Consider the following 230,686-nt stretch of genomic DNA (forward strand, 5'->3'; position numbering starts at 1 on the left):
AATTTTAAGATACAAAGTTCTTTGTCTGCAGCACTGATAAATATTTCATCTCCAGGAATAATCTCATCATTATATCTTCCATCAGCACAGCCTTTGATGTTTTTACCATCACTATCTATTCTAATTCTGATTTCTTCAAGATCAGAAATTACCATAGGTCTTAAATGTAGATTGTGGGGGCAAATTGGGGTGATTAAAATCGCTCTTACCTGTCTGGGATTAATAATAGGACCACCGGCAGAAAGAGAATAGGCGGTAGAACCGGTTGGAGTTGCTATGATTAGGCCATCACCTCTGTATTTATTGACTAACTCATTGTTAATATATAGTTTGATCTGCAGCATATGTGAATCGGGAGATCTATTGATTACATAATCATTGAGAGCATAGCTGCTGGATAGTATTTTACCTGATCTGATTAGTTTAGATTTGATCATCATTCTTTTTTCAATTTGAAAATTGCCATTTGAAATCATCTCAAGGGCTTTTTCAACCTCATCTGTTTCAACATCAGTTAAAAAACCTAAATGACCTACATTAATTCCCAAAAGAGGTAAGTCACTACCAATAAAATGGTGAGAACTGTGTAAAAAAGTTCCATCCCCTCCGATTATAATGACATAATCAGCCTCATTTATTATTTTTTCGTAATCAGCCTTTTTAGCTTCTCTATCTAACTGTAGGGATACACTTTCTTCTACTAGATAATCTTTATCCCTTTTTTCAAACCATTTGATAGCTCTTTTTGCAATAGCAAATGCCTCTTTTTTATCCTGATTTAAGATCAAGGCCGCCTTTTCCATACCTACTTACCTCCCAATTTATTATGAGCAGTGCTGACAGTTCTTTTGATTTTTTTCTGCCATTTTTCTAAATCAAATTCTTCTGTTTTTTTGCAATCAAGGTATTTTAAATGAATTAAATACTCAATATTTTTACTGCTGGCACCTGTGATAGGAGAATAGTCTAAATTTAATGGTAAAAAAGAATTAGCGAGAAAAAATTCACTTAAAGAATTTATTACATCCAGATGAACAGCTGGATCTTTAACCACTCCATTTTTACCAACCCTTTGCCTACCTGCTTCAAACTGAGGTTTGATTAAAGCGATAAAGTCACCTTCTGCCTGCAAAAATTTCTTTACTCCCGGTAATATTAAACGCAATGAAATAAAAGAAACATCTGTCACGATTAAGGGAACTTCGGTTTTTAACTGATCTTTTTCCAGGTGGCGAAAGTTGCATCTTTCCATAACAACCACCCGCTCATCCTGCCTTAACTTCCAGGCCAGCTGACCATAGCCAACATCTATGGCATAAACTTTTTTAGCACCATGCTGTAAAAGACAGTCGGTAAAACCTCCGGTAGAAGCACCTATATCAAGAGCAGCCTTAGCTTCAACTGAAAAATCAAAGTTTTTAATAGCCTTTTCTAATTTAAGTCCACCTCTACTGACATAGGGATTTTTATCTCCTCTAATTTCTATTTCAGCATCTTTGGCAATCTGGGTACCTGCTTTGTCTTCTCTCTGACCATCAACAAAGATCAGCCCAGCCATTATCGCTCGTTTAGCCCGAGAACGGCTTCTAAACAGCCCCCGTTCAGTCAAGACAATATCTAGTCGTTCTTTTTGGGCCATAAAGACTTAGCCTCCCTGTTTTGATCAAGCATCTGCAGCGCATTTTTAAGTATTCCTCTACCATCTAAATCATATTTGCTTCTCATCTCTGCCATTTCTCCCTGGGTTACGAATTCATCACTTATCCCAAGCCGTTTAATATAGGGCAGCTTAAGCTTACTATCATTGAGAAGTTCTAAGATAGCGGAAGAAAATCCACCAGCTAAAACCTGTTCTTCAACGATCAAAATATTTTCCGATTTTTCTGCAGCCTTTAAAATCATTTTTTCATCCAGTGGTTTAACAAATCTTGCATCAATTAAAGCGGTTTTATAGCCATTATTATTTAAAATTTCTGCTGCCTTTTGGGAAGGATAAACAGTTGAACCTATAGCAATTATCGTCAGCTGAGTATCAGCTTTAATTTCGATTAATTCTTCAGCTTTTGCAATTTCTAACTGACTAAATTCTTTTGGCTGATAATCTCCAGCTACACTACCCCTTGGATACCTTAAAATTGCTGGACCCTGATAATTTACAGCAGTATAAAGCATATCCTGCAGCTGAGCTGCATCTTTAGGTGCCATGAGCAAAAGATTTGGAATGGCTCTCAGAAATGAAAAGTCAAAAACACCCTGATGGGTTTCACCATCATTTCCAACTATCCCAGCTCTGTCAAGAGCAAGGGTAAGATCAACATTCTGAATTGCCACATCATGGATCACCTGATCATAGGCTCTCTGTAAAAATGTAGAATAGATCGCACAAACGGGTTTTAGACCACCCTTTGCCAGTCCCGTACTCATCGTTACTGCATGCTGTTCAGCTATTCCCACATCATAGAGTCGATCTGCATAGTTTTCAGCAAAAATGTTCATCCCTGTTCCTGCAGGCATTGCTGCCGTAACCCCTACAATTTTATTGTCTTCAGCAGCTAATCTACTTAAGCTTTCTCCAAAGACCTGACTGTAACTTGCTCTGGTTTTTTTACTTTTGCTGCTGCCATCTGCAATATTAAAGGGACCTACTCCATGAAATTGATCCGGGTTTTCTTCTGCAGGTGGATAACCCCTGCCTTTTTTGGTTAATACATGCAGCATTACCGGTCCGGAAAAGGCTTCTGCTTCTTTAAAGTATTTGATCAATTCTTCGATATTATGACCATCGATTGGACCTAAATATTTAAAACCAAATTCTTCAAATAGGACTCCCTGAATAAAACTGTATTTAAGAGCATTTTTTACCCTCTCAACTGTACCGGAGATTGTACTGCCTATCCGGGGGATCTTATTGATTAAAAATTCTATATCTTCTTTTACCCTTTTTATTTTAGGGTCACTACGCAGCTTAGATAAATAATTAGATAGGGCACCAACATTTCCGGCGATAGACATCTCATTATCATTTAAAATTACATTAATATCTGCCTGAATATCACCAGCATGATTTAAGGCTTCAAAAGCCATCCCACCTGTTAAAGAGCCATCTCCGATTACCGCATAAATATCTCCCTTATCTTTAAGCTGTTTTTTAGCTAAGGCCAGTCCACAGGCAGCAGATATAGAGGTACTGCTGTGTCCTACTCCCAGAATATCATGCGGACTTTCTCCACATTTAGGATAGCCACTAATACCATCTTTCTGTCTTAAACTGTTAAAACAATCTCTGCGTCCTGTTAAAATTTTGTGGGTATAGGCCTGATGACCTACATCCCAGATTATTTTATCCCGGGGGCTGTTCAAATAATAATGAAGGGCCATTGCTAATTCTACTGTACCTAAATTTGAAGCCAAATGTCCACCGGTCCGGGCGATATTTTCAATTAAAAACTCTCTGATCTCAGCTGCTAATTCATCTAATTTATTAAATTTAACTTTTTTAAAATCATCTACTCCATTAATATCTGATAAGTAATTACTCATTATTTCCCCCTCTTTTAAATAAAGCAAATAGATAAGAAAATGACCTGATAAATACGGCCAGTATTTTACCACTCAAAAAGATGATTTCATTTGATTTTTTTATTCCATAATGTTTAAAAAATGCCTTGCCACCAACCGTAAGTGCTGAAGCTAAACCAATAATCACCAGACTGCTGATAAAAAATGAATGGTCATAAAGCTCAGCTATCTGGAGAGCAATTACAGCTCCAGTAGCACCACTGATGGTCCCACAGATATCACCAACAATATCACACATTATGCTGGCAACTTTATCGCCATTTTTAGAAAGATAAAGAGCTGTTTTAGCCCCAAAAACTTTTTTAGCTGCTCTGGCGTTAAAAGGCTCATCTCTTGAAACTGTCGCTGCAACACCTACCATATCCGCTAAAACACCAACTACTATAATAATTAACAGTATTATTACTGCCATCGGTAAAGATACAAACTGCACCTGTGTCTGAGAGACAGAGGTAACACTTACCGCGATAAAAAATGTAAATATAGCAATAATAATACTGCTTCTAAGATTATCCAAAAAAAATACACCTCTATTTATTTAAATAACAGATGGTAGTATGACAGGTAAATGCTGTACCATAGGTCCAGTAGGTTTTCCCCCGGAATACCTGAATGTCACCATTCAGATGATTTCTCTTTAAATCCCGGCTGCAGGGTCTCCCTCTACAGAACTGGATTGCCACTAAGAGCACACTTTAATCCCCGTCATACCCTGAACAAACAGACAGTCTAGAAGTTTTCCTTAACAGCACTTAACTATTCCCTAGCTTCTTTTGCAGTAAAAGTTTCCAGCAGGTTCCACAAAGAGCTGGATCCAGGCTCATTTGTTTTGCTACTGTCTCCAGTACCACTTCAAAGCAGGCTACACTACCAAACCTTGCGGTTTAGGCAGGTGAACCCGATTTCGCTCTATAATATATAACAAAACCAGACCTCCACGGGAAAGGGGTCAACGCCCACATGCCATTGTGGATCGCCCCAAGCCCTTAACTTCCCCTAACAGCCCCCAACTGGGCGTCAGCAGCTGTCAAAAGAAACTTCATCGATATGCCTTTTGACGGATTTTTAGGCCCGCCTTCAAAAATAGTGTGCTGACTAGAATACTGCACCATCTGCATTTTCATTAATTATAACATATTATCATATACCCTTCAATTAATGCTGTCTGCTCAAAACATAATCGACTAGCTTAATTAAAGGTTCTGCCTCTTCCTCAAATATGGCAAGTGAGTTTTTAGCCTTTTTGGCATATTCTACCGCTGCCTCCCTGGCTCCATCAACCCCGAGTAGTTTGGGATAAGTAGACTTGTCAAGCTTTTGATCACTACCGACCTTTTTACCCAGTTTTTCGGTATCACCGGTGACATCGAGCAGATCATCAACCACCTGAAATAAAACACCCAAATTTTCTGCATACTTTTGCAGGGCTTCTTTTTCTGTTCGAGAATAAACCGAGCAGTAGACTCCGCTCAGTACAGATGCCTTGATCAAGGCACCGGTTTTAGCTGCATGTATTTTCTGCATCTCAGCTAAACTTAACTCTTTTTTTTCTGCATCTATATCAAGGGTCTGTCCACCTACCATTCCCAGCATCCCAGAATTAGAAGCGATTAATTTAATAATTTTAATTTTTTTAGCTGGCTCAAGCTCAAGTTCAGACAGTATTTCAAAGGCATAAGTTAAAAGAGCATCACCGGCTAAAATTGCTTTGGCTTCACCGAAAACAAGGTGATTTGTTTTCTTACCCCTTCTCAACTGATCATCATCCATTGCCGGAAGATCATCATGGATCAAAGAATAACTGTGGATCATTTCTAAGGCAGAACCGCTTTTTAAAGCTGCCTGATAGTCACCTTTTAAAAGTTCTGTCGTTAATAATGTTAAAATCGGTCTAATTCTTTTACCACCTGAGAGCAGTGTATAGCGCATGGCCTCACTTAATTCAGGAGCCAGTTCGTCTTCTTTAAGCTCCATTAATTCTTCCAAGCTATTTTCTAATTCAGCAGCCTTGCTCTTTAAGATTGCTTTAAAACCATCCATTTTCTAATCCACCTCAATCTCATCACTAAAAGCCTTTTCCTCAGTAAACTCATCGCCTTCTTTTAACATGATCTCGACTTTTTTCTCTGCCTTATCAAGTTTATCATGACAGAATTTAAGCAGTTTCATCCCTCTGCTGAATTCTTCTAAGGTCTGATCTAAAGAAAGACCTCCCTTTTCCAGTTTATCTACTATTTTTTCTAAATCTTCTAAGGCAGTTTCAAAATTTAAATCTTCAGCTACTTTCTCATTTTCTTTCTCTTTACTCATTCAATTCACCTGCTTTTTCTGTGGAATTAACCTTCAACTTAGCTTTGCCATCGATCAATCTTGCGGTTAAAAGATCTCCACTTTTTATATTATCAACCGAATTAACAGTTTTTTCTGTTTGGTCCTGTAAGATACTGTAACCCCTCTCAAGAGTTTTAAGGGGACTTAAACTACTTAATTTCTGCTGCAGTAAATTATATTTGTTTTCCCAGCTCTTTAACTGTTTTTCTATTTGATAGTTTAAAGTTGTTTCCAGGTTATCAAGTTTTAATTCATAATCTCTAAATATTTCTTCTGGGCGCATAAATATTCTGCGCTCGGCAATGCTCTTTATTTTCTGCTGCTTTTGTTTGAGCTCATTGCTAGTTGTATTGATCAACCTCTGGCTTAAACTTTTAAGTTTATCGAGCATCTCTTCTCTATTGGCTGTGGCAAGTTCTGCTGCTGCAGAGGGTGTGGGAGCCCGTAAATCTGCCACAAAATCAGAAATACAGAAATCACTTTCATGGCCAACCCCACTGATTACCGGCAGCCTGGAATTATAGATGGCCCTGACAACCTCTTCTTCATTAAAAGCCCAGAGATCTTCGATTGAGCCACCACCCCGGCTGACAATTATGAGATCTATGTCATCTCTGCTGTTTAAATATTCGATCGCCTGTTTTATTTCACCGGCAGCCTGTTTACCCTGTACATGGGTGGGAACTATTAAAACCGAAAAGTCTCCACTTCTTCTTTTCATAACAGATAATATATCCCTGATTGCTGCCCCGGTCGGAGAGGTTACTATCCCGATTTTACTGGCCAGTTTTGGGATTTCTTTCTTTTTATCAGCTTCAAAAAGTCCTTCTTCTTTTAAAGCCTTTTTTAATTTTTCATAAGCAGCATAGAGATCTCCCTTACCTGCTTCTTCCATTTCCCGGGCATAAAACTGATATTCTCCCCGCTGAGGGTAGATATCAAGATTACCCCTTGCTGTGACCTGCATTCCATCTTCAGGTTCAAAATCAAGGCTGGAATTATAGCCTTTAAACATCACGGTTTTTAGCTGGGTATTTTCATCTTTGAGGGTAAAATACATATGGCCTGAGCCGTGATGATAAAAATTAGATATTTCCCCGGTTATATAAAAGTCAGAAAGAAGAGTATCTTCTTTAATTAAGCTCTGAAGATACTCGGTAATTTCCTGAACTGTATAAATCTTTTTTTCATCTTTGCTAAAAAGATTTTCTCCATATAAATTAGACATATATATCAGCCATTTCTATTTATCAGATTTATTTAACAAATATTCTTTGATGCTTTTTGCTGCAGTTTTTCCTGCACCCATAGCCTGAATAACCGTTGCAGCACCGGTTACTACATCTCCACCAGCATAGACCCCTTCTCTACTGGTCTGCTGATTATCATTAACCTTAATTCCACCCCAGCTTTTTGTTTCTAGATCTTTGGTGTTTTTAGTTAAGAGAGGGTTAGGGTTGGTTCCAATTGCAATTATCACGGTATCTACATCCAGTTTCCAGTTTGAACCCTCAATGGGAACAGGTCTTCTTCTACCTGAATCATCTTTTTCTCCCAGTTCCATCTGAATACATTCCATCTGGTCTACCCTTCCCTGGTCACCATGGATTTCAACCGGGTTATTTAAGAGCTTGAATATTATCCCTTCTTCTCTGGCATGTTCTATTTCTTCACTCCGGGCTGGCATCTGCTCAGCTGCCCTTCTGTAAACTATATAAACATTTTCAGAGCCCAGTCTTTTGGCAGTTCTAGCAGCATCCATAGCTACATTACCTCCACCAACAACAGCAACTTTATTACCAACTTTGACCGGGGTCTTATATTCAGGATATTTAAATGCTTTCATCAAATTAACCCTTGTTAAAAATTCATTCGCAGAATAAACACCATTTAAGTTTTCACCTGGAATACCTAAAAATCTTGGCAGCCCGGCTCCAACCCCGATAAAAACGGCTTCATAGCCTTCTGCAAAAAGTTCATCTATTGTAATGGTTTTACCGACCAGTACATTTAATCTTATTTCTACTCCCAGGTCTTTAATTGCTTCTACTTCTTTATCGACTATTTCTTTGGGCATTCTAAATTCGGGAATCCCATAACTTAATACACCACCAGTATCATGGAGAGCCTCAAAAATTGTCACTTCAAGGCCAAATCTAACCAAATCAGCTGCTGCGGTTAAACCGGCTGGACCGGCTCCAATTACCGCAACTTTTCTACCTTCAAGCTCTGGTATTTTATTTTTTTCTATTTCTTCTTTTGAGGCCTTATCTGTTCCTCTTTCCATATTATAGTCGGCCACATATCTTTCCAGTCTACCAATAGCAACCGGCTCAAATTTATTCCCCATTACACAAACAAGTTCACACTGTTCTTCCTGGGGACAGACCCTACCACAAACGGCAGGTAAATTATTTTTAGATTTAATTATCTGATTTGCTTTTTCTACATCCCCATCTTTGATAGCCTGAATAAAATCCGGGATCGGAACTTCAACAGGACAGCCATCTACACAGGGTTCATGTTTACACTGCAGACACCTTTCTGCCTCCTGAAGTGCTTCCTCATCTGTATATCCATAGGGGACTTCATCGAAGTTCTTTATTCTTTCTTCTGCTTTCTGTTCTTGCATTGGAGTCTTTTTTTTCTGCATAGCCATTAAATTTCCTCCTTAACAGCGTTGTCTTTTATCTTTTCTTCTTCATTGGTATAGAAATTTAATCTGTTCATTAGCTCAGCAAAATCCACCTTGTGGGCATCAAAAGCTGGCCCATCAACACAGGTAAATTTTGTTTCTCCACCAACTGTAATCCTGCAGGCTCCACACATTCCTGTTCCATCGACCATTATCGCATTTAAACTAACTATGGTTTCAATCCCATATTCTTTAGTCATATCTGCAACTGCTTTCATCATTGGCACAGGTCCGATTGCAACTACCAGATCAATATCCTCTTCTTCCTCTAAAACATCTTTAAGTATTTCAGTTACAAAACCATGATGACCATAACTGCCGTCATCTGTAGCAATATATAATTTATCACTGAATTTTCTTAAATCATCTTCCAGTATAATTAATTTCTTAGTTCTGGCACCGGTAATACTGATCACCTCAGCACCCATTTCGTAAAAGCCTTTTACCTTGGGATAAAGTAGGGCTGTTCCGGTACCTCCCCCGAGTAAAACAACCTTATCATAACCTTCCATATCAATATGATGGCCCAGAGGTCCAACAATATCCCTTATCTGATCACCTTTTTCCATTTTACCGAGTAGTTTGGTAGAATAACCTACTTCCTGAAAAATAATCGTGATACTGCCCTTTTCACGATCATAATCAGCCACAGTAAGTGGAATCCTCTCCCCTTTTTCATCAACCCTTAAAATAATGAAATTACCTGGTTGAGTTTTTTCGGCAATCAAAGGAGCTTTAACCGTCAACTTTTTTATTGTTGGTGCTAATTTTTCTTTTGCCAATACTTCGTACATAATTACCCTCCTGTGCTTTAATTTTTTATATACTATCCTATTGTATAGTTCTTTGTATTCCGGTTTAAATCCTTTAATAAATACCCGAATATTTATATATATTCGAAAAATAAAATATATTGCTTAAAATTTAAGCAATATAAAAGCTCAAAAAGCCATTTAAGCTTGACAAATAAGCATATTTAAGTTAGAATATTCTTTGTCAGAGCGAAAGTGGCGGAACTGGCAGACGCGCTAGGTTCAGGGTCTAGTGGTCTTACGACCGTGAGGGTTCGAATCCCTCCTTTCGCACCATTTTTACTTAAATGTATTTAAAGAGCAGTTAATACTGCTCTTTTTTTCTTTTTAAACTAATCTTTTTATTTTAAAGCATTTACAAATTTTTTGATCCTCAAAAGACCTTCTTCTATTTTTTCTTCACTTAAGGCAAAAGATAATCTGATAAAATTGTCCATACCAAAAGCAATACCCGGTACTACTGCAACATTTCCATTTTTGAGCAGCAGATCAGAAAAGCTTAAGGAATCATTTATCTTTTCTCCCTTTATTTCTTTATTAAGCAGCTCTGAAATATCGATAAAAAAGTAGAAGGCACCAGCCGGTTTGATAGCTTTTATAAAGGGGATCTCATCTAATAATTCAGCCAGCATATCTCTTCTTTTTTCATAAATCTTTCTCCGCTCATTTACTATCTTATCTAAGTCCTTATTGGTTAGAGCTTCAGCACTTGCATACTGAGCAATGGTATTAACATTAGATGTTGTATGACTTTGAATCTTTGCCATATTATTTATCCATTTTTTATTTGCATAACCAAATCCAACCCTCCAGCCGGTCATAGAATAAGTTTTTGACATCCCATTGACTATTAAAATCCGTTCTTTTAGCTCGGGACAGAGCTCGATAATTGAGGTAAATTTTTCTCTGTCATAAAGCAATTTATCATAAATTTCATCACTGATAATAAAAATATCTTCATCTCTTAAGATATCTATTAAAACTTCAAGTTCTTTTTGTGAATAAAAATGCCCATCAGGATTTGAAGGAGAATTTAAAATAATAGCTTTGGTATTTTCAGTTATACTGTTTTTTAATTCTTCAGCAGTAAGCTTATATTTGTTTTCAAATTTGGTCTCAACAAATACTGCCCTACCCCCGGCTAATTTAATCATCTCTGGATATGAAACCCAGTAAGGTTTAGGGATTAAAACCTCGTCACCTTCGTTTAAAATAGCTTTTAAACCGTTAAATAAAACCTGTTTACCACCATTGCAGATAATAACTTCTTCAGTAGAATACTGAAAATCATAGTCACTGGCAAATTTATCTACAACTGCCTTTTTTAATTTTGGCAAACCAGAAGCTGAAGTATAACCTGTATAGCCTTCATCCATTGCCTTAACTGCAGCAGATTTTATAAAGTCTGGAGTTGGAAAATCCGGTTCACCTGCCCCAAAACTTATGATATCTTCACCCTTTTCGATCAGTTTGTTTGCTTTACTGCTCACTGCAATAGTTTTTGACTCTTCTACTTCTGCTATACTAGCTGAATAATCCATTGACTGCACCCCATTTATTAAAATATTAATATGAAAATGGCTAAAAATTTTTTCCTAAATAAAATATAACATAAAACGGGCAATAAATAAAGAAAAATGAGGGCCTAGGCCCTCATTAATTAAGCAAATTTTGCAAGTATCCCATTAATAAATGATGGTGAGCGATCATCTGCAAACTTTTTAGCTATTTTAACCGCTTCATTGATAGCAACTCCAGCCGGCATCTCATGCTGAATTTCATAAATTGCTATTCTGAGGATATTTCTATCAACAGGAGGCATTCTCTCTATGGTCCAATCTATTGCCTGCTCATTTATCTGGGCATCTAAGATCTCTCTTTCAGTGATCACCCCTAATAAAAGCTCTTTAGCATAAATATCTTCTTTTTTAATCTCTTTTTCTTTTAAAAACTCTTTAAAGCTTTTTAGGGCACTTTCTAAATCAAGCTTATTTCTGATATCAAGCCCGTAAAGAATTTGCAAAACCCAGATCCTCTGTTTATGTCTTGAAACCTTTTCCATTCACAATTACCTCATTTCCAACTATTTAAATCTATCTGGTATTACCTTCATAATTATTTTTTTGATATCTTCTTCAAAATTAATTCTTGAACCCAAATAATAACCGAGCAAAGTAGTTATACAGAGCAGCAGTGTTTTAAAAAATCCAATTGTTAAAATTAAAATACCAACAATTAAACCGATTATCGCTCCTGTGATTTTTTTAGGGTTATTAGCTATATAGTTAGATAACCATTCTTTAAATTTCTGAATATCCATTTATATACCACCTCATCCGGATTTATTGGCCAGGTTTTTATCTTTTTTTACATCATTGATACTTATCTGTACCTTTGCTACCTTAATACCTGTTGTCTGCTCAATATATTCTTTTAAATCCCTCTGGATGTTTTCGCTAATTGAAGGTAGATCACCAGGTACTGTAAGTCTACCGCTGAGGATTATTGTTAAACCAGCATCACTTTCATCAAGCTTTATAGAAATATCTTCCAGCTTTTTGCGCTCATTTACTCTATCTTTAATCAAGTTAGAAAGGGCAGCAATCGTAATCGATATATCTCCAGACTCGGAACTTAAAAGTTTGGTCTGCTTGATTTTTTTGTCTGTAAAAAACGGATAGATAATAAAGAGAGCCATCACAAATATCACCAAAAATGATATTGCTGCCTGCAGATTATTATGACTGGCCCGGATAAGATCTGGTAATAAATCAACTGAAATCAGGCCAAAACTATATACTGAAAGAGTCAGTGTTAAAATTATAACCAGTAGAGCTATTATAAATGAAAAAATATTTTTAATTATTTTCATGGCATTACCCCCACTTCTTCTTTATTTAAGCTATAATCTTCTTTAGTCTTCTTCAACTTCTTCTATAGTTTCTGCCTCTACTTCCTCATCTTCAGGTAGATTAACACCCTGTACATGAACATTGATAGTTTTAACATTGAGACCGGTCATACCTTCTACAGCTTCTTTTACATTATCCTGAATCTGCCAGGCTACATCCGGGATAGATTTACCATAATCGATAACAACATAAACATCGATCAAGGCATCTTTTCCATCAACTTCTACTTTAACACCTTTGCTGAGATTTTTTCTCCCCAGCATATCTGCAATACCACCGACCAGGCCACCACTCATTCCGGCCACCCCTTCGATCTCAGTTGCAGCAAGTCCTGTAATGATGCTAACTACTTCATCAGCAATTTTAATAGTGCCTTCATCAACTTCTTCTACTTCTTTATTTTCACCAGTATCTTTTTTTTCTTCACTCATAAATATTCCCTCCCTGAAATACTATTTTAAATCTCCAAAAAACTATCTTTTTATCTCTGCTAACAGTTCATTTTCCGCTTCATAGTGACCAACAATAATGGCACCAATCTTACTGTCACCATCTTTAATAACTTTTACATAGCTGTCATCATCAAGCAGAACTTCTGACTGATAATCACCTTCTTTGTTGAGCTCACCGATAGAAACAACATTTATTCCAGCCACCTTTAATTTATGAGTAGGTATATAACCTTCAAAACTGGTTTCCTGTCCACTCATAACTGCACCAGCAACCTGTCCCTGTTGGATTGAAGGAGGCCAGATTCCATAAATTTTATCATTATGTTCAGCAATATCACCAGCTGCAAAAATATCCTTCTCACAGCTTTGCATCTGCTTATCTACTTTGATCCCCCTATTTATCTCAAGATCACTATCTTCAGCCAGTGAGATATTAGATCTAATCCCTGTAGAAATTAATGCAATATCACAGCTTAACTGATCATTTTCTAAGATAAGCTTATTAACTTTATTGAGGCCTGCAAAACCAACTGTTTTAGCACTGCAGATAACATCTAAGTTTTCATTTTCTATTTTTTGCTTTAAGAGTTTGCCTGCTTTTTTATCTAGCTGCATCGGTAAAAGATAAGGTGCTACTTCAAGCACGGTTGTTTTCAAACCTGCTTTAGCAAGATTATAGGCTATTTCCAGGCCTAAAAGACCTCCTCCAACCACAACTGCAGTTTTAGCTTTTTTTGCAGCTTGATTGATATTTTTTAAGTCCTCTGCATTTTTTAAGGTAAATATGTTATCAAGCTCTACTCCAGAGAATGGAGGAACAAAAGGATGAGAACCATTGGCCAGCAGTAGTTTATCATATTTATAACTTGCTTTTTCACTTTTTATCACTTTATTACTGCTGTCAATCTCAACAATTTTCTCTTCTAGATGAAGAGATATTCCCCTGTCTCGAAACCATTTCTGATCATGAATAATAATATCTTCTACCTCAACTTCCCCGGAAAGACACTCGATTAACCGGGGGCGATAATAAAAGGGGTATGCTTCATCAGTAAAAATAGAGATCTGATCATCATCATTTTTATTTTTAAGAATCTCTTTAGCTGCAGAAACACCAGCGGCTCCAGCACCAACAATTAAATAATCCATTTAAATCCCCCTTAGACAATTCTTTATTTGCTAACCCTCTCTACATAATCACCACTTCTGCTATCGATCTTTATAATATCTCCTTCATTGATAAATAAAGGAACCTGGATTTCAAGTCCGGTTTCCAGGGTTGCTCTTTTTGTACCACCAGAAACAGTATTTCCTTTAACTCCCGGGGGAGTGTTTTCAACTTCTAATTCTACAAAAGTTGGTAGATCAATATCAATAGGACGCTTTTTATAGAGAGAGATTTCTAGCTCCATGTTTTCTTTTAAATAATTAATCTTATCTCGCAGCTGCTCTTCATTTAAAGAGAATTGTTCATAATTTTCATTATCCATGAAAATATAGTCACTGCCATCCCAGTATAAAAACTGCATTTTCTTTTTCTCAACATGGGCAGTTTCTACCTTTTCACCTGCTTTAAATGTCTTATTAATTACATAACCTTCTTCAACATTCCTTAATTTGCTGCGGACAAAAGCACTACCGCGGCCTGATTTAGAGTGCTGAAATTCCAGCACCTGATATACTTCTCCATCCAGTTCTATGGTTAAACCCGTATTGAAATCATTAGTTGATATCAAAACAACCACCTCCACTACTTTATTCTGAATTTAATTATAGCAGAAATAGGCTTTTTAAACAAATTAATTAGAGTACTATTAATTCTTTGGGAGCAGAATTTAAAACCTCACAGCCAGCTTCTGTTATCAGGAGGTCATCTTCAATTCTAACTCCTCCAAATTCTGAGATATAGATACCGGGCTCATCAGTAACAACCATACCTGCTTTTAAAACTCCATCAGAGGTAGGAGATAATCTTGGGTCTTCATGAATTTCAAGTCCTATCCCATGGCCGAGACCATGACCAAAATTATCTTTATAACCGGCCTGTTCTATATAGTCTCTGGCAATTTTATCTGCTTCAACACAGCTTAAACCGGCTTTAATTTCTGAGATTACTTTCTGCTGTGCTGCTAAAACTATCTTATAGATTTCTTTATGTTTGTCTGAAACCTCACCTAAAGCGATCGTTCTGGTAATATCAGAATGATAACCCTGATATACACAACCAAAATCGATTGTTATAAAAGCTCCCTTTTCTACCACCTTATTTGAGGCAACTCCATGGGGAAGAGCTCCCCTTTTATCTGATGCAACAATAAAATCAAAAGCTTTAGCTTCTCCCCCCTGACTTTTCATAAAAAATTCCAATTCAAGCGCTATTTCTCTTTCAGTTTTTCCAGCCTCGATAAAATTGAGCAGGAATTCAAAACCCTGATCAGCTATTGCAACTGCCTTTTTTATTTTTTTTATTTCACTTTTTTCTTTTATCATCCTCAGCTCTTCTATTAAAGATTCCTGGGGCAGCAGTTCCTCTAACTTTAATTTATCTTTAAAATCCTGATACATTTTATAATTGATATCCTTGCTTTCAAAAGCCATTTTTTTAATATTTAAAGACCGAAGAAATTCAGCAAATTTATCGATAAAATTACTGCTTATCTCCTTGATAGTAAAGTTTTCGCACTGTTCGGAAACCTGCTCAAGATAGCGAAAATCAGTAATAAAAAAATTATCTTTTTCGGTAATCAGGATTCTGCCGGCTGTACCGGTAAAATTACTTAAATAGCGGACATTCTCTTTTTTAGTTATTAAAAAGCAGCTTATATTATTTTCTTTCATTTTTTTTCTAAGTTTCTTTATTCTCTTCTCCACTAATATTTCTCCCTTCCCAGAATACTTTTTAAACCCTCTAAAGCCAGAGTATATCCTTTTACACCTAAACCGGTTATCTGGCCCACTGCTACAGCTGCGGTGAGGGATTTATGCCTGAACTCTTCTCTTTTATGAATATTACTGATATGAACTTCTATAACTGGCAGCCTGACTGCAGCCAGAGCATCTCTTAAAATTACGCTCGTATGGGTTAGACCACCTGGATTAATTATTACTCCATCCAGCTGCTCAAAGTTTTGATGCAGATAATCTACAATCTCACCTTCGTGATTGCTCTGCATTATTTCGATTTCAAAATCAAGCTCTTTGGCCTTTCTTTTTAAATTTTTATTAACCATTTCCAGGTTGTTTTTTCCGTAAATTTCCGGTTCTCTTAAACCAAGCATATTTAAATTAGGTCCATGAATTACAGCCACTTTTTGCATAAGTATTCCTCCAGATATTTTTTAATATTTTTATGATCAAATTTATCACTTAAATAAGTATCACCAATATCATTAATTAAAACCCACCACATTTTATTATCACTAATTTTTTTATCGTGAGCAATATATTGCGCTAAATCATCAGGCCCAATATTTTTTGAAGGAAATAGTTGATAATTAAAATTCTGCAGTAGATTTATTATATCTCTAAAACTCTGATCATTTAAAACCCCAATTTTATTTGATAAAAAGGCTGTAAAAGAAATTCCCATTACTACTGCCTCTCCATGTTTGTATTTAAACTTTTCTGCCCCTTCGACCGCATGACCAAAACTGTGGCCTAAATTTAACTTTTTACGCAGACCCTTATCCTTTACATCTTCTGCAACATAATAGTTTTTCATCTCCAGGGAAATCTTAGAAATTCTCTGCATTATTTTTTCCTCAAGCTTTAAGATCTCCCCCTGATTACTTTTTAATAAGGAAAAGAGGGGATCACCATCTAAAATCGCATATTTAATTACCTCACCTAAACCAGATTTTATTTCTGCTTTAGGCAGGGTTTTTAACCAGTCTAAATGATAATATACCATTTCTGCCTGATAAAAACTACCGATCAGGTTTTTAGTATCTTTAAAATTAACAGCTGTTTTGCCACCAACACTGCTGTCAAGCTGTGAAATTAAAGTTGTGGGCATCTGAATCAATTTAAGACCCCTCAAGTAGGTAGAAGCGATAAAACCAGCTAAATCGCCGATTGTACCTCCACCGAAGGCTATTACATAATCTGAACGGGTAAAATTATTATCATATAAGATATCATAAGCCTGATTAAGATATTTAAGATCTTTTATCTTTTCTCCTGCTTCTAGTTTAAACTCAACGATCTCTGCCTGCTCTTCTAAGAGCTCAATAAAGCCTTTTCCATGTAATGTAATAACTTCTTTATCAGCAACTAAAAGCACCTTGCGTCCTGCAATTTTGTTCAGGATTTTCTTGAAGGAGTTCTTTTTATAAGTATTATTAATTATTACAGGATATTCTATATCATTATTTTCAATTTTGATTTCTATTTTCTGGTCTGGAATTCTCTTTAAAATCTCTTCAGCAATTTCTTCAGGACCATGCTGGTTGCTGTCTATGTGTTCGGGAATATCCTGATAAACCTCTCTTCTTTCTTCGAGAAGCTTTCTCACTTTTTTCAAGGGATCATCAACCTCTAAAAGTGGTCTTACTATCTCAGAGTCAGCACATCTTTTGATAACTTCTTCTGCACTAACATCTATACAGAATATTTCACTTTCTTCGATTAGTTTTTCCCTTAATTCATCATCAAGCACTGCTCCTCCACCTAAAGCAATCACTGCATCTTCTTTGCTTTCTAAAAGGTGGTTAACGGTTTCTTTTTCTACCTTGCGGAAATATGCCTCACCATGCTGAGCAAATATCTCCGGAATAGATTTCCCTTCTCGCTTAACAATCTCTTCATCATTATCATAAAATTTTAGATCTTGTTTTTCTGCTAAAATCTTTGCTACTGTACTTTTTCCAGCAGCCATAAAACCTGCTAAAAATATTTTCATCCTGCTTCCTCCTCAGAATTCTCATTTTCAAATCTTATTATATATGCTCCTGCAAATCCTAAAACGGTCCAGTAAATTGGAGCAACTGTAATTACACTGATATTTAATACAGCCTGAAGCACATAGCCAATTATGGCAAAAAAGAGACAGCTTTTAACAAATCTATTTTGATCCTCTTCCCTGCTCAAATCAATATTTTTAAAACTTTCTGGTTTAAGTTTAAATAAAATATAGCTAATTAAAAATAAGTAGATAAACAAAGCCGGTAAACCTGTGGTTACACCAAGCTGTATGTACTCTGAATGGGCTTTATCTACTATCTGCCTTTGATTTCCCTTAAATTCCTGAAAATCTTCCTGGGGGAAAACCTCAGCAAAATTGTCAGGACCTACCCCTAAAAGTGGTCTCTCAAACATTAAAGGCAGTGAATTCCTATATATAAACATCCTTGAACTTCCCACATGATCTATAATTTCTTCCTCCCCAGAAGAAAGATCATGAAAATCCCCAAAAATACTTAAAAATCTACTGCTAACCACCCCTCCATGAAAAAAGTTGATAAATATAGTGATCAGTAAAAATAATACTAAGATTTTAATTAACTCTCTTTTTTTCTTTTTAAGATAATCAAAGAGAACAGCTAAAGCAATCAATGCTGTGATAAAAAAGGCCAGCCAGCTTCCGCGGGTTGCTGTAGCAAGCATAAAAGCATAAATTAAGCCACTGCTTAAGAAAGCAAAAAGTTTATATTTTTCTTTTTTTAAAACGAAATATGAAAATATAACAGCAGGTAAAACAAGAACCGCAAAACTGGCAGCAAAATTGGGATTACCAAAAGTTGCAAAAGCCCTGTACCAGTTCTCCCTTATCGGATCTCTTGTTATAAAATCAAAGCCAAAAAATTGCATTAATCCATAAAGTGCTAAGATCACTGCTGAACCCCAGATAAGAAAAGCATAATTTTTAAAATCTTTTAATTCTTCCACAAAATTAGCAGTCAAAAATGCTAAAAACAAATAGCTGCCTAAACTGATAAATCCCTCCCAGCGGTAAACCCTGCCATTTAATGCTGTATATCTATCGATAGCAAAAAAAGTTGAAAGGGAAAAAAGCAGAAAAAGACTTAAAATCAAATAATTAAACAAATTACCTTTGATGATTTTATCGCTTTTGATAATTAAATAGAGAAAGATTAAAAGTAAGACAAAAATACTAATAGATAATATATTTAAACGGGGTAGATATATATTATCAAAACGAGATAATTGATAATTACCACCATCTATTTTATATAAATCAAATTCCCTGTAAAAAGGTAAGTAGGCAAAAAGGATAAAGAAATTACAGAGAAAAATTATATAAATAATAGCTTTTTTTAGTTTTTTTCTTAACTCAATTTCATCCATAAAATCAACTGCTTTCTATTAATACTTTTTATTAAGAAAAAATTCAGGGTTTCCCCTGAATTAAATTTCGATAAAAGAAGAAAATCTCCTTTTTTAGTTATCTAAAATCTCTTTTATTTCTTCACTTGTTAATGGGATAAAACTACTACTTTTATAATTCTCTTTCTCTGTACTTAATTCCTGCATATTTTTGCCTAATTCTTTACTTTCCTCCTTATTAACCGTATTTTCACTATAAATAATTTCTGGACTGATGAAGATCATTAGTTCTGAATTCATTACCGTGCTTTTTTCTGATTTAAATAAATTACCGAAAAGAGGTAGCTCAGAAAAGAAGGGTATTTTACTTAAAGATTTAATTTCATCTTCTTTAATTAAACCTCCGATCGCTAAAACCTGCTCGTTTTCTAAAATAACGGTTGTTTCAGCACTGCGAGAGTTAACCGCTGGCAGTCCATCAGAAACTACCTGGCCGATACTGTTGACAGAGGGTTTAATTTCTAAGAGGATCTGATTATCATTGATTATTTTAGGTAGAAACTCTAAAACTATCCCTGCCTCAATATAGCTTAAGCTGGAAACGATATTATCGCCTTCTACCCTTTCTAATTTAACTGGTATCTGATCACCGATTACAAGTTTTGCTTTTTGTCTGTCTAAGGTCATCAAACTGGGATTCGCCAGAATATTAGAAGCTCCCTCTTCTTCTAATATTTTTAAAGTATCAGGCCAGTTAACCCGTATTTTTTCTATACTGCCTGAATCATCTTTAATAAAACTAAGTTCAGAGAGTTGATCTGGATTGATACCCAGTTCTTTAACCTTATTGCGGCTAATTTCTTCAATTCTGGCCTTTATTAAAACCTGTTTTTGAGGACGATCAAGCCCAGCAATTAATTTTTCAATCTGTTGATGTTCTTTTTCTGAGGCTTCAAGTAATATCCCATCACTTTCTAAATTGATAAAATTAAGGTCACTGAATATTTTTTGTAAATGCTCAATTGCTCTTTCTGAATTTATATTTTCTAAAAGATAGTTTTTCTTGATCAGCTTTTTGTCTTGAGCCTCTATATTTTCTCTACTGCTTACATAGATCGTGTTTTCTGTTTTTCGATAGCTCAGATCAAAACTTTGCGTAATCAGATTTAGAGCATCAACAAATTTAATCTCATCAAAAATCGCGGTAACATTTCCGCTAACATAGCTATCACAGATTAAGTTTACTCCACCTAAATCTGCTAGAATAATTAAGGCTCTCTCTAATTCTACATTATTTAAGTTAACACTAACCCTTTTCTGGCTTAACTCAGCTGCAAAAACCAGCGAAAGATCTAAGAGTAGAATTAATAACACTAAAAAAAGGATTAAAATTATTCTTTTTTTATTCAACTTTATTATCCCCCCAGACTGATAATTTTACTTTAAAATTCTCTAAAGTTATCATTACTTCTTTAGCCTCAATATTTTTAATTAGAAAACCTGCTAATTTTTCTCCTTCTCTTTTTTCAATAAACTGATTTTGAAATTGAAAAATAGCCAGACTGTGATTTTTATCTTTAATAATTCCCTGCAGTTTGAAGGGAATATCTATTTTTTCTGCCCTATTATATATTAAATCTTCTACCTCTTTTTCTTCAGAAAAAATTTGCTGATCTGCATTTTCTGGATACCAGAAATCTTCTCCACCGGCAAAAACTAATAGTTCCTCTTCTTTGACTGCAGTTTTTTGATCATTATCTGACTCGATTTGCTGATTAAAAAATGGGTCCTGCAGCTCATCTATGGAAGCTATCATCTTCGTGCTGTCTTCTTCAGCTGAGCTTTGTTCATCAGTCTCAATATCAGTCTCAATAACTTCAGTCTCATTTTCAACTACAGTCAATTCTTCGGCCGACTCTCCTTTGAAATTATTAAATAAAACTGCTGCAATTAATATGATTAAGATCGTGATTAAGACAAGGAGCAATTCTTTTTTCTTGATCTTTGCTGCCATATTTATCAACTCATTTTCCCCTTATTATTCTTAAATCAAAGAGGAGATCATTACCTTCTCTGGCCAGCTTAATCCGGGCCGGCATTATACCCTGCTGCTCAGTTTCCAGATATTTTAAAAAGTTAAAAGCAGAGTTAAAATCTCCTCTAAAATTTAAGTTTATTTGCTCACTGCTGCTGTTAAAACGCAGCAGCTTCAAACCAAAGCTGCCACCTGTTTGAATTAACTGAGCAGCTCTTTTTTCTAAATTAATATTTAAATTTTGAAGGTTTTTATTGTTTTGAAATTTTTTTTCTTGATAGAGTTTTTCTGCTTTTAATAAATTGTTTTCTGTACTGACAGCTTCTAGCTTTAAATTATTGAAAGCTTTAAAATTCCTATCTACATTAAAAGCTGTATAACAAAGCATTAATATAATCAAAATTAAGAGTATTATTTTAAACTGTGTATCGGTGATTAGCTTCATTCTAACCCCTCCAAAACTATGACCTTATTCTCTAAGCCTGGTTTCTATTTGAAAATTATAGTTTTCAGCAGCATTGATTGTTTTAAGTTCTGGTTCCATAAAATAATTATCGCTTTCTAAAATTTCAAGCAGCTTAATAATATTTTCTTTTTCTTTTGTACTGCCATTAATTATTACTTTTTCCTGGTTGATTATTAAACTCTCATAACTTAAGTTCTGAGAATAACTGCTTAATAAGCTGAGCAAGTCAGAAAAAGCAGGTTTGATTTCATCTGTTTTAATTTCTAAGCTCTGACTGAGACTGTTATATTTATCTATCATATTTATGTTTTCCATTACCTCTGCCTTAATGTTTCTCTGCCTTATGACCAGATAATAATTTAGAACAGAGAGCAAGAAAAGAGTAAATAGCAGGATAATTATGCTGTATTTAATTACTTTATCTTTTAATTCAAAGTTTTTTTCTTTAAAGATGATCAGCATTTGCTTACACACCAGAGCAGAGAACTGAGAAAGACAAAATCATCTTCTTTAAGATTTACAAAATTATCTAAATCCAGTAAATCACTGCTGCCTTCAAAAACTGGCAGCTTCGATTTTTTAACATTAAGATAATATTTTTTTATTTTTTCTAACTCTGCTTTTATTTCTGATTCTCTTATTGAGGCTCTTACCAGTTCCAGTCTGTTTTTTTCGATTAACAAAACTGTATAATTATCGCCAAACTTATAGTATAGAAGATAATTATCCTCCCTTTTCAGCTCATTAATCACCGAGTATACTGCCACTGGTAGAGCAGAAACCAAATAATTGTTACGGTATTTATCAAGCACTTCTGTTAAAGGATCAAGCTGTTCTTTTTCTGCAGCAAATAACTTGATTTCTTTGAGCTTTTGATCAGCCTGAGGATTGTTTTCCAGATAGTCATAATAATATTCATTTTCGAATTCTATTCCATTTTGGTTTAGTTGAGAAAAAATCTGGTTTTCACTGATTTTAAATTCATCTTTAGGCTGAATGGCTAAGGACCTATAGAGAAGATCTTCAGCAGGTATTAAAACCACATAGCGGCAGTTAAAATTGAACTTTTTAATTTTCCCTATGTAATCAACCTCATTGATCCCTTCTAATAAATCAATCTCACTTTGATTATATTTAGCAACAATATTCTTAAAAGATTCATTACAGGGAATAGAAAGCGAAACATATTTGTCAAACATCTAATCACCCCTACTAATTTTTTTGTTGATAATGCTTAAATTATCTTTATCCACCGTTATCTCAACGAGGTATTTATTATTTTTATTAGCAGCTTCTGAATAAAAATAATAATATTCTTCACCTTCTTCCCCTCTTATATTTATTTTTAAATCTTCATCTAAATATAATTCTTCTGCTAATGGAAGTTCCACACCAGCAGCTAGTTGATATGATATATATTCCACACCGGCTTCTACTGCAGCCCTGTTTTGACTGCTGTAAACCCGCTGACTGCTAATCTGGTGATTAAGATACTGCTGCTGCATAAGCAGGGGTATAAAGAGGGCGATTAGAGAAATTAGAACTAAGTTTAAATAGATTATATACCCCTTATTATCAAGTCTAAAGCTAGTCAGTTTAGCCATAATATATTTTTTCATCTGCCAGTCCTTTCGGAATTTAAATATAGACCAGTCTGGAAATCAATAATTCCTCATTATTGTCTTTAATAATCAATTTAAGCTCCAATAAATTTTCTTCGAGATAATTAAATTTTAAGCTTTCTACATTTTCGAGTACTGAGAGATTTCTCCCAAAATCTTTGTTAAGATAATCTTCTCCACCCAGCCTTCTTGCCAAAACCTGACTGTTTTCTCGTTGATAAAGATTATAGCTCAGCCACTGCTGACCCTCATTATAATAAGAGAAAAAATGTATTTCTGTTTGAGAGATCAGATCTATCTGCTGAGAATATTTAAGCTGTTCTGCAATAATATCTACAAGCAGATAGGCATCTAAATAAAGATTAGAATAGGCTGTAAAATAATTTTGATCTGCATAAAGGCCGAGCAAAAGCTCTAAAAATAATCCAGCTAAAACTGTGGAGATGGTAATAACCAGGATAACTTCCAGCAGAGTGAAGCCTCTATTATCTTTAAATCTATTCTTTAAGCAGAGTAATAAGTTCATGTTTTCTCTCCTGATCTCTACAGTTATAATTAACTATAATCTTTAATTTATATAAGCCATCATAAATAACTCCCTTGTTTTTATAAGGGCTTAACTCAATTCTATGCAGATGATAATTTTTCTCTAAACCTTCCTTTTCTAAGATCTGCAGCTGTTTTAAAAATTCGGCTTCAATATTTTCTTCATTATCACTTAGATCAAAATTTTTTGCACGAAAAGCTTCTAAAATAGATTCAGTCCAGTTAACAGCGGCATTTCTATCGGCTAAAAAACTATTTACCTCCAGACCTGTTTTAATGGTTCTACTCATCACAGCAAGTACGATTCCAGCCAGAAAAATAGTTATTATTATTTCAAGTAATGAAAAACCAGCTTCATTTTTCAATTCTAACCCTCCCCAGTTGATTTACGGTTAAAGAATAGATTTCAGCATCTGCTCTTGAAAAAGCGATTGTTCCACCTCTGGCAGCAGCACTGCTGCTGAACCTAATCCAGTCATAATATTGCTCACTGATTAACTCAAAATCCAGTGATTTATAGAGCAAAAAGTGGGCCGGATAACTTCCCTTTTTCTTAATGACTTCTCTGCTATCTTCAATTGTATAAAAATAATAGGGGATTTTATGCTGCCCTGGACCAGGGCTGCTGTAAATCCTAAAGATATAGGTCTGACCATCTATAACAGCCCTATTTCTGGCCCATCTAAAATCTGCTGCCAGGCTTTCAAGCAGCTGCTCAAGCTGATAATCCTGAGTCATTTGACTTCTGTAAATAAAAGAAGTGCTGAATAAAACCCCTATCATCACTATAACAAGCATTAATTCGAGCAGAGTGTAACCTTTATTAGCTATCAAGAGAAGGTTCTGAATTTTCTGGACCATCAACCTTACCTTCTTCTGAATGGAAGTAATAATAATTATTTGAATCAAGCTCATAATAGATAATATATTCTTCTGCGTCATCTGCAGCATCCGCTAAATAACTGTAATCACCAGCATCGTTATTTAAATTTAAACTTGATGAATCAAGAACATCACTTATATCTGAACCATCATTAGTCCCTGGATAACTGTGGTGATCCATATAATACATTTCTAAACCATGCATTATATTGTGCAGGTCACTCTTTATTACCGTTATGTTGGCTCGATCTTTAACCCCACTAAAAGTTGGAACTGCTATACTCATCAAAATACCGATTATCGAAATCACAATTAAAAGTTCTATTAAAGTAAATCCATCTTTTTCTTTAAAAATATTATTTAATAATTTACTCATTGTAGTCCTCCTTTGATTTTTAAAAGCTTAGATAATTAAATAAAGCTGAAACATCGGTGTGAGTACTGCTGCAGCAAGTAAAGCTACAAAAACTGCAGTTAATGTGATTAAAAAAGGCTCTAAATACTGCAGCAGCCTTTCTGATCCTAATTTTAGTTTTTGATAATAATAATCACCTGATCTTTCTAACATGGTTTCCATTTGGACGGTTTCTTCACCACTTAAAAGCAGATAATAAAATGTATCGGGTATTAAGTTATTATCTGCAAAACTTTCGGTTAAAGAACCCCCCTTTGAAACATTTAAAACTGTATTATTAATAAATAATTTATATTGATGGCTTGCTATTATCTTTTCTAACAGCTTTAAAGCAGGAAGTAGTTTCATACCACTTTTTAAAAATATCGCTAAATAAGAGGCAATTTTGGTTAAAATTAAATACTGATATAATCTGCCCAGCCAGGGAACTTTAAATATTATTTTTTCTAAGATACCGTTCTCTTCCTGACTCAAAATTAAATAAATTAAGCTCAGTAATGCTGTTAAAGTTATTAAAACGATTAATAATAAATGGTCTTCAATTATTAAACTCAATCTTAAAAATAATCTCGTTAAAAGGGGTAATTGCCCCTGAAATTCTGCAAATAATTCTAAAAAGATGGGCATAATTAATTTTATTAAAAATACTGCTGAAATTATTAGGGTTGTGATTATTGTGATGGGATAAAAGCAGACCTTGTGCAGTTTATTTTTTAGATCGCTCTGGTTTTGATAATATTTTTCTAGATTATCCATAACCTGAACTAAACTGCCGGTTTTTTCTCCTGCACTGATTACTGAAGTAAATAATGGTGGGAATGCTTCTTTTTTGGCTAGTGATTCTGCTAGAGTATTACCTTTTTCTAAATCTTTTATGATAGCTTGGATTAGTTTTTTGTCTTCTTCTGAACTCATCTGTTTAGAAAGCACTAATAGTGATTTTGGTAATGAAAGGCCGGTTTTAAGTAATATATAAAGCTGAGAGCAAAAAAATTTTAAATTAAAATCCTTTTTAAAAATAATTATATTCAGCTCCTTTCTAGATTAACAACCCTCAGCAGCTCTGCAATTGAACTTTCTCCCTGAGAGATTTTAGAAACAGCATCTGCAAATAGTGTTCTCATTCCCGATTCTTTAGCTGCTTTTTTAAGTTTTTTTCTAGAATAATTACTGCTGATTAGTTCTCTGATATCTTCATTGACAAATAGTATTTCTGCAACTGCAGTTCTATTTTTATATCCAATTTGAGCACATTTTCTACATCCTACTGCCTGATAGATTATTTTTTTCTCAAATTCTCTTTGCAATTTTTTAGGATAGAGTTTAGAGCTTTGCTCCTCTTTTTTACAGGCCGGACAGAGTTTTCTTAAAAGCCTCTGAGCGACTACAGCGTTTAAGGTGCTGCCGATCAAATAAGGGGGGATCCCCATTTCTATCAACCTTAATACTGCAGATACTGCATCAATGGTATGGATGGTAGTTAAGACAAGATGTCCTGTTACCGATGCCCTTACGGCAATTTCGGCAGTTTCTTTATCCCTTATTTCTCCGATCATTATTATATCTGGATCCTGCCGCAGGATTGACCTTAGAGCTCTGGCATAACTAAGCCCCTGAGCCGGATTGATCTCGATTTGATTTAAAGCAGGCAGTTTGTATTCAACCGGATTTTCGATTGTGATAATGTTTAAGTTCTCTGAACTCAGTTCATTTAAAATTGCAAATAGACTGGTTGTTTTACCACTGCCGGTTGGACCTGCTAAAAGAATAATCCCGGAATTAAACTTTAATATCTCTTTAAATCTTTTTTGATTATGGCTGCTGAAATTTAAATTATTTACTGTTAATAGCTGACTGTTTCTTAAAAGCAGTCTGAGTACTGCTTTTTCTCCATAAATTGTTGGAATAACTGAAGTTCTAATATCATAGTTTTCTGCCTTGAATTTAAATTCCATCTTCCCATCCTGAGGGAGATGTTTGTTTGTAATATCCATGCCTGAGATTATTTTTATTCTTGAGATTACAGCTGCTGCACAGGCTAAGGGGAATTCATAATATTTTTCTATAATACCATCAACCCGATAAAATATCTCAAAGCTATTATATTTGCACTCTAGGTGGATATCACTGGCTGTTAGAGAAACAGCCTCATTAATTAAATTATTCAATAACTTTACCACCGGTGCATCATCTACTAAGCTTTTTAGACCTTTAATATCACTGCTGTCAACATTTTTAACCTGGCTGAATTCTTTTAATATTTCTGCTGGATCAACCCTGTAATAGCTGCTGTATAATTCTTCTTTGATGATCTGAAAATCTTCTTCACCGATCAACAATTCTTTTATCTGATGCTTATATTTAAATCTAAGATTTTCTTTAAAAATTGGAGCTAAGGGATAAAGACAGCCCAAATATAGCTGGTCAGCTTCTATTTTTAAGGGTAAAATATTATACTTTTCTACCTCAGGCAGAGTTAAATAGCGACTTATTCCAGCCTGAAGCTTAAAATTATCTTTCTTAAAAAGATTAATGTTAAAATATTCTGATATTTTAGCTAGTAGGAGTTTTCTACTACAGCAATTATTTCGTCTTAGATAAGATATTACTGCTTCTACACTGTTTTCCTGATTTATTTCTAATAGAGAGCGATAAACTTCTTTAGAGATCAACTGCTGATCATAAATAAATTGAGAAAAATCATCCACAGTTTTTCACTTCCTCTTTATATCTAATATTTTCCATATTTATAAATTATGCTTTATAATTGCTAAATTTTACTATTGTAATTCCTTATTCTAGATATATAAGAAAATTCCTGCATTAAATTGGAAATTTTTATATATTTAGCATATATTTTTATAAAATGAAAATTATTTTAGCGGTTAATATCAGCTAAACATCGCTATTTTAAGGGCTTTAGAACTTTTTTAAAATAATTTCTAAAAAAATATATATTTGCATAAAAAAACAGCTGGGATTTAATCCAGCTGTCTTAATTGAAAAATTTAATTTTTAGTTATAGCCTAAGCCATCTTCTATCAATAGCCAGTATTCTATACTGTCTAATAAAGCATCCCAGGAAGCCTGAATAATATTGGTTGAAACACCAATTGTAGTCCATGACTTTTCTAAGTCTGCTGTTTCGATTAAGACCCTTACCTTGGCTGCAGTTCCATCATTTCCATTTAAAACCCGAACTTTATAATCGATCAATTTGGTTTCTGTTATCTCAGGATAAAAAGAAATAAGTGCTTTACGGAAACAATTATCAAGGGCATTAACAGGTCCATCACCTTCAGCGGCAATATGAACTTTTTCTCCCTTAACCGTCATTTTTACCACAGCTTCGGAGTGAGTTTGATCACCCCTGTTATTACTGTAGGTTCTAAAATCATCGATTTCATAAAATGATTTATAGCCTTTAAATTCTCTAAAAGCTAAAAGGATTAGAGAAGCCTCTGCTCCTTCAAACTGATAACCCTGATTTTCAAGTTTCTTAACCCGTTTGATCAGTTTTTTAATCATCTCATTTGAGAAATCATCTAAGTTAAAACCCAGTTCTTTGAGCTTATATTTTAAATTGCTTTTTCCAGCCAGCTCTGATACAAGTACCCGTCTCTCATTACCAACCAGTTCTGGTTCGATATGCTCATAGGTATTAGGATTTTTACGAACCGCACTTACATGGATTCCACCTTTATGGGTAAAAGCACTTTTACCTACATAAGGCTTATTATTCCTGGGAATCAAATTAGCGGTTTCAGTTACAAAAAAGTAGAGTGGTTTTAACTGCTTAAGCTGTTCATCAGAAACCAATCTTTCTCCATACTTAAGCTGAAGACTGGGTATGATACTGCAGAGATCTGCATTACCACAGCGTTCACCTAAACCACCAACTGTACCCTGAAAATGAACCGCTCCTTCTTCGTAAGCTGCCAGTGAATTGGCTGTAGCCAGGTTGCCATCATTATGAGCATGAATTCCTAAGTCAATATTAACATGCTCTTTAACCTCTTTCATGATTTTTGTTACCTGACTGGGCAGCATTCCTCCATTTGTATCACATAAGACCAGAACCTCAGCTCCTGCATCTTCAGCAGCCTTTAAGGTTCTTAAGGCATATTCTGGATTGTTTACATAACCATCAAAGAAATGTTCAGCATCATAGATAACCTTAAGTCCCTCTGATCTTAAAAAGTTAATCGTATCTGTAATCATATTAACATTTTCTTCTAGAGGAACCTCCAGGGCTTCAGTAACATGAAAATCCCATGATTTAGCAAAGATGGTAACATACTTAACCCCCGAATTAACCAATTTTAAAATATTGGGGTCTTCACTTGCCTTCATATTGGCTCTTCTTGTTGAACTGAAAGCTGTAATTTCGGCATGTTCAAATTCCATATTTTGAGCTTCTCTGAAAAAGGCCTCATCTTTTGGATTTGAGCCAGGCCAGCCACCTTCGATAAAATCAATCCCGAAACGATCCAGCTGTCTTGCAATTCTTAACTTGTCATCTAGGGATAAGGAAACCCCTTCTCCCTGTGACCCATCTCTTAAAGTTGTATCATAAGTTTTTAATCCCACTCTGCATCATTCTCACCTTCCTCATTTGTTTTGATTGACTGAACTAAATAGTCGCCAACTTCATCAGTGCTGAGATCCCCTCCTATATCACCTGTAATCATGTTCTTAGATAGGGCATCTACCACTGCAGCTTCTGTTTTTTGAGCCAGGTCTGGATAATCTAACTGCTGCAGCATCATTGCAGCAGCTAAAACAGCTGCCAGGGGATTGGCAATATTTTGTCCGGCAATATCCGGTGCACTTCCATGTACAGGTTCAAACATCGAAATGCTATCTGGATTGATATTACCTGAAACAGCCATTCCCATACCTCCCTGGATTTCAGCTCCCAGGTCGGTAATGATATCGCCAAAAATATTACAGGTTACGATTACATCAAAGATCTCAGGATTGCGGACCATTTTCATGGTAATCGCATCTACCAGATAATGTTCTTTAGCTACATCTGGATAATTTTCTCCCATCTCTTTAAAGGCACGCTGCCAGAGATTATGGGCATAGGTTAAAACATTACTCTTATCACAGACTGTTAATTTAGGTTTTCTACCATATTTTTGAGCGTAGTCAAAGGCATATTTAATAATTCTATCTACACCTTTGCGGGTAGAGATCATCTCCTGAGTAGCTACCTCATCAGGGGTATCTTTTTTGAGAAAACCTCCGATACCTGCATAAATACCTTCGGTATTTTCTCTTACAACTGTGAAGTTGATATCTTTGACACCTTTCCCTTTAAGTGGGGAAAATTCTTCTTTATATAATTTAATAGGACGCAGATTGATATATTGATCAAAATAAAAGCGGAGTTTAAGCAGAATACCCTTTTCTAAAAGACCTGGTTCAACTCTGGGATCACCCACAGCACCAAGATAAATTGCATCAAAGGTTTCCAGCTTATTTAACACCCCATCAGGCATAATTTCTCCTGTTCTGAGATATCTTTCTGCACCTAAATCGAACTTTTCAAATTTCAGACCTAAATCATGTTTATCATTAAAATAGTTCAGTACTTTAAGACCCTGTCTTGTTACTTCTTCTCCGATTCCATCACCGGGAATATAGGCAATATTACTCATTATACACCCACCTTCTTGATGTGCTCAATTAAGCCGCCATCTTTAATAATTTCCTGCATAAAAGGTGGAAATGCTTCTGCCTGATAACTTTCACCGGTTCTTAAGTTTTTAACTATTCCCTGATCAATGTCGACCTCAAGTGTATCTCCATTTTCGGTTGCCTCAACTGCTTCCTGGCATTCTAAAATTGGCAGCCCGATATTGATGGAATTACGATAAAAGATCCTGGCAAAACTTTCTGCTACCACACAGGATACCCCGGCATATTTAATAGCCAGTGGGGCATGTTCTCTGGAACTACCTGAGCCAAAGTTCTTACCACCAACTATTATATCACCTTCTTCTACCTGTTCAGCAAAATCTGCATCAATATCTTCCATACAGTGAGCTGCAAGTACTTCAGGTGAGGAAGAAGTTAAATAACGGGCTGGAATAATTACATCTGTATCTACATTATCACCATATTTAAATACTTTTCCTTTTAATTTCATTATTTGATTACCTCCTCTGGAGCAGCAATAGATCCCTTAACTGCTGATGCAGCTGCAACTGCTGGACTTGCTAGATATACTTCACTTTGGGGTGAGCCCATTCTACCAACAAAATTACGGTTGGTTGTAGAGATGGCTCTTTCTCCTTCAGCCAAAATACCCATGTGTCCACCAAGACATGGTCCACAGGTTGGAGTACTGAAGGCAGCACCCGCATCAATAAAGATTTCTACTAAACCTTCATTAACAGCCTGTTTGTAGATATCCTGGGTTCCAGGGAAGATCAAACAGCGTACATCTGGATGTATTTTATTACCTTCCAGAATCTTAGCTGCTGCTCTCAGGTCTTCAATCCTACCATTTGTACAGGAACCGATTACTGACTGATGGATCTTAACCTCGCCAGCTTCACTAACTCCCCTTGTATTATCCGGCAGACTTGGGAAAGCAACCTGAGGTTCTATTTTACTTACATCAATCTCTATTACCTCTTCATATTCTGCATCTTCATCACTCTTATAGATAGTATAATCTCTAACCGCTCTATCTTTTAGATACTCGATAGTTTTATCATCAGCTTCGATTAGACCAGCTTTTCCACCGGCTTCAATGGCCATATTGGACATGGTCATTCTACCATCCATGGAGAGATTAGAAATAGCTTCTCCAGTAAATTCCATAGCTTTATATAAAGCACCATCTACACCGATCTTACCGATAGTATAGAGGATTAAGTCTTTACCACTTACCCAGGGCTGTAGTTCCCCTGTGTAAACAAATTTAATTGTCGGTGGAACCTTAAACCAGGTTTTACCTGTTGCCATTGCGGCAGCCATATCAGTACTACCTACTCCTGTTCCTAGAGCACCTAAAGCACCATAGGTACAGGTGTGGGAGTCAGCACCAACAATTATTTCTCCAGGTAAGGCAAGGCCTTTTTCCGGCAGTAGTACATGCTCTATTCCCATCTGACCGATTTCGAAGAAATTTGTCAGCTCATGTTTGCGGGCAAACTCACGCAGCATTTTTACCTGCTCAGCAGCCTGAATATCTTTACTTGGAGCAAAATGGTCAGGTACAATAACTACTCTATCTTTATCAAAAACAGTCTCAACACCAATTTTATTAAATTCCTCAATTGCAACCGGGGTGGTGATATCATTACCTAAAACAATATCTACCTCAGCATTAACTATTTGGCCCGGTTTAAGCTCATCATGTTCTGTATGAGCTGCAATGATTTTTTCTATCATCGTCATTCCCATCTAAATATCCACTCCTCTTATTGATTTATATAATTTTAATATTACTTATTATTCTTATTATAGACAAGATATTTATTTATTGCATCAAGATAAGCAATTGCACTTGCCTCAGTAATATCAGTTTGAGATGAGCGGCCTGTATAGATCTTGCCGTCTATCTCAACAGCTACAAATGATTCACCTAAGGCATCTTTACCTTCTGTTACAGCATCAATTTTATAGGACATTAATTTAATATCTTCCATTCCTGTTAATTCATTGATCGTCTGGAATATCGCATCTACAGGTCCATCACCATTACAGGCTGCTGTCTGAATTACCTCATCATCTTTGAGAAGCCTTATAGTAGCGGTTGGCAATAGTCCTTTACCTGTCATTACAGAAATATATTCTAATTCATAGACTTTTTCATAATCATAAAGTTCATTATCAAGTAAGGCAAAAATATCTGCATTACTGACATTTTTCTTTTTGTCTGCTAGATCTTTAAACCTTTTAAAGAAATTATTAAAGGTTTTATCATCAAGTTCATAATCATACTTTTCTAAGAAGTCCTTAAGAGCATGACGACCTGAGTGTTTACCTAAGACAAGCTTGTTCTGTTCTAAACCGATTGTTTTAGCATCCATGATTTCATAGGTCGTTCTTTCTTTAATTACTCCATCCTGGTGGATACCTGATTCATGGGCAAAAGCATTTGCCCCAACAATAGCCTTATTAGGCTGGATGGACATCCCGGTAGAATTGGAAACAAGTTTGCTTAATCTGGCAATTTGAGTTGTATCCTGGGTGATCTCCATATCATAATAATCCTGTCTGGTATAGAGAGCCATTACGATCTCTTCAAGAGCTGCATTACCCGCTCTTTCGCCGATCCCGTTAACTGAAACCTCTACCTGAGTGGCTCCATTTTCTATTGCTGCCAGAGAGTTAGCAACTGCCAGTCCTAGATCATTATGGCAGTGAACACTGATCTCTGCCTGATCAATTAAAGGAGTATTTTCTTTAATTGTTTTAATTAAATTACCGAATTCACTTGGGACTATATAACCTACTGTATCAGGTATATTTACCACCTTTGCTCCAGCTTCAATAACCGCATTTAATAATCTGCATAAAAAGTCAACATCACTGCGGGCTGCATCTTCAGCTGAAAACTCGATGTTATCGGTATACTGTTTGGCATATTTGATAGCTTCAACAGCACTGTTTAAGACCTCATCTTCGGTCATTTTAAGCTTGTATTTTAAATGAATGGGAGAAGAAGCGATAAAGATATGAAGTCTTGGGTTGACGGCACCTTTAAGTGCATCCCAGGCTCTATCAATATCTTTTTTGCGGCATCTACAGAGGGCAGCAACCTCTATTTCTTTAATATTATCTGCCACCATTTTAACCGCGTTAAAATCTCCATCAGAGGCGATTGGAAAACCCGCTTCTATCACATTAACCCTCATTTTTTCTAATTGTTTGGCAATGGCAAGTTTTTCTTCAGGAATCAAAGTCACACCTGGAGATTGTTCACCATCCCTTAATGTTGTATCAAAAAACTTAACTGTTTTCATATTTCTTCACCACCTTATTTAGTCAATCCATGACATCATCTTTCTTAATCTATCTCCTACTTCTTCGATTAATGATTCTTCATCTTTTTTGGTTAGAGAGTTAAATACAGGTCTGTTGGCCTGATTTTCTAAGATCCAGCTGCGGGCAAATTCTCCATTCTGAATATCTGCCAGCACCTCTTTCATGTTTTCTCTAACATGATCATCTATTATTTTTGGTCCAACTGTTAAATCACCATATTGAGCTGTATCACTGATAGAATCACGCATGGTTGAAATTCCACCTTCAAACATTAAATCAACGATTAACTTGAGTTCATTTAAACATTCAAAATAGGCGATTTCTGGCTGATAGCCTGCTTCAACGAGAGTTTCAAAGCCAGCTTTTACCAGAGCAGTTGCTCCACCACATAAAACAGCCTGTTCTCCAAAAAGATCGGTTTCTGTTTCTTCTTTAAAGCTGGTTTCGATTACACCTGCATGAGTACAGCCAATAGCTTTAGCATAGGCTAAACCAATATTATAGGCATTGGAGGTATAATCCTGATAAACTGCCAGTAAACCGGGAACACCTTTACCATCTACATAAAGTCTTCTCACCAGGTGACCCGGACTTTTAGGCGCTACCATAAGTACATCTACATTTTTTGGTGGAACTATCTGATCATAATGGATATTAAAACCATGAGAGAAAACCAGAGTATTTCCATCTTCTAGATTTCCTTCAATATCATTTTTAAATACAGAAGCCTGTTTGATATCAGGAATTAAGATCTGAATAACATCTGCTTTTGCACTTGCTTCTGCAGTTGTATAAACATCAAAGCCATCTTCTTCTGCAACTTCCCAGCTGCTGCTTTCTTTTCTTAAGCCAATAATTGTGTTTACTCCACTATCTTTAAGGTTTTGTGCCTGGGCATGGCCCTGACTTCCATAACCGATAACTGCTACTACCTTATCTTCTAAATACTTTAGATCTGCATCTTTATCATAATAAATTTCCATTGTATCTATCCCCTTTTATTTATAATTATCTTTCTATTGCCTGTCCCCTGCTTAAAGCAACGATTCCTGTTCTAACAAATTCAGCGATACCAAAATCACGCAGTAGTTCTGTTAAAGCCTCTAATTTATCCTGAGTACCTGTAGCCTCGATCATTAAACTGTCAGCAGCTACATCAACGATTTGAGCTCTAAAAGTATCAGCAATCTGGATAATTTCAGAGCGCTGTTTACGGGTACATTTAACCCTGATTAAGATCAAATCTCTTTCTACAATCTGACTTTGATCAAGTTCTTTGATCTTTAAGACATTGATCAGCTTATGGAGCTGTTTTGTAACCTGTTCTAAGGTTTTTTCATCACCATGAACTACGATCGTCATCCTTGATATTTCAGGATTTTCTGTTTTACCAACATTAAGACTTTCTATATTAAAATTGCGACGACTAAAAAGACCAGCAACCCTTGTTAAAACACCTGGTTTATTAAGAACAGAAACTGATAAAATATGTGTCATTTTTTATCCCCCTATCATATCTTTTAAGCCAGCACCAGCCGGTACCATCGGATAAACATTTTCTTCTTCTGGAATTCTAATATCCACTAAGGCAGGACCATCATGTTCCATAGCCCCTTTGATAACAGCATCTAAATTGCTTTTTTTCTCTACTCTTTTTGCCCAGATTCCGTAAGCATCTGCCATTTTAATGAAATCTGGAGCAGGTATTTTGGTAGAAGCATATCTTTTATCAAAGAAGAACTCCTGCCACTGCCTGACCATTCCTAAAAAGTTATTGTTAAAGATAAAAATCTTAATAGGAATATTATATGTCTGAGCAGTCCCCAATTCCTGTAGATTCATCTGAATACTGCCATCACCTGCAATTAAAATTACTTTTTCATCGGGCTGTCCTATCTGTGCCCCGATTGCTGCTGGAAGACCATAACCCATGGTTCCTAAACCACCAGATGTAATAAACTGGCGCGGTTTTTGATATTTATGGAACTGAGCAGCCCACATCTGATGCTGACCAACCTCTGTAACTATGGTCGCATCACCTTTAGTAAATTTATCTATTTCTTCCATCACATACTGTGGTTTAATTACCTCACTACCATCATCTTCATATTTAAGTGGGTATTTTTCTTTGAGTTCTTTGATCCTCTGCTGCCATTCTCCCATTTCTTTTTCTTCTATATGTGGTAATAGCTCATTTAAAACAGCTTTAATATCTCCTACAATCGGAACTTCTACATCTAAATTTTTACCTATTTCTGCAGGATCTATATCGATCTGTACTATATCTGCATCTGCTGCAAATTCATCCAGTTTACCTGTTACCCGGTCATCAAAACGGGCTCCAACCGCAATCAATAAATCTGCTTCGGTTGTGGCCAGATTTGCATATTGAGTACCGTGCATCCCCAACATCTCCAGAGCAAGCTCTTTATCTTCTGGATAAATACCCAGCCCCATCAGGGTTGTAGTTATCGGTATTTTTGCCTTGTCTACCAGGGCTCTAATCTCCTGATCAGCTCCAGAAATAACGGCTCCTCCACCAACATAAAGCAGTGGTCTTTTAGCATTATTAATCGCCTTAGCAGCTTTATTAATCTGCAGTTTATGACCTTCAAAATTAGGTCTGTAACCAGGTAAGTTAATAGTATCTGGATATTCAAACTCCATTTCAGCCTGGGTTACATCTTTGGCCAGGTCGATTAAAACAGGTCCCGGTCTGCCAGTTCTGGCAATATGAAATGCTTCTTTAATGGTTCTTGCCAGATCTTTGATATCGGTTATTAAAAAATTATGCTTGGTAATCGGTAAAGAAATACCCGTAATATCAGCTTCCTGAAATCCATCTGTACCGATTAAAGCACTTGGTACCTGGCCTGTAAAAGCAACGATTGGTACCGAATCCATCTGAGCTGTTGCCAGTCCAGTCACAAGGTTGGTCCCTCCAGGTCCGGAGGTTGCGATACAGACCCCAACCTTACCTGTACTTCTTGCATAGCCATCAGCTGCATGAATTACTCCCTGTTCATGACGTCCTAAATAGTGTTTAAGGGATGAAGAAAATAGAGCATCATAAAGATTAATAACTGCTCCTCCCGGATAGCCAAAGACTACATCAACATTTTCTTTCTTTAAAGATTCAATAATAATTTGTCCACCATTCATTTTTGGCATAAATTCACCTCCAGGTGATTTTAAAAAAATATATAAAAATAGCCCTGAATACAATTATCCAAGGCAGAAAATAGGTCTAAGATATTATTAATAATTTTATCTAAAGCAAAAACTAAAAAATGTTAAGCTAAGGAATAATTATAAAAATTCCATAATATAATAATTTTAAACTAAAGGATAGAGCTAGGTATTTATTACTTAAATATTATTCTCTAATATGTAAGGAGTTAATATTTAAATTTTAAATAATAGTTTTTCTTTTAGTTTAAAGCCTTAGATTTAGTAATTATTAAATATCTTAGATGAAGCAAAACTCTACTCTACTACTTGATATTGTTGAAACTCCATCTTGATTTATTCTTTTCTATAATACTAGAAATTATCAGTATTTAATCATACTATACTAAATAATTTAGAAATAATCAATACCTATCAGTAATTAGTCCCGATAAGTATTGATTATTTTCATTTTTATTCAAAAACTGCTCCTTTTGAAGCAGGTCCTACCAGTTTTGCATAGCGTTTTAAATAACCACTTACCTCAGGCAGATATGGGTTAACATTTTCCATCCTTGCCGCAAGTTCTTCTTCAGAAAGCTCAACTTCTAGAACAAAGTTATCCATATCGATATGGATAATATCTCCTTCTTCAATGGCAGCAATCGGTCCTCCTGCTGCAGCTTCTGGAGATACATGTCCTATCGCTGCTCCTTTGGTCGCCCCGGAAAATCTTCCATCGGTGATAAGAGCCACACTATCATCAAGCCCCATTCCAGCTAAAGCTGAAGTAGGTGCCAGCATTTCTCTCATACCTGGCCCACCTTTAGGACCTTCATCTTTGATCACAACCACATCACCGGGAACGATTTCTCCGGCATTGATCGCTTTAATGGCAGCTTCTTCTCCCGAATAAACTCGAGCAGGTCCACGGTGTTCTTTCATCTTATCGGCAACTGCTGCTCTTTTAACAACAGAACCCTGAGGAGCAATATTACCCTTCAGGATAGCAAGTCCTCCCCTTTCATGATAGGGATTATCCAGGGGACGAATAATTTCATGATCTATAAAGTTAATTGCTTTAAGATTTTCTTTTAAAGTTTTTCCACTTACAGTTAAAACATCACCATTAATTAAATCAGCTTCATAAAGTTCATTAATTACTGCATGGATTCCACCAGCCTGATTTAAATCTTCCATATGGTTTAAACCTGCCGGGGTTAAACTGCAGATATGTGGTACTTTATCAGAGACCTCATTAAAGTGTTCTAGTTCTATCTCAACCCCTGCTTCATGGGCAATAGCCGGTAGATGCAGAGCTGTATTTGTAGAACAACCTAAAGCCATATCTACTGCAATTGCATTTTCAAAAGCATCTCTGGTTAAAATATCTGAAGGTTTAATATCTTCTTTAACTAAATGCATTACCGCTTTTCCAGCAGCTTTAGCCACCCTGATCCTATCTGCATTAACAGCAGGAATTGTTCCATTACCCGGTAGGGCAATCCCTAATGCTTCAGCCATCGAGTTCATAGAATTTGCTGTAAACATCCCTGCACATGATCCTGCACCTGGACAGGCTCTTTTTGAGATCAACTCAAGTTCTTCTTCATCCATTTTACCTGATACCACTGAACCTACTGCTTCAAAAACATTGTGTAAATCAATTGCTTCTCCACAGTGATTACCTGCTTTCATCGGTCCACCACTGATCACTATAGCCGGAATATCCAGTCTGGCTGCAGCCATCATCATCCCGGGAACGATCTTATCACAGTTGGGAACCAGCACAAGTCCATCAAGCTGATGTCCACTTACTACAGCTTCTACAGAATCAGCAATGATCTCCCGACTGGCCAGTGAAAACTTCATACCTTCATGACCCATCGCTATACCATCACAGACTCCAATAGTTGAAAATGATAGAGCAGTTCCTCCAGCTGCTGTTATACCGTGTTTGGCAGCTTTAGCAATGTCATCTAAGTGTTTATGCCCCGGTATTATATCATTGGCTGAATTGGCAATCCCGATCAGCGGTTTATCTATATCATCATCTGAGAGCCCCAATGCATAAAGTAAAGATCTATGGGGAGCTCTTTCTATACCTTTTTTTATCTTATCACTTCTCATTTTTTCCTCCTTCATCCTAACAAAAAATATAAAGAATTATTTAGTCCTGATAAATTTCTTTACCGGTTGTATTGGCAATTTCTCTAAATCTGGCAATCAGTTTGGTAGTTTTACTACCTACTTTACCATCTCCAATCGCCCTTCCATCAACTTCTACTACAGGAATAACCTCTGCTGCAGTACCACTTAAAAAGCACTCATCAGCAATAAAGATATCATGTCTGGTAAAAAGCTCTTCTTTTACTTCTAAACCCATCTCTTCTGCTATTTCCAGCACAACCTCTCTTTTGGTTCCTTTTAAAATACCTGCATATTTAGGTGGGGTATAGAGGGTATTACCTTCGATAATGAAGATATTATCACCTGTACACTCTGCCACATAACCATCACTATTTAAAATAATGGCTTCTGGAGCTTCAGCTAAATTGGCCTCAATTCTGGCCATAATATTATTTAAATAATTTAAAGATTTTATTCTGGGATTAACCATCTCCGGCCCATTTCTCCGGGTTGGTACAGTTACCAGCTTAAGTCCTGTTTCATAAAGTTCTTCATCATAAAGCTGAATAGCACTGGCAATAATGACTACCGTAGCTTTAGGACATTTACGGGGATCTAAACCTAGATCTCCAACACCCCTTGAGACAACAACTCTTATGTAAGCATCTCTTAACTCATTGGCCCTGATAGTTTCTAAAATTGCTTCTTCCATCTCCTCAGGACTTAAAGGTATATCTAACATAATAGTTTTAGCTGACTCATATAAGCGCTTTATATGGTCATCCAGCATAAATACTCTACCACTGTAGGCTCTAATCCCTTCAAAAATACCATCACCATATAAAAAACCGTGATCAAAAACTGAAATCATTGCCTCATCTTCCGGAACTATTTCGCCGTCTAGATAAATATTTCTACTCACTGATCGTCCTCCTTAATATATAATAAATTGTTAGTCGTTTGTATAATGTCTAAGGCCCGAAATAACAGGGCTCATGACATAAATTTTTGGTGACTTCCTCCTTAAAATATGGTATAATATAGTTAGAAATACTAAAAATACCACAAATCAAAAGGAGGAAATCATAATGTCTTTTAATTCTAAAAAGCAATTGTCTTTCGGTGATCTTTATGAACAGGCCAAAGATTGGGCTCAAAATGATAAACCTCAATTCCTTGAAATGCTCGACCAATATCTTGATTTATCTGAATTTATTCCTGACGGTTTCTACAATGCTTACTACAAATATTTTGGTAGAAATAGAATTTACAGACTGGAATCAATGCTTTCTGCATTTATACTGCAAAAAATACTGGGTATTCCAACTCTTGTCCTTCTAATTAATATCTTAACTTTAAGCAGTGATTTAAAAGAATTCTGTGGTTTTAACTCTGTACCTGATATCTCTCAGTTTTCTCGTTTTAAGACAAAATTTGAAGATCATTTAGAAGACTTTTTCTATCACCTTGTTGATGTTACTGAACCTCTCTGCAGAAAAATTGATCCTTTAATGGCTGATCTTTTTATCTATGATACAACTGGTTTTGAACCCTATGTGATTGAAAACAATCCTAAATACATAAATAATATTATTCGCAGACTTAAAAATATCTACAAAAATGATAAAAATGTTAATATTTATGGTTTTGCGTATCAGTCTATGCCTTCTTCTGCTCAAGTTAATAATGAGATAAAACAACTCTATATTAACGGCCATTTTTGTTATGTCTACAAAGCTGGTATTGTCACTAATGGTCTTGGAATTATCCGTCACATTTCTTTTTTTGATGATCAATTTAAAGATAATCACCCTGAAATACCTATTGAGAAAAAGACTGATTCACCTGATGAAGATAAATCTATTGGTGATTCAACTTCTTTAAAACCAGTTTTAGAAGATTATTTTAAACTTCACAGTAATCATCAATATTCAACTTTTATCGCTGATTCAGCCTTTGACAGTTATCAAACTTATCCTTTTTTACTGAAAGATTTTGGTTTTGATAAAGCAGTCATACCACTTAATTTTAGAAACACTAAATCAAGTTTACCACAGCCAGAATACAATGAAAACGGCTGGCCTTTATGTCCTAAAGACTCTTCCTTACCAATGAAACCTAATGGTTGGTGTCGCGGTAAAAACCGCAGTCCCAGATTTAAGTTTGTCTGTCCTAAAATTAATCATAAGGGTGGTAAAAGAAACTGCTACTGTGAGAACCCCTGTACTGACTCCAGTTACAGTAGAGTTATTTATACCTATCCTGACCAGGATTTAAGAACTTACCCTGGTATCATCAGAGATACAGATGATTGGATAAACCTCTACAGAAAACGAGGAGTAGTTGAACAGACAATTAACTATTTCAAAGATGCCATGGTTACTGGTAATTTAAAGACTCAGAACCTAAAAAGTGTTAAATCAGATGTTTTTCTAGCCGGAATCACTCAACTTTTAACATTAATTCTAGCTGATAAAATGGATAAACCAGAAAATATTAGATCTTTAAGATCACTAATTGCTTAGAATTCAAATCTTTTAATATCTTTTTTAAAACCTGTATTCATAGGTTTATTTTGTCATGTCTAATTTTATTAGAACATTTTCTTATTCAATTTTTAAATTCTTAAAATTGAATTCAACCTACTATTACAGTTTTTCACTATTTTCTTTGCCTATTTTGCAAATACCTAATATAATAAATTGTAGATAAAAAGCTGCTCAATTTATGGATAAATAAGAATAGCTACAGCATCTGCTATTATATATGTATTGCTTATAAATTATATAGTTAATTCGTTTAAATGTCAAGAATTAGCGGCAGAAAAAAGCTCCCAAAAAACGGGAGCTTAAATTTTATAGTTATAGTATTTATTTTAAAATAATCTTAAGTAATTTTTTCTGTATTTAAGTAGTTAATTATTCGCTTCCACCTGTAAAAGAACCCCTCATCTCATAACCAACAAAATAGTAGTTGACTCTTAATTGATCTTCACTTAAAAGAACTCCATCATCAAATTCATCAATGTTCATATTAAAGCGATTATAGCCAAAATATAAACTATTATCACTTTCTGTTTTGTAATCAAAGAAAATATTATATACTTTATGATCTACATCCCAATCATCACGCGAATCCCAATTAGGTACATAATCCATACTTAAGCGCATATAGAGATTATCCCTGATCCCTGTGTCTAAAGCAACATAGAAATTATTAATACTTTCATCTACTAGATCAATTCCATAAATACCATCCTGCCTCATTTTAGGCTCTAGTCTCCCCACATTAGCTGTGAATCTGTAATCACCTTTATTTAGTTCTCCAGGATCAAGTGGAACCAAATAATCCATCTGCCAGTCCGCATATATCAAACTTTTAGCTCCCAGCATCTGAGAAAATACCCTGTCTATACTATAAGCTGATATAACCCCTGATACAAAAACTAATAGAATTAAAACTGTCCCCACTACAAGCAATCTTTTTCTCATTGAATTTCCCTCCCATGCAGGATTATTTTGTACTTCCTATAACTATATAATAATAATATCATTATCTTAGTTTAAAAAATATTACACTTTAGTATAATATTTGGGAGGATTTTAGTATGCAGAGTCTGGAAAAAATAGAATGGGAGAAAATATTTTCCTTTATAGTTAAAACAGGTCAAATTATGGATATAAATAAGTACTCCTATTATTTTATTAAAGAATTAAATAAACTGATACCATTTTATGCAGCCAACTTCTTTCTTTATGAAAATGGTAATAAGGAATTAAAAGAACCCATCTGTTTTAATATCAGCAGCTCTGCTTTAAAAAATTACTATGATTATTATTATAAACTTGATGATATCCGCAAAAGAGCTTTTGACAAACCAGAACCGATCAGAAGTACAGACCTGATGAATTACAAGAAGTGGATCAATACAGAATACTTCAATGATTTCCTCCAGGAGAATAATTTATTTTATTCCTGTGGTATAGATATTCACTTTAAAGATAGACTCCTGGGAACCATCAGCATCTTCAGACAAAAAAAAGAAGGAAATTTTGAATTAAAAGATTTAATGTATTTAAAATTAATTAGTCAGCACAGTGCAAATCATCTCTATAAATTATTTGTTATCCACAAATTAAAAAGAGAAAATGAAATAAATAAAGAAAAGCTAATTAAAAAGAGCGGTAATCAATATAATTTAACAGATAGAGAAAAACAAGTATTAAAATTAATAATCCAGGGTATGAGTAATCAAGAAATTGCCGCAGAACTCTTTATATCTATTAATACTGTCAAAAAACATATCAGCCATTTATTTAATAAATGTAAAGTAAGCAGCAGGATTGAGTTAATCCCGATGGTCTATAATATTTAACGTAAAAAGGCCGGGAATCCCGGCCTTTTTAAAATATTTATATATTCTATTTGTTTTTATTTAATATTTCCTGTAATTCTTCTGGACTTAATTGTTGAAATTCTTTTTCTTCCTGTTTAGCTCTAAACTCTGCTAGAATTTCTTCTCTAGTTCTAGCTCTTTCAGAGAATACTTCAGCAACAGAATCATCATGAGCATCATTTTCATAATCTATTTCTTCTTCAGTAACAACTTCTGAGTCATCTACTACAGTAGTTTCTTCCTCAACTGGAACAGCTTCCTCTTCTAAACCAGTTCTTATCAAATGTTCTTCAGGCTCAATTTCTTCCCCATATTCTATAATTCTTGGAGTTACAAATATTATGAGTTCATTATGAGAACCCTCATTTCTTCTGCTTTTAAAGAGTTCGCCGATTATTGGAATATCACCAAGTAAAGGTATCTTGGTAATTACTCCATCTTGATCGGTCTGAATAAGTCCACCAATAGCCAGGGTTTCACCATCATTTAAGCGCAACATTGTTTCTACTTCTCTACTTCTTAATGCTGGTGGTGCTCCTGCAGCTGTAGTTACTTGGGTAAAACTACTAACTCTTGGTTTAATTGATAGCTCTATTTCTTTATTTTCTGTTATCCAGGGAGTAAACTCAATATCAACTCCAGCTTCAGCATATTCAAACGTTTCTGTACGACTCCCATCATCATTAATTTCTACAACACGATAGGGAACTTCATCTAAAATAGCCATATTTGCTGTTTCTCCGTTTAAGGTCATTAATCTTGGATTTGCAAGAGTTTTAGAATCGCTGGTTTCATCTAAAGCTCTAAAGAATTCCGGCCAGGTTAAAGACAACTTATCAGGTTGAGGTTCCCTGCTATCAGCTCTTCTATCAGTTATATGATCATCTTTAATAATTCTTAATTGACTTAAATCCCCCTCAATACCTAATTCTCTTAATCTACCTTCCGAAACTTCTTCTACTCTTGTTTCAATTACTACTTGCTGACGTGGAACATTTAACTGTTTAACAAGCTGTTCAACACTATCCAACCTATTTTCAGGTCCATTAATTACAATTCTTTTTGTCTTGTTATTAACATGCAATCTAATATCTGGATAAAAGTTCTCTATAACCTCTTTTATTTGCTCTGTATCAACATAATCAACTCTAACATGACGAGTTCCTGGCTCTAAACTTTTATCATAGGTTTCTGCCATAGATATCGCTTCTGTAACGTCCTGCTCACTTCCAGTTAAAGTTAAAGTATCTGTAAGAGGGTTAGATCTAATCTCTAAATTAAAGTTAATTTGTCTTAATTTACCTTCTAAATCACCTAATTCAGCATTAAGAACCCTATAACTATCTGTATAACGCTCTATTATTTCTACTTCTTCTCCCGGTCTAACTTCTCTATCAGGATCAGCTGAAGAATCTAACCTGTTGATCATTTCTTTAACTTCTTCAACCCTTGATTCCTCACCTTTTAAAATAAACTGCCTTCTTACAGCATCTAATGTAATCTGAGTTTCCGGGAATATCTCTCTTACTATAACTGCAATATCATCAATATCCTGAGATCTAACAGATACAAACTCTGTTACAATATTGGCATATATTCTCTCAATTCTATCTGGTTCAGCTACAACTATAGTATTATTATCCCATATATATGTTAAATCATTGGTTTGTGTTATTAAATCTAAAGCTTTTTGAAAAGATATATCCCTTAAATGAACAGATGTAGTTCCAGTTACCGTGCTATCAGTAATAAGATTTACATCAGCTATATCAGCTATTGCTCTTAATACATCTGCTATCTGGGCATTTTGGAAGTTCATATTTTCTATCATACCTTCGGGTCCTGCTAAAACCCCAGTGGAAAAAACTAATATAAAAATTAGACTTAAAATTACAATTACTTTTTTATCTCTCATCTACTTCCCCTCCAATCTTTAACCGGAACCTAAACCCACGGTTTCTAACAATAACACTATCTCTCTCGATTGAAATTAATTCGTAACCATCTTTGCTGTAATAGCCTCGAACTAGCTCTACTCGATCTCCAACATCAATCAAGGCTATTCTATCTGTACCACTGCTGATAATTCCATCTAAGTTAAATGGCAGCTCTCTCCTTATATCAGCAAAGGTTATAACAGGTTCTGCAGGTCTCTCTTCTGCTTCTCTCTCTACCTGAATAACCGGTGATTCTACAAAAGGATTTCTAAATTCTTTTCCACTATATAGGTCTTTTTCATTTTCTTCAGCTAAGACAGAAAACGGTAAGCTAAAAATTAGAACAAAAGATAAAATTACTAAGATAATTATTTTTTTATTCATCTGCCTCAACTCCTAACCTTAATAGTTCTGGATCAACTAAACGATTATGATAGAGAGTATTCATTGAAAGTTGTACTCCATCATTACTTCGATTAATATTTACATCTCTAAACTCAAACCAGTAATTCCATTCTTTAAAATCTTCGAGAAGATTAACAGCTTCTCTGAAGCCGCCTCTAATTTGAACATTTATTTGAATAGCATTTTCTTGCACCTGAGGTCTATATAAAACCAGATCTAAATTATTATCTCTAGCTGCTTCACGATAATCTATTAATAGATCTATCCTATCTTTTTCTACATAAACTCCTCTTTCAGCTAATTCATCCAGTATTGCTAAATATTCTTCTTTTATTTCTGGTAAGCGTTCAGCATAACTAATTGCTACATTTAAACGGTTACTCCTTTCATCTCTGCGCCTTTCTAAAGCGGCAATTTCTTCAGTTAAGGGAGTATAGAAATAAAAGTAATAAATTGCTCCTAAGGCAATTATAAAAACCAAAAGAAGGAGAACTTTTTCTCTTCTACTTAAATTATTTAACATCTTATTCTCCCTCCCCTTCAATATTTGCAATTATTGTAAAAATTACAGCATCTCTTTTTTCAATAGTGTTCAATACAACATTATAAAAATATGGTGAATCCTCTAAATCATTAATGAATTCTCTTAAATCTTCTGCTGCGGATGTAATTCCTCGAACATTAATTTCATTGTCATTTATTCTAAAATCATCAATTACTCCTCTAATTGGAACTAAATAACCCAAAGCTTCAATTGGTCTATCCCAATTATATCCAGGAACTGTTGGTGTTGCTCTCAATTCTTCAACTACTTGCTCATACTCCCTATACTCAGCTTCTAAAGGTAAATATATATCAAGCTGATTTTCTATAGAGGCTATTTCCTGTTCTAAAGTATTTCTTTCAGCAATTAAAGAATATTGCAAAAATACCACTACAAAGATTGGAATTAAGATTCCTAATACCATGGCTACCTGAAAGTAGTGAAATTGAAACCTGGTTTTTTCTTCTCGAATTAAATTAACTCTCATCAGCCATCACCTCACTTATCCCAAGCCCAATTGCAACTGCAAAGTCATCTTTTATTTCATCATCGATTGGATAAGCAATATTTTTAAAAGTATCAATTCTATAAATGTCTCTTCCCAATTCTTTTTCCATAAATTCTTTTAAGCCTTTTAATCTAGAACCTCCACCAGTTATAAATATTTTATCAATATCTTCTTTTCGCTTTTTAATGGAAAAATAGTTAAAAGACCTGGTAATTTCACCTGTTAAAGTTCCGGCTAGAGTCTTTAATCTATCATCTGAACCTAAAGCAGCATCTAACTGCATACTATCAATTGGATCAGAATTAGATTCTATTTTAAGTCCTTCTTTTATTTTTTTCTCCTCAGCTTCATCATACTCTAAATCTTCAACATCCATAATAGTTTTTGTAAAATGATTACCACCTGTATCTATAGTTCTTGATAAGATAATATTATTTTTATTAGCTACAGTAACCTGAGAAGCAGAATAACCAATATCAATTATTGCTATATTGCCTTTTAGCTCTTCCTGATAATCAAGTAAAGATATCAATGCCATTGGTATAACATTAATTACTTCAACCTTAAGATTATTTCTTTCAAAAGGCGACTTATAATTATCAACTATATTTTTTTTAACAGCAGATATTAAATAGTTTACTGTATTTTCATCTTCATCTACTTTAATGTAATCTAAAGCAGCATTCTCAACCGGATAGGGTATCTGTTCATCTGCTTCCCATTTAAGAGATTCTTTAATCTCTTTTTTATCCATCTTAGGCATCTCTATATTTCTCACTAAAAGTTCATTACTCGGCACTGCAGTGATAACATAATCTGGCTTTTTTTTCATAATTGCCAGAAGACTTTTTATTTCTGCCGCTATTAAAGATTCATCCTTAATAATCCCATCTACAATAGTTTCTTTAGGGATCTTTTGTAAAGCTGTATCTAAAATCTTAAAATTATCGCCTCCTGTTTTTTTTATTTGTGCTATTTTAATAGAATAGCTGCCAATATCAACACAAGTAAAGATGTTACTTTTAAAGAACATCAGACCACCTCTTCCCATATCAAATTATTTTTCTTTCCAACTGATAATATTAGAAATTCCTACTAAATTCTCTATATTATTCATATCATCTGTAAACATTAAATTCCAACTTTCAAAAACTTCTATAAAACCTGGATCGTAAATAATGTTTTCTTGGAATTGTCCTCCTGCAGCTGAGTTTATCAATTTCAAATCTCCTCCAGAAATAATAGCTCCTGTAAGGCCAAACATATTTCCAATATCCGTATTTTGAGAAGAATAAATAAGGCCTTTCATTTGAATTTTATTATCACCATCCATGGTAATTGCTTCTTCATCATCACTTAAAACAATTATAATAAAATAGTTGTCTACACCATCGGGTTCATTTTGATTGATATCTATATTAGTACCAAGATTCAATTTTCCATCTACAACTAAAACACCACTGCCATTTATTTCTTTGTTAGATTTGATATTAAGATCACCATGAACATAGGTGAATTCTTCAGCAAAATCACCTGGTAAATCTTCATATTCATAAGAAGCTGGAGTTTCCTTAGAACCTAAAACAGTATCAGCTAAACTTTCTAAATAATCAGCATCAAATGTAGGTATATCTTCTTTGTTGATATCCTCAATTTCTATATCATTACCTTCAGAATCTTTTATACTTCCATCATAATCAGCTGCCTGAACTCCACCAACATCTGGATCGTCGCTATCAACTAGAATATGATTATTTTTAGTTTCTAATAATCCACCAGAAGTAATAACATTGTCTAGAATTGAATTATGCTTAAAATTTAACAGATAGATACTTTCAATTTCTCTGTCAATATTATTGCTTTTACCTACAGAATTTAAAGTTAATCTATTTCCATTCAATTCCCAATCAATAGAAGACACTTCTGCTCCATTTAGTTCTATTTTTGAATTAAAATCTATATTTTCAGGAAAGCTTTCTCCTTCCTCTATACTTAATGAAATTGTTTCATAACCATAAGCAATACCAGCTTCAGCTGCATAAAAAGCCCTGTTAGAATCTCTATTATTTCTGTAAAATGATAAATCTGTACCAATGATATTTGTCATTGTAAATACTAATATGATTAGTACTGCAATTATGATAATCCCCAACACCAAAACATACCCATCTTCATTGTTAAATTTCATGGTTATTCATCCTCTCTTTAATAAAAGCATTAATTCTGAACGCGGGGATAAAAAATATTATTAAACTGATAAGAAACTCTATTTTCATCAATAGTAATTTCTGCATAAAATTCTATTACATTTAGTGATGAATTAGCATTGAAGCTTATATTTTCAAACTTGCAATCACATATTTGCCTTGCATTACCATCTATACTTATATATAAATTATTATTATCCAAATAAAATCTAATATCATTAGCTGGATCAGATACAGTTGAAAATTCCAGCACATTACCATCATTAATAATCATGGAATTGAAATCCGATGGAACATCCGCTATTCTAATATATCTTGAAAGCCAACGATTAGTAAGGTCTTGAGCTCTTTGTAATTCTATTCTATTTTTATTGAATAATAATGTTCTAGTACTGTCAAAGTATGCATTGTAAAACAGGGCTGATACAATAGCAAGTAAAACAATAACTATTAATATCTCAATTAAGGTGAATCCTTTTTCATTGCTATTCCTCATTATAATCACCCTATCCTAACTACAGAATCAAGCTCAAACTCACTATCAGACCAGGTAATTTTTATCGAAACTTTACGGATATTTCCGTAATTATCTCCGTTTTTAGCAATTTCAGATATATCTATGTCGATAAAATAATCTGCAAATAAATCATAGCCTTTAACATGATTGTAAATTACACTTGCCAATGGATCTGCTGGTACTGAATCACTCATGTCAATGGTCATTGTTTTGGTATCAATATCACCATGTTTTAAGATTTCCATAATATCTACAGAAATATCTGCAGTTTGTGATAATGTTACTGACTGACTAACAACTCCGATACTATTTGTAAAGTAATTGAGTATAGGAAAAACAGCTACTGTCAAAATAACTAATGCTAGGACAACCTCTATAAGACTGAAACCTTCTTCATGTTTAAACATTTATATCAGCCTTCTTTCTGATTATGAAAATCATTTGAATCAATTTATTCATCTACTTGTATAACTATAAATATTATTTTAATTAATCTTCCTGCCACTTAACAATTTCTATTGAGGTGCTGCTGCTACCACTACTCCCAGAATTGTTACTTCCTAATTGAGGGATGCCATATCCTATATCCTCAAATATTTCAACAAATTTATCATTGTGAGTTAAATTCAAACCCTGGTTCCTAGAGTCATTTATTGTAATTCCTTCTTCTGCCATAAAACTACCATTTACCTCGAATTTGCCAGGATTCCCCTGACCTTGAGAACTACCACCTGGAGTATTATCTATATTTATTTTTCCACTGGCATACATAAAAACATTACCTTCAATATGCATACTAGTTGAAATATCACCATCAACTAATATAATTAAAAAATCTTCATCATTATCTTTATTAGCTTTAATATTATTTTTTATATCTAAGTCACCGTTTACAACGATTATACCTGAGCCATCTTTATTAAAATTATTATATTCTTTATTTCCTTCTAACTCAATAACACTTCCATCATAATCAGGATTATTTTCATTGCCTAAGTAAACATTACCATCATTTTCGAAATATTCACTGAAATCCGGAATAATCTTTCCGAATGAATCAACTTCATTTTCAAGACTTTTTGGTTCAATAAAACTCTGATTTGCATCAATTGAGAATGTATGAACTCCTCCAGTTATAAAATCGGAGTCACTCATTTCAAATGTTCCAATTTCATTTGCGTATATATTATTAATTTTTCCTCCAGAAACAGCAAATTTCTGGCCATGGTGTTTACTAATTTGATCTGCATAAATGTTACCGTTCATTTCCATTCCAGAATTTTCAAAAACACCTATTTCATTTGCATATATATCACCGAGAAGCTCACCCTTTGCAAACGAAAACTTATCGTCTACTCCTAATTGAGATGCATATATATCACCAGTAATTTTAGTTTCATCATCACCAGACCAATCAGATAGGTCTATATTTAAATCCCCTTCAGTTGTTAAAGCATTATTGAACATTCCGGCTCCCATTTCTGAATTAATATTAATAGTAGTATAAATTATTTTTGTAACATCAGAACCAGAACTTCCAATAGATTTAAAATCATATTCATCGTCTCCCGACCCTTCTTTAACCCTCAATTCAAAAGATTCAAAATCATTAAAACTATCATTTTTATAATCTTTTATATAATCTTCATCATCTGTGTCATTACTATTATCACTTATATAATTATCAATATTTTCTCTATCTATAAGAAGAACATTTATTCCCTGCTCTATACCTGCTTCAGCTGCATAATATGCTTTAATATCATTTTCATGTCTTTTTGTAAAGGAAATATTACTATTAATACTGCCAACTAAAGCTGTTACTAAAACAGTTAAAACTAATATGATTATAATTGATAAAACTAAGACTGCCCCATCTTCACTTTTAATTTTTAACATCACCAACACCTCTTTAATATCTTTATACGTCTTTATTCAACAAATAGATCACTTATTTTGATAAGGTGCGTTACCACTGTTACCAGGTGCATCATTATCACTTTGCCCATTATTATCATTTTCGTCAGTATTTTAATTTCCAGTATCTTCTAGAGACCTGCGAGGAAATATTTTATTTGATATTTCAAATTCTTTATTTTCGTTTTCTAAAACTATTGTATATCTAACTAAAGCAGTAGCACTGTCAATGCTAAAAGTTACATTTTTGATATTTTCCTCAGCTAAATATCTAGTCCCACCATTGTTTTCTATTGCTAAACTATTATTATTATTGTCATGATAATATTTATATTTATTGCCATCATACTCTATAATTAATCTTTGAAATTTTTCTGGATTACTGCTACCTGTAATTTTGCCTTCTAATTCAATTTGATTTATATCCCTTGCTCTAATTTTGCTGTCTAAATTAGCAGTAATAACCGAAACAAGCTGAGATAACTCAACATTTCTCTGGTTAATATTAAAAAATCTAAAACCAGCTAAATTAATGTTAAATAAAACTCCTAAGATCAAAGTAATTATTGTAATAGAAATTATTACTTCTAATAAAGTAAATCCATCATCCTTTTTTATATCCATTTTAATCACCTCGAGAAGAAACATAGCTAATCAACTCTATATTTTTATCTATAGAGTTTTCAGTCCAATCACTAGTAACAGTTAATTTATAAAGAGAATCTTTTTCTTTCTCTACTAAAATGTTAACCTTATACTCAGGAAAACCATCATTTGAGTTAATACTTTTTTCGTCATAAAAATATTTATAATTATCATCAAAATAATTCTCGTTATTTATTTCATTATTAATTCCACTAAAACCACCTGCTTTTATACCTTCCATTTCTTGCTGTGCTAACATTAAAGCTTTTTCTCTAACATCTACACTTTTAATGACACGAGCACTATTGGCAAAAAAACCAAAAAATGTTACACCAACAATACCAACTACAGCTATAGCAAGAATTATTTCTAAAAGTGTAAAACCCTTATCTTCTAATTTAAATTTGTCCATAAAACCTCCTTTAATCCTAAGTTAATATATACATCTATTTTAAAAATTCTCTTTTTAAAGAACCATTATATTTTATTAAATTGCAATTGATAATAGAATAAGATTTTTATTATAATTGTCATAGACTCATAAAATCTCCTCCTAAATTTCTACAAGAAAATTGCAAAATACAAATCAATCAACTGCTCACCAAAAAATATCATAATAACAGCACCAAGACAGATAAACGGTCCGAACGGAATTCTATCTTTACGATCTATAACACCTAAACCCATTAAGCTAAGTCCAATAACTGAACCAACTAAAGATCCTATAAAAATACTCATCAAACTATATTTATATCCTAAAAAAGCACCTAACATTGCAACAAGTTTAACATCGCCCATACCCATTCCACCTTTAAAAATTAAAGCAACCGCTAAAAGAATTAAAGCTGGAATAACTATGCCTAAAAGAGAATCAAAAATACTAAGATAATCAAATATAATTGCAGAAATAAAGCCGATTAAAATACCGGAATAAGTTATAACATTAGGTATAATCATATATTTATAATCTATCACAGAAATAACTATCAAAGCTGATAATAATAAAAGCATTAAAAAGAATTCTGCAGTTAAACCAAAGTTAAGATATGCAGCTAAAAAGAAAATACCTGTTAATAACTCTACAAATGGATACTGCCAGGATATACTGGCTCCACAATATCTACATTTTGCTCCTGTAATCAAAAAACTTAATACTGGAATAAGATCAATAACTTTTAAACGAGTATTACAATGAGGACAGTGAGATGGTGGTTTAATTATTGATTTTTCTTCTGGCAGTCTATAAATTACCACATTTAAAAAACTACCCACTATTAAACCTAAAATAAAGAAATATATTGCTAAAAACATCATTCAGAAGTCTCCTCACCAAAACCAGTATTACTGAGCAAATATGTTTTTCCAGTTGAATCACTTGTCAATTTTATTTCATAACTATCTGAACCATTTACTGAATAGTCAAATGCACTTATATTGTAATCTGCCTGGGAATTCAATTCTAATATATCAAGAGCATCATCAAGATTATCCCAGTTATTATTTATATCAGTTTGAGCTGGATAACTCTCATTATTCTGATAATATACTTCCATAGCAGTCCTTATAGAGCCAGCTATAACAGAAATATTAGTATCTTTTGCCTGATCTGACATCCCACTAATTCTGGGAATAGCAATAGAAGCTAAAATACCAAGAACAGCTATCACTATAAGCAGTTCAATTAAGGTAAACCCATCAGAATTATTTTTGAAGATATTCATTATTTCTCCTTCCCATAAAACAAATAAAAAAGAAAAAGGCGATAAGTAATTTAATTAATGAATATCTAATTAAAATTCCTATCCATAAAGCCTTGACTTACCGCCTTTAAATAAACTAAATAAAACTAAATTAAATTGATCACTTTAAATATAATAAAAAATCCTATCTCACTATCTTTTTTATTTATGGTGTTGAAGTATCACTAAATCCTTTTTCACTATCTAAAGTTACTACTGTCCTTCCAGAATTTGTTGTCATAGATAAACTATAAGTGTCATCAGTATTATCAGGGGTATTATAATCTACATCATCATTTAAATCTACACCCTCTAGACTAACAAATTCACCTATATCATCTTCAAGATCACTAGGAAGGTTTCCGTCTTGTGCATAAAATAACTCTACACCTGTTTGAATATTTCTTAAATTAGATTGAGTTGATGCAATTTGGGCTTCTTCATTTACCCCTGTTAGTCTTGGTATAGCTATAGCAGCTAAAATACCTAAAACAGCGATAACAACTAACAATTCAATTAAAGTAAATCCTCTTTCTCCACCGGATAAAATTTTTCTAATTTTCATCATTATACTCACTCCTTATTTTTTTAGAAAATATTATAATAAAATATATATCACGCCAACACTATACTCTCGATTATTAAGTTTAAGTTCACCCCTTTCTTAAAATAATTAATAATCTCTTTATAGACTTTAACATTAAAAGCTTTTACTTGATTAACTAGAAAAGAAATATGATATTAGCTGTCATTGGATGATATTTCCATGATTAGCTACTGTTTAACAAATATTTCTTTTCTAATAACTTTATTATACACCTTTTTTTAAAAAAAGCAATAGTATTTAGACTACAATTGTTTAGAAATGTTGGAACATGTCAAACATTGGTGTAACTATGGAAACGGCAACAAAACCAACCATTACAGCTAAAGCTACAATCATTAACGGTTCTATTAAAGAAATAGCTGCTTCTACATTGGCTTCTACCTGTCTGTCATAAAATCTTGATACCTTATTTAACATGGTTCCTATTGCTCCTGTTTCTTCACCAACTCTTAACATATGGACTACCATCGGTGGATATTCTCCACTTTTTTCTAAAGGAACCGATAAACTACTACCTTCTCTGACTTCAATTCTCGCATCTGTTATAATATCACTGTAAACCTTGTTTCCCACTACACCTTCAACAATGTTTAAAGAAGTTAAAAGATCTACACCACTATCTATTAAAATAGCAAGAGTACTGGAAAAACGAGAGATATATACCTTACGCATCATCGGTCCGATTACCGGCACCTTTAAGATCCAGCTGTCTGTTACCGCCTTACCCTGAGGTGTTTTCCTGTACCTGCTGAATAAAAAGATTAGGGCCAGCACTCCCAGTAATACAGCCCACCAGTAACTTTGAGCAAATGAACTAATTGCCAGCAGCATTCTGGTTGGCAGAGGTAGAGCTGTACCGAAATCCTGGAACATCCCCACAAACTGGGGCACAACCTGGGTTACCAAAAAGATAACAACTATTAGACCAACCGATAAAATAACTGCCGGATAATAAAGGGCTGACTTTACCATGGAGTTGAGCTCATGCTGTCTGTCATAGTGATTGGCCAGTTTGTTTAAAATAGTATCCAGGACACCACCGGATTCTCCAGCTCTGATCAGCTGAGAATAAAGTTCTGGAAATGAATCAGGGTGCTTAGAAACCGCATCTGCTAGAGATACTCCTGTTTCCACATCATCTCTGACCTGCATCAAAACCTTTTTGAGATGTTTGTGATCACTCTGATCTGCTAAAATATTTAAAGCATCTACCAGAGAGATACCGGCATCGATCATAGCAGCAAACTGCTGACTGAACAGAGAAAGATCTTTAAGCTTAACCTTTTTGTGCAGTTTGAGCACTTCAGCTATATCCATCGATTCTCTAACCTGGTTAATCTCTGTAATATAATAGCCCTTATCTCTCAGCTGTCTTGCAATCACAGATTTGTTTTCCGCTTCTATCGTACCTTTAACTACATCTCCACTGCTGTTTTTCGCCTTATATTTAAATTGATTAGCCATTTTTACCTCCCTTCCGGGATTTATCTTTCACCACTAATTTTTTTCTTAACATATTCTGGATCATCTGATCTTCTTACAGCTTCTTCATAGGCAATTTTACCCTGTTTATAGAGATCAACTAAATAATTATTCATCATTATCATTCCGTATTTACCACCGGTCTGCATAGCAGAAACTAATTGATGGGTTTTACCCTCTCTGATTATATTTCTGACAGCCGAGGTCGCAATCAAGATTTCTAGAGCAGCAACCCTCGACTTATTATCTGCACTTGGTAATAGCTGCTGAGAAATTATCCCGCTGATCGAAGAAGCAAGCTGGATTCTAACCTGCTGCTGTTGATGAGCAGGAAAAACATCGATAATTCTTTCCACTGTACTGGGAGCATCATTGGTGTGTAAAGTTGCCAGCACCAAGTGACCTGTTTCAGATGCTTCTAAAGCAATACTGATGGTCTCTAAATCTCTCATCTCACCAACAAGGATTACATCTGGATCCTGCCTTAAAGCAGCTCTTAAACCATTGGCAAAACTTGTTGTATCAAAACCGACCTCTCTCTGATGAATAATAGATTTATTATGACTGTGTAAATATTCGATCGGATCTTCTAAGGTAATAATATGAGATGGTTTGTTCTGATTTATGACATTCAGCATAGAAGCTAAAGTTGTTGATTTACCACTCCCTGTAGGACCCGTACATAAAATAAGGCCTTTACGCTGCATGGATAATTTTTTTAAGATCTGGGGTAAACCCAGCTCATCAATAGTTGGAATCTCCTGGGGAATAATCCTTAAAGCCAGGGAAACCGAACCCCGCTGCTTATAGGCATTAACCCTGTAGCGGCAGTAGCCGGGAACACTATAGGAAAAATCAACCTCACCCTTATCTAAAAAGATCTCCCACTCTCTTTGATTCATAAAATCTTTTGCTATCTCTTTTACTTCATTAACTCCTAATTTTTCTGGATAGTCTTCATAATATTCTAGTTTACCATTATTACGGATAATTGGTTTGGTTTTACCGGTTAAATGGAGGTCAGAAATAGCTGGTTCTTTAGATATCTCTTTCATCACATCTATAATTTCCATAAAAAACGCCTCCTCCTGTACTTTAATGAATTACACTAACCAGTTCCTTATAACTTGTCAGACCCTGTTTTAATTTGGCCTTACCATCATCTAACAAACCTGTCATACCCTGATCTCTAACATATCTTTTCATCTGAGGCTCATTCGCCCCTTCGGCAATCAGCTCCTCTAACTCTGGAGTAATTTCTACAACCTCCTGAATAGCAATCCTTCCTTTATAGCCATCTACACATTTTTCGCATTTACCGCTAGAAGGTCGCCAGAGGGTTTGGGTATCATTATCGAGGAACTTTCTTTCTTCTGCCCCGATTTCATATTCTTCTTTACAGCTGGGACAGAGTGTTCTTACCAGCCGCTGGGCAATAACACCGATAACGGTTGAGCCAACTAAATAACCGGGGATACCCATATCTGTTAATCTTGTAATTGCACTTACTGCATCATTTGTATGCAGGGTACTTAAAACAAGGTGACCGGTTAAAGCTGCTCTAATAGCAATTTCTGCTGTTTCTTCATCTCTAATCTCACCGACCATTACGATATCGGGATCCTGTCTTAAGATCGACCTTAAAGTTTTAGCAAAGGTCAAACCTGCTTTTACATTTGCCTGCACCTGATTTATACCTTCTATCTGGTATTCAACTGGATCCTCAATTGTAACGATGTTTTTAGTTGGAGTATTGATCCTATTTAAAGCTGCAAAAAGGGTAGTTGATTTACCACTACCGGTAGGACCAGTTGCCAGTAATATTCCATATGGTCTTTTAATTAACCTTTCAAAACGCTGCTGATTTTCTTCTCTAAACCCGAGCTTATTAATATTTAAAAGAGTATTATCCCTCATTAAAAGCCTGATAACAACCTTTTCTCCGTGGATTGTCGGCAGGGTAGAAACACGCATATCGATCTGCATATTTCTAAAGGTCATCTGAACCCTACCATCCTGAGGTATTCTCCTTTTGGTAATATCAAGGTCAGCTAAGATCTTTAAACGGGAGATAAGTGCTGCCTGAGAATGCTTTGGGATCGACATCTCCTCATGTAAAACACCATCTACCCTGTAGCGAACCCTGACAATATTATTTAAAGGTTCAATATGAATATCACTTGCCTGATTTTGAATGGCCTGGGTGATGATCAGGTTTGTCAATCTAACGATTGGTGCATCTTCTACCATCTGCCTTAACTGATCTATTTCGGGCTCTGTGTTCATCTCATCATATTTATTTAAACTGTCAAAAATCTCAGAAGTATCTCCATCAACCAGGGTATAGATCTGGTTAAAAGAATCCATGATCTCAGAGTGAGGAGCAATCGAGATATGGACCTTCATCCCGGAATTAACCTCAATATTTTCTATTGCTACCAGATCGGTTGGGTCTTCAAGGGCAACCTTTAAAACACCATCCTCTACAGCATAAGGAACTGCATTATGCCGTGAAGCAATATTTTCTGATAGATATTGAGATAACTGAGTATTTAAAATATAATTTGAAAGATCTACTCTGGGGATTCCCAGCTGTATTTCCAGTACATCAACCAGTTCGTCTTCTTTAATATAACCTAACTCTGTCAGCACCTGGCCTAATTTCATCCCCATTTCATCCTGGAGAGAAAGTGCATCTTCCAGCTGTTCTCTTGTTATATATCCCCATTCTAAAAGAAGATCTCCAATTCTCTGTTTGTGTTTTGGATTCATAAAAATATCTCCTTAAAAAAATTTAATATTTTGTCGATTTTATTTTAAAAATGTAAATAATTGCTGATATGTTATATATATTCTCCAATTAAATAAATATTCCTGCATAAATTTGACTGAAGTTCAAATTTATTTAAATTATTGCAAGTATCTATATATCAGTAATTATACAGCTTTTTTTAAAAAATTGCTATACTACTTTAGTGTAATCTTTTCTAATTGTCGAATTTACTCGATTTCTATCATATCATTTACTGCTGCTTCTGCAATCTTTTTCCACTTCTTTTTTTTGGGCATTTCTTTTGTCCAGAGTTTAAAGGCAGCTTCTGCCTGATAGATCAAGGTTGGTAGACCATTCCCAATCTGAGCTCCTTTTTTTTCTGCTTCTTTTAGCAGTTCTGTTTTTAAAGGATTATAGATTAAATCCAGGACAAATTGATTTTCATTAATATATTCGGGATTGATAACTAATTTTTTTTCCATTTTATTGCTGTACATCCCGATTGGGGTTGTATTAATAATTAGATCTGCGTTTTTAATATCTTCTTTATACTCGCTTTCTTTTAAAGCAGCATAAGAAAATTCTGTTTTACTTTCTTTTTCTTTAAAAAGTTCAACCAGTTCAGCCGCATTTTCTAAGGTCCGGTTAATAATAGTAACCTCTGCCAGGTTAAGCTGAATCAGGGCAGCAATTACCGCTCTGGCAGCACCACCTGCACCGATAACTACAGCTTTTTTGTCTTTAACCACAAAACCGGCCTCTTCTATCTGTCTTTGAAAACCGATCACATCTGTATTATAGCCGGTTAATCTTCCCCTTCTGTTTAAAACGGTGTTAACAGCACCCGCATCTCTGGCTAAAGAAGAAAACCCATTTAAATAGGGGATAATATCCTCTTTATAGGGGATGGTCACATTCCAGCCACCGAAGTTTAAATTTTTTAATGATTGAATATAGTCTTCTAAAAGTTCTTTTTCTTTACATTCAAGCATCAAATAAATTGCATTGATATCTAAATCTCTAAAACCCGTGTTATGCAGTGATGGTGAAATAGAGTGACTTAATGTTTTACCTAAAAGTCCATATAATTTGGTTTCATTGTTTGGTATAAAAATGCTCATTTCTATTCCTCCTATTTTTCATTTTAATTGCAAAAAACGCTGGTAGATAATCCAGCGCTTTTTAGATATGTATATTTTTTCTAAATCACCGGGCTTAATATTTAACTACTAAATTATTAAAAAATAGTCTGCAGCTTTTCCCCCAATGATTCAAAATCTTTGATTATGATTTTTCTCTTTTTAATTGTGATCATACCATCATCTATAAAGCGGTTGATTAATTTTGTTACCGTGACCCTTGATGAGCCGATCAAGTTAGCAATTTCTTGATGGGTCAAAACAAGGTCAATTACTGTGCCTTCTCCTATCTCCCTGCCGAAATCTTCTGCCAGGCGTGATAAAAGACTGGCCAGTCTGCCGGCAGCATCCTGAAAGACCAGTTCGCGAACCTGACTTGTTAAAAGCCTTGTTTTTTTAGAAAGGGCTTCGATAATTTTGATCGCCATACTCGGCCTTTTCATAATTATCTGCTCCATATCCTTCCAGGGAATTATTAAAAGCCTGGCTTCCTGGATGACCTCTGCTGTCAGAGGATGAGGATCTTCATCAAAAAGAGAAAGTTCCCCGAAAATATCACCTTCCTGGAGAATTGTTAAAACCTTTTCTTTACCTTCAGCAGAAAGCATCGATAATTTAACCTTACCATTTATCAAAAGGTATAATTTTTTTACACTGTCATTTTCAAAAAAAATAACCTCACCCTTTTGATAGTGTTTGGCATAGGATTTTTGGCATATCATCTCTAATTCTTCTGATTCGAGATTTTGAAAAACTATTAGATCTTTTAAACACTGTTTAGTGGGTTCTTCCATAATTTAGACCTACCTCTCTGCATAGATTCTTATTTGCTCTATATAGTATATTCTCTAAAGATAAAAAAACTCCTTGTTAATTAATTATTTATCCCTGCAATCCCCACAGTAACCATAGAACCTGAGCTTGTGTTCATCAATAGAAAAATCATATTTATCTTCCAGTTCTTTTTCAAAGTAGTCTATACCCTGATCACTAAATTCTACTAATTTTCCACAGCCTTTGCAGATTAAATGGTGATGGTGGTGATCTTTCAGATATAGTTCATATACTCTTGAATCATCATTAAAGTCAAGAATATGGATCAAATCCAGTTTTTCTAAAAGTTCTAGAGTTCTATAGATGGTTGCCATCCCGATTTCTGAGTCTTTTTCTTTAACAGCAGCAAAAAGATCTTCAGCATTAAAATGCCAGTTTTCATTTTCAAGTATGGTCTCAACTATTATTTCCCTCTGTCTGGTAAATTTATAATTATTTTCTGCTAATTTAAGTTTAAATTTTTCTTTGAAATTTTTCATTCTCACACCTCACTTTTTTGTCATTACTTATATTTTAACATAAAAAAAGCAAAAAATTAATAAGAAATTAAAATATGCGGTATAATTATCCAAAATTTACTTAAAAAAATAATCATTTACTATTGACTATTCCAAATATTGATAGTATAATGAAATAAACAGAATAATTTGTCGAAATTTGTTAAGAAAGGAGTGGTAATATGAAATCTACTGGTATTGTCCGCAAAATTGATGATCTGGGTAGAATGGTAATTCCTATCGAGCTTAGAAAAACGATGAATATTAATAAAAAAGATCCAATGGAAATCTTTGTTGACGAAGAAAAAATAGTCTTGAAAAAATATGAACCAGCCTGCATATTCTGTGGAAGTGCAGATGACACTATAGAATATAAAGGTAGAACCATCTGTGGAGTATGTATGGATAACATGAACGAATTAACTCAAGACTAAAAATAAAAAAAACCATCTTTTACAAAAATTAAATCTTTTGTTAAAAAAAATAGCACCATATGGTGCTATTTTTTTGCTTTTAAACTTTAAAAATTATTAACGAAGAAAAACATGTTCTCCGATTCTGGTTACAAAATCTCTTCTGGAAATCCAGGCTGTATTTGTTGCTACATCCGGATTATAGAAAAAGATAGAACCTCTGGTCGGATCATAACCTAAAAGTGCAGCTCTTGCAGCGGCAATTTCGCTTTCTGTTGGATGATAATTTGCCTGTCCATCCATCAGACTGCTGAACTGACCTCTCTGAGTAACAACCCCTCTGATAGTATCGGGGAATTGATTACTCTCAACCCTATTGATTATAACTGAGCCTACCGCAATCTTACCTTTAAAGCTTTCACCTCTAGCTTCTCCATATATAACTCTCGCAAGTAATATTATCTCATCTCTTGATATATTGTAATCATCATATATATCAAATTCTGGTATTATTTCGAATTCAGCTTCAGCAAAAACACCATCAGCCTTTAAATCATTATCACGCTGAAAGCCTTTTACTGCCTCAACTGTTGCATCTCCATATAATCCATCTAAACTGCTATTATAATAATTTAATTGTTTTAATTTCTGTTGTAATACTGCTACATCTAAACCTTCGTTTCCTCTACTCAGAGCTCTGCTGCCAAATTCATTTAAGTAATCAGCTTCTGCCTGATCTACATTTACGAAAGTAACCATTATGAGGAGAATTAGAAGTGAGAATAAAATAGTTCTTTTTCTCAACATCAGCATATCCCTCCCTGTTGTTTCCTTATAATTATTTCTAAAATATATTTCCTCCTTAAATTTCTATGTGTTCACTTATTTCCTTATCAATAGTTATAATCAAATCTCACCCTTATAATAAACAATAAATGAACTAAAGTCAAATGTTCTTTTTCAACAATTTAACTGATTGTAATTAATTTAACAATCATTCTTCTATTAATTCTACATAAAACTGATCTCCTAAATCTGCCATTACTTCTTTTACTTCTGCTTCGGTTCCTTCTGTAACATCTATCCAGATCTGACCTGGATTATCATGGTCAACATTGACGGTTCCTATACCTTCATAAGCCTTAATTATCATATCGATAAAGTTTATTTCTTTAGGATCAACCTTATACCTGATTTTTTTTGTATCTTTCATTATATTTTAGCTCCCATTATCTGCTTTGTTTTTTTCTCTTCTCAATAAAGAACCTGTTTTAACCGCTTTTTCTGTGCCGATAATTATCAATTCTTTGGGATGAGGAGCAGCCTCAACCTGATTGCCATCGGAATCAATAATATAATCTACCTCAATTGTATAAGATTTTTCTCCGGGAGAGAGAACTTCTAAACTATTACCTTTAAATATCTTATTTCTAACTTCAACAAGGATTTCATTTTTATCTTTTAAGTTCTTTTTTACCACTCCCATAAAATCATAGCTTCTTAAATAAGAAGAACTCTGATAGCGCTGTCCTTCAGCACCAGGTTTGCCGTAATAAAAGCCCTTAGTATAATCCCGGTGGCTGATCTTTCTCAATTCTGCCAAAAGATCCTGATCAGGCTGGTAGTTTTCCGGGTCCTGATAATAATTGTCTATTATCTGGCGGTAGGTATTAACGACTGTTGCAGCATAATGAACACTTTTCATCCTGCCTTCAATTTTTAAACTGCTTAAGCCAAGCTCTATTAATTCTGGGATCTCTTCTGCCAGATTTAAATCCCTGGAGTTAAAGATAAAAGTTCCCTGTTCATTTTCCTCGATCGGGTAGTATTCACCGGGTCTCTGCTCTTCGACCAGATGATACTGCCAGCGGCATGATTGAGCACAGTCTCCCCGGTTGGCATCTCGATCAACTAAATAATTGCTCAAAAGACAGCGACCAGAATAGGAAATACACATTGCACCATGGATAAATACTTCCAGCTCTATTTTATCCCGGCATTTTGCTGCCATTTCCTTGATCTCCTCAAAGCTAAGCTCCCTGGCCAGTATAACCCGCTCTGCTCCCTGTTCAGCCCAGAAAAGAGCTGAAGCCCAGTTAACATTATTGGCCTGGGTACTGATATGGATATCAATATCCGGCATTTTTTCTCTGACCAGGGCAAAAACACCCGGATCAGAGATGATAAGTCCATCTAGAGCAAGCTCTTTAAGTTTATCTATATATTCTGGAAGTTCGGCAAGTTCCTGATTATGGGGAATCATATTTAAGGTCAAATAAACCTTTTTATCCCGCTGATGGGCATAATCTAAACCCTCTTTTAGCTCTTCTAAACTGAAGTTGGCAGCTCCAGCTCTGAGTCCAAAGTCCAAACCACCACAATATACAGCATCAGCTCCAAAAACAAAGGCTGTTTTTAATTTTTCTAAATTACCGGCCGGGGCCAGCAGTTCTACTTTTTCCATTATTATCTTTCCTCCTGCTTATTGCAATCCCATCTCCGGCCGTAATTATGGTCGAATCAAGCTCAGGATGGTTCATTACAATAGTTAAATACTTTTTTAAATTATTTACTATGGTTCTGATTTTTGCTCTTGCTTTTTTGTCTTTTAAAACCTTTCCTTTGTAGAGAACATTATCTGCCAGCAAAATTCCTGCTGGAGCAAGTATTTCCATGATGTACTCAAAAAGATAAAGATACTGCCCTTTAGCAGCATCTAAAAATATAAAATCAAAATTTTGCTTTAAATACATTAAAATATCAAGTGCATCACCCGTTTTGATATTTATCTTGGCAGCATAAGCTGTCTTTTCAATTTCTTTTTTTGCACATTCTGCCCGAAAAGTATCGATCTCCAGACTGGTAATCCTACAGTTTTGAGGGGTATTTTTAGCTATCAAAAGGGTAGAGAAACCATAGGCTGTACCTATTTCTAAAACCCTTTTGGGTTGTTTTATCTTTAACTGCAGCTTTAAAAAGTCGGCTGCATCCCGATCTATAATCGGGATCTGATCTTTTAAGCATAGTTCTTCTAAAGCTTTAAATTCCGGATCAATATATTTTTGCTGAGAAAATTTTTGGTTAATTTCTGTTTTCTGCATTTTAAGCTCCCACTAATCTAACTGCCTCTGTTTTTCTAGATGTTGTTGATAACTTTCTGTAAAAACATGACTGCCATCATCTCTGGCAAAATAAAATAGATAATCACTTTCAGCCGGTTCTATTGCAGCTAAAAGTGCTCTTGTTCCTGGATTTGCGATCGGTGCAGGAGGTAATTGGTCGATTTGATAGGTATTATAGGGAGACTCTACCTCCAGGTCAACATAAAAGAGCCTTGATTTGCGTTCGGGTAATACATACTGTACTGTTGCATCAAGTTGAAGGGGCATTCCCCTATCTAAACGATTATAGATTACAGAAGCGATGATTTCATTTTCTGAATCTAATTTACCCTCTGTTTCGATTAAAGAGGCTATAATAAGCAGTTGATAGGCATCATATTCACTTTCTGCTGCCGCTTCTCTCAATTGAGGTAATCTCTGTCTATTAAAATTATTGATTAAATCCCTGACCAGCTGTTCTTCACTGTAACTTAAAGGAAATCTATAAGTATCTGGGATCACAAGTCCTTCAGCAGCTTCTATAATTTCTTCCCTCTGCAGTTGGGCTTCCTCAAAATTTAATAGCTGGGCCTGATCGTTAAAAGCTTCAGCCAGTTTATGTCTTTGATAATCAGGTCTTTCTAACCCGGCCAGCCGCTCGATAATCTCCCTGATCGTAAAGCCCTCGGGAACTGTAAGCTGAAACTGCAGCTCATCTCCTTTTTCCAGGCTTTCTAAAATACTAAAAGCATCATCAGCCGGAGAAAAGCCATAATGACCTGAGCGTAAATTACTATTTTTTACCCTTATTAAAAGATAAAAAACATCTGCGGATTTAATTAGACCTTCTTCTGCCAGGAGATTGGAAATATCCCGGCCTGACATTCCAGATCTTATCTCCACAATCTGTTGACTTTGATCTTTTTCATTAACTGCTTCTAAAAGAGAGTATGTCCTGATAAAAACAGCAAGCACTAAAATAGCTAATAAAAATATTAAAGCTCTTTTTTTCAAGTTCATACCCTCCCTCTTTAAAATCATTTTAAAGCTTAACCTTTAGTTGTATATTCATGTTTTACCTTTTTAAATTCTTCTTCATCTTCAACCGGAGCTATTAACTCTTCTCCACCTTCATTAATTATTTTTATAACGGTGGCTGCAGTGTCTTCATCTCCTTCAGAATCAACGATGATCAGATATTTAGTTCCTTCGATAATAAGATCATCTTCTATATAAAATCTACTTTCACTTTCCCCATCAGATAAAACTAGCTGTTTTTTTTCTTCATCGATCCAAAATTGTCCATCACTCATTATTATTACCCCTTTCTAGTGATTAATTGTTCAAATCAAGATAAGATTGTAATATCAAAGCTGCTGCTAATTTATCGATAACATCTTTACGCCTGCTTCTGCTGAGATCTGCTTCCAGGAGAATGTTTTCTGCCTGAGAAGTTGTTAACCTCTCATCCTGAATTTCAACGGGAATTTCTAAATTGTTTTTTAAAAAATTAATAAAAGCCTGGGTAATTTCTGCCCTTTTTCCTCTACTGCCATCCATATTATAGGGCATCCCAACAATAATTTTTTCCACATCATATTTTTCTATATATTGTCTTAGTTCTACTAAAAGTTCCTGATGTCCGTGCTGTTTAAGTGTTGTCAGGGGTTGAGCCGTCCAACCCAGGGCATCACTAACAGCGATCCCAACTCTTTTGTTTCCATAATCTATTCCCAGAATTCGCAATCTCTCAGCCTCCAATTATATTTCTTTCAATAAATTATTATATAATTATTCTCTTAAATAAGCAAATTAATGCAGAAAAAAATCGCCTCCAGCTCAACTTAGAGCAAGAAGCGATTTAGAATGCCAGTATCTGCTGAGATTAATCTTCCAGATAACTGCTGAGCAGCTCTTCAATAATCTCATCTCTATCAATAGTTCTGATCATTGTTCTAGCATCTTTATAACTTGTTATATAGGCAGGATCACCAGAAAGTAAATATCCGACAATTTGACTGATTGGATTATAACCCTTCTCTTCTAAGGCTTTAGATACTTTTTTAAGTACAAATCCAGCCTCACTAATATCTTCTTTTTGGATTTTAAATCGCATCGTTTTGTCATTAATGTCATCAGCGGCCATGTTATCACATCCTGTCTTTTTATTTTCCTTATTTATTAATTTCTTCAGTCAGCAGTTAATTCCTTTTTTTAAGCCTGCTTTTTTATAATTTCTTCTACTTTAGCCAGTGCGGCAGCGGTTTTATCTACTTTACTTCCACCTGCCTGGGCCATATCAGGTCTGCCACCTCCACCACCACCGGCAACTTGAGCGACCTCTGAAATTATCTTGCCAGCATGAAAACCCTGCTCTATTAAATCTGCAGTAACTGAGGCAACAAAAACAACCTTGTTCTGCCCCTTACTTGCCAGCACTATTACAGCAGAATCAAGTTTATCTTTGAGTTGATCGATTAAATTCCGCAGACCCTGATTATCAAGTTCAGATAGCTCTGCTGTAAGAACATTAATTCCCGCCACATTTTTAAGCTTATCTAAAAGTTCATCCTTTTTAGAACCGGCCAGCTTCTGTTTAAGTGACTGAAGTTCTTTCTGCAGTTCTTTTTTCTCTTTCTGCAGGTCTTTAATTCTATCTGCAACCTGATCAGGCTCGGTTTTTAATTCTGCAGCAGCCTGATTTAAAATATCAACTTTTTCGTTAAAATAATCAAGGGCAAACTCTCCTACAACTGCTTCGATCCTTCTGACCCCGGCTGCTATACCACTTTCTGAGATTATCTTAAAAGGTCCGATATCACCGGTTGCATCTACATGGGTACCTCCACAGAGTTCTAAACTGTAATCTCCCATCTTTACAACTCTAACCTCTTCATCATATTTTTCACCAAAAAGGGCTTCTGCTCCCATAGCTTTTGCCTCTTCTAAGGCTTTTTCTTCTGTTTCGACCGGATAGTTTTCCATTACCGCTTTATTAATCCGCTTTTCGATTTCATTTAATTCCTGATCACTTAAGGCGGAAAAATGGGTAAAATCAAAACGAAGTTTTTCTGGGGCAACTAATGAACCTGACTGGTTGACATGTTCTCCCAGAACTTCTTTTAAGGTTTTATGAAGCAGATGGGTTGCAGAATGATGACGGGCAGTTGCTTTTCTGCGGTCATCATAAACAACAGCCTTAACACTGTCTCCTCTTTTAAGTTCACCTTTTTCTACCTTAACCTTATGCACGGGTAATTTAGCTCTGGCAAAGGTATTTAAAACTTTGGCTTCAAAATTTTCATTTTTAATAATACCTTTATCACCAAGCTGACCTCCACTTTCAGCATAAAAAGGTGTTTTATGGAGGACAAGGTTGGCTTCTTCTCCTTTTTTGATCGATTGAAGCTTTTGATTTTCTCTAACTATTCCAACCACTTCGCTTTCTTCGGTTAGAGAATGGTAACCGGTAAACTCTACTGCCTCAACTTCTGCTTTAAAAGAGGCATAAAGTTTATCAATTTCGCCACTGCTAAAAGAAGTTTCCTCTCTTGCTTCTCTAGCTCTTTTTCGCTGGGCTGCCATTTCTGCTTCAAAACCCTCTTCATCAACCATGATTCCCGCTTCAGAAGCAATATCTTTGGTTAAATCAAGGGGAAAACCATAGGTATCATATAATATGAAAGCATTTTTACCACTTAAAACTTCTTTGTTTTCAGCTTTGAGATCAACTAAAAAATCTTCTAAGATATTTAAACCCTGTTCTAAGGTCTTTAAAAAACTTTCTTCTTCAGATTTGATCACATTTTCTACATGGGCCAGCTGCTGCTTTAAATCAGGTGCTACACCCTTTACAACTTCAGCAGTGGTTTTTACCAGCTCATACAAAAATGGCTCTGTAAAGCCAATTTTACGGCCATAACGAGCAGCACGGCGGATTAAACGCCTGATTACATAACCCCTACCCTCATTTGAAGGTAAAGCTCCATCAGAAATTGCAACAGCAACTGAGCGGATATGGTCAGCGATCACCCTGTAGGCAGTCTGACTTTCATCATCTTTTTGATAAGCGATCCCAGTTTTTGCTACAACTTCATCTATAATAGGCTTGATCAAATCAGTTTCAAAATTTGTTTTGGTATTCTGTAATATAGAGGCTACCCTTTCTAAACCCATTCCGGTATCAATATTTTTATTTGGCAGCTCTTTATATTCTCCAGCTTCAGTATAATTATACTGGGTAAATACGAGGTTCCAGATTTCTAAAAATCTATCTCCTTCTCCACCCAGAACATCTTCACTGCTGTCCCCGAATTCTATCCCCCGATCATAGTGGATTTCAGAACAGGGACCACAGGGTCCGGTACCTATCTGCCAGAAATTTTCTTTTTTACCCATTCTGACGATTCTCTCTTCGGGTAGGCCAACCTTTTTTTGCCAGATATCATGGGCTTCATCATCATCTTTATAGATTGTAATCCAGAGTCTATCTTCTTCAAACTCTAAAACCTCTGTCACAAATTCCCAGGCCCAGATTATGGCTTTTTCTTTAAAATAATCACCAAAAGAAAAATTACCCAGCATCTCAAAATAGGTGTGATGACGGGCTGTTTTCCCGACATTCTCTATATCATTGGTTCTAATACATTTTTGACTGGTAGCTATTCTGGGGTGAGGTGGTTCTAAGCTGCCGTCAAAATAGGCTTTAAAGGGAGCCATCCCTGCATTTATCCAGAGCAGGCTTGGATCATTTTTCGGTACCAAAGGAGCACTATCAAGTACCAGGTGATCTTTTGACTCAAAAAAATCTAAATAAGCCTGCCGTATTTCATCTCCAGTTTTTATCATTAATCAGACCTTCCTTTCTACTCATAGTTATTCAATAAAGTAAGTTTGGTTTTTAGTAAGTATATTATGTTGATTTTGAATTACTTTCAGATAATTTGATCGAAACAGCTTTGAATAAAATTAATTGTGATTAAGATTGTTCCCTGTCTGACCGAAGGGAGTTAGAACAATCCATAATTAATTTTAAATGAAAAGCGTTGTGAAGATCATGTCTGAAAGTAATTTAAAACAATTTTAATTATTAAATCAACAAAAAGTATGATAGCAAATCAAACTAGCTCAGTTTAATTTGAGCAAAGCGCCTTTTCCCGATCTGAACTATCATCCCATCTTTTACTTCAAGATCTAAATTTATTTTATCATATTTTTCACCATCAATAGTTACTGCACCCTGTTTGATCATCCTTCTGGCTTCACTGTTAGAATCAACCAGACCTGTAGCAGCAACAATTTTAACTATCCAGAGTTCTCCCTCATCAAGCTCGGATTTCTCTATTTTTACCTCTGGTATATCATCAGGTAAATTACCCTGTGAAAATACATTTTCAAATTCCTGAGCTGCATATTGAGCAGCTTCTTCATCATGATATTCTCTAACCAGTTCTGCAGCCAGTTCTTTTTTAAGCTGCATTGGATTAAAATCATCCCGATTAAGTTTAGCTTTAATCTCATTTAATTGTTCAATTGAAATATCTGTTAAAAGCTCATAATAGCGGGCAATTAGTTCATCAGGCATCGACATTACCTTACCATACATATCTGCCGGTTTATCATAAACTCCTATATAATTATCAAGACTTTTACTCATCTTGTTAACTCCATCTAAACCTTCTAATAAAGGCATGGTTATTATTACCTGAGAATCCTGACCATATTCTTTCTGCAGGTTTCTACCAACCAGAAGGTTAAAACGCTGATCAGTACCACCAAGTTCTACATCTGCTTCGATCGCAACCGAATCATAACCCTGCATTAAAGGATAGAAAAATTCGTGGATCCCGATCGGTTTTCCAGCTTTATAACGTTTGGAAAAATCATCTCTTTCCAGCATCCTGGCCACAGTATACTGGGCAGAAAGTTCTAAAACATCGCTAAATTTCATTTCACTCAACCAGTCACTATTATAGACAAGTTTTGTTTTATCTCTATCTAAAACCTTCGAAAATTGTTCCTGATATGTAAGTGCATTTTCTCTGACCTCTTCTTTTGTCAGCTGTTTTCTCGTTTCAGATTTTCCGGTTGGATCTCCTATCATACCTGTAAAATCACCGATTATTAAATAAACCTGATGACCTAAATCCTGAAACTGCTTTAATTTACGCAGAACTACAGTATGACCCAGATGGATGTCAGGTGCAGTTGGATCAAGTCCCAGTTTAACTTTTAGAGGACGTCCCTCTTTTTCGGCTTCAATCAATTTTTCTTTTAACTCTTCTTCTGAGATCAGGTCACTGACCCCTCTTTTCAATATTTTTAACTGTTCATTAATTTCCATAAAAAACGCCTGTCTTATATTCAATTCAACAGGCTGTTCACCTCCTGTATCCTTTGTCATTTTATTATAACAGATAGATTAATTACTAACAAGGGGTACCATAAACAGCTGTTTTATGTTATAATATTTTCTGACAGGAGGTAAGTTAATGAAGAAGAAATACAAAAAAATAATATTAGTCACTATTATAGTAATATTTGCCCTTGGCACAGGTGCTATCTTAGGTGCTGTAACCTGGATAATCCGGGACACTCCTGATATTTCTGAGTATAAAGGTTCAAGTGAAGCTACGATGATCTATGACTCAGATGGTGAGTTATTATCCAAACTTTTTAAAGAAAACCGGGTCTATGTACCCCTGGAAAGAATTCCTGATGATTTAAAAAATGCAATTATAGCAATAGAAGATACTAATTTTTATGTTCACCATGGAATAGATTACTGGGGTATTGTTAGGGCTATGGTCGCCAATATTCAGCAGAGAAGACTTGCTCAGGGTGCGAGCACCATCACCCAGCAGCTGGCCAGAAATTCTTTTTTAACCTTAGAAAAATCTTTTTATAGGAAGTTACAGGAAGCTTATCTGGCTATTCAATTTGAAAGAATGTATACCAAATCCGAAATTTTAGAGATGTATTTAAATGAGATCTTTTTAGGCCACAGTGCTTATGGAGTAGAAACTGCTTCTATTCAGTACTTCGGCAAAAGTGTTGATGAACTAGACCTGGCAGAAGCAGCTTTGATCGCCGGTTTACCTCAATCACCAAATAATTATTCTCCTTTAAACAATCCGGAACGGGCTATCTCAAGAAGAAATGTTGTTTTAGATAGAATGGCTGATCTAGATTATATATCTGAAGCAGAAGCAGAGGCAGCTAAGAATGAAGAACTCGAACTGGATATAAGTGGTGATGAAAGTCCAACTCAGAGTGCTTATTACTTTTTACTCTATATTAGAGATCAGCTGATCAATCAATTTGGAGCTTCTATGGTTTACAGTGGTGGTTTAAAAGTACATACCACTATCGATACTGATATGCAGAAAGTTGCTGAAGAAAGAATTCAGGCAAAAATTGATAATAATTATATACCTTCTTTTTCCAGCGGCCAGAGTGAACACCTCCAGCCTCAGATGGCTTTAGTTAGTTTAGATGTTAACTCAGGTGCTATTAGAGCGATGGTAGGTGGAAGAGGAACCGATCAATTTAATAGAGCTCATCAGGCGGTAAGACAGCCCGGCTCTGCCTTTAAACCATTTGTTTATGCAGCCGCTCTGGCAGAAGATGATTATACAACAGGCAGTGTAGTTAATGATTTACCGATGCTGGCATCTGAAACCGGTAGAGATCACTTAAGTATCTGGCCTCGCAATTATGGAGATCAATACAGAGGTTTGATCAACCTTAATACTGCCTTAACCCATTCTGTAAATGTTGCAGCAGTTAAACTAATCCAGGATATTGGAGTTCAAAACACCATAGATTTAACAGAAAATCTTGGGGTAACTACCTTTACCAATAGTGATGGCCTTGATGACCATTATTCACTTGCTTTAGGTGGTTTAAATAGAGGTGTTTCTCCTCTAGAAATGACAGCAGCTTACAGTGTTTTTGCCAACCAGGGAGTTTATAATAGGCCTTATTCTATAGAAAAGGTTTATGACCGTCATGATAATTTAATTTATGAAGCTCAACCTCATAAAAGACTTGTTATGTCTGAAGCTGACAGCTATTTGATGACTTCGATGTTAGAGAGTGTTATCAAAGATGGTACAGGTCGGAGAGCCCAGATGGATAGAGATGTAGCAGGTAAAACAGGAACCACTAACGAATATACTGATGCCTGGTTTGTAGGTTATACTCCTCAAATAGCAACAGCTGTCTGGATAGGAGAAGATACAAGGCGCTCGATGGAATATGATACCAAAACTGTTTCCAGTGGAGAGGCCGCTCAAATCTGGGGAGAATATATGCGTGAAATTTCTGAAGATATGCCTGTAATTGACTTCCAGGTTCCAGAAAATATCGTGGAAGTTGCGGTTGACCCTTATACCGGTTTAAAAGCAAATGAATATGCACCAAGAATAGATGTTTTACCATATAAAAAAGGAACTGAACCAGAAGAAACTTCTGATTTACATGGTCCTGTAGAAACTCTGAAAATAGATACTGAAAGTGGTTTGATTGCCACCAGTAATTGTCCTGAAGATCAGGTTGAGGAAAGACATTATATAGAAGGTTCTGGGATTAGAATAGGGCCCACCCAGAAAACATTTGTTGAGGTTAATCCCAACAAAGACTATGAAGATCTAGTAAGAGGTACTTATAGGATTGAAACCGGAGAGCCTATACAGCAGATAGATGAAGAATATGGCATTCCAAAATTAAACAGGAACGGAACTCCTCGTTTTGAAACAAGGCCTTCCCGCTCCTGTGATATCCATGAAGATGATTCTAGATCAGGGACTTTAAGAAGAATATTCGATATTTTCAGAGGTGATGATGAAGAATAAAGATTAATTTAGTTTAGCAATAGTAACCCCTGTGCCTCCCTCTCTCTGCCTTCCCAGGCGGAAATCGGAGACATGGGGGTTTTTTTCTAGGATTTCTTCTACTGCTTCTCTTAGAGCACCGGTTCCTTTACCGTGGACTATTTCTACCTCATTAAGCCCTGCTAAAAAAGCATCATCAAGATATTTATCAAGCTGACTCTGGGCTGCACCATATCTTTCTCCCCTTAAATCGATCTTAGGAGAAACATGTTGTGATTTTTGAACCCGGTATTTTTTAAGCAGCTCTTCTTCTTCGCTTTCCGGGATATCTACCTTAACTAAATCGCTTAAAGAAGCGGTCACTTTCATAATCCCAGCCTGAATTTTAGCCTCAGCTTTTTCTTCATCAATAGAGATTATCTCTCCTTTTCTACCGATACTGTTAACCCTGACCTGATCACCAACAACAAGGTCTTTCTCGGTTCCGTCATCAATTGCTTTGTTTTTCTTTTCTAAGATATTTTCCAAATCTTTTAAGTCTTTATTGGCTTCAGTTTGAGCTCTATCTACCTCTGAACGTTTGCTATAATCTTTCTCTTTTAAAGAACTTATGATCCGCCTGGTTTCTTTTTTTGTTTTAACAACCAGTTCTTCTGCTTTTTGCCGGGCTTTTTCCATTTCTTCCTCATGTTTTTGCTGCTGTTCTGCGATCATTTTTTCGTATTTTTCTTTTAGTTCTTTTTCCCGTCTTCTGTATTCTTCCATCTCTTCTCTTAACCTTTTATAGCGTTTTCTTTCCTGATTTAATTCATTGATTATATCTTCTACCTTGATTTCTTCCTCTGTTAAAAGACTTCTAGCCCGTTTAATAATCCCTTCCGGAATACCAAGCCTTAAGGCTATTTCAAAGGCATTAGAACCACCTGGAACTCCCATAATCAAATTATAGGTTGGTCTAAGTGATTCGATATCAAATTCAACCGAGGCATTTTCTACATTGTCTGCCCCATAAGCATAACTTTTAAGCTGACTGTAATGGGTAGTAGCAATTGTTACAGCTCCTTTTTGCTGCAGCTCTTCTAAAATTGAAATACCTAAGGCTGCCCCTTCTTCTGGATCAGTACCTACTCCAAGTTCATCCATTAAAACGAGGGTATTAGAGTCTGACTCAGCCAGAAATTCTTTGATCTTTGTCATGTGGGAAGAAAAAGTACTTAAGCTTTGCTCAATACTCTGTTCATCACCTATGTCAGCAAAGACCTTTTTAAATACCGCGATGGTTGAATTGGCTTTAGCCGGAATATGCATTCCCGTCTGGGCCATTAAGGTTAAAAGACCAACCGTTTTTAAAGAAACGGTTTTACCACCGGTGTTTGGACCCGTAATAACCAGGGTGGAAATCTGATCTCCAAGCTGGACATCAATTGGAACCGGCTCTTCTTTTAAAAGGGGATGTCTGGCCTCTTTTAAGTCGATTAAACCTTCCTGATTAATATCAGGAGCATTACAGTCATGATCAAGACTAAAACGAGCTGAAGCAGATATTACATCAAGGTGAGATATAATCTTTAAATCTTTTTTTATTATTTCTGCCTGCTCAGCTATTTTTGAACTTAAAACCTGGAGTATCCGCTGGATTTCTGCACTTTCCTGGGCCCTAACTTCCCTCAGCTGATTATTTAAGCGAACAACGGCCATCGGTTCCATAAAGAGGGTTAAACCACTAGCAGATTGGCCATGGATAATTCCATCAAATTTATTACGGTGCTCCTGTTTAACCGGAACTACATAGCGATTTTCTCTTTTGGTAACGATACTTTCCTGCAGCATATCCTGATATTTGCTGCTTTTAATAATCGAGTCAAGTTTGTCCCTGATCCCGTTTTCTATAGAATCGATCTTAGCCCGCAGTGATTTTAGTTTTGAACTTGCATCATCTGCTATTTCTCCATAATCATTAATACAGCGGTCTATCTCCCGGGCCAGCTTTTCTCTCGGCAGCAGCTCTGCTGTTATCTCATAAAGAAGCTGATATTCTCTTTCTATAATTCTGGGATCAAGCTCATCTTTGATCTTCACAAAATATTTATCTATCTCTTTGATTCCCCGCAGTGTATTGCGGATATCATTGATTTTATCAGTAGAAAGCACCGAGCCTTTTTCTGCTTTTTTTAAGGATTCTCTAATATCTCTTATTCCACCAAAGGGGAGTTTCCCAAACTCAGTAATCATCGTTTTTAAAGCAGTTACTTCAGCCAACTTTTCTTTAATATAGGCTTCATTATTAACCGGTTTTAAATTCTCCACAATTTCTTTACCAACTCTGGTAGCTGCCCGTTCGGCAGTCATATTTATTATTTTATAGTATTCTAAAACTTCCAGACTATGTTCTTTCAAAATTTATTACCTCCGGAGTTTTTATTTTAAAAATTCCATTAACCTCTGATAGGAAAAACAGTTTATAACATCATCTTTTTCTAACCAGCCTCTTCTGGCAGTTTTCACACCGAGCTCAATATCAGCATATTGATTATAGTGGTGGGCATCAGTATTGATAGAAATTAAAGCACCTGCTTTTTTGGCTTTTCTGGCCCATTCCGCATTTAAATCGAGCCTCTGTGGGGAAGCATTGATCTCTAAAGCTGTCTTAGCCTCAACAGCTGCAGCAATTACTTTTTCTAAATCAAAATCATAGGGAGCTCTACCACCCAGCATTCTGCCCCGCGGATGGCCTAAGACATTTACCTGAGGGTTTTTTACAGCTTTAACTATCCGCTCAGTCATCTCCTGATAGGGTAGATTAAAATTACTGTGCACAGAAGCGATTACAAAGTCAAGTTCTGCCAGTAATTCTTCATCATAATCAAGGCTGCCATCTTTTAATATATCTACTTCAACTCCCTTTAATATATTAAAGTCGCTAAAATCCTGATTAAGTTCTTCTATTTCTTTGATCTGTTTTCTTAAATCCTGAGGTGATAAACCTCCGGCAATATTTAATGATTGCGAATGATCTGTAACTGCAATATATTCATAACCTCTTTCGGCAGCTTTTTGAGCCATTTTTTTAATTGTAAAGGCTCCATCACTGTAGCGAGAGTGAAGGTGTAAATCACCTTTAATATCCTCCAGTCTGATACTCTGAGGTAAACTACCATTTTGAGCAGCCTCGATTTCTCCCTGGTCTTCCCGTAGTTCAGGGATAATATAATCTAGACCTAAGATATTAAAGATATCAGATTCAGAATTAAGCTCTTCTTTACTACCATCTTCTCTGATTAAGCCATATTCATTTAATTTAAGATTTTTATCTTTTGCCAGCTGTCTCATCCTTACATTGTGGGCCTGAGAACCGGTAAAATAATGGAGGGCAGAAGGAAATTCATCTTCTGCAACAAGCCTAAAGTCGGTCTGTATGCCTTTCCGGGTACGAATACTGACTTTGGTATCACCAGCCCCGATAATTTCTGCTGCAAAGTCGAGCTGGGTTAAAAGAGGACTCAGTTCTTCTGGCTTTTCGGTAGCGATCAAAATATCGAGATCACCTGTCATTTCTTTACCCCTTCTGGAACTTCCACAGACTTCTATTTGAGAAAAATATTCTGATTCAACTTTTTCTTTGATTTCTGCAATTATGATTCCTGCTGTTTTAAGGGCCTCACTTAAGATTATTTTATCAACATATTTTTCATAATTTTTGAGTCCGTGTAATAGCTTTTCTTCTGATTTTTTACCAAAGCCTTTCAGCTCTCTAACCTTAGCCTCTTTGAGAGCATTTTCTAAGCTAATTAAATCTTCTATGCCCAGCTCATAATAAAAGCGGTGGGCAGTCTTAGGTCCCAGACCAGGTATATTTGTCATTTCTACCACCCCGTGGGGCAGCTCAGCTTTGATGGTCTCCATTTCTTCTATTATTCCGTTTTCAAGTATTTCCATAAGAGTTTCAGCTATCCCACTGCCGATACCCTTTATTTCTTTAAGTTTATCTTCAGCTGCCAGAGAGCTGATATCATCACTTAAAGATTCAATTTTACGGGCAGCATTAGAATAGGCTCTAATTTTAAAATCGTTTTCTCCTTTAATGGCAAGGAGATCGGCAAACTCGTTAAGAATTTTTGCGATTTCTTTATTTGTTAACTCCAGCAATGTTTTCGCCCCTTTATAATATGATTAAAGGCCATGAAATTATCATGGCCGAAAAAGTTCTTCTATTTGAGATTGTATATAGGGAGAAGCTTCTAGAAGTCTGCTCCCTAAAAAAGACTGTTCTACCACATCATTTAAATTTTGATAAGGAATTTCTGCCAGAATTATCACCAGCAGATAAATAATGATACCTGCCTTGACAAGTCCAAGGATAAAACCGGCTGCTCTATCTACAGGTTTTAAAAAGATCGCATCTATGATCCGCTTAATTGTGATTCCCACTACATGTATAGCAATATTAACTACTATAAAAACTACTACAAAACTAATAAACTGCAGCAGTGAAGTAGAAAGATCAAGATAAGGCTCCAGTAAAACACGGAAATAGTCATACTGCCTTACCGCCACGAATAAAGCGGCAATCAAACCCAGAATAGTACTTGTCTGATCGATAAAACCACGCCTGAAACCATTATAGGCAAAAAACAGCATCATAACCAGAATAATGATGTCGAAGAAATTAATAATATCCAATTATTCTACCTCCTCGAGCAGAGAATTTAACTCCTCGTTCTCCTGCCTCAGTTTTTTTAGTTCCTGATGCAGACTTTGATTCGCTTCTTTGAGCCTTTCTTTTTCTCTACTCAGTTCCACACACCGACTTCTCAGCTTAAAATACTCATCAGCTAAGTTTATCATTGTTAAATGGGTCAATCTTCTAAAGGGAAGTTTTGGATAAGCATTTTTAATTTCCTTACCGGTTTTTTCTACATAATTAGCAAGTTTATTAATATATTCTTCATCAAAATCTCCAGTGACTGTAAAACTATCTCCTAAGACATTTAATTTAAATTTGTTTTTGTTTTCTTCATTTTCTGCTCTCATTGGCAACATCTCCAGCTTTAGTAGTCTACTATACTATATTCATTACAAAAAGCTAAATTCCTGCCTAAAATATTAATTTCCTCTAATTTCTGCTGAATATTGCTCTGATAAATGGTCTACAATTTTATTAAAACGCTCATTTACCTCTTCATCACGGAGAGTTCTATCTTCTGCCTGGAATTTTAATTCAAAAGCAGCACTCTTATAACCTGATTTGATCTGGTCTCCCTGATAGATATCAAATAGATTCAATTCTTTAAGCATAGCTCCTGCTTCAGATTTAATTGCCTGATAGATTTCTCCTATTGCAATATCTTCTTTAATTACTACCGCCAGGTCACGATCAAGTACCGGGTATTTGGTAATTTGTTTATAATGATAACTCTTATCCTTACTCAATTCAAAGAGTTTATCCAGGTCCATTTCGAAAATGGTTGTGCCCTGAGGCAGATCATTTTTTTCTGCTAATTCAGGATGAATCTCTCCGATAAAACCGAGTTTATGTCCTTCAACAATAATATTGGCTTTTCTACCGGGATGGAGATAGGGTCTTTGTTCAGCAAATTCTAAGTGATAATCTTCAAGCAAAATATGTTCAAACAGCATCTCTAAAACACCTTTAAGCTGATAAAAATTGGGAGCATCCTGCTGCCAGAGATTATCTTCAGCTCCAAAGAGTCCTCCCCCAAGCTTATTTAATTCTAAAGGCCTTTTATTATCTCCCTCTTTTCTAAAGACTGTCCCTGTTTCAAATACAGCCATCTCAGCTCCCTGGCGGCGGGCATTAGAAGCCAGCACATCGATTAAACCAGGAATTAAAGTTGTTCTTAAGATCCCAAAAGCTGCACTTAAAGGGTTTTTAATTTCAACAAAATTATTGAATCTCTCTACCTGGGTTAAATTTAAATCCTGATAACCTTTTTTAGCCTGAAGACTGTAAGTTATTACCTCATCAAGCCCACCAGAATTAAGCAATTCTTTAAGATCTTTTTCGAAATTTTGTTTGGCCGTTCTTTTTCCCCGCTGTTTAGATACTGGACGACTTGATTCTATCTCATTATAGCCGTAAACTCTAGCGATCTCTTCAACTAAATCAGCACCACGGCTGACATCTGTTCTAAATGATGGTACAGTAACCAAAACCTTATCCTCTTTTTTTTCTAAGGAGAACTGTAGCCTTTTTAAGATTTCAATAATCTTGCTTTCTTCTAACTCAACTCCTAATAGTTCATTAACCCGATCACAGTCAAGTTCAATTACTGCCGGCTCATATTTGCCTGGATATTCATCAATTACCCCTGGAACGACCGTTCCACCTGCACATTTTTCTAAAAGCTGACAGGCCCTATTATTTGCTTCAACCGCCTTTTCAATATCAACCCCTCTTTCAAAGCGATGAGAGGCATCTGAATGCATACCCAGTTTTTTAGCCGTTTTACGCACACTTACCGGATTAAAATAGGCTGATTCTATCAAGACATCGGTTGTTTGAGCAGTAACTTCGCTTTCAAAACCACCCATTACACCTGCCACAGCAACCGCCTCATCTGGATCTGCAATGACCAGCATCTCATCATCTAAAAGCCTTTGTTCTTCATCAAGGGTTGTAATCGTTTCTCCTTTTTCAGCCCTGCGGACAATTATTTTACCATCTTTTATTTTATTATAGTCAAAAGAGTGTAAGGGCTGATTATATTCCATTAAAACAAAGTTTGTTATATCAACCACATTGTTAATCGGTCTAATCCCAGCTGCTTTAAGCCGTCTTTGTATCCAGTCTGGTGATTCTTTGATCTCTACATCTTTAATTAAACGAGCACTATAGCGGGGACAGAGATCAGGATCTTTAATTTCTATTTCTACCTGCTCAGAAATATGAGTTTCATTTTTATCTTCATTAAATTGAATCGTTGGCTTGATCAGTTCTTTATCTTGAGCATAGAGTGATTTAATCTCTCTTGCTACACCAAGCATGCCAAGACAGCGGGCATAGTTTGGAGTTAAATCTAATTTATAAATATAGTCATCAAGTTTCATGTATTTTATAAAGCTGAGACCGAGTGGAGCATCAGAATCAAGCACCATAATTCCTGCTGCTCGTTCTTCCTGTAAGCCGAGCTCATCAGCAGAACAGATCATACCTTTTGAGATCTCACCTCTTAACTTTACTTCTTCAATTTCCATCCCTCCGGGCAGGCTGCTGCCGACTCCAGCAAAGGGAACCTTCTGTCCTTCCTCTACATTTGGAGCACCGGTTACTACAGGAATTTCTTCATCTCCTGCTTCGGTTCTAATATAACAGATCTGCAGTTTATCTGCATTTGGATGTTCTTTTATTTTAGTGATCTCTGCGATTATTATATCTTCTAAACCCTGACCAAGATATTCTAAAGCTTCAACTTCCAGACCAGCCATTGTCAGCTTTTCGGAAAGATCTTCAGCACTAAAATTAATATTTATGTATTTTTTTAGCCAGTTATATGAAATCTGCAAATTTATCATCCTTTCTTTTTCTGATTAAAGTATTAGCTAACCATAAGTTATATCTTTAATAAAAATGTTTAAAATTGATGTAAAAATCTCTTATCATTTTCATAGAGAACTCTGATGTCATCAATTCCATATTTTAATAAAACAAGTCTATCTAAACCTACCCCAAAAGCATAACCACTGTAATACTCGCTGTCATAACCTGACATTTCCAGCACATTAGGGTGGACCATTCCAGCACCCATGATCTCAAGCCAGCCTGTTCTAGAACAGAGTGGACATCCCTCTCCACCACAGACAATACAGGAAACATCAACCTCTGCACTGGGTTCAGTAAAAGGGAAATAGCTGGGTCTAAATCTTACATCTCTATCCTCACCAAATAGGGCTTCGATTATCAATTCTATGGTACCTTTAAGATCACTAAAAGAAATACCCTTATCAATTACTAAACCTTCTGCCTGATGAAAGATCGGTGAATGGGAAGCATCAAGCTCATCAGAGCGATAAACTCTACCAGGTGCGATGATCCGAACCGGTGGTTCCTGTGCTTCCATAGTTCTTATCTGTACTGGAGAAGTATGAGTTCTCAGCAAATAATTGTCATCGATATATAGGGTGTCCTGCAGATCACGTGCAGGATGATGTTCGGGAATATTTAAGGCTTCAAAATTATAGTATTCACTTTCTACTTCTGGACCTTCGGCGATTGTGTAACCAAGTCCGATAAAAACATCTTCTAATTCTCTGGTAATTAAAGAAAGAGGATGCTGTCTACCTGCTTTAACCTTTGCTCCAGGTAGGGTGACATCTATTTTTTCTTTTTTAAAACGCTCTTTTGCTGCTTTAGACTCTAATACTTCTTTTTGTTCATTAAGCCAGTTTTCAATTTTAGATTTAAGCTGATTGGCTTCTTTGCCAACTACCGGCCTCTTATCAGAAGCAATTTTCCCCATTTGACTAAATATGGACTGGATCGCTCCTTTTTTTCCTAAATATTTAATCCTTAATTCTTCTAATTGATCAAGATCAGCCAGTTCTTTTAGTTCTTTTTCTGCTTCTTTTTCTATTTTTTTAAGCTCTTTAAGTAAATCCAAATTTAACACCTCCAAAATATATTAAAAAGAAAAGTTTTTTTAAAACAAAAAAATCCCGCCCAAAAGGGACGAGATAACCGTGTTACCACCCTGTTTACTCCATTTTAAACTAATGGAATCACTTTGTTTTGTTAACGGAAGTTTTAATAACTTCCGGAAAAACCTACTCAATTCAGTTTTCAGCTCCAGAGTGAACTTCACCCAGCTTTGCTATTAAACCGCTCTCAGTTAAGACGGTTATTTCCTGTAATAGAAAGTCTAAGCTACTCTCTCTTTCTCAGCTTTTAAGTATTATAATTTTCAACTTTGATTATACCATAAGTAATTTAAGTTAACAAGAACTTTAAATCACTTTAACTGCTGGGCCAAAATCTCAAAAGAAATAACGGCTGCTGCGATGGCAGCATTTAAAGATTCCATTTCTCCTTTAAGCGGTATTTTAACCTTCATATCTGCTATATTAAGCAGATCTTCTGCCAGACCATTGGCCTCATTACCGATCATTAAAATTAATTTTTGCTGGTATTGATGCTCAAAATGATATTTTTCAGCCTTAATATCAGCTGCAAGCAGTTCAAAATCAGCTGCCCTGTCTTTTAAATCTTTTTTAAATTCATTTTTAGAAACTTTCTGCCAGATTGGGATGGCAAAAATACCACCCATACTTGCCCTGATAACCTTCTGGTTATAGATGTCCACCGAACCTTTTAGGGCAATTACTGCCTCAAATCCAGCTGCTGCTGCAGTTCTAATCATGGTTCCCATATTACCTGGATCCTGAATCCTGTCTAATAGTAAAATTTTATCTGCAGTTTTAAAAAACTTTTCACTGCTGTAGTTAGGTTCTTTAACAATAGCGATAATCCCCTGAGGATTAACTGTAGCTGCAGTTTCTTTTAATAATTCTTCACTGACCAGGTCCAGGCTGACCCTGTTTTGCAGCTTATCGATTAAATCTTTGTTTTTATCAGCTTTAAAAAAAGCAGGAGAGAGAAAGACCCGTTCAAAATCTGCTCCTCCTGCTGATGCAGCCTCAATAAGCCTTTTTCCTTCCAGAACAAAGACACCTTCTTTTCGTCTTGTTCTGCTCCGATAGAGCTTATTTAAATATTTAATTTTATCATTTTGAGAACTGCTTATAATTTCATTCATTTATTAATTTCCTAGCTGTTCTTTTGCTAAACCAACCAGATCTGAAAATGCATCTGAGTCATTTACAGCCAGATCGGCTAACATTTTACGATCTATTTCAACTTCAGCCTGTCTTAAACCATTGATAAAACGGCTGTAAGATAAGCCTTCCTGTCTTGCAGCAGCATTGATTCTGGTGATCCAGAGTCTTCTAAAATTACGCTTTTTCTTTTTTCTATCTACATAAGCATAATGAAGAGATTTCATTACTGCCTGATTAGCAGGACGAAATAATTTGCTGCGGGAGCCAAAATATCCCTTAGCCATTTTTAAAACCTTTTTTCTGCGCTTACGCGCCTTATTACCTCTTTTTACACGTGGCATCTTTGTGACACTCCTTCCAATTTAACAAATTCTTATTTAAGTTATAGTTTTTCTTACTTATATGGTAGTAATTTTTTATATCTTTTTTGATAAGTTTTATCAAGCATTGTTGCTTTACGAAGCTTTCTTTTTCTTTTACCAGATTTTTTAGTTAAAATATGACTGTGAAATCCTTTATGACGCTTAATTTTTCCACTGGCAGTAGTTTTAACTCTTTTTGCTATACCTTTATGTGTTTTAATCTTTGGCATGAATTTCCCTCCTTCTCTAAATTAAAGGATCAATGCACTTTAATTTAATCATCAAGATCTGGAGTTAGAAACATCATCATATTTCTACCTTCCATCTTAGGCTTACTTTCTACCTTACCGATATCATCTGTTTGTTCGATCAGACGATCCATAAGGTTATAGCCTAATTCTTTATGCATCATTTCTCTACCTCTAAAACGGATTCTTACCTTTACTTTATCCTTGTTGTTTAAAAATCTGCGAGCTTGCTTTAATTTTACATTAAAGTCGTGATCCTCTATTTTAACACCCATCTGAACTTCTTTGACATTCATTACATTCTGGTTTTTCTTGGCTTCTTTCTCTTTTTTAGCCTGTTCATATTTATATTTTCCATAATCCATTATTCTACAAACAGGTGGATTAGCCTGGGGAGCAACCTCAACTAAGTCCAAACCCTGTTCTGCAGCACTGTCTAGTGCTTCATCCCGTGACTTGATACCAATCTGATTACCCTCGGGATCGATTAGCCTAACCTTTTTTGCTCTAATACGATCATTGACTCTTAAATCATTAACGATATTTATGCACCTCCTGAGTGATATAGAAAACAAAAAACGGATGGTAGAAACCACCCGTTAAATACAAAATCAGTAGAACAAATATACTTTAAAAGCATATTTCTACAGCAAAATAGCTATAACTCTGCTGCAATTAAATTACTGATATTAACCAGCTCTGCTGGTGAGAAACAGGTGTCTCTACTTTCTTTTCCTTAATGAGTATATCACAGCCAAAAACACCTGTCAAGAATATCAGCTTAACTTTGTGCTATTTTAGTTCATTTATTTAAGCCAGCTCGTTACTTCTTCAAGAGCTTTTCTTTTCGGTGAACTAACCTCGCCAGCAGGCACACCAAGTGGAGTAATTAAGGCCAGATCAAAAATGCTTTTATCAAAATCTGCCTCTAGACTGGCCTTTATCTCTAAAGCAGCATAATTCTGACTTGTCATCCAGCAGGTTCCATAGCCAAGCTCAGCAGCTTTTAGCATAAAGTTTTCTGCAGCAGCTGCAATATTTTGGATACCGGGTTCAGCTTTCATAAGTGCCTCAATTTCTTCCTTAGGTGAACCAGCAGCTTCCATAATATTTCTACCTGTTACTGGATAGGGAGCAGCAAAAAACAATACTAAAACCGGAGCATCTTTAAAAAAGGTGCCGAATTTTAAATATTTCTTGAAATTATCTTTTAAATCTCCATCATCAACAGCATCTCTTAGCTTTTTATTTTTTTTAGCTATGATATCTGCAAGCTCATTTATTTTATCTTTATTTTTTACTATTACAAAGTGCCAGTTCTGCATATTTTTTCCCGAAGGAGCCAGAGTTGCTGCCTTAAGCATTTTCTTAATATCAGCATCAGATACCGGATCATCACTAAATTTTCTTACACTACTGCGCAGTTCAAAAATATCTTTTCCCATAAAAAATCCCTCCAATTTGCTATTTGTTGATAATTAGCTACTTCTTATTTGTGAGCTAAAAGCTTTTCTGCCATAACTTTAATTTTGTCTGCAGGATCAATAATGTTTTCATAAAAGCCCTTTATCTCCTCTTTAAGATAGGGCAGATGAGTACATCCTAAAAGTAATGTATCGGCTCCCATGGTTCTAAAAGCTACTAAAAGTTCTTGAAGTCCGGCTTCAGCTAATATTTCTGTTGGATCTTTTTGAGCTTCAATCGCATTAATAATTGGCATAATTCCAGCACTAACAAATTCTAGATGAGGATTCTTTTCTGCAATGATATTTTCAATTTTAGCCGCACTTTGAGAATTAGCAGCCAGTATAGCAAGCTTATCTAAAGAACTTAGATCAAGATTTTTATAAACAGCTAATGGGGTTAAGATAGGGATATCAGTCAGAGCACTTATTTTATCTACCTCAAGCACAGCACTTAAAGAATTACAGTAAATAATTATTATATTTGCCCCGGCCTTTTTCAAATGCCTAATTGTATTTATTGTTTTAATCTCCAATTTTTTAGGTGAAATATACTGCAACCTGTTCTGCTCATCAGCAGTTTCTGAAATATAGGCAGAAACAACTTCCAGTCCTTTTTTACTAAAAAATATTTCTCCCAGTTTAGTATCAAAAGGAGTACCTGCAGTAATCCCATATTTTATTCCCATATTACCCTCCATTCTGTTATATGTACCAGGTACCTATGGTAAGACCATAGGTACCACAAGGCTTTTCTTCTTTTTTTAATTTATAGGTACCAGGTACCTATATCTATATTGCATCTTCTTTGTTAATAACTTTGTTTTCTATCTCAGCAAGAATTCTCTCTTTAAATTCTGCAAGTGGACTTGTACCGAGGTCTCCTTCTCTTCTTTCACGTACAGAAACACTGCCGTTTTCTTCTTCACGGCTGCCAACAATCAGCATATATGGAACCTGTTCAACCTGAGCTTCTCTAATCTTATAGCCTACCTTTTCGGTTCGAGCATCAACCTCTACCCTGATATCATCTGCTTCAAGTTCTTTTTTAATCTGATAAGCATAATCCAGCTGATCATCAGAAACAGGAATTATTTTTGCCTGTACAGGAGCCAGCCAGGTTGGAAAAGCACCTGCATATTTTTCAATCAACATTGCTAAAGTACGTTCATAACAACCGATTGAAGTTCTGTGAATAACAATCGGATGCTGTTTTTCATTGTTCTCATCAATATATGTCATATCAAATCTCTCAGGCAGGGCAAAGTCTATCTGTACTGTAATTATTGTATCTTCTTTACCATGGACATTTTTGAACTGAATATCTAATTTAGGACCATAAAAAGCAGCTTCTCCATCTGCCTCTTCATATTCCATATCAAGGTTATCCAGGATGGTTTTCATCTTTGCCTGTGAATCTTTCCAGGCTTCTGGATTGTCGATATATTTATCTTTATTTTCTGGATCCCATTTAGAAAATCTGTACCAGATATCATCTTCTATACCTATTGACTCCATCATGTAGTTTATCAGATCAATTACTCCTCTGAACTCCTCTTCTAACTGCTCAGGAGTAACAATTAAGTGTCCCTCAGAAATCGTAAACTGACGCAGTCTAATTAAACCATGCATCTCACCAGAGGCTTCATTTCTGAAAAGGCTGGAGGTTTCTGAATATCTGATCGGAAGATCACGGTAACTTCTTAGTTTTGAATTATAGATCTGAAACTGAAATGGACATGTCATCGGCCTTAATGCCATTAAATTATCATCTTTTTCTTCATCACCTAAAATAAACATACCATCTTTGTAATGTTCCCAGTGACCAGAAATTTCATATAAATCACTTTTGGCCATAAAGGGAGTTTTTGTTATTTGGTAGCCTCTTTTTTCTTCTTCATCTTCTACAAAACGCTGTAATATTTGAACTACCTTTGCTCCTTTAGGCTTTAATAGGGGTAATCCCTGACCGATCTCATCTACTGTCATGAAAAGGTCTAATTCCCTACCCAGTTTATTATGATCTCTCTTTTTGGCTTCTTCTCTACGTTCTAGATATTTTTCCAGTTCTTTTTGGGAAGCAAAAGCTGTACCATATATTCGCTGCAGCATGGCATTGTTTTCATCACCACGCCAGTATGCTCCAGCAGTATTTAATAATTTAAAAGCTTTCACATAACCTGTTGAAGGAAGATGAGGACCTCTACAGAGATCAACAAAATCACCCTGGAAATATAGGCTGATCATTTCGTCATCTAATCCATTGATTAATTCTATTTTATAATCCTCATTTCTCTCCTCCATTAAAGCAATTGCTTCTTCTCTGGGCAATTCTTTTCTTCTTACCTCTATATCCTCATCAATAATCTTTTGCATCTCTGCCTCGATCTCTTCTAATGACTCCTGATTAAAACTCTCTTCTAAATCAAAATCATAATAAAATCCATCCTCAATATCCGGACCAATAGCAACCTGTACATTATCATAAAGTCTTTTTACGGCCTGGGCCATCACATGTGAAGCTGTATGTCTAATAACCTCTAAACCTTCTTCACTATCAATTGTAATGATAGAGAGTTCTACATCATCTGTGATTTCATAATATGCATCGACTTTTCTGCCATCAACTACACCAGCTATAGCATCTCTCCCCAGACCACTACCTATTGAATAAGCTATTTCCTCTACTGTAACTCCAGCATCATATTCTTTTTGCGAGCCATCTGGTAATGTAATTTTAACCTCTGACATTTATTTCTCCCCCTTTTATTTTCTAAAATCTATTTATAAGCTATTAAAGGTCTTTAAAATACAAAAAATCCCTCATCTCAATAATAGAGACGACGGATCGCGGTTCCACTCTAGTTAATATTCATCTCTAATTATAGATGAACATTCACTTAATAAAATAACGGTTTATATCCGGACAGAAATACTATTTTCCTTCTGCCTGCTCATGGGTGGTTTTCAATCTGCAGAAATGTTATGTGTTTTCAGCCTCTGACACAATTCTCTTTTAACATTCAGCAAAAATACTCTTCCCAATCTCTGCATTTAATATTTATTAATTTTATTAATATTAATTATAAAACTTCTTAAATAAAAAGTCAAGTAAGACAAAAAAATCCACCTATTGCTTTGACTTTTCAGAAAAAGCTAGTGGAATAAAAAGTGGTGCCGGGGGTCGGGCTCGAACCGACACGGGGAATAAATTCCCACCGGATTTTAAGTCCGATGCGTCTGCCAATTCCGCCACCCCGGCAAATTATATCTGATTTAAAATGGTGTTGGTAAGTGGATTCGAACCACTGGCCTCTACGATGTCAACGTAGCGCTCTGACCAACTGAGCTATACCAACTTAAAAAGTGGTGCCGGGGGTCGGGCTCGAACCGACACGGGAATAAATTCCCACCGGATTTTAAGTCCGATGCGTCTGCCAATTCCGCCACCCCGGCACAAAACTTTAATAAGTATTTTTAAGCTTATTTTTATCTTGCGACATTTTGTATTATATCAACGGGTTCTATTATTGTCAAGACAAAAGGCCAAATTTTTTTGCTTTCTCTGATAATTTTTGGGCTTGTTTTAAAAACTGCTCTCTGTATCTTTTAATTAAATTAGCTGCTCAATTTTTTAGCAAAAAAATACAAATAAAAAACCCAAATCATAGGATTAGCTAAATAGCTAAATAACCCTTTGATTTGGATTCTTAAATAAGATATATTTTAAAACTATATTTGGAGGCGGCACTCGGATTTGAACCGAGGAATAAAGGATTTGCAGTCCTCTGCCTTACCACTTGGCTATGCCGCCTGGCTGCAAATTGAATGGAGCGGGAAACGAGATTTGAACTCGCGACCCTCACGTTGGCAACGTGATGCTCTACCACTGAGCTACTCCCGCTCAAAAATGGTGGTGAGAGACAGAATCGAACTGTCGACACGTGGATTTTCAATCCACTGCTCTACCGACTGAGCTATCTCACCAAAATGGCGGAGGAGACGGGATTTGAACCCGCGATCTCCGGCTTGACAGGCCGGCGCGTTAAACCGCTACGCTACACCTCCGTATAATATAAAATGGTGGGCGAAACAGGGCTCGAACCTGTGACCCCCTGCTTGTAAGGCAGGTGCTCTCCCAACTGAGCTATTCGCCCATCTGCAGTAGATTAAAAAACAATTACTGCGTCAGCAATAACTAGTATATATAAAAAGCAGACTCAAGTCAAAAACATTAATAGTTTATTAGACGCATTTAAAAGCTTTTAAGAATAATATACTCCTTTATACTCGATTAATCTAGTGCATACAAATTTTTCTTTTAATCTACAAACTCTAATTCAATACTGTCATTTTCTCTTAAATAATTCAGTATCTCTGTTGCTAAGACAGGGCTAATATCTGTTTCGACTGAATTATATGTATTAACAACCGTATTATATAAATCCCTTACATTAAAGAGAAAATTATTACCTCTAATTCTTTCTACTACTGCATTTATAACCTGTCTCTGTCTCTGCAGGCGAGTATCATTATCTAAGTCCTTCCAGCGTACAAAGTTTAAGGCTTCTTTACCAGATAAAAGATTATTACCGGCCCTTAAATTTAAACCCAGGCCTGGGACTCTCAGCTGCTCATCCAAAGTTATCTGTACTCCTCCGAGCTCATCAATTACTTTTTCAAAACCGGGAAAATTTAAATAAAGATAATAATCAAAGTCCCTGGACTTTGCCTGAGCTACTTTAGTGTTTAATTCTCTAAAATCAAAATCTTTTAAAGCTCTATTTTGATATTCCATAGTCTCATCAACTGTCTCGATAATAATTACTTCCTGTTCAGGTCTAATTTTAACTATCATAATTGAGTTAGCTTCAACCTCATCAAGTTCTTTATCATCTGTATCATCTAAACCAACAAATAATATATCTAATTCCTGTTCAAAAGTAGTATCATTTAAATTCATCAAACCCAACAGTCTGTCAATTAAACCTGGATCTTCTTGAAGTTGATCTCCCCCAACAATTAAATCATCATCTACAGGTTCTATTCCTCTTTCGAGATAATAACCTGTATAAGCAATAAATAAAATAAGCAGAGCTATTAAAGCAATCCCCAACCATTTGTATTTATTATTTTCTTTTTGATTTTCTTCTTTTTGATTATTTTCTGGATTTTTTTCTGCCAATGTAATTGACCTCCCTATTAATGAACTCTTGTCTCTATAAATTATATTCGTGATTATTAGCTTAATTCCTGCATATTTGGGCATTCTTAATGATTTTATCTACTTTCGATATCTTTAGACAAATTTTTAAAATTAATCAACAGGAAATTTCCAATTTCTATTGACAAAGAAATAATTTATGGTATAATTTATAATTGTGATGAGCCGAGGTGGCGGAACTGGCAGACGCGCAGCGTTGAGGGCGCTGTGGGCATTTTGTTCGTGTGGGTTCGAGTCCCACCCTCGGCACCATTTTAATTTAATAAGTTAATTTCCCCCAAGTTTACCCTGGTAGTGCAGGTTTCTTGGGGGTTTTTTGTTTCTAATGTAATTGATCTTTTAAAATAAATCACTATTCAAAACTATCCTGTAATTCTTCTTCAAGTTCATCGACTCCTTCTTCAACTTCTTCTCGCATTTCTTCCTCGGTGGTTGGATCATCATAGCCTTCTTCTGATCCTCCACATCCTGCTAAAGAACCAATATTTTTAAAGCTTATACAAATTTTGTCTTTTCTATATATTTTGAATTGAGCTATCTCCCCTATTCTTAACCGAATTTGATTGTAATTTTAGTGCTGCAAGCTTAGAATTAATATGATAAGATTATATTAACTAGCAAAGTATGATTTTATATTTTAATCTATTTTTAGGAGGAGATTAAAATTTATAAGAAACTTTTAATTATTTTGTTGATATCATTAATTATCGGTGGATGTGTCCCTGATGAAAGAGAAACTGTTAATTTAAAAGCTTATTTACCATTACAAGAAGGAATGACATATAATTTTACTGGTGAAGGACCAATTCATCCTGGTTTGGAAAGAGAAATTATGTTCACAGAAAACTCGTATGGACAGATTTTAGATAAAGGTACTGGTACAAATATAGTTTTAGTTTATAAAGTTGAAGAAAATCGAATAGTAAAAATATTTGCAGAAGCCGAATTTTATGACGAAAATAATTTAATTAAAAAATTAGAAGAGGAAGCTGAAGTTCAAGAGGTGATTTTACAACTACCGCTTGAAGAAGGTGCTACCTGGGAAACAAATGATAAAAAACGACGAATTGTTTCTACCGATAAAGTTATAACTGTACCTGCTGGAACATTTTATGATGTGATACAAATAAAGATTACTTCTCTTAATCAAGAAAATAACAATAAAAGCTATCATTATTATGCTAAGAACATCGGTTTAATCAAACAAAAGACTATTGGAGAAAATTTCGAAATTACACTTGAATTAGAGTTTTATGGGCTTTAAGTCTTCTCCCTGTTTTACTGCATAATTTAAAGCTTGCATTAATTGCTCATCTAAAATTATGATCTTTAGTTTCTTTTTAATTTAAATATTACATTTAGCTACTTTCTTCTCTAGCATTATTCGCTTTAAAATCAGTGCTAAACTCATCTATTTCTAATTCTATATTATCTATCTTTTTATGCTTAGAGTACTTAGCTATCAAATCATATAACATTTTAACATCTATCCCTTTGATTTGTAGATAAGCAGTGATTTTTAAAACATCATCTTGAATAAAATTACTGGATATATGCTTTATATTTCCACCACTCTCTTTAGCTATTTTTTCTAAACAAGACGTCCCTTCTCTTAAATCAGAATCATTAAATATAATAGTAATTTTACATTCAGAATCTCTAAAATTATTATGTTTACCAACAAATTTTTCCTGGAAATAACGCAAGCCAAGATGAGAAATGAGTACAACAAGAGCACCTATAATAGCTTCTTTCAAATATCCAGCTCCCGCTAATACTCCTGTAGCTGCACTGCACCATAATGTAGCAGCGGTATTTAAGCCACTAATGCTAAATCCTTTTTTTATTATAACACCTCCACCAAGAAAACCAATCCCAGAAACTATTGAAGCCCCAACTCTAGTCGGACTACTTTCTTCTGGAAACATCATTGAAAATAGAACATATAGTGCTGCTCCCAAAGCAACTAAAGTATTTGTTCTAATTCCAGCCATTCTTTTGCGCCATTCTCTTTCGACACCAATAATAACTCCAGCCATCAAAGCTACCAAAAGCCTTATAACAAATTCCCAAATTTCCATATTACTTCCTCCCTACTATTACCAAAGGTATATCTCAAAAACTTATTTTTATCTATGATACATTGAGATACTTCTCTTTCACCTACCAAAAAAAAATAAAGAACTCACAAGGAGTTCTTTACTAACAATGATTAACTATCAGCACCCAACTCCTCGTCTAAGCTTTAGCACTGTATGACATAGACTATATTAGTCAGCTATCTTAGATAGGCCTTAATTCGGTCTGCTATCTGTTCTACCCATTGGTGTCTCTGGACATTTCTGGGCAATAGCTTATCTCCATACAGGAGCCTCACTCAACAATTGGATATATAAATTTTCTATTCTATATTATATATATATTAGAAGAATATGTCAAGAAAATTTAATTTTTTTGTTTTACATAGATTTTTACAAATATATAACTCAATTGTTAATCAATACATCCTTCTATACAGTAACTGGATATTTCGATCCAGCAGAATATTAATATTTTCCATATCTTCTGATCCTTCACTATAGTCAAGATGGTTTCCCTCAAAATTAATAAAATCACCCTGACCTAATCCTTCATTTTCAACTAAAGGTGAGATATCAGAAACATTATTATAGCCAAAAGATAAAATTTCTAAAGCAGCAATTTCTGCTAAAGGTGAAATATCTTCTACCTGATTATGAACAAAAAATAATTCTTTTAAATTATCTAATTTAATTAAAGGTGAAATATCTTTAATTTGATTCCGATCTAAAATTAGTCTTTCTAAATCTTTTAACTTAGCAATTTCACTAATGTTGGTTAACTGGTTATTACTTAAATTTATGCTCTTTAAATTACTTAATTCTTTCAATGGAGAAATATCATTAATTCTATTATCTCCTAAAGTTAAGACTTCTAATTTATCTAATTCAGCAAGTGGGGTTATATCTGCTATATTATTGCTTTGTATATTTAATTCTTTTAAATCTTCTAATTCAACTAAAGGTGATAAATCTTCTATCTGGTTTTGACTTAAAATTAGCGTTTCTAATGCTACCAAATTGTCTATTCCTTCTAATGATTCTATTCCTTTGCTTACAGCATGCAGTTCTTTAATATCTTTAATTTCATCTTGATAAATTGCACCTGATGATTTATCTATGTTTTCTCTAACTGCCGCTTCTAAATTAGGATCTTCAAATTCAGCTTCTTCTCCCCTCATAATTCCACATCCTGAAACTAATAAAACTATTGATAAGCAAGCAATTAAAAACAATAATTTTTTCCTCATTTTCTCACCTTCTTTTGAGTTTAATCTTCTTTTTTAGAAAAAAAGTAATCTTTAATGCCAAATAAAGAGAAATCTGTCTCTATACTATAAATCCAGGCTGCAAAAATGGTAGTAATTGGTGCTACTAAAACTATGCCTATACTGCCAGTTAATATTCTTAATATCTCTGATACAATCAATCTCAAATTCATTATTCTGACAAAACTTGCTTCTCTAGTCATAAAGGCCATAAATAAAGTCATATAACTACCGATATATGCTAATAGTAAAGTGGTTGTCATTGTCCCGATTACCGCACTTCCAACATTAAAGCCCGATTTTGCTAATTCGAAAAAGCTAATATCCGGTTTTCTTAACTTGATTTCTTTTATAGTTGCAGCCATATCCATCGCTATATCCATTGCTGCCCCAGAAGCACCTATAACTACAGTAGCAAAAAATATATCTCTTATATTTAAATGCATATAACCAGCAAATAATACCTCTCCTACATAAGGAACAGAAAGACCATCTAAGGCTAAACGATTACCAAAAAAAACTACTACTCCAATGGTAATAAACAAACTGCTGACTGTCCCAACAAAAGCTGAAATACCTTTTTTGGTAAAACCGGCAATTGAAAAAACAATTAAGGCAGATAAAATTACCAAAACGAAACCAGAAAAATATAAAGGGTTTAAGCCATCTAACAAACCTGGAATTAGTAAATTCCAGATTATATATACACTTCCTGCAAAAGAAATTAAGGCTCTTAAGCCAGTATAACCAGCATATAATAATAACAATAACATAAAAAAAGCCATTAATATAAACGTCCAATTTTGCCTATAAACATCTAGAGCTATTGCTCCTGCTATTTGACCCTCAGCAGTTTCAAAAAGGCCTACTATAATTTCTTCACCTTCGCTGAAACTATAATCCCAGGCTAAACTACCTACTAACTGATTAGTGGCTCTAATTTGTTGACCTTGAAATTTTCCATCTTTTAATTCTACTTCAACAAATTGATTACCAAATCTAGTGATTCCGCTTCCCTGTACATCTCTATCATCTGTTTCTAAAACGACCCCTCTAGCTTCTCGACTAAATTCTTCATCACCAGGTCGATGGAAATAAAAACCGGCTAATATAGCAATTAAGATTAACCCAATAATTAATGATATCATTCTCTCTTTATTTAAAAGCAGCTTTTTGCTCATCAAACCCCTCCAATATTAGCAGTTATATGTATTGTGAACCTCTCCACCTAAATCAAAACCAAGATTTAGAGGGAGCTTCTAACTGCTTCATATAGATTAAAGTTCAACCTATATTACTAGGTCAGTTTACAAGATGTTTGGCTTTTAAGTTTTGCTCCTAATAGCTTAGGATACCCTTAATCTTGAAGGATTGTCCACAAATCCATTATCTCTCGCCTCTTTGATAGGTCTGAGAATACATTTATCGTTATGGTATTTACGAAGTATATTAAAACTACCATTCTGATCAGCATTAATTAATAGGCCCTCGTTAGTTTTAAAGAGACCTCTAGTAATTCTTCTGGATTTATCATAGTTACTTTTATTTATTTTTTCCAGATCTACTGAACTACATCCAGAAGTATAGCTTTCATCAATTCCAACAACTTTGATACCTTTTAGTTTAGCTTTGTATTCAATTAATTTTTTTAATCTCTGGATCGGTATTTGGACAAAAGATTTAAGTTTGCTGCATTGTTTAATATTTTTTATATCTCCAATTACAATAGTTTCTACTTGATTTTCAATTGCTAAATCAACTATTTTGCAGCTAGCTTTATGGAGATAATCTCTAATATAATTTCTTCTCTTTAATCTCAGATATTTTATTCGTTTAGTATCTCTAATTTTACTGGTAGCTAACTGCCTCATTCTAATGCTTTGTAGTCTGGCAATTTCTTTATTAAAATAAGAATTTTTGGATTTAATAGTTTTACCATTGATAATATAACAATCAGAATTGTTTTTAAATGTTAAAGTAGCCAAATTATCAAGACCTAGATCTACTGCCATTATGTTAGATTTCTTATTTTCTTTTGCCTCTTTAACTTTGTAGATGATTAGTAGATACCATCTTTTAGAAATACGGTCCTGCTTAATCTTTATCTGCTGGACAGCATCTAAATCTATAATGCTTTGAACTGCTTCAGGCAGCTCAAAATTAAGAAGGCCAAATCGAATACGGTCATACTAAAGCTTTCCTTGCGTATTATAAATTAAAAGCTTTAGTGACCTTCACATTATATTTAGATTGTATCTTTTTAGATAAGGATAAGAGTAATTTATTATCTTTAATTCTAACAGCCAGATTGGTAAAAATTATTTCACAGGGATTACTGTTCATATGTTTAAAATTCGGTGACCCTGGCTGACCTTTATATTTTTGAGGATTCTTTTTATAATCTTTGAGAGAATTAAAAAAACTTTTCCAGTCCTTAGCTAACTGCTTTAATGCCTGCTGTCTGTTATGGGAGTGAAGGTAGTCATTATGCCAGTTATTTTTATATCTAGTTTCTAATTCAGTATAGACAGCTTTTACATCTTTATTATTTTTAATCTGATAATTGACTGTATTATATAATTTAGAGCAATGCCAGGCTAATTCATTAATTATTACTAATTGCTTATGGCTTAATTTAGGCTTGAATTTAAATGATAATCGCATTGATTTTTCACCTCCATCCTACTATAATTATATCATACATATGTTTGCTTGTAAAAGAAAAAATGGAGGTTTGATCTTTATGAATAGAGACTTAAATAACAATTATCATTCTGTTTATAGTCTACAATATCATTATTGTATCTTCTGGTGGTGCTACTATTGAGACAATTAAAAAGTATATTGAAAATCAGAATAAATAGCCAATTTATCTCCACCCAATGCATAGCTTGGATGGAGTTTTCTTAGCAGTTTTAGATAAAATAAAGTTAGCAGGCAGCCCAATTATTAGTCTACCTGCCAACTTTGAAATTTAGCATTTAATATTCACTATATTATTTTATCTGCCAAATATTCTTCTTAATAAGTTACGACTTTCAGCTACTTCAATTTCAGCTACTCCTACTTCTGGATCTAATTCGAAGTCCAATAAAGCTGCTGTGATTTTAGCTACATCTGTATTATCCATTCTACCTTCATAATTACTAGCTCCTGCACCATGAGCAGTAAGTTGGATAGCAGAACCGGTGTGAGATGAAGTATTCCAACCAATCTTAGCTCTTCTGGAAACAATATGAGCTAATGTAGACTGAGCTGGTGAAATCCAGGGAGCCTGTGGCCAATGAGCATACATTACATCGCGCATTGCTTCTTCATCATAAGGAACATCATAATCCTGACCGCCATCATAAACGCCACCTATTCTTCCAGGGCGGCCAACATCTGCTTCGCGACCATATTCTTTCTCAATCGCTACACCATGTTCCATCCAGGCCTGTTCTCTTGGTGTTAATTCATCTAAACCGAACTTATCAGCTATATCTTGATACCATTGTTCTTCATTTTCAAAAGCAATTCCTTCTTCTATAGACGCATTTTGAGCAAATATAGGCTCAAAATTTAAATAATAACCATATTCCATACCTTCACAACTGTTTAAACCTAAACCACCAGTTTCGTGGTCACCTGCAACTATAATTAAAGTATTGTCAGGATTTTCTTCATAAAATTCTAACGCAACTCCAATTGCTTCATCAAAAGCAATAGTGTCATAGATCATTCCACCTGGATCATTGTTGTGAGCTGCATGGTCAATACGTCCACCCTCAATAACCATCATGAATTTCCCATAATTTTCTAAAGTATTAAGGGCTACTTTTGTCATTTCAGCTAGACTGGGTTCTTCTGCAGGATCTCTATCAATTTCATAACTCATATGAGTTGGATGAAATCCGGCTAATAGTCTCTCTCTGCCTTCAGGTGCAAAGTTTCTGAATTTCTCTACGTCTGCTGGACCCTCAAAAATATTATAGCCAGCTGCTGTAAATTCTGCATACATATTTCTATCATCTGTTCGACTTGAAGCAGGATGATCTTGAGGGTATAAGTGTCTATATCCACCACCAGCTATAACATCAACTTCTTTTTCTAAATAATGTTCAATAATCTCATTTTCCATCCCTCTATCAGGTACATGGGAAGCAAAGGCTGCTGGAGTAGCATGTGTAATTCTTGTAGTGGTAACTAAACCAGTACCCCAGTCATTTTCCCTGGCCCTATCCATTATGGTAGTTGTAGGTTTATGATCAGTTGTCATTCCTACATAACCAAAGTTGGTCTTATGTCCTGAAGCTAAAGCAGTTGCAGTCTGAGCAGAACCAGGTACTACTTTATCTGCACCATAAGTAGTAGTAATAGCCATCTCATCTAATTTGTTCATGTTTAATCTAAAATCAGGATCATCATATTTAGCCTGTAAATAATATTCAGTCAAAGTCGACTGTGCATTACCTAAACCATCACCGATGAAAAAGAATACATGTTCTACTTCTTGCGCCTCAGTTTGAACAGGTGCAAAAGCTAAAGCTGCAAAAACACTAACAAACATTACTAGGGTTGCTAAACTTAATTTCAAAATTCTTTTTGCTGACATTTAAATTTCCCCCTGATTTTTAATGAAATTTTAGTAATACTTGCTTTTTTATTAAGCCTTTAAAAAGACTTAACTCTAAAAACTAATTCTTCTCCCCCCTTTTTAAGTTTTTAAATTTTATTCAATTCCGAGCGCCCCAACTCGCCAAACAAAATTTAAAAAATTATCATCTTAATAATGCAATATCTTAGCTAAATTTAATGCAAATATCCTGTCAATTTGCCTAATAATAAATACAAATTACATAAAGATAGCTGCAAAAAACTTAATAATTAGTGAACGTTCTGAATTTTATTAATATACAAAAAATAGCACTTATTGATTTATAGTAAAAATCAATCATTAATTCTCTAAAAACTTCAGGATTAAATAATTTAATTTCTATATATATATAAATCAAATAGTACTATAATAAGTTTTATCAACTCGCCTCCAAAAAACCAAATTTCAATTTTTTTTTTGGCAAAAATACAAAGTTTATATTAAAAATATTTAAAATTTTAATGATACCATTATCATAACAGATTTTTCGACTTTTTTCAATGAAATTCAAAATCAATTTTTAAAAGGTGAATTGCAACATGCAATGCACGCTTTTTTAATCTTTCTTAAAATCACCTGTACCTTCATTACTTCTAGACACTAAAGCTTAATTTCTCTTTAAATAATTTATCTGAGTTTTCATAGTTAAACATTTTTCTAGGATAAGTATTTATAAAATCCTGAATCTTTTTTATCAGTTTTCTCTTAATACCTTTAAAACTTGTGCCTTTAGGTAAAAATCTTCTGATAAACTTATTAGCTACTTCATTTGATCCCCTTTGCCAGCTACAGTATGCATCACAATAATACAAACTAGTTCTAGGTATACTGCTACCTGTATATGATTGTTCTATACCTTCATAATCTGCAAATTCTGAACCGTTGTCTGTAGTAATCGATTTAAATGTTTCCCTAAAATTAACAACCCCAAATCGTCTTTCTATACGATCAAGTCCTTTTACCACTGACTTTGCTTTTTTGTTTGGTATTTTTTCTATGATTTCCTGCCTAGTTTGTCTTTCTGTCAGCACTAGTAAGGCAGGTTCATCTTTTTGTTTTAACCCTTCTACTAAGTCCATCTCCCAATGCCCAAATTCCTCCCTGGTATCAGCTCCTTCAGGCCTATCTCTAATTGTACGACCTTCCTTACGCCTCGTAGTGCTTTCACTTTCTTTTGGTCTGTCTTTCCCAGTTTTATAATTACCATGTGGGAGATCGCTTCTGTCTATATTCAAAACACCTTTATCTATGTAATTATAGATTGTTTTCCAGTGTAATTGAATTTCAAATTTATCTGATTCTTCAATGTCTTTTGCCACTGCTGCAGGAGATCTTAATTCCTTGATTTTTTCTTCTATAAATTCTGCTAACTCTTTATTTTTATCGATTTTTAAATCAGGGCCTTTATTCGAATTATTAAATTCATATACTTTCTGTGCTATCTCTGGTACATATTCTTTTCTGGTTGTTCCATCACCATTATCAAGTTCTACCTCACCTTTTTTTATTTCTCGACTGATTGTTGTTCTATGGCAGTTTAATTCTTCGCCTATTTCAGTATAATTTTTTTCTTGGACATTATATAAATGTTTAATTAATTTGCGATCATCAAAATTCAGGTGTTTTCCTTTGCTTCGTTTTGTGTTACAATTACTTTGACACATATTCTGTACCTCCTAATGTTTTTGTCGCTATTAACATTATACAAAAGGTACAGGTATGTGTCTATTTTTTTATCTAATCACCGCGTGCATTTAATTATACAATTCAAAATCAATTTTTAAAAATATATTTAAGGTTTTTATAATCGATTAGGAGGAAAATAATTAATTAATTTTCTGTCCTCTCCCACCACCACAGCATACCGTTCGGTACTGGGCGGTTCATTAAGTATTAGTTACATGTGCATATCTTTCCGTAAAGCTAAAGTATCCCAGTTTCTTTAATAAAATGTTTCATTCTTCAGATTCCACCTCACGGTGGATACCCTTGTCTTCAGCTAGCGGGTGGCACTATTAACCTCCACATCACTATATAGCCCCCTAACAGAATTGGAGAAAAAGTTTGAAAGTGATATACTCTAATTACAAGGGGGAAACACCAATGGCAAACAGAAAATATTCCGATGAAACTAAAGAACAAATTGTAAAAGAATGTCGCGAAATAGGTAACACAGCTCTTGTAGCAAGACGACATAATATTTCTAAGCATACTGTTTACAGCTGGGTCAAAAAAGCTAAAGAAACAGGATCAGTTAGATCTCTTCCTAAAGATGAAAAAAAGCAAATGAAAGAGATAGAAAATAGATTAAGTAAAATGAGCGATGAAAATGATAAGCTCAAAAAAATTGTAGCAGAAAAAGAATTAGAATTAGCGATTTTAAGGGAGTTGAGAGATAAAGTAAACCCCCGATAGCCCTCAAAGTTCAGATTGCATCAAAGTGGATAAATAAAGGGTATAAAATCTCTATTGTTTTAGACTTTGTTGGGCTTAATTCTTCCACTTACTACAGTAATATAAATAGAAAAACTGAGAGTGAAAGTACTAATAGCAGCAATTCCAATAATCCTCAAGGAAGACCTGTCCCTGGGTATTCTCTAACTGAATCAGGTGAAAAAATATCTGATGAACAGATTAAAGAATGGCTCTTAGAACTGGTTGCAGGAGATGGCTTCCCTTATGGTTACAGGAAACTTACAGTCTGTTTAAAAGAAGACTATAACTTGAAAATAAATAAGAAAAAAGTATACAGGTTATGCAAAGAACTGGATATATTAAGATCGCAAAGAAAAATCAAAAAATTTAGACCTAAAAAGATTGCAAAACAGGAAGAAATTACAGAACCAAATCAACTCTGGCAGATGGATTTAAAATACGGCTACATAAATGGAACAGATCAGTTCTTTTTCCAGATGTCAGTAATTGATGTCTTTTATAAGACTGTTATAGATTATCACCTGGGACTAAGCTGTAAAGCTAAAGATACCTGCAGGGTATTAAAGGCTGCTTTAAATAAAAGAAAGCTGTATAAAGGCATGAATTTGCCTAAAATTAGAACAGATAATGGACCACAATTTGTCTCTAAATTATTTGGAGACACCTGTGAAAAACTGGGGGTAGAGCATCAGAGAATTCCAGTTAGAACACCTAATATGAATGCTCATATAGAATCATTTCATTCGGTTTTAGAAAAAGATTGTTATTCAATTAATGAATTCAGTAGTTTTATTGACGCCTATAAAAAAGTCAGTGAGTATATGAATTATTATAACAACAGATACCGTCATGGCAGTCTTAATGATATGCCTCCAGCAAAATTTTATAAACTGGCTAAAGCAGAAAAAATAGTTGCTGAACCAGTACTCGCCTAAATCAAAAAATGAGAAACTAAGAATGAGCGAGCTTAACAAACATATTTTCCATATTTAGGGGGTTGAACCGATCAGACTTACACTAACTAGCAAATATTCATGCCAGGCAAACCAAAAAAAAAAGTACCTCAAAGAAAGGAGGTACTTCGAGTGAACCTCTCCACCTAAATCAAAGATTTGCATCAAAAGAGATGCTAGCTTCTCGTCGGATGGAGTTTTCTTGGCAGTTTTAGATAAAATCTTTATAATAATGAAGTAGTAAAAACATTGATCAATACATTCTTCTATAAATTAACTGGATATTTCGATCCAGCAGAATATTAATATTTTCCATATCTTCTGATCCTTCACTATAGTCAAGTTTGTTTTCCTCAAAATTAATAAAATCACCCTGGCCTAATCCTTCATTTTCAACTAAAGGTGAGATATCAGAAACATTATTATAGCCAAATGTTAAAGATTCTAAATTAGTAATTTCTGCTAAAGGTGAAATGTCTTCTACCTGATTATGAACAAAGTATAGTTCTGTTAAATTATTTAGCTGTGCTAAGGACGATATATCTTCAATTTCATTCCTGTCTAAAACAAGTCTTTCCAGATCATTCAGTTCAGCAATTTCAGTTATATCACTTAAGTGATTATTACTTAAATTTAAACTCTTTAAATTACTTACTTCTCCCAATGGATTGATATCAGTAAGATTATTATTTTCTAAATTTAGAACTTCTAATTTATCTAATTCAGCAAGTGGAGTTATGTCTGCTATATTATTTCTTTGTATATTTAATTCTTTTAAATCTTCTAATTCAACTAAAGGTGATAAATCTTCTATCTGGTTTTGACTTAAAATTAGCGTTTCTAATGCTACCAAATTGTCTATTCCTTCTAATGATTCTATTCCTTTGCTTACAGCATGCAGTTCTTTAATATCTTTAATTTCATCTTGATAAATTGCACCTGATGATTTATCTATGTTTTCTCTAACTGCTGCTTCTAAATTAGGATCTTCAAATTCAGCTTCTTCTCCCCTCATAATTCCACATCCTGAAACTAATAAAACTATTGATAAGCAAGCAATTAAAAACAACAATTTTTTCCTCATTTTCTCACCTTCTTTTGAGTTTAATCTTCTTTTTTAGAAAAAAAGTAATCTTTAATGCCAAATAAAGAGAAATCTGTCTCTATACTATAAATCCAGGCTGCAAAAATGGTAGTAATTGGTGCTACTAAAACTATGCCTATACTGCCAGTTAAAGTTCTTAATATCTCTGATACAATCAATCTCAAATTCATTATTCTGACAAAACTTGCTTCTCTAGTCATAAAGGCCATAAATAAAGTCATATAACTACCGATATATGCTAATAGTAAAGTGGTTGTCATTGTCCCGATTACCGCACTTCCAACATTAAAGCCCGATTTTGCTAATTCGAAAAAGCTAATATCCGGTTTTCTTAACTTGATTTCTTCTATAGTTGCAGCCATATCCATCGCTATATCCATTGCTGCTCCAGAAGCACCTATAACTACAGTAGCAAAAAATATATCTCTTATATTTAAATGCATATAACCAGCAAATAATACTTCTCCTACATAAGGAACAGACATACCATCTAAAGCTAATCGATTACCAAAAAAAACTACTATTCCAATGGTTATAATGAGACTACTGACTGTTCCAACAAAAGCTGAAATGCCTTTTTTGGTAAACCCGGCAATTGAAAAAACAATTAAAGCAGATAAAATTACTAAAACGAAACCAGAAAAATATAAAGGGTTTAAGCCATCTAGCAAACCCGGGATTAGTAAATTCCAAATTATATATACACTTCCTGCAAAAGAAATTAAAGCTCTTAAACCAGTATAACCGGCATATAATAATAAAAGTAATACAAAAAAAGCAACTAATATAAAAGTCCAATTTTGTCTATAAACATCTAGAGCAATCGCTCCTTCAAGTTCACCCTCAGGAGTTTCAAAAAGGCCCACAACAATTTCTTCACCTTCGCTGAAACTATAATCCCAGGCTAAACTACCTACTAACTGATTAGTGGCTCTTATTTGTTGACCTTGAAATTTACCTTCTTTTAATTCTACTTCAACAAATTGATTACCAAATCTAGTGATTCCGCTTCCTTGAACATCTCTATCATCTGTTTCTAAAACCACCCCTCTAGCTTCTCGACTAAATTCTTCATCACCAGGCTGATGGAAATAAAAGCCGGCAAATATAGCAATTAAGATTAACCCAATAATTAATGATATCATTCTCTCTTTATTTAGAAGTAACTTTTTGCTCATCTAACCCCTCCAATATTACCAATTATATATAAGATCTATTAAATTGTTTAAAAATAAAGTTAGCAGGCAGCCCAATTATTAGTCTACCTGCCAACTTTGAAATTTAGCATTTAATATTAACTATATTATTTTATCTGCCAAAAATCCTTCTTAGTAAGTTACGGCTCTCTTCTTCTTCAATTTCAGCTACTCCTACTTCTGGATCTAATTCAAAATCCAATAATCCAGCTGTAATTGTGGCTACATCTGTATTGTCAAGTCTACCTTCATAATTACTAGCTCCTGCACCATGAGCAGTAAGTTGGATAGCAGAACCGGTGTGAGATGAAGTATTCCAACCAATCTTAGCTCTTCTGGAAACAATATGAGCTAATGTAGACTGAGCTGGTGAAATCCAGGGAGCCTGTGGCCAATGAGCAGCCATCTCTTCAGTCAGTGCATCATCATCATAAGGAACATCATAATCCTGACCGCCATCATAAACGCCACCTACTCTTCCAGGACGACCAACATCTGCTTCATGACCATATTCTTCCTCAATAGCAACACCATGTTCCATCCAGTCCTGTTCTCTTGGTGTTAATTCATCTAAACCGAACTTATCAGCTATATCTTGATACCATTGTTCTTCATCTTCAAAAGCAATTCCTTCTTCAATAGAAGCCTCTTGAGCGAATACAGGTTCAAAATCTAAATAATAACCATATTCCATACCTTCACAACTGTTTAAACCTAAACCTCCAGTTTCGTGATCTCCTGCAACTATAATTAAAGTATTGTCAGGATTTTCTTCATAAAATTCTAATGCAACTCCAATCGCCTCATCAAAAGCAATTGTATCATAGATCATTCCACCTGGATCATTGTTGTGAGCTGCATGGTCAATACGTCCACCCTCAATTACCATCATGAATTCTCCATATTCTTCTAAAGTATTAAGACTAATATCTGTCATTTCAGCTAGACTGGGTTCTTCTGCCGAGTCTCTATCAATTTCATAACTCATATGAGTTGGATGAAATCCGGCTAATATTCTCTCTCTGCCTTCAGGGTCAAAATCTCTAAATTCATCTACATCTGCTGGACCCTCAAAAGTATTATAGCCAGCTTCTGCAAATTCTGCATACATATTTCTATCATCTGTTCGAGTTGAATCAGGATGATCTTCTGGATATAGATGTCTATATCCACCACCAGCTATAACATCAACTTCTTTTTCTAAATAATGTTCAATAATCTCATTTTCCATCCCTCTATCAGGTACATGAGAAGCAAATGCTGCTGGAGTAGCGTGTGTAACTCTTGTAGTAGTAACTAAACCAGTACCCCAGTCATTTTCCCTGGCCTTATCCATTATGGTAGTTGTAGGTTCATGATCAGTAGTTACACCTACATAACCAAAGTTGGTCTTATGTCCTGAAGCTAAGGCAGTTGCAGTCTGAGCAGAACCAGGTACTACTTTATCTGCACCATAAGTAGTAGTAACTGCCATTTCATCTAATCGATGCATATTCAATTCATAATCAGGATCATCATATTTATCCTGTAAATAATATTCTGTCAAAGTCGCCTGAGCATTACCTAAACCATCACCGATGAAAAAGAATACATGCTCTACTTCTTGCGCCTCAGTTTGAACAGGCATGAAAACCAAAGCTGCAATAAGAATAACCAATGTTGCTAAGCCTATTTTTAAAGTTCTTTTTAAAGACATCTAAATTTACCCCCTGTGTTTTATAAAATTTTAGTAAATCTTAATTCTTCATTAAATCTTTAAATGTCTTAAATTTAAAACTTTTTTCCTTTTACCACCCCTCATTAAAAATATTTTTGTTTCTCAATTAATTCTGATTCTATTTTTAAATAAAAAGAATCAGAAAGATTTAACTCTTAATACTACAAATATATTGCTAAACTAAACAATAAACTTTAAGTTATTTCTTAAAGTTATTTAAAAATACAAAAAAATAACACCACTTAAAATATATAAAACCAGAATTATTCTTTCTTTTTATAATTTAAAAGATTAAATAATTATTAGTTTATATATATATCAAATAGTGTTAAAAAAATAAACTTATATTCCCTACAATCCAAGAAACTAAAACCAATAGTATTTTGGCAACAATTATAGACAAAATATTTAATTTATTCACAATATTCTTGTTTATTATTATACTAACAAATCTTTCACTCCTTTTCAAGGAAAAATCACGAATTTTTGAAATTAATTATCTGAAGTTTAAAGGTGCAATATCACCTCATATTTTTGAATTAAATCCCTTAAACCATGCTCTGATATAATCTATCTGTATCTTCTTTACGACACAGCTCTGTACCAGGTGTCATCACAGCAGCAGAGCCTGCAGCTATACCATAAGCAAAAGCCATTTCACAGGAAAATTTTCTATATTGCTGTTGAGAGGCCCGCTCAAATATTATGAAGTTCTCACGGATAGAATCTTCAATCCCTATTTGATCAGCCCTCCATTAATTTGTGAATATCTCCAAAAATAAAATACAATTAAATATAACTTTCTTATTTTATAATTCTTTAATATCTTTAATTGTCCTGTATTTTTCTAACAGTAGTGTACAAATAAATTGTTTAAATAGATTTTAAATAAAAAAGAGGAATCCTTCTTTGAATGGTTGAAATATTTATTAGCGAAATAAAACCAAACCATAAGGAGGACTCCTCATGAATACTTAGGTAGAAAATCTGGCAATAGTCGTAATGGATCTTATCTTCGTGATTTCTTAACTCAACTTGGTAGTATTAAAGGCTTAAATGTTCCTAGAGATAGAAATAGTGAATTTCAAACTGAACTATTTCAACCCTATAAACGCTATGATAACTGGCTTGAAGAAGCCATAATAAACATGTATGCTAATGGCCTTTCCACCCGCTATGTGGCAGACTGGATAGAGCAAATGTACGGACAAAAGTACATTTGTACTTCTATCAGTAATCTAAGCAATGTTGTTCTTAAAGAGCTTAAACAGTGGAAAGAAAGACCGCTTGAAAAACGTTACAGTGTTATTTTCATTGATGGCATGAGCATAAAAGTCAGACGAGATACTGTTGCAAATGAATCTGTGTATATTATCATTGGTATCAATGAAGACGGTTATCGAGAAATACTTGATTTCTATATCGGTGCTACTGAATCAGCAGCTTTACGGGAGGAAATACTAAGTATTTTGAAGTTGGTATAAGGATAAAAATGAACTATTAGTATTTTATAAATATCCAGAAAGCATACATAAAGTTATATATACAACAAACTGGATTGAAAGAGCCAATAAAGAAATCAGAAAAAGATTAAAGCCTATGAATAGTTTGCCTAATGTACAAGCAGCTGAAAAAATTCTATATTTAAAGATTATTGAGTATAACTCAAAATTGTCTGGTAGAAAAATGAGAGGATTCTTAGCTGCAAAAGATCAACATCATCAACTATTTAAAGAAAGATACTGATTTATTTACACAAGATTCTTGACTTTATCTAAATTTCATCTCAAAATTAGATATGATAATATATATATGAAGTTTTAATCCTAAATCATCTTCTAAAAAATGAAGGAGTGAAAAATTATGAATTCCCAATTAAAAAACGCTATAATTAATCATCAACAAGAAAAAGTTAAACAAATTCTCAAAGAATTAAAAAATGATCCAAGATTTTCTCTGGTATCACTAATTGACGATTTATTGCCTTTAATGTTGATGGAATCCAATCTGAGCTATGGATCTTTCCATTTTGTAAAAATGAGCCTTTTTTTAAAAGAACTTTTGCAGAAGAAATATTTATCAAGAGAAGCTGAACTAGAAATTTCTAAGGTTGTAATTCTGGGATTATCTGAAAGACATTTTATTAATATAAAGGCAGACAGCAGCGGCTACAAAGAAAAAGAGGTAAAGCAAAAAAGTTATGATAAACTAACAGAAGAAATAAATAATGGGAACAGTCATAATGCCTTCTATTATGCACTAGGACTTTTAGAAAAACAACCCAAAGGCCTAAAAAAACACCTTCTTAATCTTGGTATGGAAAGAATTCCTGACAGTCTCGGGCACAGTGTAAGCTGTTTCTTCCCGGTTATGAGAGATATTGTTAACCATCATGATGATCTTGCAGCTACTGCTGTTTTAAGCTATATTATGTATCTCGCGCGCTACAACTATCAGGAGAAATATATTTCTAAGCAAGAGAAAACAGAAAAACCTTCCCTTGATGACCTGGAAGATTTAGGTTTAAAAGCAGTTTCAGGCAGTGGAATAGTTAACCTGCACCATATGATAACCTATTATACCTTTTTCATGCTGGAAGATAGCTCCTTTTATCAGCCGCTTCCTCCTTACAGTATCTTAAAAAATTACTTTGGCAATAAAAACATTGATCAAAAACGCCTAAAACTTATTGAAATAAATAAAAAAGAAACTCAAATTGCAGAAAGTTACCAGGAATTTAAAAATAATTTCACTCTATCAAATTATCAAGATGGCCTGTCTTTTCTCTTTTATAATTTAAATAATAATTTTAAAAATACTAATAGCTACCTTTATCAACTTTTTGCTGAATACTATAACCCAAATTGGAATCCCCACTATTATACAGGCCTCTATTGTGCTTTAGGACTTTATAGATCCGCTAAAATAAATGACAAAAAAATTAAGAAAATGGCTGTTATTCAAGCAATTGAATATTTTGTTAGTAATGTTCTTTAACTGCATAAGCTATATGAATTTCCCCCAAGTTTAGCCTGGTAGTGCAGGTTTCTTGGGGGTTTTTGTTGTTTTATATTCTGTATAAATTGCAGCTTGCTGCATTAAATTGCAAAATCATACTTTCACTGAATGAATAGTTTGATTTTCACGTGGTTTCAATCCTTATTTTAATGGATTAGTCATTGGAGCTTTCAATCTGTAAAGTATAATGTAACTAGGACTTAAGTTTCAATCCTTATTTTAATGGATTAGTCATTGGAGCCCTGGCCCGGCTCTACTATTTGCTCTAGTTTACGAAAGTTTCAATCCTTATTTTAATGGATTAGTCATTGGAGCCTAAAGATTTTAGCAGCTATGCAAATACAGATTACAGTTTCAATCCTTATTTTAATGGATTAGTCATTGGAGCCCAAAATATCTTTTTGCGTTCTCGGCGTTTTTTTCGTTTCAATCCTTATTTTAATGGATTAGTCATTGGAGCCCTTGAGAGTTTTCGAATTGACTTATCTGGTCTTTAAGTTTCAATCCTTATTTTAATGGATTAGTCATTGGAGCTCATCATCTTGATCCTGATCGTCCATCTCATCCAGATGTTTCAATCCTTATTTTAATGGATTAGTCATTGGAGCGAATAACGATGAAGAGCAGACTGATCTCGATCCGATGTTTCAATCCTTATTTTAATGGATTAGTCATTGGAGCAAGTTCTCCATTTACATCTGGGAAATATCCATTTTGTTTCAATCCTTATTTTAATGGATTAGTCATTGGAGCTTTTTGTAGGATTTTATAATGCAATTGGGAAATTTCGGTTTCAATCCTTATTTTAATGGATTAGTCATTGGAGCCTATAACTTCTCGCTGGATAGTTCTACCTAATTCCTGTTTCAATCCTTATTTTAATGGATTAGTCATTGGAGCTGTTTTATAACACTTGTCAAAATATTTAAGTTATTTGTTTCAATCCTTATTTTAATGGATTAGTCATTGGAGCATGATGGACAATTAAAAAAAACTTTTGAATCCTTGTTTCAATCCTTATTTTAATGGATTAGTCATTGGAGCCCATTCGTAGTTGTTTTCTATGATAGGAGTATCACACGTTTCAATCCTTATTTTAATGGATTAGTCATTGGAGCTTATCCATAGACACATAGCCCTCATATGCACCAAGTTTCAATCCTTATTTTAATGGATTAGTCATTGGAGCAGGGTTTATATCGTGGCGAGAGCTACTCAGATATGTCGTTTCAATCCTTATTTTAATGGATTAGTCATTGGAGCTAATATACAGACACCTTTTGCTATGTTAACAAAATAGTTTCAATCCTTATTTTAATGGATTAGTCATTGGAGCAAGCTAGATGTAGGCAGGGTTTTATACTTTAATGCATGTTTCAATCCTTATTTTAATGGATTAGTCATTGGAGCAATTAAGCAGTAAAGCATGGAATTCACTTTATATGTGGTTTCAATCCTTATTTTAATGGATTAGTCATTGGAGCATTGCCATCTGTTATTCCTCCTATATATTCAATATTTGTTTCAATCCTTATTTTAATGGATTAGTCATTGGAGCTTAGTTGAAAATTCTTATGCAGCTTCACCTATATGTTTCAATCCTTATTTTAATGGATTAGTCATTGGAGCAAGATGTTTTAATTGAGAAAGGACAAATGCTAGAAAGTTTCAATCCTTATTTTAATGGATTAGTCATTGGAGCCTACTTGACCTTTTTTCATAACTTAACCACCTCCTGTTTCAATCCTTATTTTAATGGATTAGTCATTGGAGCTAACAAACATAAGAGGGATAAGGATAATTATGCTCCGTTTCAATCCTTATTTTAATGGATTAGTCATTGGAGCAAGATAGCTGAAAGCCGAAAGCGTCTACGAGAACAGTTTCAATCCTTATTTTAATGGATTAGTCATTGGAGCTCGCAACAAAGTCAGCCCAAACCACCAACAACCAAGTTTCAATCCTTATTTTAATGGATTAGTCATTGGAGCTACTAACCACTCATCGCCGCCATTAACCTGATTGAGTTTCAATCCTTATTTTAATGGATTAGTCATTGGAGCTCATCAAGTGGTTTGGCTTGTTGTGTAGCAGCGAAGTTTCAATCCTTATTTTAATGGATTAGTCATTGGAGCTTTCTTTCATCTGGCATCATTTAATCTCCCTTCATGTTTCAATCCTTATTTTAATGGATTAGTCATTGGAGCAAGCCATGTGCTTATCCAGGATGCCCTAAATTAATGTTTCAATCCTTATTTTAATGGATTAGTCATTGGAGCCTAAGATTGGATATTGATGACGAAGAAATGCTAATGTTTCAATCCTTATTTTAATGGATTAGTCATTGGAGCTACCTCCCAGTCTTCTGGAAGGCTCATTATATAAGCGTTTCAATCCTTATTTTAATGGATTAGTCATTGGAGCCAATGCAACAACTTCTCATCCATCTTATGTTGTGCGTTTCAATCCTTATTTTAATGGATTAGTCATTGGAGCATATTCCAAGAAATTAAGAGGATAACAGGAAAGGGGGTTTCAATCCTTATTTTAATGGATTAGTCATTGGAGCTACTTTACCTACTTTGTTGTACTTTTTAAGCTCCTGGTTTCAATCCTTATTTTAATGGATTAGTCATTGGAGCAGTGAGCCTCTCCGTCTTCCCCGACCTTGATAGCTTGTTTCAATCCTTATTTTAATGGATTAGTCATTGGAGCAATGGTAGCTGCTTTTATTGATGATAACAAGCCTGAGTTTCAATCCTTATTTTAATGGATTAGTCATTGGAGCCCTATCAGGTTCGCCTTGTTGATACCCTGGTTGCCAGTTTCAATCCTTATTTTAATGGATTAGTCATTGGAGCTCAGTTTCCCAAACTAACCTCGTTACTCCTCCAGCCAGTTTCAATCCTTATTTTAATGGATTAGTCATTGGAGCAATTAATTATGAAAAAGAATGGTGTTATTTATTTAAGTTTCAATCCTTATTTTAATGGATTAGTCATTGGAGCTGATTCAGCATCGCCACGAAGCAATCCTTCAACAAGTTTCAATCCTTATTTTAATGGATTAGTCATTGGAGCTAAGGTGGTGAAGGATTGATGAGATTTAAGTCTTTAAGTTTCAATCCTTATTTTAATGGATTAGTCATTGGAGCTTTAATAATTCATTTTCAATTTTTCTTTTTAACTTGTTTCAATCCTTATTTTAATGGATTAGTCATTGGAGCAGAGTGCTAATAACGGAGGAACTGTTGAGCTTACATGTTTCAATCCTTATTTTAATGGATTAGTCATTGGAGCCAAGCTCGTCCCTATTATCATCAAAACCACCTCTGAGTTTCAATCCTTATTTTAATGGATTAGTCATTGGAGCTAATAGGGAGTCTTGTGTAGTCAAATACTTTTGAAAGTTTCAATCCTTATTTTAATGGATTAGTCATTGGAGCAGCGAGCCGGCTAACTCATCTATTACTACAGGCAAGTTTCAATCCTTATTTTAATGGATTAGTCATTGGAGCCAGATATGATGGCCTGGGCTATACTACACAGGATATGTTTCAATCCTTATTTTAATGGATTAGTCATTGGAGCCACGATTATAACTGCAGAGATCGCAATGGCAATCTGTTTCAATCCTTATTTTAATGGATTAGTCATTGGAGCCCGTTACGACTTTAATTTATTGTTATGATAGGCATTAGAGCAATTACTTTAGAATTTTTAAAGCATATTTTTTCTGAAAAATATTAATAAAATGATTAAAATTTATGCAAATGCCGCAGTTTTGACCATCTTGACCAAAGTTTTATATATGAAATTATAAAGGTTCAAATTTTTTATGCTAAATAATTTTGGATCAGAATTAATTAAATTATAACTTTCTTAGCTTAATTTTATATAGTTTTTTCCTAAAAATCAAGTTTAATCAAAAAGATTTTTTCGTCTGATTGTTCCAAATCCTCTACTTGTTGATTTTCCAAGACCAATTAATTCTGGTAAATAAATATTGCTATAAAAATGGCCTTTAAAACCAACCATTTCTTCATTTTTAAACTGAACAGAAATATCTTCTAATTTAGCTTCTAAAATTATTTTTTCTTCTATCCACCAATTTATTCCTTTGGCAAAGCTAAGAATATTACCAATTATTAACCTCTTTAAAAACTTCATTTTTTTATCTGTTTTAGCATCAATATAATTTTGAATGTATTTTTTATAGTTCTTTTGACTTAAACCCAACCAGGGAGTTAAAAAAGTATATTTATAAGAAGGCATATCATAGTCAGTATTAACAAATAATTCTTCATTATCTACTTTTAACCTGCTAGCAGGCGAATGATATATTTTATTATCAAGTCTCAATTTTTCTACTTCTAAAAAATTATTTATTATTTTTTCTGCACCATCCCCTAAACCAATTATTAAAGGCTTGTTATCAATTATTTTATATTGAATTAATGGATATTGATATCTCAAACTGCCATCTTTTTTATGTTGATGAAATAAAATATCATCAAATTCATTGGCAAAAAATCCTCTTAATTTATGTCCATATCTTACCGGCAGCTTATCTTCTAATTCATAATTTAATTTAGTTGTTTTAATTTCCAACATTATCCCCTCTCTTATTTTATACATATATTTCTATATGTACAATCCCTACATCTGCTTTTATAATTGGTTCTTTTTGGGAAATAACCTTTTTTAATGATATCAATAATTTCATTGAAAATAGTCTGTAATTCGGAATAAACATCTTCTCCTATATCAATTTCAATTAATTTGTTTTTGCTTCTGATATAAATAATAAACGCTTTATTAACTTGAATATTATAATTATCTCTGATCAGAAGAGAATACATTGCGGCCTGATACTTATGAGTTAAAAAAGTTCTTTTTTTGTATTTGGCAAATTTATAATCTAGAGAAGCTGCAGTTCCGTCATTTAAAAATAAAATTTCATCAACTATCCCATGAATATTATATTTTTCAGAATATAACTTTTCATTAATAATTTTCTTTTCTACACCAATCTTCTTTCTTAAATAGGATTTATTGATTTTACTTTTTTTCTGATGAGAACTTTTTCCTCGCTGAACTTTATATCTTCTACCTTCATGCTGAGATATTTTTAAATAAAGCATGTAATAGATAAAACGAGGGCAGTAAAGGTATTCCATTACTACTGATGGGGTTAAACTAATTTCTTTGCTCATGATTAGCCCCCTTTAATTAACCAAATAAACTTTTTAATTCATCGTTTACCATTGCTTTGTTAAATGCCTGTCCGATTAATTCGATCTTTTTAAAATCCTCCTGACACATTGGAAAAATATAAACTGAATCTTCATCAAGATTAATCAAATCCTCAGAATAAACAATTAATTCATCTAATAAATTACTATCAATATTACCAGCAAAAACAGATTTTTGTACCCTATATAAACCCTGTTCTATTGCTTTGTCAGCAATTTTCTTGCGAGGTTTATCTTCAACGATATCATAAATACACCAGACAAGCATTAATCTCCCTCCTCAATAATTCTATTGGCCAGATTATGACTATCGTATTGAATTGTATTATTCACTTTAATCTGTCTTCCTTTATAATAAATACTTTCATCAAAATATTTATTTAAAGCAGTTAAAAATATTTCCTTACCTTTTTTGTTTAAAGTCACTCCACCTTTTATTTGATCAAAATATGATTTTCTTACTTTTTTACGACTAAATAATTTCATTACTATCCTATCAATATGGTGCCTGTAAATTTCAATAAAATCAAAAACAAAAGATTTTTTATTATAACCATCTGTATGTAGTATTCCGACATATGGATCCAGACCAGCAATTATTAAAGCTTTTTCTACCTTGCCATATAAAACTCCATAACCATAATTTAATAAACAATTGAATTCATCTTCAGCAGGTCTAAAGGTTCTTTTCCCAAACTTATACCGGTCTGGCAATAGATAATTTAAAGCATTAAAATACCTTTTAGAGATATTCCCTTCATAACCCATGATTGAATTACGCATAATTTCTACTGGACCTGTTAATTTAGGGATTTTATCTTTTATTTTTTCCATTTCTTCTATAGTTTCAAATAAATAATTTTGCTTTTCTTCTCCTCTTTTAATGCCAAGATCATAAAGATGTTTAATCATATTTTCAGCCTTTTCTATCATAATTTCCTTAATTATTTCAGTCCCCTCTTCACTGTCTGCCAATTCCAACTGACGGCGTCTAATATAAGTAGTACTGCCAAGTTTAGAATGCCAGACTTTACCCATAGACCTCCCGAAATGATCTAGAAACTGTATTTCTATGTTATTTTCCAGGGCCAGCTTAACTGCGTCGCTACTGATAGCTGCTCCTGTAGTAATTAATATAGAGTCAACTTTTTTAGCAGAAACTCTTTTCTTTTTATCATCAGCTTTTATTTCAAAAGAACTCTGTTCAACATGGAGATAGCTGCCGTAGGTATTAATGATCAGCTGCATGATTTTCACATCCTCAAAAATTAATTAAAAGAAAGTTTCAGTTTCAATTTCCCGTCTTTTAAACCCTGTGTTTAAGTTATATACATCTTCAATCTGAAATGGGCTTATATAATTAAAGTTATTTTTTAACTGCTCATCGCCAAGATGCTTTTCAGCAGTGAATTTGGGAATAGTAATTACATAAGATAAAAATTCTTTCTTAATATTTTCAAATTTAGCTTTTTTAAGCATAAATTCTTCAATATTATAACTTTCTAGACCACTGATTTCTTTATACTCTTCCCAGAGCTCTTCAGCGTCTTCATCTACTGCCATAAACAAATTAACTGTATTATAATCATCAGTAATCAACCTAAATATTTCTTCTTTTTCGTCTTTAAAGAAAGATTTTTCATATTTCAAATTTTTAATTTTACTAATCAATGTTTCTGAATTATCATTACTTTTTAGTTCGTTTATTTTGTTAAAGTATTTTTGATTCATTTCAAAAAAATCATTTTCTCTAACTATCTCAGGCAGTTCAGTAATAATATCAGAAGTGATTTTTAATAAAAAATTATCATAAATATAAGATGCATAATCTTTATTATTATGATTTTCATTTACTAATCTAAACAATTTGACTGTACCCCTATTTTCAGGGTCAAAGTTTCTATTACACCTACCACAGGACTGATTTATAGAATCTAAAGGAGCAAAATCTCTATAAACTCTATCTAAATCAATATCTACCCCTGCCTCTACCATCTGGGTTGAAACTATAATTTGTCTTTTCTTCTTACCGATTTTTTTTATTCTTTTCTGCCTTTCTTTAGGTATAATATTGCTTGATAAATAAATCAATTCTCCATTAATAATTTCCTCGTTGATTAATTTTTCAATATAATTAAATATATGGATTGAACTCTTAATTGTATTAAGAATAATTAAGAAGCTTCGATCATAAAATTCTATGAATTCCTCTTCTATAAAATCTTTAAACTGCTCTAATGTAAGCGGCTGCTTAAACATAGTGGTGTCTAAATTTATCCGATCAAAAAATTTAAAATAATCTCTTTTACTTGTAGCTAATTCTTTAATTTCTTGCTCTTTTTCATTATAAATCAAAGGCATTGTAGCAGTTAGAAATATAAAATAACAATTTAATTTTTTAGCCATATCTGATAAAAACTCTTTAATAAGTTTCCAGTATTTATGAGGAATATTCTGTACCTCATCTAAAATAATAATAGAATTGCAAATATTATTAAATTTAATCAAACTACGATTGCGGTTGGAAAAAATTGAATGCAGGAGCTGAACAAAGGTGGTAACAACTATTTCGGACTGCCAGCTTTCTATTAAATGCTTTGAAATATCGTAATCTAATTTCTGACTTTCCTTGTCTTCCTCATTTAAATAATAATTTTTAGCATTTAAATAATGATGTTTAATTATTTTTGTACTATCAACTTTCATATCGGAATGATTTAAAACATCTAAAAAGACATCATAATTTTGATCAATTATTGAAGTGAAAGGCAGTGCATAAATTATTCTAAAATCTTGAGAAATTTTATTTCTTAATTTTAAAGCAGCAGAAAAAACAGAAAGAGTTTTTCCAGCTCCTGTTGGAACATTTATAGATAAAATACGTTCATTTTCAATATTTATGTTTTCAATTTGATTGACAACTTCATCATAAATTTGATTTCTCTTTATATTGATTTTACTATCTGGTTGATTCCACCCTTTTAAATTTCTATAATTATTTACTAAATCATCAGGTAAATCACTTCTGTTTAAAGCAACTTCTTTTAAATCTTTAAAGCTGTAACCTTTGCTATAAAATATAGCCTCTGCTTTATCGGCAAAAATTAAAATGGAAAATAATAAATTGGAAATCAAATAGTAGTTAAAATCTTTATTAGGTTTGTTTTTAAAAGTTCTCAAATTTTTTCTGAATCTCCAATTTGTAAACTTATTTTTCAGATCATCAAAATCAATCGATGATGGTTTAAAATCAAAATCACTAATTTCAACACTTATACTATCTAACTCATTAAAATCTAAAGCTTCAAATTGTTTTCTTAACTTTGGCCAATCACTCTCATCAAATTTAAGCATATTATCTAAGTCTTTGAAATTACTGTGATGACGATAAACAGTTATAAAAACAATCCAGACCAAAATGTCATCTTCTAAAATCTGATCTGCAAATTGGTAGGCTAATAAAGAAGAAATATGGCTATGTTTACTCAGTTCTTGATTAAATTCACCTTCTTTATTCGACAATTTATTCCCAAATGAACTCTTCTCTAATTTAATCTGAAAATAATCTGTAGCTTTTCCAAAGTCATGTGTCAATAAAATAATTGACAAAGCTTTTTCAATTTCAGCCAAGTTAGCGAAATTTAATTTTTTTCTTGCAAAAATTTCTTTACCAAGCATATATACATTATTCAAATGATCAATTAAAAATTTTTCTGGATGAGAATATAACATATAATCATCCTTTCTAAGTTATAAAAACAAAAGCCTGTTATTATTAGAATCCTTATAATATTTATTAACATTTACTTTAATACTTTTACCATTTTTTTCAAATAAAACCTGTGCATAATCAGTTACAGTCCTATCACTTTTCATTTCCACAGCAATTTTATCACTAAAATATTCTCGACCATTCTGACTAAAATCAATATCACCTTTGCTGATATTTTCTGTATCAATTCTCATTACAGTATTAATTTCTTGCCAGCTGTTTTCGTTAATTTTTTCTACTTCTATTTCCTCAATATACTTAAAGTTAGCAAGATTTTCGCTTAATCCCAGGGATATTGAATATACAGTTTTATGATTTTTCAATTTTTCTTTAAGATTATTATATAAATCTTCATCCTGATGCATAAAATATATTCTATATTTAGCATCTTTTAAAAATTCAGTTTTAATCTGGGTTCTGGTTTCAATTTGAGACATTAAAGCAGCTTTTTTAGTATCAATTAAATTTAAATTTATCCTTGTTTTATTAACAGGATTTTTAATTTGTATCGCTATTTTACACAGACCTTCATTAAATTTTTTTAAATACTCCTCTTTTGAAAACCCTAAGATTGCAGAAATAATGCCGTATAAGGTAGTTTTAGGAGGAATAGAAAAAGTTAAAGGTGAAGTTGTAGTATAATATTTTTTAAAATGTGCATAATCAGCCCAGATATCAAAAACTAATGCTTTATTCATTATCCTTCTCCTTTCTATATATCTTCAGGTGAACTATTATAGTCCACCCAAAGATTAATATTTAGTTTAAATATTTAGCTCTTTAAATAATTCTAAATCATTTAAATTAATTCTTTTAGAATCACTAATAAATTCAACTCTAGGATTAACTTTATACTCAACACTATCAATTTTTTCTGAATTAGTTTCAATTACTGCTAATAAATCACTAATATCTAAACTATAATCAGAAACATCTCTTATTTCTTCTTCTCTTAGATCAGTATTTAAATTTATATAACTTTTTAATTCACCTATAAAATAATTTTCTTCACTATAATTCACTTTTAATAATAATCTGGGTGTCTGTCCGACTTTAGAGCGGGTAATTAAATTTTTAGTTCCTTTCCAGATACCTTCCAATAATAATTCAACATCATCCTGGGTCAATTTAGTACTTTGAGCTGCGTTTTCATTGATAATTCCATAAAAACCAACTAAAGAATAAGGAACTACATATTCTTCTCTAAAAGTTTTTTTAGTTTTTCCCGACCCTGAAGCAAAAGCTCCTGTACCTTTTATATAGTTTAACTCTACTTTATGTAGAGAGCGACCCATTTGAAACTGTACAGAACCGGTATAGGTAATAGAGTCACCGGTCAGAGGAATTACTCCGCCAAACATTCTGACATCTATACATTGATCTAAAACTTTTTTTGGATTTTCTTTAAAATCTTTAGCTCTTTCCTTCCCATCTTGTATACTTTGGTCATCATTTTTGATTTCTCTAACAAATATATCTTTTCCATCTTCACCATTAAAGCCTTTATAATCAAATAAATAATCTCTAATAGTACGCTTTAATCTTACATCAGTTACCAGGTTAATTCCAGTTTCTTCATCAATTCGCGGCTTGTTGGCATCAAGTGGATCACCATTTGGGTTTGCATCCTTAATATCGTATAAAAAAACTATCTCACTTCTTTGATCTATAATAGCCATTTTTACTCCTCCTCAGATTTTTGAAAGTTAAATTTATTAGCCTGATTCATTCCAGTTACAAAATAAAATGAAATTTCATTATTGCTAATCTCAGATAAGTTACTTTCTAAAATATAATCTGCAATTAGTTCTTCTAATTGTTTATAATAATTTTTATCATATTCTTCCAATTTATTGATAATTTCTGTATATAGTCTTTTAATTATTTTTTCGTTGAGTTTAAGTCCATTAAGTCTGGCTCTAAATGGATTAGAGCCATCTCTTTCACTACTCTGGATATTCAAAAGTTTCTGTGCTAAAACGCCTTCAAGAAAAACTAATTTTTTGCTGTTACTGTTAAGTACATCATTATGCTCATCCAGAAAATCAACAATATTCTTTTTATATTCACTATCAACTGTAGGCATAGATTTTTCCTCCTTTCCATTCTGATTTAATAAATCCAATTTATTTAAAAACTTTAAAATCTGAAGTGCTTTTAAATTATCAAGCCAGTATGACTGACTATTAATAAACTTTTCTCTAATATGATATATAAACCTATTTATCAACAAATCATAGGAAACTTTTTTCTCAGAAAAAATATTATTGGTAATCTCTAAAAAAAACTTTGTGAAATCTTGTTTGCCTCTTTGGTTAACATAAAAGAAATTACTAATAGTATTAAAAGTAAAAGAAAGTTTGAAAGGTCCATCTTTCCCCTGCAAATTAACAAATAATTCATCTTTATCTATTTTATCCTTAGCAGCAAATATTTTCTGAATATAAGAAGGCAATACATCTTCCACATATAATAAAATTCTAAAAGCACTATTAATTTCTTCATAAAACATTATATTAAAGTTAACATAATTCTTAAATTCACTCATCATCTGAAAAAGATCATTTTGAGAACCAGATAGAGATTTTTTATTTTCTTTTTCTAATGATAGTTTTTTCTTATCTTCTAAATCTCCTAGTATTTCAAACATTTCTTCAGTTTCCGTTTCTGATGCAAAAATTGTTTTAGGGATAATAAAGTAATTAATTCCGCTAAATCGTGAACTTAGATTTTCCTCTAGATATTTTTTTCCTAAATCTAAAGTCCTTGCACAATCAGAACATACCGGATAATTCTTCCAGGACTCCCCTCTATTAAAGCCACCAGTTGTAAACCCTGGTTTATCTAAAGTGTAAAACGCAAATGTTCCTACATAACCATAAGTTTTATCTTTTTCTTTAGAACAGATATAACATTTATTATTTTTCCCAACTGAATTTTTTTCTGCCTTATTATATGATTTTTTGAAATAAAATCCTTTTTCATAGTTATCTAAAAGTGACTCAGTAAACTTATTAAAATCTCCTACATATTTAATCTGATCATTTTCCTGTAGAGCAATAGTTAACACAGCATTGTCATCATAGGAAATTACTTCTAATTCCTGATAAATTTTATCTTTTAATTCTTCGTCCTGAAATAAATTAAATATCTCAATTATAGTTTCTTCTTCTTGATTAAGCTCATCCTGTTTTTTTATTTTATTAACTAATTTTTTTAAAGGCCTCTGTATTCTGGAATAAGTAGACTCCAATTTAGTAATCTTAGACGTTGGAGTTAAATCTCCTCCACGTGGATTTCCATAAACATATGCATATTTATCCAACTTTTTCTTTGTGAATTCTTCCATTTGTATTTCCTGGTATTTTAGTTCCGCATCATTGTTAAATAAAACTACTAAAACAGTATTATATTTTCCGTTAGAATTTGGGTTTTCCACAACCTGACTTAAAAAACTTGATTCCGTTTTATCTTGAACATAATCTCCCATCACTTTTAAAGCATGAATCACATTAACACCTCCGTTTTTATATTAATTTTAATGTTATTAATAAGTATTTATATCTATTTTTATTATACCAAATCAAATCAAAATTTTCAAATAATTTATTTTTTTAGTTTTTTTTGATATAATTATATTGCTAGTAAAATAAAGTTTGAAATATGTTCTTAATTAGTGAAATTAATCCACTATAATAAGGATTGAAGAATTTCACGCTTTTATCTTACCATCACCCACTGACACCGTAGTGTCGCGTACACCTGTTTTTTTAATAATTTTCTAGCATTTTTTCTATTTCCTGCTGTATTTCTGCTCTGAGATCCTGGGGTGAAAGCACTTCTGCCTCAGAACCATAGCCTAAAACCCATTTTTTAATCTCCTCTCTGCTGGTGGTTTTAACATTAAAAATAATCTCGTTTTCACTTATTTCTTCAATTTCCTGTTGATCATTCCAGCGGTATTCAGGTACAAAGCGAGCTGTTTTACCACTAAATTTTATTTTTACTTCCATTTCTTTTTTACCCTGTTCAACTCCCCAGGAATTCTGCAACTCATCTGAAAGAGAAAAATTATCAGGCAGCTCGAATTTTTCTTCAGTTAATTGCAACTTTTTAATTCTATCAATCCTGAACATTCTCTTCTCATCTCTTAAGTGACAGAAAGCATAAAGATAGGGTGCTCCATTATTAAAAAACAGGTTATAGGGATCAAGCTTTCTCTGTGTTGTCCGGTCACTGCTCATTGAATAATAATCAATTATTATTTTCTTTTCCTCATTCATTGCTTTTTTGAGCAGCTCAAATTTCTGCTGATATTCTTCTAACTCTACAAAGGGTTCAGAAATAATCTCATAATTTTTTATATAACCACTCATACTGTTTTTTAAAAATTCTGGTAGTGAATTATATACTTTGGCCAGCCCAGATTCCAATTCTTTTTTCATGGGAAAACTTCTATTCTGATATTCTTTGGCCGCCAGCAAAACAGCCTCTGTCTCTTTTTGATCTAAATTGGGAGCCTTAAAACGAAAATTATCGAGTATTTTATATTCTTTGAGATGGTTATCATAATAAATCGGAACTCCCAGCTCTTCCATCACTCTTTTATCCCAGTGAAAAGTTCGCTCTGATATATTAAAATAATCAGCAAAATCCTTAGCTTCCCAGTGTTTGTAAGGTTCATTTAAAAGCATAATCATTTTTATAATCCTGAAGATTCTATTTGTATCGGCCATCAAACCACCTCTTTCAAAATATTTTGCAAAATTATATCATTAAAATAGCAAATTTAGGAATTTGTTTAATATTTATATTCGTGATTAAATAGAACAATCCTTTAAATAATTAATCAATTAATAGTTTATTGATTAAAATAATATACATTCTTTCATTTTAGCGGTTTTCAATTCTAAAATGGCCCTTCTTAAAAAAGAAGGGCCATTAATTTTATAGCTATTTAATTTTAATCAATATCATTTAAATGATTTTTATCTCTCTTTGAAATCATACAATTAGCACCTGATCTCTAAATACTTCTTTTTTAAACCTCTGTAAGTAATAATATCTACAGATAAACCCAGAACTTACTTAATATCTAATTTAACTGCAGTACCTCTTGCAAAAAAGCCAAATATACCAGCTTTATTAATCTTATGATCGATAAAACTAAATTTGGATAGTATGAGATTCCTTATACAGCCCATTTAAATTTAATATATTTACTATCCAAAAATAATTATTATCGCAAATCTAATAAAAATTTCTGCTTATATATTTTTCTAATTCCACAACTAAGAATAGTAAACAGTTAACCCCAATTATAATTAACCAGTGTGATAAATTTAAAGGGGCAACATCGAAGATGGTCTGGATCGGAGTAAAATATACAAACATAAACTGAAGTACAACAACTGCTCCTACGGCTTTCCAGACCCAGGGTGTTGCTTTAAAACCTTTTAAGTTTAAAGAGCTTTTAGTCATATAACGACTATTAAACAAATAAAAAATTTCTCCATAAACCAGCATGTTTACAGCAAGACTTCTAGCCAATGGAAGTGCTAAATCGTTGGAAATTGCCCAGGTATATATACCTAAAGTTGTAGCAGTTAAAATTACCGAAACAAAACCTATTCTCAACAGAAGTGAAAAAGGTGTTAATGATTCACCCGTATCTCTCGGTGGCCTTTTCATAGCATCTTCTTCCATCGGTTCAAAAGCAAGTGTTAAAGCCAGGGTAACAGCAGTTATCATATTTATCCACAATATCTGGACTGGAGTAATTGGTAGACTAAAGCCAAATAATACAGCTGCCATGATAACTAGAGCTTCTCCCCCATTTGTTGGCAGCATAAATAATAGCGCCTTTTTTAAATTATCGTAAACCGTTCTACCTTCTTCTACCGCATTTATAATAGAGGCAAAGTTATCATCAGCCAATACCATTTCTGCAGCTTCTTTAGTGGCTTCTGTACCATTAATACCCATTGCAACACCAATATCTGATTTCTTGAGGGCTGGAGCATCATTAACTCCATCACCTGTCATAGCGGTTATATAACCCAACTCCTGCATAGCTGTAACTAATCTTAACTTATGTTCTGGACTTACTCTTGCAAAAACATAAGTTTTTTCTATGACTTCTTTTAATTCAATATCATCTAAGTTATTAATTTCATTTCCGGTTATTACCTCAGAAGGATTTTCAATCCCAAGTTGAGCAGCTATTGCAGAAGCTGTTGTAGCGTGATCACCGGTTATCATTTTAACTTTTATATTAGCTTCCTGGCATTCCTTTACTGCCTCGATAGCTTCCTTGCGAGGTGGATCCATAACTCCTATAATACCCAGGAATATCATCTCTGATTGGATATGATCTAAGGATAGCTCCTTTGTATTTTTATCAATTTTTTTATAAGCTAAAGCAAGAAGACGATAGCCATTACTTGCCAACTCATCCTGTCTTTTTCCCCAGTAATCTTTATCAAGTTTTTTAGAGCCTGCTTCAGTTAATTGCTCACCACACATATCTAATACTACTTCTGGAGCACCTTTTAGATAAATTATATTATTGTTATCTCCCTGATTTAAAGTTGCCATATATTTTTTGTCTGAGTTGAAAGGAATTGAATCCAATCTGGGATTGTTTTTGGCAAGAGTCTTATTATCATAGCTGCTTTTAGCAACTAAAGTCTTTAGAGCTCCTTCTGTGGGACTACCTTCTATTATCCAGTTGTTTTCTTTTTGAACCAACCTTGCATCATTATTTAAAGAAGCATTTTTCAATAATTCTTTGAGTACTGATTCTTTTGAAAGATCTACTTCTTTTTCCTTATTTATTAATTTACCAGATGGATCATATCCATTACCGCTTATAGTATAATCTTTATCGGCTGTTACAACAGTTTTTACGGTCATTTCGCCTTCTGTTAAGGTCCCTGTTTTATCTGAAGAAATAATAGAAACAGAACCCAGGGTTTCAACTGCCGGCAGCTTCCTTATGATTGCATTTCTAGCAGCCATTCTCTGTACCCCAATAGCCAGGGTTATTGTGATAACAGCAGGTAAACCTTCCGGTATTGCGGCAACAGCTATTCCTACCACTGATAGGAAAAGTTCATCAAAGGGAGTACCCCTTAAAAACCTACCGATCAATAATACTAAAAAGCCTAAAGACAATATGAATAATGTTAGTTGTTTACCGAATCTATCTACCTGTTGAATTAAAGGTGTTTTTAATTTTTCTACACTTGAGATCATTTGATTTATCCGGCCAATTTCTGTATCTTTTCCTGTGGCAACAACAACACCTATTCCTTCACCTGAAGTTACTATAGTGCTGGAATAAGCCATGTTTTTTCTATCCCCAAGTGCCAGTTCTTGTTTAAAAATTTCAGTCTTTTTTGAAGCCGGTACTGACTCACCGGTTAAAGATGCCTCATTTATTGATAGATTCTTGCTTTCAATCAACCTTAAATCTGCAGGTACCTTATCACCGGGTTTTAAATAAATTATATCTCCGATAACAACTTCCTCAGCAGTTATCTCTCTGATCTCCCCTTCTCTTTTTATCCTTGCTGTAGTTGACAGCATGTTTTTAACAGCATCAAGGGCCTTCTCTGCTTTACCTTCCTGAATATAACTAATTAAACCATTTATAACAACTACAGCTAAAATAATTATAGTATCAATCCAGTGCCCCAGCAATGCAGTTACAATCGCAGCAGCAAACAATACATAAATTAATACATTATTATAATGACTTAAAAACTTCAGCACTGGATGCTTTTGAGCTGGAGAAGGTAGTTTATTCTTCCCAAAATTATCCAGCCTTTCAACCGTTTCTTTTTTCGATAAGCCATTTTTTGAAGTTTCAAACTTTTTTAAGGTGTTTTCAATACTTGTTTTGTACCAGTCATAATTATCTAATTTATTTTTATCTATTTTCAACTATATCCCCTCACTAATTTCATTATCTAACTTTTTTGAATTAAATCTCTTAAATCATGCTCTTATACAATCTATCTGTATCTTCTTTCCGACACAGCTCTGTACCAGGTGTCATCACAGCAGCAGAGCCTGCAGCTATACCATAAGCAAAAGCATTTTCAATTGAATTACCCTGTGAAAGACTTAAGACCATTCCGGCAACCATACTGTCACCAGCTCCAACCTTGCTTTTAATAGGTACAGTAGGTGGCCGCATAAACTTAGCCTTATCTTGATAAACAAGCAGAGCACCACCGGCGCCAATGGAAATAACAATCATCTCACAGCAGGAATCATTAACAAACTTAAGAGCATATTTCTTTATTTCTTCTTCATCCTGAAGTTCCTTCCCAACCAACTGCTGAAACTCACCGATATTTGGTTTAATTAAAAAAACTCCCTCTTCCATGACCGCTTTTAAAGGAGGACCGGAAACATCAACTATAACCTTTGCTCCTCTTTTTTTGGCAAGTCCAGCAAGTTCTGCATATATTTTATCATCAGTACCCACCGGGATACTTCCACTTATAACAAAATACTCAGGAAAATTTTCTATATTACTAAAAATATCAAATATCATCTGGTATTCACTATCACTTATTTTTGGGCCTGGCATACCAAATCTATATTGCTGTTGAGAGGCCCGCTCAAATATTATGAAATTCTCACGGATAGAATCTTCAATCTCTATGGACTTTAAATTAAGTTCTTCTTGCTCCAGAAGTTTATCCAGCTTTCTACCTGTAAAACCACCTGAGGTATAGACAAGCCTGGAACTTCCACCAAGTTTTTTTACTGCCCGAGAAACATTTATTCCTCCTCCACCTGGTTCATATCTAACTGTGTCACAATGAAGCTTAGCTTCAACCCTTACATTATCAACTTTTGCGCTTTTGTCAACAGTTGGATTAAGTGTAAAAGTAAGAATTTTTTCCATGATCAGCCCTCCATTAATTTGTGAATAGCTCCAAAAATGAATTTAAATATAACTTTCTTATTTAATAATTCTTTAATATCTTTAATTGTCCTGTATTTTTCTAAAATCAGCTTGACAATTATCAAGATATGTTATATCGTAATATCGAGATTTAATAATATAAGGAGGAATAAAATGCCTGCCGATTCAAAGTATTATATTGAAACAAACAGAGCATTTACTTTATTAAGAAAATATTCTTGGATTTTTACTCTAACCATTGCAATTGGAGGGCTCTGGTTTCCAAAGTTAGGACTTTTTGTACTGCCAATAATGGCAGGTTTAACCATAACTGCTTTTTTTAAAGGAAGATACTGGTGTGGTAATATTTGTCCCCATGGCAGTTTATTTGACTCTTTATTAATGCCATTAAGCAAAAATAAAAAAATTCCTGATTTTTTAAAGTCTAAGTATGTACAATACGGGTTTTTTATCTTTTTTTCTTTTCAGGTGGGAAGAAAGTTTATCGATGCCTGGAGTAATTTTGGGCAACAAAGCTTTTTTGATCAGCTCGGAATGATTTTTGTTGCAAGTTATTTAATGGTAACCATTTTAGGAGGGCTAGCTACAATCTTTATTTCTCCCAGAACCTGGTGTCAGTTTTGTCCAATGGGTACTTTACAGCGATTTAGCTATAAGGTAGGAAAAATATTAAATGTTGCATCTAAAACAGATAAAAAAGTTACCATTGAGTCAGAAGAATTGTGTAAAGAATGTGGACTGTGTTCTAAAGCCTGTCCAATGCAATTAGAGCCATACAAAAATTTTAATGAAGATGGTCAGTTTGAAAGTGAAGAATGTATTCGCTGTGATGTCTGTGTACAGAACTGTCCGATAAATATTCTTGAGATTAAAAGTTTAGATGATGAAAATAATGAAGATCTAAAAAATGCTCAATAATTTGAGCTTTAAAAAAGAACTGGATTATGACATCCTTATCCTTTTTGATAGGGATGTTTTTTAATTGTTTATCTAAAGCATCTTTATTATAAATTTCGCTGCTCAAACTAACCTAAAAGAGGAATCCTTTTTAATAGTTGACATATTATAGTCTCAATCTATTAAGGATTCCTCTTAAATAATAGCTTAATTTTTCTAATTTTGATCTTTAAATTGCTTGAACTCTTTTAATCTTTCAGGATTTTCTTTAAAAAAACTAACCAGAGCTATCACACTTTCAATAGTTTTATCACTTAAATAATGCTCTATACCCTCAATATCCTGCTCAATAATTTCTTCATCTTCTATACCTAATATATTAAAAAATTCTTCTAACAGCTTGTGATTTGAGCTAATTCTTTCCCCAATAATCTCACCTGTCTTAGTTAATGTCATCCCCCGATAAGGCTCATAATTAATATAACCCTCTTCATCCAATTTTTTTATCATCCTGCTTACTGTCGAAGGAGAAATATCTAGCTTTTCAGCTATATCATTGGTTCCTGCGTAACCCTTAATTTCTATGATATCATAGATGCATTCAAGATAATCTTCCATTACAGTTGTTAACATTTTTATCTCTCCATTTAAATCATTTTAGCTAATCTGAAGTTTTTTGCCTAAGTTAAGGATGCCATATTTAGGAGAAATAATCAAGGTAACTAAGAAAATTATCGACATAATTATAACTATTGAAGCACCTGAAGCAATATTATATATAAAAGATAGATAAAGACCTACAATAGATGATATAAAGCCAATTGAAGCTGAGATTAATATCATAACTGACAATCTATCTGATAATAAATATGCAGTGGCTCCAGGTGTAATAAGCATTGCAACCACTAATATTATACCCACTGTTTCTAAACTAGCTACAATTGTCATAGTTATCAAAAACATTAAACCATAATGAAAAAATAATCTATTAAAGCCTAAAGCCGATGATTGTATCGGATCAAATGTGTAAATCAATAATTCATGAAAATAGATTTTAACAAAAAATAATGTTATAAAACTGATAATTACTGTCAAAATCAAAGTATCCATCTGCACTCCAAGTACATTACCAAATAGTATATGCATTAAGTGGGTTGAAGTTGCTATTCTACTGATTATTATAACACCAGCAGCAAAAAAACTGGTTAATATAATCCCCATTGCTGTATCTTCTTTAATGCGGCTATTAATCTCAATAAATGACATACTCCCTGCTGCAATAATACCAGCAACAAAAGCACCAACTGCAAAGGGAAGATTTAGCAAATAGGCAAAAGCTACTCCAGGTAAAACCGCATGGCTAATTGAATCGCCAAGTAGAGCCCATTTTTTTAAAATAATAAAATTGGACAAAATACCACAAACAACCCCCACCAAAATAGCAGTTAATAAGGCTCTCTGCATAAATTGATATTCAAAAGGAGCTCCTAAACCACCTGGAAGCAGGCTAAATAGATAAGCAATAGCTCCCATTATTCTATTTATATTTCTTTCTAAAATTGTATATATAATCATTAACTATACCTCCATCTCTAAACTTATAAATAATGCAAACTCTTACCGAAAACTTCTTTTATCCACTCTTTAGTAATCAATTCATCTGGATCTCCAACCTTGATAATCGTCTTATTTATCAATATTGCTAAATCTGCATATTCTCTAGTAGCAGCAATATCATGTGATGCCATTAAAATAGTTTTACCATCAGCTGCTCCTTTTTTTAATAAGTCCATTATTATCTCTTCAGACTGTTGATCAACTCCAGTTAATGGTTCATCTAAAAGAAGTATCTCTGCATTCTGGATTAGAGCTCGAGCTAAAAATACTCTTTTCTTTTGACCTCCTGAAAGTGATTTTATTGGTGAATTCTTTTTATTCTTAAGGTCTACTAATTCTAAAACTTCATCAATCTTTTGAAGCTCTTCTTTTTTGTATAAATTAAATCTTAAAAGTTTATCAAAGAGAGAATAATTACGTTTGCCAAAAAGACCAGTTTTAATAACATCTTTGACCAGGATTGGGAAATCCCAGTCTAACTCACCTTCTTGAGGTATATAGGAAATTTTTTGCTTTTTTCTATGAGCTTTAACGGTATCACCGTTTAGTCTAATAGAGCCTTGCTCAGGTTTTTTTAAACCGACAAGCAGCTTAAACAAGGTGGACTTACCGGCCCCATTGGGGCCGATAAGTGCTATAAAATTACCTTGGGGAAGTTCTAAATTAACATCATATAATATTGGCTCTTTAGCTCCGGAATAACTTGCAGATACAGCTTTAGCTTCAACTGCCAATTGATTAATTGTCATAAATAATCACCTCTAATAATTTAAAGCCTCTAAAATAAGTTCAACATTTACTCTCATCATATCAATGTAATTTCCAGCCTCTCCACCAGACTCGCCCAGTGAATCCACATATAATGGTCCAAATACTTCACTACCAGTATCATCAGATACTGCTCTGACATGTCTATCTGAAATTGTACTCTCGTAAAATATTGCACCAGGCTGGGTTTCATTGATTATTTCTGTAACCCTTAGTATTTGGGCCGGAGTTCCTTCTTCTTCTGAATTACTACCCCAGACAGCATCATGACTAAAATTATATCTATCTGCAAAATACAGGAATGCTGCTTCAGATGTAATTAAAACCCTTCTTTCTTCAGGTAACTCTCTTAAACTATTAGTTAATTCTGCATGAAGATTCCAAATCTCTGCAATATAATTTGCAGCATTCATCTCATATTCAACTTTATTTTTAGGATCTATTTCTATTAATTCATCTCTTATTACTTCAATATATTTAGCATATTTCAAGGGATCCATCCAAACATGAGGATCATCACTACCTTCATAATCACCTAATAAAATAGCTAATAAATCTACATCAATGTTTTCAGCAACAGCTACAGCTTTCGAACCAGACTGCAGTGCAGATTCTGCCTGGGGAAGCCACTCTTCAATTTCTAGACCATTATAGAAGAAAAGATCTGCTTCTTCTAAAGCCACAAAATTTTCAGGCACTAATTCCCATTCGTGGACTTCAGCCCCAACCGGAGCTATTACTCGATGATCAATATTATCTCCAGCAACCTGATCTACTGCATCTGCAAGTACAGTAAAACTTGAAACAACTACAGGTTTTTCTTTTGCCTGAACGCCAGAAACGATTAAAAGACTAAGCAATGAAACAAGAAATATTATTGTTATATGTTTTTTATTTTTTAACATTTTAAATCTCTCCTTATATTTTTGTAGTGGTACAAACTATTTGTATATTTACAATATTATCAGTAATAATTCTTATTGTCAAGTTAATTTAGAAAAAATTTAGACATAAAAAAACACCACCCTAATTGCAATAATTGCCTAAGAGTGGTGCTAACAAAAATACTATTTGCATAATTTTTTGCTATATAATTTTAAATATTAATATCTATTAGAGCTGTCACACCTACCTCTGGAATTCTTTCTACATTTTGCAGATTGCCGGGGTTTTTAGTATTAATAGGTACAAGAGCCCTTATTCTAAAATCTCCTCCCCTAAAATCACCTTCAAGTTGAGCCACTGCTTCAACCCTATTAACTGCTTCTTCTGGACCTGCAACCTGTACTGCTCCAACATAAGTTCCTGATCCTACAGTAACTATAGGAACAACCTTTGTTTTCTGCTGTACTTCAACACCTCTATTTAAAGTTAGTGTGTTGATAAAGTCATTTATAGGTTCTGCAAATCTATCGACAACTACTCCAATCCCAAGTGTTTTAAGCAGCCTATCCACAATACTTGATGCTTGAACAGTCTGGATGAAAATAGGTGCTACTATCAGCAAAAAAACTAAAAGAATTAAAATTGTTTTATTAAAAATAATGTTTCTAAACAAGGTGTTCCTCTCCTTTTTACCAAATTTTTCTAAGATTAAGTATTTTAAATATTTAATCCCTCCGAGATTATATTTAAATTTTATCCCGAAGGGTGTAAAAAAATATTCGCTTATTGATCATCAGAACTTTCTTCTTTTTTAGATTTTTTCATCTTTGAAAGCTGCTCCTCAGCAAAATCACCAGCATATGGTAGTTTATAAAGTTGGCCCTGATAGGCCTTAACCATTAATATTAGCCAGAGCACCAGACCTAAAATAGAAATTAGAAATGAAACAAGCCAGCCTAAAATAGGAATCCAACCGATTACTATAGTAATTACAAATAGAGCTAGAAAGGTTACCAATGACTGCATAGCATGAAATCTTACATATTCGTTTTCTTTTTCTAAAAACAAAAACACAATTCCGGTAATCCACCCCAGTACATAGCACAGCAGAGCCTCAAGATTTTCATCAATACCTAAAACAGTATTCTTTTCAGCCATAGTATTCTCCCTTCTTTATAAATATTAATAATCCCCTCTTTATTAATAAATTAAACATTAAAATCATTATTCCTTCCTGTAAAAAATAATTTAAATAACTATTTGAATCTGATATAATTTAAAAATGGGTGAAAGTAAATTAGTATAATTTTAATTGTACTAAAAATATATTTCAAATAAGGATGATTTTATGAAAGTTGATCTTATAATTATAGGAGCTGGACCTGCAGGTCTTTTTACTGCTATACAGGCAGCTTCTAAAAACAAAAATATTTTAATACTTGAAAAAAAACCTACTCCCGCTAAAAAATTATTGATTACCGGTTCTGGTCAGTGTAATTTAACTCAGGCTGGCGATATTAGTGATTTTTTTGCCCACTATGGAGAAAATAGTGATTTTCTAAAAGGTTCACTATATAGTTTTGATAATCTAGCCCTACTTAGATTTTTTAGAAAAAGAGGAATAGAATTTGAAACACGGGAAGGTTCAAAAATCTTTCCTAAATCCGGTAAGGCAAAAGATATTCTTGAGGTCTTAGTAAAAGAAATTAAAAATTTAGGGATAAAAATAAAATATAATCAGCAGGTTAAGGAATTAAGTTGTGATCAAAAAACTAATGTTTTTAAAGTTAGTACTTCAACCCAAAATTATTTTGCTGATTTTGTAGTTGTTGCTGCCGGTGGAAAATCTTATCCTACTACAGGCTCAACCGGAGATGCTTATAAATTTGCCAGTTCTCTGGGCCACAGCATTAAAAAAGTCAAACCAGCTTTAACTCCGGTTAAGATCAAAAACTATAAATTTTCTGAACTGGCAGGAATCTCACTTAGTAATATAGAACTTTCACTCTGGAGAGATAATAATCTAATAAAAAGATGGACTGGAGATTTACTCTTTACCCATCAGGGTTTATCTGGGCCTGCTATTTTAAATTATTCACGCTATATTAAAAAAGGAGACCTTATAAAGGTTCACCTGGTTGATAAAAAAAATGAAGCTCTTTTAGATAAATTATTAATTGAAAAGATCAATAACTATGGTAATCGACTCTTTAAAAATGTGCTCAAAGACTTCGAAATTCCTAATAGACTTGCTGATATTCTTATTAAAATCTCAAAAATAGATCAAGCTAAAAAAGCGGCTCAAATAACTAAAAATGAGCGAAAAAGAATTCTTAAACTGCTTTATGGCCTTTCTTTAGAAGTAGAAGATCTAGGGTCTTTTAAAGAAGCAATGGTAACAAAAGGTGGAGTTAATTTAAAAGAAATTGATCCTTCAACAATGGAATCAAAACTCAAAAATGGCCTTTTTGTAGTTGGAGAAGCACTTGATATTGATGGAGACACAGGCGGTTATAATTTACAGGCAGCTTTTTCTACAGCTTATCTTGCTGGAAGGAAAATAGCAAAAAGCTGATGATCAAAAAAACTGGTGTCTTTGTAGTCAATCTAGTTTCAACTGATAATAAGAGAGAATTCTGGTATCTTGATAAATTTAAAACCGGCATTACTAAAATGCCGGTTCTATTATTTCTGCTATTAATTTATTTTTAAGAATTAATTATACTTTTTCTGGAGCATCATATTCCTGGCCAAATAATTCTACTTCAACCTTTTCAATAATCTGATCTTCTAAAGGCATATCACGAGCATCTGTTTTGACATCAGCTATTTTATCAACTGCATCCATACCTTCAATTACTTCACCAAAAGCTGCATACTGACCATCTAAGTGGGGAGCATTCTGATGAACTATAAAAAACTGAGACCCTGCAGAATTAGGATTTTGGCTGCGGGCCATCGAAATAACTCCTCTTGTATGACTTAAATCATTATCATAACCATTACTGGCAAATTCACCTTTAATTGCATAACCTGGATTGCCTGTGCCAGTTCCTTCTGGACAACCTCCCTGAATCATAAAACCTTTGATAACCCGATGAAATTTAAGACCATTATAATAATCTTTTTCTGCCAGGTCGATAAAATTATTGACGGTATTTTCTGCCTGTTCAGGATATAATTCTAATTTAATTTCTTCACCATTATTTAATATAATTTTTACTTCTGGATTTTTATCCACAATATTCCACCTTTCTAGTTAATAAATTTCTTTTATTTATCTAATTATAATAGATAATCTGTCTAAAAACAAATAATTTGCATTAATGCCTAAAAACTCTTTATAATAAATTAGAGGTGAGTAAATATTTTATATAATTTTGCTTTAAGTTTAGGACTATTTCTTTTAATTTATTTAATTTTGCTTCAATCCACCAGATTAATTCTAAAAAAAGTATCTCAAGAAAAATATAAAAAGATCAAGGAAAATCTTAAACTACCTATCTTTCTGCTGCTTTTAAATATCGCTCTTTTAATCCCCTTTGCCTTTGAAACAGAACTTAATCTCTTCTGGGGGAATTTAAAACATCTTTTAGATATAACATTGATTTTTGCAATCTCCTGGATACTTATTAAACTGTTAAATGTTTTTAAGATTTTTATGGCAGAAAAACATAGGGTAGATGTTAATGACAATTTAAAAGCCCGAAAAATCCATACTCAGTATAATATATTAGAAAAAGTTATTACAGTAATAATAATCTTTTTTGCAATATCTGCTGCCTTAATGACCTTTGAATCGATCCAGAAATTCGGAATAAGTCTTTTTGCATCCGCTGGTGTGGCCAGTATTATCATAGGTTTTTCTGCTCAAAAAATAATTGCTTCCATCATTGCCGGTATTCAACTTGCAGTAGCTCAACCAATCAGGGTAGATGATGTTGTGATAGTTGAAGGTGAATGGGGTTGGATTGAAGAAATTAATTTAACCTATGTTGTGGTTAAAATCTGGGATCAGAGAAGACTCGTTGTTCCAACAACTTATTTTATAGAAAATACTTTTCAAAACTGGACCCGCAAAACTTCCTCTATTCTGGGAACTGTTTTCCTTTATACTGATTATACAGTTCCGATTGATGAGATCAGAAAAGAACTTGATAGGTTATTAGAAGATAATGAGCTCTGGAATAATCAGGTTAAGGTGATTCAGGTAACTGATGCAACTGAAAAATCGATGCAGCTTAGAATTTTAGTTAGTGCTGATGATTCTCCAACAGCCTGGGAGTTAAGGGTCTTTTTAAGAGAACATTTAATTAAATTTATCAAAGAAAATTATCCAGAAAGCCTCCCCAAAACAAGGGTAGAATTCCCAAACAAAAGCAAATCACCTACAGCTGAACAGCAATAGGTGATTAAATTTATTATTTTCTGATGATGCTTTTACCTGAATTTAAGATATCATTCGGGTCAAAGGCATCTTTTATTTTTTCCATGATTTCTAGCTCTCTCTCTGAGTACATCATTTTTAAATATTCTAAACGCATTTCTCCAACTCCGTGTTCACCGGTAATCGTTCCTCCAATATCCACAGCATTCTGATAGATATCCTTTTTTAAGCTTTCATAATAATCTGGTTTAGAACCATCTTCTTTTAAAATAATCACATGTAAATTACCATCTCCGGCATGGGCCACAACAGGACATCGAGTATTATATTTTTCTTCAAGTTCATTTAAAATATTTAAATATTCACAGAGCTTACTCCTCGGTACTGTTACATCCGGACTATCGATAATTTTATCAGAGATTGCAGGTAAAATATGGCTTCTAATATCCAGAATAGCTTTACGTTCAGCTGAAGTCTGAGCAATTAACATATCAACCGCATTATGTTCAGCAGTAATTTGATCAATCTGAGCTCCTATCTCAAAAAGATCATCTTCTTCTGCTTCAGCCAGCATTATCATTAAAAAATATTTGCCATTTTGGGCAGGCCATTTTTTGCCGATATCAGCTGCTGCCAATTCTATTTCATCTTTTTCTACATATTCCAGAGCCATCGGAATAATTCCCTTTTTTAAAATGGCTGGTACTGAAGCAAAGGCATCTTCTCGGCTGTCAAAGGCAACAATTAAAGTTCCATTTGCTTTTGGCTCCGGATAAAGCTTTAAGCATACCTGAGTAATAATCCCCAGAGTACCCTCACTACCTATCATCAACTGCATCAAATCATAACCGGCATTGTTTTTTAACAATTTTCCCTCACTACCACCATAATTAACTATTTCGCCTGTTGGTAGAACAACTTCCATTCCCAATACCTGATTGCGCATAATACCATGTTTAACAGCTCTTACTCCACCGGCATTCATAGCAGCCATTCCACCTACCTGAGCTCCTTCATCACCAGGATGGAGGGGAAAATAAAGGTGATCATTACTTTTTAATCTTTCATTTAAATCACCCAAACTAACAGCAGCTTCACATTTTAAAAGCATATTTTCTTCATCTAATTCTAAAATTTTATTTAATCTTTCTAAAGATAAAATAATGCTTTCTTGAGCAGGAATTGTATTTGCAGAAAGTGCAGTACCTGCACCTCTTGCTATTACATTGATCTTTTTTTGATTGGCATATTTTAAAATTTGAGAAATATCTTCTGCATCAGCAGCTTTCACAACAACCGAACCTGCAATTGGTTCAGGAGCTACCAGCGAGTAATTGTCATTTGTACTTTCTCTGCTGTATGATAAAACCCTTTCCGGGTTTTGATCTACCCATTTATCACCAACAATCTTAATTAAATCATTAATAACTTCTTTCTTCATTATTTTTCCTCCAATATAATTAGATGTTACGTCAAATCTAATAGTTTTTTCAAAAATATTAATAGTTATCATAGTTGTCAGGCTAGGAATCTCCATAAAAAGAAGGAATCCCTCCCCCTGAGCTAGTAAATAGTAATTGAGAAAGTCACAACCTACTAGACCCAGAAAGGAAGGGATGTAAGTTATGTTTTCTCGAAAAATACCTAATTTCCTGCTTAAACCTATCATGAATTTTGTTCTTTTGACCTATCTTTTTTTCGCCAGACTTTTCCAGGTTGATTTTGAACCCAATAATAAACTCGATGATAGTTATACTAAATTTAACAGTTTTGATGACCCACAACCTATTATAGAATATAATCAGGTTGACTATCGCGATATTCTAGCTGAAGCTGAAAAAAATGGTGAAACTATTCAGCCTGTTAATCGCAATAAACCTCTAACTGTAAAGGTTGAGGAGTGCTCTCAATGTGGAGCTCCCAAAAAATATCTCTACAGTTTCGGTCATGATCCAGATGGATACCAAAAGTTCCAGTGTAAACTCTGTAAACATCAGTGGGCTCCTAAGAAACCTAAAAAACCTAAGAACCACCCTACATATCGCTGTCCTTTCTGCAACTATGCTCTTGCTAAAGAGAAAAAGCGCAAGCATTTTACCAAGTATAAATGCCGCAATGATGACTGTTCTAAATGGAAAAATGAACATAAGCGTTATCGCTACAGAGCCTATAATTTTGATATCAATAAGCTTGAACTTTCCAGACCTGATAAAGAACCTGTTAACCTTGATCATTCTCACTATGGAAACTTTACCATCTCTAAGGCTATTGACTTTTATGTCAGTCTTGGTCTTTCTTTAAGACAGGCTGAAAGAGCTCTTAAACTTGCCTATGGTGTTTCACCTTCAGCTCAAACCATCCAAAATTGGACTGTCTCTTTAGCTTACAGACTTGCTCCTAAAATCAATGAGCTTGATCTGCCTTTATCTGGTATTGTTGCTGTTGATGAAACATATATTAAAATAAAAGGCAGCTGGCATTATCTTTTTACTGCCATAGATGGTGAAAATGGCTGTGTTATCGCTCAGCATCTTTCTAAAAATCGCGACGCTAAAGGTGCAATAACCATTTTAAAAAGAATAATCGACCAATATCAAGACCAAAAATTTGTTCTAGTTACTGATATGGCTCCAATTTACAGAGCTGCTGTCCATGCTGCTAAAGTGTTTTTGAAAACCAATATTGACCACAAACAACTTAAGGGGCTATTTGCTAACGATGATAACTCAGATGAAATTTACAGACCTTATAAAAACATCATTGAAAGGTTTTTCGGTACTTATAAAGCCCATTACAAACGCCATAAAAGCTTTAGCTCTTTTGATGGTGCACTTACTCATATAACTCTTTATCAGCTCTATTTTAATTATTTAAAACCTCATAGTTCCTTTAATGATAAACCACCACTGATAGTGGAAGGAGCAAGAGGTCAGCCTATCGAATCCTGGGCCCAACTTATCAGATGGATCACCAAAACTGATAGGTAATTAAATATCTTTTAGAAAAATCATGTTTTATCTCTTTAGATATTTATAATCACTAAATACCATTTTCTTACTTTATTTACAACTTTAAACTTTTGACATTCTGATCATTTTCATTATAATCGTAATTAGTGGTGCTCTATTACTATTTGCTTACATTTTATGGTAACTATCATATTTTATTTGACGTTATCTAATTAGATAAGCATATTTTTATTTTTTAAGCATCTCTATAAACTCTGGTATTATTTGATACAGATCAGCTACTATTCCATAATCAGCAAGATTAAAAATTGGTGCAGAAGGATCAGTATTAACTGCAATAATAGTATCTGCTTCTTTCATCCCTGCTAAATGTTGAGGGGCGCCAGAAATACCGAAGGCAAAATAAAGTTTTGGTTTTACCCGCTGTCCACTATATCCAACCTGATATTCTTTTGCTATAAGCCCCGCATCTACAACATCACGGGAAGCAGCAAGTTGACCACCCAGCAGGTCTGCCAGTTTTTTAAGTAGTTTAAAATCTTCTGTATTTTTTACCCCGCTTCCACCAGCTACAATAATATCTGCTTCTGCAATATTAATTTCTTTATTACTCAATTTTTTTATCTGCTTTAAATTAGGATTTTCATTTCTTTTTAGCTGACAGGCTATTATTTCTCCCTGTCTTGTTTTATCTGTACTACCTTTTTTAAATTCTTGATAGCGAATTGTTGCCATCTGTGGTCTGGTATCAGATTTAATATGGGCCAGAATTTTTTCACTAAAAGCAGGTCTGATTTGTACCAAATTACCTTCTTCATCAATATCTAAGGCGGTACAATCAGCGGTCAATCCTGTTTTAAGTCCAGCAGCAATTCTTGGAGCCAGTGAACGGCCAAAATTACTAGCTCCTGTTAAAATGATATCAACCTGATGCTCCTTTAAAAAACTTAAAATATTTTCTTTATACAAAAATTCGTCTGGATAGGCAAAAGCGGAGTCTTCAATATAGTAAACCTTTTCTGCTCCATGAAAAATCAATTCAGATAAATCTACTTTTTCCGGAAGCAAAATTAGTACTGAAAGTGTTAAATCAGCCTTATCTGCCAGTTCTTTCCCCTTATTTAAAAGTTCAAATACTACCGGGTGTATTTTATCCTGACTGTATTCTGCCAGAATTAATAATTCGTTTTTAGCTGCCATGGTTAATCCTCCATCAAATTTTTTTCAATTAATAATTCTTTTATTTTTTTATAGGCACTTTCTTTTTCTTCTTCTGTAAAAACTTTAGTTTTTCTACTTATTTCTTCAGGCACTACTATATTATCCACCCAGGTCGGTGAACCTTTAAATCCAACCTCATCTATTTTAACTTTGTTTTTAATATCTTCAAAAGTTAAGAGCTTGACCTCAGCCTTTCTAGCCTTCATTTTATCTTTAAAAGAAGGTAAACGAGGTGTATTGATATCTTTGGTTACTGTAATTAATAAGGGATAAGTAAAAGTTTTGCTGTAATTAGCCTGCCAGAGTGAGGTTTTAATCTCTATCTCGTCTTCTTCTACAGAGATTAATTCGCTCACATAGGCTGCATGGTTTATATTTAAAAACTCGGCAGTCTGGGGACCTACTTGAGCAGTATCACCATCTACACTCATCTCTCCAGCAATTATAAGATCATAATCACCGATAGTTTCTACTGCTGCTGCCAGGCTGGCTGAGGTAGCAATAGTATCAGCCCCTGCAAATTGTTGATCATTTAAAAGATAAGCATTATCTGCACCTCTGGCTACTGCCTCTTTAAGTGCTTCTTCTGCTCTAGATGGTCCCATACTCAAAACACTAATTTCTGCCCCTGTTTTTTCTTTAATTCCTACTGCAGTTTCCAGGGCATTTAAATCAAAGGGATTTACCTCTACCCCGGCTGATTTTCTATCAACTCTCCCCTTTTCAGAATCAAATAATACTTTATCCATTTCGGGAACCTGTTTTATAAGGACAATAATATGCAAACTATCAACTCCTAAATTTTCTTTTGATCAATCTATAAAATACCGGTATTATAAGGATCGGAATACCTAAATAACCTAAAAAACCATAACCCTTAGACACAAGTGGGATTAAACCAAAGCGGGCTATAGACCAGGTTAAAATAACAAATAATAAAGAAGCAAATATTGAATGACTGTGACCGGTATCATCATTAGGCCACCAGGCAATAATTCTTTTTACTCCCCCGAAAACAAAATTTACACCTGTTGAAATAACACCTAAAATAATCAAAGTAGAAATAATATTTTCCGCTAGAGCTCCCCCTACCCCATTATTAACTACAAAAATAGTAGGCACAGGAATTTCCAAGATATCAGGATAATAGGCGAGAACCGTTAATGAAGCAAGAGTTAATAATACACCATTAATTACAAAACCAGCCCATGCTGCTTTAAGAGCATCTTCTCGAGTTTCTAATACATCTGCTACTGCAACATATGCCCCAACTGCTATCGCTTGAAAACTGGCATAAAGCAGCATGCTCCAAAGAGCTGACCAGACATTGGTTTTTGCAGTTTGATCAGAAATAACAGAAATTATCTGAGGAAAACTGACTACTGCGTTTACACCATAAACTACAATCACCCCAGCAATAATTGCTATACCTATGTAAGTTGCTGCCTTTCTAACAACCTTTGCACCAAAAATAGTTAGAAAAAATATTATTACCGCAATAAAAATTGTGTTTGGTAAATATGGTGTTCCTAAAGTAGATTGAATTGTACTTCCACCTGTTGCAAAGGCTACTGCTGTTGCCACACCCATTGTCATTACGAAAATTATTTCATATAAATTAGAAAAAAGCTTGTGATATGGGTAGTAAAATTCATCTGTCCAACTTCTGTAATCATATGTCTTGTTAACAACACTAAAATCCCAGGCATAATAAAAAATTATTGCATCTATTCCCATTGCTAAAAAAGGAGTAAATACAGAATACCAACCATGTCTAACAAAAAATTCTGCAGCCTGCCTACCTGAAGCAAAACCACCACCAAAATGAGTTGTAAACCAAACGAATGCTACACTTAAAAATACTGGTACTGCAAATGTTCTTTTCTCCACTACTCTGTCTCCTCCACTAAATTATTTAAAATTTGATTTTTTGCTTTACTTTAGCACAGCAAAGTAAAGACTTATTTAATTATAAATTAATATTTTTTAAGTGTCAAGGAGTTGAACTGAGATTTAAGATTGTGGAATTTTTTTCTACTTTAAAGCAAAAAAAAGACAAGCTGCTGCCTGCCTTAATTTATAAATGGTGGTGAGAGACAGAATCGAACTGTCGACACGTGGATTTTCAATCCACTGCTCTACCAACTGAGCTATCTCACCCTATTAAATTTTACAAAAAAAATTAAAAAAATGGTTGCGGGGGCCGGATTCGAACCGACGACCTCCAGATTATGAGCCTGACGAGCTACCAGACTGCTCTACCCCGCGTCAATAAATGGTGAGCCATGGAGGAATCGAACCTCCGACAACCTGATTAAAAGTCAGGTGCTCTACCAACTGAGCTAATGGCCCATTTAACCAGCGACATTTTATATAATATCACCCATTTTGCTACTTGTCAAGAAAAAAATCAATATAAGCAGACTTTTTTGCCTGCCTATATTTTTTACGGTAAAAAATCTCTTGGGTTTAAAGGTTCATCATTTCTTAATACTCCAAAATGAAGATGGGGGCCTGTACTCATTCCAGTATTACCAGAAAGAGCAATTTTCTGTCCCTGTTGAACATTTTCACCTCTAGAAACCAATAGTCTAGAATTATGTCCATAAAGTGTTTCTACATTATTACCATGATCAATTACCACAGTATAACCAAAACCATTCATCCAGCCACTATTAACTACTCTACCGGATGCGGCAGCCTTAACTTCAGTTCCTGTCGGAACTGCAATATCAAGACCATTATGGAATAATCTTTCATTCCTAACCGGATGATCTCTCCAGCCAAATTCTGAAGTCACTCTTCCTCTAACAGGCCAGATCAAGGAATCGCTTTGCAAACGAAGTGGACCAGATTTACTGGCTCCTTTGATTACTAATTCCTGCCCAGCATATATTCTATCTCCCTCAAGATCATTATTCTCCCTGATTTCAGATGCTTTGGTACCATAGATCTGAGCAATAACACTTATAGCCTCACCTGGCTGAACTTCATGGGTGATAGTACTATCAGAACTTTCACCACTATCATCTCTATTTGAAGAGCTTTGCTGATTGGTACTTGAGTTGGGCAAGGTGAGTTCCTGACCTTCTCTAATAAATTCCGAACTAATGTCATTAGCAGCAATAATCTCTTCTGCTTTAAGATTATTCCTTGCAGCTATTTGAGAAAGTGTATCTCCTCTTCTGACTGTATAAGTACTACTTTCTTGATTTTGATTATGCTCATTACCACCAACACCGTTAACTGGAATTTTTAAGGTTTGTCCATAATCAATTCTTTCAGAATTCAAGTTGTTAAATTCTTTTATTTCTGAAACAGTTAAATTGCGACTACTTGCAATTCTTGAAAGAGAATCTCCACGACCAACTATGTATAACTCATATGATACTTTTTCAACAAAAGAATTTTTAAGTTTTTGATAAGTTTCTCTGCCAACTATACCATCAACTGACAAACCATTGCTACTCTGAAAATCCTTAACTGCTTCTTCGGTTGCCCTACCAAAAATTCCATCACTTGAAATATCATATCCTAATTCTGTTAAATACTTCTGAACCTCAACTACTTCACTACCCCGATTATTTAATCTTAAGTTATAAGCATAACTGCTAAATGTTAAGGTCAAAAGAAAAATAATTAATATTATTAAAGTTCTTTGAAATCGAATTTTTTCCATTTCTCCCCTCCTTTCACAACTCTAACTATATATTTCTAGATAAAGACTTATTTTCCTTTTTGAATCTGCCTTTTTTATTTAAATTGTTAAAATTATTTTGTCTTAATGCCTCATAAATTATTATTGAGACAGAATTAGCAAGATTTAGCGAACGCAAACTATCTTTCATGGGAATTCTAATACAATATTCAAGATTATCTTTCAGCAAAGTTTCTGGAAGACCAGCAGTTTCTTTCCCAAAAAGAAAATAATCATCAGCCTGATAATCCAACTCATGATATGAGTTTGCTGCTTTAGTTGTTGCATAAAAAAATCGACCATCTTTATTTTTTTTAAAAAATTCATCTAAAGAATCATAATAATTAATATCTAATTTATGCCAGTAATCAAGACCAGCTCTTTTCAAATGCTTATCTGAAGTTGAAAAGCCAAGTGGTCTAATTAAATGCAAAGCTGAATCGGTAACCGCACAGGTTCTAGCAATATTACCGGTGTTTTGTGGTATTTCTGGTTCTACAAGTACAATATTCATCTTCATCACCTTTAAAACTTAATTTTCATTTAAACTTCAATCGTTAAGCCGTCATAAGCGGGACTAACATTTTTAGGTAAATAATTAGCTAAATCTTCATGTTCAAGCCTGTGTGAGATATGGGTTAAGTAACCATGTTTTAAGCCCAATTTGTTGACCAGCTCTACAGCCTGATCTACAGACATATGTGTTGGGTGCTCAGTATATCTTAAAGCATCAATCGCAGCATAATCTATTCCTTCTAATAGTTTAAAGGATTTTTCAGGAATTTTGCTGCAATCTGTTAAATAAGCAAAGTTATTAATTCTATATGCTAAAATTTTGTTTTTTCCATGATAAATTGGAACTGCTTTTATCTTTAAATCTCCTAAAGTAAAGCTCTGCTCTACCTCTCTTAAAATTACCTGTGGAACTCCACCTGCATTATTTTCTGCAAATATATAAGGGAAAATCCTTTTAATATGGGCAAGTGTTTCCGGATTTGAATAAATGGGCATAGCTTTATTTTGATACCAGTTTAAAGCTCTAATATCATCAAAGCCCATTATATGATCAGCATGAGCATGAGTCATTAAAACAGAATCTACATCTTTAATCTTATTTTCCAATAACTGTAATCTCATTTCTGGAGGAGTATCTATTAATAGATTGTATTCATTACTTTTTATATATATTGAAGTTCTTTTTCTTTTATTTTTTGGATTATTTGACTGACATGTCTTACAATCACAGGCTATAACAGGAACTCCATGTGAGGTTCCTGTTCCTAAAAATGTTATCTGCAAAATAACAACTCCCTTCCTTATAAATTTTATCTCAGAAGAGCATCTTTGTCAAACTTGCTTAACTTTTTTCTACAGCTCTAATTAAACCTTTTTCACGCAAAAAATTAGCCAATTTTTTATAAACTAAAACAGTTATAAATGAATTTAAAACAGCTTTGCTTATATTAAAAGGAATGATTCCCGGCAGCATCATCTGCCTAACCTGCTCTCTTGGAATCCCATAAAAAATAGGATTTAAGTAAAGATTTGCGAAAGCCATTACAATCACCATGGCAATTGAACCTAAAATCAGGCCTTTAATAGCACCACTACGACTGTGATGTTTTTGATAAAAATATCCGGCAATTCCAGCAAAAAAACCAGTAGATAAAAAGTGCATAAAAGCACCAAAAGGTCCACCTAAACCTGTAAAAACTGCCATTAATATTGCAAGTACAAAGGTTGAAGCAACAGCCGGACCAGCTCCATATAAAAAAGCTATTATTAAAATCGGAACATCACCTGGTTCATATATCAAAAAAGGTAAAAATAGAGGAAAACGAAGCAATAACATTAAAACAAGTGAAAAAGCTGATAAAACAGCAATATTAGTTATTTTCTTAACTTCCATTATAAACCTCATTTCAAAAAAATATTTTAAAAATATTGATCACGTATTTATTTGCCAAGTTAAATTCAATCATATTTATTTTTCACAATATTAATTATATACAAATTACCCATTAAACGCAAGTTCTTGCTGAAGCAAAACTCCAGCAAGAAGAGATAAATCTATTTAATTAGCACCATTATATTCTTTAATTTCAACTCCTGGGTAAAAATGACTTATTATCTGTAAATAGTCCCAGCCATCAGCTGCCATTCCTGCTGCTGCAGATTGATCCATCCCAAGATTATGGCCCCAGCCAGAACCATAAATATATAATTCTTTAAGATAGCCACTGCTGTCCATTATACTGTCAAATTTAAATCTACTGCTCCGTAAGCCTCCTAAAACCCTTCTTATTTGAGAACTGTTGTAGTCCATACTGCCCTCTTCTCCGACTATTCTAAGTGAAGTTATTGTCCCACCTTTGGCGCGCTTTAGAACTTCAATATTTTTTATTTTTCCCAGTTCAGTTCTGTCTTCGATAACAGAGACAGGTATTTTTGTCTGCCAGCGGTAACTGCTGCTATTATAATCTCTAGAATAAGAAGGTGGATTAGATTTAATCCAGGCTTTAAGCATTGCTGGTTCTAAGGGGAAATCAAAACCTTCATCTTTCATCTGATTGGCTCCCCTCAAATAAGGAAGATCTGCAACCCAGATTTCGTCACTGCGTTCAGTAAAACCTCCACTGTTACTGCTAAATACAGCCTGTATAATCTGATCTCCATAAAATACACTTTCTTTTCTGGTCGCTAAAACAGCCTGAGAAGTTCGTGGAGTTTCATTAGCAACACCATTATAAGCTGCACAATGAACTGTAGAACAGAGATCATAACCATCACTACTATGACGACCAAGATTACTTAAAGTATAGCTTCGGGCTGCAACTGCCTGAGCTTTGAGAGATTCTTCAGGCCAGGTAGAATAAATTTCAGATGGTACAACTGATAAAAGGTAAGCTGTAAGATCAACCTTATTTATCAAAGTAAAATTATTTTCGCTACCTTTAATTATCATATTACCTCTGTACTGTCTGTTTGCCCTATCCTGCCAGAAATAACCCTGGCCATATTCCACATTATAAACAAAAAAGGAAGAGTTGTCTGCTTCACTGTAAATTTGATATTCATTTTCCAGTCTACCTAATTCAACTGTTTGATTTCCATCACTGATAGTTAAGCTGCCGTTATCAATCTCCAAAAGATAATTTTTTCTGCCACTACCACTAAATAAAACCTTACCTTGATAAACAATTGAAAAGGGATCAGAATACTGAAATAATAAGGTTCGATTTTCGCTACTCAATCCGATTCTCAGCCGCTCAACCTCAGCATCAGTTTCTAATTTTTCTATCTCCTGCCAATTAGCTTCTAATGCAAATGGGTCTATCTTATCTCGTTCATCTTCATCTTCTTCAGGACGTAAATAGGGATAACGACCTTGATAATAATTTATCCTCTGTTCTGCCTCATCTCTATACCAATCAAAAGACAGGCTTCGCTGCCAGTGTTGATAAGCTTTGACATTTTCACCGGCCTTTTCCAGCATTAAAGCCATCTCTCTAAAAAGATAACTCTGAGTTCTGTCTGCTTGATAAGAATTATTCAAATCAATATAGGCCTGATAATAATTACCCAGGTTTTGATTCAGCTCTGCCCGAAGTAGATAAACCTGGGCCAGATTAATATTAAGTTCTTCTAAGTTATTTAAGTTTTCTTCAGCCTCAGAAAATTTATCAAGCTCCAATTGTATTTTAGTTAAATAATAATATCTCTGATAAGCAACTCTTTGAGATTCTATTTGCTCTGTTTCTATCATATTTTGCAGTAGATAATGTGCTGCCTGCTTGTTGTTTAACTTATAAAAGCTAATTGCCAGTTCTATTATATCTGTTGTTTGGTTAGATAAGATAGCAGTTTTTAATAATTCTCTATTTTCACTAACTAAATCATTTTTTTCATTATAAATTACAGCTAAACTACGTCTACTAGCTAAATTAAAAGGATCAAGACTCAGTATTTCCTCATAATAATTTATTGCTGATCGGTAATTAGCATCATAATAAGCATCAACTGCCTCGGCAGAATATTGAGAAACCCTTCTTTCCTTATCCTCTTGAGAAAAAGTAATATTAGCTCCAGGCTGCTGATTAATATAGTAGCTGAAACCTGGAATTAATATACCGGTAAGGAAAGCTGATATAATTATTATTCTAAAAATCTTTTTCATTAAATACATCTCCATTAATTAAAGAAGTTTGCTAGCTATTTCCGCTAGTTCTGATCTTTCGCCCTGTTTTAGCATTATATGGCCTGATATTTTTTGGTCATGAAATTTATGAGCTAAATAATTTAAGCCATTTTTATGAAAATTCAAATAGGGATTATCAATTTGATAGGGATCTCCTGTAAAAACCAGTTTAGTATTTTCTCCTGCTCTGGTTACAATTGTTTTAACTTCATGTAAGGAGAGATTCTGAGCTTCGTCTATAATAATATATTGTTCTGGAACAGAGCGACCCCTGATATATGTTAAAGCTTCAATTTGAATAAGCTTAGAATTTAAAAGTTTTTCATAGGCATATTTATTATCTTTGTTACGATGGACAATAAACTCGAGATTATCAAATATAGGCTGCATCCAGGGAGCCATTTTTTCTTCTTTATCACCGGGTAGATAGCCAATATCTTTACCCATCGGCATTACCGGCCTAACTACAAGTAGCTTTTTATAGATGCTTTCATCCACAACTTTTGATAATCCAGCTGCAATAGCAAGCAGGGTTTTACCTGTTCCAGCTTTACCAGAAATTGTAGCCAGCTTAATTTGGTCATCAAGCAGCAGTTCCATTGCCAGCTGCTGTTCTCTATTGCGGGCCCTGATTTTAGCAGGCTGTTTATCATTATATTTGAGGGGAACTAGATTTTCACCGTCAAAACGGGTTAAAGCAGTGTTTTTATGCTTATCCCCAGATCTCAACTGCAAAAATTCATTTGGATAAAATGATTCTTTTTCTTCTGCATTTAATTCTTCAATTGATAATTTATCTTCTGAAAATAATTTATCGATCAATTTTGAGTTAAGGGATAATTCTCTAAAACCTGTATAGATCTGTTCTTCATTTAAACGGGAAGAACTGTGTTCTTCTGCCCTTAAACCATATGCATCACATATCAGCCTCAGATTAATATCATCTGAAACCATTATAACCTTGCGGTCTGAATTTTTTTCCATGATATCAATAGCTGTAGAAATTATTCGATTATCCATCTTACTGGAGCTAAGACCTTTAGGGAGTCGTAATTCTCCATTAATAACTATCTTTAAGACCCCTCCGTTTTCTAATTTAACTCCTTTATCTAAATTACCCTGATTTCTGAGTTCTTCTAATAGGCGTGAAGTTTCCCTGGCATTATAGCCAAGATCAGAACCCTGAGTTTTAAGATTATCAATTTCTTCTAAAACAGCCAGAGGAATTATTACTTCATTTTCTTCAAAACTAAAGATAGCACGAGGATTATTTAATAATACATTGGTATCTAAAACAAATATTTTTTTCACAGTTTTTCCCTCCAGATTAAAATGATTTTATTATATATTTAAATGGAATTACCAGAGAGTTAGACCAGTATCTTCATCATACTTTCTTATCTTATCAGGATTCGTTAGTTCCTGGATCTGAATCTCGGAAGCAAATACTTTTGTTCCTGCTTCTAAATGACCACCAAATGCATTACCACTATCACCTGCTAAAATAATATGAGCATGAACCATTGGCTCTCCGTCTTTAATTGAAACATTACCATTTAAATTTAAGATCTCAAAATTTCCTTTTTTTTCTATAGAAAAATATTCTCTTTGCTGCTGATCATAATAGGAAAAAACAACCTTAGAAACCGCCCCTAATGCAGTTATATTTGCCAGCTTAATATCATTTTCTTTAACAATTTCTGTTAAGCTTTTAAGGAGATCATCTCCTTTTTGAAGTCTTAAAAAATAGGTGTTTTTAATCTGATGACCTTTAAGTTTTTTCTTCATACTTTCACCCTTTCACAATATTTTTATAATATGGACAGAGATGGCTGCAGAAACAATTATCACAATCAGGATTTTGAGCTTTGCAGATGGCTCTTCCATGGTCAATAAGCCAGTGATGTAAATCAATCCAGTATTTTTTGGGTATTAATTCTGTTAACTCTTTTTCTGTAACTTCGGGATTTTTAGCAGAACTTAAAGCTAGTCTTGAAGATACTCTAAAAACATGGGTATCAACAGGAAAAGCAGCTTTATCAAAAGCATTGGCTAAAACCACATTGGCAGTTTTCCTGCCAACCCCAGCTAATTTAAGCAATTCTTTACGCTTGTGGGGAACCTCACCATCATATTCTTCCAGCAATATCTGACTGGTTTTAATAATATATTTTGCTTTATTTCTATATAATCCGATACTGTTGATTTTCTTTTCTAATTCTTTTTTTGATAATGCTGCAAAATCTTCAGGTGTATTATATTCTTTAAACAACTCTGCAGTGACTTTATTTACCTGAACATCAGTAGTTTGAGCAGAAAGAATAGTTGCAATCAAAAGCTCAAAATTAGTAGTGGAATCTAAAGTTGTACCAGGTTCTGGATAGTGTTCTGCAAAAAGTTCCAGCAGACTTTCTACCTTTTCCTCTTTATTTATTGTTTTCACCAAAATAAATCCTCCTTGATCATTTTCATAAACTCAATTTTAATTTAAAAGTTAAGTAGAAACTAGACTTAGAAAACAAAAGATGTTAAAATAATTAAAGAATATTAGAGCAATAAATATATTATTGGGGTGTTGAAAATGAATTATAATTTAGGTATTGATATAGACGGTGTTATTACAGATGAAGGAACTGCTGAAAATAATATATGGCAAAGAAAAATGAACGAATATTTTTCTAGAGATATTAAATTAGGAAAATACACCTATAATCTTGCTGAAGCTTATGGATTAAGTGAACAGGAACTTAATTCTTTTCTGACCGATAAACTATTTGAGGTTTATCAGGAAGTGAATTCAGCTCCAGGAGCTAGAGAAACCTTAACCCAATTAGCTGAACAGGGTCATAGCTTAATTTTAATTACCGCTAGAAATGAAAAATTTAGAGATTTAACTGAAAACTGGTTAGAAAAACATCAGATTCCTTATCATGAGCTTCATCATCAATATGATAAAGCACCACTTGTCGTGGAAAAAAATATCTCACTGTTCATTGATGATAAAAAAGAAAATGCTTTAAATATTGCAGCAGAAAATATTCCGGTTATTCTGGTTAAAAAATATCATAATAGTGATTTTAATGGTAACCAGATAATCACAAAAGTAGATGATTGGAAGCAGATTAAAGAAAATATAGATTTATTTCTCTCTAAAAACACTCTCACCGGTAAACTCTCTTAAAATTGAAGTAAAAGGAACTTCCTTATCAGGCATAGCCTTGAAGTTGCTAAGTATCTCAAGCAGTCTTTGTGCCTGATAATAGTTTTTATCAGTCCTATCTATTTGTTTTAAAAGTGGCTCCACATAAGCTTTGAGTACAGAGAGCTCATAGATTAGAGCAGAATTAAACATCATATCTGCATTTTCTTGATAAGGGAAAATATTTTTCTCTTCTCCCTTCCGCACAGATTTCCAGAGTTCTAAAGTATTAGAAGCAGTTAAAGCCCTATATTGATTATCCCTAACTATCCTCCTGATTAATCTGGTATCAGTTGTCGGAATCCTGTTATGACAATCTATATTTAACTGGGTTAATGCACTAACATAGATTTTAAATTTTAAATCCTGAGGTATCACTTCAGTCATCTTATCATTTAAACCATGAATACCTTCAATTAAGATGATCTGGTCTTCATCTAAACTCAAGTATTCTCCGCTATTTTCTCTAATCCCTGTTTCAAAATTGAACTTTGGCAGTTCGATTTCTTCTCCCTGAATTAATCTTAAAAGATGGTTGTTTAAAAGCTCTAAATTAATTGCTTTAATTGATTCAAAATCCGGGTCTCCATTTTCATCAAGAGGTGTTTGTTCTCTATTGACAAAATAATTATCAACCGACATTTGAACAGGTCTTAAAGCGTTTATTTTCAACTGATTGGCCAGACGATGGGTAAAGGTTGTTTTCCCGGATGAAGTTGGTCCGGCAATTAAAATAATTTTATTACGCGGCATTCCTTCTTTTATTTGATCAGCTATTTTGGCAATTTTCTTCTCATGAAAAGCCTCAGCGATTCTGATCAATTCATTGTGTTTATTATTTTTTATATTTGTATTTAAATCATGCACATTACTTACTGCCAAAATTTCCCCAAGTTCTGCATATTCTAAAAATATTTTGGCCAGTTTAGGCTGTTCTTTAAAAACTGGAACCTTCTTTTTACCGAAAAACTTTGGAAAAAGTAGTACAAAGCCTGGTATTCTCAGGTGAAGATCAAACTCTGACAGATAGGAGGTAGAGGGAACCATATTATAATAAAAATAATCATAATAACCATCAAGTTCATAAATTGTATAAAAATCCTTATCCTGTTCTAATATTAACTCTCTTCTAAATGAACAGTTTTCTTCTTCAATTATCTTCAATACCTCTTTTTGACTTAACTTGTGTCTTTTTATCTTTAGATCAGCAGAGATTATTTCCAGCATTTTTGAGTTAATTTTGTTGATATCAGCTTTACTTAAACAACTCTTATTTTTTAATTCACAGTAAATTCCATTGCTGATTGAGATGCCGATTTTCAAAACTATTTCCGGGAAGATTTCATAAACTGCTTTGGCGAGAACAAAATAAAGACTTCTTCTATAAATTCGGTTCCCAATTTCTGTATTAATAGTAACCGTTTTTATTTCTACCTCTTTTTCAATTTTATGATTCAAATCATATATTTCATTTTCAATAATAACCGCCATTATATCTTTAGGGTTTTCAATATTACTGGCTGCAATAATATCTTCAATTTTTGTTGTATCAAATATTTTTAACTCTTCACCATCTACTTTTACATCCATGGGAACCCTCCTTTAATCACATTCGAATTATTTCAAAAAATTTTCAGCTCTCTTTTTACAGAATATTTTTTATCACTTGTTTAACTTCTTTATTTTTTTCTTTTAGTAAATGCTTTTTTAAAATACTTAAAGATTTTTGATAGTCTATTTCACTTAAACTCCAGACAGCATAATAACGAATAAGAGAAGAATTATCGTTAAGTTTTGTTTTAATTAAATCAAAATACTCTTCTTTTTGTAAATTTGCTGCTGTGATTAAAGCATTTCTAATTAGAATTCTGCTACCTCTCCAGAAAATTGCAGTATTTTTTAGTTCTTCAGGAGGATTGTTCCTATCTATCTTTAAAAAATATTCTATTCCTCTCTCGAAATACTGAAGTTCTTTTTTAGAACTTTTACTGGTGTTTTTATTATAGGGGCAAATAATTTGACAAATATCACATCCCCAGATATGACCACCCATTTTTTTCCGCTCAGCAAGTGGAATAATGCCCTTTTTTTGGGTTAAATAAGCTATACACTTATCTGCCTCAAGTTGATAGGGAGCAGTTAAGGCATTACCGGCACAATTTTCTAAGCATATAGTACATTCTCCACAATCTAAATCAAGAGCTTTATCTTTTTCTATTTCAAGATCTGTAAAAATCTCGCCTAAAAATATATAAGAACCAAAATCAGGATTAATCAAAAGTGAATTTTTGGCTATAAAACCCGCTCCTGCTCTTTCTGCAAGAGCTTTTTCTAAAAAAGGTGCATTATCAACAAATATTTTATAATTAAAATCTTTTTTTATTTTAGCCTTTATCTTTTTAACCATTATTTCCATAACTTCTTTTAAATAAATGTGGTAATCTTTTTGGGTAACATAATTTGATAAGCATTTATTTATTTGCTTTGAATTATTGTGATAATTAATAGCGATAACGATAATAGATTTTAAGCCTTCGAAATGGAGTGATGGATTACATAATTTATCAATATCTTCTTCTGTAAAAGCCTGTGGCCAGAGACCTGTCTTTTTTCGCTGCTCAAGAATTTTCCGATACTTTTTCAGTCCACCACCATCTGTTATCCGACAAATATCAATCTCAAGTTCGGAGGCAATATTTTTTATTAGTTCTTTTTTAATCATTAGCTAAAACTTTCCTTTCAGCTTTAAGCAAATATATGGTGTAAACTATTCCTGTAATTACAACCACGACCCCCCAGAATAAATACATTATTTCTCCACCAAAAAGCTGATATATTTTACCACCGATTAAACTGCCAGAAATAGCACTGAGTCCCATATATACACCTGAGTAAATATTTTGACCGGTTGCCCTAAATTTTTCACCACTAATTTTATTTACGTAATCAACCCCAACGGTAAAAAAGAGGCCAAAAGTGATACTATGAAAAAGTTGGGCCGCTAAAATAACAGCATTGATAGGGAAAAAAGCAAGTAATAACCAGCGAAAAACAAAAGAAAGACTGATCAAAAATATTACCTTACTAAATCTATTGCTTTTTATTATTTTATCGGAAAAGAAAAAAGCAAGTATTTCGCTGGCAGAAGAAATGGTCATCGCAATCCCCAGCAAAAATTCTCCTCCCCCATGGTCAACAATATAGAGGGGGAAGTATGTATAATTTGCATTCATAGTAGTTTGTAGAACAAAAACAAAGATTAAAAAATATAAAAGTCTTCTTTTCTTAAAAATTTTTGTGAAATCTGCTAAATTTAATACCTCAATTTCTCTGCTGCTCTGAGGTAAAAACCTTAACATAATTATAGAAAGCACTAATATAAAAGCATAAACATAAAATAAATTAACAGAAGCTGTCTGCTCTAAAAAATAGCCGAGCAAAGAAACCGTCAACATGTAGCCTATAGATCCCCAGAGCCTAAACCGTCCATAAAGACTACTCTGATCACCTAAATAATCCAGCAAAAGACAGTCTGAGAGAGGAAGTACAGGGTTTTGAAAAAGGGTATGGAAAAACATTATAATCAATAAAGCTTTAAAAGAAACTGCCATCGGAAAAATTAAAACTGTAATCAGGGTTCCGATTAAGGTTATAAACAAAACCTTTTTGTTTTCCTGAAAATAATCGGTCATAATTCCCCAGATAGGCATCAATAAGAGAGCAAATATTCTTGGAACTGCATTTACAAGACCAATTTGAAAAGAATCAAGACCAACATCTCGAAAATAAATGTTAAAATAGGCAAATGCAGCCATTGTTATATAAAATATAAAATTATAAAACTTAAATACCAAGAATATCAGTCCTTATTTGAAATAATAGATTCTACCATCAATTGATGGTTAAAAATATTTTTAGAATAGCTCAGCAAATCTTTAAATTCAATATTATCAATTATCTCGGCAATCTCAAAAATATCTACTCCGAGCCTGCGATAAGTGATAAATTCTGAAGCAAGATGGCGGAAATTATTGAAAAGTCTAATATAACTACCCTGGTATTTTCTTTTTATTCTTTGAAAATTACCTTTGATCTCACTTTTATCGATATTTAATAGTTTTTCTTTAATTTTTTCTCTCATTAAATCCGGCTGATCACTCTCTCCATAAAGGTGAATATAGGCATAATCAGGTTTTTTGTTATACGTGCTGGAAAAACTATCATCAATATAACCTTTTTCATATAAATCATTGTAATTTTTGCTGCTGCGACCAAATAATATATCCAATAATATATTCATAATATATTCTTTTTTAATAGTCTCAAGTGGCTCTTCATAATTAATGGGATCCTTAAATGCCAGTTGTACCATCGGTCTGGAGACCTTCATCTTCTCTTCAACCAGTTTTTTGGCTATTGCAGCTGGTTCTTCTTTAATGATAGTTGTTGGATTTTTAAAATTAGGAAAACTTTTTTGGGCCTGATTCTCTTTGATCAGATTAATAACTTTCTGCTCATCGATATCACCAATTAAAATCAAATCCATATTAGAGGGCTGGTAAAAATTATAATAGCAAATATACAGATCTTCTGGAGTTATAGAGCTTACACTCTCTACTGTACCTGCTATATCATTTTTAACGGGGTGATTAATATATAAAGCAGAAAGTAAATTAAAATAAGAACGCCAGTAAGGATTATCCTGATACATCTTTATTTCCTGAATTATAATACCCTTTTCTTTTTCAACATTTTTTTTGCTAAAATATGGTGTCTGCACAAAATCTATTAGATTAATTAAAGATTTATTAAAGTTACCACTACTTGAAAATAAATAATTTGTACTGTCAAAATTAGTATAGGCATTTGCCGAGGCTCCTAAGTCGGCAAATTTATCAAAAATACTCTTTTCTTTATCCTCAAACAATTGATGTTCTAAAAAGTGGGCAATACCTTCCGGCATTAGCCTTTTTTTAGCATTTTTTACATCAATAAACTCTATATCATTAGAACCAAAATCTACTGAGAGCATGGCATACTGTTTAACATAGTCTTTTTTCGGGAATATATATATATTTAAGCCATTTTCTAAAGTTGTTTTTATTAGTTTTTCATCTATTCTTTGATTATATATCGTCTGCAAATTTATCAAACCTCACTTTTCAAAAGGTAAACACTGTCCATTTTAATTCTACCGGCAACCTCTATAATTTCTTCTCTTTTAACATTTTTCACAGCACTGATAGTTTCTGTTATAGACTCAGGCTTTTGATTGAGTAATGATAATAAATAATGAGCTGCTAAACCATAATTGCTGTCCAGATTTTGCCGCAAGCTATTAACGATGCTCTTTTTAGAGCGGAGCAGTTCTGCATTACTAAATTCTCCCTCTGCCAGGACTTTAATCTGTTCTTTTACAAGCTTAATTACCTGCTGCTGGTTTTCTGCATTAATCCCACTATTGATAAATAGGAGCCCTTTAGTTGATTCTACAGAAGAATTAACATAATAGGCCAAACTCCTTTTTTCTCTTATCTCCTGAAAAAGCTTAGAATGGGTTGAACCACCCAAGAGACTATTAAATATGAGCAGGGGATAATATTCTTCCATTGCTCTATTAATTCCAGTTCTACAGGCAATAGTTAATTTAGCCTGGTTGATATCTAATTCTTCTTGATAAAAATCGATATCTTTTTGTGGATAAAGCAGCTCTGTAGTCTGATCATGAATATCTTCTCCAGCCAATAAAGAATTATTAGCAAATATATTTTCAATAAATGATTCTTTGAAATCTCCAACCAGAAAGATCGATTTTTGAGCAGCAGCCTTTAAACTCTGATAATGTTCAAAGAGTTCCCGGTTTTCTATTTCAGTTATGGAATCTAGATCACCAAGTTTGTAAATCCCATACTTTTCATTTTTGCACATTTTTTTGATACACTGCTCAAGAGCATAACTTCTTTTATCATTGATTAAAGCTTCAATATTATTTTTCAAGTTCTCTTTTTCCTGAGCAAAATATCTTGCTTTAAATCTATTACCTTCAATTAAAGGGTTAAATAATATCTCTTTTAAAAGCTTTAATGCCTGCTGACTAAAACTGCTTTTTTGGGTTAAAAATTTCTCATTTACCATTTCCAGAGAAAACCTGATGATTTGATTTTCACCTCTTTTTAAAATATTGAAACTTAATTTAGAACCAAATAAATCTTCTAATTCGGTCCTCAGTTCTCTCTGGCTTGGATAATTATTGGTCCCTCTCCTTAATATTGCAGGGAAAAGAGCATTCATTGCTGCCTCTTTACTATTTTCAAGAGGCAGCAGATAATTTATCTGAATTAAATTAGTCTTAAATTTATCGGTATTTAAATAATGTAGATTTGGAATTTCTTTTTTACTGTTAAACTTTAAATCAGTCATTTATTATTACTCTCCTGTCTCTAATAACTCTTCTAATTTAATACCCAGTTCTTCTATTAGTTCACCATAGCGGGCAAAATCTCCCTCACGCAGAGCTTCTTGAGCCTGCTGATATAATTGGTTTGCTTCTTCAACTAATTGAGATGGCGCCCCATCAGGTATTAAAATATCTGGGTCAATTTCCACTTCTTCGTCAACATCTCTTTGTTCTAATATTTCTTGACCTGTTTCTTCCTCAATTTCTTCAACATCTTCTTCTGGTATTGCAAGTACTTCACGCTCATCTAAAATATCTTCTAGTGCATTTGTTAAATTATCTCTCATCACTATTCGATCTTTGTATGCTACTATAACCCTTCTCAACTCAGGTAAAGCATCTGAATCTGATTGAAGAAAAACTGGTTCAACATAAAGTATATTATTATTAATTGGGATTACAAGTAAATTACCTCTGATTACCTGAGAACCTCTTTGATCCCAGAGTGAAAGCAGTTGTGAAATTTCTGATTCCTGATCGATTCTAGACTCGATCTGACTGGGACCATATACTAACTGATCTTTAGGGAATTGATAGGCAAATAGTTCACCATAATTATCTCCATCCATCCTGGCAGCCATCCAGGCAACCATATTGTTTCTATTGGCCGGAGTAAAGGGAGTCATTAAGATAAACTCTGCTGAATCTTCGCCCGGCAAGTTGTTCATAATATAGTAAGGCTCCATATCAATATTAGAACCAGCATAATGTTCTCTGGGGATATCCCATAAATCTTCTCTATTATAGAAAACTACCGGATCTCTCATATGATAGGTAGAGTAAATACTTGACTGGATCTCAAATATATCATGTGGATAGCGAAGATGAGCCTTCAATGATTCAGGCATCTCTTCAAATGGTGTAAAGAGATCACTAAATATTTTATCATAGGTCATAACTATCGGATCATCTTCATCAACAATATAATAATCCATAGTACCATTATAAGCATCTATTACAACCTTAACTGAGTTTCTTATATAATTTTCTTGGCCATTAAACGGTTGAGAATAGGGATATAATTCTGAGGTAGTATAGGCATCATAGATCCAGAATAACCTGCCCTGATCTAGAACTAAATAAGGATCCCTATCATACTTTAAAAATGGAGCTGCTTTTCTCACCCGCTGATGAATATTACGGTCGAACATAATCTGACTATCATTGCGGATATCATCTGAAAGGAAAAGTCTCATTGAATTAAACCTTAAGGCAAATAATCCTTTGCGTAAAATATTATTAACTTCTACTCCACCAGTTCCATCATAATGGATAAATACATTCTCATCTCCTCTTGGATAATGAAATTCTGTTTCATCAGTATTAACAACAACATAATCATTTGTAAGTTCTCCATAATAGATTGCGGTGTTTTCAATATCTATATCAACATTTGTTCTGGGTGGTATATCCTGGATAAATAATTCGGGAAGTCCACCTGATCTAATTTCTGAAACCGGACTCATAGCCAGTCCATAACCATGAGTATATTTCAAGGTTCGGTTAAGCCATGTTTGAGCTTGAGGTGGTAATGCATTTTGATCCATCTCCCGAGCAGCAAGCATAACCTGGCGATATTCATCTCCAATTTGATATCTATCTATATCGATATCAACAAACCTATAATACTGTCTTAACTCCTGCAGCTGAGAATAAGTATCCAAAAGTGGTCTACTATCCCATAATCTAACATTATCAATTACAGTGTCATATTCCATCAATTCTTCATAGCTTATTTCTTCTTCAGATAATTCAAAGTCGGCTGTAGTTATATTATCTAGCCCATAAGCCTCTAAAGTCATATTAATATTATTTTCAATATAAGGTCTTTCCCTGCTTATTTCATTAGGTTCAACACTAAACTGCTGAACTGCAGTTGGATAAACACCTGTAAAAATAATAGAAGTTATAATCCAGATACCTACACCCCAGAGTATTAATTTGTAGTTCTTTTTGAAAAGACTAAATAAAACAGCTGCTGCCAATAGCAGAACTACGACAAGCAAAATTCTATAACCTAAAAGAGTTGCATTAATATCACTATATCCAGCTCCAAATACTACTCCTCGAGCTGAAAATAAAAGTTCATACATTTTTAACCGATAATCCCAGGCTTTAAAGAGTAGAAAAAGAAAAGTAAGAATAGATAAATGTTTTTTAGCCCTTACTGTTAATTTTCTTGATATATCATTAAATGAACGAGAACCGGTAAAAATAATATAGATTAATCCAACTAAAATCAGAGTAATAATTACTAACACCATTCCCATTTCCCTGAGAAAAGACAAAAATGGAAGTGAGAAAACATAAAAACCTATATCATTATTAAAAATAGGATCAAAAGAGTTAAAATCTGTTCTATTTAAATACTTAAGCACTATCTTCCAACTCTCACTGGATACAGCACTAAACATATATCCAAATAAAACACTTGTCACTATATAAATAATATTAATTCTTTTTCTGTTTATCCAATCTGCAAGTTGATTTCTTTCTTCGCCAAATAATGACTCCACATTACTTTGTTCTTTAATATTGATATAATTCATGATTGGTTTCTTTGTAAAATGAAGATTTATATAAATAAAAGCTGCAAAAAATACGGCAATAATAGAGCGCAAAACAAAGTTTGAAAAAAACATTATTAAAAAAGTTCTTTCAAAAGCGAGCTCCTGAAACCAGAGCCAGTCAGTATAAATATTAGCTCCACTTGTAATAAATATCAATACTGCTGCAGCTGCTGCTATAATAATCGAAATAAAAAACTTATTTGATTTTGGCATACTTTTCTCCTTTCAAAAATATAATTACTTTAAATTGTCAGCAATTCTTTTTGCACTTTTTTCTGCCTGATAATAAATTTTCTCCTGATCTAATGTTTTTATTTCTCCACCATAAACTATAATTTTCCCATTAATAATTACCGTATCTATAATTCTGCTGTCTGCAGCATAAAATAAATTAGAAAGATTGTTGTGATGTGGATAAGAAAAAGTATTGTTTTGCGTATCCACTAAAATCAAATCAGCTTTTTTCCCTTCTTTTATCATTCCTATCTGAGCAAGATTGAGTGTTTTAGCACCATTTATGGTCAGCATTTCCAAAAGCTGCTGAGTGTCAATTAAACTGGGATCATAATTATTTACCTTTTGTAAATAAGCTGCCATTCTAGCCTCTGTTATCAGATCAAGATTGTTATTGCTTGATACTCCATCAGTACCGATACTTACATTAATATCAGCTGCCAGATAATCTGCGATCGGAGCAATTCCACTCCCGAGTTTTGCATTGCTTATCGGGTTGTGAGCAATATTGACCCTATTTTTTTTGAGAATTTCTAGGTCTCCTGGCTCAGGATGAACCACATGAGCAGCTAAAATATGATTTTTAAAAAAATCAAATTCAGCTAGAAATTTGATTGGAGAAAGTGAATGGTCACTCATAAAATCATTTACTTCTTTTTTAGTTTCAGATAAATGAATATGAACCGCTAAATTATTATCTGCTGCCAGCTTGGTTATTTTTTCTAAATAACTCCTAGAACAGGTATAAGGAGCATGAGGTGCAAGCATGGTAGTGATTCTTCCTTCTGCAGAATTGTTATATTCTAGAGCAAAGTCAAGCGAATTCTTTAAACCTGTATCTCCGTCATTTGCTTCTATCAAACCTTCGGCAAGTACTGCCCTGATCCCGCTCTTATCTACTACTTCTGCTGCTCTATCCATAGCAAAATACATATCTGCAAAAGCAGTTGTACCACCTTTTAACATTTCAAGCACACCTAAAGCTGTACCCCAGTAAATATCATCACCCTTTAATTTAGCTTCAAAAGGCCAGATTTTGGTTTGCAACCATTTTTGGAGTGGCATATCATCTGCATACCCTCTCATTAAAGTCATCGCGGTATGAGTGTGGGTATTGATCAGCCCGGGTAACAAAATTTTGCCTTCAGCATCTATAACTTCCGAAAAATCTTTTTTAGTTGGGCAGGAATCCATAGCAGAAATTTCTTTTATTTTATCATCTTCAATTATCAGATATTGATTTTTTAACGGTTCAGGCTCAACCCCAGAATAAATTTCTAAAATATTTTTTATTAATATACCCACCTTAAACACTCCTCAGCGAATTTTTCATTTGTTCAAAATATAAATCAGTTTAGGCAAATACTTTTCGATAAGCTTTAATAAAATAATCTACCGCAGAAATAATATTGATCGGGATTACAAGATAGAATAGCCAATTTCCAAAAAAATTGATACCGATTAATCTAACTGCAATAGCAGTATATAATAAAAAGACCGATGCTTTACCAAGTAAAGTTGGATCTATAAAATTTAAACCAAAGAAATAGGTTATAATTCCAGAAAAGAATATAAAAAGTTCTCTCCCCAATATAATTAAGGAAACAACCCGTGGTATTAAATTTAATCTGATTAATAATAATAAAACACTTATAATAGTTAGTTTATCTGCTAGAGGATCTAAAAGTTTACCAAACTTTGAATGCATATTAAACTTCTTTGCAATATAGCCATCTACAAAATCACTCAAAGCCGAAAGCGAAAAAAGCCCTGCAGCTAAATAATAGTTCCCCTGCACAAATAAATATAAATAAATCGGGAGTAATACTATTCTCATCATTGTTATGATATTAGGAATTGTAAACAAATTCATCACTCCAGGGCTATTCATTAGACTCATACTCTTCTTTAGTAATTATTTTACCATTTACAACACTTTCTTTGATTTTTTTATAATGCTTATCAAATTCAATCTCTAGATCAATTTTATTATAGCATTGATCACACACCGCGACTTTTTTAATCTCATAAGCAGCCTGACGCTGGTCTTCATAAACTTTTTGTATATCATAACTTTTTCTAAATATTAGTTTCATTTGCTTTCCACACTTTTTATCTTCTAAATAAATTTCTATTAAAGGACTACTTTTTCCTTTACTAAAAAAATTTTTAATAGAATCAAATATACCCATTTTACACAGGGCCCCCTCTATTAAAGTTATTAGTCTTTATTATATAAAATATTCAACAATCCTCAATGATATCCTTCTTTTTAACCACAGCTATAGCTCTAAATGTTCCAGTTTATTAATTTTAGCTAGATATTTTTGCATATCAAATTTTCTTTCTAGACCATTTGAATTCATATATCTGATCTTACCAAAAATATTTCTTTCCTTCCAGGCGCGATCATGTTTACCAAAACACCAGGCAACACCTGCATAGCTATTTGGGTCTCTTCCATCAAGAGAATATTTGTTATTAAGTTTTAAAGCATATTGATAGGCTTTTTCTGGTTCAGAAACCCACTCCAATATTTTCTTGCCCCAGTACATTCTCATATAATTATGCATTTTCCCTGTTATTTTCATTTCTGTTTGAGCAGCATTCCAGTATTGATCATGTGTTTCAGCATTTTTCAACTGTTCATAACTGTAATTATAATCTCTTTTGTCAGCAGCGTGCTTTTTTAGACTCTTAGCTGCCCAATCAGGTAAAACATCTTTAAGACTACCATCATAATTTTGATTATAGTACACAAAATTGAAACTTAGTTCTCGTCTCACTATCAACTCTTCTAAAAATTCTTCAGCCTCTTTTGAATTTTCAAGAGCTCTTAATGCAATTTCTTGAGCTGAAATCTGTCCAAAATGAAGATAAGGACTGAGATCAGACTGATAATCAAAATAAGGGATATTTCTTTTTTCTCCATAATCTGCAATTTTATTGGTTAAAAATTCATTTAGTTTCTGTTCTGCAGCCTGATATCCACCTTTGAAGAAATTTTTATAGGAAATTTTATCTTCAAAAGTCATTTCAGCTAGGTATTGATCTAGATCTTCAATTAGATATTTATTTATTTCTTCAGGTAATTTTAGCACTGTCTTATTTTCAGGTTGGATTTCATTATAATCACTTAAATATTGCTCTCTAATTTTGTTTATCTTTTTTCTTATTGTATAGGCAGCATATTCTTCCTTTTCAGAAACTTCTTCAACCGGACAGATTACATTAGTCTCAACAGTATAAAAAGGTATTTTAATCAAATTAGCAGTTTTGGCTTTCCATTTTTTTAAATTCTTTAAATATGATTTTTCACTGACAAATAAACTTGCTTTAGCAGCAATTTGTTCAAAAATAGCATCATCTTCATAATTAAAAATAAAAAAATTAATATCTTTTTCTTCAAATCTGTTTTTTAACTCTTTTAAACCAGCAAACATAAATTCATAGTGTCCATATTCAGCTTCAGGAAAATCTTTATCGATTAAAAAGAAAATAAATAGAGGCTGATTTAGTTTGTTTGCCCTTTCAGCAGCATAGCTCAAAGCATGATTATAACTTATCCTTTGAGCTGACTGCATCCAGTACACTACATAGTTTGCTTTATTTAAATCAGCCTCATTAATTTTCTTTATTCTGCTTTCATTTAACTTCACATCTTAACTCCTTCATCAAAATGAACATCGATTTGTGGATAAGGAATATTAAATCCAGCTTCATCAAATGCATATTTAAGTTCTTCATGAAGATCATAATATACATTCCAATAATCAGTAGGTGAAACCCATACTTTAACATCAAAGTTTAATGAACTCCCAGCATGTTCTCCCAGTCTAATTATAGGAGCGGGTTCTTTAAGAATCAGTTCATGCTCTGATACTACTTTTTTGATTACTTCTTTAACTTCATTTATATCGTCATCATAACCAACACCAAAACTCAAGTCAACTCTTCTTTTATCTAAAGCACTAAAATTAGTGATACTGTTAGTGGATATATTTGAATTTGGAACATATATTTTCTTGTTATCTGGAGAAGTAATTATTGTATAAAGCAGCTCAATCTCCTGAACCTTACCTTTATAACCTGCAACTTCTATCATATCACCTGCAGTAAAGGGTCTGAAAATCAAGAGAAGTACTCCACCAGCGAAATTTGAAAGGCTGCCCTGTAAAGCAAAACCAACTGCAAAACCTGCAGCACCAAGTATTGCTATAAAGGAAGTAACTTCAAATCCAAGAGTAGAAGCTATTGAAAGAAATAATAGAATTAGTAAAATAGCCCTGCTCATGGAAAGCAAAAAGCTAGTTAAAGTTCTATCAAATTTGCCCTGAATATTCTTTTCCATAATTTTTAGTGCAAACTTGATAACCCATAAACCTATTAGCAAAAATACAACTGCTAACAACAACTGCATACCATAAGCTGCGACGACCGATTCTAAACCACCAGCAACATCATTCATCTTTATATCCCCCTTCTAATTAAAATTAGAGATGTTCCTCAACACCTCATTTTCTAATTAATAATTATTCTCTTTTATATAATTCTAGTTAAATCCTTACTATCCTGCTTATAATTATTAATAATTTGAATTAAAGAAGAACCGGGATTACCGGTTCCTCAATTTAATAATAAGTATTAGATATCTACGGTTTCTTTAAAAGATTTACCGCTTCTAAACACAGGTACCTTACGAGCTGGTATCTGTATTTCCTCATTAGTTTGAGGATTCCGGCCTTTTCTAGCACTTCTATCTCTTACTTCAAAAGTACCAAAGCCAATTAATTGTACATTATCACGATCATCTTCAGGTTTTTTAGCTTCTGCTCTGAGGTGGTTCATAATGGTATCAATCATGTTATTAATTACTTCTCCAGTATCTTTTTTAGTGATACCTGTATTTTCTGCAACGGCATCAATAAGTTCATTTTTAGTCACTGAAATTCACCTCCTTTGAAAAAATAGCTTTTTTATACATATACTTACTATTCTGGCTATAACAGCGATATCCTGCATTCTGAAAGAAAAAAAATATTAAAAAACTATATATTCCAAAGAGATTTATCTACTACTGCTTCCATTTCATGTTTTTTAGACCTTAACATCAATTGATCTACTGCCTGATATGGATCTTTATCATTAAATAAAACATTATATACCTGATATGTAATGGGCATTTCAAGCTCTAAATTCTCTTTTTCAAGCCATTTATAAATAGCTCGGGTTGTTTTTACACCTTCTACAACCTGTTTAACCCTGTCTTTTGCTTCTGCTATACTCTTGCCTTTACCGATCTCTATCCCAAACCGGCGATTACGACTGTGCATACTTGTACAGGTGACAACCAGGTCTCCCATTCCGGATAATCCAGCTAAAGTCATTTTTTTACCACCATGATAGTCTACAAAACGCCCCATTTCCATTAAAGCTCTTGTTATTAAGGCTGCCCTGGTATTATCACCAAAGTCTAAACCATCACATATTCCACTTGCTAAAGCAATAACATTTTTTACAGCTCCACCAAGTTCTACCCCAATTAAATCGGGATTAGTATATACTCTAAAGTAAGGAGACATAAAAAGGTCTTGAACCTTTTCAGCATTTTCTTTATTCCTTGAAGCAGATACTATTGCAGTTGGTAGTTTTTTGATAACTTCTTCAGCATGGGTTGGTCCTGATAAAACAACTACATTTTTAAATCCAGCATCTTTAATAATTTCTGAATTAACTTTAAAATTCTCTTCTTCTATTCCTTTGGCTGTAGAAACTATTAAAGTTTTCTCAGCAGTATATTTTTTCAATTCACTGCAGACCTTTTCGGCTGCATGAGTTGGAACAGAAATAACTATTACTTCAGCCTCTGAAACAGCTTTTTTGAAATCATTGACTGCTTTTAAGTCTTCATGTAGCTTGATCTCTGGAAAATATTTGTGGTTAATATTTTTCTCGTTAATTGAATCTACTACACTTTTATCTCTTGCATAAATCCTGGTTAAGTGACCATTTTCGGCCAGAATATTTGCTAGAGATGTACCCCAACTTCCTCCACCAATTACCGTAATTTTGCTTTTCATCACTAGCCGCTTTGCCCCAATTTATCGGGATCCATTCTATTTTCTTCCCCATTCATTAATCTATTTATATTTGCCCGATGGGTAAAGATTACAAATAACGATAAAAGAGCTCCAAATATGATATGAGGACCCTCAAATCCACTAAAATAGATCACAAAAGGAAGTGATAATGAACCAATTATAGAACCAAGAGAAACATATCTAGTTTTAATAACTAAAAATAACCAGATTAAAGCATAAACAAGAAAGGCGAGTGGATAAAGTCTTAAAATAACTCCAAAGGTTGTAGCTACACCTTTTCCACCGGTAAAACCTAAAAATATTGACCAGTCATGACCTGCAATAGCTGCCATCGCAACAAGTAAAACAAAAATAGAGGCTACATCACCAATAATTGCCTGCCCAACTAAAACTCCTAAAAAACCTTTTAGAATATCAAACACTGCTACTAATACCCCTGCTTTTAAGCCCATAACTCTAGCTACATTTGTTGCCCCAATATTACCACTACCGTAATTACGAACATCTTTTTTTAAAACTGATTTAGTTAAAAGTAATCCGCTCGGTATCGAACCAATTAAATAACTTATTAAGATAGCGAGTACAATTCTCATAATAGACCTCCTTTTTATTTGCGCTGTTTTAATTTAAAGTTCAATGGATTACCAACATATCCGAAAGCTTCTCTGAGAACATTTTCTAAATATCTTTGATAAGCAAAATGCATTAAGTTAGGATCATTAACAAAAAAGACAAAGGTAGGTGGTTTGACCCCAACCTGACTACCATAATATAATTTAAGCCTTTTTCCTTTTCTGCTCGGTGGTTCACGAAGTTGAACTGCTTCAGAAATTACCTCATTTAAGACTCCTGTTTTGATCCTTAAATTACTCTGATCTACAACATATTCGAGTAAGGAAAGCATCTCATCAATTCTTTCACCTGTTAAAGCAGATATATAGGTTATTGGAACATAATTTAAAAACTTAAGTTCATAATAAACTTCATCAGTATATCTTTTCATCGTTTTTGAATCTTTTTTCATCAAATCCCATTTATTAATTGCAATAACCATTGCCTTACCTTCATCATGCGCATAACCAGCAATTTTTTTATCCTGATCTGATACACCTTTTGTTGCGTCAATCATCATTAATACTGCATCAGATCTATCTACAGATTTTAAAGCTCTTAAATTACTGTAATACTCTATAGATTCTTTAACCCTTGATTTGCGTCTCAAACCAGCTGTATCAATAAAATTAAACTTGATATCTTTCCATTCTATTAATGTATCCACTGCATCTCTAGTAGTTCCAGGCATATCACTAACTATTACCCTGTTTTCACCTACAAGATGGTTTATCAAGCTTGATTTACCAACATTTGGTTTGCCTATTACAGCGATATTTATTGCTTCTCTTTTATCTTCATCTTCTTCATATTCCGGAAGTTCAGCTGATATTTTTTCTAAAAGTTCCCCGGTGTTTTTCCCATGCTCTGCAGAAATCAATATAGGATCACCAAAACCCAGAGAATAAAATTCCCAACTGATTTCCTGCTGATTAGAAAAATCTTCAACTTTATTTACAACTAATAATACTTCTTTATTGGTCCTGTATAAAAGCTGGGCAATCTCCTGATCTATTCCTGTCATACCGGTTCGCGAATCTACCACAAATAAAATTACATCTGCTTCCTCCATGGCCAATTCAGCCTGATATTTTATTTTGTTTTTTATCTCATCAGAATCACGTGGTACGATACCACCAGTATCTATAACATTAAAAGTTCTATCAAGCCATTCTGCTTCTCCATAGATTCTATCGCGGGTAACATTTGGCTCACCTTCTACTATGGCACGTCTGCCACCGACCAATCTATTAAAAAGGGTTGATTTACCAACATTTGGTCTACCAACTATTGCTACTGTTGCTTTAGCCATTTTCTATCACCTCCACTAATTCTGTTAGATTTCCAACAAACTCTATCGTATAATCTTTTAATTTCTCTTTAAATTCCTCACAGTGAGAACCATCTAAAAATTTATTCTCGTCATTTAATACTACATCTGGAATAATTATTTTTTGATATTGATCTTTATCAATTTTTTTGATTCTTTTTTCGATATCTACTGCAGTTAATAAGCCTGTAACTGTAACACTTTCCCCAAAAAAATCATTTTTTATTTTTAGAAGATCTATCTCTAAATTTTTAATATTATTTAATTCTTCAATTATAGGTTTAACTGCTTTAACACCCAATTCTGCAGTTATTACAGCTATTTTGAGCTTTTTAGAGAGCACATCTGGATAACTAAGCTTTTTAAAACTATTTCTAAATAAAGCTGTTAAGCCTATTCCATTTTCTAATTGGGGGAAATCTGCGTATTCTTGATAATCAGGTAATTTATTATTTGTTTTTAAATAAAACTCATCTGCTGCATAGATAATATTTTTACCAAATCTAGCAAGAGATTTTTTCTGCCATTTTTTTATCTGTAAAAGAGCTTCATTCATTTCTTTTTCAGTTAAAGATCTAAGTTCAGCTAATCCTTCCCTGAATTTTGTTATCCCAACCGGAACAACTCCAATTGAAAGCAGAGCTGGATATAAGTCTAAAAGATCTTTTAATGTTCTATTTAATTCCTGACCATCATTATAATCAGGACATAAAACAATCTGAGTATGAAACTCTATTCCCTTCTCTTTTAACAGATAAAGGAGCTCATTAATCTCTGCTGCCCGTTTGTTTTTCATCATTTTAACTCTTAGCTCTGGATTAGTAGTATGAACAGAGATATTTAATGGACTCAGCCTTTTATCGATAATTCTTTGCAGCTCAGATTTTTTTAAATTACTTAAAGTAATAAAGCTGCCCTGAAGAAATGAAAAACGATAATCATCGTCTTTCTGCATCAAACTGTCTCTCATATTTGGTGGCTGTTGTTTTACAAAACAAAAAACACAATTATTTTTACACTGTTTTAAACCGTCAAAAATAATCTCCTTAAACTCAATGCCCAATTCTTCATCAATTTTTCTCTGCAGCTGAAATTCCTGAATAGTATTATCAGCTCTTTTTACCTTCAAATCAATTACTGCTTCAGAAATTTGATATAAATAATCTATATAATCATTTATTTTTTGACCATTAATAGTAATAATTTTATCACTTGCTTTTAAACCAGCTTTAGAAGCTGTTGAGTCTTCAATTATCTTTTCAATTTTAACCATCTTCTGCCTCCTGTTTCCTTGATAATATCATATTTTAGCAGACTAAGCAAAAGCAGACAGCAAGCTGGTTTAACGCAAAAAAACCCGCCGCCCAAATAATATTGGACAGCGGGTGCTTTTTTAATTATTCACCCTGCTCAAAAATATCTCCTACGATTTCTCTAATTGTTGCACCACCAGTAGAAGCTGATTCATCATCTTTTTCACTTTTGCCTTTTGAGCTCTGTGAGCTGCTAGAACTACTTGAGCTAGGGGATGTAGATTTTTTAGTTTCTGGTTTTTCTTCTAGTTCTTTTAAACTTAAACCTACTCTTTCCTGCTCAGCATCTATATTAATAATTTTTGCTTCTTTAACATCTCCTACACTCACAACTTCATCTGCAGTTTTAACATGACGATGTGAAAGTTGAGAAATGTGAATTAAGCCTTCAATACCTTTTTCTACTTCCATAAAAGCACCAAAATCAACTATTTTAGTAATTTTACCTTCAACAACTTCACCTTCATAATGCTTTTCAGCAAATTCTTCCCATGGATCTGGAAGGAGCTGTTTTAAACCAAGTGAAATTCTCTCATCTTCTTTGTTAACTCCAAGTACCTTAACTTCAACCTCTTCTCCTTCAGATAGAACTTCAGATGGACTTTCAATTCTGCCCCATGACATTTCAGAAATATGGAGTAGACCTTCGATTCCACCCAGATCTATAAAGGCACCAAAATCAACCAGCTTTGTAACTTTACCGCTTACAGTTTGTCCTTCTTCTAAAGCTTCTAAGGTTTCTTCTTTTTGAGCTGCTCTTTCTTTTTCAAGAACTTTTTTGGCTGAGAGAACTACATTATTGTTATCTCTCTCAACTTCTATTACCTTTAAGCGAAGAGTTTCACCAACATAATCACTTAAGTCATCTACATAGCCAATAGCTACATGAGAAGCAGGTATAAATCCTCTTACACCAACATTTACAACTAAACCACCTTTAACTTCTTTTGTAACTTCAGCTTCAATTATTTCATCATTTTCATGGGCTTCTACAATTTTTTCCCAGGCTTGTTCATAGTCTGCCTGTTTTTTAGAAAGAATCATATTACCTTCATCATCTTCTAAGGTAAGAATAACTACTTCGATTTTTTGATCCATTTCTACAACTTCTCTTGGATCTTCAACAGGGCTATGACTTAAATGACGTAATGGTATAAATCCATCAGTTTTATAATTTACATCAACATAAACACCATTATCATTTATTTCAACTACAGTTCCTTCTACTTTCTGGCCTTTACTCAAATCAGCAATATCATTATCGCTATATTTAAATTCCGCTGCTTCTTCAGCTTCTTCTGTTTCTTCCGCTTCTTCTGCAGTTTCTGCTGTTTCTTCGTTTTCCTCTGCAGTTTCAAGCTCCTCGCTGTCATCAGCTTCTTTATCATCTGTAGTATCTTCTACTGTTTCTTCTGTTGTTTCTTCTATTACTTCCTCTGTAGTTTCTTCAGTAGTTTCTTCGCTAACCTCTTTAACCTCCTCTACAACTTCTTCAGCCTGCTCTTCAACATTTTCATTTTCTGTTTTTTCAATTTTCATTTCTTTGTTTTCTTCGTTCATTAACTGAATAACCTCCCTTATTAACCAGTCTGGAGTCGATGCTCCAGCTGTAATTCCAACTTTGTTTTTTCCATTTAGCCAAGTTCTATTTATTTCATTGGCTGTTTCTATATGATAAGTAGGGGTGCCTGTCGCTGTACATATTTCTGCCAGTCTAGTGGTGTTAGCACTATTACGGCCCCCTATTACAAACATGATATCTACCTCTTCTGCTAATTTTTTAGCTGAAGATTGTCTGACATCAGTGGTGTTACAAATAGTATTATAAACTTTTAGTTCTTTTACCTCAGTAATAATATAAGATATTATATCTCTAAAGGATTCAGGAGATTTTGTTGTTTGAGCAACAAAACCAACCTTTTTACTCAAATCTTTTCTATCTAGATCTTCTTTATCTTTTATGATTATAGATTTTTTCTCTGTTGAACCATAAATGCCCTTTACTTCTGGATGATCCTTATCTCCATAAATAAAAGTTTGATAACCTTCATCTACAAGCTTTCTTGCATATTTCTGAGCATTTTTAACAAATGGGCAAGTTGCATCAATAATCTTTAAGCCTTTTGCTTTAGCTTTATCCAAAACCTCTGGTGCAACTCCATGAGAGCGGATTATAATTATTCCAGATTCTATTTCAGATAATGATGAGGCAACTTTAACATTCTTCTTTTCTAAATTTTCTACTACCTGTGGATTATGAATTAAAGGACCCAGTGTATAAACAGGAGTATTTTCGTTCTGGCCGGCAGCTTCTAAAACCATATCAATTGCCCTTTCTACCCCAAAACAAAATCCTGCTTCTTCTGAAGTAATAACCTCCAGAATACTCACCTCCTTCCAACAATACCAGCAAATAGAAAAACGAAGTTAATCTTTTATTGCCTCTTAACCTTTTTCTCTATTTGTCGTCAAATTCCTTCATTAAACATAAAAAAATATGAAAAATATCTGGAGATTTCAATTTCTGTTTGATTTAAGCTTAAGAATTTACTAATTTAACAATTTTTTCTTTAATATATTGTGCTGCTTCTTTTTGCTGCTGATCAGATAAGTGCTTTTTGGGGAAGTCTTCCATGGTAAAAGCCTCACCAATATTGATTGTAATTCTACCTTTACTTTTTATGTTTTTGATCCCAACTGGCACAATCGGAACCCTGCTTCTGACTGCTAGCATTACTGAACCGTCTTTTAAATCTGCTACTTCACTTTCGTCTCCCCTTGTACCTTCTGGGAAAAGACCAAGCACTTCATCATTTTTTAAAATATTTAAAGCTTTTTTAACTGCTTTAATATCTGTGCTATCTCTATCTACAGGAAAAGCATCTGCAATATATAGTATAACTTTTAAAATCGGATTTTCAAATAGTTCTTTTTTTGCCATAAAATGTACGGGCCTGTTTAATACAGAAGCAATTAAAGGTGGGTCTAATAAACTTATGTGATTAGACATAATTATAACCCCTCCCTCTTGAGGAAGGTTTTCCTGACCACTCACTTTTGCTCTAAAAAATACCCTAAAAATAAAGTATATTATTTTAGAAATTAATTTGTAAAGAAATTTCCTCATTGATCATGCACCTTCAATTATGGCTTTTATTTTAGAAACTACTTCTTCTATAGAAAGCTCAGTACTATCTATAACAACAGCATCATCTGCAATCTTTAAAGGAGAATGCTCTCTCTGACTATCAAGCTTATCCCTTCTTGCTATATTTTCTTTTATCTCTTCATAATTAGCTTCTTTATTTTTCTCTTTCATTTCTTCAAATCGTCTTCTTGCTCGTTCTTCTATGGAAGCTGTTAAATAAAATTTATGTTCAGCCTCTTTTAAAACAACAGTAGTTATATCTCTACCATCCATAACCACTTTGTTTTTAGCAGCTAATTCTTGATGCTTTTTTACTAAAATCTCACGAACTCCTTTAACAGCAGCAGTTTTTGAAACATTTTTGTTAACCTGGCTGCTTCTGATTTCTTTACTTACATTTTTAGAATTCAAAAATATTTCTCCATCTTTATTAAAATTTATCTCGATTGATTTAGTTAGTTTAACTAGTGCTTCTTTATTGTTTAAATCAATCCCTTCTTGTAAAGCAGCATAAGTTACTGCTCTATACATAGCTCCAGTATCAAGATGTATATAACCGAGCTCTTCAGCCAGTCTGCGGGCAATGGTGCTTTTGCCAGCACCTCCCGGGCCATCAATCGCAATTACATTATCCATTATAAACACATCTCTTTCAGAAAGTTCATATTTAATCCAATAAATCAGGCCTTAATTTTTCTGCTTTTTTAAGATATTGATGTTTTACATCTTGCTTATCTTTGTGACCATCAACATGTATTAATAATCTTATCATTTTAGCACTACTATTTTCAACCTTCATTTCCTGAAGGCATAAAATTGGAGTTAACTCTAAACCCAGTTCGCGAATTGCTTTACCTGGATAAACTTTATCTAAATCATCAGTAGCAGATGTAATAATACTAACTAAGTCATCTTCTTTTAAATCATTCTCTTCTAATGTTTTTCTCATTAATTCTTTAGTTGCTTGTATAATTGCTGTTTCTGTATTTTCTTCAACACTTATTGCTCCTCGCAGTGCGTACATCAAAATTCCTCCCGATTAATTATCAATTTTATCCAGTTTATGCAAAGCAAATTTTGCTGCTTCCTGTTCAGCTTCTTTTTTACTTGAACCCTGCCCAGAGCCAAGACTATTTTCTTTAAGTTTCACAGCAACAATAAAAGTTTTATTGTGATCAGGACCTTTTTCATCGATAACTTCATATTCCGGTCTAATATTACCATCCTGCTGAATTATCTCCTGCAGCATAGTTTTATAGTCCTGAATATGGTTGCCCATTGCAACTTCTTTAATATCTTCTTTTAATATTTTTAATACAAAATCACTGGCTGCTGTAAAACCCTGATCAAGGTATAAAGCACCAAAAATTGCTTCCATAGAATCTGCAAGAATAGAATCTCTTTCTCTTCCACCCGTCATCTCTTCACCTTTACCTAAAAAAAGATATCTCCCTAATTCTAATTTTTTAGCAGCTTCTGCCAAAATAGGAGCACTAACAACAACAGCCCTCATTTTTGCTAATTCTCCTTCAGGAAAATCAGAAAACTTATTAAAAATATAAGTACTGACTGCAAGGCTTAAAACAGAATCTCCTAAAAACTCAAGTCTTTCATTATCTTTAATTGAAAGATTTTTGTTTTCATTGGGAAAAGATTTATGGGTTAGAGCTCTCTGCAATAATTTCTTATTTGAAAATTCAATTTCAATTTCTTTTTCAAACTCTAAAATATTTTTTTTATTATTTAACTCATCCATCTAAATTTCACCACCTAAAAAAAAATAAAAAGGGATGAAAACTCCACAATGGGAGCTTCATCCTGGATTATTCATTAAAGTACTTCTTCTAAATAATTTACTGCATCCCCAACAGTACGAATATTTTCTGCATCCTCATCAGGAATTTCTACATCAAATTCTTCTTCAAATGCCATAACTAATTCTACAACATCTAAAGAATCTGCTCCAAGGTCTTCTATAAATGAAGAGTCTTCAGTTATTTCATCTTTATCAACTGCTAATTCCTCTGCAACAATTTCAATAATTTTATCAATGGTATCTGCCACTCCATTCACCTCCTTTCACTAAGTTTTCTTTAATAGACGCATGGATAACTTAGTATTAGCACATGGTTAACCTAAACTCATGCCACCATCTATGCTAATAACCTGCCCATTTATGTAGTTTGCTTTATCAGAAGCTAAAAAGGCAACTAAATCTGCCACTTCTTCTGCTCTACCAAAACGAGCTAATGGCACTCTATTTATTATATCATCTTTTATACTATCTTTTAACTCATCAGTCATTTCAGTTTCTATAAAACCAGGGGCTATTGCATTACTACAAACTCCTTTTGAAGCCAATTCCTTAGCTAAGGTTTTAGTAAAACCAATCATCCCTGCTTTAGCAGCAGAATAATTTGCCTGACCGGGATTCCCAATTAAGCCAATCACTGAGGAAATATTAATTATTTTCCCATTATCTGCTTTTAAAAGATAACGAACTGCATTTTTCGTGCAGTTAAAGGTACCTTTTAAATTAATATCCATTACCTTGTCCCAGTCTTCTTCTTTCATCCTTAAAAGAAGTTTGTCTCTTGTTATCCCAGCATTATTAACTAAAACATCCAAGCCACCAAGAGTTTTATAAGCCTTTTTGACAAGTTCAGCTGCTTGATCAAAGTCACTAATATCTGCCTGAATTACATAAGCATTACCTCCAGATTCTTTTATAGAATCTCTAAGTTCATTAGCTTTATCTTCAGAACTAGCATAATTTATTATAACATCTGCACCTAAATCTGCCAACTTTATTGCGATTTCTGCTCCAATACCGCGTGAGCTCCCGCTAATTAAAACTTTTTTATTCTTTAGATCAATCAAATCTGTCACCTCTTTATGATAAATATTAGTTATTTAATTAAACTAAAATTTTTCTTTATAACTGATTCTGCATCTCTTATTATATCATCCATAATTTCTTTTACATCTTTTATTTCAGAAATCATTCCTGCAATTTGACCGGCCATTACACTACCTTCTTTTATATCTCCATCAACAACCGCATCTCTCAACTTGCCGGTACCTAATTCTTCAATCTTTTTGGGATCTACTCCCTCTTGCTCTAGTTTATCCAGTCTTCTTGTTAAGGAATTTTTTAGATTACGGACGGGATGGCCTGTACTTCTGCCAGTTACTACTGCATCTCTGTCTCTGGCATTGATAATTGCTTCTTTGTATTCTTTTGCTGCTGTACATTCAGTGGAACAAACAAATCTTGTTCCTATCTGGGCACCCGCAGCTCCAAGTGCAAGTACAGCGGCTAAAGTTCTTCCATCTCCAATTCCTCCTGCTGCAATAACAGGTATGTCAACTGCATCTGCAACCTGAGGAACTAAAGCCATAGTTGTTAATTCACCAATATGGCCACCAGCCTCAGTACCTTCTACTATAACAGCATCTACATCTAAGCGCTGCATTCTTTTGGCCAGGGCAACTGAAGGAACTACCGGAATAACTTTGGAACCCATCTCCTGAAATCTTTTTACATGTTTACCCGGATTTCCAGCTCCGGTTGTTATTACAGGAACTTTCTTTTCTATAGCTAATTCAATTATATCATCAGCAAATGGTGATAATAACATAATGTTTAAACCAAAATTTTTATCAGTTAGAGACTTTACTTTCTCAATTTCTTTTTCTATTACATCTGCCGGAGCATTTCCTGCTCCAATTACACCTAATCCACCAGCCTGTGATACAGCTGCAGCTAATTCTCCAGTTGCTACCCAGGCCATGCCTCCCTGTATAATTGGACTCTCTATTTCTAATATATCACATAATTTAGTTTTTAATGACATTTTAATCCAACTCCTCATTCTTTTCAACTTCAGATTTAATCAAAGAAACAATATTCTCTTTTACCGAATTTTTAGCTGCTTTAACTGCATTACAAATTGCAGTTGCATCAGAACTTCCATGAGCAATTATTACAACACCTTTAATACCTAAAAGAGGTGCTCCCCCATATTGGCGGTAATCGATCTTATTTAAAACTTTTTTTAAATAAGGCTTTATTAATAGTCCAGCTAATTTAGATCTTAAATCACTTTCAAAACTCTCTTTAATTAATTCAACAAAAAAAGAAGCTGCTCCCTCTGTAGTCTTTAAAACAACATTTCCAACAAAACCATCAGTAACTAAAACATCACATTTATCTTCAAAAATATCTCTACCTTCACAATTGCCAATAAAATTTTTAATTCTGGGGTCTTTTTCTAAAAGCTCATAACTTTCTTTGCTTAAATTATTACCTTTAGATTTTTCTTCACCAATATTTAAAAGAGCAACCCTTGGCTCATCAATTTTCATTATATGTTTAGCATAAAGCTGGCCCATTAGAGCAAATTGTAGTATATTTTCTGGACTACAGTCAGTATTAGCTCCATTGTCAAGAACAAGTGTGCTGCCTTTTTTGGCCGGGAAGTTCACTGCAATAGGGGGTCTTGATATTCCTTTGATTCGACCAACCCTCAGTAAACTACCTGCCATAACTGAACCTGTATTACCCGGAGAGATAAAAGCATCTATCTCACCAGATCTAAGTAATTTTGCACCAACATTAACTGTTGCATTTTTTTTCTTTTTCAAAGCTTTAATTGGTGCTTCATCCATATTTATTATTTGATCTGCTTTTTCTATTTTTACTCTATTTTTATCAATATCTAATTTTGCTAACTCCTGATTTATAATATCATATCTGCCAATGAGGGTCAATTCTATATCTGCTTCTTCTTTAGCAGCATTTACTGCCCCTTTTATTAACTCTTCTGGAGCTTTTTCACCACTCATAACATCAACTGCTATTTTATACATATTGCTGCCTCCTTATGAAAAAAGAAGAAATAATATCTTAATCATTTGCAAAACATTATATCTCAACCGTCGGTCAAATGCAAGTTTTTGAAAATAAAAAACAGAGAACCCCACAAATAAGGATATCTCTGCTTTCTAATACAATTATTTAATTTCCACTCACCTTTTTTCCTTTATAATGTCCACATTCTGGACAAACATGATGAGGTAAAATCTTTTCATGGCAATTTGAACATTCTACAAGAGTTGGAGCACTCAATTTTTTATGGGTACGTCTTTTACGCTTGCGTGTTTTAGAAGTCCGTTTCTTGGGTACAGCCATATTCTCCCACCTCCTTTAATAATCAGTCATCATAAAACTCTTTAAGTTTTTGTAGACGAGGATCAATATTCTCTATCTCACAATCACATTCACCTTCATTTAAGTTCTGACCACATTGAGGGCAAAGCCCATTACATTCTTCAGAACATAGGGTTTTGATTGGTAGAGATAAAATAATATTGTCGACTATTATTTCGTCTATAAAAAGTTTTTCTAAGTCTTCCATATCTTTTTTAAGTATTTCTTCAGATAGTTCTATTACAGATGAAGTTTGATAGTTTTTTAAACAGCGACTACAACTTAAAACTAAATTTACTTCCATCTCACCTTCTATTATAAAAGAATCTCTGGTATGAAAGATTTCAATTTCAAGCTCAATATTATCTTTAACTTCCACTTCTTGATCTCTAAAATTAAGATCAGCTATCTCAATCTCCATCGAAACAGTTTTTTTGCCGCCTATATCACCTAAATCATTGAGGTTAATATACAATTTAATTAATCACCCCTGTAAAATAGCCACATTTTATTATATAAAAAGGAGGAGTAACTGTCAAGGAAAATATATCTATCCTTTAACTACTGACAATCTCCATTGTATCTCTTGCTATAACTAACTCTTCATTAGTGGGAACAACCAGTGCTTTAACTCTAGAATCTTCTGTAGTAATAATCTGTTCTTTAGATCTACAGTTATTTGCCTCTTTGTCCACTTTTAAACCAAGATATTCTAAACCCTCTAAGATATTTTCTCTACTGTCAATGGAATTTTCACCAATTCCAGCAGTAAAGACGATGGCATCTACTCCACCCATTGCCGCTGTATAAGCTCCAATATATTTTTTAACTCTATAATCAAAAAGTTCAAGTGCTACTTCTGCTTGATGATTACCTTCTGCTGCAGCATCTTCGACATCACGTGAATCATTACTTACACCTGAAACTCCGTAAAGACCACTTTCTTTGTTCATAATAGTGTCCATCTCTTCAGCAGAAATATCTAATTTATTCATCATAAAGGGAACTATAGCTGGATCAATATCTCCACAACGGGTACCCATAACAAGCCCCTCTAGAGGAGTGAGTCCCATACTTGTATCAACTGATTTACCATTTTTAACAGCTGCAACACTGGCACCATTACCAAGGTGACAGGTAATTATTTTTAATTCTGAGTATGGTTTATCCAATAACTCAGCAGCTCTTTTACTTACATAGCCGTGAGATGTTCCGTGAAAACCATATCTTCTCACACCATATTTTTTATAAAATTCGTAAGGTAAAGCATAAATATAAGCTTTTTCGGGCATTGTTTGGTGGAAAGCAGTATCAAAAACTCCTACCTGTGGTTTATCAGGCATTAATTCCTGACAGACCTTAATTCCCATGATATTTGGAGGATTATGTAAGGGAGCTAAATCAGCTACATCTTCCATAGTTTTAACCAATTTATCATCTATTAACACAGAACCAGAAAATTCTTCTGCTCCATGAACAACCCTATGGCCAACCGCTTCAACATCGTCCATATCATTTAAAACTCCATAGTCTTCATTTAACAAGGTATCAATCAGCAACCTTATACCTTCTTTATGATCACTTATATCCTTTTCAATTGTAATTTCCTGGCCATTACCATTTTCATAACTAATAAAAGAATCATCTATACCGATTCTTTCAACTACACCTTTTGCTAATACACTCTCATCTTCCATGTTAAATAGCTGATATTTTATGGAAGAGCTACCACTATTGATTACTAAAATTTTCATTACTTTCCCTCCTAAAAATATTGTTATCCATTTTGTGCTTGTAAAGCTGTAATAGCAGTTAAATTAACTATATCTTCAACTGAACAGCCTCTTGACAAATCATTTATTGGAGCTGCAAGTCCCTGTAATATTGGTCCAACAGCATCTGCACCGGCTAATCTTTCAACTAATTTATATCCTATATTACCTGATTGTAAATCAGGGAATATTAATACATTTGCATCACCCTGCAATTTACCGTCAGGTGCTTTTCTGGCACTAACACTTTCAACAATTGCTGCATCTAATTGTAGTTCTCCATCTAATTTTAAATCTGGAGCATTTTGATGAGCTATTTCTACAGCTTTTTGTACTTTTTCTACATATTCATGTCTGGCACTACCTTTTGTTGAGAACGAAAGCAGCGCTACTTTAGGCTCAATATCAAGCAGTCTTTTTGTAGTATCTGCTGTAGCAAGAGCTATTTCTGCTAATTGTTCAGAATTGGGAGCTGGGTTAACAGCACAATCTGAAAAAACCATTACTCCATCATGACCAAATGATTTATCTTTTAAAATCATTATTATGGCACTAGAAACAGTTGAAATTCCCTCTTCAGTCTTAACGATCTGAAAAGCAGGCCTTAATACATTCCCTGTTGAATTTACTGCACCAGCGACCATTCCATCAGCTTTATTACAGTAAATCATCATTGTTCCAAAATAAAGAGGATCTAATATTATTTCTTCAGCCTCTTCTTTACTCAGTCCCTTGTGTTTTCTGAGTTCATAAAATTCATCTCTAAATTCTGTTAAGTATTCGGAATTTTTGGGTTCGATTATATTTACTGCATTTAAAGAAACATCATGATAAATTGCAGTAGACATGATTTTGGATCTGTCACCTATAATAGTCACTTCTGCGATATTTTCTTTTACTATCGTTCTTGCTGCCTTGATTATTCTTTCATCTTCTCCTTCAGCAAGCACAATCTTTTTTGGTTCTGCTGCAGCCCTTGCTTTAAAGTCTTTTAATAAATCCATTTAATTTCCTCCCCCGTGGTTTAAAAGTTGCATTTGTTCTTTTTTTCATAATTTGATATCATATATATAATACAATATCAATTACTGAAATCCTTTAAAAATTAAAGAAGTTTGAATAGTAAAAATATTTGCTATTATCATTCTATTTAGTGAGGTGTTTATAAATGACCAATACAGCTCTAATTACTGAATATAATCCTTTTCATAATGGACATCTTTATCATCTTAAAAAAAGTAAAGAAATTACTAACAGTGAAAACATAATTGTAATTATGAATGGCAGTTTCAGCCAGAGAGCCGAAGCTGCGATAATAAATAAGTGGTCGAGAACCAAACAGGCTTTAAATTGTGGGGCAGACCTGGTAATCGAACTACCCATGGTTTTTGGTATTAGAAGTGCAGAATACTTTGCCCATTTTTCTGTTAAAACTCTGCAGAAAAGCCAGATAGTAGATACAATAGTCTTCGGCAGTGAAAGTGGAGATATTGACCTGTTAAAAGCTATTGCTGCAGCTTTTAATAATGAAAATGAGGTTTTTAAAACTAAACTATTAAATTATCTAAATAATGGTTATAATTATCCCACTGCCCGGCGTCAAGCTTTACTGGATTCTTCTCATCTTTATCCTCAATTAAATAAATATGAGCAAAAAGATTTAAAAAAGACTCTAGAAAATCCTAATAACATCCTCGGTATTGAATATCTTAAATCTTTAAATAAATTAAATTCAGCAATAGAAGCTAAAACAATCCAAAGAATTGGACCAGCATATTACAGTAATCAGGTCCAGAAAAGCATCGGCAGTGCTACATTAATTAGAAAGATTATTCAAAGCGAAAAAAAAGGTCAGGCACTTCTAAAATGCAGAAAATTAATGCCCAAAAAATCCTGGGAAATTTTAAAAAATGATATTAAATTAGGGCTATATATACCCGAAAAAGAAATGAACCATCTCTATTTAAAGATCATTGATAAAATTAGAAGATTAAATGCTTCACAGCTTAGAAAGTTTTCGGGCATTGAAAACGGCTTAGAAAACAGGATTTTAGACTCTGCCTTAAAATATGGCAGAGCAGCCGAATTTATTGGAAATATTAAAAGTAAAAATTATACAGAAAGTAGAATCAGAAGAAAACTTCTTCAAATCTACTTTGACCTCACTGAAGATAAATTAAAGACAATCAGTCAATCTGCACCCCATTATATCAGGGTGCTTGGCCTGAAAAAATCTAAGGAATATTTACTTTCAGAAATTCAGGAGAAGTCAAATTTAAAATTAGTTATTAATCCTGCTGAAATAATTAGAGAAAAGAATTTAAATAGTGATGATCCTCTAGAATTATCTTTAAGTTATGATATTTTGGCTTCAGATCTTTATTCTCTTCATTATCAAAATTACGAACTCAGAAAATCAGGCAGAGATTATTATCAAAAACTAATCAAGCTTTAAATTATATTTCAAGCAGATTATTTAAATATTCGATTATATCATCTATTTTATCTGCGGCTATTACTTCTAAATTTACAGCAGCTGCTGCGGCTTCTTCATAATTGTCACTGGGAACAATAAAGATATCAACACCTGCTTCCTCAGCTGCTAAAACTTTATATTTTACTCCAGATACTCTTCCTACTTCTCCATCTAAGTTAACGGTACCGGTTCCTGCAATTCTTTTTCCACCGGTTATGTCTTCTTCGGTTAGCTGATTATAGATTTCCATCGTAAAAACGCTACCTGCTGAAGGGCCAACAATATTATCTGTTTCAAACTTAACATTACGAGGGATTTCATAATCTAAACCTTTGCTTCTGATCAAAACTCCAATTGATGCATTGCCTTCACTTCCTTCAAGCTCAAGGGTTTCAAGCTCAAATTCTAAAAATTCTTCATCTCTTAAAACCTTCAATTGAACAGTATCTCCAATATTTCTATCTCTAATTATATTAACTGCATCTGCAGCCATTTCTACTTTTTTTCCATCAATCTCTATTATTAAATCATCTTTTTCTAAATTTTGATAGGCACTACCCTCGCTCATCACTTCAACGACTTCAGCACCATCTCCTGAAACATTTACTTCATATCCTGCCCTTCTAAAAGCAACAGTCTGAGCCTGAAGCTTACTTTCTTCCATCATTTCAGCCATCAAAGCAATATATTCGTTCATATCCATATCTTCTGGTAAATGTTCTCTCATAAGTTCTAGTTCGCGATCATCAGGTTGAAATAATTTAATATAAATGTAATCCCAGGCAACAGCACGCCTGCTTCTTACTGCAGTCAGTAAAAATTCCCCATCATTTTGATAACCATATTCTACTTGAATAACAGCAGAAAGTTCAGTTGCAATTCCAGCTTCATTAACATGAAAAGGGGTAGGAATATAATTGCTCAGCACAAATAAAATAAATAGTATTCCAATAAATTTCGATAGTATTTTTTTGTTTTTATTTTTGGACATAACTATCTTCCTTTAATAATTTTTTTATAGTGTCTAAAGAATCAGCTGCAGCCTTACGGCCAGCCTCTATACAATAAGCAGCTTTATCAAGATCAAAGGCAGAAATATTATTTAATTCAGGCTCAATTGTTAATTCAACCTGCCATTCACTGCTTTGAGTATATTTAAGCTGCATAATATCAAAAGTATTTAATAAAACATCAAAAATATTATTCACAGAACTATCCAGTTTTTTAATTCCTACATCAACTGCTATAACAATATCTGCTCCTAAATTATAACAAGTACTTGCAGGTAACGGATCAATAATTCCACCATCAATTAATTTTTGGCTTCTTTTTTGATAGGGGACAAAAACTCCAGGAATTGCCGTGCTTGCTCTAATAGCTTTTGCGGCTGATCCCTCTTTTATAATTACATGATCCCCATTTTCAATATTACAGGCTACAGCAGCAAAAGGAATATTAAAATCCTGAATTTTTTTATTTTTGGTCATTATCTTTAAAAAAGTCAAAAGTTTATCACCTTTAAGTAAACCCTGCCTGGGAAAAGTGAAATCTGATAAGTGCTCCCAATCTAATTCTTCAGCCAGAGCTCTAATGTATCTTAAAGGTACACCACAGGCATATAATCCACCGATTAAACTTCCCATACTTGAACCACTTAGATAATCAATTTTTATTCCAGCTTCTTCAAGAACTTCTAAAACACCTAAATGAGCTAAGCCTCTAGCCCCTCCAGAGCCTAAAGCAAGACCAAGTTTAGGAGTATTGCTTTCCATTTATCTCACCTCAAAATTTAGTCAACATATTTATTATATATTATATTGACCTGTAAATGCAAAAAAGATTGACTATTTTTTATCCAGAAATTTTAGATAAAAATATTAGTTGATTATTTGTTTAAAAATTAATATTTTCTGATAGCTATTATTTTGTAATAGACCTGTAATTCTTGAATATAATTTGTTTATTTTTAGTAATTTCTAGAATATTTGTGATTTTCTTGACAGTATTAAGCTGCTGAGTTATACTTTAATCAAATATATAATATAGTAAATTTAATAAATTATATTTTTTATAAAGAGTCAATTTTTTTGACTTTCTTCCGGCTGAACTGCCGGATATTTTAATGTTTAAGCCAAAATTAAACAAGGAGGTTTTTATTAACAATGGACAGTTATGGTATCATATCCTTAGTACCACCTATTTTAGCAATTGTGCTTGCCTGGTGGAGTAAACAGGTGGTTTTATCACTATTTTTAGGTGTATTTGCCGGAGCTTTTATTATTAATACATATAATCCGATTCTAGCTTTTATGGCTACTTTTGATAATTATGTTCTGGCTTCACTAGCTGACTCCTGGAATGCAGGAATCATATTATTCCTACTTGCTATGGGAGGCATGATCGGAATAATTAATAAATCAGGTGGAATAATGGCAATTGGTGAATATATTGCAGAAAGAGCTAATTCTATTGCTAAAACACAGTTTGCCACCTGGCTAATGGGAATCTTAATTTTCTTTGATGATTATGCAAATACTCTTATTGTTGGTAATACAATGCGTCCAATTACAGATAAAATGAGAATTTCACGGGAAAAACTTTCATTTATCGTTGACCTTACAGCTGCTGCTGTTTCCAGTATTGTTCCAATATCAACCTGGATTGCTTTTGAGGTTGGAGTAATTAGAGATGGTTTTGACTCAATTGGGATAGAGTTAAATGCATATACAACTTTTATTCAAACAATTCCCTATCGTTTTTACAGTCTGCTGGCCCTTGTTTTTGCTTTAATAATCATCTTTACTGGCAAAGACTATGGTGCAATGTTAGAAGCAGAAAAAAGAGCTCGTTCAACTGGTGAGACTTTACGACCTGGTTCTACACCAATGGTTTCTAACGAAATCGAAGAATATAAAAAAGTTGAAGGTGAAAGTTTTACCTTTTTCAATTCATTTGCACCAATAATTGGTGTGATTTTAGTAACAATAATCGGGCTCTGGTACAATGGAGGCGGTATGGAAGCTGGAATAACGATTCAGGAAGCCTTTGGTGATGCTGATGCAAGTGTAGTCTTGCTCTGGGCAGCAGTAAGTGGTAGTTTTATTGCCGGAATACTGACTTTAGCGAAAAAAATATTATCATTAGAAGAAGTTGTTGATGGCTGGATAGATGGAGCTAAATCGATGTTTGTAGCCTGTTTAATTCTTATTTTAGCCTGGTCAATCGGTAGTATAGCAGATGATTTGGGGACTGCTAATTATTTAGTCTCAATTTTAGAAGGTAACATTATTCCAGAAATTGTTCCAGTTATGATTTTTATCTTTTCTGCATTTATTGCATTTACAATTGGAAGCTCCTGGGGTACAGTTGCGATAGTAATGCCATTAGCAATTCCACTGGCACATTCTATAGCAATTCCAATGCTTCCTACAATAGGTGCTGTTTTAACAGCTGCAGTAATGGGAGATCATTGTTCTCCTATATCTGATACAACTATTATGTCCTCTACTGCCTCTGCAGTAGACCATATGGACCATGTAAGGACTCAGATGCCCTATGCCCTTACCGTTGGTGTTGTGGCTGCTTTATTTGGCTTTTTACCGGCAGGATTTGGTATCTCTGCTTTTTATCTGCTGCCTGTAGGGCTGATAGTTCTTTATCTAATTGTCAATATCTTTGGTAAAAAAGCAGAAGATTTAATTTAAAAATAAAAAAATATTTAAATAAAATAGACCCTTCTAGTCTAAAAAAGATTAGAAGGGTTTAGTTAATTCATCTTTAAATATAATTGCTAATTCATTATTTCCAATAATTTTTCATCTTCTTTTTTAAAATATTATAATCCATCTTTTGAGGCCAGAGCTCAAAATTATCTTTTTTTCGCATAGCTGAAATTAAATTTGCAAATAACTGTTCATCCTCAAAAAAGCCTTTGAAATCCTGTCTTACTTTTGAACGAGCAGAAGCATCATCATAAGGACAACTACTTTTAGCAATTTTAAAGTTCTTTTTTTCAATTTCATTTTCGATTTGTGTCTCTCTTAAATATATTAAAGGCCTAATAATATTAATTTTATTCTCACTTAAATATCTATTAGCCTTTAAAGCCTGCAACTGACCTGAATAAAAAATACTCAACAAAAAAGTTTCTACAGCATCATCTAAATGATGACCGAAGGCAAGTTTATTATAATTTATTTTATTTAAGTATTCTATGATAGCTCCTTTGCGAAAGTGAGCACACTTTGAACAGGGATTAGAATCTTTTTGAATATAGTCTTTAATTTTTGTTCTAATAACTTTAAAATCTACTCCTAGCTCTTTTGTCAAAGTGCTTAAATTATCCTCTGCCTGTGAATCACCAAAACCAGGATCTACATAAACCGCCTTTAATGAAAAATCTATTTTGAAATGAAGCTGCAATATTTTTAGGCAGTACAACAAAAAGCTGCTATCTTTTCCTCCAGAAACTCCTACCGCTATTTTATCACACGCATCAATTAAATTAAACTCTGCAATTGCTTTTACAATTTCGGCCGTCAAACTGCTATCTAAACTTAGTTTCATCTTCTTTATTTACACCTACCTCATTTGCTTTTAACAATATCTTTGCCAAAAGGCATTAAAGATAAATAGGCTAATTTAAGGCTCTGTTTAGCAAAAGGAATTCCGATTATGGTAACTGCAAAAATTAAAGCTGATATTAAATTCACTAAAGCTAACTCCCAGCCAAAAAATATAATCCAGATAATATTTGCAATCAGGCCTAAAGAAGATCTTTTTTTCTCTACAACCTCTTTACCAAAAGGAGCAATCTGCATTTTTGCCATTTTAAAGCACTGTTTACCAACTGGAATACCTATAATTGTTATTGACCATAAAATGCCAAAAAATACCCAGAGAACTGCTTCAATAAAACCACCAAATATAAACCAGATTATATTAGCTATTAATTTCATATCTATTTCTCCTTAGTTTGCTTAAAAAATTAAAGCAATTATTAAAGTAAGAGCAGTAGCATAATTAATAATCAAAAAATTCTGCACTGCAAGTTCAAATGTTTCTTTTTTACTCTGATTTTTAAAAAAAGTATTAATATTTTTCTCTACTATTAAATAGGTTAACAGGGCTAAGAGTGAATAAACAGGCAGTATATTTAATATCACAGAAATAATGATTGACAAATAGCTGAGATAATATAAATGTTTAAATAAATTTAAACTTTTAGTCTTTCCTATATAAATTGCCAATGTATAACGATCATTTGCAAGGTCGTCTTCTATATCACAAATATTATTTGCCAACATGATATTTGAAATTCCTAAAATCAGGGGTAATGTAAAAATAAAAATCTTGATAATATCATAATAAATCATTTCAATAATAATTTTACTTGACTCTCTAAAAATATTAAATAATTCCAGGTTATGAATATAAATAGCCAAAAAGCTTATAAAAAAACCCATAAAAAAACCAGAAAAAATTTCACCCGAAGGTGTTCTAGAAATTGGTACTGGGCCAGAAGTGTATAATATCCCCACCAAAAAAGATAAAGCACCGATTAAAAGTACGACTATATCTGTTCTAAAAAAAAGAATTAGACCTATTATAACAGCTGCAGAAAATAAAATTAAAATAGTCTTTTTAACTGTTTTTTCACTTAAATTATATTTAACGATGGCATTATGTTTTTCATAATTATAGCCCTCTTTTTTTTGTGCTCTTTTAAAGTCTTGATAATTATTAACCGCAGTTGTTCCCATATCTGCAGCTAATAAAGAAAGAAAAAACAGGCTAAAATTAGCTAAATTAAAATTTTCATAATGATAAAATAAATATAAGTTAGCTAAAATAAAAGGGGTTATACTGGCTGCTTTTGTTTTAATTTCAACCAATTTTAAAAATGAATTTATATCCAAAATATTCACCTCTATTGAATTCTTGTGAATTATTCTTGATTATTGGTGATTCTTTCTTTTAATTTTTTATAAACAAATTTGGGGACTAATTCTTTAATATCTCCATCAAAGTAAGCTGCTTCTTTAATAACACTTGAGCTTAAAAATGCATATTTAGTATCTGTCATCAAGAAAATCGTTTCTATATCTTCATCAAGATGTTTGTTCATAGATGCCATTTGGAATTCTCCCTCAAAATCAGACACGGCTCTAAGACCCCTTAGTATAGCTCCACCACCTATTGAATGAACATATTTAGTAGTTAAACCAGAAAATGAATCAACTGTAACATTGTCTAAAGACTCTGTTGCTAAATCTAACATTTTTACCCTTTCTTCCATAGAAAAAATAGGTTCTTTGTTTGGATTAAAAAAAACAGCGACTACTACCTGGTCAAACATATTTGCTGCTCTTTCTACTATATCTAGATGACCATTTGTTACAGGGTCAAAACTACCTGGATAAACAACCTTATTTATCACTTATATCACACCTTTATATTAATTTATAGATCAGTATTAATGTATTACCATAGTCTCTACTTTTGATTATTTCAAGTTCTTGATAGTTTTTAATTTCTTCTTCAGTAGATTTTTCAATAATTAAAATACCGTTTTTATTTAAGATTTCATTTTTTAAAATTAATTGGACTGCTTTATCTGCTAATTTTTTATTATAAGGTGGATCCATAAAAATTAAATCATATTTTTTAAAGGTTGACCCTAAATATTTATAGACATCACTTCTAACAACTCTGGCTTTTTCAGCTAAATTACATTTGTTAAGATTTTCCTCGATTAAGGCAGTATGTTTTGATTTAATTTCCACAAATTCTGCTTCTTTGGCCCCTCTACTTAATGCTTCTATACCGAGATTGCCAAAACCGGCAAATAAATCTAAAACAACAGCATCTACAATATAATATGCTATCATACTAAAAAGTGATTCTTTGACCCTGTCTAAAGTTGGTCTAACATTTCTACCTTTAATACTTTTTAACTGGATTCCCCCCGCTGTACCTGCAATAACTCTCATTTAAAAAATTCCTCCATTAAATCTAAACTATATTTTTAAATCTATTTTTTCTATAATCTGCAGTAGATCTTCATATTTTTCTCTCCAATTATCAATTTCAACTAAAGCTATTGCCTCTGATCTTGCTTTTTCCAATAAAGCCTGGTCTTCAGTTAAACTACCTACTTTAAGATCATCAAGCCCATGTTGTCTGGTGCCAAAAAACTCTCCAGGTCCACGCATCTTAAGATCTTCTTCGGCAATATAAAATCCATCACTACTTTTTGTCATTATTTCCAGTCTTTTTTCTGCTTCTTCTCCAGGAGGATTTGAAATTAAAATACAATAAGCCTGATCACGACCACGACCAACTCTACCTCTCAACTGATGTAATTGAGCAAGCCCAAATCTTTCTGCATTTTCAATTATCATTAAACTTGCATTACTAACATCTACCCCAACTTCTATTACAGTTGTGGCAATTAATATATCAATCTTTCCTGCCCGAAATTGTAGCATGATCTCTTTTTTTTCCTCTTCTTTTATACCACTATGTAAAAGAGCTAAACTGAAATCTGCAAAAAATCCATTTTTTAATTTTTCATACAATTCTTCTGCTGAAATCAAATCAGGCATTTCTGCTGATACTTCAATTAAAGGGCAGACAATATAAGCCTGTCTACCTTCTTTAATTTTTTCTTTAAGAAATGAATAAATCTTTTTTCGCCTGTTTTCCCGTCGCCAAAAAGTAGCAGTTCTTTTTCGACCAGGAGGCATTTCATCAATTACAGAAAGGTCTAAATCACCATAAACCAACATGGCCATAGAACGTGGAATAGGAGTAGCAGTCATAATTAATAGATCAGGATTATCTCCCTTTTCTTTTAAACTATGTCTCTGCTCCACACCAAAACGATGCTGTTCATCAATCACTACCAATCCTAATTTTTGATATTCAATACCTTCTTGAAAAAGAGCATGAGTACCAATTATTAGGTCAATATCACCAGCGCTAATTTTTTCTTCAATTTCTCTACGCTCTGGATTTTTTAAACTTCCAGTAAGCAGAGTAATCTCATAATCAAAATTATTAAAGAGCTCCAAAAAATTCAGGTAGTGCTGTTCAGCTAATATTTCGGTTGGCGCCATAAATACTCCCTGATAATCATTGGCTAAACTTTCTAAAAAAGAAAGAGCTGCTATTATAGTTTTACCAGAACCTACATCACCCTGTAGTAGTCTGCTCATCGCTTCTTTGCTTTCCATATCTTTGCTAATTTCTTTCCAAACTCTTTTTTGAGCTGTAGTTAACTCAAAATCTAGCTCAGATAAAAATCTTGCTTCAATTTCTGGCACAGCTTCATGCTGAATTCCTTCTTCTATATTATTCTTTTGCTTTTTATCTAAAGCATAAAGTTGGAAATAAAAGAATTCCTCAAAAGCCAGGCGTTTACGAGAAACTTCTTGATGTTTATCACTTTTGGGAAAATGCATACCCAAAATTGAAGTTTTTAGGCCAGGAAGGTTATATTTTTTTAGTAAAAAATCTGGCAATTTATCATCTAAATATGAGCTATATTTTTTTAAAGCATTAGCCATAACTCTTCTGAGACGACGCTGGGTTAAACCTTCAGTTAAAGAATAAATAGGCACAATTCTTCCTGTATTTAAAACGGAAGAATTATCGCCTATTTTTTCAAATACTGGATTATCTATTTCTTTACGTTTGTATTTTTTCCATGTTTTTTCATTTATTTTCCCACTCAAAAGATAAAATTTTCCCTCTTCAAAAATATCACGCAAATAACCCTGATTATACCAGATTCCATTGAGCACATCAGTATCATCAGAAAAAGTTACTTTGAGAAGATCAAAGTTTTTTCTGATTTTTTTATATTCAACTTTAATTACTTCTGCTTTAATCGTAACTTCTTCACCGATTTGAGCATACCTTATTGAAGATATTTGACTGCGATCTTTATATTCCCTGGGGAAATAATAAAGCAGATCATAAACTGTTTCAATGTTTAACTTAGCAAGTTTTTTTGCCCATTTAGGACCTACACCTTTTATATATTGAACTTCATCTAACAATTTACCATTCATGCCTCAGGTAATTCTCCTTTATAGATAACTATTCCATAAACTAAAGGGCCAGTATGAGAACTTAATACAGCACCTATTCGATTTTCTAATATATCAAAATTTAAATCTTTTTTATTAGTTAATTCAGCATCTATTAGTTCTTTAAACTCTGTATAATTATCACTATCCTTGCCATAAATGTAGGCTAAATTAAAAGTTTTTTCATCACCAATTGTATTCATGGTTAATTCAAGCAATTTTTTGTTGGTTTTACTATAACCTCTAACTTTTTCTTTAGGAGTTATTTCACCTTTTTCTGCTGAAAGCTCTAAAATCGGATTAAAATTCAATACACTACCTAAAAAGGCTTGAGCTTTACCTATTCTTCCGCCTTTTTCAAGATAGGTTAATTCATTAACGGTAAAATAAATTGTTAGATTTTTTCTTTCTTCAATAATCTTATTTTTAATCTCTGCTACATTTTTCCCTTTTTCAATCATTTGAGCAGCTAAGATCACCATAAATCCAAGGCCGGTACTTGTGGAGCGCGAATCGATAACTTCTACATCAACCCCTTTAACCTGGACCGATGCAAGTCTGGCCGACTCACAGGTTCCGCTTAAAGCTCCAGATATATGGATAGAAATAATTTTATCGTATTTCTCTGCAAGCTCTTCATATTTCTCCATAAAAAGCCCTACTGAAGGCTGAGAAGTGGAAGGAAGTTTAGATGAGCTTTCCATTAGAGTAAAGAATTGATCAATTTTAAGATCCTCTTTATCATAATAGGTATCATCACCAAAGTGAACTGTTAAAGGAACAACTTCTATATTATATTTCTCCATTGTTTCCTTTGGTAAATCACAGGTGCTATCAGTTACAAGAGCTATCATAATTAACACATCCTATTCTTATTCCAATGAGATAATATAGGGGTAAAGTGGCTGTCCACCCTTATATACTTCTATTTCATCAAAATTATATTTTTCTTCCATAGATTTTTTCAAACCTTCTGCTTCCTCTTCTTTTATAGACTCACCATAATATATTGTAACCAGTTCTTCTGCTTCATTTGTCTTATCTAATAATAACATTATTGTTTCTTCAATATTTTCTGCTGTTACAATAATATCACCATCACACAGGCCAATATAATCACCTTCATTTATTTGCATTCCATTAACTTTAGAGTCTTTAACTGCTTTAGTTATCTCCAGAGTCTTAACATATTCAATTTCTTCTTCCATCTCTTCCTTCAATTCTGCTGGACTATATTCGTCATTATAAACCATTAAAGCAGAAATAGCCTGGGGAATAGTTTTAGTTTCAATTATAGCAATATTTTTATTGCTCACTTCTGAAACCTGTTTAGCTGCAGAAATAATATTTTTATTATTGGGTAAAATAATAATATTGTCAATATTGATTTTTTCAACAGCCTTAACAAAATCATTAGTAGAAGGATTCATTGATTGACCACCTTCTATAACAATGTCAACCCCTAATTCTTTTAAGATATTTACTATACCTTCCCCATTAGCAACTGAAATTATAGCGGTATTTTTTGTGACTTCAATAACTTCGCTTTCACTATCTTTTGCTTCAATTTCTTTATCTTCAGTCTGGGCTTTCTCAGGTTTAGCTTCTGTAGTTCCAGAAACAGCTTTATCTTCAAAATGAAATTCTGAGTGATCAAAAGCTGGATCTTTTTCTTTCTCCACTTTTTCAATATTTTGCTTTTTCATATTATCGATCTTAATATCAAAAACTTTACCTTTTTTTAGTCCATATTCTAAAAGCACCCCTGGATGATTTGTATGGACATGAATTTTAATAATATCATCATCACCAACAACCATTATAGAATCACCATAGCTCTGCATATCACGCTGAATTTTTGAAATCATCCTCTCGATTTCTTTAGTGCGGGTATCAACCTCTATCAAAAGTTGAGTGCAGTAGGTAAATTTAATATCTTCAGCTATTGTTGAATGCTGTTTTCTTAATTCTTTTTTAGCAGAGTCAAAATCAATTTCTTCTCCTTTTAAACCTTTTAACATCCCCTTTAAAATCGATACAAAACCCTGACCCCCGGCATCAACAACCTCTGCTTCTTTTAAAACATCTAATAATTCAGGTGTTCTTGCCAGTGATTCTTCAGCTTCTTCAATTGTTGCTTCCATTATTTTAATAATATCTTTTGTTTCATCTACTGTTTTTAAAGCTTGCTCAGCAGCTTCCCTTGCTACTGTTAGTATTGTCCCTTCCACAGGTTTTAAAACACCGTGATAGGCAACCTCAGAAGCCTTATTTAAAGCCTGGGCCAGATCTTTACCCTTTATCTTTTTTTTACCCTTTAAAGATTGAGAAAAACCTCTGATTAACTGAGACAATATAACACCTGAATTACCCCTTGCTCCCATTAATGCACCTTTAGAAAGGGATTGAGCTAAATCTGAACAGCTATTTGAATCATTACTTTCAAGAGCTGCTGCAGCCTCCTTAAATGTTAAAAACATATTTGTTCCTGTATCCCCATCAGGAACGGGGAAGACATTTAATGAATCAATAAAAGATTTTTGCTCTTTTAACCAGTGTAAAGCTGCAAAAATCATGTCCCTAAAATTTTCTGAGTCGATAATCTTTAATTCCTGCTGTTTATCATTATTTGTCATCCCCAACTCTCACTCCCCTAACATTAACATCTATCGTAATATCATCTAAACCTAATTTATTTTCTAGTGTATATCTAACTCTTTCCATAACATTATGTGCAACTTCATTAATATTTGTCCCATATTCTACAATAATATTAAGGTCAAGGTGGACTTTATCTTTAGCTATCTCAACACCAACACCTTTACTAATATTATCCAATCCCAACAAGTCTGCAAGTCCATCCTGCATACCACGTGAAGACATACCAACAAGACCATAACATTCCATTACTGCTAAACCGGCAGTTTTTGCTATTACTTCTTCATCAATTAAAATTTTCCCATAATTATTTTTTAATTCTTTTTCCATCCTTTACACCTCTTTTCATACATAATTATTTTATCTCATTAATAACGCCTATGCAAGCACAAATAATTTTATCCCATTTATTTATTATTTCAAGATAAAAATAAACTTTCCTGCCTTTTTAATCATAGTACTAAAAATTATTATTGATTGTTTTTGATTTATAGTAGGAAGTTAATACTTTTACTTGCTAATAAGCATTTGTTTGTGTTAAAATATAATCTGAGCAGAAATTTTATTTTGACGCACTTGATGGCCAAATACTGAGTTAAATATATTTAATTAAATGAAAACTCAGAGTGCCGGTCTCGATGTGCTAATGCTAAGTTGTCCTTTTAAAATAGATGAGAACTTAGCGAAAGGAGGTGTTTGGTCTATGTCTAGAGTCTGCGATATATGCGGAAAAGGTGGTAATAAAGCTACTAGTATCCAAAGACGTGGTAAAGCTAAGAAAAAAGGTGGAGTAGGACGTAATATAACAAGTCGTTCAAAAAGAACACAACGCCCTAACCTACAAAAAGTTAAAGCAATTGTTGATGGTTCTCCAAAAAGAATCAAGGTTTGTACTCAATGTCTAAAATCAGGAAAAGTTGAGAGAGCCTATTAAAGATTATATAGAATTTTTAAAAAGGGAGTTAGCAATCTTAAAATTGCGAACTCCCTTTAGTATTTATGTTATTTTTTCTAAAATATAAAGTAATGAGCCTTCTTCTAGAGAAATTTCTGCCTTCTTTTCAGTAATCAAGTTACTTATTCCACGAGTTTTATGTCTGAATAAATCTTTGTTTCTTAAATTATATTTGCAGCCTTTGATAGACACATCTTTAACAATCTTAGTTTGCGGGATTAAAGAAAGTCTATAATTTTCTTTTCCTTGAAAAGCTTTAAATCCTGTTATTAGGGCTATTTCAATATTTTTCGCAATTATTTTACCTTCAAGCTGATGAGTAATTATATATTCTAATAAATTTAGATTTGCTAATTCCTGATCAATTCTTCCTCCAAGGGCAGCAATGAGAACTACTTTTTTAAGCGATTTATCAACACAGTAATCAACTGCTAGCTCACTGTCCGTTTGATCTTTTTCAACAGGGTACTTTTTGATTTCCACACCTTGATCTACAAAAAACTTTTTTGTGTGTTCGGAAATCGAATCTAAATCACCTATAATACTATAAGGAACTATATCTAATTCTCTTAATTTATCTGCTCCACCATCAACTGCTATTACATAATTAATTTGATCATCTGTTATAAGCTTTTTTATCTCCTTCTCATTCATATCCAGCTCTCCATTTAAGACTAATAGAGCTTTATTATCAACCATTATCTGCAATTCTCCTCATTTCTGCTAAAGCTGCTGCCGGTTCTTCCTGTCCAAATATAGCTGAACCAGCTACAATAATATCAGCTCCTGCATCAACTATTGTTTTCAAGTTATGAGTTTTAATCCCTCCATCAACCTCTATTTTACAGTCATAATTATTCTCTTTAATAATTTTAGATAGACTTTTAATTTTTTCAGTTATTTGTGGTATATATGCTTGACCACCAAAACCGGGATTTACAGACATAATTAAAATCTGATCCAGATCAGGCAGTAAATATTTCAATCCTTCAAGTGGAGTTGCAGGATTAAGAGAACAACCTGCTTTAATTCCCATCTCTTTAATCATCTGAATTACTCGATGCACATGTTCGGTAGCCTCTACATGAACGGTTAAAATATCTGAACCTGCTTCAGCAAATTCTTTTATATATCTTTCTGGTTTCGTAATCATCAAATGGGTATCAAATGGTAAATCAGAATGAGATCTTAATGCTTTAATTAAAGTTGGGCCAAAGGTTATATTTGGAACATAAACTCCATCCATCACATCAAAATGTAAGTAATCTGCTTCTTTAACAGATTTCAACTCTTCTTTTAGCTGACTAAAATCAGCTGAAAGTAATGAGGGTGCAAATTCAGTTTTCATTAATATCTAATCTCCTTCTCTTTTAATTCTGTATAAATCTCTTTATAATTATCATATCTTTTTTTAGATATTTCCCCAGATTTTACTTCTTTTTTTACTTTACAACCAGGCTCGTGAATATGGTTACAGCCATTAAATCGACAGTCATTGTTTAATTGAGCAATCTCAGGAAAATACCAGGATAAATTTTCAGCTTCAATATCCAGGTCAACTTTAGACATCGAAGAAAAACCAGGAGTATCAGCTATCCAACCTTTATTTTCCAAGGATAAAAGCTCTACTAACCTAGTTGTATGAACTCCTTTTTTTAACTTTTTACTGACTGAAGCTGTTTTTAAATCAGCACCTTTAATAATTTCATTTAAAAAGGAAGATTTTCCAACCCCAGATGGTCCTGTTAAAACATTGACTTTTTTATCTAGTGTTTTTAATAAAGGTTCAAAATTAAGATTTTCTTTTACACTTATAAAGTAAACCTGATAGCCAGCTTTTTTGTAATCATCAAATTGCCTTTTATAACCAGCTTCAGCTAATTCAATTTTATTAATAACTATTAAGGGTTCAAAACCAGAGCTCTCAACTAAAAGTATAAACCTATCGAGTAGTGAAGATTTAAATTCTGGTTTTTTTAGGGAATGCATGATTAAAACCTGATCAACATTAGCAATTTTTGGCCTTTTTAATAAATTTTTACGGGGAAGAAAATCTTCTATAGTAAGTTCTTCTTTATTTATTTTTACATAGTCTCCAGGATATAGTTTTTCCTGAATTCTACCCCTAATACTACATTTATAAATATTTTTTTCACTATCAGCAACAAAGAAAAACCCACCAATTGATTTAATTAAAATTCCCTGCATCTAATTATTTAACCCCCAACTTTTTCAGTTTTGATTAATTGATTATCAAAATAGATTTTTATCTCAGTTTCTCCTTTGCTCCAAATATCTCTAATCACATTTTCTCCAGGCTGATGAAGAGCATTATAAACTTCATCTTCACCATTATCATCAATAACAACTATTTTTACCTGCTTATCATCAGTTCCTGTAACATTAACGTTAATTCTATTTAGATTATAGTCTTCCTCTTCTAAATTATTAGCTGAGCCACGACTGATAACAAAATCAACCGCAATTCCACGAGGTAGATATTCACCAGCTCTCACACTTTGAGAAATCACCTGGCCATCTATAAAACGATTGGATTCTTCAACCCTTACATTACCAATATTTAAACCACTTTCTCTAATTAATTCAAAAGCTTCTTGCTGCTTTAAACCAGTTAAATCAGGCATTCTAACAGAAATATCTCTTTCACCTCTGCTGACAAAAAGTGTAATTTCACTTCCACTTTCTACTTCTGCTCCAGCAGCAGGAATTTGATTAATTACTGTACCTGGATCTACTGAAAGTCTAAAAATATATTGGATATTTCCACTTTTAAGTGCTAAATTTTCTAATTCTATTAAAGTTTCTCTCAATGTTTTGTCAACAAAATTGGGAACTTCAATCAATTTTGAGCCCTGACTAACAGTTATATTTATAGGACGACTTTGTTTTACCCTGGACCCTCCTGCAGGTTGCTGATTTACAATGTGATTTTCTGCAATATCATCACTGTAAACTCTTTCTTCGGCTTCTCTTAAACTTAAGCCCTGTTCTGAAGCAAGTGACCTTGCTTCATTTAAAGATTTACCCTCTATATCAGGTACCTCAACTATAGGCACATCAGTATAACTTCTGAAAAAATAAAACCCTCCTCCAATAAATAATGCTGCTAAAACAACAACTAGGGCAATAATACTTCCTAAACTTTTTAATAAAGATTCATTTTCTTGATTGTCATTTAGGTTATCACCATTATCTTTTTTGCTTTTTTTCTTATTTGCTAGCTCTTTTTTTAGCTGTTTTTTATTTTTGCTATTTGTACTATTTTCAGCTTTGGAGTTGTTTGCGATTTCCTCTAAATTAAAATCTGATTTTTTCATAATCTTGGTTTCATCAGCATTAAAGTCACTTTGATCTTTGTTACTGCTGAGCGGTTGGTTTTTTAAATTTTTTAAAATATGAGTAATTCTATGTCGCATTTCTCTGGCATTATTATATCTATCTATCGGATCTTTGGCCATCGCTTTCATGATGAGCTGATTGACTTCTTCAGGAATATCATTATCAATTTCTGTAGGGCTAATGGGCTGCTCTTGAATATGTTTTAGTGCTACAGAAATTGGACTTTCACCTTTAAAAGGAAGCTCACCGGTAATCATTTCATATAAAACTATCCCGAGCGAATATATGTCAGAATAAGCTTTTATTTCTCCACCTTTTGCCTGTTCAGGTGAAAAATAATGAGCACTTCCTACTACTGTATCAGTTACTCTCACGGTAGAAGAGTTAACAGCTCTAGAAATCCCAAAATCGGTTATTTTCACCTCCATATCTTCAGTTAAAATAATATTATGGGGTTTTATATCACAATGAACAATTTGATTACCATGGGCTATAGAAAGTGCAGCAGCAATTTGGCTGGCAAATTCTAAAGCCTCAACTATAGAGAGTTTTCCCCTCTCTTTGATAAGATCCTTTAAAGTTTTGCCTTTAACTATTTCCATTACCAAATATATTTTTTGATCATCAACTACAATATCATAAATGCTTACAACATTGGGATGAGATAATTTGGCAACAGCTCTTGCTTCCTGGTGAAATTTTTCTTTAAAATCATTATCAGAACTATATTCAGGCCGCAGCATTTTTATAGCAACAGTTCTCTGAAGCAGAGTATCTCTAGCTGAATATACTATTGCCATTCCACCTCGACCAATTTCTTCTATTATTTTATATCTATTATTTAAAATCTTATCCTGCATAAGTTCACCTCAATTATCCTTAAAAGGCAGTTAATTATTATCACGGCTGAGAAGAATAAAAGTAATATTATCTCTTCCACCATATTTTAGTGCTCTATTAAGTAGTTCATCTGCTAATTTGTCAAAATTATCATTATGAGCTGCCATTAAATTTTCTAATTCACTATTCCTAAGCATATCTGTTAGCCCATCAGTAGCCAGTAAGACTATATCTTCATTTTTTAAATTTTTCTGTCCACTATCAATATCAAGATCTTTTTGTATGCCTAATGCCTGTGTAACAATATTCTTTCGAGGATGATTAAACGCTTCATCTTTAGTTATTTTACCATTGCGCAGCATTTGAGCAACAAGGGAATGATCTTTAGAAATTTTCTTTAATTTATTATCAAGGCTGCGAAAGATATAGATTCGACTATCACCTAAATTAACATAAAACAAATTATTTTCTTCAATGAAAACAGCTGCAAAAGTGGTTCCCATCCCAGCATATTTTTGGTTTTCCTGACTTGTTTTGATAATATTATTATTAATTTTATTGGTTAAATTTTCAAGAGATTTTATTGGATTCTCTTTATCTATATTATATTCAGAACAAATCTTTACTGCAATATTACTTGCTACCTCGCCTGCAGCATGACCTCCCATACCATCAGCAACCATAAAAAAGGGTACTGTCTGGTCAAGGTAATAATTATCTTCATTAGAAATTCTAATTTTACCCTTATCACTAACAGCTTTATAGCGCATATTTTTCCTCCTTAGCTCTCTTGTCTTTTTAATTGGCCACAGGCTGCATCAATCTGGCTACCCATTTCTCTTCTCAAACTAACCTGTATACCATTATTATCTAAAGTGCTGTAAAAACTATCTATAACTTTCTGCACAGGCTTTTTAATATTAAGTTCAGGAACTGGGTTAGCAGGAATTAAATTAACATGACAGTTAATTCCCCTTAATAGTTCCACCAACTGAACAGCCAGCTCCGGGCTATCATTAACACTATCCATCAATACATATTCAAAAGTAACCCTTCTACCAGTTTTTTCAATATAGTCTATTACTGCTGTTAATAATTGATTTAAATTATATTTTTTGTTGATAGGCATAATTTTATTTCTTAATCTATCATTAGGTGCATGGAGAGAAACGGCCAGACCGATCTGATCATTTCTATCGGCTAATTTTTTTATCTCTGGTACCAAACCAACTGTAGAAATTGTCATTTTTCGCATCCCAATATTTAAACCATTATCTGAGTTGATTATTTCGACTGCCTGCATTAAATTTTCGAAATTTGCCAGCGGTTCACCCATTCCCATAAATACTATATTACTTAAACGGGGTTCAGCAAATTCATCTCTGCTGATATCAGCCTGAATTTTTAAAACCTGGTCAATTATTTCAGCAGTGGTTAAATTTCTTTCTAAACCATTAATGCCTGTTGCACAGAAAGAACACCCTAAGCCACAGCCTACCTGAGTTGAAATACAGGCACTGTGACGGGCAGACTCTGGAAAAGGGAGATATACTCCTTCAATATTTTCACCGTCTTTAAGTTCCCAGAGATATTTAATTGTACCATCGGCAGCTTGACTTTTAGCCTTTTCTTTTAAATCAGTGATCTCATAATTATCATTTAAATATTCTTTAAGTTCCCCAGGAATATTTTTCATTTTTTCAGTTTCAGAGATACCATTTTTATATAACCAGTTAAATACCTGTTCACCACGATAGGCTGGAAATCCAGCATTTTTTAGTTCCTTTATTAACTCATTTCGTTTTAATTCTTTTAAATCCTTCATAAATATTAATTCACGCTCCGTTTTTTAGCAGTGCATAGAAAAAACCCTCTGAATTTATTAATCCAGGTAATATTTCTACATATCCATTGCTTTTTATTTCTAATCCTGTTATATTTTTTATTTTTTTGTTTAAATCCAATAATTCTAAAGATTTATTTTCTGTTAAAATCCGTTCAATTAAAAGCTGATTTTCTTCTCTTGTAAGTGTACAGGTTGAATATAGCAGCATTCCTTCACTTTTAAGTTTAGAAATATTATTGTTTAAAATTTCATATTGTAATTTAGCCATATTTTTTATATCTTTTTCTTTTTTCTGCCACTTTATTTCGGGTTTTGCAGAAATTAATCCCAGACCGGAACATGGTAAATCAGCTAAAATCCTGTCATATTTTTTTTCGCTTTGATATTCTGCAGCATCTGCTTTTTCTAAACTAACATTTTTTACACCCAGCCTTTGCATATTTTCTTTAATCAAATTTAAGCGAGTTGGATTAATATCTAAAGCTTTTATATGGCCTGTGTTCTCCATCAGCATAGCTAAATGGGTAGTTTTACCCCCGGGTGCTGCTGCTAGATCAAGAACATCCATATCCTCTTTAGGCTCAAGCAGCAAAGAAGCTAAGCCGGCTGAGGTGCCCTGTATATATGCACCACCCTTTTTAAATACTTCTGTATCAACAGGATTATTTGCATTTAAAAGATTATAAAAACCCGGGACAAAAGTCTCTTTAAAATCCAGTCCTTCTCTTTTAAGACTCCTTAAAAACTCCTGTTTGGACATCTTTAAAGAATTATGGCGATAAATTACCTCTGCTCTTTTATTACCTGCCTTAATAATTTTTTCGGCTTTTTCTATTCCATATTGATCAATAAACCTTTTGATCATCCATTCTGGATAAGAATATTTGATTGAAAAATGTTTGAGAGGTGATTTTTCCCTGGGGATTATTGAAACTTGATCTATTTTTCTATTTACATTTCTTAAAATTCCATTTACAAAAGCTGCCGCTCCTTTATTTTTCAGCATTAATTTTACTGCTTCTACACTTTCATAAATAGCAGCTCTAGCAGGTATTTTATCAAGAAAAAGGAGCTGATAGATCCCAATTCTCAGCCCCAGCAGTACTTCTTTATCCATCTTTTCTAGACTTTTATTAGAAAAATGTTTGATTATATGATCTAAATATAATTTATTTCTAATCACACCATAAAATATTTCAGTAAATAAGTTTTTATCACGCTGATCAGTTATTTCTTGTAAAAAAGAATCCAGTAAAAGCGTAGAATAGCTTCCTTTTTCAACTCTGGCAAGGGCTTCGATTATTTTAGTTCTTAAATTTGTCATCTTAATCTCTACCCAAACCAAAAAGCAATAAAATTCTTAACAAGTTGGCTAATGCGACCAGAGTTGCAGCTACATAGGTAAAGGCTGCTGCTCTCAGTACTTTTTTAGCTCCTTTAATCTCTTCTGAACTCAAATAGCTGTTCGTCTGCAGCTGAGCAATAGCTCTATTACTGGCATTAAACTCAACTGGTAGTGTAACTAAATGAAACAGAAATGCAGCTGAAAAAAGTACAAATCCGGTTAAAATTAAAAAATCTGCTCTGATAAAAAAACCAAAAATAGCCATTGGTAGTCCCAAACTGGAACCTAAATTAGCTGCTGGAACCAAAGAAGCTCTCATTGCCAGTGGCTTGTATGATTCGGCATCCTGCAGAGCATGTCCTGCTTCATGAGCGGCAACTCCGATAGCCGCTATGGAGCTACTGGAATAAACGTCCTGAGATAAATTCAAAACTCTATTTTTAGGATCATAGTGATCAGTTAAGTTCCCACTTGTTTTTTTAATATTTACCCCAGTAATATTTTTATTCTGCATTATCTTTCTGGCAGCTTCTGCGCCAGTTAAACCGGAATCACTATAAATTTCACTATATTGATTAAAAGTGCTTTTAACTTTATATTGAGCATAAACTGCAATCAAAAGCGCAGGTATTATGATTATCATTGTTGGATCAAAGAAAAATGGATACATCTATAAGTCCCTCCTTAATATCTTATATTATTTTATCAGATATTATTATTAAATTTAAATATATTTTCTATTTTAAAATTAAATTAGCGAAATTTTTGACCGGGCTCTAAATCATATCCATTTAAAAAGTCAGATACTGATAGTTTTTTGGCACCAGCTGGCTGTAGCTTTTTAATAGCTATAACTCCCTCACCAGACTGGACTAAAATTTTATTATTATCAGCCTTTAAAATAAGTCCTGCTTCTTTATCACTTTGCTGATCAGATATTTCCACCTGCCAGATTTTAATTCTATCCCCTTTAAGATGGGTATATGCACCTGGCCAGGGATTTACTCCTCTAACTAAGTTATAGATATCTTCTGCACTATTACTCCAATCAATTTCCCCTAGTGATTTATCAATTTTATAGGCAAAAGTTGCTTTATCTTCATCCTGGCTAATCCTGGGAGCCGTTCCTTTTTTAATATCTTTTAATGTTTTTATAAGAAGCTCAGATCCCTCTTCTGCCAGACGATCATGAAGATCACCAACCGTATCATCACGCTTAATTTTAATTTCCTGTTGATAAATTATATCTCCATCATCCCAACCAGGCCCCATGTACATTGTTGTATTACCGGTAATTTTTCGACCATCGATAATAGCCCGATGAATAGGGCTAGAACCTCTGTATTCTGGTAATAAAGAAGCATGGAGGTTAATACAGCCTTCTTTGGGTAAATCTAACAGCTCTTCACTTAGTTTTTGACCAAAAGCTACTACAACAACAAAATCTACCTGAAATGCCCTTAATTTATCTAAAAAAGCTTCTTTGTTAACATTATCACTTTGAAGAACAGGTAGTTCTAGGTCCAAAGCGGTTTTTTTAACAGCAGAAAATTGAACTTTCTGCCCTCTTCCTCTTTCTCTATCTGGTTGAGTAACAACTGCAGCAATTTCTATCTCCGGATCTGATGCTATTCGTCTTAGTGACGGAACCGCAAAATCGGGTGTACCCATAAAAATAATTTTCATATAATCACTCCACTAATTCTACCATTTTATCTATAAATAAAACACCATCTAAATGATCTATTTCATGCTGAATTGCTCTAGCTTCAAATCCTTCAGCAATAATTTCTATTTCTTCTCCATCTCTATTTAAAGAACTTACCTTAATTTCTTTTGAGCGAATAACTTCACCGGTTCTACCAGGTATGCTCAAGCATCCTTCTTCCATTATCATCTTTCCATTTTCTTCAATTATTTCAGGATTAATTAAAACAATCTTATTTCCTTCTCCAATATCTATCACTGCAATTCTTTTTAAAATACCTACTTGAGGTGCAGCTAATCCTACTCCCTCTTCAGCATACATTGTTTCAAACATATTATCTATTAATTGAATGGTTTTCGGTGTAATTTTATCAACCTTTTTGGCTTTACTCCTTAAAACTGGATCACCAATCTCTCTAAGCTTTAATACAGCCATAAATATCTACCTCCTAAATTATATTATAACATTTTATATGGATCCACATCAATACGTATCTCTAAGTTAAACCCAGCATTTTCTATAAACTTTTTTTCTAAAAGCTGAATAATATATTCTCTATTGCGAAAAGAGTTGAATTTTAATATTATCTGCCAGCGGAATTTATTTCTAATCTTTTTTATAGCAGCCGGAGCTGCTCCCATTTTGTCTTGATAATATATTTCCCAATTATCAAGAAAATCACTTATTTTTATAGCTTTATCAGCAACAGATTTTTCCTCTGCACCCTGAATTATAATATTCAGTAGTCGACAAAAGGGTGGATATTTTCTTTGATTTCTTAATTCAAGTTCTTTTTTATAAAAATTATCATAATTGCTGTCTGCTGCATTACTAATACTAAAATGTTCCGGGTTAAAACTCTGAATAATAAATTCACTTTCTTTTTCTTTTAGCAGTAATGATTTTAATTCGCTTAAAAGTTGAAAAGTATTTTCTGCTGCTCTAAAATCAGAACTATTTAAAGCTGTATCGGCAGAAATAACCCCCAGTAAATTTAAATTATCGTAATAATCATGTTTAATGATCAGCTGTGTACCAACCAGTATATCAATTTTATCATTTTTAAAATCTTTAAATATTTTTTCAGTATTATCTTTTAAATCACTATCTATTCTTTTTATAACAGCATTTTGGTAAATTTCTTTTAACTGTTTTACAATATTTTCGGTTCCAATTCCTGCTGGTGAAACAAAAGAACTCCCGCATTCAGGACAGTTATCAGGTATATATTTCTGGCTTCCACAATAATGACAGGATAATTTGTGATCAGCTTTATGATAATGAAGTGAAATATCACAATTATCACATTTGATAACATTTCCGCATTTTTTACATATTACATAATTTCCATAGCCACGTCTGTTTAAAAATAACAATGTTTTTTGCTTATTTTCTAAATTATTTAGGATTTTATCTTTAAGCTCACGACTTAAATCACTCAAATTGCCAGCTTCTACCTCTTTTTTGAGATCAACTAACTGAGTTTTTATTTGCCGATCATTTTCTTTAGCAAGCTTTAATGATTTGTATTTCTTTTGCTCGGCAAAATATTTGCTTTCTATCGAAGGAAAAGCAGCTTCTAATACCAAAACTGCTCCATTTTCTTTTTGTCTTCTTACAGCAACCTGCCTTGCATGATAAAGAGGATGTTCCTGTTGTTTATAACTGTGATTATTTTCTTCTAGAATTATAATCAACTTCAAATTATTAAAAGGAGCAAAAATTGCAGATCTTGCCCCAACTACAATAGAGACCTCTGATCTTTGAATTCTCCTCCAGGCATCAAAACGTTCTCCCTGACTGAGTTGGCTGTGGAGAAGAGCAATTTTGTCCTGATAGTAATTTTTAAGCTTTTTTATTAAAACTAAATCTTTTTCTATTTCTGGGACTAAAATTATAACATCATTTGCTTCTGCAATTGTTTTATCTATTAATTTTCTTAAAAATATAAATTTACGTTTTTGAAAACTGCTTTCTAATAAAAATTTATCTGCTTTTGAATTAACAATCGAAGTGAAAATATTTTCTATTAATTTATGATCTTCTGCAATTAATTTACTAGTGTTCTCCTCTACTGGATATTTAGCTTGATTTATTTCTGGTATTCTATCTATATAATCATCATATAACTCCAGTAAATCTTTTTCTATTAAACGATATACAGTTTGCTTTGAAGTTTTTGCATGTTCTGCTGCTTTTTTTAAAGTAATAATTTTATCTTTATTTGCTAAAAGATAGGAATAAATCTGGTATTGTTTGGGTGCTCTTTTATCAAGCTTATCTAAAATTTTCTGATGATCATTTATTTCTGCTTTTAGTTTAATATATTTAAGCTTTTTTCTGCCAACCTTTTTTTCTGTAATTCCAGGCGGTAGAGCAGCTTTTATAACCTGAATCAAATAGGAATGATAATAAGCAGCTATCCATCTAAATAAGCTTAACATTTTTTTATCAAAAAATGGCTTAGAATAAATTAAGTCATTAACTTTTTTGATTTTCGAATGAGCTATTTCTGCTTCAGCATCAACCTCTGTCACAAAAGCAGCAACTTTACGATTAGAAAAAGGAACTTTTATTAAATGACCCACCTCAAGTATGTTTTCTAATTCTGCTGGAATTAAATAATCAAATTCTTTATTCAATTTTCTTACCGGTAAATCTACTATAGCTTTTACTATTTTCCCCATTATTAATCCCTTTCCAAGTTAGAAGCAAAATATTAAAACCGAAGGTAATAAAACCTCCGGTATAGTTTATTCTTTTATCTAATTATTCTAAACCTGCTTTTTTTCTTAAACTTTTAACCCGGTCGGTTTTTTCCCAACTTAAATCAAGATCATGTCTACCAAAATGTCCATAGGCAGCAACCTGTTTATAGATAGGACTACGTAAATTTAAGGTTTTTATAATTTGAGCAGGTCTTAAATCAAATTCTTGATCTACAATTTCAGTTAATCTTTCATCTTCAATTATTCCTGTGCCAAAAGTATCAACCATCAATGAAAGTGGTTCTGCAACTCCAATTGCATAAGAAATCTGCACTTCACACTTTTTGGCTAGTTTGGCAGCTACAACATTTTTAGCAATATAACGAGCTGCATATGATGCTGACCGGTCAACTTTGGTCGGATCTTTACCAGAAAATGCACCACCACCATGGCGGGAGGTGCCGCCATATGTATCTACAATAATTTTTCTACCTGTTAAACCTGAATCTCCATTTGGACCACCTATAACAAATCTTCCGGTTGGATTTATTAAAAATTTACTTTGTTCTTTTAATAAGTCAGCTGGAATTATTGCTTTAATTACATGCTCAATGATATCTTTTCTGATTTTTTTCTGGCTAATATCTGGATGATGTTGAGAAGAAACTACAACTTTATCAACATAGAGGGGGGTATTTCCCTCATAAGCTACAGTAACCTGGGTCTTACCATCAGGTCTCAAATAATCTAAGCTACCATCTTTTCTTACTTCAGCCAATCTTCTGGCTAATTTGTGAGCAAGCATAATTGGTAAAGGCATCAATTCCTCTGTCTCATCAGAAGCATAACCAAACATTAAGCCTTGATCTCCAGCTCCTAGCTCTGATTGGGACTTGCCCTCTTTTTCTTCTAAAGAATGGTCTACTCCTAATGCAATATCTCCAGATTGCTCATCAATAGCAGTTAAAACTGCACATGTTTCACCATCAAACCCATATTTAGCCCTTGTATAACCAATATCATTTACTGTTTTTCGAGCAATTTTAGTTAAATCTACATAACATGATGTAGTAATTTCTCCCGAAATTAAAATCAAGCCAGTAGTTACAAAAGTTTCACAGGCTACTCTTGCATCAGGATCTTTAGCTAAGATCGCATCTAAAACGGCATCAGAGATTTGATCAGCTAACTTATCAGGGTGTCCTTCAGTTACTGATTCAGAAGTAAATAAATATTTTTTTGTCATATTATCACCTTTCATATAGCTTAACAAAAAGTTTATTAATAAACTGAGTTTAGCATATTATATTATTAGTATTAATTTAAAAAATTAAAACTTAAGTTTCCTTTTTCTTATTTAATATAAATAAGAATATTGCAATAAGGGCTAAAATAGCACTTATTATTTTTGCTATTTCTAGACCTGCATACATCAAACTATCAGTTCGCAGATCTTCTATGACAAATCTAAACACTGAATAAAAAAACAAATAGAAAGCAAAAGTATTACCGGTAGTTTTTTGCTTTTTTCTTAAATAAAAATATAAAAATATAAAAATGAAAAAGTTAGCAGCTGACTCATAAAGAAAAGTCGGTTCTCTAAATTCTCCATGGATATACATCTGCTCTCTGATAAAATCAGGAAAAAATCTAAAATAATCTACACTTACAATTCTACCATAAGCCTCCTGATTAAAAAAATTACCCCAACGCCCAATGCTCTGAGCAAGTACCAGGGGAGGACTAATATAATCAAGTATTTTCAAAAGAGATATGTCTCTTTTCTGGCTCATAAAAAACAATAGTAAAAAAGCAAATAACAGAGCTCCATGGATCGCCAGTCCACCCTCATGTAAGGCAATAATTCTAATTGGATCAGCTAAATAATAATCCAGATTAAAAATTACATAATAAAGTCTTCCACCAACAATAGCTAAAGGAAAAGCAAATAACAGAAAATCTATAAAAAATTCGAATTCTAGTTCAGTTTCTCTCTTTAGTAAATGATTCAAAATAATGAGGGCAATTAAAATTGCAGAAATAATTATAACCCCATACCACCTGATTTGAAAAGAAAAAATCTTAATCATAACTGGGTCAATAATTTTTATCACCTTTATCCTTATTCATCTGCTTTTTTATTTAAATCAAATAATCAAAAATTTTATGTGCTAGCTCTTCCTTGCGCTCTAAGGGCATTGTTTGACTACTATTTTTACTTAAAATAGTAATTTTATTTTTATCACTACCAAAGGCAATATTTTTATCACTTATATCATTAGCAATAATATAATCTGCTTTTTTTGAATCAAGTTTTTTTCTGGCATTTTTGATAAGATTTTCGCTTTCAGCTGCAAAACCAACTAATAACTGATCTTTTCTTTTTATTTCACCTAATTTTTTAAGTATATCCGTGGTTCTTTTTAATTTTAAGCTGAAATCAGCATCTCCTTTTTTTATCTTTTCTTTACTGTAATTTTCAGGAGTATAATCAGCTACAGCAGCTGCCATTATAGTAATATCAGCATTTTTAAATTCTTTTAATATTTCTTTTTCCATTTCTGAAGCTTTTTCTACTTCGATCTTCTTAACTCCTAATGGGGTTTTAAGTTGGGTTGGTCCGGAAATCAAAACAACTTCTGCCCCTCTGTATGATGCAGCTTTAGCTAGAGCATAACCCATTTTTCCACTGGAATAATTACTTAAAAATCTGACCGGATCAATTGTTTCTCTGGTTGGACCAGCAGATATTAAAACCTTTTTATCTTTTAAATCTTTTTTCATTAATTCTTTTTCAACATGTTCAACCAAAACTTCTGGTTCTGGCAGCCTTCCTTTTCCAGTATAACCACAGGCTAAATATCCTTCACCCGGTGTTATTATTTTAAAACCCAGTTCTTCTAAAGTTTCTAAGTTTTTTTGTACGACTTTATTTTCAAACATATGCACATTCATCGATGGAGCAAGCAAAATTGGTGCCTGTCTGGCCAGTATTACCGTAGTTAAAAGGTCATCAGCAATTCCAGCAGCCGCTTTAGCAAGAAAATTAGCAGTTGCAGGAGCAACCAAAAAAAGCTCACTTTTATCAGCAAGCTCAATGTGTTTTACTTCATTACTGCTCCAGCTGCTGAATAACTCGGTTTCTACGTCTAGATGAGTTATTGAGTGAAAGGCTAAAGGACTTACAAATTTAGTGGCAGATTCTGTCATTACTGTATAAACATTATAGTCCAATTTTGTTAATTTGCTTGCAACAGATAACATTTTATAAGCAGCAATGCCACCAGTTACACCAATTGTAATATTTGCAGACATAAGAAATCTCCTTTATTTATCTTTTTTAAGATAAGAAATCTTATCTTTTTCTATTTCTTCAAGACTTTTTGAAACTACTTTTTTGCTGCGATACTCATCAAGCAGCTCATAGCCTCCATCATTTAAATGTCTGGCTCTTTTAGAAGCTAAAATTATTACCGTGTATAAACTGTCAGCTTTATCAACTAGTTGTTCTGCAGATGGTTCATTAATCATCTTGATCTCTCCTTTTTTGTTCTGCGATAATTATTTTTTTAATTTCACTAACTGCTTTAGATAAGCTGTCATTAATTACTTCATAATCATAATTATGAACTTCTTTTAACTCTTTACGAGCATTTTCTAAGCGTATATTTTTAGCTTTATTGTTTTCAGAACCTCTTTTGTCCAGGCGATGTTCTAGTTCTTCTAAAGATGGGGGAAGCAGAAAAATATAGACAGCATCAGGATATTTTTCTCTTACTTGTTTTGCTCCCTGTGTATCAATTTCTAATATAATATCTTCACCTTCAGATAATTTTTTATCTACAAATTTTTTAGGGGTTCCATAATAATGGCCGTGAACTAATGCACTTTCTATAAAACCATTATCTGCAGAAATTTCTTTGAATTTATCTTCAGATATAAAAAAATAATCTTCTCCTTCAATTTCCCCATTCCTAGCTTCCCGGGTGGTGGCAGAAACTGAATAAGAAACACCATCAAATTCTTTAAAAAGTTCATCTAAAACTGTATTTTTTCCCACACCAGATGGCCCGGATAATACAAATAAAATCCCTTTATTCATCTATATACCTCCAATAATTTATTTAGCATCTTCTAGACGGTGGGCAACAGTTTCAGGCTGGATTGCAGATAATACAACATGATCACTATCTGTTATTATAACTGCTCTTGTGCGGCGTCCATATGTAGCATCAATTAACATACCTCTTTCTCTTGCTTCCTGAATAATTCTTTTAATCGGAGCTGATTCAGGACTTACAACTGCAATAACTCTATTAGCAGCAATAATATTTCCAAACCCAATATTGATTAAATTTATATCCATAGTTATTATCCTCCTGCTATATTAGTTTATAATAGATTAGCTACGCTATCCTTATCTTTATTAATGATATCATAGCTTTTATAATTTGACAAGGGGTTAAAGTTGAAGAAGTATTTGTTACTTCGAATTGACTAGAGCTTTTCTTTCTTTTATACTTAAAGAAGTAATAATATGCTTTACAGCCATTGAAAAATATAAAGAGGGAGTGATGAAAATGGCTTTTGATGGAATTATGTTATCTGCATTAAAAGATAATTTAAAAGAAAATATTCTTGGAGCTAGAATAGAAAAAAGTTATCAAATAGAAAAAAAGTTGATTATAATTAATCTGAGACATAACAATAAAAATTTAAAACTTCTGATTTCTACTGATCCCCAGGGAGCAAGAATTAATTTAAGCCGACTAGATTTTGACTATCCGTCTTATCCACCTGATTTTTGTATGCTTTTAAGGAAATATTTAAAAAATTCTTATATCCAAAATATCACCCAAAAAGATTTTGAAAGAGTTATCCAAATCGAAATAGAAAAACGAGGAAAAAAATATACTCTTATTGCAGAATTGATGGGTAAATACAGTAATGTAATCTTATTAGATGATAATGATATTGTTTTAGATGCCATGAAAAGAATCACTGAAGAACAAAATAAAGAAAGACAACTATATCCAGGCCAAAAATATCAGGACCCACCAGGCCAGGATAAAAGCAACCCCTTAGATATTAGAACACCTGAAGAATTTTTAACTGTAATCGATGAAAAATTTGAACAGGCAGCATACAGAGCAGTAATGTTTAATTTTAGAGGTATAGGACCTTATTCAGCCAGAGAAATAGTTTACAGAGCTAATATAGATCCTTCTCAAAATTATGATAAACTGGATAATTCTCAAAAAATAGAATTAGCTAAGTCATTTATTGAATTATTTAAAATTATAAAAAAGAATAATTATAAAGCTGTAATTGCTTTAAAAGATGAAGAAGTAGATTATATTTCTGCCTTTCCTTTAAAGCACAGAAATCCTGATAAAATAATGGATTTTGAAAATACTAATAAAATGATGGATTATTATTATAGCAATTTTTTAAAAGATAAAGAACTAAAGAAATCTATTAATAATTTAAGAAAAGTGGTTCAAAATTATTTAAATAAGAATTTAAAAAAACAAAAAAAGCTAAAAAAACAACTTGAAGAAAGTAAAAGTGCAGATAAATATAAGAAAAAAGGTGAATTAATTAAGTCAAACATTTATCAACTTGAAAAAGGTCAAAAAGAAGCTGTCTTAACTGATTATTATAGTGAAAATCAAAGTGATATTAAAATCAAACTTGATCCAGCTTTGACACCTGCAGAAAATGCACAAAAATATTTTAAAAAATACAATAAGTTACAAAAAAGCGTAAAACACCTTAAAAGAGAAATCGCAAAATTAAGACATGAAGAAAAATATTTAAATCAAGTTATGTTAAATATTGAGCAGGCAGAAACCCTTGAAGATATTGAAGAAATTAGAGAAGAACTGAAAGAGGAAAATTATATAAAAAAACAAAAACAAAAAAACAAAAATAAAGGTGGCAAAAAATTGCCACCCCGTAAATTTGTTTCTAGTAATGGATATCAAATTTTAATTGGCAGAAATAATAAACAAAATGACAAACTAACTAAAAAAATAGCAAATAAAGGTGATATCTGGCTTCATACAAAAACAATTGCTGGTTCTCATGTAATAATTAAAAGAGATACTTCTAAAGAAATACCTGATACTACTTTAAATGAGGCAGCATCTTTAGCAGCATATTTTAGTAAAGCAAGAAATTCTAAAAATGTTCCGATCGATTATACAGAAGTAGAAAATGTTAATAAACCAAAAGGAGCAAGACCAGGGTTGGTTTATTACGAGAAATATCAAACAATTTACATTGACCCTGATCCAGAACTAATTAAAAAACTAGCTAAAGATTAGTGTTTATCTTTAATTGCCATGATTGATTTTATAATGAAAATAAAAGCAGTGATTATAAGAAAAATTTCTGCTATTCTTTCTGGATTGCTCTGATAATAACTGCTGCTGCTTTGCAGCAGCACTTCTAATTCAATAACTCCCTTATCAGAAATTGTTTTTATTTTTGATTTAGCATCAGGTGTTATATAACCATTATATCCTTCTCTACTTGTTTTAAGCACAGAAACCCGATTTTCTGCTGCTCTTAAAACAGCTGCTCCCCAGCTATAATTTTTAAAAACTTTAAAATCTATATTTCTCTCATCACTGGAATGAACTATTAAATTGAGGTCAAGATTTTGACCATTAAAATTCAATGGATTATATATCTCATTTGAAATCAGATTTAAATACTTCAGATTATTCAGCTCGATTATTTCATTATCCTTTACTCTAAAAACTTCGGTGGTATCTATATTAAGAAAGTTATTTAAAATTGAAGTTATTTCTTCTCTTAAAAAGAAGTTGGTTAAAAATAAACTATTGCTAATTTTATCATAACGATTAATAATTTCTAAATTATCATCAAGTAAAAAAAGCGAATCTTTGAGCTCAGAATCAATATTTGATCGTGTAGCTGCTTTAGATCCTAGCTGCAAAAATTTTGATTCAAGTTCAGATTCTATTTGCGAAAAGAACTTCTCCCTGTAGTAATTATTTCGCAATAGGTCAAAACTTAATCCGTTTTGAGGTGTAAATAAATATTGATTATTACTTTCCGCGATCATTTCTGCTAAAAGGGCGGTGTTTTCTTCTACTTCTTCAAAAATAATATCATTGCTTATTTGACTTAGATTGATAATATCAATTTTTTCCGTTGTACTATTTTCTGTTGAATTTAATCTAAATGGAAGAATAAAAAATATCAACACTAAAATAACAACCAAAGGTACAGTTCTTTTAATTGAAGGTTTATAATAAATTTTTACTAAATAACCTGCAATTAAAACTGTTAAAAAAGAAATTAAGAAAATCCCACCTAAAGAAGCATAATTTATCAGGGTACTGAAAGAAGTTTGACTGTATGCTAAATAATTAAAAGGATTAATGTTAAGATAGCTAAAACGCAAGTATTCTAAACTGGCCCAGGTAAATGCAGCTATAAAAGGGCTAAATGAATTTTTCGGTTGCAAAAATTTATTTAAAATAACCCAGATTGCTAATCCTAAAGAAGAAATTAAAATATATAAAAATAGAATTAAGAATATAAAAACAAATGGCATCTCAAGCAATTCTGAAAGCGGATAATAAAGCCAGAAGAAGCTTAAAAAGCTGCTAATAATTGCAATTAACCAGGCAATTACAAAAGAATGTCTGTAATCCTTTTCTCTAGTTAAATATATTAAAGGTATAAAAGCTAAATAACTCAGAAAAAATAACTGAGGTATGTAAATAGGTGCTGTAAATAATAAAGCTGTAACTAAAATTAATAATAATTCCATATGAATTCCTCCAGAATTTATTATATATCATAAAAGAAAAAAAGGCCAGCGCTGCTGGCCTTTTGTCTGTAAGTTATTATTTTAAGCACTTTGTGAATTTCTTTCTTCTATCACTTTTTCACTGATTTCGCTTGGTACTTTATCATAATGAGAAAACTTCATATCAAATGATCCATAACCACCAGTCAGTGATTTTAGATCAACTGCATAATTAAACATTTCTGATTGAGGGACTTTCGCTTTAATAATTTGTTTTCCATTTGTAGGATCCATTCCCTGAATTCTTCCCCGTCTTGAATTGAAATCTCCCATTATATCACCCATAAAATCTTGAGGTACTGTTACCTCTACATTCATTATCGGCTCTAAAAGAACAGATTTCGCCTGGGCCAAACCTTTTCTAAATGCTTTAGAAGCAGCAATTTTAAAAGCCATTTCTGAAGAGTCAACATCATGATAAGAACCATCATATAAAACAACTTTAAAATCAACAACCGGGTAACCAGCCAAAGTTCCTTCTTTTTTTGCCTCAACTATTCCCTTCTCTACTGCAGGAATATATTGACCTGGTATTGCCCCACCAAAAATTTCTTCTTCAAATTCAAAACCTCTTCCACGAGGAAGGGGCTTCATTTTCATTAAAACATGACCATATTGGCCTCTTCCACCAGACTGTTTTTTATATTTTTCTTCAACATCAACCGTTTTTTGGATAGTTTCTCTATATGCAACCTTAGGTTCGGTGGTGGTAAAATCAACATCATATTTGCGTTTGCATTCATCTTTAATCATTATAAAATGAATTGTTCCCATTCCTGTTAAGAGAAGTTCTTTAGTGTTTTTATTGTATTCAACATTAAAGGTTGGATCTGAGTCACTGTATCTTTGCAGAACAGAAGCCATTTTTTCTTCATCAACACCATCAGCAGGATGAGCTGCTCTTGTATACATTGGTTTTGGAAATTCTAATTCCTTGTAATAAACATCCATTTCAGGATCTCTCATAGTGTAAGATGTTTCTAAAACATCTATTTTTGCTACTGCTCCAAATTCTCCAGCACTTAAATCATCAACATTTTTTTGTTCTGAACCATTTAATTTATAAAGTTTACTCATCTTTATTTCTTCTTCAATATTGGGAACATAAACTCTGTCATCACGTTGTAATTTACCTGAAAAGACCCTAAAAATTGAAAGTTTACCGATATAAGGATCAACCATTGTTTTACAGATTTGAGCACTGAACTTGTCTTCAGTTGTGGTTTCTGGTGCTGAACCTGATTTTACAAGATTATTAATATGTGATTCAGCAGCTGAAGGAAGAATTTTACTTAAATCATCTAAAAACTTTGCAACCCCACAATTATTAACTGCAGAACCAGTAAAAACTGGTACCAGTTCTTCACCTGCAATTTCTTCTTCAAAGGCTTTAGTTAGCTCTTTGTTGGTGATTTTTTCATCATCAAGGTATTTTATCATCAGTTCTTCATTAAGTTCCACAATAGATTCAATTAATTCAACTTCAAATTCTTCTACCCTATCTTTTTCTGATTCTGGAATATCATAAGGATGATCAATGCCATCTTCCATTTTAAACATTTTTTCATCCAACAGATCTATAATACCTACAAGTTCACCATTTTCATAGTAGGGAATTGTTACTACTGCAAAATTATCGTCATATGTACTTCTTAATTCTGCAAGCACTTTATCAAAATCAGCTTCTTCTTTATCAATTTTATTTACAAATACTGCCTTTGCTAAATCGTTTTTATCAGCCAATTCCCATACATAACCTGTATTAACTTCTATACCAGAAGCAGCATCAATAAGCAGCACTGCACTTTCTACCATTTTTAATGCACTAACTACCTCACTTCTAAAATCTGCGTATCCAGGAGTATCAATGAAATGAAAAAGTTTATTATGCCATTCAAAATTAAAATAACTATTATGCACAGAGTGTTTATGATCTTTTTCTACAGCACTAAAATCAGATTGCGAATTTCCTTTATCAACACTTCCCGGCTGCTCGATTACACCTGCATTATAAAGCAGCATCTCAGTTAGTGTTGATTTACCCGCACCTCCATGTGATATAAAGCAGAAATTTCTAATGTCTTTACTTTGAATTTTACTCAATTTTTCCACCAACCTTCCCTAATTAGTTTTAATATTTTGTTAATTTTGTATTTAATAAGAATATGCTTGAATTCAAAATAATATTTTTCAAGCTATATTTTAAATTAAAAGCCATATTAGTACTTCTACGATAGTTGTTTAAATTCCTTTAATTTTTTGAATATTTATTATAAAAAAATAGCAGACAATAAAAAAAGAGATGATCAGACTGCAGCCAGTTTAAATAGCCAGGTATATTACCTTCTGCTGCAGCCTGGATTAATTATATTTATATTATTATTTGCTTTTTTGCTTTAGCAATTATTATTTGCTTTTACTGCTTCAGCAACATTTTTGCCCAGTTCATAACATTTCTCTAAGTTATCATGGTCTGGAGAAAACTTACTTTCAATCATTGGTTCGGTTATATTACAGGTAACTAAATCCTTAAATTCAATTAACCTATCTAAAGCTCCACCACTCCAGCTATATGAACCAAATATACCTAAAACTCTATTTTTAAGATTTCTGATTTCTAGACTTTTTAAGAGATATTCCATTGGTGGGAATATTTCATTATTGTAGGTACAGCTTCCTAAAACAATCCCATTATACTTCCAGATAGAATTAATAATAAAAGAAATATCTTTTCTGGAAACATCATAAAGTTTAATATCTTCAATCCCATGTTCAGATAGTGATCTAGCAACAACCTCAGCCATAATTTTAGTATTGCCATACATTGAACCATAAACTACAACTACTCCTTCATCAGTTTGCTGCTGGCTCCACTTATCATATTCTTCTATAATATAGTTGGGGTTTTCTCTCCAGACCAAACCATGGGTAGAAGCAATCATTTTGATATCCAATTCTGATTTCAATCTTTCAATTGTTTTATGAACAACTGGTCCAAATTTACCAATAATATTGGAGAAATAACGTCTTATTTCATCTTCAAAAAAGTCAATGTTCACTTCATCATCAAATAAATAACCGTTTAATGAGCCAAAACCACCAAAAGCATCACCGGCAAATAAAATTTGTTCTTTTTCATCAAAAGTCATCATTGTTTCAGGCCAGTGAACCATAGGAGTTATATAAAATGTTAATTTTCTTGAGCCAAGATCAAGTTGATCACCATCAGCTATAACCCTGGTATTCTTTGTAATACCATAAAACCCTTCTAAAAATTCAAGAGTCTTTTTGTTACCAATAATTGTCATCTCTGGATAGGCTTCTAGTAATGATTTGATTGAACCGGAATGATCGGGTTCCATATGATTTATAATCAAATAATCAACACTTTTATCACCGATTATCCCTTTTATTTTACTTATTAAAGTATCATTATAATTAATTTTAACTGTATCTATTAAAGCAACCTTTTCATCTTCAATTATGTAAGAATTATAAGCTATACCTTCAGGTAGGGGCCATAAAGATTCAAATAAATCTGTTTCCTTATCATTTACTCCAACCCAATGAACATTATCTGTTAATTTAATAGAATTATACAAATAAATCTCCTCCTTATATTGATTTTCTAGTAAAATGGATAATTTCCTGCTTTAGAATATAAATTAATTATCTTTTCGCAACTTAGTTAATATATCTTTAAAGTCAGCTTTCAGCTCAGCTTCAAATTCTACTTTTTTCCCTGTGCTGGGATGTTTAAAAAGTAATCTTTTAGCATGTAATAACTGTCTTTTAGCTCCCAAACTATCTTTTGAACCATATTTTTGATCTCCCACAACAGGATAACCAAGATAAGCAAAGTGAACTCTAATTTGATGAGTTCTTCCAGTCTCTATCTTAACCTCGACAAGAGTATGGTTTTTGAAGCTTTCCAAAATCTTAAAACGGCTAACAGCTTTTTTGCTTTTTCTTTTTCTAACAGCCATTTTTTTTCTTTGGTTTGGATGGCGGCCAATTGGCGCATCAATTTTACCAGTTTTGTAGGGAAGAATTCCTTTTAATAAAGCAAGATAATATTTATCTACTTCCCTTTTTTTAAACTGTCTGGACAATTCTTTATGACTTTTATCATTTTTAGCCACTAAAAGTAAACCAGAAGTGTCTTTATCAAGCCTGTGAACTATTCCAGGTCTTTTGACTCCATTGATCGCTGATAAATCATTGGTATAAGCTAATAAAGCATTTACAATAGTATCATCATAGTGTCCTGGTGCAGGATGAACAACCATATCTGCATCCTTATTAATTATGATAATATCTTGATCTTCATATATAATATCCAGTTCTATATCAACTGCTTTTATAGATGACTTTTTAGCTTTATCAATAATAACTTTAATCTCATCAGCTTCTTTAATTAAATAACTATTTTGAACCGGATTAGAATTAACTTTGATCTTAGAATCCTCAATTAATTTTTGGATGTAATTTCTTGAGAAATCATCAAACTGAGATGCTAAAAATTTATCTACTCTTTTCCCAGCTTCAGATTTATCAACTTTTAAATTATATTCTTTCATTGCTATCCCTCAATTTTCTATAAACAACAAATTAATTAATAATAATAATATACCGAAAAATATAAAAATATCTGCGAAATTAAAAACCGGGAAATTAGCTATCGCTATGAAATCTATCACATAATGGAAGGCAATTCGATCAATTAAATTACCAACACTTCCACCCAGCAAAAATATTAGGGCTGATTTGGCAGTCCAGTGATCAGATAATTCTTTTTTATATAAATAATATATTAAAATATAAAACAAAAAGGTTACAATAATAAAAAAATAGCGCTGACCTTCTAAAATGCCAAAAGCTGCCCCTTTATTTTTAATAAAGCGCAGAGATAAAAATTCAGTTATAATATTTATTTCCTGATATTCTATTAGATGATTCCTGATTAAAAACTTTGTAATCTGATCTAAGAAAATAATTAAACTGGAAAAAATAGCTATCCACATGTAATCAGCTCCAGTTTTAATTTTAACATAAGAAGAAAATTAAAACAATCAGGCAAATTAATAAAATCTTATTTTTAATTCAATATATCTAAGTTTAATCTTCATTTTTAAAAGGCGGCCTCAAGAGGCCGCCATTAAAAACAAAATTATTCAGATTCTATAACTGAAGCACAGCGGTCACATATATCTTGATGTTCTTCCCCATGACCAACTGTCTCATCATATTTCCAGCAGCGGTCACATTTTTCACCTTTTGCTTCATTAATTTTTACCAAAACAGAACTTTCCTCACCAAGGTAAGCTTCATTTTCACTCAACTCATCATTTAACTCAACCTGAGAAACGATAAATAAATCAGCCAGTTGAGTAAGCTCATCTTCTAGAAGCTCTATCTGATTTTTGGAAGCTCCCTTTAATTCAACACCTGCTTCTAAAGAATTACCAATTTTTTTGTCGGCCCTTGCTAATTCTAAAGCTTTAGAAACATCTTTTCTTATTTTTAATAAATCTTCCCATTTATCAGTAAGCTTTTGATCATAATAATCTTCTCTTAGCTCTGGCCAGTCACTTAAAAATACACTTTCTTTTGCTTTTACTTTATCACCTAAAAACTGCCATACTTCTTCAGATGTGTGAGGCAATAGTGGAGCAAGCATTACCACAAGTGCCATCATAATATCATAAAGTGTACTCTGAGCAGAACGTCTGCTTAAAGAATCAGTGCCATCAGTATATAAGCGATCCTTTGTTATATCCATATAAAGAGAACTCATTTCAACCGTGCAGAAATTGTGTACATCATGATATACTCTGTGATATTCATATTTTTCATATGCTTTTGTAACCTTCTTAATTAAATCCTGAAGACGAATCATTATCCAGCGGTCCAGTTCTTTGCGATCTTCATATTTTATATAGTTTTTTTCAATATCAAAATCACTAACATTACCAAGTACAAATCTATAGGTATTCCTGATTCTTCTGTAAACCTCAGAATTCTGCTTAAGAATATTATCAGAAACTTTTACATCATTTTTAAAATCAGATGAGGCTACCCATAGTCTCAATATATCTGCCCCATATTGATCTATAACTTTATGTGGAGAGACGACATTACCCTGAGATTTGGACATTTTGATTCCTTTGTCATCAACAGTAAATCCATTTGTAATAACCTCATTATAAGGAGCTCTACCCTCAGTTGCTACTGCAGTCAGTAAAGAAGAATTAAACCAACCACGATATTGATCAGTTCCTTCTAAATAAATCTGAGCTGGCCAGCTTAAATTATCACGTGTTTCTAAAACTGCTTTATGACTTGAACCAGAATCAAACCAGACATCCATTATATCTTCTTCTTTAGTAAAGCTTTTGCCATCACAATGAGGACAACTATAATCTTTAGGAAGTAATTTTTCTGCAGGATATTTATACCAGGCAGAAGAACCTTCAGCTGCAAAAATATTTTTTACAGAATCGAGGGTATCATCATTGATTACTGCCTCTCCGCATTCATCACAATAAAAGATAGGAATTGGAACTCCCCATTTTTTCTGGCGAGAAATACACCAATCTGATCTTTCTGAGATCATATTTTTCATTCTTTCTTCTCCCCAGCTGGGATGCCATTCAACCTCAGAAATCGCCTTTAAAGTTTTGTCCTTAATAGCATCAATTGAGGCAAACCACTGATCTGTAGCCCTAAATAATAGATTTCCTTTACAACGCCAGCAGTGTGGATATTGATGATCAATAAAGCTTAAATCCATTAAAAGATTTTTTTCTTTTAATTTATCTGTTACCATAATATTAACTTCATCAGTGCTTTTACCTGCGAAGTCTCCTGCTTTTTCTGTAAAATAACCTCTGTTGTCCATTGGAGCATAAACTTCTAACCCATATTCTTGATGACCAACTACAAAGTCATCATGTCCATGTCCGGGAGCAGTATGAACACAACCAGTACCCTGTTCAAGGGTTACATGGTCTCCTAAAATTAGTAATGAATCTCTATCTACAAAAGGATGACGACATTTTTTATTCTCAAGTTCTTTAGCACTGAAGTCTTCACTAATTATTTCATAATCTTTAATCCCACTGATTTCCATTACACTACTTACCAGCTCCTTGGCCATTATTAATTTCTCACCTTGAGCTTCTACAACTACATATGGATAATCAGGATGAAATGCAATTGCCATATTTGAAGGTATGGTCCAGGGAGTTGTAGTCCAGATAACCACATAACCATTATCTTTATTTAAACTTACTCCACCTACTTCAAACTCATCTTTAAGAGGAAACTTCACATAAATGGAAGGTGCTCTATCTTCACCATATTCAACCTCAGCTTCTGCTAATGCTGTTTCACAGTGAGGACACCAGTGAACTGGTTTTTTACCCCGATAAAATAGACCGTTTTTAGCCATTTCTCCAAAAACTTCTATTTGTTTTACTTCATATTCAGGACTTAATGTCAAATATGGGTCATCCCATTCTCCCCATACTCCAAGTCTTTTGAATTGTTCACGCTGACGGTCAATATATTTTAAAGCATAATTTGTACATTTTTCTCTTAATTCTTCAACAGACAAGTCTTGACGCTCCTGGTCACTCATTTCACTTGTTACCTGATGTTCAATTGGCAAACCATGAGTATCCCAACCAGGTACATATGGTGAGTAATAACCTTTAAGAGTTGCAAATCTAGTTACAAAATCTTTTAAAATTTTATTTAAGGCATGCCCTATATGAATATCTCCATTGGCATAGGGAGGTCCATCATGTAAAATAAAAGATTCTTTTCCTTCACGATTTTTTATTGCTTTTTCATAAATATTATTTTCTTCCCAGACTTTTTGAAAATCAAGTTCTCTTTCACTTAAATTAGCCCGCATTGGGAATTCTGTGTTTGGTAAATTAATAGTATCTTTATAGCTCATCTAAATTAATAACCTCCTGTAAAATTTATAATTGAAATAAAAAAAGCCTCTATCCACTAAAGGGACGAGAGACCGCGGTACCACCCTAATTAATATCAAATGATATCATCTTAAGAAATCTTTAACGCAGAAATACGAGTAGGCTAATAAATTCACCTACTAACTCCAGGGTGATCTTCTCAATCTTCTGTTTATCGGCTTCCACCAGACCCGACTCGCTCTAAACAATTAAAGATTGATACTCTCCCCTTCAATGTTATTTTATTCAATATTATGCTTTTTCAATTATAAACCATATTTTTTTCTAAGTCAAGTTTATAATTGAAGCTACTTTGAAACTTATTCTTCACTCTGGTCATTATATTTATTTTCTGGCTCAGCCATTTCTTTTCTAAGACCTTCTTCTTTATCTTCCTGAAGCATTTCTAAGTGGCTCTGCAGTAATGTTTGAAAACGGATTTTAAAGAAATTTTTCTGTTCTCTTAATTCTTCTACTTTTCTTTTTTCTGAAGCTACCGCTGCTTTTGCTTCTTCTTTGATTTTTTCAGCTTCAACTTTTGCTTCTTTAATTATCACCCTGGCCTCATTTTCAGCCTGTTCAACTCTTTCAGATATAGTATCCTGCATCGTATCAAGGGTATTATTTAATCTATCTTCCATTTCTTGATAATGATCTATTTTTTCTTTAAGTTTTCTATTTTCTTCCTGCAAATTATTAATATCTTTAAGCAAACGTTCATATGCTACCCCGATGTCTTCAATAAAGTCATCAACTTGATTTGTATTATACCCAAAAGTAGATTTTTTAAATTCTTTATTATATATTTCAAGCGGATTTAATTTCAAAATATCACTTCCTCTCTTGTCTTAAGTTAATCTTTTAAGAGTTAATTTAATTCTATCTTTATTGGAAAGCCCTCTGTTTTCTTCAACTTTGACCCTACCTCTTCCTCGAACCGAAATCAAGTCACCGATTTCTACTTCAGCAGCTGGATCAGATTCGATTTTCCAGTTTAATTTGACTTCTTCATTTTTAATTGATCGAGACATCTTGCTGCGTGAATCTCCAAAACCAGAACTAGCTACAGCATCAAGCCTCATTGATGGAACGGTAGTTAAAATTTCTTTTTCATATTGGGTAGGTTTAATAATATCATCAGCAGATATTTTTTCAACTTCAACCGGTACCTGATGGACTTTATCAAACCTTAATTCAATAATATCTTTAACTTCAACTGCAGTAACAAGCTGGGCAAAACCTGAATGAATTAAAATATCACCAATTACTTTACGCTGTAATCCCAGCCCCATAACAGCACCTAAGAAATCCCGATGAGTTAAATTTTGAAAAGAAAAATTGCCTTTTATTTTAAATATTGCAATCTGGCTCTCAACTAAATCTGGAAAAAGATATTCAGGGAAAATAAGCAATCTTTTTCTTTCAGCAGCTTTGTAACCACCTTCAAACTTAAAATTAATATCAGAAATCTGTTTAACTATACCTTCTGCAATCTTTTGTTGATAGGGATTTAAAAAATCACTGGCTTCTGTTTTGTGATATTTTAATACCCGCTCTGATTTATCAAGTATATGAGATCCAAGCAGCCTATCTTCTTCTCCATGCAGGTGGCTTAAAAGTTTTTTCTGGTCAAACATAAAACAACTCCTTTAGTTAAAAATTGATTAAAAAATTAATAATCTTATTACAAAACGTCTTATAACTGACAAAGCAAATAATGCTATAAGAGGGGAAAAATCTATTCCTATACTACCTGTAGGAATTAATTGTCTGATTGGTCCTACAATAGGTTCAGTAACATCAAAGACTAACCTGATTAATTTTCTCCACCTCTGGTCACTTGGGTTTGGTCTTACCCAGGAAATAACTACTCTAGCAATTATAAAATAATTTAAGATTGTAAATAAAGTGTTTATAATTCTTGCAAGAATATACATTTAACTTCCTCCAACTTTTTAATATTCTCTTTCTCCAAAAAGTGCTCTGCCAATCCTGACGATAGTTGCACCTTCTTCTATAGCAATCTGATAATCATTAGTCATTCCCATTGATAATTCAGTTAGAACTTTTATGTTTTCACTTAAATAATCGAATAAATTTTTAAGCTCTTTAAAGTATTTCCTTAAAGTTTCTTCATCATCAAGATAAGGTAGAATAGTCATTAATCCTTTAATTTCAAGATTTTTAAATTTGATTATTTTTTTAAAAAAATCTTCTGCATTTTCAGCTTTTATGCCATATTTATTGTCATCTTCAGCAATATTAATTTGAATTAAAACAGGAATTATACGATCATTTTTACGAGCCCTTTTGTTGACTTCTTTGGCCAATCTAAAACTATCGACTGATTCTATCATCTTACAATTTTCCATTCTCATTAAGTATTTTACCTTATTTCTTTGAAGATGTCCAACAAAATGCCAGTCTATAACTATATCTTCAGATTTTAGCTCGGCATCTTTTTCTTCCAGCTCCTGGACTCTATTTTCGCCAAAACAGCAAACTCCAAGCTCCTTTAATGCTTTAATTTCTGCAGAAGATTGTGTTTTGCTAACTGCTAATAATTTAATATCTTCTCTTTTTCTGCCGGAACGTTCTGCAGCTTTTCTTATTTTTTCATCAATTTTCTGGTAGTTTGCTCTTAAATTCTCTTCATTCATTAAATTAGCCCTCCCTGCCATAATCGAAATCTTCGGGATTTGTAATTATTTTATCACCGATTTCTATTCCCTCAACAACTGCAGCTTCTTGATTAGAATCTATTATAGTGATTTCCTGGAATTTATACTCATTATATCCGCTAACCTTCAAAACACCCTGTCCACTTGGTTGATTGAAAATAGCTTTACGAGGTATTGTAATTCCCCGATAAATATTTTTAATAAGTTTAATATTTACCCGCCTGACATTAATCCAGCGTGGTACAAAAAAATCCAACTTTACAAAAAGATAATGATTGTCCTCATTATCAGCTCTAATATCAATTATTCTGGCTCTTAACATAGCTTGAGAATTTTTTCCTTGAACAAATACTATTTCATTTGTTTGAAAACGTTCTGCCTGAGCTTTTGAAGCAGGTACAATTAGATAAAATTCAAAATTATTGATAATTCTATATAAAGCTTCACCTTCTTTGATATTTCTACCTGTAATTCTGTGCTTATAATTTGCTTTATAATCATCAATTTTATTTAAATCTATCTGACTAATACCTCTACTGTTAATTTCATTTTCCAAACCATCAACCGCGAAACTAAGTATTCCTGCCTTGTTATTATAGATACTTTTTTTATCATTATTAGAATTTATTTCAGCTACTTTTTCTCCTACCGCTATTCTATCACCTTCATCTTCAACAAGATCGGCTCTGCCACTTATTGGAGCTTTAAAAACTTTTTCGTCTCTGACAACCACTGAATTAGCCCAGAAACCATCAACTATCTCCCCTTGAGAAGCTATAATAGTTTCGAATTTAGCTGCTCCTAAAATCTGGTAGCCGATAATAAATATAATGATAAATATAAATAACAGAAAAAAGATTTTGAATTTAGGATACTTTTTATTATTTTGCATTAATATCACCCTGTCACTTATTAAAGATGACTATAACTCAAATCCTGATGTCACTCGACATCAGGACCTGGATTAGCTTTTCTTATTTCTTAAAAATGCTGGTATATCAAGGTCATCTCCGGAAAAACTCTCCATTTCAAATTCTTGTTCTGTTACTGTTTCCGCTGATTTTTCTTTTCTTTTTTTAGTAGAACCTGCATCAAATCCAGTTGCGATTACTGTGACTTTGACTTCTTGGTCTAAACTTTCATCAATGACCGCTCCTAAAATAATGTTAGCATCTGGATCAGCAACTTCCTGTATGACTCTTGCAGCTTCATTTGCCTCATGGATTCCTAAATCTAATCCACCAGTTATATTAAGTAGTACTCCCCGAGCACCATCTATAGAAGCTTCTAAAAGAGGAGAAGCAATGGCACTTTTAGCTGCATCTGTTGCTCTGTTCTCTCCATTTGAACTGCCTATACCCATCAATGCAGATCCTGCATCTGTCATAATTGTTTTGACATCTGCAAAGTCAAGATTGATAATACCCGTAATTGTAATTAAATCAGATATACCCTGTACACCCTGTCTTAAAACATTATCAGCAATTTTAAAAGCATCCATTAAACTTGTTTGCTCTTCAGCTACTTCAAGTAATCTATCATTTGGAATAACAATTAATGTATCAACTTTCTTTTTTAATTCTTCAATACCTTCTATAGCATTATTCATTCTTGTTTTTCCTTCTACAGTTAAAGGTTTAGTGACCACACCTACAGTTAAAGCCCCCTGTTTCTTTGCTGCTTCTGCAACTACAGGAGCTGCACCTGTACCGGTTCCACCACCCATTCCTGCAGTTATAAACACCATATCTGCTCCATCGATTGCTTGAGCTATTTCTTCCTCATTTTCTTGAGCAGCCTCCAGCCCAATCTCTGGATCTGAACCAGCACCAAGCCCTCTGGTTATTTTTTGACCAATTCTTATTGTAATCCCTGCATTTGATGACATTAAAGCCTGAGCATCAGTGTTAATCGCTACAAATTCTACACCATCAAGACCTTCTTCAATCATTCTGTTAACAGCGTTATTACCTCCACCACCGACACCAACAACCTTTATATTTGCAAATTGTTCAATTTCTGTTCCAATATCAAACACGATTTATACCTCCCTGTTTAAGGATTATATGTAAATTCAAAAGAACATTAAATTATAGTTTAGAAAAACTCACTAAACCAGTCTTTTAATTTACTGAAGAAATTGCTTACTACTTCTTTACTATTTTTTTTCCCTGCTGAACTAGTTTTAGCATCACTATTATTTATTCCGTATTCTACTAATCCAACTGCTGTAGAAAATATTGCTCTCGGAACTGTATCACCTTTTTTAATATAAACTGGATTATCTATTATATTTGAGAGGCCACTAACATAATCTGGTTCTCCGACCCTTACTGGAAGCTCTGTAATATTAGAAGCTAATTCTTCAGAATCCTCAAGGAGTGATGCTCCTCCTGTTAATACCATTCCTGCAGGAGTTAAATCTCTTGGTCCTACTTTATCAAGTTCTTTTTTTACCAGAGAAAATATTTCACCCATCCGTGGCTCAATTACTTGTGAAAGCATCTTACGTGAGAGCATTTTTCTTTCTCTACCACTTGCTGATAAAACTTCTATTTTATCATTATCATCTACCCGTTCTGAGATAACGGAACCGTGCATAATTTTTATTTTTTCAGCTTCAGAAACAGGTGTCCTTAAGCCAACAGCTATATCATTACTCACATGATTACCACCAACAGGTAACACAGATGTGTGAGCAATACTTCCTTCATGAAAGACTATTACATCAGTTGTGCCTCCACCAATATCAACTAAAACAACCCCTAATTCTTTTTCATCTTCAGAAAGAACAGCTTGACTTGAGGCAAGAGGCTCTAACACAACCTCTTCAACACTTAAACCTGCTCTTAATACACTTTTTACTAAGTTTTGAATAGATGTTGAAACCCCCTTAATAATATGAGTTTCCACTTCTAATCTGATTCCTGACATGCCAAGAGGATCCTGAATCCCCGGACTACCATCAATTATAAATTCTCTTGGTAAAACATGTAAAATATCCTCCTCAGAAGATACAGGAATAATTTTTGCCGCATCAAGAACTCTATTTATATCACTCTCTTTTATTTCTTTTTCCTCACCAGTGACTGCAACAACTCCATGACTGTTGATAGACTTAATATGAGCACCAGCTATACCAACATAGGCAGAATCAACTTTTTGGCCGGCCATTCTTTCAGCTTTTTGAATAGCGCTTTTAATTGCATGAGTAGTTTTATCTATATCAACAACAATTCCTTTGCGAAGTCCATTAGATGGAGCTAAGCCGATCCCTACGATTTCTATATTATCTTCTTCACTAACTTCTGCAATTAAAGCACAGATCTTAGTTGTACCAATATCAAGTCCTGTAACAATTCTTCTTTTCACAACAGTCTACCTCCTTTCTTTAATAAAAAAATATTTTTAAGCAAAATATATTTTAAAACAAAGCTTTATATTAAATTCTATTGTAAAATATTCAATATAAAAAGCATTTATCCTTTATTATAAAAGTTAAAAGTCAATTAATTTTCTTTATATTGAATTACAGGATGATTTATAACCCTGAGGTTGATATATTCAGCCTCTCTTTCTTCTTCCTCAAGCTTATTTAAGATTGATCTCAATAAGGAAAATCTTTCTTCTAATCTTTCAGCACTGCCAAAATCTACAGTTATTTCATCATCTAAAAAAAGTGTTAACCTTTGATCGGAAAAATTTATTTTCTCTATCCTCTTTAAATACTGTTCATCTAATTTATTTAAAACATTTAATAAATCTTTTTTTTCTTGCGGAAAAAGCAGTCTCTGATCTGAAAATAGATAAGCAAAACCCTCTATTTCTGGGAGAAAAAGTTCTTTTTCTAATTCAATTTCGTCTAATATTATCCCATCAGCAGAAAAAACCACTTTATGATCATTATTTTTTAACCAGGCTGTTGGTCTTCTTTCCTGAATTATAATATGAATTTTGGAAGGATAAGTTTTTTCAATCTCAAATGAAGAAATATATCTATGTTCAAGTAAACTTTCTTCTAAATCTTCTTTATTGATGAAGATTATATTTTCCCCATAAAATTCATTTAAATATGGTCTTAAAGAAGTTTTATCTATTTCTATTCTGGAATGTATTGCAAATTCTCTAATATTAAAAAAAGGTGAATAAACAAAAGATAAAGAGGCTATGATTATAAATAAAAATGCCAAAATAATAATTTGATATTTTTTCTCCATTACTGCCTCCTAATCATCAATAAGTTTATCACAGATTTCATTAACATCTCCAGCACCTATTGTTAGGATGATTTCTCCAGATATAAGGTTTTCTTTGAGCTGAAGAGCAATTTTATCAAAATCAGCTAGATATTTAACTTCAGTATTTGAGTGCTTTTCAATTTCCTGACTGAATTTCTCCATTGAAATAGTTTCTTTATACTGCTCAGACGCAGAAAAAATATCAGTTAAATAAACAAAATCAGCATCAACAAAAGAATAAGAAAATTCCTTTAAAAACTTTTTTGTTCTACTAAAACGATGAGGCTGAAAAACTGCAGTAATTCTTGAATAACCCATCTGTTTTACTGCTTTTAAAAGAGCTTTTATTTCTGTAGGATGATGAGCATAATCATCTACTACATCAACTGTACCATTATTGATTTTAGCCTTTAGCTCAAACCTTCTCCCAACACCTTTAAAGGTTTTTAAAGCTTTTTTGATAAATTTTGTTTCAATGTCTAATTCTAAAGCTGTAGATACAGCAGCTGCTGCATTATATATATTATATTCGCCAGCTGAACTTAGGTTGATTTTCATCAAAAAATTATCTGCTTGATAAAAATCAAAACTGCTTTTATTTTTATCATAGGAGATGTTTTTAACACTATAATCATAATTTTTTAAAGAAAAAGCTTTTGTTTTTTTTCTGTTTTTAAATAAATCTTTTAGATTTTTATCATCACCATTATATAACACTAAAGCTTTTTTTTCATTCTTATCAGCAAAACGTTTAAAAATAGCTTTGAATTCAGCTAAATCTTTATAGTAATCAGGATGATCCAATTCTAAATTAGTTAAAAGCAAAAGATAGGGATCAAAATATAAGAATGATCCATCACTTTCATCAGCCTCTGTAATAAAATATTCTCCCTTTCCATCAGATATATTTCCTTTTATATCTTCTAAGTATCCTCCTACCATAATCGCAGGATCTTTATCTGCAGCAGTCATAATTGAAGCTAACATAGCAGTGGTTGTTGTTTTACCATGTGTACCTGCAATGGCAATTGTTTTTTTATTACGCATTAAATATG

Annotated in this window: 213 protein-coding genes, 13 tRNA genes, 3 pseudogenes, 1 CRISPR repeat array, 1 riboswitch and 3 other annotated features (2 of these 234 cut by a window edge); of the genes and pseudogenes, 19 read left to right on the forward strand and 210 right to left on the reverse strand. The window is 33.3% G+C overall.

Annotation, left to right across the window (positions count from 1 at the left end; genetic code table 11):
- The 9 genes from HALSA_RS07005 to HALSA_RS07045 all read right to left on the reverse strand — a co-directional run.
- Positions 1-803: the 5' portion of an NAD(+)/NADH kinase gene (locus HALSA_RS07005; RefSeq protein ID WP_013405895.1), read on the reverse strand. It extends 52 nt beyond the left edge of the window; the window shows 803 of its 855 coding nt (coding positions 1-803); its start codon is at positions 801-803; the stop codon falls past the left edge of the window.
- A 2-nt stretch (positions 804-805) separates the two neighbouring features.
- A complete protein-coding gene (locus tag HALSA_RS07010; RefSeq protein ID WP_013405896.1) occupies positions 806-1,639 on the reverse strand; it encodes a TlyA family RNA methyltransferase in 834 nt (277 codons plus the stop codon).
- Positions 1,618-3,540: a 1-deoxy-D-xylulose-5-phosphate synthase gene (dxs, locus tag HALSA_RS07015; RefSeq protein ID WP_013405897.1), complete on the reverse strand. Its 1,923-nt coding sequence runs from the start codon at positions 3,538-3,540 to the stop codon at positions 1,618-1,620. The genes HALSA_RS07010 and dxs overlap by 22 nt, the downstream gene beginning before the upstream one ends.
- Positions 3,533-4,096, reverse strand: a complete 564-nt coding sequence (locus HALSA_RS07020) for a hypothetical protein (protein WP_013405898.1) — start codon at positions 4,094-4,096, stop codon at positions 3,533-3,535. The genes dxs and HALSA_RS07020 overlap by 8 nt, the downstream gene beginning before the upstream one ends.
- A gap of 638 nt (positions 4,097-4,734) precedes the next feature.
- Positions 4,735-5,619, reverse strand: coding sequence for a polyprenyl synthetase family protein (locus HALSA_RS07025; RefSeq protein WP_013405899.1), 885 nt, complete (start codon positions 5,617-5,619; stop codon positions 4,735-4,737).
- Between the two features lie 3 nt (positions 5,620-5,622).
- Entirely contained in the window at positions 5,623-5,889 is a 267-nt protein-coding gene (gene xseB, locus HALSA_RS07030) for an exodeoxyribonuclease VII small subunit (RefSeq protein WP_013405900.1), read from the reverse strand.
- A complete protein-coding gene (gene xseA / locus HALSA_RS07035) occupies positions 5,882-7,138 on the reverse strand; it encodes an exodeoxyribonuclease VII large subunit (RefSeq protein ID WP_013405901.1) in 1,257 nt (418 codons plus the stop codon). The genes xseB and xseA overlap by 8 nt, the downstream gene beginning before the upstream one ends.
- Before the next feature lie 15 nt (positions 7,139-7,153).
- A complete protein-coding gene (gene gltA / locus HALSA_RS07040) occupies positions 7,154-8,569 on the reverse strand; it encodes an NADPH-dependent glutamate synthase (protein ID WP_013405902.1) in 1,416 nt (471 codons plus the stop codon).
- Positions 8,569-9,399 (reverse strand): sulfide/dihydroorotate dehydrogenase-like FAD/NAD-binding protein, encoded by an 831-nt coding sequence (locus tag HALSA_RS07045; protein ID WP_013405903.1) that lies wholly within the window; start codon positions 9,397-9,399, stop codon positions 8,569-8,571. Before HALSA_RS07045 ends, gltA begins: the two co-directional genes overlap by 1 nt.
- 207 nt (positions 9,400-9,606) lie before the next feature.
- Here HALSA_RS07045 and HALSA_RS07050 point away from each other — a divergent pair.
- Positions 9,607-9,693: transfer RNA gene (locus HALSA_RS07050), tRNA-Leu, on the forward strand.
- Positions 9,694-9,758: 65 nt separating this feature from the next.
- On the opposite strand, the gene HALSA_RS07055 is transcribed toward HALSA_RS07050, so the two are convergent.
- From HALSA_RS07055 to ilvE, 33 genes are all read right to left on the reverse strand, one after another.
- On the reverse strand, positions 9,759-10,958 hold the full coding sequence (locus HALSA_RS07055; RefSeq protein WP_013405904.1) for a pyridoxal phosphate-dependent aminotransferase: 1,200 nt from the start codon (positions 10,956-10,958) through the stop codon (positions 9,759-9,761).
- Between the two features lie 119 nt (positions 10,959-11,077).
- Positions 11,078-11,479 carry a transcription antitermination factor NusB gene (nusB, locus tag HALSA_RS07060; RefSeq protein ID WP_013405905.1) on the reverse strand — a complete coding sequence of 134 codons (402 nt, stop codon included), beginning with the start codon at positions 11,477-11,479 and terminating at the stop codon, positions 11,078-11,080.
- A gap of 21 nt (positions 11,480-11,500) precedes the next feature.
- Positions 11,501-11,737: a DUF2273 domain-containing protein gene (locus tag HALSA_RS07065; RefSeq protein WP_013405906.1), complete on the reverse strand. Its 237-nt coding sequence runs from the start codon at positions 11,735-11,737 to the stop codon at positions 11,501-11,503.
- A 12-nt stretch (positions 11,738-11,749) separates the two neighbouring features.
- A complete protein-coding gene (gene amaP / locus HALSA_RS07070; protein ID WP_013405907.1) occupies positions 11,750-12,289 on the reverse strand; it encodes an alkaline shock response membrane anchor protein AmaP in 540 nt (179 codons plus the stop codon).
- Positions 12,290-12,331: 42 nt separating this feature from the next.
- Positions 12,332-12,760, reverse strand: a complete 429-nt coding sequence (locus HALSA_RS07075) for an Asp23/Gls24 family envelope stress response protein (RefSeq protein ID WP_013405908.1) — start codon at positions 12,758-12,760, stop codon at positions 12,332-12,334.
- 42 nt (positions 12,761-12,802) lie between these two features.
- A complete protein-coding gene (locus tag HALSA_RS07080) occupies positions 12,803-13,930 on the reverse strand; it encodes an NAD(P)/FAD-dependent oxidoreductase (protein ID WP_013405909.1) in 1,128 nt (375 codons plus the stop codon).
- A gap of 23 nt (positions 13,931-13,953) precedes the next feature.
- Positions 13,954-14,517, reverse strand: coding sequence for an elongation factor P (gene efp / locus HALSA_RS07085; RefSeq protein WP_013405910.1), 564 nt, complete (start codon positions 14,515-14,517; stop codon positions 13,954-13,956).
- 67 nt (positions 14,518-14,584) lie between these two features.
- Positions 14,585-15,652, reverse strand: a complete 1,068-nt coding sequence (locus tag HALSA_RS07090) for a M24 family metallopeptidase (protein WP_013405911.1) — start codon at positions 15,650-15,652, stop codon at positions 14,585-14,587.
- The gene (aroQ, locus tag HALSA_RS07095; RefSeq protein WP_013405912.1) at positions 15,652-16,098 is read right to left on the reverse strand and encodes a type II 3-dehydroquinate dehydratase; all 447 of its coding nucleotides are present in this window, start codon (positions 16,096-16,098) and stop codon (positions 15,652-15,654) included. Before aroQ ends, HALSA_RS07090 begins: the two co-directional genes overlap by 1 nt.
- Positions 16,080-17,681, reverse strand: a complete 1,602-nt coding sequence (gene aroB / locus HALSA_RS07100) for a 3-dehydroquinate synthase (RefSeq protein WP_013405913.1) — start codon at positions 17,679-17,681, stop codon at positions 16,080-16,082. Before aroB ends, aroQ begins: the two co-directional genes overlap by 19 nt.
- On the reverse strand, positions 17,678-19,087 hold the full coding sequence (locus HALSA_RS07105) for an O-antigen ligase family protein (RefSeq protein WP_013405914.1): 1,410 nt from the start codon (positions 19,085-19,087) through the stop codon (positions 17,678-17,680). Before HALSA_RS07105 ends, aroB begins: the two co-directional genes overlap by 4 nt.
- A 93-nt stretch (positions 19,088-19,180) precedes the next feature.
- Positions 19,181-20,476, reverse strand: a complete 1,296-nt coding sequence (locus tag HALSA_RS07110; RefSeq protein ID WP_013405915.1) for a type II secretion system protein GspD — start codon at positions 20,474-20,476, stop codon at positions 19,181-19,183.
- Entirely contained in the window at positions 20,469-21,089 is a 621-nt protein-coding gene (locus HALSA_RS07115; RefSeq protein WP_041595806.1) for a hypothetical protein, read from the reverse strand. The genes HALSA_RS07110 and HALSA_RS07115 overlap by 8 nt, the downstream gene beginning before the upstream one ends.
- A 1-nt stretch (position 21,090) precedes the next feature.
- The gene (locus HALSA_RS07120) at positions 21,091-21,546 is read right to left on the reverse strand and encodes a hypothetical protein (RefSeq protein WP_013405917.1); all 456 of its coding nucleotides are present in this window, start codon (positions 21,544-21,546) and stop codon (positions 21,091-21,093) included.
- Positions 21,547-21,570: 24 nt separating this feature from the next.
- Complete coding sequence (locus tag HALSA_RS07125) at positions 21,571-22,029, reverse strand: PilN domain-containing protein (RefSeq protein WP_041595807.1); 459 nt, start codon at positions 22,027-22,029, stop codon at positions 21,571-21,573.
- Entirely contained in the window at positions 22,023-22,766 is a 744-nt protein-coding gene (locus tag HALSA_RS07130; RefSeq protein ID WP_013405919.1) for a type IV pilus biogenesis protein PilM, read from the reverse strand. Before HALSA_RS07130 ends, HALSA_RS07125 begins: the two co-directional genes overlap by 7 nt.
- On the reverse strand, positions 22,767-23,186 hold the full coding sequence (locus HALSA_RS07135) for a hypothetical protein (protein WP_013405920.1): 420 nt from the start codon (positions 23,184-23,186) through the stop codon (positions 22,767-22,769).
- 19 nt (positions 23,187-23,205) lie between these two features.
- Complete coding sequence (locus tag HALSA_RS07140; RefSeq protein WP_013405921.1) at positions 23,206-23,715, reverse strand: type II secretion system protein; 510 nt, start codon at positions 23,713-23,715, stop codon at positions 23,206-23,208.
- On the reverse strand, positions 23,687-24,100 hold the full coding sequence (locus HALSA_RS07145) for a type IV pilus modification PilV family protein (protein ID WP_013405922.1): 414 nt from the start codon (positions 24,098-24,100) through the stop codon (positions 23,687-23,689). The genes HALSA_RS07140 and HALSA_RS07145 overlap by 29 nt, the downstream gene beginning before the upstream one ends.
- A complete protein-coding gene (locus tag HALSA_RS07150; protein WP_013405923.1) occupies positions 24,090-24,596 on the reverse strand; it encodes a pilus assembly FimT family protein in 507 nt (168 codons plus the stop codon). The genes HALSA_RS07145 and HALSA_RS07150 overlap by 11 nt, the downstream gene beginning before the upstream one ends.
- Positions 24,559-24,993, reverse strand: a complete 435-nt coding sequence (locus tag HALSA_RS07155) for a type IV pilin protein (protein WP_013405924.1) — start codon at positions 24,991-24,993, stop codon at positions 24,559-24,561. Before HALSA_RS07155 ends, HALSA_RS07150 begins: the two co-directional genes overlap by 38 nt.
- Before the next feature lie 27 nt (positions 24,994-25,020).
- Positions 25,021-26,064: a type II secretion system F family protein gene (locus tag HALSA_RS07160; protein ID WP_337998482.1), complete on the reverse strand. Its 1,044-nt coding sequence runs from the start codon at positions 26,062-26,064 to the stop codon at positions 25,021-25,023.
- Positions 26,061-27,740: a GspE/PulE family protein gene (locus tag HALSA_RS07165; RefSeq protein WP_013405926.1), complete on the reverse strand. Its 1,680-nt coding sequence runs from the start codon at positions 27,738-27,740 to the stop codon at positions 26,061-26,063. Before HALSA_RS07165 ends, HALSA_RS07160 begins: the two co-directional genes overlap by 4 nt.
- 307 nt (positions 27,741-28,047) lie before the next feature.
- The gene (gene cimA / locus HALSA_RS07170) at positions 28,048-29,622 is read right to left on the reverse strand and encodes a citramalate synthase (RefSeq protein ID WP_013405927.1); all 1,575 of its coding nucleotides are present in this window, start codon (positions 29,620-29,622) and stop codon (positions 28,048-28,050) included.
- On the reverse strand, positions 29,613-30,698 hold the full coding sequence (locus HALSA_RS07175) for a 3-isopropylmalate dehydrogenase (RefSeq protein WP_013405928.1): 1,086 nt from the start codon (positions 30,696-30,698) through the stop codon (positions 29,613-29,615). Before HALSA_RS07175 ends, cimA begins: the two co-directional genes overlap by 10 nt.
- Entirely contained in the window at positions 30,698-31,189 is a 492-nt protein-coding gene (gene leuD, locus HALSA_RS07180) for a 3-isopropylmalate dehydratase small subunit (RefSeq protein ID WP_013405929.1), read from the reverse strand. The genes HALSA_RS07175 and leuD overlap by 1 nt, the downstream gene beginning before the upstream one ends.
- Positions 31,189-32,454: a 3-isopropylmalate dehydratase large subunit gene (gene leuC / locus HALSA_RS07185; protein ID WP_013405930.1), complete on the reverse strand. Its 1,266-nt coding sequence runs from the start codon at positions 32,452-32,454 to the stop codon at positions 31,189-31,191. The genes leuD and leuC overlap by 1 nt, the downstream gene beginning before the upstream one ends.
- Before the next feature lie 41 nt (positions 32,455-32,495).
- Positions 32,496-34,019 carry a 2-isopropylmalate synthase gene (locus HALSA_RS07190; RefSeq protein ID WP_013405931.1) on the reverse strand — a complete coding sequence of 508 codons (1,524 nt, stop codon included), beginning with the start codon at positions 34,017-34,019 and terminating at the stop codon, positions 32,496-32,498.
- A gap of 18 nt (positions 34,020-34,037) precedes the next feature.
- Positions 34,038-35,024 (reverse strand): ketol-acid reductoisomerase, encoded by a 987-nt coding sequence (gene ilvC / locus HALSA_RS07195; RefSeq protein WP_013405932.1) that lies wholly within the window; start codon positions 35,022-35,024, stop codon positions 34,038-34,040.
- A 25-nt stretch (positions 35,025-35,049) separates the two neighbouring features.
- On the reverse strand, positions 35,050-35,538 hold the full coding sequence (gene ilvN / locus HALSA_RS12720) for an acetolactate synthase small subunit (protein WP_013405933.1): 489 nt from the start codon (positions 35,536-35,538) through the stop codon (positions 35,050-35,052).
- A gap of 3 nt (positions 35,539-35,541) precedes the next feature.
- A complete protein-coding gene (ilvB, locus tag HALSA_RS07205; RefSeq protein WP_013405934.1) occupies positions 35,542-37,212 on the reverse strand; it encodes a biosynthetic-type acetolactate synthase large subunit in 1,671 nt (556 codons plus the stop codon).
- 471 nt (positions 37,213-37,683) lie between these two features.
- Positions 37,684-39,339: a dihydroxy-acid dehydratase gene (gene ilvD / locus HALSA_RS07210; protein ID WP_013405935.1), complete on the reverse strand. Its 1,656-nt coding sequence runs from the start codon at positions 39,337-39,339 to the stop codon at positions 37,684-37,686.
- A 40-nt stretch (positions 39,340-39,379) separates the two neighbouring features.
- Positions 39,380-40,261: a branched-chain-amino-acid transaminase gene (gene ilvE / locus HALSA_RS07215; RefSeq protein ID WP_013405936.1), complete on the reverse strand. Its 882-nt coding sequence runs from the start codon at positions 40,259-40,261 to the stop codon at positions 39,380-39,382.
- Between the two features lie 166 nt (positions 40,262-40,427).
- Between ilvE and HALSA_RS07220 the strand changes: the two genes are divergently transcribed.
- On the forward strand, positions 40,428-41,864 hold the full coding sequence (locus tag HALSA_RS07220) for an ISNCY family transposase (RefSeq protein WP_013404686.1): 1,437 nt from the start codon (positions 40,428-40,430) through the stop codon (positions 41,862-41,864).
- Between the two features lie 393 nt (positions 41,865-42,257).
- On the opposite strand, the gene HALSA_RS07225 is transcribed toward HALSA_RS07220, so the two are convergent.
- Positions 42,258-42,830, reverse strand: coding sequence for a hypothetical protein (locus HALSA_RS07225; RefSeq protein WP_013405937.1), 573 nt, complete (start codon positions 42,828-42,830; stop codon positions 42,258-42,260).
- A gap of 116 nt (positions 42,831-42,946) precedes the next feature.
- Here HALSA_RS07225 and HALSA_RS07230 point away from each other — a divergent pair, with 116 nt between their 5' ends.
- Entirely contained in the window at positions 42,947-43,714 is a 768-nt protein-coding gene (locus HALSA_RS07230) for a response regulator transcription factor (protein ID WP_013405938.1), read from the forward strand.
- Positions 43,715-43,760: 46 nt separating this feature from the next.
- Here the strand turns inward: HALSA_RS07230 and HALSA_RS07235 are convergent, their stop codons facing one another.
- The 20 genes from HALSA_RS07235 to HALSA_RS07330 form a co-directional block, all read right to left on the reverse strand.
- Positions 43,761-45,650, reverse strand: a complete 1,890-nt coding sequence (locus HALSA_RS07235) for a type II secretion system protein GspD (RefSeq protein WP_013405939.1) — start codon at positions 45,648-45,650, stop codon at positions 43,761-43,763.
- Complete coding sequence (locus HALSA_RS07240; protein WP_013405940.1) at positions 45,640-46,056, reverse strand: hypothetical protein; 417 nt, start codon at positions 46,054-46,056, stop codon at positions 45,640-45,642. The genes HALSA_RS07235 and HALSA_RS07240 overlap by 11 nt, the downstream gene beginning before the upstream one ends.
- The gene (locus HALSA_RS07245) at positions 46,049-46,600 is read right to left on the reverse strand and encodes a type IV pilus inner membrane component PilO (RefSeq protein WP_013405941.1); all 552 of its coding nucleotides are present in this window, start codon (positions 46,598-46,600) and stop codon (positions 46,049-46,051) included. Before HALSA_RS07245 ends, HALSA_RS07240 begins: the two co-directional genes overlap by 8 nt.
- 1 nt (position 46,601) lies before the next feature.
- Positions 46,602-47,108, reverse strand: a complete 507-nt coding sequence (locus HALSA_RS07250; protein ID WP_013405942.1) for a PilN domain-containing protein — start codon at positions 47,106-47,108, stop codon at positions 46,602-46,604.
- A complete protein-coding gene (gene pilM, locus HALSA_RS07255; RefSeq protein ID WP_013405943.1) occupies positions 47,098-48,162 on the reverse strand; it encodes a type IV pilus assembly protein PilM in 1,065 nt (354 codons plus the stop codon). Before pilM ends, HALSA_RS07250 begins: the two co-directional genes overlap by 11 nt.
- A 24-nt stretch (positions 48,163-48,186) precedes the next feature.
- Complete coding sequence (locus HALSA_RS07260; RefSeq protein ID WP_013405944.1) at positions 48,187-49,317, reverse strand: PilX N-terminal domain-containing pilus assembly protein; 1,131 nt, start codon at positions 49,315-49,317, stop codon at positions 48,187-48,189.
- Between the two features lie 29 nt (positions 49,318-49,346).
- Positions 49,347-49,832, reverse strand: a complete 486-nt coding sequence (locus tag HALSA_RS07265) for a PulJ/GspJ family protein (RefSeq protein ID WP_013405945.1) — start codon at positions 49,830-49,832, stop codon at positions 49,347-49,349.
- A 5-nt stretch (positions 49,833-49,837) separates the two neighbouring features.
- Entirely contained in the window at positions 49,838-50,260 is a 423-nt protein-coding gene (locus tag HALSA_RS07270; RefSeq protein ID WP_013405946.1) for a type IV pilus modification PilV family protein, read from the reverse strand.
- An 82-nt stretch (positions 50,261-50,342) separates the two neighbouring features.
- Entirely contained in the window at positions 50,343-51,752 is a 1,410-nt protein-coding gene (locus tag HALSA_RS07275; protein ID WP_013405947.1) for a pilus assembly PilX N-terminal domain-containing protein, read from the reverse strand.
- A 132-nt stretch (positions 51,753-51,884) separates the two neighbouring features.
- Positions 51,885-52,394 (reverse strand): prepilin-type N-terminal cleavage/methylation domain-containing protein, encoded by a 510-nt coding sequence (locus HALSA_RS07280; protein WP_013405948.1) that lies wholly within the window; start codon positions 52,392-52,394, stop codon positions 51,885-51,887.
- A 1-nt stretch (position 52,395) separates the two neighbouring features.
- On the reverse strand, positions 52,396-52,827 hold the full coding sequence (locus HALSA_RS07285; RefSeq protein ID WP_013405949.1) for a type IV pilus modification PilV family protein: 432 nt from the start codon (positions 52,825-52,827) through the stop codon (positions 52,396-52,398).
- A 149-nt stretch (positions 52,828-52,976) separates the two neighbouring features.
- Complete coding sequence (locus tag HALSA_RS07290; RefSeq protein ID WP_013405950.1) at positions 52,977-53,729, reverse strand: prepilin peptidase; 753 nt, start codon at positions 53,727-53,729, stop codon at positions 52,977-52,979.
- Positions 53,726-54,136 carry a type IV pilin protein gene (locus tag HALSA_RS12460; protein WP_013405951.1) on the reverse strand — a complete coding sequence of 137 codons (411 nt, stop codon included), beginning with the start codon at positions 54,134-54,136 and terminating at the stop codon, positions 53,726-53,728. The genes HALSA_RS07290 and HALSA_RS12460 overlap by 4 nt, the downstream gene beginning before the upstream one ends.
- A 184-nt stretch (positions 54,137-54,320) precedes the next feature.
- Positions 54,321-54,722, reverse strand: coding sequence for a type II secretion system protein (locus HALSA_RS12465; protein ID WP_013405952.1), 402 nt, complete (start codon positions 54,720-54,722; stop codon positions 54,321-54,323).
- Between the two features lie 291 nt (positions 54,723-55,013).
- Positions 55,014-56,225 (reverse strand): type II secretion system F family protein, encoded by a 1,212-nt coding sequence (locus tag HALSA_RS07305; protein WP_013405953.1) that lies wholly within the window; start codon positions 56,223-56,225, stop codon positions 55,014-55,016.
- Between the two features lie 20 nt (positions 56,226-56,245).
- A complete protein-coding gene (locus HALSA_RS07310) occupies positions 56,246-57,316 on the reverse strand; it encodes a type IV pilus twitching motility protein PilT (protein ID WP_013405954.1) in 1,071 nt (356 codons plus the stop codon).
- Positions 57,317-57,338: 22 nt separating this feature from the next.
- Positions 57,339-59,015: a GspE/PulE family protein gene (locus tag HALSA_RS07315; protein WP_013405955.1), complete on the reverse strand. Its 1,677-nt coding sequence runs from the start codon at positions 59,013-59,015 to the stop codon at positions 57,339-57,341.
- Between the two features lie 228 nt (positions 59,016-59,243).
- Entirely contained in the window at positions 59,244-60,137 is an 894-nt protein-coding gene (locus HALSA_RS07320; protein WP_013405956.1) for a shikimate dehydrogenase, read from the reverse strand.
- Between the two features lie 116 nt (positions 60,138-60,253).
- Positions 60,254-60,949: a Crp/Fnr family transcriptional regulator gene (locus tag HALSA_RS07325; protein WP_013405957.1), complete on the reverse strand. Its 696-nt coding sequence runs from the start codon at positions 60,947-60,949 to the stop codon at positions 60,254-60,256.
- An 84-nt stretch (positions 60,950-61,033) separates the two neighbouring features.
- Positions 61,034-61,468, reverse strand: coding sequence for a Fur family transcriptional regulator (locus HALSA_RS07330; RefSeq protein WP_013405958.1), 435 nt, complete (start codon positions 61,466-61,468; stop codon positions 61,034-61,036).
- Between the two features lie 200 nt (positions 61,469-61,668).
- Here HALSA_RS07330 and HALSA_RS07335 point away from each other — a divergent pair, with 200 nt between their 5' ends.
- Entirely contained in the window at positions 61,669-61,920 is a 252-nt protein-coding gene (locus HALSA_RS07335; protein ID WP_013405959.1) for an AbrB/MazE/SpoVT family DNA-binding domain-containing protein, read from the forward strand.
- A gap of 96 nt (positions 61,921-62,016) precedes the next feature.
- Here HALSA_RS07335 and HALSA_RS07340 read toward each other — a convergent pair whose 3' ends face one another.
- The 10 genes from HALSA_RS07340 to tyrS form a co-directional block, all read right to left on the reverse strand.
- The gene (locus HALSA_RS07340; RefSeq protein WP_013405960.1) at positions 62,017-62,706 is read right to left on the reverse strand and encodes a cell wall hydrolase; all 690 of its coding nucleotides are present in this window, start codon (positions 62,704-62,706) and stop codon (positions 62,017-62,019) included.
- A gap of 187 nt (positions 62,707-62,893) precedes the next feature.
- On the reverse strand, positions 62,894-63,112 hold the full coding sequence (locus HALSA_RS07345) for a DUF4911 domain-containing protein (protein ID WP_013405961.1): 219 nt from the start codon (positions 63,110-63,112) through the stop codon (positions 62,894-62,896).
- Between the two features lie 6 nt (positions 63,113-63,118).
- Positions 63,119-64,363 carry a peptidase U32 family protein gene (locus HALSA_RS07350; protein ID WP_013405962.1) on the reverse strand — a complete coding sequence of 415 codons (1,245 nt, stop codon included), beginning with the start codon at positions 64,361-64,363 and terminating at the stop codon, positions 63,119-63,121.
- Positions 64,329-65,000, reverse strand: a complete 672-nt coding sequence (locus tag HALSA_RS07355; RefSeq protein WP_013405963.1) for an O-methyltransferase — start codon at positions 64,998-65,000, stop codon at positions 64,329-64,331. Before HALSA_RS07355 ends, HALSA_RS07350 begins: the two co-directional genes overlap by 35 nt.
- A 12-nt stretch (positions 65,001-65,012) precedes the next feature.
- Positions 65,013-66,020 carry an endolytic transglycosylase MltG gene (gene mltG, locus HALSA_RS07360; RefSeq protein ID WP_013405964.1) on the reverse strand — a complete coding sequence of 336 codons (1,008 nt, stop codon included), beginning with the start codon at positions 66,018-66,020 and terminating at the stop codon, positions 65,013-65,015.
- 29 nt (positions 66,021-66,049) lie between these two features.
- Positions 66,050-66,313 carry a DUF1292 domain-containing protein gene (locus HALSA_RS07365; protein ID WP_013405965.1) on the reverse strand — a complete coding sequence of 88 codons (264 nt, stop codon included), beginning with the start codon at positions 66,311-66,313 and terminating at the stop codon, positions 66,050-66,052.
- Positions 66,314-66,335: 22 nt separating this feature from the next.
- A complete protein-coding gene (gene ruvX / locus HALSA_RS07370; RefSeq protein WP_013405966.1) occupies positions 66,336-66,746 on the reverse strand; it encodes a Holliday junction resolvase RuvX in 411 nt (136 codons plus the stop codon).
- 139 nt (positions 66,747-66,885) lie between these two features.
- Entirely contained in the window at positions 66,886-67,146 is a 261-nt protein-coding gene (locus tag HALSA_RS07375; RefSeq protein WP_013405967.1) for an IreB family regulatory phosphoprotein, read from the reverse strand.
- Between the two features lie 68 nt (positions 67,147-67,214).
- Positions 67,215-69,848 carry an alanine--tRNA ligase gene (alaS, locus tag HALSA_RS07380; protein WP_013405968.1) on the reverse strand — a complete coding sequence of 878 codons (2,634 nt, stop codon included), beginning with the start codon at positions 69,846-69,848 and terminating at the stop codon, positions 67,215-67,217.
- 274 nt (positions 69,849-70,122) lie between these two features.
- Complete coding sequence (gene tyrS / locus HALSA_RS07385) at positions 70,123-71,343, reverse strand: tyrosine--tRNA ligase (protein ID WP_041596010.1); 1,221 nt, start codon at positions 71,341-71,343, stop codon at positions 70,123-70,125.
- A gap of 148 nt (positions 71,344-71,491) precedes the next feature.
- Between tyrS and HALSA_RS07390 the strand changes: the two genes are divergently transcribed.
- Positions 71,492-73,855 (forward strand): penicillin-binding protein 1A, encoded by a 2,364-nt coding sequence (locus tag HALSA_RS07390; RefSeq protein WP_013405970.1) that lies wholly within the window; start codon positions 71,492-71,494, stop codon positions 73,853-73,855.
- A 3-nt stretch (positions 73,856-73,858) separates the two neighbouring features.
- On the opposite strand, the gene HALSA_RS07395 is transcribed toward HALSA_RS07390, so the two are convergent.
- From HALSA_RS07395 to HALSA_RS07500, 22 genes are all read right to left on the reverse strand, one after another.
- Complete coding sequence (locus HALSA_RS07395) at positions 73,859-76,231, reverse strand: endonuclease MutS2 (RefSeq protein WP_013405971.1); 2,373 nt, start codon at positions 76,229-76,231, stop codon at positions 73,859-73,861.
- 21 nt (positions 76,232-76,252) lie between these two features.
- Complete coding sequence (polX, locus tag HALSA_RS07400; protein WP_013405972.1) at positions 76,253-77,980, reverse strand: DNA polymerase/3'-5' exonuclease PolX; 1,728 nt, start codon at positions 77,978-77,980, stop codon at positions 76,253-76,255.
- Between the two features lie 42 nt (positions 77,981-78,022).
- Entirely contained in the window at positions 78,023-78,514 is a 492-nt protein-coding gene (locus tag HALSA_RS07405) for a CvpA family protein (RefSeq protein WP_013405973.1), read from the reverse strand.
- Complete coding sequence (locus tag HALSA_RS07410; RefSeq protein ID WP_013405974.1) at positions 78,515-78,865, reverse strand: cell division protein ZapA; 351 nt, start codon at positions 78,863-78,865, stop codon at positions 78,515-78,517.
- Positions 78,866-78,937: 72 nt separating this feature from the next.
- Complete coding sequence (gene pheT / locus HALSA_RS07415) at positions 78,938-81,358, reverse strand: phenylalanine--tRNA ligase subunit beta (protein ID WP_013405975.1); 2,421 nt, start codon at positions 81,356-81,358, stop codon at positions 78,938-78,940.
- A 68-nt stretch (positions 81,359-81,426) separates the two neighbouring features.
- Entirely contained in the window at positions 81,427-82,452 is a 1,026-nt protein-coding gene (gene pheS, locus HALSA_RS07420; protein ID WP_013405976.1) for a phenylalanine--tRNA ligase subunit alpha, read from the reverse strand.
- A gap of 61 nt (positions 82,453-82,513) precedes the next feature.
- Positions 82,514-82,740: a binding site (T-box leader), on the reverse strand.
- Between the two features lie 60 nt (positions 82,741-82,800).
- On the reverse strand, positions 82,801-83,604 hold the full coding sequence (locus HALSA_RS07425) for a TrmH family RNA methyltransferase (protein ID WP_013405977.1): 804 nt from the start codon (positions 83,602-83,604) through the stop codon (positions 82,801-82,803).
- Between the two features lie 3 nt (positions 83,605-83,607).
- Positions 83,608-83,967: a 50S ribosomal protein L20 gene (rplT, locus tag HALSA_RS07430; protein WP_013405978.1), complete on the reverse strand. Its 360-nt coding sequence runs from the start codon at positions 83,965-83,967 to the stop codon at positions 83,608-83,610.
- A 53-nt stretch (positions 83,968-84,020) separates the two neighbouring features.
- Positions 84,021-84,218, reverse strand: a complete 198-nt coding sequence (rpmI, locus tag HALSA_RS07435) for a 50S ribosomal protein L35 (RefSeq protein WP_013405979.1) — start codon at positions 84,216-84,218, stop codon at positions 84,021-84,023.
- 44 nt (positions 84,219-84,262) lie between these two features.
- On the reverse strand, positions 84,263-84,832 hold the full coding sequence (infC, locus tag HALSA_RS07440) for a translation initiation factor IF-3 (protein WP_013405980.1): 570 nt from the start codon (positions 84,830-84,832) through the stop codon (positions 84,263-84,265).
- A gap of 210 nt (positions 84,833-85,042) precedes the next feature.
- Positions 85,043-85,681, reverse strand: a complete 639-nt coding sequence (locus HALSA_RS07445) for a nitroreductase family protein (protein WP_013405981.1) — start codon at positions 85,679-85,681, stop codon at positions 85,043-85,045.
- Between the two features lie 44 nt (positions 85,682-85,725).
- Positions 85,726-86,388, reverse strand: a complete 663-nt coding sequence (locus HALSA_RS07450; protein WP_013405982.1) for an aspartate/glutamate racemase family protein — start codon at positions 86,386-86,388, stop codon at positions 85,726-85,728.
- Between the two features lie 103 nt (positions 86,389-86,491).
- Positions 86,492-88,450: a threonine--tRNA ligase gene (gene thrS, locus HALSA_RS07455; protein ID WP_013405983.1), complete on the reverse strand. Its 1,959-nt coding sequence runs from the start codon at positions 88,448-88,450 to the stop codon at positions 86,492-86,494.
- 82 nt (positions 88,451-88,532) lie between these two features.
- Positions 88,533-88,757: a binding site (T-box leader), on the reverse strand.
- Positions 88,758-88,871: 114 nt separating this feature from the next.
- Positions 88,872-88,961 (reverse strand) — tRNA-Leu (locus HALSA_RS07460).
- A gap of 20 nt (positions 88,962-88,981) precedes the next feature.
- Positions 88,982-89,058 (reverse strand) — tRNA-Val (locus tag HALSA_RS07465).
- A gap of 8 nt (positions 89,059-89,066) precedes the next feature.
- Positions 89,067-89,155, reverse strand: a tRNA-Leu gene (locus HALSA_RS07470).
- 283 nt (positions 89,156-89,438) lie between these two features.
- Positions 89,439-89,513, reverse strand: a tRNA-Cys gene (locus HALSA_RS07475).
- Between the two features lie 15 nt (positions 89,514-89,528).
- Positions 89,529-89,603: transfer RNA gene (locus tag HALSA_RS07480), tRNA-Gly, on the reverse strand.
- 7 nt (positions 89,604-89,610) lie between these two features.
- A tRNA-Phe gene (locus HALSA_RS07485) sits at positions 89,611-89,686 on the reverse strand.
- A 4-nt stretch (positions 89,687-89,690) separates the two neighbouring features.
- Positions 89,691-89,767 (reverse strand) — tRNA-Asp (locus HALSA_RS07490).
- 13 nt (positions 89,768-89,780) lie between these two features.
- Positions 89,781-89,856, reverse strand: a tRNA-Val gene (locus HALSA_RS07495).
- Between the two features lie 164 nt (positions 89,857-90,020).
- Positions 90,021-90,884: an LCP family protein gene (locus tag HALSA_RS07500; protein ID WP_013405984.1), complete on the reverse strand. Its 864-nt coding sequence runs from the start codon at positions 90,882-90,884 to the stop codon at positions 90,021-90,023.
- A gap of 203 nt (positions 90,885-91,087) precedes the next feature.
- On the opposite strand from HALSA_RS07500, the gene HALSA_RS07505 reads away from it, so the two are divergent.
- Together HALSA_RS07505 and HALSA_RS07510 are read left to right on the forward strand one after the other, a co-directional pair.
- A tRNA-Leu gene (locus HALSA_RS07505) sits at positions 91,088-91,175 on the forward strand.
- A gap of 436 nt (positions 91,176-91,611) precedes the next feature.
- Positions 91,612-92,187 carry a TapB family protein gene (locus HALSA_RS07510; protein ID WP_013405985.1) on the forward strand — a complete coding sequence of 192 codons (576 nt, stop codon included), beginning with the start codon at positions 91,612-91,614 and terminating at the stop codon, positions 92,185-92,187.
- Positions 92,188-92,281: 94 nt separating this feature from the next.
- Here the strand turns inward: HALSA_RS07510 and HALSA_RS12470 are convergent, their stop codons facing one another.
- The 6 genes and pseudogenes from HALSA_RS12470 to HALSA_RS07540 all read right to left on the reverse strand — a co-directional run bounded on the left by HALSA_RS12470 (position 92,282) and on the right by HALSA_RS07540 (position 100,569).
- Positions 92,282-93,004: an MgtC/SapB family protein gene (locus HALSA_RS12470; RefSeq protein WP_013405986.1), complete on the reverse strand. Its 723-nt coding sequence runs from the start codon at positions 93,002-93,004 to the stop codon at positions 92,282-92,284.
- Between the two features lie 141 nt (positions 93,005-93,145).
- A riboswitch (M-box (ykoK) riboswitch) is annotated at positions 93,146-93,315 on the reverse strand.
- A gap of 105 nt (positions 93,316-93,420) precedes the next feature.
- On the reverse strand, positions 93,421-94,251 hold the full coding sequence (locus HALSA_RS07520; RefSeq protein WP_013405987.1) for a leucine-rich repeat domain-containing protein: 831 nt from the start codon (positions 94,249-94,251) through the stop codon (positions 93,421-93,423).
- Positions 94,252-94,271: 20 nt separating this feature from the next.
- Positions 94,272-95,450 carry a YibE/F family protein gene (locus HALSA_RS07525; RefSeq protein ID WP_013405988.1) on the reverse strand — a complete coding sequence of 393 codons (1,179 nt, stop codon included), beginning with the start codon at positions 95,448-95,450 and terminating at the stop codon, positions 94,272-94,274.
- A gap of 165 nt (positions 95,451-95,615) precedes the next feature.
- A pseudogene (locus HALSA_RS13335) lies at positions 95,616-96,933 on the reverse strand (RNA-guided endonuclease InsQ/TnpB family protein).
- 337 nt (positions 96,934-97,270) lie between these two features.
- A complete protein-coding gene (locus tag HALSA_RS07535) occupies positions 97,271-98,863 on the reverse strand; it encodes an alkaline phosphatase (protein WP_013405989.1) in 1,593 nt (530 codons plus the stop codon).
- Between the two features lie 635 nt (positions 98,864-99,498).
- A complete protein-coding gene (locus HALSA_RS07540) occupies positions 99,499-100,569 on the reverse strand; it encodes an IS30 family transposase (protein ID WP_013404838.1) in 1,071 nt (356 codons plus the stop codon).
- A gap of 439 nt (positions 100,570-101,008) precedes the next feature.
- Between HALSA_RS07540 and HALSA_RS07550 the strand changes: the two genes are divergently transcribed.
- A protein-coding gene (locus HALSA_RS07550; protein WP_095522096.1) for an IS3-like element ISHahy4 family transposase occupies positions 101,009-102,276 on the forward strand; the annotation gives its coding sequence in 2 pieces (ribosomal slippage) (positions 101,009-101,309 and positions 101,309-102,276; 1,269 coding nt in all).
- A gap of 271 nt (positions 102,277-102,547) precedes the next feature.
- On the opposite strand, the gene HALSA_RS07555 is transcribed toward HALSA_RS07550, so the two are convergent.
- From HALSA_RS07555 to HALSA_RS13340, 4 genes and pseudogenes are all read right to left on the reverse strand, one after another.
- Positions 102,548-103,378: a leucine-rich repeat domain-containing protein gene (locus HALSA_RS07555; protein ID WP_013405991.1), complete on the reverse strand. Its 831-nt coding sequence runs from the start codon at positions 103,376-103,378 to the stop codon at positions 102,548-102,550.
- A 20-nt stretch (positions 103,379-103,398) separates the two neighbouring features.
- Entirely contained in the window at positions 103,399-104,577 is a 1,179-nt protein-coding gene (locus HALSA_RS07560) for a YibE/F family protein (RefSeq protein WP_013405992.1), read from the reverse strand.
- Between the two features lie 130 nt (positions 104,578-104,707).
- Positions 104,708-106,291 (reverse strand): alkaline phosphatase, encoded by a 1,584-nt coding sequence (locus HALSA_RS07565; RefSeq protein ID WP_013405993.1) that lies wholly within the window; start codon positions 106,289-106,291, stop codon positions 104,708-104,710.
- A gap of 569 nt (positions 106,292-106,860) precedes the next feature.
- Positions 106,861-106,965: pseudogene (locus tag HALSA_RS13340) on the reverse strand (1-phosphofructokinase family hexose kinase); the annotation flags it as partial.
- A gap of 312 nt (positions 106,966-107,277) precedes the next feature.
- Here HALSA_RS13340 and HALSA_RS12475 point away from each other — a divergent pair.
- Together HALSA_RS12475 and HALSA_RS07575 are read left to right on the forward strand one after the other, a co-directional pair.
- A pseudogene (locus HALSA_RS12475) lies at positions 107,278-108,058 on the forward strand (IS256 family transposase); the annotation flags it as partial.
- 117 nt (positions 108,059-108,175) lie between these two features.
- Complete coding sequence (locus HALSA_RS07575) at positions 108,176-109,309, forward strand: hypothetical protein (protein WP_013405994.1); 1,134 nt, start codon at positions 108,176-108,178, stop codon at positions 109,307-109,309.
- Positions 109,310-109,461: 152 nt separating this feature from the next.
- A CRISPR array of direct repeats spans positions 109,462-112,992; the repeat unit is 37 nt; unit sequence GTTTCAATCCTTATTTTAATGGATTAGTCATTGGAGC.
- A 258-nt stretch (positions 112,993-113,250) separates the two neighbouring features.
- Here HALSA_RS07575 and HALSA_RS07580 read toward each other — a convergent pair.
- From HALSA_RS07580 to HALSA_RS07630, 11 genes are all read right to left on the reverse strand, one after another.
- A complete protein-coding gene (locus HALSA_RS07580) occupies positions 113,251-113,943 on the reverse strand; it encodes a CRISPR-associated endonuclease Cas6 (RefSeq protein ID WP_013405995.1) in 693 nt (230 codons plus the stop codon).
- 11 nt (positions 113,944-113,954) lie between these two features.
- Positions 113,955-114,545, reverse strand: coding sequence for a CRISPR-associated protein Cas4 (gene cas4 / locus HALSA_RS07585; protein WP_013405996.1), 591 nt, complete (start codon positions 114,543-114,545; stop codon positions 113,955-113,957).
- A gap of 16 nt (positions 114,546-114,561) precedes the next feature.
- On the reverse strand, positions 114,562-114,852 hold the full coding sequence (cas2, locus tag HALSA_RS07590; protein ID WP_013405997.1) for a CRISPR-associated endonuclease Cas2: 291 nt from the start codon (positions 114,850-114,852) through the stop codon (positions 114,562-114,564).
- Positions 114,852-115,832, reverse strand: coding sequence for a CRISPR-associated endonuclease Cas1 (gene cas1 / locus HALSA_RS07595; RefSeq protein ID WP_013405998.1), 981 nt, complete (start codon positions 115,830-115,832; stop codon positions 114,852-114,854). The genes cas2 and cas1 overlap by 1 nt, the downstream gene beginning before the upstream one ends.
- 24 nt (positions 115,833-115,856) lie before the next feature.
- Complete coding sequence (locus tag HALSA_RS07600; protein WP_013405999.1) at positions 115,857-118,316, reverse strand: CRISPR-associated helicase/endonuclease Cas3; 2,460 nt, start codon at positions 118,314-118,316, stop codon at positions 115,857-115,859.
- An 18-nt stretch (positions 118,317-118,334) separates the two neighbouring features.
- On the reverse strand, positions 118,335-119,054 hold the full coding sequence (gene cas5b, locus HALSA_RS07605) for a type I-B CRISPR-associated protein Cas5b (RefSeq protein ID WP_013406000.1): 720 nt from the start codon (positions 119,052-119,054) through the stop codon (positions 118,335-118,337).
- 66 nt (positions 119,055-119,120) lie between these two features.
- Positions 119,121-120,035 carry a type I-B CRISPR-associated protein Cas7/Csh2 gene (gene cas7b, locus HALSA_RS07610; protein ID WP_013406001.1) on the reverse strand — a complete coding sequence of 305 codons (915 nt, stop codon included), beginning with the start codon at positions 120,033-120,035 and terminating at the stop codon, positions 119,121-119,123.
- 2 nt (positions 120,036-120,037) lie between these two features.
- Positions 120,038-121,867, reverse strand: a complete 1,830-nt coding sequence (locus tag HALSA_RS07615; RefSeq protein ID WP_013406002.1) for a TIGR02556 family CRISPR-associated protein — start codon at positions 121,865-121,867, stop codon at positions 120,038-120,040.
- Between the two features lie 259 nt (positions 121,868-122,126).
- On the reverse strand, positions 122,127-123,092 hold the full coding sequence (locus HALSA_RS07620; RefSeq protein WP_013406003.1) for a helix-turn-helix transcriptional regulator: 966 nt from the start codon (positions 123,090-123,092) through the stop codon (positions 122,127-122,129).
- A 514-nt stretch (positions 123,093-123,606) separates the two neighbouring features.
- Positions 123,607-126,303 (reverse strand): cation-translocating P-type ATPase, encoded by a 2,697-nt coding sequence (locus tag HALSA_RS07625; protein WP_013406004.1) that lies wholly within the window; start codon positions 126,301-126,303, stop codon positions 123,607-123,609.
- Between the two features lie 49 nt (positions 126,304-126,352).
- Positions 126,353-127,279: a 1-phosphofructokinase family hexose kinase gene (locus tag HALSA_RS07630; protein ID WP_013406005.1), complete on the reverse strand. Its 927-nt coding sequence runs from the start codon at positions 127,277-127,279 to the stop codon at positions 126,353-126,355.
- Between the two features lie 174 nt (positions 127,280-127,453).
- Here HALSA_RS07630 and HALSA_RS07635 point away from each other — a divergent pair, with 174 nt between their 5' ends.
- The gene (locus tag HALSA_RS07635; protein WP_013406006.1) at positions 127,454-128,218 is read left to right on the forward strand and encodes a 4Fe-4S binding protein; all 765 of its coding nucleotides are present in this window, start codon (positions 127,454-127,456) and stop codon (positions 128,216-128,218) included.
- A gap of 195 nt (positions 128,219-128,413) precedes the next feature.
- Here HALSA_RS07635 and mntR read toward each other — a convergent pair whose 3' ends face one another.
- From mntR to HALSA_RS07665, 6 genes are all read right to left on the reverse strand, one after another.
- Positions 128,414-128,830: a transcriptional regulator MntR gene (gene mntR / locus HALSA_RS07640; protein WP_013406007.1), complete on the reverse strand. Its 417-nt coding sequence runs from the start codon at positions 128,828-128,830 to the stop codon at positions 128,414-128,416.
- A 24-nt stretch (positions 128,831-128,854) separates the two neighbouring features.
- The gene (locus HALSA_RS07645; RefSeq protein ID WP_013406008.1) at positions 128,855-129,772 is read right to left on the reverse strand and encodes a metal ABC transporter permease; all 918 of its coding nucleotides are present in this window, start codon (positions 129,770-129,772) and stop codon (positions 128,855-128,857) included.
- A gap of 23 nt (positions 129,773-129,795) precedes the next feature.
- Positions 129,796-130,563 (reverse strand): metal ABC transporter ATP-binding protein, encoded by a 768-nt coding sequence (locus HALSA_RS07650; RefSeq protein ID WP_013406009.1) that lies wholly within the window; start codon positions 130,561-130,563, stop codon positions 129,796-129,798.
- A gap of 12 nt (positions 130,564-130,575) precedes the next feature.
- Positions 130,576-131,487: a metal ABC transporter solute-binding protein, Zn/Mn family gene (locus HALSA_RS07655; protein WP_013406010.1), complete on the reverse strand. Its 912-nt coding sequence runs from the start codon at positions 131,485-131,487 to the stop codon at positions 130,576-130,578.
- 191 nt (positions 131,488-131,678) lie between these two features.
- Positions 131,679-132,140 carry a hypothetical protein gene (locus HALSA_RS07660; RefSeq protein WP_013406011.1) on the reverse strand — a complete coding sequence of 154 codons (462 nt, stop codon included), beginning with the start codon at positions 132,138-132,140 and terminating at the stop codon, positions 131,679-131,681.
- Between the two features lie 110 nt (positions 132,141-132,250).
- Positions 132,251-132,625 carry a DUF4870 domain-containing protein gene (locus HALSA_RS07665; RefSeq protein WP_013406012.1) on the reverse strand — a complete coding sequence of 125 codons (375 nt, stop codon included), beginning with the start codon at positions 132,623-132,625 and terminating at the stop codon, positions 132,251-132,253.
- A 190-nt stretch (positions 132,626-132,815) separates the two neighbouring features.
- Here HALSA_RS07665 and HALSA_RS07670 point away from each other — a divergent pair, with 190 nt between their 5' ends.
- Complete coding sequence (locus HALSA_RS07670; RefSeq protein WP_013406013.1) at positions 132,816-134,042, forward strand: BaiN/RdsA family NAD(P)/FAD-dependent oxidoreductase; 1,227 nt, start codon at positions 132,816-132,818, stop codon at positions 134,040-134,042.
- 144 nt (positions 134,043-134,186) lie between these two features.
- Here the strand turns inward: HALSA_RS07670 and HALSA_RS07675 are convergent, their stop codons facing one another.
- Positions 134,187-134,708, reverse strand: coding sequence for a peptidylprolyl isomerase (locus HALSA_RS07675; protein ID WP_013406015.1), 522 nt, complete (start codon positions 134,706-134,708; stop codon positions 134,187-134,189).
- Between the two features lie 420 nt (positions 134,709-135,128).
- Here HALSA_RS07675 and HALSA_RS07680 point away from each other — a divergent pair, with 420 nt between their 5' ends.
- Positions 135,129-135,875: a mechanosensitive ion channel family protein gene (locus HALSA_RS07680; RefSeq protein ID WP_238524740.1), complete on the forward strand. Its 747-nt coding sequence runs from the start codon at positions 135,129-135,131 to the stop codon at positions 135,873-135,875.
- Between the two features lie 13 nt (positions 135,876-135,888).
- Here the strand turns inward: HALSA_RS07680 and HALSA_RS07685 are convergent, their stop codons facing one another.
- A complete protein-coding gene (locus tag HALSA_RS07685; protein WP_041596021.1) occupies positions 135,889-137,295 on the reverse strand; it encodes an FAD-binding oxidoreductase in 1,407 nt (468 codons plus the stop codon).
- Between the two features lie 184 nt (positions 137,296-137,479).
- Between HALSA_RS07685 and HALSA_RS07690 the strand changes: the two genes are divergently transcribed.
- Positions 137,480-138,841, forward strand: coding sequence for a DDE-type integrase/transposase/recombinase (locus HALSA_RS07690; protein ID WP_013404750.1), 1,362 nt, complete (start codon positions 137,480-137,482; stop codon positions 138,839-138,841).
- 210 nt (positions 138,842-139,051) lie between these two features.
- On the opposite strand, the gene HALSA_RS07695 is transcribed toward HALSA_RS07690, so the two are convergent.
- The 14 genes from HALSA_RS07695 to nth form a co-directional block, all read right to left on the reverse strand.
- Positions 139,052-140,023, reverse strand: a complete 972-nt coding sequence (locus HALSA_RS07695) for an electron transfer flavoprotein subunit alpha/FixB family protein (protein ID WP_013406018.1) — start codon at positions 140,021-140,023, stop codon at positions 139,052-139,054.
- A 2-nt stretch (positions 140,024-140,025) separates the two neighbouring features.
- Entirely contained in the window at positions 140,026-140,829 is an 804-nt protein-coding gene (locus HALSA_RS07700; RefSeq protein WP_013406019.1) for an electron transfer flavoprotein subunit beta/FixA family protein, read from the reverse strand.
- A gap of 4 nt (positions 140,830-140,833) precedes the next feature.
- On the reverse strand, positions 140,834-141,934 hold the full coding sequence (locus HALSA_RS07705; RefSeq protein WP_013406020.1) for a YkvI family membrane protein: 1,101 nt from the start codon (positions 141,932-141,934) through the stop codon (positions 140,834-140,836).
- Positions 141,935-142,128: 194 nt separating this feature from the next.
- Positions 142,129-142,204: transfer RNA gene (locus HALSA_RS07710), tRNA-Phe, on the reverse strand.
- Positions 142,205-142,235: 31 nt separating this feature from the next.
- Positions 142,236-142,312 (reverse strand) — tRNA-Met (locus tag HALSA_RS07715).
- 8 nt (positions 142,313-142,320) lie between these two features.
- Positions 142,321-142,396: transfer RNA gene (locus HALSA_RS07720), tRNA-Lys, on the reverse strand.
- A 94-nt stretch (positions 142,397-142,490) separates the two neighbouring features.
- A complete protein-coding gene (locus tag HALSA_RS07725; protein WP_013406021.1) occupies positions 142,491-143,723 on the reverse strand; it encodes a LysM peptidoglycan-binding domain-containing protein in 1,233 nt (410 codons plus the stop codon).
- 25 nt (positions 143,724-143,748) lie between these two features.
- The gene (gene trmL, locus HALSA_RS07730; protein ID WP_013406022.1) at positions 143,749-144,255 is read right to left on the reverse strand and encodes a tRNA (uridine(34)/cytosine(34)/5-carboxymethylaminomethyluridine(34)-2'-O)-methyltransferase TrmL; all 507 of its coding nucleotides are present in this window, start codon (positions 144,253-144,255) and stop codon (positions 143,749-143,751) included.
- A 29-nt stretch (positions 144,256-144,284) separates the two neighbouring features.
- Positions 144,285-145,040, reverse strand: a complete 756-nt coding sequence (locus tag HALSA_RS07735) for an MBL fold metallo-hydrolase (protein ID WP_013406023.1) — start codon at positions 145,038-145,040, stop codon at positions 144,285-144,287.
- Positions 145,041-145,098: 58 nt separating this feature from the next.
- Complete coding sequence (locus tag HALSA_RS07740; protein ID WP_013406024.1) at positions 145,099-145,650, reverse strand: ECF transporter S component; 552 nt, start codon at positions 145,648-145,650, stop codon at positions 145,099-145,101.
- 165 nt (positions 145,651-145,815) lie between these two features.
- On the reverse strand, positions 145,816-147,918 hold the full coding sequence (locus HALSA_RS07745; protein ID WP_013406025.1) for a SpoIID/LytB domain-containing protein: 2,103 nt from the start codon (positions 147,916-147,918) through the stop codon (positions 145,816-145,818).
- Between the two features lie 18 nt (positions 147,919-147,936).
- On the reverse strand, positions 147,937-149,250 hold the full coding sequence (locus HALSA_RS07750) for a PhoH family protein (protein ID WP_013406026.1): 1,314 nt from the start codon (positions 149,248-149,250) through the stop codon (positions 147,937-147,939).
- 48 nt (positions 149,251-149,298) lie between these two features.
- On the reverse strand, positions 149,299-149,727 hold the full coding sequence (locus tag HALSA_RS07755) for a PPC domain-containing DNA-binding protein (protein ID WP_013406027.1): 429 nt from the start codon (positions 149,725-149,727) through the stop codon (positions 149,299-149,301).
- A gap of 4 nt (positions 149,728-149,731) precedes the next feature.
- On the reverse strand, positions 149,732-150,382 hold the full coding sequence (nth, locus tag HALSA_RS07760) for an endonuclease III (protein WP_013406028.1): 651 nt from the start codon (positions 150,380-150,382) through the stop codon (positions 149,732-149,734).
- 138 nt (positions 150,383-150,520) lie between these two features.
- Here nth and HALSA_RS07765 point away from each other — a divergent pair, with 138 nt between their 5' ends.
- On the forward strand, positions 150,521-151,120 hold the full coding sequence (locus HALSA_RS07765; RefSeq protein WP_013406029.1) for a 5' nucleotidase, NT5C type: 600 nt from the start codon (positions 150,521-150,523) through the stop codon (positions 151,118-151,120).
- On the opposite strand, the gene HALSA_RS07770 is transcribed toward HALSA_RS07765, so the two are convergent.
- The 29 genes from HALSA_RS07770 to pta all read right to left on the reverse strand — a co-directional run bounded on the left by HALSA_RS07770 (position 151,079) and on the right by pta (position 180,891).
- Complete coding sequence (locus HALSA_RS07770) at positions 151,079-152,728, reverse strand: nucleoside kinase (RefSeq protein ID WP_013406030.1); 1,650 nt, start codon at positions 152,726-152,728, stop codon at positions 151,079-151,081. The genes HALSA_RS07765 and HALSA_RS07770 overlap by 42 nt on opposite strands.
- 55 nt (positions 152,729-152,783) lie before the next feature.
- The gene (gene queG, locus HALSA_RS07775; protein WP_013406031.1) at positions 152,784-153,860 is read right to left on the reverse strand and encodes a tRNA epoxyqueuosine(34) reductase QueG; all 1,077 of its coding nucleotides are present in this window, start codon (positions 153,858-153,860) and stop codon (positions 152,784-152,786) included.
- Positions 153,853-154,992, reverse strand: a complete 1,140-nt coding sequence (locus HALSA_RS07780) for an MFS transporter (RefSeq protein ID WP_013406032.1) — start codon at positions 154,990-154,992, stop codon at positions 153,853-153,855. The genes queG and HALSA_RS07780 overlap by 8 nt, the downstream gene beginning before the upstream one ends.
- 5 nt (positions 154,993-154,997) lie before the next feature.
- Complete coding sequence (gene yfmH, locus HALSA_RS07785; RefSeq protein WP_013406033.1) at positions 154,998-156,281, reverse strand: EF-P 5-aminopentanol modification-associated protein YfmH; 1,284 nt, start codon at positions 156,279-156,281, stop codon at positions 154,998-155,000.
- A gap of 5 nt (positions 156,282-156,286) precedes the next feature.
- Positions 156,287-157,558: an EF-P 5-aminopentanol modification-associated protein YfmF gene (yfmF, locus tag HALSA_RS07790; protein ID WP_013406034.1), complete on the reverse strand. Its 1,272-nt coding sequence runs from the start codon at positions 157,556-157,558 to the stop codon at positions 156,287-156,289.
- 6 nt (positions 157,559-157,564) lie between these two features.
- Positions 157,565-160,378: a UPF0182 family membrane protein gene (locus HALSA_RS07795; protein WP_013406035.1), complete on the reverse strand. Its 2,814-nt coding sequence runs from the start codon at positions 160,376-160,378 to the stop codon at positions 157,565-157,567.
- A 24-nt stretch (positions 160,379-160,402) separates the two neighbouring features.
- Entirely contained in the window at positions 160,403-161,704 is a 1,302-nt protein-coding gene (locus HALSA_RS07800; protein ID WP_013406036.1) for an amidohydrolase, read from the reverse strand.
- A 49-nt stretch (positions 161,705-161,753) separates the two neighbouring features.
- On the reverse strand, positions 161,754-162,290 hold the full coding sequence (locus tag HALSA_RS07805) for a CDP-alcohol phosphatidyltransferase family protein (protein ID WP_013406037.1): 537 nt from the start codon (positions 162,288-162,290) through the stop codon (positions 161,754-161,756).
- Entirely contained in the window at positions 162,283-162,591 is a 309-nt protein-coding gene (locus HALSA_RS07810) for a hypothetical protein (RefSeq protein WP_013406038.1), read from the reverse strand. The genes HALSA_RS07805 and HALSA_RS07810 overlap by 8 nt, the downstream gene beginning before the upstream one ends.
- A gap of 90 nt (positions 162,592-162,681) precedes the next feature.
- The gene (locus tag HALSA_RS07815; protein WP_013406039.1) at positions 162,682-164,058 is read right to left on the reverse strand and encodes a deoxyribodipyrimidine photo-lyase; all 1,377 of its coding nucleotides are present in this window, start codon (positions 164,056-164,058) and stop codon (positions 162,682-162,684) included.
- The gene (locus HALSA_RS07820; RefSeq protein WP_013406040.1) at positions 164,055-164,867 is read right to left on the reverse strand and encodes a mechanosensitive ion channel family protein; all 813 of its coding nucleotides are present in this window, start codon (positions 164,865-164,867) and stop codon (positions 164,055-164,057) included. Before HALSA_RS07820 ends, HALSA_RS07815 begins: the two co-directional genes overlap by 4 nt.
- A gap of 176 nt (positions 164,868-165,043) precedes the next feature.
- Complete coding sequence (locus HALSA_RS07825; RefSeq protein WP_013406041.1) at positions 165,044-165,343, reverse strand: HU family DNA-binding protein; 300 nt, start codon at positions 165,341-165,343, stop codon at positions 165,044-165,046.
- Positions 165,344-165,447: 104 nt separating this feature from the next.
- The gene (locus tag HALSA_RS07830) at positions 165,448-166,479 is read right to left on the reverse strand and encodes an NAD(P)H-dependent glycerol-3-phosphate dehydrogenase (protein ID WP_041595811.1); all 1,032 of its coding nucleotides are present in this window, start codon (positions 166,477-166,479) and stop codon (positions 165,448-165,450) included.
- Positions 166,480-166,481: 2 nt separating this feature from the next.
- The gene (plsY, locus tag HALSA_RS07835) at positions 166,482-167,093 is read right to left on the reverse strand and encodes a glycerol-3-phosphate 1-O-acyltransferase PlsY (protein ID WP_013406043.1); all 612 of its coding nucleotides are present in this window, start codon (positions 167,091-167,093) and stop codon (positions 166,482-166,484) included.
- Between the two features lie 14 nt (positions 167,094-167,107).
- A complete protein-coding gene (gene der / locus HALSA_RS07840) occupies positions 167,108-168,424 on the reverse strand; it encodes a ribosome biogenesis GTPase Der (protein ID WP_013406044.1) in 1,317 nt (438 codons plus the stop codon).
- The gene (locus tag HALSA_RS07845) at positions 168,417-169,715 is read right to left on the reverse strand and encodes a DUF512 domain-containing protein (RefSeq protein ID WP_013406045.1); all 1,299 of its coding nucleotides are present in this window, start codon (positions 169,713-169,715) and stop codon (positions 168,417-168,419) included. The genes der and HALSA_RS07845 overlap by 8 nt, the downstream gene beginning before the upstream one ends.
- A 124-nt stretch (positions 169,716-169,839) precedes the next feature.
- On the reverse strand, positions 169,840-172,146 hold the full coding sequence (locus HALSA_RS07850; RefSeq protein ID WP_013406046.1) for a bifunctional 4-hydroxy-3-methylbut-2-enyl diphosphate reductase/30S ribosomal protein S1: 2,307 nt from the start codon (positions 172,144-172,146) through the stop codon (positions 169,840-169,842).
- Positions 172,147-172,294: 148 nt separating this feature from the next.
- The gene (locus HALSA_RS07855; protein ID WP_013406047.1) at positions 172,295-172,882 is read right to left on the reverse strand and encodes a lysophospholipid acyltransferase family protein; all 588 of its coding nucleotides are present in this window, start codon (positions 172,880-172,882) and stop codon (positions 172,295-172,297) included.
- A gap of 3 nt (positions 172,883-172,885) precedes the next feature.
- Positions 172,886-173,539: a (d)CMP kinase gene (cmk, locus tag HALSA_RS07860; RefSeq protein ID WP_013406048.1), complete on the reverse strand. Its 654-nt coding sequence runs from the start codon at positions 173,537-173,539 to the stop codon at positions 172,886-172,888.
- 31 nt (positions 173,540-173,570) lie between these two features.
- Positions 173,571-173,927, reverse strand: a complete 357-nt coding sequence (aroH, locus tag HALSA_RS07865; RefSeq protein ID WP_013406049.1) for a chorismate mutase — start codon at positions 173,925-173,927, stop codon at positions 173,571-173,573.
- A gap of 15 nt (positions 173,928-173,942) precedes the next feature.
- Positions 173,943-174,659, reverse strand: a complete 717-nt coding sequence (gene rnc, locus HALSA_RS07870; RefSeq protein WP_013406050.1) for a ribonuclease III — start codon at positions 174,657-174,659, stop codon at positions 173,943-173,945.
- Between the two features lie 74 nt (positions 174,660-174,733).
- Positions 174,734-174,967, reverse strand: a complete 234-nt coding sequence (locus tag HALSA_RS07875) for an acyl carrier protein (protein WP_013406051.1) — start codon at positions 174,965-174,967, stop codon at positions 174,734-174,736.
- A 66-nt stretch (positions 174,968-175,033) separates the two neighbouring features.
- Positions 175,034-175,783 (reverse strand): 3-oxoacyl-[acyl-carrier-protein] reductase, encoded by a 750-nt coding sequence (gene fabG / locus HALSA_RS07880; RefSeq protein ID WP_013406052.1) that lies wholly within the window; start codon positions 175,781-175,783, stop codon positions 175,034-175,036.
- Between the two features lie 29 nt (positions 175,784-175,812).
- Positions 175,813-176,760, reverse strand: a complete 948-nt coding sequence (gene fabK, locus HALSA_RS07885; protein WP_013406053.1) for an enoyl-[acyl-carrier-protein] reductase FabK — start codon at positions 176,758-176,760, stop codon at positions 175,813-175,815.
- Position 176,761: 1 nt separating this feature from the next.
- The gene (gene plsX / locus HALSA_RS07890) at positions 176,762-177,775 is read right to left on the reverse strand and encodes a phosphate acyltransferase PlsX (protein WP_013406054.1); all 1,014 of its coding nucleotides are present in this window, start codon (positions 177,773-177,775) and stop codon (positions 176,762-176,764) included.
- Positions 177,776-177,923: 148 nt separating this feature from the next.
- Entirely contained in the window at positions 177,924-178,097 is a 174-nt protein-coding gene (gene rpmF / locus HALSA_RS07895; protein WP_013406055.1) for a 50S ribosomal protein L32, read from the reverse strand.
- A gap of 22 nt (positions 178,098-178,119) precedes the next feature.
- Positions 178,120-178,590, reverse strand: coding sequence for a YceD family protein (locus tag HALSA_RS07900; protein ID WP_013406056.1), 471 nt, complete (start codon positions 178,588-178,590; stop codon positions 178,120-178,122).
- A gap of 82 nt (positions 178,591-178,672) precedes the next feature.
- Positions 178,673-179,869: an acetate/propionate family kinase gene (locus tag HALSA_RS07905; protein WP_013406057.1), complete on the reverse strand. Its 1,197-nt coding sequence runs from the start codon at positions 179,867-179,869 to the stop codon at positions 178,673-178,675.
- A gap of 23 nt (positions 179,870-179,892) precedes the next feature.
- Positions 179,893-180,891 (reverse strand): phosphate acetyltransferase, encoded by a 999-nt coding sequence (gene pta / locus HALSA_RS07910; protein ID WP_013406058.1) that lies wholly within the window; start codon positions 180,889-180,891, stop codon positions 179,893-179,895.
- Between the two features lie 164 nt (positions 180,892-181,055).
- Here pta and HALSA_RS07915 point away from each other — a divergent pair, with 164 nt between their 5' ends.
- Complete coding sequence (locus HALSA_RS07915; RefSeq protein WP_013406059.1) at positions 181,056-182,342, forward strand: tRNA(Met) cytidine acetate ligase; 1,287 nt, start codon at positions 181,056-181,058, stop codon at positions 182,340-182,342.
- Position 182,343: 1 nt separating this feature from the next.
- On the opposite strand, the gene HALSA_RS07920 is transcribed toward HALSA_RS07915, so the two are convergent.
- Complete coding sequence (locus HALSA_RS07920; RefSeq protein WP_013406060.1) at positions 182,344-183,354, reverse strand: YlbL family protein; 1,011 nt, start codon at positions 183,352-183,354, stop codon at positions 182,344-182,346.
- Positions 183,341-184,135 (reverse strand): patatin-like phospholipase family protein, encoded by a 795-nt coding sequence (locus HALSA_RS07925; protein WP_013406061.1) that lies wholly within the window; start codon positions 184,133-184,135, stop codon positions 183,341-183,343. The genes HALSA_RS07920 and HALSA_RS07925 overlap by 14 nt, the downstream gene beginning before the upstream one ends.
- Positions 184,136-184,525: 390 nt before the next feature.
- Between HALSA_RS07925 and HALSA_RS07930 the strand changes: the two genes are divergently transcribed.
- Positions 184,526-186,067: a Na+/H+ antiporter NhaC family protein gene (locus HALSA_RS07930; protein WP_013406062.1), complete on the forward strand. Its 1,542-nt coding sequence runs from the start codon at positions 184,526-184,528 to the stop codon at positions 186,065-186,067.
- A gap of 94 nt (positions 186,068-186,161) precedes the next feature.
- Here the strand turns inward: HALSA_RS07930 and HALSA_RS07935 are convergent, their stop codons facing one another.
- The 9 genes from HALSA_RS07935 to HALSA_RS07975 are packed head-to-tail and all read right to left on the reverse strand — an operon-like array spanning position 186,162 to position 194,446.
- Positions 186,162-186,929 (reverse strand): tRNA lysidine(34) synthetase, encoded by a 768-nt coding sequence (locus tag HALSA_RS07935; RefSeq protein ID WP_013406063.1) that lies wholly within the window; start codon positions 186,927-186,929, stop codon positions 186,162-186,164.
- Positions 186,930-186,949: 20 nt separating this feature from the next.
- Positions 186,950-187,321, reverse strand: coding sequence for a YccF domain-containing protein (locus tag HALSA_RS07940; protein ID WP_013406064.1), 372 nt, complete (start codon positions 187,319-187,321; stop codon positions 186,950-186,952).
- Between the two features lie 21 nt (positions 187,322-187,342).
- Entirely contained in the window at positions 187,343-188,281 is a 939-nt protein-coding gene (locus HALSA_RS07945; protein WP_013406065.1) for a 1,4-dihydroxy-2-naphthoate polyprenyltransferase, read from the reverse strand.
- 29 nt (positions 188,282-188,310) lie between these two features.
- On the reverse strand, positions 188,311-188,802 hold the full coding sequence (gene coaD, locus HALSA_RS07950) for a pantetheine-phosphate adenylyltransferase (protein ID WP_013406066.1): 492 nt from the start codon (positions 188,800-188,802) through the stop codon (positions 188,311-188,313).
- Between the two features lie 13 nt (positions 188,803-188,815).
- Positions 188,816-189,355 carry a 16S rRNA (guanine(966)-N(2))-methyltransferase RsmD gene (gene rsmD / locus HALSA_RS07955; RefSeq protein WP_013406067.1) on the reverse strand — a complete coding sequence of 180 codons (540 nt, stop codon included), beginning with the start codon at positions 189,353-189,355 and terminating at the stop codon, positions 188,816-188,818.
- Between the two features lie 27 nt (positions 189,356-189,382).
- Positions 189,383-191,440: an ATP-dependent DNA helicase RecG gene (gene recG, locus HALSA_RS07960; protein ID WP_013406068.1), complete on the reverse strand. Its 2,058-nt coding sequence runs from the start codon at positions 191,438-191,440 to the stop codon at positions 189,383-189,385.
- Complete coding sequence (locus tag HALSA_RS07965) at positions 191,437-192,312, reverse strand: DegV family protein (protein ID WP_013406069.1); 876 nt, start codon at positions 192,310-192,312, stop codon at positions 191,437-191,439. Before HALSA_RS07965 ends, recG begins: the two co-directional genes overlap by 4 nt.
- A gap of 18 nt (positions 192,313-192,330) precedes the next feature.
- Complete coding sequence (locus HALSA_RS07970; RefSeq protein ID WP_041595813.1) at positions 192,331-194,094, reverse strand: DAK2 domain-containing protein; 1,764 nt, start codon at positions 194,092-194,094, stop codon at positions 192,331-192,333.
- Positions 194,084-194,446 carry an Asp23/Gls24 family envelope stress response protein gene (locus tag HALSA_RS07975; RefSeq protein ID WP_013406071.1) on the reverse strand — a complete coding sequence of 121 codons (363 nt, stop codon included), beginning with the start codon at positions 194,444-194,446 and terminating at the stop codon, positions 194,084-194,086. The genes HALSA_RS07970 and HALSA_RS07975 overlap by 11 nt, the downstream gene beginning before the upstream one ends.
- A gap of 373 nt (positions 194,447-194,819) precedes the next feature.
- On the opposite strand from HALSA_RS07975, the gene rpmB reads away from it, so the two are divergent.
- On the forward strand, positions 194,820-195,050 hold the full coding sequence (gene rpmB / locus HALSA_RS07980) for a 50S ribosomal protein L28 (protein WP_013406072.1): 231 nt from the start codon (positions 194,820-194,822) through the stop codon (positions 195,048-195,050).
- Between the two features lie 63 nt (positions 195,051-195,113).
- Here the strand turns inward: rpmB and HALSA_RS07985 are convergent, their stop codons facing one another.
- From HALSA_RS07985 to remA, 17 genes are all read right to left on the reverse strand, one after another.
- Entirely contained in the window at positions 195,114-195,770 is a 657-nt protein-coding gene (locus HALSA_RS07985) for a thiamine diphosphokinase (RefSeq protein WP_013406073.1), read from the reverse strand.
- Positions 195,763-196,419: a ribulose-phosphate 3-epimerase gene (gene rpe / locus HALSA_RS07990; RefSeq protein WP_013406074.1), complete on the reverse strand. Its 657-nt coding sequence runs from the start codon at positions 196,417-196,419 to the stop codon at positions 195,763-195,765. The genes HALSA_RS07985 and rpe overlap by 8 nt, the downstream gene beginning before the upstream one ends.
- A complete protein-coding gene (gene rsgA, locus HALSA_RS07995; protein WP_013406075.1) occupies positions 196,419-197,279 on the reverse strand; it encodes a ribosome small subunit-dependent GTPase A in 861 nt (286 codons plus the stop codon). The genes rpe and rsgA overlap by 1 nt, the downstream gene beginning before the upstream one ends.
- Positions 197,280-197,287: 8 nt before the next feature.
- Positions 197,288-199,291 carry a Stk1 family PASTA domain-containing Ser/Thr kinase gene (gene pknB / locus HALSA_RS08000; RefSeq protein ID WP_013406076.1) on the reverse strand — a complete coding sequence of 668 codons (2,004 nt, stop codon included), beginning with the start codon at positions 199,289-199,291 and terminating at the stop codon, positions 197,288-197,290.
- Positions 199,292-199,321: 30 nt separating this feature from the next.
- Positions 199,322-200,041, reverse strand: a complete 720-nt coding sequence (locus HALSA_RS08005) for a Stp1/IreP family PP2C-type Ser/Thr phosphatase (RefSeq protein WP_013406077.1) — start codon at positions 200,039-200,041, stop codon at positions 199,322-199,324.
- Positions 200,042-200,052: 11 nt separating this feature from the next.
- Positions 200,053-201,096, reverse strand: coding sequence for a dual-specificity RNA methyltransferase RlmN (gene rlmN, locus HALSA_RS08010; protein WP_013406078.1), 1,044 nt, complete (start codon positions 201,094-201,096; stop codon positions 200,053-200,055).
- Positions 201,097-201,106: 10 nt separating this feature from the next.
- Positions 201,107-202,441, reverse strand: a complete 1,335-nt coding sequence (rsmB, locus tag HALSA_RS08015) for a 16S rRNA (cytosine(967)-C(5))-methyltransferase RsmB (protein ID WP_013406079.1) — start codon at positions 202,439-202,441, stop codon at positions 201,107-201,109.
- A 1-nt stretch (position 202,442) separates the two neighbouring features.
- Positions 202,443-203,132: a zinc metallopeptidase gene (locus HALSA_RS08020; protein WP_013406080.1), complete on the reverse strand. Its 690-nt coding sequence runs from the start codon at positions 203,130-203,132 to the stop codon at positions 202,443-202,445.
- 83 nt (positions 203,133-203,215) lie between these two features.
- Complete coding sequence (fmt, locus tag HALSA_RS08025; protein WP_013406081.1) at positions 203,216-204,148, reverse strand: methionyl-tRNA formyltransferase; 933 nt, start codon at positions 204,146-204,148, stop codon at positions 203,216-203,218.
- Positions 204,149-204,152: 4 nt separating this feature from the next.
- On the reverse strand, positions 204,153-204,605 hold the full coding sequence (gene def, locus HALSA_RS08030) for a peptide deformylase (RefSeq protein ID WP_013406082.1): 453 nt from the start codon (positions 204,603-204,605) through the stop codon (positions 204,153-204,155).
- Positions 204,606-204,628: 23 nt separating this feature from the next.
- Complete coding sequence (gene priA / locus HALSA_RS08035; protein WP_013406083.1) at positions 204,629-206,857, reverse strand: replication restart helicase PriA; 2,229 nt, start codon at positions 206,855-206,857, stop codon at positions 204,629-204,631.
- Positions 206,858-206,939: 82 nt separating this feature from the next.
- A complete protein-coding gene (gene metK / locus HALSA_RS08040) occupies positions 206,940-208,124 on the reverse strand; it encodes a methionine adenosyltransferase (protein ID WP_013406084.1) in 1,185 nt (394 codons plus the stop codon).
- Between the two features lie 91 nt (positions 208,125-208,215).
- On the reverse strand, positions 208,216-208,992 hold the full coding sequence (lgt, locus tag HALSA_RS08045; RefSeq protein ID WP_013406085.1) for a prolipoprotein diacylglyceryl transferase: 777 nt from the start codon (positions 208,990-208,992) through the stop codon (positions 208,216-208,218).
- Positions 208,993-209,020: 28 nt separating this feature from the next.
- Positions 209,021-210,193 carry a bifunctional phosphopantothenoylcysteine decarboxylase/phosphopantothenate--cysteine ligase CoaBC gene (gene coaBC / locus HALSA_RS08050; protein WP_013406086.1) on the reverse strand — a complete coding sequence of 391 codons (1,173 nt, stop codon included), beginning with the start codon at positions 210,191-210,193 and terminating at the stop codon, positions 209,021-209,023.
- A 12-nt stretch (positions 210,194-210,205) separates the two neighbouring features.
- Positions 210,206-210,409 carry a DNA-directed RNA polymerase subunit omega gene (gene rpoZ / locus HALSA_RS08055; protein ID WP_013406087.1) on the reverse strand — a complete coding sequence of 68 codons (204 nt, stop codon included), beginning with the start codon at positions 210,407-210,409 and terminating at the stop codon, positions 210,206-210,208.
- On the reverse strand, positions 210,402-210,980 hold the full coding sequence (gene gmk, locus HALSA_RS08060; RefSeq protein WP_013406088.1) for a guanylate kinase: 579 nt from the start codon (positions 210,978-210,980) through the stop codon (positions 210,402-210,404). Before gmk ends, rpoZ begins: the two co-directional genes overlap by 8 nt.
- Positions 210,981-210,998: 18 nt before the next feature.
- Positions 210,999-211,244 carry an extracellular matrix/biofilm regulator RemA gene (gene remA / locus HALSA_RS08065; RefSeq protein WP_013406089.1) on the reverse strand — a complete coding sequence of 82 codons (246 nt, stop codon included), beginning with the start codon at positions 211,242-211,244 and terminating at the stop codon, positions 210,999-211,001.
- Positions 211,245-211,458: 214 nt separating this feature from the next.
- Between remA and HALSA_RS08070 the strand changes: the two genes are divergently transcribed.
- A complete protein-coding gene (locus HALSA_RS08070; RefSeq protein ID WP_013406090.1) occupies positions 211,459-213,207 on the forward strand; it encodes an Rqc2 family fibronectin-binding protein in 1,749 nt (582 codons plus the stop codon).
- On the opposite strand, the gene HALSA_RS08075 is transcribed toward HALSA_RS08070, so the two are convergent.
- The 15 genes from HALSA_RS08075 to murC form a co-directional block, all read right to left on the reverse strand.
- Positions 213,204-214,688 (reverse strand): hypothetical protein, encoded by a 1,485-nt coding sequence (locus HALSA_RS08075; protein ID WP_013406091.1) that lies wholly within the window; start codon positions 214,686-214,688, stop codon positions 213,204-213,206. The two genes, HALSA_RS08070 and HALSA_RS08075, sit on opposite strands and share 4 nt — an antisense overlap.
- A gap of 81 nt (positions 214,689-214,769) precedes the next feature.
- A complete protein-coding gene (gene fusA / locus HALSA_RS08080) occupies positions 214,770-216,830 on the reverse strand; it encodes an elongation factor G (protein ID WP_013406092.1) in 2,061 nt (686 codons plus the stop codon).
- A gap of 293 nt (positions 216,831-217,123) precedes the next feature.
- Positions 217,124-218,329: an FprA family A-type flavoprotein gene (locus tag HALSA_RS08085; protein WP_013406093.1), complete on the reverse strand. Its 1,206-nt coding sequence runs from the start codon at positions 218,327-218,329 to the stop codon at positions 217,124-217,126.
- Positions 218,330-218,392: 63 nt separating this feature from the next.
- The gene (locus HALSA_RS08090; RefSeq protein ID WP_013406094.1) at positions 218,393-219,307 is read right to left on the reverse strand and encodes an RluA family pseudouridine synthase; all 915 of its coding nucleotides are present in this window, start codon (positions 219,305-219,307) and stop codon (positions 218,393-218,395) included.
- Between the two features lie 9 nt (positions 219,308-219,316).
- Positions 219,317-219,751: a signal peptidase II gene (gene lspA / locus HALSA_RS08095; protein WP_013406095.1), complete on the reverse strand. Its 435-nt coding sequence runs from the start codon at positions 219,749-219,751 to the stop codon at positions 219,317-219,319.
- Positions 219,752-219,897: 146 nt separating this feature from the next.
- On the reverse strand, positions 219,898-222,693 hold the full coding sequence (gene ileS, locus HALSA_RS08100; RefSeq protein WP_013406096.1) for an isoleucine--tRNA ligase: 2,796 nt from the start codon (positions 222,691-222,693) through the stop codon (positions 219,898-219,900).
- Between the two features lie 57 nt (positions 222,694-222,750).
- Positions 222,751-222,956 (reverse strand) — a binding site (T-box leader).
- A gap of 76 nt (positions 222,957-223,032) precedes the next feature.
- Complete coding sequence (locus HALSA_RS08105) at positions 223,033-223,539, reverse strand: DivIVA domain-containing protein (RefSeq protein ID WP_013406097.1); 507 nt, start codon at positions 223,537-223,539, stop codon at positions 223,033-223,035.
- A gap of 21 nt (positions 223,540-223,560) precedes the next feature.
- Complete coding sequence (locus HALSA_RS08110; protein ID WP_013406098.1) at positions 223,561-224,349, reverse strand: YlmH family RNA-binding protein; 789 nt, start codon at positions 224,347-224,349, stop codon at positions 223,561-223,563.
- 27 nt (positions 224,350-224,376) lie between these two features.
- A complete protein-coding gene (locus tag HALSA_RS08115) occupies positions 224,377-224,649 on the reverse strand; it encodes a YggT family protein (RefSeq protein WP_013406099.1) in 273 nt (90 codons plus the stop codon).
- An 18-nt stretch (positions 224,650-224,667) separates the two neighbouring features.
- On the reverse strand, positions 224,668-225,372 hold the full coding sequence (locus tag HALSA_RS08120; protein ID WP_013406100.1) for a YggS family pyridoxal phosphate-dependent enzyme: 705 nt from the start codon (positions 225,370-225,372) through the stop codon (positions 224,668-224,670).
- A 4-nt stretch (positions 225,373-225,376) separates the two neighbouring features.
- A complete protein-coding gene (locus HALSA_RS08125; RefSeq protein WP_013406101.1) occupies positions 225,377-226,285 on the reverse strand; it encodes a biotin/lipoyl attachment domain-containing protein in 909 nt (302 codons plus the stop codon).
- 72 nt (positions 226,286-226,357) lie between these two features.
- Complete coding sequence (gene ftsZ / locus HALSA_RS08130) at positions 226,358-227,431, reverse strand: cell division protein FtsZ (protein WP_013406102.1); 1,074 nt, start codon at positions 227,429-227,431, stop codon at positions 226,358-226,360.
- A 59-nt stretch (positions 227,432-227,490) separates the two neighbouring features.
- Positions 227,491-228,765: a cell division protein FtsA gene (gene ftsA, locus HALSA_RS08135; RefSeq protein ID WP_013406103.1), complete on the reverse strand. Its 1,275-nt coding sequence runs from the start codon at positions 228,763-228,765 to the stop codon at positions 227,491-227,493.
- Between the two features lie 137 nt (positions 228,766-228,902).
- Positions 228,903-229,610 (reverse strand): cell division protein FtsQ/DivIB, encoded by a 708-nt coding sequence (locus HALSA_RS08140; RefSeq protein WP_013406104.1) that lies wholly within the window; start codon positions 229,608-229,610, stop codon positions 228,903-228,905.
- Positions 229,611-229,619: 9 nt separating this feature from the next.
- Positions 229,620-230,686 carry the 3' portion of a UDP-N-acetylmuramate--L-alanine ligase gene (gene murC, locus HALSA_RS08145; protein ID WP_013406105.1) on the reverse strand. 295 nt of this gene lie beyond the right edge of the window, so 1,067 of the gene's 1,362 nt are visible here — the last part of the coding sequence; the start codon falls outside the window, past its right edge; it ends in the stop codon at positions 229,620-229,622.

Source organism: Halanaerobium hydrogeniformans, from assembly GCF_000166415.1.
Taxonomy (GTDB): domain Bacteria; phylum Bacillota; class Halanaerobiia; order Halanaerobiales; family Halanaerobiaceae; genus Halanaerobium; species Halanaerobium hydrogeniformans.

Coding starts and splice junctions, on each gene's coding strand:
- HALSA_RS07365 (WP_013405965.1), bottom strand. CDS start 66,313: ATGAGTGATGGACAATTTTGGATCGATGAAGAAAAAAAACAGCTAGTT.
- HALSA_RS07450 (WP_013405982.1), bottom strand. CDS start 86,388: ATGGGAATAAAATATGGGATTACTGCAGGTACTCCTTTTGATACTAAA.
- HALSA_RS07600 (WP_013405999.1), bottom strand. CDS start 118,316: ATGTTATATTCTCATCCAGAAAAATTTTTAATTGATCATTTGAATAAT.
- HALSA_RS07745 (WP_013406025.1), bottom strand. CDS start 147,918: ATGAAAAAGATTTTTAGAATAATAATTATATCAGCTTTCCTTACCGGT.
- mltG (WP_013405964.1), bottom strand. CDS start 66,020: ATGAACTTGAAAAAAAGAGCTTTAATATTTTTATTAGCTATTTTAGTG.
- HALSA_RS07770 (WP_013406030.1), bottom strand. CDS start 152,728: ATGGATGTAAAAGTAGATGGTGAAGAGTTAAAAATATTTGATACAACA.
- HALSA_RS07830 (WP_041595811.1), bottom strand. CDS start 166,479: ATGAAAAGCAAAATTACGGTAATTGGTGGAGGAAGTTGGGGTACATCT.
- HALSA_RS07140 (WP_013405921.1), bottom strand. CDS start 23,715: ATGAACTTATTACTCTGCTTAAAGAATAGATTTAAAGATAATAGAGGC.
- lspA (WP_013406095.1), bottom strand. CDS start 219,751: ATGTGGATAGCTATTTTTTCCAGTTTAATTATTTTCTTAGATCAGATT.
- HALSA_RS07275 (WP_013405947.1), bottom strand. CDS start 51,752: ATGTTAAAAATTAAAAGTGAAGATGGGGCAGTCTTAGTTTTATCAATT.
- rnc (WP_013406050.1), bottom strand. CDS start 174,659: ATGGATGAGTTAAATAATAAAAAAAATATTTTAGAGTTTGAAAAAGAA.
- HALSA_RS07270 (WP_013405946.1), bottom strand. CDS start 50,260: ATGTTTAAACATGAAGAAGGTTTCAGTCTTATAGAGGTTGTCCTAGCA.
- metK (WP_013406084.1), bottom strand. CDS start 208,124: ATGACAAAAAAATATTTATTTACTTCTGAATCAGTAACTGAAGGACAC.
- HALSA_RS07315 (WP_013405955.1), bottom strand. CDS start 59,015: ATGAATCCAAAACACAAACAGAGAATTGGAGATCTTCTTTTAGAATGG.
- HALSA_RS07390 (WP_013405970.1), top strand. CDS start 71,492: ATGAAGAAGAAATACAAAAAAATAATATTAGTCACTATTATAGTAATA.
- der (WP_013406044.1), bottom strand. CDS start 168,424: ATGGCTAAAGCAACAGTAGCAATAGTTGGTAGACCAAATGTTGGTAAA.
- priA (WP_013406083.1), bottom strand. CDS start 206,857: ATGGGGAAAATAGTAAAAGCTATAGTAGATTTACCGGTAAGAAAATTG.
- HALSA_RS07335 (WP_013405959.1), top strand. CDS start 61,669: ATGAAATCTACTGGTATTGTCCGCAAAATTGATGATCTGGGTAGAATG.
- HALSA_RS07045 (WP_013405903.1), bottom strand. CDS start 9,399: ATGTACGAAGTATTGGCAAAAGAAAAATTAGCACCAACAATAAAAAAG.
- cas2 (WP_013405997.1), bottom strand. CDS start 114,852: ATGCTTGTCTGGTGTATTTATGATATCGTTGAAGATAAACCTCGCAAG.
- HALSA_RS07155 (WP_013405924.1), bottom strand. CDS start 24,993: ATGAGTAAATTATTAAATAATATTTTTAAAGAAAAAGATGGATTTACT.
- plsY (WP_013406043.1), bottom strand. CDS start 167,093: ATGAGAATTGTACTCGCTATCTTAATAAGTTATTTAATTGGTTCGATA.
- HALSA_RS07230 (WP_013405938.1), top strand. CDS start 42,947: ATGCAGAGTCTGGAAAAAATAGAATGGGAGAAAATATTTTCCTTTATA.
- gltA (WP_013405902.1), bottom strand. CDS start 8,569: ATGGCTATGCAGAAAAAAAAGACTCCAATGCAAGAACAGAAAGCAGAA.
- rsgA (WP_013406075.1), bottom strand. CDS start 197,279: ATGCAGGGAATTTTAATTAAATCAATTGGTGGGTTTTTCTTTGTTGCT.
- leuD (WP_013405929.1), bottom strand. CDS start 31,189: ATGAAATTAAAAGGAAAAGTATTTAAATATGGTGATAATGTAGATACA.
- gmk (WP_013406088.1), bottom strand. CDS start 210,980: ATGAATAAAGGGATTTTATTTGTATTATCCGGGCCATCTGGTGTGGGA.
- HALSA_RS07340 (WP_013405960.1), bottom strand. CDS start 62,706: ATGTTGAGAAAAAGAACTATTTTATTCTCACTTCTAATTCTCCTCATA.
- HALSA_RS07935 (WP_013406063.1), bottom strand. CDS start 186,929: ATGAAACTAAGTTTAGATAGCAGTTTGACGGCCGAAATTGTAAAAGCA.
- thrS (WP_013405983.1), bottom strand. CDS start 88,450: ATGTCAGAGGTTAAAATTACATTACCAGATGGCTCGCAAAAAGAATAT.
- rplT (WP_013405978.1), bottom strand. CDS start 83,967: ATGCCACGTGTAAAAAGAGGTAATAAGGCGCGTAAGCGCAGAAAAAAG.
- HALSA_RS08020 (WP_013406080.1), bottom strand. CDS start 203,132: ATGTATCCATTTTTCTTTGATCCAACAATGATAATCATAATACCTGCG.
- fabK (WP_013406053.1), bottom strand. CDS start 176,760: ATGTCATTAAAAACTAAATTATGTGATATATTAGAAATAGAGAGTCCA.
- HALSA_RS07325 (WP_013405957.1), bottom strand. CDS start 60,949: ATGGAAGAACCCACTAAACAGTGTTTAAAAGATCTAATAGTTTTTCAA.
- HALSA_RS07445 (WP_013405981.1), bottom strand. CDS start 85,681: ATGGGAAAAGATATTTTTGAACTGCGCAGTAGTGTAAGAAAATTTAGT.
- HALSA_RS12465 (WP_013405952.1), bottom strand. CDS start 54,722: ATGATGAAAATTAGAAAAATTTTATCCGGTGGAGAAAGAGGATTTACT.
- ileS (WP_013406096.1), bottom strand. CDS start 222,693: ATGAGCTATAAAGATACTATTAATTTACCAAACACAGAATTCCCAATG.
- HALSA_RS07645 (WP_013406008.1), bottom strand. CDS start 129,772: ATGATTATATATACAATTTTAGAAAGAAATATAAATAGAATAATGGGA.
- HALSA_RS08070 (WP_013406090.1), top strand. CDS start 211,459: ATGGCTTTTGATGGAATTATGTTATCTGCATTAAAAGATAATTTAAAA.
- remA (WP_013406089.1), bottom strand. CDS start 211,244: ATGGATATAAATTTAATCAATATTGGGTTTGGAAATATTATTGCTGCT.
- plsX (WP_013406054.1), bottom strand. CDS start 177,775: ATGTATAAAATAGCAGTTGATGTTATGAGTGGTGAAAAAGCTCCAGAA.
- HALSA_RS07650 (WP_013406009.1), bottom strand. CDS start 130,563: ATGACAATTAATCAATTGGCAGTTGAAGCTAAAGCTGTATCTGCAAGT.
- amaP (WP_013405907.1), bottom strand. CDS start 12,289: ATGAAAATAATTAAAAATATTTTTTCATTTATAATAGCTCTACTGGTT.
- HALSA_RS07965 (WP_013406069.1), bottom strand. CDS start 192,312: ATGATAGCTCTTGTAACTGATAGCACCTGTGATTTACCAAAGGAAACA.
- HALSA_RS07220 (WP_013404686.1), top strand. CDS start 40,428: ATGTCTTTTAATTCTAAAAAGCAATTGTCTTTCGGTGATCTTTATGAA.
- HALSA_RS08125 (WP_013406101.1), bottom strand. CDS start 226,285: ATGCAAAATAATAAAAAGTATCCTAAATTCAAAATCTTTTTTCTGTTA.
- HALSA_RS07150 (WP_013405923.1), bottom strand. CDS start 24,596: ATGGTCCAGAAAATTCAGAACCTTCTCTTGATAGCTAATAAAGGTTAC.
- trmL (WP_013406022.1), bottom strand. CDS start 144,255: ATGAATATTGTACTTGTAGAACCAGAAATACCACAAAACACCGGTAAT.
- rpe (WP_013406074.1), bottom strand. CDS start 196,419: ATGAAAACTGAATTTGCACCCTCATTACTTTCAGCTGATTTTAGTCAG.
- HALSA_RS07375 (WP_013405967.1), bottom strand. CDS start 67,146: ATGGCCGCTGATGACATTAATGACAAAACGATGCGATTTAAAATCCAA.
- HALSA_RS07075 (WP_013405908.1), bottom strand. CDS start 12,760: ATGAGTGAAGAAAAAAAAGATACTGGTGAAAATAAAGAAGTAGAAGAA.
- HALSA_RS07345 (WP_013405961.1), bottom strand. CDS start 63,112: ATGAAAGATACAAAAAAAATCAGGTATAAGGTTGATCCTAAAGAAATA.
- aroQ (WP_013405912.1), bottom strand. CDS start 16,098: ATGCAAAAAGTGGCTGTAATTCATGGACCTAATTTAAATATGCTTGGT.
- HALSA_RS08120 (WP_013406100.1), bottom strand. CDS start 225,372: ATGAATGAAGAGAATTTAAGAGCAAACTACCAGAAAATTGATGAAAAA.
- yfmF (WP_013406034.1), bottom strand. CDS start 157,558: ATGACTGATTTAAAGTTTAACAGTAAAAAAGAAATTCCAAATCTACAT.
- coaBC (WP_013406086.1), bottom strand. CDS start 210,193: ATGTCTGCAAATATTACAATTGGTGTAACTGGTGGCATTGCTGCTTAT.
- HALSA_RS07190 (WP_013405931.1), bottom strand. CDS start 34,019: ATGAAAACAGTTAAGTTTTTTGATACAACATTAAGGGATGGTGAACAA.
- rsmB (WP_013406079.1), bottom strand. CDS start 202,441: ATGACAAATTTAAGAACTAAAATAATCGAAGCCCTTGCCAGAGTTGAA.
- HALSA_RS07975 (WP_013406071.1), bottom strand. CDS start 194,446: ATGGAAAAAGAATTAAAAAATAATTATGGGAAAATTTTAATTGATGAA.
- HALSA_RS07330 (WP_013405958.1), bottom strand. CDS start 61,468: ATGAAAAATTTCAAAGAAAAATTTAAACTTAAATTAGCAGAAAATAAT.
- def (WP_013406082.1), bottom strand. CDS start 204,605: ATGGCTGTATTAAAGCTTAGAGAGATTGGTGATCCAGTTTTAAGGAGT.
- HALSA_RS12470 (WP_013405986.1), bottom strand. CDS start 93,004: ATGGAAATTTGGGAATTTGTTATAAGGCTTTTGGTAGCTTTGATGGCT.
- HALSA_RS07565 (WP_013405993.1), bottom strand. CDS start 106,291: ATGTCTTTAAAAAGAACTTTAAAAATAGGCTTAGCAACATTGGTTATT.
- HALSA_RS07810 (WP_013406038.1), bottom strand. CDS start 162,591: ATGGGTATATTTGATTCTATTAAAAATTTTTTTAGTAAAGGAAAAAGT.
- cmk (WP_013406048.1), bottom strand. CDS start 173,539: ATGGATAATGTAATTGCGATTGATGGCCCGGGAGGTGCTGGCAAAAGC.
- HALSA_RS07010 (WP_013405896.1), bottom strand. CDS start 1,639: ATGGCCCAAAAAGAACGACTAGATATTGTCTTGACTGAACGGGGGCTG.
- HALSA_RS07680 (WP_238524740.1), top strand. CDS start 135,129: ATGGCAGAAAAACATAGGGTAGATGTTAATGACAATTTAAAAGCCCGA.
- HALSA_RS07920 (WP_013406060.1), bottom strand. CDS start 183,354: ATGTCCAAAAATAAAAACAAAAAAATACTATCGAAATTTATTGGAATA.
- HALSA_RS07690 (WP_013404750.1), top strand. CDS start 137,480: ATGTTTTCTCGAAAAATACCTAATTTCCTGCTTAAACCTATCATGAAT.
- HALSA_RS07520 (WP_013405987.1), bottom strand. CDS start 94,251: ATGAGGAAAAAATTATTGTTTTTAATTGCTTGCTTATCAATAGTTTTA.
- HALSA_RS07260 (WP_013405944.1), bottom strand. CDS start 49,317: ATGAAATTTAACAATGAAGATGGGTATGTTTTGGTGTTGGGGATTATC.
- HALSA_RS07285 (WP_013405949.1), bottom strand. CDS start 52,827: ATGGACAAATTTAAATTAGAAGATAAGGGTTTTACACTTTTAGAAATA.
- HALSA_RS07240 (WP_013405940.1), bottom strand. CDS start 46,056: ATGAATAAAAAAATAATTATCTTAGTAATTTTATCTTTTGTTCTAATT.
- HALSA_RS07105 (WP_013405914.1), bottom strand. CDS start 19,087: ATGGATGAAATTGAGTTAAGAAAAAAACTAAAAAAAGCTATTATTTAT.
- HALSA_RS08110 (WP_013406098.1), bottom strand. CDS start 224,349: ATGTTTGACCAGAAAAAACTTTTAAGCCACCTGCATGGAGAAGAAGAT.
- HALSA_RS07695 (WP_013406018.1), bottom strand. CDS start 140,023: ATGGCAGCTAAAAACGAATTATTAATTCTGGCAGAATACAGTCAGGAT.
- HALSA_RS08005 (WP_013406077.1), bottom strand. CDS start 200,041: ATGCGCTATAAAGCTGTTAGTGATAAGGGTAAAATTAGAATTTCTAAT.
- cas7b (WP_013406001.1), bottom strand. CDS start 120,035: ATGGCTATTATAGATCAAAGAAGTGAGATAGTTTTTTTATACGATATT.
- HALSA_RS07305 (WP_013405953.1), bottom strand. CDS start 56,225: ATGGCTAATCAATTTAAATATAAGGCGAAAAACAGCAGTGGAGATGTA.
- ilvC (WP_013405932.1), bottom strand. CDS start 35,024: ATGGAAATTTATTATGATAAAGATGCAGATCTAAAGTATTTAGAAGAT.
- HALSA_RS07310 (WP_013405954.1), bottom strand. CDS start 57,316: ATGGAAATTATAGATGTGATGAAAGAGATATCTAAAGAACCAGCTATT.
- pta (WP_013406058.1), bottom strand. CDS start 180,891: ATGGATTTATTAAAAGACTTTAAAGCAAGGGCTGCAGCAGAACCAAAA.
- HALSA_RS07560 (WP_013405992.1), bottom strand. CDS start 104,577: ATGAGCAAAAAGTTACTTCTAAATAAAGAGAGAATGATATCATTAATT.
- HALSA_RS07915 (WP_013406059.1), top strand. CDS start 181,056: ATGACCAATACAGCTCTAATTACTGAATATAATCCTTTTCATAATGGA.
- HALSA_RS07620 (WP_013406003.1), bottom strand. CDS start 123,092: ATGGCCGATACAAATAGAATCTTCAGGATTATAAAAATGATTATGCTT.
- HALSA_RS07905 (WP_013406057.1), bottom strand. CDS start 179,869: ATGAAAATTTTAGTAATCAATAGTGGTAGCTCTTCCATAAAATATCAG.
- rpoZ (WP_013406087.1), bottom strand. CDS start 210,409: ATGATTAATGAACCATCTGCAGAACAACTAGTTGATAAAGCTGACAGT.
- HALSA_RS12460 (WP_013405951.1), bottom strand. CDS start 54,136: ATGAATATCTTCAAAAATAATTCTGATGGGTTTACCTTAATTGAACTG.
- rpmI (WP_013405979.1), bottom strand. CDS start 84,218: ATGCCAAAGATTAAAACACATAAAGGTATAGCAAAAAGAGTTAAAACT.
- cas1 (WP_013405998.1), bottom strand. CDS start 115,832: ATGCAGCTGATCATTAATACCTACGGCAGCTATCTCCATGTTGAACAG.
- HALSA_RS07985 (WP_013406073.1), bottom strand. CDS start 195,770: ATGGTTGATAATAAAGCTCTATTAGTCTTAAATGGAGAGCTGGATATG.
- ilvN (WP_013405933.1), bottom strand. CDS start 35,538: ATGACACATATTTTATCAGTTTCTGTTCTTAATAAACCAGGTGTTTTA.
- HALSA_RS07350 (WP_013405962.1), bottom strand. CDS start 64,363: ATGGAAAAAGTAGAACTGCTGGCCCCGGCCGGTAATTTAGAAAAATTA.
- HALSA_RS07740 (WP_013406024.1), bottom strand. CDS start 145,650: ATGGAAGTTAAGAAAATAACTAATATTGCTGTTTTATCAGCTTTTTCA.
- aroH (WP_013406049.1), bottom strand. CDS start 173,927: ATGTACGCACTGCGAGGAGCAATAAGTGTTGAAGAAAATACAGAAACA.
- fmt (WP_013406081.1), bottom strand. CDS start 204,148: ATGAAAATTATTTTTATGGGTACACCCGATTTTGCGGTTCCGTCACTA.
- ilvD (WP_013405935.1), bottom strand. CDS start 39,339: ATGAGAAGTGATAAGATAAAAAAAGGTATAGAAAGAGCTCCCCATAGA.
- HALSA_RS07630 (WP_013406005.1), bottom strand. CDS start 127,279: ATGGAAAAAATTCTTACTTTTACACTTAATCCAACTGTTGACAAAAGC.
- dxs (WP_013405897.1), bottom strand. CDS start 3,540: ATGAGTAATTACTTATCAGATATTAATGGAGTAGATGATTTTAAAAAA.
- nusB (WP_013405905.1), bottom strand. CDS start 11,479: ATGGAAAAGGTTTCAAGACATAAACAGAGGATCTGGGTTTTGCAAATT.
- HALSA_RS07290 (WP_013405950.1), bottom strand. CDS start 53,729: ATGATGTTTTTAGCAATATATTTCTTTATTTTAGGTTTAATAGTGGGT.
- xseB (WP_013405900.1), bottom strand. CDS start 5,889: ATGAGTAAAGAGAAAGAAAATGAGAAAGTAGCTGAAGATTTAAATTTT.
- HALSA_RS07655 (WP_013406010.1), bottom strand. CDS start 131,487: ATGTTAAAAAATAAAAAACATATAACAATAATATTTCTTGTTTCATTG.
- HALSA_RS07120 (WP_013405917.1), bottom strand. CDS start 21,546: ATGAAGCTAATCACCGATACACAGTTTAAAATAATACTCTTAATTTTG.
- HALSA_RS07235 (WP_013405939.1), bottom strand. CDS start 45,650: ATGAGAGATAAAAAAGTAATTGTAATTTTAAGTCTAATTTTTATATTA.
- HALSA_RS07765 (WP_013406029.1), top strand. CDS start 150,521: ATGAATTATAATTTAGGTATTGATATAGACGGTGTTATTACAGATGAA.
- HALSA_RS07575 (WP_013405994.1), top strand. CDS start 108,176: ATGAATTCCCAATTAAAAAACGCTATAATTAATCATCAACAAGAAAAA.
- tyrS (WP_041596010.1), bottom strand. CDS start 71,343: ATGGAAATTAATGAACAGTTAAAAATATTGAAAAGAGGGGTCAGTGAC.
- HALSA_RS07930 (WP_013406062.1), top strand. CDS start 184,526: ATGGACAGTTATGGTATCATATCCTTAGTACCACCTATTTTAGCAATT.
- alaS (WP_013405968.1), bottom strand. CDS start 69,848: ATGATAAAAACTGGAGATGAAATACGGCAGGCTTATTTAGATTTTTTT.
- queG (WP_013406031.1), bottom strand. CDS start 153,860: ATGATTAAAAAAGAACTAATAAAAAATATTGCCTCCGAACTTGAGATT.
- pknB (WP_013406076.1), bottom strand. CDS start 199,291: ATGCAGGATAAGATTTTAAATAATAGATATAAAATAATAGAAGAAATT.
- HALSA_RS07065 (WP_013405906.1), bottom strand. CDS start 11,737: ATGGATATTCAGAAATTTAAAGAATGGTTATCTAACTATATAGCTAAT.
- HALSA_RS08075 (WP_013406091.1), bottom strand. CDS start 214,688: ATGGAATTATTATTAATTTTAGTTACAGCTTTATTATTTACAGCACCT.
- HALSA_RS07540 (WP_013404838.1), bottom strand. CDS start 100,569: ATGTGTCAAAGTAATTGTAACACAAAACGAAGCAAAGGAAAACACCTG.
- HALSA_RS07175 (WP_013405928.1), bottom strand. CDS start 30,698: ATGAGTAATATTGCCTATATTCCCGGTGATGGAATCGGAGAAGAAGTA.
- HALSA_RS07525 (WP_013405988.1), bottom strand. CDS start 95,450: ATGAGCAAAAAGCTGCTTTTAAATAAAGAGAGAATGATATCATTAATT.
- HALSA_RS07845 (WP_013406045.1), bottom strand. CDS start 169,715: ATGGTTAAAATTGAAAAGATAATTGAAGACTCAACAGCTTCTAAAGCT.
- HALSA_RS07355 (WP_013405963.1), bottom strand. CDS start 65,000: ATGCAGAAAACAGAAATTAACCAAAAATTTTCTCAGCAAAAATATATT.
- rlmN (WP_013406078.1), bottom strand. CDS start 201,096: ATGAAGGATTTAAAAGAATTAAAACGAAATGAGTTAATAAAGGAACTA.
- xseA (WP_013405901.1), bottom strand. CDS start 7,138: ATGTCTAATTTATATGGAGAAAATCTTTTTAGCAAAGATGAAAAAAAG.
- rpmB (WP_013406072.1), top strand. CDS start 194,820: ATGTCTAGAGTCTGCGATATATGCGGAAAAGGTGGTAATAAAGCTACT.
- HALSA_RS07245 (WP_013405941.1), bottom strand. CDS start 46,600: ATGTTAAATAATTTAAGTAGAAGAGAAAAAGTTCTCCTTCTTTTGGTT.
- HALSA_RS07025 (WP_013405899.1), bottom strand. CDS start 5,619: ATGGATGGTTTTAAAGCAATCTTAAAGAGCAAGGCTGCTGAATTAGAA.
- HALSA_RS07795 (WP_013406035.1), bottom strand. CDS start 160,378: ATGCCAAAATCAAATAAGTTTTTTATTTCGATTATTATAGCAGCAGCT.
- HALSA_RS07135 (WP_013405920.1), bottom strand. CDS start 23,186: ATGAAAAAATATATTATGGCTAAACTGACTAGCTTTAGACTTGATAAT.
- HALSA_RS07755 (WP_013406027.1), bottom strand. CDS start 149,727: ATGAAGAAAAAACTTAAAGGTCATCAGATTAAAAACACCTATTTTTTA.
- mntR (WP_013406007.1), bottom strand. CDS start 128,830: ATGTTAACAACTGTAATGGAAGATTATCTTGAATGCATCTATGATATC.
- HALSA_RS07080 (WP_013405909.1), bottom strand. CDS start 13,930: ATGGATTATTTAATTGTTGGTGCTGGAGCCGCTGGTGTTTCTGCAGCT.
- HALSA_RS07250 (WP_013405942.1), bottom strand. CDS start 47,108: ATGAGAGTTAATTTAATTCGAGAAGAAAAAACCAGGTTTCAATTTCAC.
- leuC (WP_013405930.1), bottom strand. CDS start 32,454: ATGGGAATGACGATGATAGAAAAAATCATTGCAGCTCATACAGAACAT.
- rpmF (WP_013406055.1), bottom strand. CDS start 178,097: ATGGCTGTACCCAAGAAACGGACTTCTAAAACACGCAAGCGTAAAAGA.
- HALSA_RS07970 (WP_041595813.1), bottom strand. CDS start 194,094: ATGACAAATAATGATAAACAGCAGGAATTAAAGATTATCGACTCAGAA.
- HALSA_RS07425 (WP_013405977.1), bottom strand. CDS start 83,604: ATGAATGAAATTATAAGCAGTTCTCAAAATGATAAAATTAAATATTTA.
- rsmD (WP_013406067.1), bottom strand. CDS start 189,355: ATGAGAGTTATTGCAGGTACAGCGGGGGGAATCCAGTTAAAAAGTATT.
- aroB (WP_013405913.1), bottom strand. CDS start 17,681: ATGAAAATATTTTTAGCAGGTTTTATGGCTGCTGGAAAAAGTACAGTA.
- HALSA_RS08115 (WP_013406099.1), bottom strand. CDS start 224,649: ATGTATATTCTTGCAAGAATTATAAACACTTTATTTACAATCTTAAAT.
- HALSA_RS08140 (WP_013406104.1), bottom strand. CDS start 229,610: ATGGAGAAAAAATATCAAATTATTATTTTGGCATTTTTATTTATAATC.
- HALSA_RS07665 (WP_013406012.1), bottom strand. CDS start 132,625: ATGGCTGAAAAGAATACTGTTTTAGGTATTGATGAAAATCTTGAGGCT.
- cas5b (WP_013406000.1), bottom strand. CDS start 119,054: ATGAATAAAGCATTAGTTTTTGATATCTGGGCTGATTATGCACATTTT.
- HALSA_RS07820 (WP_013406040.1), bottom strand. CDS start 164,867: ATGAATGATGTTGCTGGTGGTTTAGAATCGGTCGTCGCAGCTTATGGT.
- HALSA_RS07055 (WP_013405904.1), bottom strand. CDS start 10,958: ATGGATTATTCAGCTAGTATAGCAGAAGTAGAAGAGTCAAAAACTATT.
- HALSA_RS07280 (WP_013405948.1), bottom strand. CDS start 52,394: ATGGATATAAAAAAGGATGATGGATTTACTTTATTAGAAGTAATAATT.
- HALSA_RS07940 (WP_013406064.1), bottom strand. CDS start 187,321: ATGAAATTAATAGCTAATATAATCTGGTTTATATTTGGTGGTTTTATT.
- HALSA_RS07320 (WP_013405956.1), bottom strand. CDS start 60,137: ATGAGCATTTTTATACCAAACAATGAAACCAAATTATATGGACTTTTA.
- HALSA_RS07805 (WP_013406037.1), bottom strand. CDS start 162,290: ATGAATAGCCCTGGAGTGATGAATTTGTTTACAATTCCTAATATCATA.
- cas4 (WP_013405996.1), bottom strand. CDS start 114,545: ATGAGCAAAGAAATTAGTTTAACCCCATCAGTAGTAATGGAATACCTT.
- HALSA_RS07670 (WP_013406013.1), top strand. CDS start 132,816: ATGAAAGTTGATCTTATAATTATAGGAGCTGGACCTGCAGGTCTTTTT.
- HALSA_RS07855 (WP_013406047.1), bottom strand. CDS start 172,882: ATGAGGAAATTTCTTTACAAATTAATTTCTAAAATAATATACTTTATT.
- HALSA_RS07130 (WP_013405919.1), bottom strand. CDS start 22,766: ATGTTTGACAAATATGTTTCGCTTTCTATTCCCTGTAATGAATCTTTT.
- HALSA_RS07125 (WP_041595807.1), bottom strand. CDS start 22,029: ATGCTGATCATCTTTAAAGAAAAAAACTTTGAATTAAAAGATAAAGTA.
- HALSA_RS08090 (WP_013406094.1), bottom strand. CDS start 219,307: ATGAAAGAATATAATTTAAAAGTTGATAAATCTGAAGCTGGGAAAAGA.
- HALSA_RS07535 (WP_013405989.1), bottom strand. CDS start 98,863: ATGTCAGCAAAAAGAATTTTGAAATTAAGTTTAGCAACCCTAGTAATG.
- HALSA_RS07635 (WP_013406006.1), top strand. CDS start 127,454: ATGCCTGCCGATTCAAAGTATTATATTGAAACAAACAGAGCATTTACT.
- HALSA_RS07410 (WP_013405974.1), bottom strand. CDS start 78,865: ATGAGAGCAGAAAATGAAGAAAACAAAAACAAATTTAAATTAAATGTC.
- HALSA_RS07555 (WP_013405991.1), bottom strand. CDS start 103,378: ATGAGGAAAAAATTGTTGTTTTTAATTGCTTGCTTATCAATAGTTTTA.
- pilM (WP_013405943.1), bottom strand. CDS start 48,162: ATGTTCTTTAAAAGTAACATCTTTACTTGTGTTGATATTGGCAGCTAT.
- HALSA_RS07685 (WP_041596021.1), bottom strand. CDS start 137,295: ATGAAGAAAGAAGTTATTAATGATTTAATTAAGATTGTTGGTGATAAA.
- ilvB (WP_013405934.1), bottom strand. CDS start 37,212: ATGCCAAAAATGAATGGTGGACAAATTATTATTGAATCTTTAAAGAAA.
- HALSA_RS07265 (WP_013405945.1), bottom strand. CDS start 49,832: ATGAGGAATAGCAATGAAAAAGGATTCACCTTAATTGAGATATTAATA.
- HALSA_RS07925 (WP_013406061.1), bottom strand. CDS start 184,135: ATGGAAAGCAATACTCCTAAACTTGGTCTTGCTTTAGGCTCTGGAGGG.
- HALSA_RS07725 (WP_013406021.1), bottom strand. CDS start 143,723: ATGGAAAAAATTCGATTTCAAAGAACTTTAATAATATTAATTATTTTT.
- recG (WP_013406068.1), bottom strand. CDS start 191,440: ATGAATGGTAAATTGTTAGATGAAGTTCAATATATAAAAGGTGTAGGT.
- HALSA_RS07225 (WP_013405937.1), bottom strand. CDS start 42,830: ATGAGAAAAAGATTGCTTGTAGTGGGGACAGTTTTAATTCTATTAGTT.
- HALSA_RS07580 (WP_013405995.1), bottom strand. CDS start 113,943: ATGTTGGAAATTAAAACAACTAAATTAAATTATGAATTAGAAGATAAG.